A 197,673-nucleotide genomic window follows, 5' to 3' on the forward strand; every position below is an offset into this window, starting at 1 on the left:
CCATACTGATACTGCTGACAACATTAACCCACTGGTTGTTGATGATACTTGGTTCAGTTGCGATAAATGCCAACAAACATCGGCAATATCAGGCAAATACGACCAAAAGTCACAACGTATTATCGTTACCGTTCATTGGACAACGAGTCGCCCAGGACAGGCTGTTTAGGATAACGGTAAAAGATACAATGAATGCAATAAAAACGCTTCAAAACCAGAGCGAAGGACTCGGCTATGAAGCGTTATAAATTTGTGGGGATCCTACAGACTCTGACCCCTTGATTTTACATGCTTATTCAATGCCAATATATTTATGAACCTGAATCGACAGGCGCCAGTTGTTAGCAATACACGTGTCGATAGCCAATTTAGTGGCTCGGTCTTTTTGGCTGATAGGCTGCAAATATACCGGCGTGTCGGTTATTTGATGTTCCTGAAGTAATGCTTTTAAATCATCAATGTGCTGTTCGGTTGCTACTGGGTGCTTGATTTCATCGGCACGATGCATGGCAGAACTCAGTACTTTGTAGCCGCCGCGCATATTCACTTTTGGTGATACCGTCACCCAACAATCTGGGCTCACCAGCACTTCGAAAGTGCCTGACGTTTCCACCTGGGTTGAATAGCCATTTTCTTCCAGTACCAGGCACAATGGCTCAAGATCAACCATGCAGGGTTCTCCTCCGGTCAACACGATGTGCTTCGCCTGCCAGCCATTGTCATTAATGGTTTGCAGGATATCGGCGATACTGACATCGGCCCACTCATCGGTCTCAGCGGATTTTGCCAACATGACTGCAGTACCAACTTCGCGCTCCGGATCGATTTCCCAGGTATGCTTGGTATCGCACCACGAGCAACCAACTGGACACCCTTGCAGACGAATAAAAATAGAGGGTTGTCCGGTGAATGACCCTTCCCCCTGAATGGTCTCGAACATTTCGTTAATTTTGTACTGGCTCATCATAAATCTTCTTTAGCGATACAAGATTATCAAGTAAAATTAAGGCTATTTGGTATTATACCCCAAGCAAGTTAATAAATGGCTGAAAATATGACAGAAAAAGTTGTGGTAATTTATTCCGGTGGCATGGATTCATTCACCGTCCTGAATCGCGCGGTTCGGGATAACAAAGAAGTATTTGCCCTTTCGTTTGACTATGGTCAGCGTCATGTAAAAGAACTGGAATACGCCGCAAACGTTTGTCGCGAATTAGGAATTGAACACAAAGTGATTGATATCACCAGCATCAATCAACTGCTAGCGGGATCGTCGCTAACTGATGATATTGATATTCCTGAAGGTCACTACGAAGAACAGAGCATGAAGTCTACCGTGGTACCGAATCGCAATATGATTTTGCTATCACTGGCAGTCGGATATGCGGTTTCTAAAGGTGCCGGACAAGTCTACTACGGCGCTCATTCAGGCGATCATGCCATTTACCCGGACTGTCGCCCAGAATTCGTATTAAAGATGAACGAAGTGTGCAAAATTGCTAATTATGAGCCGGTGGAAATTTACTCTCCATACCTGACGGTATCTAAAATCGATATTCTCACCGATGGTTTGCAAATGGGACTGGATTATTCTAAAACCTGGACCTGTTATAACGGCCGAGAAAAAGCCTGCGGCAAGTGTGGTGCCTGTCAGGAGCGCTTAGAAGCCTTCGAAAAGAATGACGCGACGGATCCTCTCGAGTACGAATAAGAGCATCCCAAGTGTAAGGTGGAAGGTGGAAACATTAAGGCCACCTTCTACCCTCTTAATTTCTTCAGTTTCTAAGAATAGGTTTAGCGTTTAGCATCCAGAGCCTGCTGAATTTGATCCAACTCTTCAGGGCTCAACTCTGCTTTTTCCAGCAAGTGCACAATGGCTTTGGCAGCCCCACCCTCGCCATTGGCAGAAATAAAGACCGGGTGGCCGGCATCACCATCGGCGTGAACCATTTTTTTGATGATTTTAATGTCGTTATTTTCACCTCCAGTTTCACTGATGGTATCCACCACAATCACTTTTTTAACGCCCTCATCCTCGGAGCTCCATTCAAATGTATTTTCATTATGATCGCCTTTCAGGTGCAGAACGTGAGCATTAGCATCCCCAATAACAGCAACATTGCCCAAAGCTTTCATCACCATATTTCGTGTTTCTTCCGGTAAATTTGCCAATTCCTGTTCTAACACGGCTTTATCCTTTAACGCCTCGTCACTCAGCGTTAAGCTTGTAGTATTGCCATTTTCGGTCACTGTGACATTCGCATCACCACTGCCTTCCTTGATGATTTCAATTTCCTGTTCAACATCTTTGCTCTGAGCAGATACCATCAAAGGTGCCGCGGCGAAAGCAATTAAACCACCGCACACGACACTGGATAAAAGGTTTTGTTTCATAACGTTCATTGTTAACTCCATATTTTTTATCGATTTAGCATACCGACAACGTCTCAGGTTGCCAACATTAGTTTTAATGAGGAATTTTCCCCGCAAATCATTTACAGCAATTTCAGCGCCAACATTAATAAATTGCTTTGCGATTTCATTTGTCGAGTCGTTCAAGCGCGTCAAACTAAGCTCTGACGCTAATTGAGCCAAGTCGGCAAAAATCCACACTGATGAATTATTTCTCAGCAAACAGACCAACCAATTGTCACGATTGCCGATATCGGTAATGCAATATCCCGATATCAGGAATTTTTCATCTACTGTTGCAGCCCTCCTTTCCTTCAATCTAGTAACTCATTGTTTTAATTATTAATTAAATCACTTTCTGAGCTGGCATCATCGTTGTAAGATAATAATGAGTCAAGGATCACAACACTAAGAGCTATGTCGATTAGAACCTATTTATTCCTGCTTATTGGCGCCTTAATTGCGTTACTGACCAGCAGTCAGCTTTTCCTCGTGGATTATCTGCAAAAGCAATTTGCCCAGCAGGTTGACAGCAAAGCCAGAGTGATCAGCGAAAAAGTGATTAAGCTCGCAGCGGAACAGGTAGCGGATGAAACCTTTGAGTTTAAAACCGAAGCCGGAGACACTAAGTCATACAAATATGTAATTCGTGATCAGGCAAGGCACCTCGACGGCAAAGACAGTCATGTTAATAACAACACAAACGACATCAATGAATTTATTGTGGTTAAACCTGAATCTGCAGATAACATCTCATCTGGCGATTCCATCGTCGAAGTGGATATAGAGAAACTACCTGGAGTACCAGGGGCAAACACCTTAAAAATAGTCAGTAACCAAGAAGTAAAAACGCTTCTCCTGGATGAACTTAAAACCATAACGGAGCGATTGCACCAACAACCGGATATCGAATATCAGGAGCTGCACAGCATCGACTGGACCGACTCAGGTATCGCTCATGTGGCTACCAGTACACGTGGTTTTTCATTCTCGCGCGACAACAACAATAGCCTGGTTAAACAGATAATTTATGCGCTGATTTTTAGCAGCCTTGCAGCTTTAATTTTCGCTTACTGGCTCAGTCATAAATTCAGTAAGCCTTTAAAGGCCTTAAGCAAAGGCTTCTCACAGATTGCAACAGGTGATTATTGCCATCAGGTCGAAGAGCAAGGCGTTTTTGAACTTAGACAAACTATCCGCCACTTTAATGATACCCAGGCCAAACTCGAGCAACTGTCAATTAACGAACAACATTATCAGCAGAACAAGCAGTTAGCAGAGCTTGGCGAAGTCAGTAAAGGCTTAGCTCATGCACTTCGTAATCCCATACACACCATAGGCCTGGCGCTCGAGCAATTAAAAGCCAGCAATGCACAGGAGCGTGAAGCCGTCACATTAACCATCGAAAATAAAATCCGTCATATCAATCGTACCATTAATGCCATGCTGCAACTTACCAGCCAGCAGTTGCAGGACCCGGACACGGTACCTGTTGGCGCCGTTGTACAGGATATTATTCTGGAATACAAAGCTGCGGATACAAAAAATTTAAAAATTAAACTTCAGGATAAAGAATCGCTCACATTGCTGGCCAATGAATCCGAGTTACGGGCAATTTTGCATACGGTAATTATCAATGCCTGTGACGCCAGCGAAGCGAAACAAACCATCGATGTCAGGATCTTACCCGCTGATGATTCGCAGGTGATAATTGAGGTCGAAGATCAAGGCGGTGGTATGGAAAAAAATATCGAGAAAGATTTATTCAAACCACATACGACTGACAAGGCAGAGGGGGCTGGTATGGGATTATACATTGCCCAGCGCCTGGTTAAACTCCACTATCAGGGCGACTTAACGTTAGAGAATACCGAATGCGGATGCCGGGCAACCATTACCCTGTTTCCAAGAGGCTAATATGGCAGAAATAAAACCAATACAAATTCTGGTAGTTGAAGATGAAGCTGAGCAACGGGATTTGATCTGTGGCTTGCTCAAAGCGTCAAATTTTCAGGTAATTTCCGCTGATTGTGTTGAGCAGGCCATTGTGCTACTCAAACAACATCCGGTCGACCTGGTGTTTTCTGACTGGAAACTCGGTAATCTGTCAGGCATTGACCTGCTGAATTTTATCCGCAGTGAACAACAACCGCAGATCGACAAGGATATGGCAGTCATTATTGCCACCGCCCACGGTACCATCAGTCATGCCGTTGAAGCCATGCAACGCGGCGCTGATGATTATCTGGCTAAGCCTTTTCAACGTCAGGAATTGCTGTTAACCCTAGATAAAGCGTTAAAAGCCAGGGATCTGAGACAACAAAACCAGTTACTTAGCGAACAGTTAAGTGAACGAAGCCAGCTAGTTGATTTGGTTGGTCAGGCACCATGCATGCAAACCGTATACAACCGAATCGCTCAAGTGAGCGCAACCGATGCGACGATTCTGATTCTCGGTGAAAGCGGCACTGGTAAGGAACTCGCCGCCCGTGCCTTGCATCATAACTCGCAACGGGTTAACCAAAACTTTGTCGCGATTAATTGTGGAGCTATTCCTGAATCCCTGGCTGAAGCCGAATTATTCGGTGCAATGAAAGGCGCCTACACTGGCGCCAATCAGGATAAAATAGGCAAACTGGAAGCTGCTAATCATGGTACCTTGTTTCTTGATGAAATTGCCGAACTATCCGCTCCTCTACAGGTAAAGGTATTAAGGTTTTTACAGGAAGGAACGATACAACGTTTAGGCAGCCATGAAGAAAAAAGCCTGGATGTTCGTGTTATCGCTGCGACTCATAAAAATCTCGAGGCAATGGTAGCCAGAGGAGAATTTCGCGAGGATTTATTTTATCGCCTCAATATTATTCCCATTGAAATGCCGGCTTTACGGCAACGACAGCAAGACATTCCCTTTTTGTGCGAACACTTTTTAAAATTGCACAGTAAACGCCATCAACGTCAACCCATGGCACTTTCTGAACAAGCCCTGCGGACCTTGCTCGACTACCACTGGCCGGGTAATGTCCGGGAATTGTCTAATCGCATTGAGCGTTTAGTATTGCTCAATGATGAACAGGAACTTCTGCTAAATACCCAGTCCCCAATAAGCGATAACAACAATGAGTTACCCGCTGTGGAATGGCCGGAGCAGGGTTTTTCCTGGGAGACATTTGAGCGGCATGCACTGGCTCAGAGCCTGCAGCGACATCAGGGAAATCGCACCAAAGCGGCAAAATACCTGCAGTTGCCGTACAAAGCATTCCTGTACCGACTGGAAAAATATGATTTAAATAAATAAGTTAAATTAAAGGTGCAATCGCCATCCATAAACTCATTGTCAATCTGGACGTAATTCCATTCAATTAATCCCTAATAAAGTAACCAGATATTTGTTTTTCACCTAAAATTAAGAAATGGACGGAGGGTTTAGAGAGGTTGTTATGGGTTCCCTTTGGCGTCATCAGGCTGAGCATTTGGCTCATATGATCATCGAGAAAGATGAACTTAAAGCACATCTGTACCTGGAACAGCTGATGCTGTTTCCCGTCGACATCCAGGACAAAATCATTGAAGACATCTCCAAATTGCCTCGATGTAATAGCGAAGACGTCGCGGAAATCATCAGCTTTTATACGTCCCGCGTTTAGCTGCGTAGTTGCATCTCTCTGAGTTTAGCGATTTCATCCCTAACGGCTGCTGCTTTTTCAAACTCCAGATTACGGGCGTGTTCGAACATCTCGTTCTCCAGTTCTGCCACCTTCGAATCAATTTCCGCAGTCGATAATATGGGTGTCTCGGCCTTAGGCTCTGCGACTTTTTGTCTGCCTTCAACCCCTGAGTCAACACCCATTACGTCGGTGATACGCTTTACCAGGCCTTTCGGAGTGATATTGTGCTCTTCGTTATATGCCTGTTGCTTGGCACGACGGCGCTCAGTTTCATCAATAGCCCGCTTCATTGAACCAGTAATCTTATCGGCGTAAAGAATCGCACGCCCATTAAGGTTACGTGCAGCGCGGCCGATGGTTTGTATCAGTGAACGATCAGAGCGCAAAAAACCTTCTTTATCGGCATCGAGGATAGCTACCAGAGAAACTTCCGGCATGTCCAGCCCCTCACGCAGTAAGTTGATGCCAATCAAGACATCAAATTTACCCAAACGCAGGTCACGGATAATTTCCATACGCTCTACGGTATCAACATCAGAATGCAGATAACGGGTTTTAACACCATGTTCGGACAGATACTCGGTTAAATCTTCAGCCATACGTTTGGTCAGCGTAGTTGCCAGGACCCGTTCGTTGACTTCGACTCGCTTACGAATTTCCGACAACAAATCATCTACCTGGGTATCAACGGGTCGCACTTCGATAGTTGGATCTAATAAGCCGGTAGGACGTACAACCTGCTCCGCGACTTCGCCGCCAGATTGTTCAAGTTCATATTGAGATGGCGTCGCCGACACGTAGATGGTTTGCGGTGCAAGGGCCGTAAATTCTTCGAATTTCATTGGCCGGTTGTCGAGCGCAGACGGTAAGCGAAAACCATATTCCACCAGGTTTTCTTTCCGTGATCGGTCACCTTTATACATGGCTCCGAGTTGCGGCACGGTAACGTGGGATTCGTCGATAATCAGCAAACCGTCATCAGGAAGATAATCGAATAACGTCGGAGGTGCTTCGCCCGGTTCGCGCCCGGACAGATAGCGAGAATAATTTTCAATACCAGAGCAGTAACCAATTTCCGTCATCATTTCGATATCAAACTGGGTGCGCTGTACAATGCGTTGCTCTTCCACCAGGCGGTTATTGGCTTTTAACTGCTCTGCCCGCTCTTTTAATTCCACTTTGATTTTCTCGACTGCATCAAGAATGCGCTCTCGTGGCGTGGCATAGTGGGTTTTCGGATAGACGGTTACCCTGGGCAGGATCCGCTCAACTTGTCCGGTAAGTGGATCAAACTGACTGATACGCTCAACTTCCTCATCAAACAGTTCAACCCGCAGTGCAATTCGGTCTGATTCCGCCGGGAAAATATCAATAACATCACCGCGAACCCGATACGTTGCCCGTTGAAAGGCAACATCATTGCGGGTGTATTGCAGTTCCGCTAGACGTCGCAGGATATCCCGTTGATTAATAATATCGCCCTGTCGTAAGTGCAACATCATTTTTAAATACGAGTCTGGATCACCCAATCCATATATCGCAGAAACCGATGCAATAATGATGACGTCACGGCGTTCCATCAGAGCTTTAGTGGCTGACAGGCGCATTTGTTCAATATGATCGTTTATCGAAGCATCTTTTTCGATGAACGTATCGGTCGTCGGTACGTAGGCTTCCGGTTGGTAGTAATCATAATAAGAAACAAAATACTCGACCGCATTCTCCGGAAAAAACTCCTTCATTTCGCCATAAAGCTGCGCTGCCAGCGTCTTATTCGGAGCCAGAATCATGGTCGGACGATTCTGGGCCTCAATAACATTGGCAACGGTAAAGGTTTTCCCTGAGCCAGTGACACCGAGTAGTGTCTGGTGCGCCAGTCCGGCATCAAGACCATCCAGCAATTGGGCAATGGCAGTCGGTTGATCACCGCTTGGCGTATAGTCAGAAATAATTTTTAAATCTTTACTCATCAGGAAGGCTTGCTCTCAGTCATACACTCAGGTTCGATAAACTGCCTGGTAAATAAATGATACGACAGTAAAGCCATCAACAGATTGCCCAGCAATGCTCCGGCAAACAACCCCATCAGATCGAACATCAGACTGCCAAGATACGCAAGTGGTACGTAAAATACAAATAGTCGAATAATGCTCAATGCCAGAGCCGCCATTGGTTTATGCAGCGCATTGAAGGACGAATTGGTCAGAATGATAATGCCCTGCAAACCATAACCAAGGGGCAGAATGTATATAAACAGTTTGATGATATCCGCCACAGTTTGTTCTTTTGCGAAGGCTGCCGCGATAAAAGGTGCTAGCAACGCCATCAGCACGTATACACCAACCTGCCAGATTAGTACGAATTTAGTCGATGTTTTATAGGCCTCTTCCACTCTTTCCATCTTACCAGCGCCAAAATTCTGGCTGATGAACGGCGGCAAGGTCATTGATAATGCCAAAACTACGAGGCAGGCTATGGATTCAATTCTTGAGCCTACCCCAAAGGCGGCTACGGCCGCTTCACCATAAGACGCAACGATTGCTGTCATCACTGCAGCGGCAATCGGGGTTAGCATATTAGCCCCTGCCGCTGGTAAGCCAATATGGAGGATTTCCCTGGTACACTTTTTCAATATAAGCAGTTGTGGCAGCTTAAGGTGAATCATCTGCCGGCGTACGCCTAATATATAGAGGATAACAATCAGGCCAAATGCCCAGGAAAACAGCGTCGCAATAGCTGCCCCTTTGATACCCATTGCAGGAATCGGCCCCAAACCAAAGATAAGAATCGGATCAAGAACCGCATTGATTAACCCTGCTCCCCCCATCACATAACTCGGTGTCACCGTATCACCGGAAGCACGCAGAATGGCATTACCGGTCATCGGCCCAATCAGGCCAATACTACCCAGGAACCATAAATCCATATAGTCATGAATCAGGGGCAATAAACTCTGTTTCGCACCGAGCAGGGTAAAAATTTGTTCAGAAAACGCCAGCCCCAACATGGATACCAAGACGACAATAATGGCGGTCATTATCATCGCTACCGTGGCACTGTCCCGGGCAGATTCAACATCCCCACGGCCCAGGGTTTTAGCAATGACAGCAGAGGTCCCGATCCCCAGGCCAATGGCTAAACTAATCACCGTAAAGGTTATCGGAAAGGTAAAACTGATTGCCGCCAGGGGTTGTGTTCCTAACAAACCGACGAAGAACGTGTCCACCAGGTTAAAAGTCATCAGCAATACCATGCCCATAATCATCGGGATGGTCATATTTTTCAGGGTAAGACTCACTGGTTCGTTGAGTAGATCCTGTTTTTTCTTGCTTTTCGTTAGCGTCATTAACTGGCGGATTTTATATAGAAATGAAAGGAGCGTATTGTAAAAGATAGACTTAAATGTTGCCAGCGACATTTAATCATGAGCCTTGATTGGCACCGTTGACTTGCCGATTAAACGATTGGCATAACTTCTGGTGATTATATGAGCCACCTTGTTTATTTGTAATGCGATTTGTTCGCAAAATCAGCAAACAATTCAACATTTAAATTTATTATCATTTTTATTGTTGACAGGTAAGTTTCAGATAGATAATATTCCGCCCCGTTAGCGAGACGCGAACAATGTAATTCCCCTGTAGCTCAGTTGGTTAGAGCGGTGGACTGTTAATCCATGTGTCGTCTGTTCAAATCAGACCAGGGGAGCCAAATTTATAATTCAATGGCTTCTAGTTAAGCGGTTGATAACAAAGTATTATTCCCCTGTAGCTCAGTTGGTTAGAGCGGTGGACTGTTAATCCATGTGTCGTCTGTTCAAATCAGACCAGGGGAGCCACTTTCGCAAGTAGTACGCTACTGCAGACAATTTGTAATTCCCCTGTAGCTCAGTTGGTTAGAGCGGTGGACTGTTAATCCATGTGTCGTCTGTTCAAATCAGACCAGGGGAGCCACTTTTAAAAGACCCGCTTTACGCGGGTTTTTTACTTTCCGGCGATGTCTTTTTATAGCTCGTCTTTCTTTTCCTTGCACTCTACGATATCTTTGTTCTAAGCCAGAATAAAATAACACTTAGATAAGGAAATCATTGTGCCAGGAAAGCTCTCTACATTAATCCCGCTGTTGGTCGCTGCCACCTACGTTCACGCCGAAGAACATCGAAATACTGACAACGTCGCCCAAACACTAACGTCCTTCGTTTCCGCCGAGGTACTTAACAGAGAGCATCCAAAATACCCAAAAGCGGCTGCACGCCGAGGTCAATCCGGCAGGGTAGAAATGACATACACGGTAGAGCCCGATGGCAAGGTGTCAAACATTATCCCCACTAACTACTCGGGGAGCCGGACGTTTATTAAGGAAGCTACCAAGGCCGTATCTAAATGGCAGTATTCTCCGGCGATGGAGAATGGTAAGCCCGTGCAGAGTTGCTTACATAGCGTTCGTCTCGACTTTAAAATCGGTAATGGTAATCCGGAAAAATTTTCGCGCTTTTACAACAAGTCCATCGATATTCTGACTAGTGGCAATACTGAAGACATTGCCAGGTTACAGGGTGAACTTGATGCTTACACAACCAACATAGTTAACGAACGTGAAGCTCTGACCTTATTAAAGTTTTATCATGCCTCTAGCATTCAGGATGAAACTCTGGCTCAGAGCTATCTGGCGCAACTCGATTTAAAAACCCTGAAAAATGTTGTCCCTGATATCTGGCCAAAGCTGGCCATGAACAAAGCGAACTTATACGCAAAACAGCAAAAAATCGCAGATGCGCTGGAGTTGGTGAATTTATTACTCGACGATACACAGGAAACGTTTACGCCGCTCGAATTGACTGAGTTCAAAAACAACCTGATTGGCTTTCAAAAATCCGACTCCCACCTGGTTATACAGGGAAAAGTAGGAAGCCTCGGCCACTGGCACCACAACCTGACCAGAAAAAGCTTTGCCATCAATCGGGTGCAAGGCGATCTCGAAAGTGTTGATGTTCGATGTGACAACAAAAGAAGACTATACGAGGTTAATGAAACGACTCTTTGGAAATTACCTCTGGAATGGAAAAATTGTCAGGTTTACATTTCCGGCGATACCGATGCAAGTTTCGAGTTAGTTGAATATCCATCCCTTAGAAATGATGAAAATGCAGTAGCGTCCTCAGACTAACAGAAATAAATACACGCGAAGGATTCGGCGCGTTGCCGATCCTTTGCCTCTAAACAACACCTGATGACTGTAGACGTTAAAAAATAAGCAGTTCGTAGCTAATACCTATTTGATTTCGATCTAGTTAAAGCTTACTCCGATATTGATAAGAACAAACTTAATGCACCTTATGGCCAGACTCATTCTCACAATGCTGTTTTTATTGCCAGGGTTCGCAACTGCAAAGAGCGAGCTTCCTGTTCCAGAAATAGTCATTCCGAAATTGATAACCGACAAGGAAACTGAAACTGCACCGGATTTCCAACCAGCTAAACTTCATGCGCGAGCAGGTCCCATTTATCCGGCCTACTATGCCAGAAAGCAAAAAGAAGGTTGGGCCGAATTAACATTCACGATAGAAAAAGATGGCTCAGTCAGTAACGTATTGGTGACTAATGATAGTGGTGGCGTTCAGTTTGTTAAAGCGGCCATAAAAGCGGTCAACTCATGGAAGTACAAACCTGCACTAGAGTTTAACCAGCCTGTGCAATCCAACATTCACAATGTGCGGTTAACGTTTAAGTTTGCTCGCGATAAAAACATTCGGGAAAAAGTCTATGAATACTATATGCAGGGATTAGAGTTCATCGCCGCAAAAGACCGTGATGGAATGGACGAAATATACGAGCAAATTAACGATCTGAGTTTTCGCATGTATGGGGAAAAGGACTTCGCTGATGTCTACACACTGAATTATGCATCTCAGATCAAGGATACCGAGCTTTATCACACTACCCTGAAAAACGTAGCGTTGATATCAATCATCGATACCTTTCCAGATCTGTGGGCGGACCTGGCGATGGAAAAAGTAAAATTGCTGGCCGAAGACCACAAGCTTGCTGAAGCGCTGGCTTTGTTGAACGACATAGAGGCAGATAAAAGCAGCGGGGTTGAACAATCAACAATGGCTTCGACAAGGGAACAATTAAATCAGCATATAAATTCGGAAATTGATTTAGTTGTAGAGGCAAAAACAAATAAGCTGGGGATCTGGCAGCACCACCTTGCCAGAAACCATTTTGCGATAACGGACCTCCAGGGAAAACTGAAACATCTCGATATTCGCTGTGATAACACTCGCCGCCTGATCAACATTGATGAAAACAGCGAATGGAAAATCCCGAGAAAATGGCGCGACTGTGTGCTTTATTTTAAATCTGAAAAGTCCGCACAATTTACCCTAGTTGAATTTGCCAACAGTTAATGGCTTTAACACTATGACTAGTGGCGCTATTTCATTACAATAGCGCCACAAAAACTCCAACAAATAACTTCAATGGACGCCTCGGTACTTTTTCTCTTTATTCCGACATTTTTTCTGGTCAGCATTTCCCCAGGTATGTGTATGACACTCGCCCTTACCTTAGGCATGAGTGTCGGTGTCAGGCGAACCATGTACATGATGATTGGCGAGCTGCTGGGTGTGGCGATTGTAGCAATTGCTGCAGTGCTCGGCGTCGCAGCGATCATGCTGCAATTCCCTCTTTTATGTACCCTGCTGAAACTATTAGGTGGTGCTTACCTGACCTACATAGCAATACAGATGTGGCGCTCAAAGGGTAATATGGCGGTGTCACTGGACATTCAGCAAAAAACCGACACATCGCGCGTTACCCTATTCAGCCAGGGCCTGCTTACCGCAATCGCCAACCCGAAAGGTTGGGCGTTTATGATTTCCCTGCTTCCGCCCTTTATCAGTGCTGAACATTCTTTCTGGCTTCAATTGATTAGCTTAGTGATGATTATCCTGTGTTCAGAATTTATCTGCATGATGATATATGCTACCGGCGGGAAAACCCTGGGCCTGTTGTTATCCAATGGCCGCAATGTCAAACGAGTCAATCGAATTTCCGCATTATTAATGTTTGCGGTAGCAATCTGGTTGCTCGTCGATACGTTTTAATACTAAGATTTCATTAATATTGATTGACGATATCAATGAAATCTATGTTGCAAATGGACCTCTGCCCTAACGCTGACTTGTGCTAAAACTTAATGGAATTGGTCTTACAGGCCGTTGATTACTGGTAACTTACGAAATCAAACAATAGGGTCTGTGGTGCCTGCTTTATCATTACATTGATATTCAATCGCCATACCATTTGTGATTCAGTGCAAGCGCCAAGCATGATATCAGCTCGGTAACTTTCATTTTGAGAGTTAAAGAAAACTGGGATTTTACCCATGTACATATCCCGCCCCTGCAAAAACGCACTTTTTATTTCAAAATCAGCCCCCGGTATGGCATCAAGGAACAATTGAAATTCTGTTTCAGATACGACCTTGTTAGTCGATGATGTCAGGTTGACCTGTCCCCAGCTAGCATTGTAACGACATGGTTCTTCTTGAAAATTACAAAAGGGTACGCCGTCTTGACCTGGATCAAGTTGCGCTTGTTCAGAAAAGTTTAGAGTGGCAATGACACAAAGGATAGCGACAAAAAGAACTGTGTAAAAAATACGCATAATAATAGTTTAAGTCCTTCGTTTGCGGTGAATTATCCATCGTTTATATAGAAAAACCCAGTAATTTGAGAAAAATTTTGATCTAGGTCAGTTTTTTAGACCTCAATTGATGACATCTTACATTGCAGGCTTTATCATTCGCACCGGAAAATTTGCTATCTATGTATTGTTGTGGTTTTGAACTATAACTATTAGAAGCAAAATTTTAATGATCGTTCTTGCATCGGTCTGAGCAATGAAAAGATAAATACTCACATCAACTTTATAATTATAAATGTGGAACCTTTAATATGAGTCAAAGCACTACGACAGAAATCGATTACAACTACAAAGTTGTACGTCAATTTACTGTAATGACTGTAATTTGGGGTATTGTTGGCACATTTGTCGGTGTGTTAATCGCTGCCCAGTTGATCTGGCCAGCCCTTAACTTCGAAACACCCTGGCTTACATACTCTCGTCTTCGTCCTCTGCATACCAATGCAGTGATCTTCGCGTTTGGTACCAGCGCCCTATTCGCTACCTCGTACTACGTGGTTCAGCGCACCTGTAAAACAACCTTGTTCGGCGGTGCCCTGGTCCCATTCACCTTCTGGGGCTGGCAGGCGGTTATCGTTGCCGCAGCAATTACCTTGCCTTTAGGTATTACCTCTTCAAAAGAGTATGCAGAGCTTGAATGGCCAATCGACATTCTGATCGCTCTGGTGTGGGTCTCCTACGCAATCTGTTTCTTCGGAACCCTGGTTAAACGTAAAACCTCTCATATTTACGTGGCTAACTGGTTCTTCGGCGGGTTTATCATTACGGTTGCCGTATTACACATCGGTAACTCGATGGCTTTACCGTTAACTCTGACGAAATCTTACTCGATTTATCCCGGAGCCATTGATGCAATGATGCAGTGGTGGTACGGCCACAACGCAGTTGGCTTCCTGTTGACGGCGGGCTTTTTGGGAATGATGTACTACTTCGTTCCTAAGCAGGCAGAGCGTCCTGTTTATTCTTATCGTTTATCCATCGTGCACTTCTGGGCGTTGGTCTCACTATACATCTGGGCCGGTCCGCACCACTTGCACTACACCGCACTTCCTGACTGGACTCAGTCTGTAGGTATGGTAATGTCAGTGGTTCTGTTCTTACCTTCCTGGGGTGGCATGATCAACGGTATCATGACCTTGTCAGGTGCCTGGGACAAACTGCGTTCAGACCCAATTCTACGCTTCCTGATTGTATCCCTGTCTTTCTACGGTATGTCTACCTTTGAAGGTCCAATGATGGCAATCAAGTCGGTAAATGCCCTGTCTCACTACACAGACTGGACCGTTGGTCACGTACACTCTGGTGCTCTTGGCTGGGTTGCTATGATCTCTATCGGTTCAATGTACTACCTGATCCCGGCAGTATTCAACAAGCCGAAAATGTATTCGATTAAGTTGATTAACGTGCACTTCTGGATGCACACCACAGGCATCGTGTTATACATTGTTGCGATGTGGATTTCCGGTGTCATGCAAGGTTTGATGTGGCGTGCAGTAAACACTGACGGTACGTTAACTTACAGCTTCGTGGAAAGCTTGCAGGCTTCCTATCCTTTCTACACCATGCGCTTTATTGGTGGTTGTTTTGTTGTCGCTGGCTTCCTGCTTATGGCTTACAACATGTTTAAGACCATTGGCTCTAAAGAAGAAAGCATGCAGCGTGATGCAGTAACGGCTTAAGGACGGAAACAATGAATAGACATGAAAAAGTAGAACAACACGTCGGCTGGTTTTTTATTGTAACCATCATGGCCATCAGTATTGGTGGACTGGTTGAAATCACCCCGTTGTTTTTCCAGAAAGAAACCACCCAACCGGTTGACGGTTTACGTCCGTATACCGCGCTGCAAATGGAAGGTCGTGATATATACATCCGCGAAGGCTGTAACAACTGCCACTCACAGATGATTCGCCCACTGCGTGCTGAAACCGAACGTTATGGCCACTACAGTGTTGCCGGTGAATCGGTTTGGGAGCACCCGTTTTTATGGGGCTCGAAACGAACTGGTCCTGATCTGGCCCGGGTTGGCGGTCGCTACTCCAATGACTGGCATTATGCGCATTTGATGGATCCACGTTCCGTGGTTCCAGAGTCGAATATGCCGTCTTACAAATGGTTAGCGGAAACACCTGTCTCCAACAAGCTTTCTGCGGAGAAAATGAAGCTTTTTAATGCATTAACGAAAAATCGCAGTCACAAAGACGAGAATGGTAATCCTATTCCTCTGTACTCTGACGACGATATCGCCAATGCAGGTGCTGAATTTGCCACCACAAAAAGTATCACTGGTAAGGATAGTCTGACGGAAATGGACGCCCTTATCGCTTATTTACAATCACTTGGTCACGCGTTGAAGTAATTATGGATTATGGCACTTTAAGAGGCATATTTACGGTCATCATCTTCGTACTATTTATCATCATAGTAGTATGGGCTTTTGGCAAGAAACGTAAAACTTCATTCGACGAAGCTGCCAATTCCATCTTCGACGAAGACGATAACGTGAATAAAGAAAAACAGGAGACTAATAAGAATGTCTAGCTTCTGGAGTATATGGATCACCGTTCTTACCTTAGGGACTTTAATCGGCTGCATCTTCTTGCTGCGTTGGACCCTGACTAACTTTACCGGTGTTAAAGAAGGCGAGTCCATGGGCCATGAATTTGATGGCATCGAGGAACTCAATAACCCACTACCTAGATGGTGGAGTATCTTTTTCATGGTTACCATTATCTGGGGTTTCGTTTATCTGGCGTTTTACCCGGGCCTTGGTAATTTTAAAGGTATTTTTGGTTGGAAAAGCTCTAACCAGGGCATTACCAGTATTGCCGACTCAAAGGCTCAGACCCAGGCAGCCAAAGATGCCGGTCTTGCAGTCCAGTATGACCGTGAGGTGAACTCGGCTCAGGAACGCTTTGGACCTATCTTTGAAGGTCTTGCCAAGCAGGAATACAGTGAACTGGTGAAAAACGAAGAAGCCCTACGCATTGGTCAGCGTTTGTTCTTACAAAACTGTGCACAATGTCACGGTTCAGACGGTAAAGGCACCACCGGATTCCCTAACCTGACCGACGATGACTGGTTATATGGCGGCAGCCCTGAGGAAATCGAAGAAACCTTGCTTTACGGTCGTAAAGCTCAAGGGATGATTGCCTGGAAAACCATGCTAGGTGGTGAGCAAGGCGTGAAAGAAGTTGCGGCTTATGTGCGTAGCTTAAGTGGCATGGATGTTGATACTGAGCTTGCCGATGCGGGTAAAGAGAAGTTTGCCATGTGTGCTGCGTGTCACGGCAGTGAAGGTCAAGGTAGTCACGCCATGGGAATTGCCCTTGGTGCACCTCGCCTGAATGACGACATCTGGTTGTACGGTGGTTCTCCTCGTGCAGTTGAAGCCAGTATTCGTGATGGTCGTGCCGGTGTCATGCCTGCCTGGAAAGACTTCCTAGGCGAAGACAAAATTCGCGTAGTTTCTGCCTACGTTTACAGTTTGTCTGCCGATAAAACCGACAACGAATAATTTAAATTAAATGAAACCCTGCACAATGTATTGTGCAGGGTTTATTTTTGTCTGCTGCCCTAACCCATCCAGAGGTTAAATCAGCTTAGGTTTTCACCTGCCATCAAAGTGAGAACTTAACCTTATTTAACTTAACTGTGAAAAAGCGTTAAAATTGCCACATCATCAACGGTGCTGAGCTTTTTCACTCAACAATAGGTTTATTTATGACAACCCGCTGGTACAAAGAGCCCTGGGCTTATTTCGTTTTCTTCCTTCCCCTGACGGCGGTGATCGCCGGTATTACCACATTAATCATTGCCAATACCGATGCTGATACGGTTGTCGTTGATGATTATTATAAAAAAGGCAAGAGTATCAATCTGGAAATATCCAAAATAAAAGAAGCGCAAAAACTTGGTATCGCCTTTGATATGATGGTTTCAGAACAGGAAATCGTGCTCAAGCCCACCGGTATTGAAAAGAGTTTTCCCGTATTAAACGTAAGTTTTTATCACCCTACCCTGGCCGATCGGGATTTTTCGTTGAAATTAACTGCCGATGGTAATGGCTGGTATCGTCAAACCTTTGACAATGACATTACGGGTAAATGGCGCATTCAGGTCCTGCCTTTTGATCAACGCTGGAAATTGCAAACCACTGTAGCCTTGCCACAATCTGAATTCAGACCGTTTGAATTGCAATATTGACGATGAACATGGACTGTTTTCACTGCGGTGAACTGGTACCCGCCGGACTCGATCTGAAAGTCAACATTCATGGTAAAGATCAACCTATGTGCTGCATTGGTTGTCAGGCCGTGGCGGAAGCGATTGTCGACAACAATTTAGATGATTATTACCGCTTTCGCACCGAAAAAGGTAACAAGGTAAACGCCGATATCCCGGAGCAATTACAGGTCAATAAGTTTGTCGATGATCAACAGTTACAATCCGAATTTACCTTCGAGTCCGATGGTCATCAGGAAACGATCCTTTCCATCGATGGCATGAGCTGCGCTGCCTGTGCCTGGCTCATTGAAAAACAACTGGCTCCGCAATCCGGTATTATTAAAGCTCAGGTAAACGCCACCACGCAACGTGCCACCATTGCCTGGGATCAGGAAAAAATTAAACTCAGCGAGATTATCTCAGCGATCGCCCGTATTGGTTATTCCGCGTTACCGTTCAAAGCCAACACCACAGAAATTAACAACAACCAGCAAAGTAAAGCGTTTATCCGTCGCCTGGGCGTCAGCGGTATACTCACCATGCAAGTGATGATGATCGCATTTGGCCTGTATTTTGGGGCGTTCAGCGATCTCAGTGAACATAACCTGATGTATTTACGCGCCACCAGCCTGGTACTGACGCTCCCCATCGTAACCTATGGTGCGTTCCCGTTTTACCTGGGGGCCATTAATGCGTTGAAAGGCAGGCGCCTGACCATGGATGTACCCGTTGCCATCGCCATCAGCCTGGCATTTACCGCCAGTTGCTGGGCAACCTTCAACCAACAGGGTGAAGTGTATTTTGAGTCGGTAGCGATGTTTACCTTCCTGTTGTTAATCGGTAAATTCATGGAGTTCAGGGCCCGCGCCCGCGCTGCCGAAGTTTCAGCAAACTTATTAAAACTGATGCCATTGTCAGCAACCATTATCATCGATAATAATGAATCGATCGTCAGCGCCAAACACCTCAAGCTTGGTGACATATGTCTGGTTAAACCCGGTGAAACCATACCGGGAGACGGCATCATCATCACCGGCAACAGCAGTGTAAACGAGGCAATGCTAACCGGTGAGTCCGCACCGGTCAGCAAACAGCCGGGCGATCAGGTCTTTGCGGGAACGGTCAACACCGATGGTAACCTGCAGATTAAAATTAATGCGACTAATTCAGATAACTTTTTAACCAATATTATTCGCATCAGTGAAAAAGCCCAGAATCACAAACCGGCCATTGCAAAATTGTCCGATAAAATCGCTCAGTACTTTGTTGCCATCATTTTAATAACCGCGAGCTTAAGCTGGTTTTACTGGGCCCGGGAAGATGCCAGTCATGCCTTTTGGATCACTATCTCGGTGCTGGTAGCAACCTGCCCCTGCGCACTATCGCTGGCGACTCCGACGGCACTGACCTGTGGCACGATACGTCTGAATCGTCAGGGGATCATGGTAAAAAGTGCGCATGTAATTGAAACCATGAACCGTATTGATAGCTGGGCATTTGATAAAACCGGTACCCTTACCCATGGTAAGTTTTCCCTGAACGAGGTCAGGGTTTATGATCCGGCAATCAGCAAAGACCAGGTTTTGGCGCTTGCCAGCGCCCTGGAAGCATACTCTCAACATCCGATAGCTGAAGCATTCCGTCCTTATCGTCAACAAAACACTCAGATTGTCGATGCCAATACCGTTACCAGTTGCGGTGTTGAAGGCCAGTTTCAGGAAAAAACGATACGCATCGGCAAAGCCAGTTGGATTGACGAATGTAGCACCGGACGGTGTGATAGCTCAGACTCAAATCTGCAAGGTAACTGTCTACTTGCCATCGATAACAAGGTTGTCGCCGAGTTTTTCCTGGACGACGAAATCCGCGATGATGCTGCCCAGGTTATCAATGAACTGAGTGCTGATGCCGATACCCTGTTACTTAGCGGTGACAATGAAGCGGGGGTAAATCGCCTGTCTGCCGCTTTGCAGAAGCAACAGGTAAAGTTCACGCAATTAATTGCAAACCTGAGCGCTGCAGAAAAACTAACCACTTTAAGTCAGTTAACCGAACAAGGTAAAAATGTCGCAATGATTGGCGATGGCGTTAACGATGCCCCCGTATTTGCTGGCGCCCACGTTTCTGTTGCCATGGGCAGTGGTACCGAAATAGCAAAAACCGGGGCCGACGTCATTTTATTAGATAATCGCCTGACCAGCTTGCTATCTTTAAGAGATACATCAATACGGACACAACGTATTATTAAACAAAACTTTGCCTGGGCCATGGGTTATAATGCCATTGTCCTGCCGCTCGCCGTTTGTGGATTTATCACCCCGTACTTTGCGGTATTGGGAATGTCGGCCAGTTCAATAATTGTGGTAACTAATTCCTTGAGGCTACTGAAAAAATGAGTGTCATTTACGTTCTGATCCCAATCGCGATTCTGTTCACAGCCGTAGCGATTTACTTATTTTTCTGGGCAGTAAAATCTGAGCAATTTGATGATTTGGAAAAACAGGGAATGAGTATCTTATTTGACGATGAACCTGCAAAATCGTCAAAATCGAGCCCGCAAAGCGATTCGTCAACGAATAACAAGCAAGATAACGTCCCGGATTAATAACTCAGGTTCATAACATGGAGATGGATTTCATATCAGCATTTTTGGTCGGTCTTGCCGGTGCCGGTCACTGTATTGCTATGTGCGGAGGCATCACCTCAATGCTGACTCGTTCCGTCGGCAACGCCAGACCCGCTCTTTATCTGGTTATTGCCTACAACCTAGGTCGAATCGGCTCATATACATTAGCAGGCGTTATCGCCGGACTCAGCGGTTCGCTGGCGGCAAAATCCATCGGCATGCCCGTTGCCATATTGCAAGTAATCGCAGCCATATTTCTTATTTTCCTGGGATTGTATATCGGCCAATGGCTGTTCCTGCTAAACCGTGTTGAAGCTGTGGGTAAATTGCTATGGCAACGAATCCAGCCTTTGTCCAAGCGATTTATCCCGGTAAACTCTGGTTATCAGGCGCTCGCCTTAGGCGCAATCTGGGGCTGGCTCCCCTGCGGTTTGGTATATTCGACGCTGACCTGGAGCCTGGCCAGTGGTAGCTGGCATCAGGGTGGCCTAATCATGCTCGCTTTTGGCATCGGTACCCTGCCCGCCTTGCTCACCCTGAGCGCTGGGTTTAACTGGTTTACCCAAAACTTAAAAAACACCTGGGTTAAAAAGGTCAGCGGACTGTTGTTGCTCACCTATGGCTTTTATTCATTGCATATTGCACTCAAAAATCTGTTCTAGTACCCTTGTTGCTAAAATCGATTTCATTCATCACAGTAATTTATGTCACTAACCCCGAACATTTCTTGTGCAAATTGCCGTATTAGCGAACTTTGCCTGCCATTCAGCCTGTCCAACACTGAATTAAATTTACTGGATGAAATCATCAAGCGGAAAAAGCCGATTCAAAAAAATCAGGTTTTGTTTCACAGTGGTGATCCGTTATTAAGTTTGTTCGCCATCCGTTCAGGTACCTTTAAAACCTTTATCAACACCGCTCGCGGCGAACAACAAATTACCGGCTTTCATTTACCCGGTGATGTGTTGGGTTTCGATGCTTTATCAGAGAAATTGCACACCGGCACCGCGCAGGCGCTGGAAACGGCAATGGTATGTGAAATCCCATTTGATGTCCTCGATCAGTTATCGAATCAGATCCCTCGGTTAAAAACCCAAATCATGGCGCTGATGAGCATGGAATTAGGATGTAATCAACAACATCTATTGAGCATCAATCAGGAAAATGCCGAGCAAAAACTGGCAAGGTTTTTAATTCATTTTGGTGAACGACTTTCCGACCGGCAATTATCTTCCCAGGAATTTCAACTGCCAATGACCCGCACCGACCTGGGGAATTACCTCGGTTTGACTGTAGAAACCGTATCGCGTCTTCTCAGTCGCTTTCAACAAAATGGCTGGATCAAGCTGGATCGTAAATTTGTCACTATCGAAGATAGCGAAGCCTTGCAAAACCTTTATAGCTAAGCCGTTGCTACGACTCAAATTTTAATTTGTAACCCTACCGATATCCGATTAAGCTTAATACCAGTTAAGCGGTAAATGAATTTCACATAATCACAATTGTTGAGTAAGGTGGGAGCAATGGAACGGTATCGGAATATTTTGGTGGTCATTGACCCTGACAGTGAAGATCAAAAAGCACTGAAGCGTGCCTGCACTATCGCCAAGCAAACCGGAGACAAGATTACTGCGCTGTTGGTTATCTTCGATTTTTCATACGAAATGACAACTATGCTTTCCGGCGATGAACGCGAAGCGATGCGTAAATCTGTGGTCAAAGACCGTCAGGCCTGGCTGGATGATTTAGTTAAAGAATATGATCACCCGGTTTCTACCAAAGCCGTCTGGCACAATCGTCCTTTTGAAGTCATTATCCAGGAAGTCATTGAACATAATTTTGATGTCGTTGTAAAAAGTACCCACCAGCACCCCACGCTGCAGTCAGTAATTTTCACCCCTACGGACTGGCACTTAATTCGTAAATGTCCGGTACCATTATTACTGGTGAAAGATCATGAATGGCCCGAAAACGGCCATATATTAGCGGCAATAAACGCCAGTAGCGAAGAAGAAAGCCATCAGGCATTAAACGATAAAATTACCGATGCGGCGCTGACGTTAAGTCGCCTGATAAAAGCAGATGTCCACCTGGTAAACTCTTATCCGGGTACGCCGGTAAATATCGCCATTGAAATTCCCGAATTTGATGCCGGTGAATATAACAAAACGATGCGTGAGCACCACCAGAAAATGATGGAAGAACATGCAAAAAAATTTGAGATCCAATCGCAATTCCTGCACGTAGAAGAAGGACTGCCGGAAGATGTGATCGAAAAGGTTGCCACAGACATTGACGCCGAACTTGTCATCCTTGGCACCATAGGCCGCATCGGACTCTCGGCTTTATTTATTGGTAACACCGCTGAGCATGTCATCGACCGATTGAACTGCGATCTGCTGGCGTTGAAGCCGGATGGCTACGTCTCTCCTGTTGAAGATTCGTAACAGATATTAACAAAAACCACACCTGAGTCGAGAAACAGTTTTACCGGAGACCGGCGTTGGCTATAATACGCCCTTTTTTGGCTCGGGTTAGGAAAATGTCTGCTCAATCAACTATTGCATCGCAACCACTAAAGCAACTGGAAAAGCGTTTTCGCCATCAGGTTGGTAAAGCGATCAGTGACTATAACATGATCGAGGATGGCGATAAGATCATGGTTTGCCTATCAGGTGGTGCCGACAGTTATACCATGCTCGACATTCTCCTTAAGTTGCGTGCATCAGCTCCCATTCATTTCGATATTGTCGCCGTTAACCTGGATCAAAAACAACCAGGATTTCCGGAACACATCCTGCCAGACTACCTGCAGCAAATCGGTGTCGATTATCAAATCGTCGAAGAAGACACCTACGCGATTGTTAAGGAAAAGATCCCTGAGGGGAAAACCACCTGTAGCCTATGCTCGCGTCTACGTCGCGCTATTTTGTATAAAGCGGCAAAAAACCTTGGCGCCACCAAAATTGCGCTGGGTCATCATCGAGACGATATGATTGAAACCCTATTGCTGAATATGTTTTTTAACGGTAAAACGAAAACCATGCCGGCAAAACTAGTCAGTGACAATGGCGAACACGTGGTAATTCGTCCGTTGGCATACTGCAAAGAAAAAGACATTAAACAATACGCAGGCCTTAAAGAATTTCCGATCATCCCGTGTAACTTATGTGGTAGCCAGCCAAACCTGCAACGCCAGAACATAAAAGCTATGCTACGCGACTGGGACAAGCACTATCCAGGACGCGCTGAATCCATTTTCACTGCCATGCAAAACATCGTGCCATCTCATATGGCAGATACTGAGTTATTCGATTTTAAAAGCGTTGATTTGGACTCAGGAGTAATCAACGGTGGCGATATTGCCTTTGATTCAGAACCTGTGGTTAATCAAACTTTGTCAAATATTGAGCAAACTGTTAATGCCCAGCAAGCCATTAACATTGTTGAAATAAAATAACGAAATTTCACGAATATAGCGCGAAAATAACGTAAAAAGATGTAACTTAGCGACATCTTCGGTTAAAATTCCGCCAATTTTTTTATCTAAGGACCAATTGATGTTTGAGAAACTCTTTAAGCTTTCGCAACACAACACCAGCGTAAAGCAGGAAGTGATTGCCGGGTTCACAACGTTTCTGACCATGGCGTACATTATTTTTGTAAACCCAAGTATGCTTGCCATGACCGGCATGGATCAGGGCGCCGTGTTTGTCGCAACCTGTCTGGCGGCTGCTATTGGCTGTTTAATCATGGGCTTATATGCAAACTACCCTATCGCCCTGGCGCCAGGTATGGGATTAAATGCATTCTTCACCTTCACGGTGGTGATGGAGTTAGGTTACAGTTGGAACGTCGCCTTGGGTGGGGTATTTATCTCTGGTGTGGTGTTTACCACTCTTAGCGCCTTTAAAGTCCGCGAATGGATCATTAACTCAATTCCTCATGCACTGCGATTTGGTATTGCTGCGGGTATCGGCCTGTTCCTGGCTCTAATTGCCCTGAAAAGTTCTGGCATTATAGTCGCCAGCGACGCCACTCTTGTAACTCTGGGTAGCGTCACAGATTTTGAGCCGCTGATGGCAATCCTCGGTCTGTTTCTAATCGTAGGCCTGATTTCACTGAACATAAACGGAGCGGTGATGATCGCAATCCTGGTCATTACTGTGCTGGGACTGATTTTTGGTTCCGTGGAATATGCTGGTATCGTCAACATGCCACCGTCCATTGCTCCGACCTTTATGGCGCTGGATATTGCCGGTGCGCTTGAAGTAGGTATGCTAAGCGTAATATTCGCATTCCTGTTTGTCGATTTGTTCGACACCTCAGGCACCTTAATTGCCGTTGCCCAACGTGGTAAGTTATTAGACAAAGACGGTAACCTGCCAAACCTCAAGAAAGCCCTGTTTGCCGATTCCGGCGCCACCATTGCCGGTTCTTTACTGGGTACATCAACGACAACCAGTTATGTCGAAAGCACGGCTGGTGTAAGCGCGGGCGGCCGTACCGGCCTGACCGCGGTGACCGTCGCGGTATTATTCTTACTGGCGTTATTCTTTTCTCCGTTGGCTTCCATGGTGCCGGCCTATGCAACAGCAGGCCCACTATTTTTCGTCGGCGTATTAATGGTGGCGGGCCTGGTCAATGTAAAATGGGATGACCTGATGGACGCAGTACCAGTTACTGTCATCGTCGTCACTATGCCATTAACTTTTTCTATTGCAGATGGTATTGCCTTTGGTTTTATCAGTTATGCGGCAGTTCGGATTTTTAGCGGCCGCTTCAATGAAATCAGCCCGGCAGTTTGGTTCCTGTCGGCGCTATTTGTCGCTAAGTTTGCTTTCGCTTAACAAGCGAAACACGTTGCGAATCGATTGTTGAATGAATCGTGGTTTTGATACATCCGGCTCAAAACCACTTTTTTTGTAGTTTTTTTGGGAATGCGTTCATGTTAAATGTTAAGCACTTAGCTGCTGGTGTTGTTGCCAGTGTATCTTTTATTACCTCTACGGCACATGCTGAAATGTTCTGGAGTGACAACTCCATTTCATTTTTGAAAAACCAGAACGAGTATCAGGTTAGCGAAAACGAAGACGTTCACGTGATTACACTGGAACATGCTTCTGGTCACAACTGGGGGGATGTTTTCTTCTTCGTAGATCGCCTCGATGCCAAAGCTGACGCTAACAACTTAGCCAGCAAGGAAACATACTCTGAATTGGCGCCTCGTCTTAGCCTGAGCTACCTGACAGGTTCTAAGCTGGAATACGGTTTCGTAAAAGATGTATTCATCGCAACGACCTGGGAACACTCTACCCTCGACGTATCTGGTGTTTTCTCACAAAGCTTTGATAACTACCTGGTAGGTGTTGGTGCGGACTTTGCGGTGCCTGGTTTTGCTTACTTTAATGCTAATGTATACCAGGCCAATAACGAATTAACGGAAAACGACCAGCAATTAACGGTTGTCTGGGGTTATCCGTTTTCAGTAGGCTCTGCAGATTTTATGTTGGACGGTTACATTGACTGGTCTTCAGCCGAAGCCGATCATGCATCCGACTTCCACTTTAACCCGCAACTGCGCATGGACGTAGGTAAATACTTTGGCGTGCCAAAGAAATTTGAAGCGGGTATCGAATATTCGTACTGGCATAACAAGTTCGGTATCGCCGGTATCGATAATGAATCGACATTAAGCTGGATGGTTAAAGTCCACTTATAATCGAGTTAATCATTACCAGGAAAACCAGCGCATGCGCTGGTTTTTTTTGGTTTTGTCACATTGATGCAAACAGATTGTTACAACAGCCTGTCGATTAATAACCTGCACAGCATGTTTCGCCCAACCTTTTGTTGTAGGATGCATAGTGGATAACCGTATACGTTATAAACGGCGCAGTTTTGCGTGGTAATTTTTTAAGGAAGTTAATATGAAAAAGGTTTTAACTGGCGGTCTGCTTGCAATGTTTAGTGTTGCCAGTCTGGCAGACGAAGGGATGTGGCAACCACACCAGCTCCCACAAATTAGTCAGCAATTAAAACAAGCGGGGCTGGCACTAGATCCAAATGACCTGACTAATCTTACCGGCTTTCCCATGGGAGCTATTGTCAGCCTGGGCGGTTGTACCGCGTCATTCGTTTCTGACAAAGGTCTGGTAGCGACTAACCATCACTGTATTTATGGTTCTGTACAATACAACTCCAGCGAAGAAAACAACCTGTTGCGCGATGGATTTCTCGCCAAAAATTTCGATCAAGAACTGCAAGCAACACCTGGCAGCAGAATCTATGTTACGGAAGAGATTAATGAGGTAACCGAACAGGTGAACGCGGGTCTGAGCAAAGACATGGACGGCGCAGAGCGTTACGATGTTATGGAGAAAAACCGCAAAGCACTGGTCAGCGAATGTGAAGCCGATGATAAGTATCGTTGTCGCGTCGTAAATTTCCACGGCGGTTTACAGTATTTCCTATTTAAACAACTCACGATTCGTGATGTACGCCTGGTGCACGCACCGGCAATGAGCGTCGGTAAATATGGCGGCGATATCGATAACTGGATGTGGCCACGTCACACTGGCGATTACGGTTTCTATCGGGCCTACGTTGGCAAAGATGGCCAGCCTGCGGATTACCATGAAGATAATGTCCCTTATGAGCCAAAGCATTACCTGAAAGTGAATAAAGCTTCCGTTGCCGATGGCGATTACATCATGGTGCTGGGATATCCAGGACGCACCAATCGCTATCGCGTGGCTAGTGAGGTCGAAAATCAGTTCACCTGGACCTATCCAAATGCGAAAGTGATGCGTGAAGACATTATCGATTTAATCAAATCAAATTCAGAGCCTGACAGTGACGCTCGTATTAAGTACGAAAGCACACTGGCCAGTTTGGCAAACTACGCCAAGAATTACGGCAGTATGATCAGCAGTTATCAAAAAGGTGATATGTTGGCTCGCAAGCAAAAGCTGGAAGCCGATTTAGCGGCATGGATAAACGCCGATAAAAAGCGCAAGGCACAATACGGTGATGCCCTGACAGGTTTGAACAAATTAATTACCAAGAGCCAGGAAAATCAGGCTCGTGACCTTATCTTAGGTTATATGCGCTATGGCGCCCTATATAATAGTGCAAACAGTTTGTATCGCTGGTCTATCGAGCAGGAGCTTGACGATGCAGAACGCAAAAGTGGTTATCAGGACCGCGATAAGAACCGTTTTGTCCAGGGCATGAAAACCATAAATCGCCGTTATGACCAAGTGATTGATAAGGCAATCATGAGCAAGTTATTAGCCGACTATGCAAAACTTCCTGAAAGCGAGCGTTTAGCGAGCCTGGATAAGTTTTTTGCTATTGATAAGGGTGCCGATGAGGCCGCGATTGGCAAGCAACTTGAGCAAATGTACGCGCAAAGCAAACTGGCGGAACAAGAGCGGCGCCTTGCCTGGATGGATAAATCACCCAGCGATTTCGAAAACAGTAATGACCCTTTCATTAAGCTTGCCGTTGCGACTTACAAAGAGCGTTTGGCTCTAGAGCAGAGCAGCGAAGCACTGAGTGGTGAAATTCAGGCATATCGACCCAAATACATGGCGGCGTTGATTGCCTATTATCAGGATAAAAACCTACCGGTTTATGCCGATGCGAACTCTACGTTGCGCATAACCTACGGTAATGTGAAAGGCTATTCGCCCCAGGATGGTTTATGGGCAACCCCATTTACCCGCCTTGAGGGAATCGCCGCTAAGAACACTGGCGAAGTGCCATTTAATGCCTCAGAGAAGCAGTTATCACTGATTGCTAACAAAGAGTACGGCGATTATGCCCGACCAGAACTTGGTTCAGTACCAGTTAACTATTTAGGGACACTGGATATTACCGGTGGTAATTCAGGCTCGCCGACACTAAATGATAAAGCGGAATTTGTCGGTTTAGTATTTGACGGTGTGTACGAGAGTATCATCGGCGACTGGGATTATGACCCATCATTGAACCGTTCAATCCATGTAGATGTTCGCTACATGCTTTGGGTTATGGAGCACATTGACGGTGCGACAAACCTGATTGAAGAAATGGATATCGTTGAATAAACGTATTTCGCTTCCGGCGGCTCTTCCTCGAGCCGCCATTTTTCCTTACTGGTGTTCAAACTCTGCAGATGCGGTTGATCCTGTCATGATCAGTACATAATCAAACCCAAACACTGCACGATATAACTCAAGGCTTTCGGTTTTCAGTTTCCCTTTCATCATCGGTCTGAGCTTTTTCATATCAAACAGCATCATGCCGTCCTTAGATTGCGCATATAACGCCTGCAACCCCTTTGTATAGCCATCTTTAGCCGGTGCTGGCTGAAAGGCCCAGTTTACCGGATCAAGCACCGCTACATTAGATTTAGCGCCAGGAAGTACCATCACACTCACCGCTTTACCTCCATTGATTTCTGCGAGTTCTGGAAGTAAGGTGCCCAAATCGAACGTAGCGTTGGAGCTAAGGCCTCGCATCAAGTGAGAAGCACCGAGCTTTGCCATCAACTTAGCCTGCCCAGCCTGATCTTTGATCTGTTGCCAGTGCTTTAAGAAGTTTTCTCTTAATAACTCAACCCTGGCCTGATTCGATTGCCAGCCCTGCCCTTGAACCCAGTAACGGTTTATCTCTAATGTTTTTTGAAGTTCGTGAAGGGTCCAATCAACATCGTTACTGGCAGATGGCCAACTTTCTATGACGTCTTTAACCAAAGCAGGATCGCCAGCAAAACTAAAAATATATTGTGGGTTTTTCTCCTGGTAATAACGATCCCAGGATTGCTGCGACGCATGAGTCAGTTGAGTTAAAGGCGCCTTTGCCGAATCAAGAACTTCCTGTTCCTGTAACCATTGTAATAATGGTCGGTCAGATGCCACTTCATAATCGACACCCAGTAATACGTCATTATTATCTGGTAATAACGCTTTAATATCGGCGAGCATTTTAGCCTCTTGCTGCATGCCAAAAAATGCCGGCTCACCACCGGGCTTTGCAAATAACTGTCGAAGCCCCTCAAGTCCATCCTTTGCCAGGTGCTGCTCCATCATTTTCGCAATCTGCGGCGACACTTCAATAACCAGATGCTGATAACCAGAACCTTTAAGGGCAGCAAACAATTGTGCCGCCAACATCGGATTCTCGGCAATACCGTGCTCTTCACCAATCAGGAAAAACTGCGCCTGTTTCCCCTGCTCCACTAAAGTATCAAATGCCGGACCGGAAAAATTACCGTTGTTAAAATGCAGAGGTTGTGCTGACTGGGTGATGGCTTTGCTTAAACTATCTTCAGCTGCCAAAGAAAAGTTCGAATACAAGAACCAAAACAAGGTACTACATACCAGAATTTTAAGCGTTCTCATTTTATGCTTCCCTTTATTAATTGTTATATATGTCATAAGGTTACAGTTTCTAATCAAACCTTGGCACAGTTGTCAGTTTTTAACAACAAAAGCAAATGGCAGTCATGGGCGCTAATTTTTAAAAATTGGCTTCCTGTTGACAGACACTCTGACATTAACCATTTAAATTTCGGCACAGCACTATGATGATATACCCAATATTTGCCCTGGTATTACTGACGTTCATTGTCGGGGTCATTACCCTTAGCACTCGCTTTAAAAGCGTGTTAAATCGTACGGTAAAAATAAAATATTATCGCAACATGCAGGGACAGGAAGTACCAGAATTCGTGACACGAACAACACGATGCTTTAACAACCTATTTGAAGTGCCGGTATTATTTTATGCCGTAACCCTGATGATGGTGGCTACGGGGCATAAATCTGAACTTTCACTGCTACTTGCCTGGTGCTTCGTTTTCAGCCGAGTTGTTCAGGCAATGGTGCATTTAACCTATAACAATGTTATTCATCGCATGATAGGGTTTTGGGCAGGGTTTATTATTGTCATAATTATGTGGTTGGAACTGCTATTCACAGCAGTTCCATAGAAGCGTAATGGATGTAAGTTTACAGATTAGGCAATGTGACAGCGTTTAGTCTTTTGCTATCCAGGGGGAGATAACTACCGGCGGCTGGCTCAAAATCAATGCCGTTTCTTTGGCATGAATTGTTTCGTCAACGTCTTCTTCTATTTTTAATGTGCACTGCAGTTGCTGGCAATTCAGGTCACTTTTAAGTTGTTGGTGAACAAAACTGATGCTTCTCGCATCGTTGAGGTTAAGGTTCAATCCGGTAACGTCCGGCATCATAAACCATAAAAAGCCGCCAAACTCATCCACCAAATCTTGCATTTGCTCACGGTAATCAGCCAACTCGACAAAGGTGAATTCGGTTTTCTGTTTGTTTTTAACCTGAATCTGCATCTGTAAGGTACAGTTCTGTCCCGGATCTACCTGATTAACCCGCAAGACCGCGAAGCTGTCGTATAGTTTTTTATCATAAGGAATTTGTAAGCGACCATCGTCAGCAATATCAATTGCCTGCTCGTCAACGTTTGGTCCATAGAAAAATGCTTTATCGATAGCGCAACGGTCACGACTCTGTGCATCGACCAGATAAAACCCCATAGTAATTTCATCCAGTTCATTATCTTTAATAATTTCAAGGCGTTGATAAAAACCTTTGTATTCCAAATCAACCGCTTGTACAGAAAAGCCAAGCGAACAAAGTAACAAGGTAGTAGCAAGTTTTTTAATCATATCAGGACGTTTTAAAGTAGCGTTGGTTTTGTCGCAACATCGTATGAAGCTCAACGATGTAGTCAATACCCCGTTGCGAATATGGCAGTAATCCTGTCGCCAGAACATCGGCCTCAAGAGGTAAATCGTGTTCGCGCAACTGGCCGCGAATCGAACGAAACATATCATAAGCATAGTGGCTGTTGAGGTTATGGAAATAAAACCTCAACATCTGTTGGACACTGTCAAAAGTGGCCACTTCATGGCGAGCCCCTGTATCGCGCCCTTTAGGCACCATTCCACAATTGCGTTTAAAACACCAAAGCCCAAAAAAATTCAGTCCCTGTTGGGCAAAGCGCGAGCTTCCCCAGGCCGATTCATTGGCGGCTTGTACCATAACCAGTTCCATTGGGATCTGATCGACGCGAAGCAGAAGTTCCCGAAACAGCAAATTCATATCATTACTCGGCTCGAGATCATACACATCGACCAATTCGGCAATAAACTCTTTCTCAGGTAAATTCAGTTTACCCGCTTGCAAATAGGCTTGTTGCGCAGTCAGGACTCGCTTGCGCAACGCCAGCAAGCGCTTATTTTCGGCAACGATTTCCGGACGCAGAAAATTAAAAAACTGTTTTTTCCGGGTAGATACATCGGTAATACTGGCAAAATCCGGGATATCGACATCGTGATAGCGAACCACTTTATTTTTAACCGGTTTAGTCTTTTCCGGCGCTTCGATGACTTCTTCAGCGACCTGTTCTGGCTGTTGTTGCCAATAACAAATCGGCTGAAGCAAAATATATGCGCAGGCAAGGGTAACGATTGCGAATAGGAATTTCTTCATCATGACACCCTGTTATGCTGAAAAATAGCCTTCGCCGGGGCCATCGGCGTTATCGTCGAGCACTTGCATGCGAACACCAAAAATCTGGCGATACAAAATACCTTTGACGAAATAGAAGAAAGGAGCGATCCAGGTTAAGGCAAACGCGGCAGCGATAATTGCCGCTAATGCACCGACATTTTGCGCCAGCATTGCCACCAGGAAAATCGCTGGCAAGGTGATAGCCAGCACGAATAAATACACCTGTAATAGTTTAAACCATTTAAAGCGCGTAGCTTTTATAGACAGGATTAAAGCCTGATTAGGGCTTAAGTTTTTTTCAACCACCAGGGGGGCAGATAGTGACAGGGCAACGGCCAGGTATATCCCTGGAAGCAGAAAAAGTTGAGTCCCCAAACTGGTTAAACAGCTGACAATAATACTGAGTAAGGCGATGAACGCACTTTTCTTTAGAAACGCAAACACCATATTAGGCTTGCTTTTCATGCCGATAGCAAAAGAAATGCCCATCATTTCCAGACCAGCGATCAGTGGAGAAATTAATGTCGTAAGCACCATATTAACAGCAAACAATCGTTGCTGATCAGAGAAAATCAGCTCAACACCACCCATGGCCTGTGCCAACAATAACAATATTGCCATTGAAATCGCCATCACCGTAAATACGGCAATCATCATAGGCTGCTTGTTGGTGCGGGTTAAGTTCCAGGCTTCTTTGATAATGGCTGGTACGTCAAGATCATAATCACCAGCAACCGCCTTTTTTGGGCTACCGCCGATTTGTATATAGCGCTTTTCGTTCATTCAGTTTTATTATTCACTAATAAAAATTTCGGCGATTATACCGTAATTGCCAGTAAATCTCACCTTGATTCACCATAATAAGTTTGTAATTAAATGTAATATGGGAAGTTTTTCAATTATCGATGGCTAACAATAACGACCAGCAATTGGTTTTTTGACGGGATAATTCATCCAAATATTTGCTGAATTATTCAAAGCTGCCAGACTATTCGCAGCGCCAGCAGGAGCAATACAATTCCCATCAGCCGATCGATAACATGGCGTTTATCCTGAAGTTTTTGTTGGTAACGACGGATCGTAAACAACCAGGAAACCAGGCAAAACCAGGCGGCTGTCGCCAGCATCATGTAAAGGCCATAGCCCGCTTTTACCCAAAGCGGTGTTGTGACCGACACAACTACAGAAAACAGGGCAACGAAGAACAGGGTTGCTTTCACATTCAGGCCGTTTACTACAAACCCCAGCACGAAGGCGCGCCATTTGGATTGCGTCGCTGCCTCGTTTACCGGTGTCGCTTTTACCAGCGCCGCGGAATTGGCTTTTGCCGTTAGCCCGCCCCACCCCAGGTACGCGAGATAAGCCGCAGCAATTAAACTCAGCCAACGAATATATTCCGGATTGGAAGCGATGATAATGCCGATGCCCAGCAGTGAATAACCCACATGTAAGCCAATCCCCGCGCCAACACCTAAACTGGTGATCATCGCATACTGTCGGCCTCGGGTAAGGCTCTGCTTTAATACAATAGCGAAATCCGGCCCCGGGCTGGCTACCGCCAAAAAATGCACCAAAGCGATGGTGAGAAATTCCTGCCAATAAGCAATCATAATCGAGTAATCTTGGAGTTAATTATTTATTTTTCTGATGTAGTGATGCTAGATAGTCGACAAAAAATTGTCGACCTTTTTGTTCGCACAGCGCAATGTTACGCTCGGGGATACCTTCTGGATCCGGATGCGCATCAACCGCCCGGGACATAGATTCTTCCCTGAGAATATGCAGGATTGGCCAGGGGGCGCGATTGGTATAATTACTGGCGTCATCTTCTGATACATCGGCAAAGCAATAATCAGGATGAAACGTCGCAATTTGAAAAATGCCTTCCAGTTTATTCATTTTGAGCCATTGCCCGGCTAAATCGACAAGTTGAATAAAATCATCAAAGAAGGAAAAACCATCGGCTAATATCAATAATGTGGTTTCTACTTCCGGGTGATTTTGCAAATGCTGCAATTCATCGGCCAGTATGGTTAAGGCGCGCTCCGTATCCAGATCTGAACCAACCTGATAACGTATGGTCTGATTAACAAGCTCTTTTTTTGCAAATGGGCAAAAATTTAAAGCAACGACAATGTCCTCGACCCAGCGTTGACATTGGCTAATGATAAGTTGTTCGTTCATGAAAGAAGCTCAAGAGGCCAAATATAGAAATCAGCACGCATTATATCATCGCTTTTGTGTCGATATGAAACGTAGAATTCTGTCAGTCGCCGGGGTAGTATGAAAATAACACACTAACAATAAGGGAAATTGTCACGTGTTTCATTTTATCGCCAGTATTATCGACCGGCTCATTTTTATGGTCACCTTTATTGTTGGCATGCAGCTTCCAGCGTTTATCAATGCCTATCGCCAGCGCGTTGCCGGGCATCTGGACGAAGCGCAAATACAGTTGCTGAATTTTCAAAGCATTGCTGACAAACACCATCAAGGTGACATCACCCAGTTGCTTGCAGCCTACCGCTCTAGTGCCGATCCCGGCGTCAATGCCAGTGCTGAACTCGTTCTTAATCTCATTGATCGTATTGCACTGCTTAAAAATCACCTGAGCAAACTAAGCGAAGGCGAATACGTCCAACAGATTTATTACTTTATCACTGGCCTGGATTCGACCATTGCGAAAGCAACGCTAAACGACTATCAAATCGCATTGCCTGTTGAATTGAGTGCGTTGGCAACCGGGTTGTTGGTAGCGTTAAGTGCAACCATCTTAGTGAGCCAGACTGCAGGAAGATTGTTGCCGCAAAGGTAAGCGTAATCACTGTAAGGAATACTCACCACTATCCTGCCCGAGATCCGCGCACCTAAATAGTGCGTCAGGTGATTATTTTGTGTACAGTTAAGTTATCGGTGCACAATAATTAATCAGGGTTTACTTTGAAAAAGACCGACGTTAACACCTACCAGCACTACCTGAAGGTAGTCGACTGCCAACAAGCCTGCCCGGCACACACGCCGGTGCCAGAGTATATTCGCCTGATCACCCAACAACGATACAGTGATGCCTACATGCTCAACTGGCAGTCGAATGTATTTCCCGGCATTCTCGGCAGGGTTTGCGACAGGCCTTGTGAGCCAGCCTGTCGTCGCACCAGGGTGGAAGACAAGGCGGTCGCCATTTGTCGTTTAAAACGGGTAACTGCCGATTATAAAGAAGATATTACTGAACGGCTGCCAAAAGCACCGAAACGGCAAAATGGCAAACGTATTGCGTTGGTGGGTGCAGGACCTGCGTCATTAACGGTCGCTCGCGATTTACTGCCGCTTGGTTATCAAATCGATATGTTCGAAAGAGATGCCAAGGCCGGTGGCATGATGCGAAGTCAAATTCCCCAGTTTCGCCTGCCCCACGACGTACTCGATGAAGAATTAAATTATATTCTCGATATGGGTGTAAACGGTTATTTCAATCATCCAATCGACAGCCTGGAAAACCTACTCAATAAGAATTACGATGCTGTGTTTATCGGTACCGGCGCACCGAAAGGCAGGCACCTTCCCCTGCCCGGTTATGATGACTGTCAGCTTGATATCAAAATCGGCATCGATTGGCTATCCGGAGTCAGTTTTGAACATATCAGCGAAGCGCCAAAACGCGTCGTTGTGTTAGGCGGTGGTAATACGGCGATGGATTGTTGTCGCACCGCCAAACGACTCGGTGCCACGGATGTCAAAGTGCTGGTGCGCTCCAGCTTTGAAGCGATGAAGGCATCACCATGGGAAAAAGAGGATGCGATGGCAGAAGAGATTGCCATCATGCCAAACCACAGCCCACTGGAATATAAACGCAATGATGACGGTTCCATTCAGATTGCCTTTGAAAAAGTCATATCCAGTTACGATAAATCGAATAATCGTACCCTGACCCCAACCGGAGAAATCGTTAAGGTCGATTGCGATTTGGTACTGGTAGCCATCGGCCAGGATACCAGTTTTCCCTGGATAGAACGGGATATTGGCTTAAAGTTTAATGACTGGTCACAGCCTATTCTTAACAAGCTTACCCTGCAATCCACCCTGCCTCAGGTTTTCTTTGGTGGCGATTCCGCCTTTGGACCGGAAAATATCATCACGGCCGTTGCCCACGGCCATAAAGCGGCGATTTCTATCGACTTATTTTGTCATGGCAAGCAACCAGAAAACCGCCCTGACAGCGATTTTAATCTGATCAGTCAAAAAATGGGCATGCATGAGTGGCGCTATGATAATCAGATTGAACATCATCAACGCCTTGCTGTACCCCATATTGACTGGCAGCAGGCCAGCCAGCAACTCGCTACCGAAGTCGAGCTTGGCTTTGACGAACAACTGGCATTACAAGAAGCTCAGCGCTGCCTTAACTGTGATATTCAAACCGTTTTTACCGAGTCGAAATGTATCGAGTGTTCCGCCTGTGAGGATATTTGTCCCCTCGATTGCATTAATTTTATTGACGATATTCATAAATCTGGTGATGCAAACACCCTGCTAGCCGGAAAACTAAGGGTAGAAAAAGCAACGCCGGAACAGGATTACTTTATCTCCGATAAACTCCATACCGGCCACATTATGGTCAAAGACGAGGATCTTTGCGTGCACTGTGGGTTGTGTGCCGAGCGTTGTCCTACCGGAGCATGGGATATGCAAAAGCTTATTCTGAGTAACATCGAGGCAACCATAAAATGACACAGAGCAAAACCAATAATTTTGTCATTCGCTTTGCCAACACTAATGGTACCGGCTCTGCCAGTGCCAATCATATGTTTGCTAAAGCCATTATGCGCATGGGCGTACCCGTCAGTGCGAAAAATATTTTCCCCTCTAATATTCAGGGTTCACCCACCTGGTATGAAGTCAGGATTAACGAACAAGGTTTTCTCGGCAGGCGCGGTGGTGCCGCAGATATTATGGTGGCGATGAACTCACAAAGTTTTCAGCGTGACCTGGAGGATGTCGCAGAAAATGGTTATTTGCTCTATGACAATAGCAAATCTCAGGACCTGACGGCCGTCCCATCATCGGTCAAAAAGCTCGGCATTCCTATCGCGCAGATTTGCGAGAAAGAATATCAGGATCAAAGGCTCAGGCAACTGTTTAAAAATGTCATTTATGTAGGTGCCTTGGCGGCACTGCTGGATATCGAATTTGATGTATTACGATCCCTGGTCAGCGATCAGTTCAAAGGCAAAGAGAAACTGATAACGCCGAATATTTTTGCGTTGGAACTGGGTTACCAATATGCTCATAGTCATTTTGATTGTCCGTTAGAGCCTCGCATTGAGCGTCGCGATCTTATTGGCGAGCAAATCCTGGTCGATGGCAACACCGGTTGTGCACTCGGTGCAGTCTACGCCGGTGCTACCGTGGTTGGTTGGTATCCTATTACACCTTCCACCTCGGTGATTGAAAAGTTCAGCAATTACTGTGAACGTCTGCGAATCGATCCGGCAACCGGCAAAAAGAATTTCGCGATTGTCCAGGCGGAAGATGAACTCGCGGCTATCGGCATTGCCATTGGTGCTGGCTGGAATGGCGCTCGAAGCTTTACCGCGACCAGCGGCCCCGGGATTTCCCTGATGAGCGAGTTTCTCGGCTTGTCTTACTTCGCTGAAGTGCCTGTGGTATTAATGAATATCCAGCGCACCGGACCTTCAACCGGAATGCCCACTCGCACCCAACAATCCGATATACTCGCCTGCGCTTATGCTTCCCATGGCGATACTAAGCACGTACTGTTATTCCCGAAATGTCCACGAGAATGTTTTGAACTAACCACCATTGCGTTTGATTTAGCAGACCGCCTGCAAACCGCAGTGATCCTGATGAGTGATTTGGATTTAGGCATGAATGATCATTTATGCCAGCCATTTCGCTGGGACGATGAACGTCGATACGATTTAGGTAAGGTGCTTAATGAACAGGAGTTAGAGGCGCTTGAGCAATATGGTCGCTATCAGGACGTAGATAAAGACGGTATTTGTCCTCGAACCCTGGCCGGGACGCATCCCAGTAAAGGTGCTTTTTTTACCCGCGGTACATCTCGAAATCGCAATGCCGTATACAGCGAACGCTCGGACGATTATGTCGATAACATGCAACGCTTAGAGAAAAAGTTTGCCACCGCAGCCGCGCTTGTCCCGGAAGCAGTGATTCAACAAACCAGGCAAGCGGCTGATATTTCGCTCATTTATTACGGAACCAGTGCTCAGGTGATCGACGAAGTCATTGCCGGTTTTGAGCAACAAGGATTAACTGTCGACACAATGCGGATACGCGCGTTTCCGTTTGGCCCTGAGGTCAGAAAATTTGTGCAAAAACGAAAAAATTGTTATGTGATCGAGCAGAACCGTGATGCGCAGATGCGAAGTCTGCTGGTTAACGAGTTGAACCTTTCGCCACAGGTTCTGACATCGATATTAAATTATGATGGATTATCGATCACCGCTGAAATGGTAATAACCAAGATCGCTAATGAAAGAAAGATTGCACCAATACGCCAGGGGGTCCAACGATGAGTTATGCAAAATCAACATTTCGACACCCAAATCTGAAAGTTAACGATATCGGCTTAACCTACCGGGATTATGAAGGTGTAGTATCAACCCTGTGTGCAGGCTGTGGTCACGATTCAATATCGGCTGCTATTGTGCACGCCTGTGCCGAATTATCCTTACCTCCTCACAAGATTGCCAAAATGTCTGGGATTGGATGCTCATCTAAAGCGCCTAATTATTTCCTCGGGCGTTCACATGGGTTTAATTCCGTTCATGGTCGCATGCCATCGGTAACAACGGGCGCAAATATTGCCAATAAAGATCTGACTTACTTAGCCATGTCCGGTGATGGCGACACCGCTTCTATTGGCCTTGGTCAGTTCGCGCATGTGATCAGACGCCGCCTCAATATGGTCTACATGGTCGCCAATAATGGCGTTTACGGGCTTACTAAAGGTCAGCTTGCGGCCACATCTGACAAAGGGGCGCGCAACAAAGCCGGTGACATCAGCCCGTTTAATGAAATTGATTTATGCGTGATGGCCCTGCAACTTGGTGCCAGTTTCGTGGCCCGCTGTTTTTCCGGCGATCGTCAGCAACTGGTATCGATTTTAAAAGCAGCGATATCCCATGAAGGTTTTGCCTTTATTGATATCATTTCACCCTGCGTGACCTTCAACAACCAGGCAAATTCAAAACGTTCCTACGATTATGTCCAACAACATATCAGTACCGCGGCAATCAGTGATTTTGTTCCGGTTAAAGATGAAATAAGTTGTGACCTGCCCGCTGGTAACTATGATGATATTTGTTTGCATGACGGTTCACTGATCCGTTTATACAAGAGCGACGAAAACTTTAAATGCGATGATAAACTCCATGCCATCAACATGATTGAAAAGCATAAAGTTAAGAATCAGATCCTGACTGGCTTGCTATACGTTAACCCGGCAATCGATACCTACCACGAGGTCAACCAAACCTCGGATACGCCGTTAAATCAGTTACGTGAAGATGTATTGTGTCCGGGCCAGCGAGTACTGAGTAGTATCAATGAGAGTTTTCGTTAGGCAGAAACCAGAGACAAATCTCTGGTTGCTTAGCTGTAAGCTTTAAGCTGTAAGCTGTAAGCTGTAAGCTGTAAGCTGTAAGCTGTAAGAGGTTAGCAGTAAGAGGTTAGCAGTTTTGAGTGAAGTAAGCTTCGCTAGCGTCAACATTTCAAGTCATTCCCTGCCACGACAGGGAATCTTAGCCGAGCCCGAGCGGCTGCTTTGTGCCAGTAACGGGAGTTAAAACTCCCTGAGCACGTATAGCAAGCGATACTCCGAGTACGTGACAGAAAATGCCACTCCGAGCACGCTGATGTCATCAGCTCCGAGCACACGCTGTTCCGAGCAAAAAGCAAAAGCCCTTGTGTCATTCCCTGATACTACAGGGAATCTTGGCCAACCTTGAATGACCGAATTGTCGACTTACCCCATTTTCTGCCGTTCGGAATTTACTTAAACTGTTTCCGCTTAACAAAGAGAGTAATACCTAAAATAAGCCCTAGAACTGTCGAAAAGGAAAAACCAAAGTCATGACGGCAGCTATGACAATCAAGAATTTATAATACTTTCTTGAGCGATATTTAGAAAATAGCAATACACCCATAGCTAAGAACCACCCTGGAATCGCGTAAAACATATAATAAACGTAGAAAACCAATGCCTTACTTATCTCACCAGCCATCATTTTAGGGTCACCAAGTCCATTTACCTGAACCTCATGGAAAGTATCATAAAGAGAAATTCCAAATTGAGCTAAACCGACAAAAATAACGCCCATCGATAAGCTTAACATTGCTAGGACAAAGGTAGTTTTGGAATAATTAGGTTTCGATACATGTTCGGTTGGAAAGGTCTGTTCCATTTTAATTTATAAATCCTTTTTAGGTCTGTTAGTCGCTCGAAAGAGCCGTTGTTGTTCAATACGTTACGCTTGGTTGCCCTCACTCACAAGGCAATACCAATTAGATGCAGAGCATTACTCAATCTCACCAAACAACCAAGGCTCTTCAGGGGATTGACGCTCGGCAAATGTATTTGGCGCTAAGGTCGTTAATTCATTAATTGAAGGGTCAGCTTCTGTTAAATGACCTACTCCAATGAGATGCGGCTCAGAATTTTCAGGGCACTCTTCATCATGACAAAAGAATTGCCAATCGCCATCTGGATCGCGAACGCAAACAAACACCGGAGATTCTTGATTAAAAACATGAGGGCAAACATAAACGCCATAGTTATCATTAAATTTCAATTTGCACCTCTATGTTGTTTTTTAGTCCAAGATATCTTGAACAGGCGAAGGTCCAACGACTGTTGCTCGCTCATTACAGCCCCTAGCTGCATATCCAAATTACCGGATAAAACCGACCGACGCAAACGTGCCAGGAACGGTCTGTTAGCAATTGCTAATATATCGGTCTTAAAGCGCATATTTAACAAATAAGAAGCCTAAGGAAATAGTAGCGATTCAACTCATTTCATTTGATTATTATTCATTGATTGTTTCATCTGCAAACTTTTCGAGCTCAGTTTTATATCGTGATGATTCTTTTCTAACTGCATCAGAGTATTCTGAAAACCTTTCATTAATCTCTTCTTTAATTAGGTCGTGATTTTGATTTTTACTAGACAACCATTTTCGCCCTACAGGGCTTTCGAAGAAAACAATCAGAGCTTCTAATTCGTCAGGTGAATATAATTGCTCGTAACTGATAGCTAAATAAGTTCTGATGTCTTCCCAATTGAGATATTTTTTATTAATAGCTTCTAAGTTTTCATAATGTTTAACTTCTAGATAATCTAATTCATCTGGATAATCCAGTTTCTCTGAATGAGATTGAAGTGGCTTGTTATTCACTGTGACCAAAGACAGGTACTCATTCCAGGTAGATTCAATGTCCAGCAAATCAATTAATCTTTCGCTATGAGCCTCAGCAAGTGATGTTTTAGATAACAAAACGGCCAACAACAAAAATATAACTCGTTGTTTCATATTCTCCCTTTTATATAATTGACTTGCTTATATTGAAAATGAGCGACCGTAGTTCGCTCATTACAGCCTATGGCAACTTATTGAAATTTAAAGATTATCCAGATTTCCTATCGCTGACAACTCAATATGTGCTCAATAACTCAACTCAAGCTATCAGGATAGCGGTACCTAAAGCGCCTAAAACTAATCCCAATACTAAGCCAAAAACGCCACAGATTAAGCCTCGCTTGTTAAACAATGAATTACCAACCACCTCCTCTAACACAACGCGATCAATAGTATCTATATCCTGTTTTTCTTGGATATATTCAACTTCGGGCAACTCTTTAGCTGCAACAGGAGAATCTGTTGGTCTGCGCTTTCTTAGTAACATAGCTATTTGCTCAGATGTAACATGCTCACCTAATGAGATATTACACTTTTCAATGATACCGTCTTCACAAGTAGGCACTTCTAATACAACTTTATCCGTTTCAACGTCGAATAAAACATCACCTGAGCTCACTTCTTGCCCTTCATTAATATAAATCTGGGAAATTCTGGCGTCTAAGCAAGTGCTGGGGAGTTTTGGAATAAGAATTTCTGAGTTCATGATCATCCTTGAGCTCTATGGTTATTATGATGCAGACGTCTCAATCACGCCCATTTCAGGAGTTCTGACCCCTTGATAAAAACACTAGCCATTTCAAGTTACGCCTTACGCTTATTGCCAGAAAACATTTTGCTCACCAGATATATCAACGTAGGCATGAGTAAAAATACTAATGCATCTTTAATATGGACTATCGATTGGTATTGATTTACCGCAGAGGATACTTCAAAAGGAAACATGCTTAGCACTAGCGGCAGAGTAATCACCAGGAAAATCATGGCCTTAAAGCGAGAAAAAATATATTGATTAGCCATACTGCAACCCCTGCCGAAACAAAAAAGCTTAGATTATGGGGTATCCCTAAGATCAGTAAGTAGGCGAGGCCTTCTGTTTCCTCAGCTTTGGTTAGAATTGCAAAAATAAATCATTTAACAATGGCAACAGCAAAAATGCCAATACCGGATATGCTATTGATAACCCTACCGCAATCAACAATGGCTTTAATTTCTTCGTCAACAACATCCTTATTTGGATAGGTCTATCCGTAAATTTAAAAAAATCTAACCCGACGGCCAATGGTAAACCGTTAGACAGACAAACGATAACCGTTTCAGGGAATTAAGATCAAATTCGATGGGAAGTTTTTATTTAATTGGGCGACATAAAAAGGCGCCAAAAGGCGCCTTTTCAAATGCTATAAGCAAAAATTAATCTTTATTCGCTTCTTCTACACGTGCTTTTAGTTTCTGTCCCGGTCGGAACGTGACTACTTTGCGTGCGGAAATCGGAATGTCTTCACCTGTTTTTGGATTTCGACCAGGGCGCTCATTTTTGACTCGCAAATCAAAATTACCAAAACCGGATAGTTTAACTTGCTCACCACTTTCCAGACAGGCGCGGATTTCTTCAAAGAATTCCTCAACCATCATCTTCGCGTCGCGTTTACTCAGTCCGAGTTGTTCGTACAGGTGTTCAGATACTTCTGCTTTAGTTAGCGCCATACTCTTAGTCTCTCAATGATGCATCAAGTTCAGTGGTCAGGGCCTGCACAACGATTTGCACAACATTATTGATGTCTTTCTCTTCCAGAGTACGTTCCTTGTCTTGCAAGGTTAATGCGATAGCCAGACTCTTATAGCCAGGCTCGATTCCTTTGCCCTGATATACATCAAACAATTCTAGGCCAACTAGGTGATTTGTGCCAACCTTTTCAATGAGTTGTAACACAGAATTTGCACTAACCTCATCTTTTACAATTACGGCAATATCACGGCGGTTAGCCGGGAATTTAGAAATTTCTTCCGCTACTGGAATTGTCAGAGATAAAATTTCGCTCTGGCACAGTTCAAACACGAGGGTACGGCCGTTTAAGCCCAGTTTACGTTCCAGTTCCGGGTGAACAGTACCGACGTAACCGACTAACGTATCACCACGATAAATCGCAGCTGTCTGGCCCGGATGCAGTGCACTGTGCTCAGCCGCTTTAAACTCGTACGCATGACGATCTGCAGTTAATGCCAACAGCGCTTCCACGTCACCTTTGGCATCAAAGAAATCAACCGCTGCTTTTTCAAGCTGCCAATGTTCACCACTGCGCAGACCGGTGATTACGCCAGCGAGCATGGCTTCCTGACGAACCCCATTTTCTGCGTCCGCATCCGGAATAAATCGCAAGCCAGTCTCAAACAGTCGAACTCTGTTTTGCTGACGATTCTGGTTGTAAACCACAGACTGCAGTAATCCCGGCCACAAGCTTACTCGCATTACCGACATTTCTGAGGAAATCGGATGCGGAAGCGTTAACACTTCATGCCCCGGGAACAACTGGTCCTGAATTTTTGGATCGACAAAACTATAAGTAATCGCTTCTTGGTAACCGCGATTAACCAGCACATCCTTAAACTGGGCGATATTCAACGCCGCTTCCTGATGCTGCCTCATGGTCAATTTGGCTTCAGGCGCGACATTAGGAATATTGTTATACCCGTATACGCGCGCAATCTCCTCGGTCAGGTCTTCTTCGATGCTGATATCAAAACGATAAGCCGGCACTTCTACCGCCCATTGCTCGTTTGCGTAATCAACGGTGAAGCCAAGACGAGTCAGGATTTCAGTAACTTTATCGGTTTCGATATGGATACCAATACGGCTGTCCAGCTTAGCACGACGTAATGTGACTTTGGCCGGCTTAGGTAAGTGCTGTTCAGACTTGGCTTCAACAACAGGACCTGCCTGACCACCGACAATTTCAAGTAATAATGCCGTAGCACGTTCCATCGCCGCAAACTGCAACTCTGGATCGACGCCACGCTCGTAACGGTGTGATGCATCCGTGTGCAAACCGTACTGACGGGCTTTACCAAGGATCGCTAATGGTGCAAAGAACGCACTTTCCAGCAGAATATCCTGGGTCTCAGTTGAAACTCCAGAATCTTCACCACCGAAAATACCCGCCATGGCTAATGGTTTATGATGATCGGCAATCACCAGGGTCTTTTCATTCAGCTTAACTTGCTGACCATCAAGCAAGGTCAGTGGCTCCTCGGCCTTAGCAAAACGTACATTGATACCGCCATCGATTTTCGCCAAATCGAAAGCGTGCATTGGATGCCCCAGTTCCAGTAACACGTAGTTAGTCACATCAACCACAGGATCGATGGCACGCACACCACAACGGCGAAGCTTTTCAACCATCCATAATGGCGTAGTTGCATTGACATTGATGCCTTTAATCACTCGACCTAAGTAACGAGAACAGGCTTCGCCAGCACTGATTTCAATCGGCAATGCATCGTCAATTGCAGGAGCAACAGCGTCACAGTTAACCTCGTTGACTTCCAGGTTATTTAAAACACCCACTTCACGGGCAAGGCCACGAATGCCTAAACAGTCACCACGGTTTGAGGTTAAATCGACATCAATGGTGACATCATCAAGCGTTAAGTATTCACGAATATCAACACCTACCGGTGCATCGGCTGGAAGCTCGATAATACCGTCAGCGCTTTCTGCCATGCCAAGTTCAGACTCAGAACACAACATACCGTGCGATGGCTGGCCACGCAGTTTGGCTTTTTTGATTTTAAAGTTACCCGGTAACACCGCACCGACTTTAGCAACGGCAACCTTTAAGCCCAGGCGACAGTTTTTGGCGCCACAGACGATATCAACCACTTCGTCACCAACATTTACCTTGGTAACCTGTAATTTATCGGCATCAGGATGCTGAGAACATTCGATCACCTCACCTACAACGACATTGGTAAACTCGCCAGCAACCGCGTCAACGCCGTCAACTTCAAGACCGGCCATAGTAATTTGATGCGTCAGTTCATCAGAAGAATTTGCCGGGTTCACCCATTCTCTTAACCAGGATTCACTAAATTTCATTGTCGGCTTTCCTACTTAAACTGCTTCAAGAAACGAAGATCATTTTCAAAAAATGCGCGCAGGTCATTAACGCCATAACGCAACATGGTTAAACGCTCTACACCCATACCGAAGGCAAAACCGCTGTATTCTTCCGGGTCGATGCCAACACTGCGAAGTACATTCGGATGCACCATACCGCAGCCAAGAACCTCTAACCACTTACCATTTTTACCTTTCACATCAACTTCTGCTGAAGGTTCGGTAAATGGGAAGTAAGAAGGACGGAAACGAATTTCTAAATCTTCTTCAAAAAAGTTATGCAGGAAATCGTGCAAAATACCTTTCAGGTGAGTAAAACTTACATCCTTATCCACCATCAGGCCTTCCACCTGGTGGAACATCGGCGTATGCGTCTGGTCGTAATCGTTACGATATACACGACCCGGAGAAATGATTCTCAACGGTGGCTTTTCCACTTCCATGGTGCGAATCTGCACGCCCGATGTTTGGGTACGCAGTACCAGCTTGGGATTAAAGTAGAAAGTATCGTGATCGGCGCGTGCCGGATGATGCGCGGGAATGTTTAAGGCATCAAAGTTATGAAAGTCATCTTCCACTTCCGGACCGGCTTTAACCGCAAACCCTAATTCTGAGAAAAATGTTTCAATGCGAGCGATGGTGCGGCTTACCGGGTGTAAACCACCTGCTTCTGTCGTACGGCCAGGTAATGTTACATCAATGGCCTCGGCCGCCAGTTTTTGTTTAATCTGCTCGGCGCGCAGTAAATCACCGCGCTGATGAATCAGGGCCTGAACCTGTTGCTTGGCCTGATTGATAAGTTGCCCGGCTTTGGGGCGCTCTTCGGCACTTAACTTACCAAGTGATTTTAACTGTTCGGTTAACTTACCTTTTTTGCCCAGAAACTCGACCCGGACCTGGTCCAGACCAACAACGTCTGTAGCGCTCGCAACCGCTTGTTCGGCTTGCGAGATAATCTCTTCTAAATTCATATATTCCTCGGGCGATACATCGCGAATGAATATGGATTACCGCAATACTCAGTGTCTGTATACGGGATTTTCAAAACCGATAATTTTACACGAAAACAGCCGCTAACATAGTGAAAAGTTGCCATTTTAGGAAATTTTTTACTGCCGGAGGTTGGATTCCGGCAGATGCAGGAAAATTCTTTGTAAATGCCTGTTAAAATGAGCCAGGCAGTTGCCCAATTCGCATTACCGAAATAACACCGATTCGCGACTAAACCAATACACACAAAACACGATTGACGCCAGGGCAAACAAACCCGTAGAGACAAATATCGGCAACAGGTAACTGTAATCGATGGTGCCCTTTAATAACTCTTTTATCGCCAGGGCGACATTAGAAATGGGTATCAGCGACCAGGTAAGATTTAACTTAATGCCTGGTAACATCGGGGCGATGATCGGAAATATGACCAGGATGGTTAATGGCCCCATGTAGTTTTGTGCTTCTTTGAACGAACTGGCGTAAATCGAGATGGCCAGTAGAATTGCCGAAAAGATTGCCGATACGGGTACCAACAACAGCACCATCAACACATAGTCAAACCAGCTGACCGAGGCGAGAATGCTGGAAACCTGAGAAACATCGAACAGGCTTCCGATGATAAATGACCAGAACACCATCGAAAAAATCGTGATCAACGCCGTCATCATCGCCGTTACCGTAATGGTTAAAAACTTGCCGATAACAATGGCAAAACGTGACACTGGGGTCAGTAGCAGGGTTTCGATGGTACCTCGCTCCTTCTCCCCGGCGCCCAAATCAATTGCCGGATACATGGCACCAGTCAAACACAGGGGAATTAAAATATAAGGAATAAATCCCCCCAGTGTTTCACCAAAACTCTCCCGTTCATCGGCCGTATCAATTTGCTCAACTTCTACGGGGGCTTTAAACGCGAGTAATTCGCTGGCACTAAAGCCTTTTTCGGCAAGAATTTCATCCTGAATATGCGTGACAAATTCATCGACCGCGTCCCGAACTTTCATGCCAATACCGGACAACACATTGGCGCCGTTGTAAAACACTTGCCACTGACTGGTCTCGCCCGATTGCAGCTGTTGTTCAAAATTTGGATTAAGAACAATAACCAGATCCGCTTTATCGGTTTTAATGGCGTTAATGTACTCATCTTCGGAACCCAGTTCCAGCTCAACTTTCTCAAAGTCGCTGTGATAAAACATGGTCGAGGCAAAGCGGGCGGATGCCTCGGGATTCACCAGCACATACCTAACCATTTTCTGGTGTTCTTTTAATGCAGCGCTGGAGCCCAGAAAGCCGATTAAGCCGAATAAAACGGGAAACACGACCATGGGCAAGGCTATGATAAAAAACAAGGTTTTAGTGTCTCTGAGCAGCTCTACGAGTTCCTTATTAAACACTTGCCACATGGGTTACCTCCTGGCTCAATACGTGCATAAAAGAACGTCGCAAATTACGATCAGGGCTTAACTGTCGAAAGGCTTCCATGGAGTCTGAGAAGGCACTCACACCATTATTAATAACGGTGACTCGATCCGCCAGCATACCTACTTCATCAAGGTGATGAGTTGAAAAAATGACGGCGGTCCCCTGCTCTTTCATCAACTGGATAAACTCGAGGATGGTTTCTGTGGCCATAATATCCAGGCCGGTGGTTGGTTCATCAAGTACCAGCACATCCGGTTTATGGATCACCGCCCTGGCAATCGACACCTTTTGCTGCATCCCGGTGGACAAATGCTCTACCCTGCGGTCGAGAAATTCACTTATCGCCAGGTTTTCGTATATTTGTAACGCTTCATTGCCCAAATAATCATCACTAACCCCATGTAACCGGGCAAAAAACTCAATATTTTCCCGGGCAGTTAAGCGGCCATACAGGCCAGTTTTTCCCGAGAGAAAGCCAATTTTCTGTTTTGCCGCCATCGGAGATTTGATCACATCAATATCATTAATGCGCACCTGGCCGCTATCCGGCTTTAACGCCGAAGACAGTATCCTCAACGTTGTTGTTTTACCGGCACCATTTGGGCCTAATAGCCCTAGTACTTCGCCCCGCTGACAATGAAAACTCACACCTGTCAGTGCATTAAATACACCGTCCTGCTGTCTGGAGTCTAGTTTCTGGGTTCGATGAACATTACTGCGGGTAGTCAGGGAAAAGGTCTTGGTGAGATTTTCCACAGAAATCATAATAATCCTTTATTTACCGACGCTATCCGTTGAATGCGGTCCACGCCATTTTATGCTGCCAGCTTATTAAGCCACTGTTATTCTGAAAGTTTAAACTTGTTTACCAAGTTTGCAATGTAAATCCTACCCTATTTCGCAATTGTCATTTATCGATACCGAGAGGTAATTTAACGACTTTTCCTTTTCATCCATCACTCAATTAGATAACGTAACCTTGCATTAAATAAGGAAGTAAACAGATTATGAAATTGAATTATTTGCCCCTCCTGGGAGCGGTAATGAGTGTTACCGTAACGGGTAATGCCGTAGCAAAATCCTTCGAACAGGCATATCAGGATATCTCTGACAAGGCTTTACATCAGCACGTTAAAATCCTCGCTTCTGAGGAATTTGGTGGTCGCTTGCCGACCAGTCCTGGTGAACAAAAGACCATGGACTATCTGACGGAACACTTTAAAAAAGCGGGTTTCCAGGGTGGCTTTAATGGCAGTTTTTTACAGCCGGTCGAGCTCACCGAAATCACTGCCGATGCTGATATGGAACTGACGGTTAAAGGTAAAGGGCAAACCCTGACCTTTAACTATGTTGACGATATGGTGCTTGGCACATCGCGAGTCAGCGCCAAAGAATCGATTGTTGACTCGGACATCGTATTTGTTGGTTATGGTATCAATGCGCCAGAGTACCAGTGGAATGATTACAAAGACTTAGACGTAACCGGCAAGACCGTGGTGATGTTAGTCAACGACCCGGGATTTGAAACGCAAAATCCGCATTTGTTTACCGGCAGTGCCATGACCTATTACGGTCGTTGGACCTATAAATATGAGGAAGCGAGTCGCCAGGGCGCGGCGGCGGCCATTATCATTCATGAAACGGCACCGGCTTCTTATCCCTGGTCTGTTGTTACTAATGGCTGGACTGGCCCACAATATGGCTTGTACCGGGAAGATAAAAACATGGGTCGAGTCGGTCTTGAAGGTTGGCTAACCCGAGACACCGCGGTTAAATTGTTTGCACAGGCAGGTCTTAACTTTGACGAGTACAAGAAAAAAGCCCTGCAAGGGCCAATTGCCAAACCGTTAGGGCTAACAGCCAGTGCGACAGTGAAAAGCTCGCTGAAGCGCTCCACGTCAAATAACTTCATTGCCACCCTACCTGGCAGTGAAACCCCGGATGAGCAAATTCTGTTGACGGGTCACTGGGACCATATCGGCACCGATGAATCCCTGGAAGGTGATCAGACCTATAATGGCGCTCACGACAATGCAACAGGTATCGGTGGTATGATTGAAATCGCCAAGGCCTTCGGTTCACTCGATAAAGCACCGAAGCGGTCGATTACCGTTATCGCTACCACCGCCGAAGAACAAGGCCTGCTTGGTTCACGCTATTATGCACAAAACCCAGCCTACCCACTCGATAAAACCGTTGCGGTATTTAACCTCGACAGTCTTAATATTCTTGGCCAGACCAAAGATATGATCGTGCGAGGTATGGGTAAGTCGGAAGTCGAAGACTATCTGGCAACAGCCGCAGCAAAACAAAATCGCAAGCTGGTTAAAGAAACTAACCCTGCCGCAGGCAGTTATTATCGTTCCGATCATTTTAATTTCGCCAAACAAGGTGTGCCAGCAGTGTTCGCTGGTGGCGGTACCGTGCCAATCAATGATGAGGTAGCCGAATATCGTGAAAAAGTGTTGCCGGAAATGCGCCGTTGTTATCACCAACTGTGTGACGAGTATGATTCGAGCTGGGATTTACGTGGTGCGATTGAAGACTTACAGCTAACATTCGATGCGATGTTCAATGTGGCCAATTCCAAAGACTGGCCAAAATGGTCGAAAACCAGTGAGTTTCAACGTAAGTAACCTGCACTCTTAGCTGGTAAATCAATTGTTAATAAAAAGTTGAATATTTATTCTAATTTATAGCCAACAGCTATTGATTTTTACGTATAAATATTAGACATTCAAAGGCAGCCTACATCAAAGGCTGCCTTTTTTATTCTGGAACAGAAAGCAGTAGTGTGTTGATTACCCCTTTGGTTTAACAGTCATTTCCCTTTCGTACTGTCCTTAACAAAGAATAAAATAACGTGATTTCGAGATAATGGTAAAAGGAGTAACACCAGCATGTGTTCAATTTTCTGTGTTTTGGATATTCAGGGTGATGCAACATTATTGCGCGAACAAGCCCTGCAATTATCCCGCCTGTTAAGGCATCGTGGGCCGGACTGGTCTGGTGTATACGCCGATGACAATGCAATTTTAGTTCATGAACGTCTGGCAATTGTCGATACCGAAAATGGCGCCCAGCCTCTGTATAACGCAAATCGAAATCACGTATTAGCGGTTAATGGCGAAATTTATAATCACACACAGCTGGAACAGGATGTTAGCCCTAATTACCAATTTCAGACAAAATCCGATTGCGAGGTGATCCTGCCATTATATGCCGAGCACGGTAGTGACTTCATCGATAAGTTACAGGGCATGTTTGCCTTTGTTTTGTATGACAAAGAAAAACAGCGCTATCTGATAGCACGTGATCATATCGGTATTATCCCGCTTTATACCGGCGTTGATGAACATGGTAACTTCTACGTAGCTTCGGAGATGAAAGCCCTGGTACCGGTTTGTAAGACGGTCAGCGAATTTCCTCCGGGTCATTACCTGGACTCGTCTGAGGGTGAAATCAAGCCTTACTATCAAAGGGATTGGCAGTGCTATGATGCCGTCGCTAATAATAATACCGACCTGGAACAGTTACGTGATGGTCTGGAACAGGCAGTCAAATCACACCTGATGACCGATGTGCCCTACGGTGTATTGTTATCAGGCGGCCTGGACTCCTCCCTGGTATCGGCGATCACGCAAAAGTTTGCTTCCCGCCGGGTCGAAGAAAATGACCTGAGCGATGCCTGGTGGCCGAAAGTCCACTCCTTTGCCGTCGGCCTGGAAGGTTCTCCTGATTTGCAGGCGGCGCAAAAAGTCGCCGATGCCATTGGTACCGTGCACCACACCATGCACTTCACGGTTCAGGAGGGAATCGATGCCCTCAAGGAAGTGATTTATCATCTTGAAACCTATGATGTGACCACCATCAGGGCCTCGACTCCCATGTACCTGATGGCACGTAAGATTAAAGCTATGGGCATTAAAATGGTGCTATCCGGTGAAGGCGCTGATGAAATATTTGGCGGTTATTTATACTTCCACAAGGCTCCAAATGCGAAAGAGTTTCATGAAGAAACGGTTCGAAAGTTAAGCAAGTTACATATGTTTGATTGTCTGCGAGCCAATAAGGCAATGTCTGCCTGGGGTGTTGAAGCTCGGGTGCCATTTTTGGACAAAACCTTTCTGGATACGGCGATGCGCCTTAATCCTCAGGAAAAAATGTGCGTTGACGGGAAAATTGAAAAGCATGTGCTGCGCGCGGCTTTTGAAGGTTACCTGCCCGCAGAAATCTTGTGGCGCCAGAAAGAACAGTTTTCTGATGGTGTCGGTTACTCGTGGATTGACAGCCTGAAAGAGCACGTAGAAAACGAAGTCAGTGATCAACAACTGGAAAATGCTCACTTTAAGTTCGAACACAATACCCCGCAAACCAAAGAAGCCTACTTCTATCGCAGCATATTTAGCGATCATTTCCCACTGGATTCTGCGGCCAAGTGCATTCCCGGAGGAAAGTCGGTCGCCTGTTCAACGGAAGCGGCATTAGCCTGGGATGAAAGTTTTAAAAACAACGCGGATCCGTCCGGTCGGGCGGTACTAAACGTTCATAATCAGAGCTACAAGTAGCTGGTATTGCGGCGGGAATGACGGGAGTTAGTTGGTGTATATCGTCAACTAACTCCACAGAAGTCTTTCTATTGATCTTCTTCGTCTGGTTTTTGATCTAACACGCAATGTTCCGCGTAGTCGGCGGCTTCATTGGCGCTCCAGTCAGCTTTTGGCTTCTCTTTCATTTTCGCACACCATTCGTCTGAGCCTACCTTAGGCTGACAACCTACCATGAATAAACCGGCGATTAATGCTAAAAGTATCTTGTTCATAATTGACCCTGTAAGTTAAATTGTCGTTAAGCCATCCAGGCACCGATCCTTGCTGCGCAAAACTACGCTTCTCAGCATGCCAGGCCTATCGGCAATGACATCTGAACTACTCAGCGAGAATTTACAGCCCTCATACAACCTTAGCAGATATTATCCTTAACACGAGTTTATTATAATTTTGTTGGTGATTTTACATAATAAAAAGATGACGTTATCGCATTTTATCAGGTTCAGGACCAGTCTCTTGGTGCGTTCATATCGCATTTTTTACAATTAATTCGAAAACCTATTTTTCGTTTTCGTCCTTCATCACTGATCACCCAGGAACGATTTTGCCATGGCGGATTGTGGCGCACGTGCTGATGGTGCCCACAAGCAAGTTTGGCCAACCAGTGCTCATCTTCATCCAGCAAAAAACCTACAATTGCCTGTTTCATCGTTTACTTCTACTACCTTTTCTTTATACCAATTCCATTAAGTTTATGGACAGCTCAGAGTTAGGGCCGTAATTGGGCCTCTGACAATCTCCCACTATGTGGAATTGGTATTACCTGTTACTGTTATTGTTACTCGGTCGTATCGCCAATCCGTTTTATCGGCAAGCAGAGGATTCGATAATCGCCTTTGTGACCGAGCAATATTTTCAGCAGCCATCACCCATAAGCTTAGTTAGCAATGTTCGGTTGTAAAACCGTTGAGCACAAATTATTCATCTAGACTCTAAGCTGTACGTTAGTTGCATTCCCGGCAATAAAAGTCATGTTGTTGGTTTGCTCGTTCTCAGGTGGTATTCATGATGTTCAGGTACCTGACTTTAACTTTGCTGGTGGTCGCCTGGCACAGCGTTGCCAGCAATATTTCTATTCGTACCAGCAATCTTGACGAGGAACAGCAACAGAAAGTTGAATCCTGGCTGCAACAGGGATTACAGGCTGTTGAAACGACGCTCGCACCAATACCTCAACCAGCGATCGATATTCGCGTCAAAGGTGCAAGTGAGGCAATGGAGCCGGTTCCATGGGGTCAAATTATTCGCAATTCGCCGATACAGGTATTGCTTTATGTTAATCCACGAATGCCGCTTACCGCATTTATCGATGACTGGACCTTGTACCATGAACTGTCGCATCTATATTTTCCTTATCTTGATTACCCGAGTTTCTGGTTAAGTGAAGGGTTTGCTACCTATCTACAATACCTTGCCATGTATCAGGGCCGGATCATCGATCGCAGTCAGTTTGTCGAACGCATACAACAAGGACTGCTCAGGGGCATGCATACGACCAGGGACAAACCCGGTCGTCTGAGTGATGTCAGTGCCGATATGTGGCAGACAAAAGCCTTTAAACGCGTGTATTGGAGTGGTGCTGCGTTTTTTATGGAAGCTGATTTACAATTAATTGAACAGGGGCAAGACCTGACCGAACTGGTCGCTACTTTCAGTCATTGCTGTTTAACCGAACAGATGACCGGGCAGGAATTAGTGAGGACGCTGGATGTGATCAGTGATACTGAGATATTCAGCCAGCTTTTTGCAACCTATCGATATCGTCGCGACTTTCCTGATATTTCCGCCAGGCAGTTACATATACTGGCTAGTCATTATCATTAATGCCAGCATCTGGCTCTTGTTCTATACACGAAGGTGGCGGGCAGCCAGTTATTGTTAACTAAGGCGTGTTCTCAAACCAATACGGTTCCGGTTTAGCCGTTAACATTGCCTCAAATTGTTGATGAAATACGCTCCACAGAGGTTCACCATTTGGAGTAGCGACATTACGCCCCTGCTTGCGAATATGCTTCAAAGGCACCCAGGCGACTCCGGAAGTTTCATAATAACCGGGATCATTGGGAAGTTTTACCCGGTCATATGCACTCAAATCCAGATCGTCATTAACGGCGATAACAAAGGTAATGTAGTCGCCCTTTTCAGTAGCATTGGCGTAGGACTTTGCATCCTTTACAGCAGAGTGTAATAACGCCTCATCTAGCAATAGTCTCGATTCTTCCAATGTTTCACGTACCGCCGTCTGGCGTGGTGATTCACATTGCGAATCAGCCTCAGTTAATGGTTTGGGGCCACCACCAAAGCTGGTCCAACCGCGACCCCGCTCATAGGCTAGCAGCAGATGAACCTCACCCTGGGAATCTATTTTGTATACCGTGGTGCCGGCACCAATAAAACCTGGGTTTTGGCAGTTACCGCCATGCAGGCCGTAGCCGATAATGGCAACGACCAAAAAGACCGCACAGCTCAGGGAAGCCCATAATTTCAAACGTATCTCCCTGAACATGTGCATCACCCCTTAGTCGAGACCATCAACAATGCGTTTGATAAGGTCAGGACCTTCATAAATAAATCCGGTATAGACCTGCACCAGAGATGCTCCGGCGGCTAATTTCTCTCGGGCTGCAGCGGCAGAATTAATGCCACCGACGCCAATGATCGGCATCTTACCCGCCAGTTCCTCAGCCAGCAGTTTAATCACTTCAAGGCTTTTTTCCCGCACCGGTACACCACTTAACCCGCCCATTTCATCGCCATGGGGTAATTGTTCCACACCATCCCGACTTAAGGTCGTGTTGGTTGCGATCACAGCATCAATCTTGTTGTTTACCAGGCATTGGGCAATGCCTTTCACTTCTTCCGCGCTTAAATCCGGTGCAATCTTTACTGCCAACGGAATATACTTGCCATGCTTTTCGCTCAATTGCGACTGGGTTACTTTCAACGCCGCTAACAACTCATTAAGTGCATCGCCATATTGCAGAGCTCGTAGGCCCGGGGTATTAGGAGAAGAAATATTGACGGTAATGTAATCGGCAAATTCATAAACCTTGTGCATGCAGTGGATGTAATCATCCTTTGCATTCTCTTCAGCAGTATCTTTGTTCTTACCGATATTGATCCCTAACACACCATTAAAACCGGCTTGTCGGGCTTTTCGCACCTGTTCGACCAGATAATCGACACCATGGTTATTAAACCCCATGCGGTTAATAATCGCCTGAGCTTGTGGCAGACGGAAGATACGCGGCTTATCGTTACCAGGCTGTGGTCTTGGGGTCACGGTCCCAACTTCTACAAAGCCAAACCCTAACGCTGAGAAACCACGAATACATTCACCATTCTTGTCCAAACCAGCAGCCAGCCCGACAGGATTAGGAAAATCAATGCCCATCACATTCACCGGCTTACTGCCTACCTTTGAGCCATAAAGGCCTTTCAGTGCGGGTGCCGCGGATGATTTAAACATTTTGATAGCGACATCATGTGCCTGCTCTGCATCCAGTTTGAATAAAAATTTACGGGCGATGGAGTAAAGCATAATTCCTCAGACAAAAAAAACTCACCATTAGGAGGTGAGTTTAACATTAAATTCAAAGCCCTGTTGATGTTTGCCAGGGCTTTTTCGTAGATTTTTCTACATTACCCAGGCTTGCCTGATACCAGCAAGCCTGATGTTCGTGCTTAATGAAGATTAGGATCGCAATGATGCGCTAATAACATTAACTCCCGTAAGCCAACTGAGAATTTCGCGAATTCATGGATCTTAGTGGTTCTGAAATCCGCCAGGATCTGGTGCCAGCGCTCCAGTGGTTGCTCCGAGCGTTGTTCCCAGTTATCGATCATCTTTTCGATATCGCTTAACTCTGGATTCAATCGTAACACCACCGAGGTTAAAGAGCGTTGCTGCCAGTCCAGCTCTTCGCGGAATGACGCTCGTGCCAGTGCCTGCCAATGGTTGCCAACCGGTTGATTGGTAATTTGGTCAAGGAACCAGTGTAAGTGTAAACGCACACCCAACGAGAAGTATAACTGCGCCACCAATTCAATATCACGGCCATCCTGACAGGCAATCTGAGCGATATCCATAACCGAGAATAAGGTGCTTAACTGAGAAATTCGATTTGCCAGATCAGCCGGCACATTTTCATTTAACAGCTTGGACTGTAACTCATTCAGTTCACGGGCTTCTTTATCGACCAGGAATTTATCCAGTTTACCACTCAACACCTTGAAGGTTGGCTGATAAAAATCTACCGCTTGTTCGATGCTGAAAGACTTATTGCGATGACGCAGGAACCAGCGGGTTGCACGACGAATGGTACGACGCAGTTCAAACAGCATCTCGCTTTGCACGCTTGCCGAAACCTTGTTATCGAGGGCTTCAACGGCCTCCCAGGTCTGCTCCATTTCAAATACGGCGCTGGCCATGGCAAAACACATGGCAATTTCTTCCACCGATGAACCGGTTTCTTCCTGCATGCGATACACGAAGTTAGCGCCCATCAGGTTACACAACAGGTTGGCAAGCTGAGTGGCAATAATCTCCGCTTTCAACGGGTGATTTTGCATCTGCTCGGCATAGCGCTCCTGCAGCTGCATTGGAAACGCATTATTCAGCAACTGTCCAAGATATGGATCGTTGGTAATTTGCGGGTGTACCAACTGTTCTTTTAACACCATTTTGCCGTAAGCAACCATGACCGAAAGTTCTGGACGGGTTAAGCCACGTCCCTGAGCGATTCGATCATTAATTTCCTCGTCAATTGGCATAAATTCCAATGCCCGATCCAGTTTTCCTTCACGTTCCAGATACTGAATGAAACGCTGGTGCTCTTTCAGGTTTTTGCCGCCACGCGATTCAGTAATTGAAATCGAGTTGGTCTGACGATAACAGTCTTCCAGAACAATATCTTCTACCGCATCGGTCATGTCATAAAGAAGCTGATTACGCTGTTTCAGAGTCAGGTCACCACTTGCAACCAGTCCATTTAGCAGAATTTTGATGTTAACTTCGTTATCGGAACAATCTACACCGCCAACGTTATCAACAAAGTCTGTATTCATTCGACCACCATTAGCGGTGTATTCAATACGACCTAACTGGGTACAACCTAAGTTACCACCTTCACCAATAATGCGGGCGCGAACTTCTTTACCGTTGACACGTAATACATCGTTTGCACGATCACCAACTTCCAGGTGACTTTCGCTGCTACCCTTGATGTAAGTACCAATACCACCATTCCAGATCAGGTCAACCTGCATTTTCAATGCTGTCTGGATCAACTCATTCGGTGCCATGGTCGCCTTTTTAGTGCCCAACATTTTCTTCATTTGTGGGGTAAGCTTGATCGATTTTGCCGCACGGGAGAATACCCCACCACCTTCAGAAATCAGATCGGTATTGTAGTCTTCCCAGCTTGAACCCGGCAGGTCGAATAAACGCTGACGCTCCTGGTAGCTGCTCGCAGCATCCGGTGTTGGATCGATGAAGATGTGCATATGGTTAAAGGCAACCTGCAGGCAAGTGTGCTTGGATAGCAGCATACCATTACCAAATACGTCACCAGCCATATCCCCTATCGCCAGACAGGTAAAGTCGGTGCTTTGACAATCGATGCCGATTTCACGGAAGTGACGTTTTACCGACTCCCAGGCGCCTTTTGCCGTGATACCCATTTGTTTGTGGTCATAACCAACACTACCACCAGATGCGAACGCATCACCAAGCCAGAAATTGTATTCTTCGGAAATGGCATTTGCGGTATCGGAGAATGTCGCCGTTCCTTTATCTGCAGCGACCACCAGGTAAGTATCATCGTCGTCATGGCGAACCACATTGTCCGGATGGACAATTTCACCGGCAACGATGTTGTCGGTGATATCTAGCAGACCACGAATAAAGGTGCGATAACACTCTTTACCGGCTTCAAAAATATCCATCCGCGTGCCACCAACCGGCAAACGCTTACAATAAAAACCACCTTTCGCACCAACCGGTACGATCACCGTATTTTTAACCTGTTGCGCTTTAACCAGGCCCAGGACTTCAGTACGGAAATCTTCACGTCTGTCAGACCAACGCAGACCACCACGCGCGACTTTGCCACCGCGTAGGTGCACACCTTCGACATCTGGTGAGTAAACAAAGATCTCATACTTAGGTAATGGCTTAGGCATTTCCGGAATTAATTCAGGCAACAACTTAAAGGAAATGTAAGACTTGGTTTCGCCATTTTCCTTCGGTTGGAAATAGTTAGTGCGCACGGTAGCATTAATAATTTCCACATAACGGCGAATGATACGGTCATCATCAAGGCTGGCAACATTGTCCAGTGAAGATTCGATGTTTTCCAGAACCTTAGCGATAGCCTTGTCTTTTGATTTATCCGACGGCGCAAATTTCAGTTCAAATAATTTGATCAGCAGCTCGGCGAACCCCGGATAGCGCGTAAACGCATCTTCAATGTAACTTTGACTGAAAGTTGATCCGATTTGCTGCTGGTACTTAGCGAACGCACGTAAAATCGAAACTTCGCGACCGGCCAGGCCGGCACCTAAAATTAAACGGTTAAAACCATCATCTTCCAGTTCACCATGCCAGACTTTCGCAAACGCATCCTGGAACAGGTTCTGCACCTGTTCCAAATCGAAGGCTTTCTCGGACGTCAGCAACATCGAGAAATCCAGGATCCAGCACATTTCACCATCGCTGTTTACTACCGAATACGGGCTCTCACCAATGATCCGCAAGCCGAAATTTTCCAGCATAGGTAACACATCGGATAAATGCAGCGGCTCACCTTTATGAAACAGCTTCAGTTTCACAAAGCGGCTGTCGGCTTTTTCTTCAAGTGGCTGATAAAAAAGCATTTCCAGTGGGTTTTCTGCGGTCACTTTCTCCAGCTTGTCGATATCGACGATGGCAGTACCAGGTAATACTTCGTGTTTATAAGCCTGTGGGAAGCCAGAGTACTTGCGACGTAACATTTTGCCCTTCGCTTCCCCTTTATTCATTCTTAAGGCACTGGCCAGTTTGTCATCCCAGCCGCTTGCAGCCGCATTCAGATTGCGCTCAATTTCCTTCACATCAATATCCGCTTTTGTTTCTTTTACTCTTACTATGTAGTGGGTACGGGCCTGCACCGATTCTGAGAAGAAGGTCGTAAACTCAACTTCTTCATCACTGCCAAAGGCTTGTTTTAATATTTGTTGGGTGTCGATACGCAACTGGGTGTTATAGCGATCCCGTGGTACGTAAACCATGCAGGAATAGAAACGATTAAACGCATCACGACGGACAAATAATCCAGTCAGGTCTCGCTCCTGCATTTGCAGTACACCGCGTACTGTCTGCAACAATTCTTCTTCGCTTGATTGCAGGATTTCATCTCTTGGATAGGTCTCAAGAATGTTAATCAGGGTTTTGTAGGCATGCGACGATGGTGCATAACCCGATTGCTCACACACACGTTTTACTTTGCTGCCAATCAACGGCAAATTAAGAGCGCTGTCGTTGTAAAAAGAAGAGCCAAACAACCCAAGGAAGCGCTCTTCACCGATGATATTGCCGTCTTTATCGAACTTCTTAATACCGATGTAATCCATATGGGCAGGACGGTGCACACGAGAACGGGAATTGGTTTTAGTCAACAGCAGCAGGTTTTTGCCGATTGCCAGCTCCCGTGCTGAACCGCTTAGCTCAGACAATAACATCGGCTTACTGGTTGTCGATTTTCGTAACAGACCCAGTGACGTATCTAATTTGCCTTCTATAGAGATATTACCTTCGACGCGTTTCACCTCATAAGAGCGATACCCCATGAAGGTAAAGTGATCGTTGGCTAGCCAGGATAACAATTCTTTCGATTCACGATAATCCTGCTCGGAAACGATCGATTTGGCATCCGCCATTTCTTTGATGCACTGTTCGAAACGCTTTTTCATTGGCTGCCAGTCGTCAACCGTTAATGAAACGTCCTGATACACGGAATGTAATTCTTCGGTTAGCTCGTCGATTTGTTGCTGTTCGGTCAAACGATCGATTTCAATGAAAAATACCGTTTCGGTAACACTGTTTTTCAGCTTGGTGGCGCCAGCTGCCATATCGATAACCTGCCCTTTATCATCGCGAACAATGTTCATTGGGCAGTTCAGGATCAGATGTGGGAAAAGATTCAGTCGATTTAACGCGATCCGGGTTGAATCTACCAAAAATGGCATATCCTTGATGATCACCTCGATAACCGTGTGGCTGGACTTCCAGCCATGCTGAGACACCTGAGGATTCAGAACCCGAATAAATGGTTTATTGTCAACCTGCGCATTCAAAGCTTTCCACAAGCTTAAGGTAGCGCCATAAACGTCACTATCATTACGCAACGCCAGGTCTTCTTTGGAGATATTGGCATAAAGTAAGTCGGTGAATTTGTCGAGCAATGGAGCGGTTTCGGGTGGAACTTTGTCGTGAATTAACGCTGAAACATTTTTAAAAAGCACAGAAGATTTATTATCTAGTGACGCCATGCTTGAGTATCCTCTGGTTTGGCAAATGAAATTGACTACTAAAACTTTCAATCAATTCGTCAAATTTCTTTTTATTTTGGTATTTAGAATAGTCTATTGCGCGAATTCTATTAGGAAAAATAAGGGATTGCGAGCACTTTTTTAGAGTAAAGATACCAATTTGGATAAGGCCTGGAGAACAAAACCGTGAATTATTCAGTGGCCATAAATAGAAAATGGCCCTAAGGCCATTTTCTTGATTATTTATGCAACAGTTTTATAAGAAATTATTTACTTTTTCAACTTATCTCGCCATAGGTATGCGGAGATAGCCGGAAGCAGAATAATTGCTGCTAACATATTGACCAGGAACATAAAGGTTAACATGATACCCATATCGACCTGGAACTTCAGCGCCGAGAAAAACCAGGTAGAGACACCGATTGCCAGGGTCAGACCTGTGATCAGTACCGCTGAACCACGTTCTTTCAGTGCCGCCAGATATGCCTGCGGAACACTTTCCCCGGCGCGGATGCGTTGACTCATGGTCGATAAAATATAAATCCCGTAATCGACACCGATGCCTACCCCAAGGGCAATAACCGGCAAGGTCGATACGGTCAGACCGATATCCAGATACGTCATTAACGCCTGTGCCAGTGTTGAAACCACATACAATGGCAGAATCACAGCGATCGTTGCTTTAATCGAGCGGAACGAGATTAAGCATAATAAAATCACCGCACCGTAGACGTACAACATCATCGGGGTCTGCGCTTCTGCTACCGCTTCATTGGTTGCCGCCATCACACCGACCGGACCGGAAGCCAGCTTAAATTGGATCTTATCGGTGCCTAGTTGCTGGCGATACTCTTTCACCGCGGCAACTACGCGATCGATTGTTTCCGCTTTGTGATCTTCAAGGAACAGGATAATAGGCATCGCCGAACAATCACGATTCAACAAACCACTGGTGGTTGGTACCCGGGCAATAGACTGCACCAATGATTGCTGGTTTCTCGACAACACTTTCCATTTTTGGTTGCCTTCGTTGTAACCAGAGTTCACCACTTTAGCGATACTGGCCAGCGATACCGCCGATTGCACACCAGGAATATTCTCCATGCGCCATTGCATTTCATCGACAACATCGAGAACCTCATGATAAATGCATGAGTCCTGGAAGGTCTCAACCACAACTGACATGTAATCAACACTAATTGCATATTTATCGGTGATTAAGAAGGTATCCTGGTTATAGCGGGAATCTTCGTGCAAGGCAGGAGCACCGGCATGTAGTTCACCGATTTTAAGTTTTTGTCCCTGGTACTGGCCCCAGAAATACAACAGAGCGGCGACAATAATGATCAACGCTGCAGGTTTTGGCGACGTAACAATATTCGCTTTTTTCCATAACAGGCGCGCCATCAGTTTATGATCGGCCGTTTCGACAATTTGTTTCTGCTCTTCCTGATCAAACCGGACGAAGGAAACAAGCACAGGTAGTAAAAACAGGTTAGTAAAGATAATTAACGCCACACCCAGTGAAGCGGCAATTGCCAGTTCGCGGATAATGCCGATATCAATCGCCAATAAGGTCAAGAAGCCAATGGTGTCTGACAACAAGGCAACCCCACCAGGAATCAGAAGCTTGCGGAAACTTAACTGAGCGGCCTGTTTCGGATTATTACCATTGGCAACCTCACGAGATACCGAGTTGATCATCTGTACGCCGTGACTGACACCGATTGCAAACACCAAAAAAGGCACCAGGATAGACATCGGGTCGAGGCCGAATCCTAACCAGGATAAGACGCCCATCTGCCACACCACTGCAATTAATGAACAGGCAATTGGTAGAATCGTCAGCGTAAACGAGCGGCAGAATAAATAAACCATCACCGCCGTAATGGCGATAGCGATAGCAAAGAAGGTCACTACTCCCTTGGCGCCGTCAGCAATGTCACCGACCATTTTGGCAAAGCCAATAATATGAATACTGATACCGTCTTTCTCGTAGACGTTACGAATTTCGTCTTCAAGTTGTTTGGCAAGCTTGAGCGTATCGAGCTTTTCACCGGTTTGCGGATCGATTTCCATGAGCGAGGTCTTTACCATCGAACAGGTATAATCGTCGGAAACAACGCTACCAACAATGCCCGCCTTTTCGATATTGGCTTTAACCACCTGCAGGTCTTGTACACTACCATCAAAATCGGCTGGAATAACCGGACCACCGGCAAAACCATCTTCGACCACTTCAACGAATCGTGTTGATGGTGAAAATAATGAATTTACCTGAATGCGATCGACACCGGGAATAAAAAACAGTTGGTCATGAACGCCGCGTAAGGTGGTAAAGAAGTCGGTGGTAAAAATATCACCTTCGGTATTACACACCGAAATTAACACATTATTGGCACCACCAAAATTTTGCTGGTGCTTTAAATATGTTTTCATATATTCATGGTTCAGCGGAATATTTTTTTCGAACGATGCATCGAGGCGAATCTGCGTCGCATGTACGAATAAATAGGCGGTGATCAGCAAAAACAGGCCGATTACCCCAAAGCGGAATCGAAAGATATTTCGTTCGAAGTGATTGTATAAGCTCTTCATTATAATTATTGACCCTGTACTACTTTCAGGCCGGTTTCTGTGGCCACAACCAACTGCTCTTTAAACCAAACCCCGGCAATGATTGCCTTGCCGTCTTTTTCTGTCTGCAGGGAAAAGGAATCTCCTTTGTCGCTACTGGTTAACAGCACCCCGGCGTTAGCCAACACATAAACCGAATTATCCGGTGCGATAACGATGGCATTTAATAAGGCGGTGCTATCGACATCTACCTGTTGCCAGGAGTTGCCGTTGTCGTCTGAGGTAAATAAATTACCGCGTAAACCAGCGACAATAATCTTGTCGTTATCAACAACATTGATATCAAAAAATGAGCCCTGATAAATCTCGTCCAGTAACTGCCATTGTTTTCCCTGATCTGAACTTTTCGCCAACAGGCCCAGCTCGCCAACCAGGAACCATTCATTACCGATGGCCTTAACACGGTTGAAATGAGGCAAGATACTGCGGATCTCATCCAGATACATTTCTTCGTCTTCGGCTTTTAACTCCTGCAAATAAAGACGATCATCTTCGACAAGCATTTCATCATGAAATTCTTCCTGCCAGGTTTTGCCACCGTCTTGAGTGCGTAAAAAGCGGCCATAGGCACCAACGGCCACGCCATTATTAAGATCGGTAAACAACACATCGAATAAAGGACGTTCTAATTCGGGTGCATACATCTGTATCTGCCAGGTTTCACCTCCATCCGTGGTTTTCAAGATCACAGAGTCGTGCCCTACTGCCCAACCGTTAAGTTCATCGTAAAAAAACACCTGGGTCAGGGTCGAGACGGTAGGAACCAGTTTTTGCTTCCAGGATACGCCGTCTTCAGAAGATAAAATATGTCCGCGCTCACCGACGGCGATAAGTTTTGAGTCACTGACCTTAGCAATATCCAGCATCAAAGATTTACTGGCAAGAGGCAAAATTTCAGAATACTGGGGAGAATCAGCTTCGCTCGATTGATTATTTTGCGCGATTAACTGATTAGAAAACGTCAATACCGACAACAAGATTAGTATATTTCGCAACATGCATTTTCCAATGGTATAAATGAAAACGGTTGGCCGCAGCCAACCGTTGGTTACTACGATAAGAACGATTAGCGTCGACCTTCACGTCGCAATGCAGACGCGGTAAAGTCTTTCTCACTTAATGGAGTCTGGAAGTCATACATTTTATGTTCGTTGTCCAGACCCATCGCTATATAGCGACGCGACTGGAGATCGTGGAACACTTCAAGTGTAGACCATTGCGCTGGTAACTCGTAATAGTTGATGGCGTGTGCCATACCAACCCGATACAGCTCATTACGATTATCGTAAATATCTACGACAGAAACCTGCCATGAGTCTTCATCGATAAAGAAGGTACGTTTTTTATAAATGTGGCTGGTGCCAGATTTCAAATTCGCTTCTACTACCCAGACACGATGTTTCTCATAACGAACCAGGTCAGGATTAATGTGGCCTGGCTTTAAAATCTCATCATACTTGACGCTGTCAGAGTGCAACTTGTAATCGTTGTATGGGATCAGTAACTCTTTCTTACCGACTAAGGTCCAGTTATAACGATCCGGCGCACCATTAAACATATCGAAGTCATCGGTAGTACGCAGGCCATCCGATGCTGTACCCGGCGCGTCATAGGCGACGTTCGGAGCACGGCGCACACGACGCTGGCCAGTATTATAGGTCCATGCCTGACGTGGTGTCTTTACCTGATCCATGGTTTCATGGACCAATAGCGCAGTACCAGCCAGTCGGGCAGGTGCCATCACTTTTTGCTTGAACTTAAACAGAATATTGGTTTTTTCCAGCTCTTCGTAAGAAGCTCCTTTGATGCCGTATGGCAAAATCAATGATTCATCGAAGCTCAGATAGGTGTAGTCGCCACCAGCCGTCGGCGCAGCCTGCCCACCTTCACGCGTGACCTGTTCACCGCGATAACGTAATTCGTGATTCCAGATAACTTCCAGGCCGTTGGCCGGAATTGGGAACGGAATACCAACCGCAGCTTTAGTAATACCGTTGCCACCCTGGATCAGTTCACTACGGGTCGCATTTTTGCGAGTTTCATCATAAACGTGTTGCGGATAGGACGCGCTGCGACGAGTCTGATAAACATTCATTTTGAATGTATCCGGATAGGTCTGAAACAGCTTTTGCTGGCCCGGCGTTAATACGTCTGCGTAGTCACTGTAATTGCTCGCCGTAATGGTATAAAGGATTTTATCCTCTGGAAATGGATCCGGGTGATGGTCGCCCACTTTGTAACCGGCTGGTGGGTTAGTAATACCACCAGTCCAGGCTGGAATCGAGCCATCAGCATTGCCTGCCATTTCCGCACCAAGCGGAGTCAGTTCGGTGCCCAGTTTCTTGGCTTCATCTTCACTGACTTTAGCGCTTACTGTCGCTGAACCCAGGGCAAGTGAAATTGCCATTGAAATCATTGCAAATTTTTTCATCTTGTTAACCTTTAAATTGAATACTTGACGTTAAACGACACAAAGTCACGATCTTCTATTTGGTTAATTGTACCCGCACCACCGAAGAACGCATTATAACTGATGTCTGCTGACCAGCGGCTCTGGTAATCAAAACCGACGGTAAAGGCAACAGATTTACGATCTTCAACGAACAGGAACAAAGGATCAGGCGTGGTGCCTTTTACATCGTGAGAAAATACCACTCGTGGGGATACATTCACACCAGCAAATACATCGTTGTAGTCCAGTTTCGCCAGGGCGCGGTAGCCCCAGGCAAATTCGGTTGGGAACATATTGGTTTCGGTACCGCCAAACAGTGGCCCAATATACGGATTGTCCAACGTAGAAGTACCAGAGCGGCTACCACCCGGTCCATTCAGGCGTAACACATCTTCATCCGGCATATCCATAATGTTGATACCACCGATTTCTACCAGGCCGGTGAACTGGCTGGCGCCAAACGTTGGCCCGAATAAGTGGGTCAAGGTAACCTGAGCCTGCAAAGTATCGGACTCAATCCAACCTTTCGCAGCTTCACCCTGCTGGAATTCACTACCATCAGGTTTCTTCATTTGCGAGATACCATCTAAAAATGGTGCCAGGCCGGCATTGGCTAATTGCTGTGGTACTGCGGCAAACAACAACTCAACGTCATCGATTTGCAGTGGCTCGTCCTGGCGATAACTGACTTCACCGGCTACGGAAGTCAATCCAACCGTAGTATTGAAACTCAAGCCATATAACTTGATATCTTCCGGGAAGAACAACTGTGCTTTGGAGAATACGCCCAGCTTGGTCACATCATCCATGGCAAATTCCGGGTTTGCTACCATCGCCACATCCTGAGCGATATTGGTATAGTCAGCCGTAACACCTGAAATTAATGGTCTGCGGGAATGATAATTCATGTAGTACAGACTAAGTTCGGTATCATTTAACTCCGGCATGAAATAAGAGAAACGTAAACCGTACTGACCACCGTCTTCCGGCTCAACATTACCGACCAGATTGCCGTCGCTATCAAAGGCACTATCGCCGTAGCCTTGAGCGCGCAAGGTAACCGCACGGCTCAAACCAACCAGCATATTACCTGCCGTTGCGCCATCGCCACTACGGGCCAGTTCGCCCGCCTGTTGTAACATACCGTACAGGGTATCCAGGTTCAGGTCTGGAGCGGAACCAAAACCTAACTGAATATTATTGGCATAACCGCCAGAGCCAGCAAAGTCATTGGTAGAGAAATAACTGCCCGGTGCCGGCAGAATCGAGTTTTCCCAGCGATATTGATAGTAGGCTTCGATGTTAAAGTTTTCGGTAACGCCAAATGAAGTCCATACCGCACCAAACGGAATAAAGGCTTCTTTCAGCTCAGCACCAGGGGCACGCAAGCGAGCAATATCCACTGGGTTGATTTCGCTGATACCGTGGGAGATTAACGTCGACTCACCCCAACTGATCACTTGCTCACCGACCCGCACAGAAACCGGAGTATCACCGATATCAAAATCTGCATAAAAGAATGCATCTAACAGACGTACATCGGCACAGACTTCTTCTTTGGCATCGTCGTCATCACAAGGGTCATACTCACTGCCATCCAGAGGGTTTGAATAAGGACGGCCGCCACCCATAAGTTCAAAATCGTAGAAATAAAGACCACGGGCAAAGAAACCGAAGTTGTCGTAGCGCACATCTAACTCGTGAGAACCTTTGAAGACTCTGGAGAACGCTTCTCCGGAATTAAAATTAAGGTTACCTAAATCACCATTGGTCGAGTAAGAACCGGGTAAATCCCAGATCTGCGATGACGAGTAGTCATACATTTGCCAGTCCAGGTTGTTATTGAGATTGTTGGATTTACCAATATTATCGTTCCAATTGCGATTCTCAACACGCCAGCTCTCACCGTAAGAAAACGTTGAATCAAAACTGATTTCGAAATCTCCCAGATCAAAATTCACCGCATTGGCTTGTGTGACAGTCAAAGATAACAGTCCTACAGCAATACCTTTAGCTACCGGACTCTTGCAAAATTTAACCAAAGCATTTTGCTTCATGTTTTCTCCCCAAAAAAATACGCAAGTAATTTTATTTTTCTTTCTACGTATAGCAGTTAAACAATGATTACATCATTTATTCAACGTGGCAACCGTTAAAATAAATTACCAGGTGACTCTATATTAATGATTATTACGCTTTCTATGCGCCCCAACCCCACACTGTTTAAAACAGCCGTTTAAAACTCAATAGAATGGCAAATGGTGCGCATAATATTGGTTTTATCTGAGTCTATCGACTTTTTCTTTAATGGTCAGACCACGTTTAAAGTAGAAGCTCTAGAATTACCAAAATTAATTTAAAATAATTTTCCCAAACGCCTTAATTAACGAGAGCTGCGTTGATTTTCTCGCCAATATCAGCACTGATATCATCCAATTGCTGTAATCGCTGCAGTCGCTTACGCATTGTTTCCTGCACCGACGATGCAAAACCCTGGGTCTGAATCAATGGCGTAATTAGTCGTGAGGCAACCTGCGGATTAATCGCATCAAGTTTTACGATCTGATCCGTTAGCCAGTCATAGCCCCTGCCACTCGCATGATGGAAGTATTTCGGATTATGGACAGCAAAGCTGCCAATCAGAGCCCGCGCTCGATTGGGATTACGCATAGAAAATTTCGGATGATTTAGTAACCCTTCTAACCTCTCAAATACGGCGTCATCTTCAATACGGGCCTGAATTGAAAACCATTTATCCATGACCAGGCTATCGTCTTGCCATTGCGCAAAAAAGTCGCGGTTTAGCGCCTCAAAACAAGGTAAGTTTTCACTCGCCGCGACCTGCAGGGCGGCAATTTTTTCCGTCATATTACTCGCTTTCTGATACTGCGCGGTGACCTCAGTGTCAAAGGACTGCCCCTGTACCAGATACTCCAGGCAAGCATTTTTCAGGGCTCGATACCCCGCTCCGTGTCCCTCACCCGATTGCAGCTTTTGATCACAGGCCTGATACATGGCCTGTAACTTTGCCTGTTGTTTACCTAGCAAATCAAGCTTAAACCGGCTCAGTGCATTTAACAGTTGCTGCGGCTCTACATCCTGTAAAAATTCCGTCATCTCGGCAAATCCGGGTAAGGTAATTTGCAGCGCCTTGAATGCAGGTTCAACCTCAGCATCGAGAATATCAGCAAAAGCCCTACTCAGGCTATCCGCCAAGCTGAAGGACTCATCCTGATAATAGTGGGCGATACACTGTCGAAACAGAATCTGTGTTGCTTCCCAACGCGAGAAGCCATCATCGGCATGTACCATGATGGTCATCAGTTCATCTTCACACTGGCTGAAATGAAGCTTAACGGGGGCGGAAAATCCGGTCAGTAAAACCACTACAGGCTGCTCGTTGAGCTGCTCAAAGGTAAATTGTTGCGTTGTTTGTGTCAGCGATAACACACCCTTGTGCATAACTTTTTTCGAATCTTGTGCCAGTAATTCGTAGCCTATTGGGATTAGCAAAGGTGGATGCTGTTGACCCGATGCAGGCCGTTGTTCTACGGTCAGGGTTAAAGAACCGCTGTTCGCATCATAATTGCTTGTGGCCTCAACCTGAGGCGTGCCAACCTGAGAATACCATAACGAGAATTGCTGCAGATCGGTATCATTGGCTGCGGCCATTGCGGCGATAAAATCATCACAGGTCACTGCCTGGCCGTCATGCCGAGCAATATATTCTTTCATACCGCGCTGGAATCCCTGCTCACCCAGTAAGGTGTGTAGCATGCGGATCACTTCAGCGCCCTTTTCATACACGGTTAAGGTATAGAAATTATTCATTTCTACCACCTTTTCCGGGCGGATTGGATGAGCCATTGGGCCGGCATCCTCGGCAAATTGTTGCGCTCTTAGTAACCGCACATTGCTGATCCGGGTCACGTCTGGTTGATGCATATCGGCACTAAACTGTTGATCACGAAATACCGTCAATCCTTCTTTCAGGCTAAGCTGAAACCAATCGCGGCAGGTAATCCTGTTGCCAGTCCAGTTATGAAAGTATTCATGGCCAATCACTGCCTGGACATTAAAAAAGTCATCATCAGTGGCACTGCGCTGATCGGCCAGCACGAATTTCGAATTGAAAATATTCAGGCCTTTATTTTCCATCGCTCCCATATTGAAAAAATCAACGGCGACTATCATGTAGATATCGAGATCATATTCCAATCCAAATACCCGTTCATCCCAGGCCATGGAGTCCTGCAATGCCTGCATCGCAAACCTGGCTTTATCTAAGTTGCCTTTATCGACAAATAATTGTAAAGCGACTTCACGTCCTGACTGGGTCACAAACCTGTCTTCGAGCAAATCAAAATCACCGGCAACCAGGGCGAATAAATAACAAGGTTTTTGGAACGGATCGTGCCAGGTAACCAAATGCCTGCCACGCTCCAAATCTCGTCGTTCAATGCAGTTGCCGTTCGCGAGAAGGTAAGGATATTTATCTTTATCGGCAACGATTGTGGTGGTGTAAATCGCCATCACATCCGGGCGGTCGAGAAAATAGCTGATGCGTCGAAATCCTTCGGCTTCACACTGGGTACAAAAAGCGCCGCCAGACTTATATATGCCTTCTAGTGCGGTATTGGCTTTCGGATTGACCAGGGTTTCTATGGTCAAGGTAAACGCCTGAGGGCAATGGGTGATGGTAAGACTCTGCTCATCGCATTGATAACGGCTGGCATTAAGGGCTTCACCATTGAGCCACAACCCCTGAAGTTCCATATGTTGGCCGTCCAATACCAATGGTTCATTTTCATCGGCATCGCCATGGCGCTTAATTTGCATTTGATTGCGCACCAGGGTGCGCTCATCATCCAGCTCGATATAAAGATCTACCGTATGAATTTGATAAGGCGCTGGCTGATAGTCTTTTAAAAATCGTGGGGTAAAATCTGTCATGACTCTGCTGTAATTACTTATTTGAAGTGACTGGACGATTGCTGTTGCCGGTTACTTTAGTGGCCAGGGTTTTAATCTGAAAACCAATAAATCCGTAGACGACCGCTAAAACCGGGTTAATCAGGTTAAAGAAACAATAGAATATATATTCGAAAGGATTAACCGCCAAAACGCTGGCCATATAGGCACCACAGGTGTTCCACGGAATTAACGGCGACGTAATGGTACCTGAATCCTCGAGGGTACGACTGAGCACTACCGGGTGTAAACCACGACGTTCATATTCTTCTTTGTACATCCGGCCAGGCATAACAATCGACATATACTGATCGGCGGTAATAATGTTGGTACTGATACAGGTTGCAACCGTGGAAGAAATTAACGCCCCGGTTGACTTGGCAAAGCCAAGAATGCTGTTGATGATTTTTCGCAGCATGCCGAGTTGTTCGAGCACGGCACCAAATGCCAGGGCACAGATGATCAACCACACCGTATTAAGCATGCTTGCCATACCACCACGCGATAACAGGCTATCGAGGTTTTCATTACCGGTATTTACCGACACACCATCGAAAAATGCGGTCCAGACCACAGTCACATTGCCATCGAGGCGGCTCATACCCTCAGCGGCCAGTGACATAATAAAGTCCTGTTGAAATAATACCGCCCAGATGGCGCCGACGATGGCGCCGATGGCAACGGACAAAAATGCCGGTACTTTTTTAATCGCTAATCCAAGTAGAACAATCAATGGGACTAAGTTAATGACCGAAATATCGAAATGCTGGACCATCAGGTCGTTGAGTTCCATGCCTTTATCACTGATGCCACTGACATCTTCTGTCAGGCCGAGAATCGTGAATAAAATCAACGCAGTTGTGATTGACGGTACCGTCGTCCATAACATGTAACGGATATGTTCGAATAATTCACTACCAGCAACCGCAGGCGCCAGGTTGGTCGTTTCCGATAAAGGCGAGATTTTATCGCCAAAATACGCGCCGGATATTACCGCACCAGCGGTAATTGCCGGTGATAAATCCAGGCCATTGGCAACCGCCAGTAATGCAACACCAATAGTCGCTGCCGTCGTCCAGGAACTACCTATTGACATCGACACCAATCCACAAATCAGACAGGTTGCCGCGTAAAACCAACTGGGATTGAGTATGTTTAGCCCGTAGTAAATCATTGTTGGTACCGTGCCAGATAATAGCCAGGTACCAATCAAGGAGCCAACCGCAAGCAGGATCAGTACTGCGCCAAGAGAGATTGAGATTCCCTTAACAATAGCCTGCTCCATCGCCTGCCAACCATAACCGTTTTTAAATCCGATGATAATTGCAGCGCCAGTAGCAATCAGCAAAGCTATCTGGTTTGGGCCATACGAGGAACCATCTCCGAAATAACGGACGGCGGCCACTAACAACGTCACCATGATGACTAAGGGGATGGCGGCATCGAGTGCACTGGGATCTCTTGGGGAATGTTGACTTGACATAAAACTATATTCCGTGAATTTATTTAATTGCTTTTATTATTTTATTCGAACGACAGGCTCAATCGGTTGAGCCGAAAATACCAGCCAGTATAAAGGAAATAAAATCAAATTACCCCAATCTCGCTCGCATAAACGAGCAGATATTTGGTATACCTATAAAAAAACCGCCATAACAGGCGGTTTTATAAGCAGATGAAATTAGCGGCTATTTTTTGGCAAGCTTGCCAATTTCAACTAAGTCGAATGTAATGTTTGCCGATTCGTCTAAGAATGGGTCCAATTCAGATAAATCTTCAGGAATGTCATCAATCGAAGAAACCGGCTCTTTGTTCATCGCCTGCAAACGTAAATTCGCTCTGGCCAGACGTTTCGCCTTGTTTTCTTCACGCTCTGCTTTGCGCTCTTCGTAATTTAATGAAATCGATTTATCATCCTTCTTAGCCTGATATTCGGCAATATCTTCGGCCAGGTATTTAAACTCTTCATTTTTCTTGATTCTCTGGTCATGAAGAGACTGCAGGTAGGAGATGTCCTGGCTGAAATCATGCAGGCGGCGATAAGGCGCTTTTTTGATCTTATCCCAAACCAAAGCATGCTCTTCCTGGCTTTCACCCCACTCCGCCGGATCGATTGCCGAAGGGAACTCAATATCAGGTTGTACCCCTTTGTGCTGAGTGCTACCGCCATCGATGCGATAGAATTTAGCAATCGTAAACTGAATGCTGCCCAACGGATTCTCGTACAGGTCATAGACCCGCCCTAAACCACGGTGCTGCTGTACCGTGCCCTTACCGAACGTATTTTCACCGATAATCACAGCTCGACCATAGTCCTGCAATGCTGCAGCGAAAATCTCTGAGGCCGATGCACTGTAGCGATCGACAATCACCGTCAATGGACCGTCATAGTAACTGAGGCCATCAGTGTCTTTGTTAATTTCGATTCTATCGTCAATACCGCGAACCTGAACAACTGGCCCCTTGTCGATAAACAGGCCCGTTAACAAGGTCGCTTCAGTGAGAGAACCGCCGCCATTACCACGAAGGTCAACGACAATACCCTGAACGTTTTCTTCTTTTAACTTGGCGATTTCTTTGGCGACATCGCGGGATAGTTTGTTATAGAAACTTGGAATGGTGATAACACCGAGCTTTTTGCCATTTGCAATGGCTTCACCGTCAGCATTCTTTTCGATATAGACTTCCGATTTTGCGGCCCTGTCTTCCAGTTTGATCTTGTCACGAACGATCGATACCACAACAATACGCGGGTCATCTTCGCCCTTTTGCACTTGCAGACGCACCGTCGTGCCTTTCGGCCCCTTGATTAAGTCCACCACATCATCAAGTCGCCAGCCGACTACATCAACAAACTCTTCATCGCCCTGAGCAACCGCGATCACTTTATCCTTGGGCTTTATTTTTTTGCTTTTATCCGCCGGGCCACCGGTAACCACGCTTTGGATCACAGTAAAGTCATCTTCAGCTCGCAATACCGCACCAATACCTTCAAGCGACAGGTTCATTTCCATTTGGAATCGCTCGGCATTACGTGGTGATAAGTAAGAAGTGTGTGGTTCAACGGTACGTGAAAACGAATTCATTACTACCTGGAAGACATCTTCACTTTCACCCTGGCTTAAGCGTTTAATCGCATAGTTATAACGCTTAGAAAGGATTTCCTTAATCTTCGGCCATTCTTTACCCGCCAGCTTCAAATTCAGGGCATCATATTTGACACGTTTACGCCAGATTTCATCCAGCTCGGCCTTGGATTTCGCATATTCTGCCTCTTCCCGGTCGAATTCATAACTTTCATCAATTTTGAAATCGAATTCGTTTTCCAGCAAGGTTAGCGCGTGCTGGTAGCGTTCATAGCGACGCTTGACGTTAAGGTTATATATGTCGTAGGCATCCGCTAATTTACCTGAAACGATCATATCGTCGAACTGATTACGATATTTTTCCAGCTCGTCGATATCTGATTGCAAAAATACCGAGCGGTTGTAATCGAGCTGCTTCAGGTACAAATCAAAGATTTGCGATGAAAGCTGATCATCGAGTTCAAACTGCTTGTAATGAGAGCGAGAGTAAGTAGCGGTAATACGTTTACTGGCAGTTTTATGCTGCATTTCCTGAGATAGCTGCGGCAAGTCATTAACATCAATCTTCGGCTGCTCAGCAAAAACGGCTGTGGATGATAACGATAACGAGAAAGCAACCGCCAGGGCTATTCGAGATACATTCTGCATAAAACTACTCCATTGGTTTATTTGGTAAAGATTTTGTCCGCTCGAGTTTTGACTACCATGCCGGAGAATAACTGCACACTGACATCTTTACCCGCTACTTCAGTAATAGTAGCATCAATTGGTGAATTCCCAACTTGCACTAACACCTTCATTCCAGTTTTCAATGTGTTAGCTTCAGCTTGGACTAATTTAACGGGTTCTTTTTTCGGCGCCTTTTTCGCTTTTACCGGTTTGTTTTTTGATTTCCCCGGTATAGTAGAGCGTTTTTCAGCGGCTTTAGTTCCTTTATAGGTCTTATTTTGCTTATTTTCAGCTTCTTTTTTGTTAGCAAATTTTTCCTGGCTCTGTTTCAGGGCGTTGGCAGCAAACTCAGCCTGTGCTTCATCAATCTCAGCAACCGCTTCACCTTGCAGGTTCACACGCTGGGAGCCTTTCTTGATGGCCTTAAGGTAACGCCAACTCGATGTGTAGTGGCGAAGCGCTTGTCTTAATTGCGTTTTGCTGACTTTTTCGTCTTCTTGTAACGCTTCAGCAAGTTCTTGAAAAATACCAACCTTCAATGGTTTTACCGCACCTTGAGAGGTAAAGCAAGCCGGGAATTTTTCGGCCAGGTATTGAATGATTTCTTTGCTTGAGGTTTTCTTGGTTTCCATAGTATTACTTCGTAAATTAATTGTGCTGAGATTGCAGATATTGATCACGATTCGTCAACAGGTGGTGACACCAGTCGATAAGTTCATCTTCTTCAATTTCAGCCAGATGTTCCTGCCCTATCCAGGTATCCCAGACTAATTCCAGCAAGAAAGTTAATTGTTGAGGATCAATGTCCTCTTCCGCCATTTGATAAATGGTGTGATAAATCAGATTCAGTTTTTCTGCGACCAGTTCTTCCTCGCCATCCCAGTCGCCAACGACCTGTTCAGAGACAAGGTAATCATGAATCACCACAAATTCTTTCATCCGCTGCAGCGCTCCTGCAGAATATCGACAACCTGCTGCAATCCTTCAGCGTCCTGTTGATCGAAATTAGCAAACGCAACACTGTCAATGTCGAGCACACCAATGCACTCACCGTTAACATATATTGGTATCACAATTTCGGAATTACTGGCCGCATCGCAGGCGATGTGACCCGAAAACTGATGGACATCGGCAACTATCTGAGTTTTGCCTTCCTGAACCGCTGTACCGCAGACGCCTTTACCTACTGGGATGCGGATACAGGCAACCTGTCCCTGAAAGGGTCCTAAGATAAGCTGTTCATCAACCAATCGATAGAATCCTGCCCAGTTGACATTATCAAGAGCGTTAAAAAGAATCGCACTGATGTTCGCCATATTGGCGATGATATCGGATTCGCCAGCGGTAATAGCATCTACCTGCTGAACCAGAGTCTGATAAAAATTGCGTTTATCCATATTTGCTTCGAGCCGTTATGTTACGTGCATTACATCGCTATGTTACATGCGTTGCAATGAAAAGCGCATAACATACCTCGTAACTTCACTAAGTTAAAGCTTTAGTTTTAAAATATACCAATTCCACTAAGTGTTTTCCCACTCAGTGAGAATTTAAAGGCTTTTAGGCAAGGCCTTGATTGCCGAAAATGGTCGCTCCATTGTCAAAATCAGTAACGCCGTATAAAAGCCTTTAAAACTCACCCGTAGGAAGTTTATCAGAGGTCCATTTCCGGCCCTAGATTTCATTAATATAGAATGACTATATCAATGAAATCTATGTTGCAAATGAACCTCTGCCCAAACTCTGCGTTGTGTAAAAACTTAATGGAATTGGTATTATCGAATAAAGGCTAGTTTATCTCAAATATCATCCGTACCTGTGCCGAAATTTGCTGTTCTGCTGGTAAAGATTGGTAATTCGGCGCATCGGCGGTCATCCCGTATACTCGCCTTGGCGCAAAATTTTCAGACTCTTTTAAATAAGATACGGCTCCAAGGCTGACCTTGGCATGTTTGGCAATGCGTTGGGCTTTCATCCTGGCATCCTCAATGGCGGCATCCAGGGCCTGTTGATAAAAGAAGTCCGCTCGACTTACTTCATAACGCAGTCGGGATACACTGGAAACCCCAAGCTGCACACCTTTTTCCAGCAATTGATCGTAGTGATTTAGGTTTAACAGGGTGAAAGTGATGTGTCGGGATACTTCAATCAGTGCCGGACGCTGCTGTGGCTTAGTCGACTCATTGTCGGATTTTGGCTGGGGCCGATGATTTTCCTGGGCAAATATTGGCCGGATTCGCAATTGCGAAGACTCTATGTCTTTATCAGCGATATAAAGTTTATCGGCGAGCGACAGTATCTCTTTTGACTTTTTATCGACAACCCCTTTCGCGTCGTTCGCTGTGGCCGCTCGCTCACTAATGGTGATGGTAAAAATAAAGGTATCAGGCTTAACAATCACTTCCCCTTTACCAATCACTTCGATTCCTGCCGGGTTCGTTGCTTTTGCCTGCTCAGCATGGCCTGGCTGAGAATAAAGTGCAACCAGCATAGTTATTAGCAGAAGCGGTTTCATTGTTGTTCCTCCTGTAAATAACGAATAAATTCCTGACGCTCAATGTCTGTTGCCTGCTGCCACCAGTATTTCATCATTTCCAGGTTATCCGGCCCCTGATGGGTAAATTCTGTAGGGTCATCACTCAGGCTTTTCTTAACCACCTGTTGCCGTCGTTGTTGCTGCATTGACATCAGTTCCTGCTCGTAAGTCTGCTGACTGATTTGCTCGACCGGTATGGCCTGATTGTTACTATCAACGAGTTGCACGCGTGGTGATGTGGCAAAGGCTTTTGCCTGTTCAACATCAGCCTGCAATGGATGAAGGAGTTGCAACTTGGCATCAGCACTGACACTGAACATGATCACAAAAGGTTCCGAGCGCACGGTTTGATGATCATCTTCGGTGGCATCTTCAAACATCTCTCGATACTGCAGTTGTACGCTATGTTGGCCGGCGGCTAAATCCAGTTCGGTGGCTCGGGTGAAAAATGATTTACTCCGTTTTTCACCGTCGACGGCTAACACCTCGAAGGTATCGGGAATCGTTAATTGCGCCGCTTGCGCGGTTATTGCGGTAAGGAAGAACAGACAAACAAGAATCGCTTTCATGCTTAAGGACATCAGACATTATTTATTAGTGTATGAGTAAAATTTAGCTGATAGCCCCCCTTGAAGACAAGGTAATCGGCAAAATAATCATTAGCTTATACCAATCACATTAAATTATTGCTCACTCAGTGAGAATTTAAAGGCGTTTAGACAAGGCTTTGATTGCAGAGAATGGTTACTCCATTGTCAAAATCAGTAACGCAGGATAAACGCCTTTAAAACTCACCCGTAGGGAGTTCATCAGAGGCCCATTTACTGCCCTATAATTCATTAATATAGAATGACTATATCAATGAAATCTATGTTGTAACTGAACCTCTGCCCTAACTCTGAGTTGTGCACAAACTTAATGTGATTGGTATTATAAAAAAAAGACAGGGATACCTGTCTTTTTCTGAAGTTTTAAGGAGGGTATCAAGATTACAGGTCGAGCGTCTGGCCCGGGATCCGAACCCAGCCTTCCATAAGCACCCGGGCGCTGCGACTCATTGAGACTGAGTCTACTTGCCAGGCACCATGCTCCTGCATGGTTTTAGCACCAACTTTTAAGGTTCCTGATGGATGACCAAAGGTAACTGACGATGACGCCTGTTGTTTAAGAGCGTTTGCCACCATAGTGCCCGGAATCGCTGCGGCGGTGCCAATAGCAACAGCGGCAGTACCCATCATCGCATGGTGTAATTTGCCCATAGACAAGGCTCTGACCAGAACGTCTATGGACTCACTAGCAATCGCTTTTCCGCTCGATGCAACATAAGATTCTGCTTCAGCGACAAATGCCAGCTTCGGCGTATGTTGCCGCACCTTGGCTTCTTCAAGATCCGTAATTAATCCCATTTTCAATGCGCCGTGGGCACGAATGGTTTCCAGTCTCGCCAATAACGCTTCGTCATTATTAATATCATCCTGCAATTCCGTCCCGGTAAAACCGAGCTGCGCAGCAGGAATGAAAATGGTTGGGATACCCGCGTTGATAAAGGTGGCATCAAATTCACCAATATCAGGAACCTCAAGAGAATCACTTACATTACCGGTTGGGAATAGAGAACCGTCTTTGTCGGCTGGATCGATAAAGTCAATCACCACTTCTGCGGCTGGAAAAGTTACGCCATCCAGTTCAAAGTCGCCAGTTTCCTGAACCTTGCCATCGGTAATAGGCACATGGGCAACGATGGTTTTACCGATATTGGCTTGCCAAATGCGAACCTCAACCACACCATTTTCCGGAATTCGCTGGCTTGCAACCATGCCCTGATCTATCGCGAAAGCGCCAACCGCAGCAGTGAGATTTCCGCAATTGCCGCTCCAATCGACAAAAGGCTTATCAATAGAAACCTGACCGAATAAATAATCGACATCGTGATCGGTCTTCTCGGAGGGCGACAGGATCACAGTCTTGCTGGTACTTGATGTTGCACCGCCCATACCATCGGTTTGCTTTTGGTAAGGATCCGGGCTGCCAATAACGCGCAGCAATACCGCATCCCGAACCGGTCCGGGTTGCTGCGCGGCATCTGGTAAATCAGCGAGGTTAAAGAACACCCCTTTACTAGTGCCGCCACGCATATAGGTTGCCGGTATTTTTATTTGTGGAAGATGAGACATCTATCTCTCCTTTGTTTATCCAATCAGGTGGCACAGCTCGTGCCACCGACCTTTATGCATTGGCGCTTAAAAAGTCCTGTGCGAACTTTTGCAGCACACCACCGGCACCATAAACGGATACTTCTTCGGCGGTATCAAGACGACATTTCACCGGGATCTCAACACGCTCACCATTGGCGCGGGTCATCACTACCGTCATTGACGCACCTGGAGCAGGTGTGCCTTCAACATCAAACGTTTCACTACCATCAATCGAGTAAGTATTGCGAGTATCATTGTTAGTGAATTCAAGCGGCAATACACCCATACCAACTAAGTTAGTACGGTGAATGCGCTCAAAACCTTCGGCAACAATGACCTGAACACCTGCCAGGCGAACGCCTTTAGCTGCCCAGTCACGGGAAGAACCCTGACCATAGTCAGCGCCAGCAATGATGATCAGAGGTTGCTCACGGTCCATGTAAGTCTCGATTGCTTCCCACATTCTAGATTGCTGCCCTTCCGGCTCAATACGCGCCAGTGAACCCTGAATGATGTCACCCTTGTCATCACGAACCATTTCATTAAGCAATTTCGGGTTAGCAAACGTTGCCCGTTGTGCAGTTAAATGATCGCCGCGGTGTGTCGCATAAGAGTTAAAATCTTCTTCCGGCAGTCCCATTTTCGCCAGGTACTCACCGGCCGCGGAGCTAGCCAGAATCGCATTCGAAGGTGATAAATGATCAGTGGTGATATTATCGCCAAGAACCGCTAATGGACGCATACCTTTCATCGTGCGCTCACCAGCAAGGGCTCCTTCCCAGTATGGCGGACGACGAATATAAGTACTCATCTCGCGCCAGTCGTATAGAGGGCTCAGGGCATTATCAACATTGCGAATTTCAAACATTGGCTGATATACCTTGTTAAACTGCTCCGGTTTTACTGCAGCGTCCACAATGGCATCTATCTCGTCATCACTTGGCCAGATGTCTTTAAGACGAATATCGTTGCCATTGCTGTCTTTCCCCAGCACATCTTGCTCAATATCAAAACGCACGGTACCGGCAATCGCATAGGCAACCACAAGCGGTGGTGACGCTAAGAATGCTTGTTTTGCATAAGGATGGATTCGGCCATCAAAGTTACGGTTTCCAGAAAGTACCGCTGTTGAGTATAAATCGCGCTCGATCACTTCCTGCTGAATTTTCGGATCCAATGCACCGGACATACCGTTACAGGTAGTACAGGCATAGCCAACAATACCAAACCCGAGCTTTTCCAGTTCTGACAATAATCCCGCTTCTTCAAGATATAATTTGATGACTTTCGAACCTGGTGCAAATGAAGTCTTCACCCAGGGTTTGCGAACCAGACCTAATTCATTAGCACGCTTGGCAACTAGTGCCGCCGCAATCACATTGCGCGGATTCGAAGTATTGGTACAACTGGTAATGGCAGCAATGATACAGGCGCCATCGGGCATATTGCCCTGCCAGTTATTTAAATCAGGTTCTTGCCATTGACCGGCAATCTCACGTTCTGCCAGAGCCGACGTAGGTAAACGACGGTGCGGGTTGGATGGCCCAGCCATATTGCGAACCACAGAAGATAAGTCAAATTCAAGGACTCGCTCGTATTGCGCACCAGCCATATCATCTGCCCACAGGCCAGTTTGTTTGGCATAATTTTCAACCAGGGCGACCTGCTCTGGATCACGTCCGGTCAGTTTCAGATAATCGATGGTTTGTTCATCGATATAGAACATCCCAGCTGATGCCCCAAATTCCGGAGTCATATTGGAAATCGTTGCCCGGTCACCGATGGTCAGCTCTCGAGCGCCGTCACCAAAGAATTCCAGATAAGAGGAAACGACACGTTCATTGCGCAAAAATTCGGTAATTGCCAGAACAATATCCGTTGCGGTAATACCTGGCTGACGTTTGCCCGTCAGCTTAACACCAACGATATCGGGTAGACGCATCATCGACGGTCGACCCAACATCACGGTTTCTGCTTCCAGACCACCGACACCAATAGCAATAACCCCAAGGGCGTCAACGTGAGGCGTATGAGAGTCCGTTCCGACACAGGTATCCGGGAACGCTACCCCATCACGGGCCTGAATAACCGGCGACATTTTTTCCAGGTTGATCTGGTGCATAATGCCATTACCAGCCGGGATCACATCGACGTTTTCAAAAGCAGTTTTGGTCCATTCGATAAAATGAAAGCGATCTTCGTTTCGGCGTTCTTCTATCGCCCGGTTCTTATCAAATGCATCAGGATCAAAGCCTGGCGCTTCAACGGCTAATGAGTGGTCAACGATCAATTGGGTTGGTACGACCGGGTTCACTTTCGCCGGATCGCCGCCTTTCTCGGCGATAGCATCACGCAGTCCGGCAAGGTCGACCAGTGCCGTTTGCCCTAATATATCGTGACAAACTACCCTGGCAGGATACCAGGGAAAGTCTAAATCGCGCTTTCGCTCAATCAGTTGTAACAGGCAATCGTTCAGTGTTTCCGGATCGCATTTACGAACCAGCTGTTCCGCCAGAACTTTTGAGGTGTAAGGTAAAGTGTCATAGCTGCCAGGCTTCAGTGCTTCTACCGCTTCTCTGGTATCAAAAAAGTCGATGTTGGCATTAGCTAATGGCTTACGGAATTGGTAATTCATATCAATATCCACAAAATAGGTAAAAAGGACGGGGAAGCACCCTGCTTCCCCGAATCTGTGTCTGTTTATGTCTCAGACATCAATGCTAAGACCAGAGTGACAGAAATGCTCTATCGTTTTGCAATTGGGGCTACTTTGCGTGGTTCCGGACCGATGTAATCCGCGCTAGGGCGAATAATACGGTTATTATCCCGTTGCTCCATCACATGTGCTGCCCAACCCGTTAAGCGTGAACAAACAAAGATTGGGGTGAATAACTTGGTCGGAATGCCCATAAAGTGATAGGCCGAAGCGTGGAAGAAATCGGCATTACAGAATAGTTTTTTGGTATCCCACATGTACTCTTCACAGGCTACCGAAATATCATACAGGCTAGTGTCACCGAATTCCTGTGCCAGCTTTTCAGACCAACGCTTAATGATAACATTGCGCGGGTCAGTGGTACGGTATACCGCATGGCCAAAGCCCATGATTTTTTCTTTACGCTCAAGCATGCCAGCCATTTGAATCTTTGCATCTTCCGGCGATTTAAACGTCTGGATCATATCCATTGCCGCTTCGTTGGCACCACCGTGCAGAGGACCACGCAATGAACCAATGGCACCGGTAATGCATGAGAACATATCAGATAACGTGGATGCACATACACGAGCCGTAAACGTCGAGGCATTAAACTCGTGCTCAGCATAGAGAATTAACGATACGTCAATAACCCGGCGGTGTAATTCTGATGGGGTATTACCGGTTAACAATTTTAAAAAGTGGCCGCCGATTGAGTCTTCATCGGTAACACAATCAATCTCAATGCCCTGGTGAGAATAACGATACCAGTAAGTCATAATCGCCGGAAAGGCTGCCAGCAACCGATTGGCGGCGCGGTTTTGTTCTGAAAAGTCGGTTTCCGGCTCAAGGTTTCCTAAGAACGAGCAACCGGTGCGCATCACGTCCATCGGATGAGCATCTTTAGGAATACGCTGTAACACTTCTTTCAGTGCCTGTGGTAAATCACGCATTTGGCGCAACTCTGCCTTGTAGGCATCTAATTGTGCCTGGTTTGGTAACTCACCGTTAAATAGCAGGAACGCTACTTCTTCAAACGTTGCATTGTCGGCCAGGTCGGAAACATCATAACCACAGTAAGTAAGGCCTGTACCCGATTTACCTACCGTACAAAGTTTGGTTTCACCCGCACTTTGTCCACGTAAACCTGCACCACCTAATTTCTTATCTACCATAATATTCTTCCTGTATTAACTCTTGTTGTTTTAATTTGAAACGGTCGCCGCCAATATGTTAGCGGCGCTATCTTATTCGATTGTTGTTATTTGTTTTTGCCTTGGGCAAAAAGAGAATCAAGCTTTTGCTCGTACTCGTGATAGCCAAGATAATCATAAAGCTCCATACGAGTTTGCATGGTGTCGATAACGGCAGTCTGATCGCCATCAGCAAGAATCGTCTTGTACACCAACTCAGCCGCTTTATTCATCGCCCGAAACGCCGACAGCGGATACAACACCATTGCGCAACCCCACTCGCCTAATTGCTCTTTATTCCACAATTCGGTTTTACCAAACTCGGTAATGTTAGCCAGAATTGGCACATCCAGCGCTTGGGCAAACGCTCGATAATGCTCTTCGGTTTGCACGGCTTCGGCAAAAATACCATCGGCGCCTGCGGCAATGTATGCTTTGGCGCGTTCAATAGCGGCTTCAAGGCCTTCCTGAGCAAAAGCATCGGTGCGGGCCATAATAAAGAAGTCAGAATCGGTACGTGCATCAACCGCCGCTTTAATTCGATCGACCATTTCTTCGGTAGACACAATTTCTTTATTTGGACGATGGCCACATCGTTTTTGCGCTACCTGATCTTCAATATGAACGGCAGCAGCGCCGGCCTTTTCCATGTCACGAATCGTTTTGGCAATGTTAAATGCACCGCCCCAACCTGTATCGATATCAACCATTAGCGGTAGATCGCAGGCACTGGTTATACGTTGCACATCAGCAACAACATCATTTAATGACGTCATACCCAGATCCGGTAATCCATAAGAGGCGTTGGCCACCCCACCGCCAGACAAATAAATTGCCTGGTGTCCCAACTGCTTAGCCATCATTGCGCAATAAGCATTAATAGTTCCTACGATTTGTAACGGCTTGTTATCCGCTAATGCCTGTCTGAATTTCGCGCCAGGCGAAAGTTGCTTAGTCATTAATCTCTTCCTTCTTGCTGTAATTTGTTTTCGATGTTTTTACGAGAAGCGGCAATATGTCGGCGCATCAGCATTTCTGCTAACTCGCCATCCCGATCAGCAATTGCTGACAATATTGCCTGGTGCTCATGGAAAGCCCTGCTGGCTCTGGGTGAATTCATACCAAACTGACATCGGTACATACGTACCAGGTGATATAATTCACTGCATAGGATATTGATCAGTTGTTGATTATGAGAGCCTTTTATCACACGATAATGAAAGTCCAGATCTCCCTCTTCCTGATAATAAGCCACCCCCTGCTGTACCGACTGGCTGTTACCATGGGTATCCAGCACCGCTTGCAGATCGGCAATTTCCTGGTCTGTCATCGAGATTGCCGCCAGTCGACACGCCATACCTTCCAGCGCTTCCCTAACCAGATAGATTTCCAGCAGTCCCTGAACGGTGCATTCGACGACGCGACTGCCAACATTGGCTTTGCGGTGAATTAAATGACACTTTTCAAGACGATTTAATGCTTCTCTGAGGGTAGAACGGGAAATTTGGTATTGCCGGGCAAGTTCAGGCTCGCTGATTTTGCTGCCAGGGGGGATATGACCTTCGACGATTGCATACTGGATTTGTTCAAACACCCTGTCTGCGGTCGTTACCGCCTGTGTCGAGGTGGGATTACTTATCGGGGATTTTGCACCTGCTTGTGTCAATTTCGCTCCAATTGTCGACAATCAATAAGTTAAATGGCATTGTCGACGACTTTTTACCGGATGTCAACCGAACCCGTTAATATTGTCGACAATTATTGTCGACAATTCGATAACTTAAGTCCCTAAAGCAATAATAAAAATTTAAAGAAAAATATAACTACCTGATATAAAAGTATAATTACGTCAAATAAACAGCTTCTCGTTTTTTCCCATGACAACACAATGGTTTCGAACAACATGCCTGGTCGACAATTTATCAATATCAGCAGGCTTTCAAAATCCAAGGTTTCGAAACTGTTAATAAAATGTGATCAAAATGTGAGCTAGATCAAAAATACCATCGTAGTGGTTTGGTAGAGTTACAATTTAACGCTCAATTGCGCGGATTTTACGCCTCAACGTGGTGTGGATAAAAAATTAACAAAAAATTAGCATATATTAATTTTTGAACTATCATTAGAGTTTCAAGTAGGTTGAAATTTGAGAGAGGTGTGTGCCCCGGCCACATCTGTCACGCGAAACACACACATTTATTAGCGCAGGCTCATTCCTGATGAGCCATTCCCCTGAGCCCGAAACGTTTATCGTCTCGGGCCTTTTTTTTATTACAGGGATGTATGTATGCCCGGTGAGCAGGATGCGGTACGGGTATGATGATTTGGGATGTATGTATGCCCGGTGAGCAGGATGCGGTACGGGTATGATGATTTGGGGTGTAGGTACCCTGCGTCACAGGGATGGTTATCGCCATGGACGGTGTGTATATCGAAAATGCCGGGATGCCGTCATGGACGATGGTATATCGATTGTGTCTGGAACTGACAATCGATTCGATTTTCGAAATGAAGCATGGGTGTACGGGATGTATGCCCGGTTATCGCCATGGACGGTGTGTATATCGATTGTGTCGGTCGTTATATGGAAGTAACTTATTAGAGCAATGCAAGGAGCAATTGCCGAGAACATTCAATCGATTCAATTTTCGATGAGCAGGATGCGGTAAGGGTATGATGATAGTGATCATAATTACCCAACCTTAACGGCAACTCACAGCATCACCCGCTCTTTGGCAGACAAATCTATCGAAAACTTCTCCGCGAACTCTAACTTTTGTTCTAAGCTTTATTAAAACAACAAGTTATAGGCATACCGAGGCGTAGCAGAGTTACGTAACAGCGCTATGAAAACGTTATTCAAGCAATACCCTGGCAGTATTTCAGGCGATTTTCGTTCCCCCCTGTCAGCATTGATGCTGCTTCTCACCGCTGTGTTGTGTTTCGGCTCCTGCAATTTATCCTACGCAAGCAACAATGGCTACCTTGGCTCAGATACCTGTAAAGACTGTCATCAACAAGCATTTAAAAACTGGCAGGGTTCTCACCATGGCAAAGCGATGGCACATGCCAATGCTGACAATATTGTCGGTAACTTTAACGATAACCACGTCGTCTTTAATGGCGAGACTTACCACTTTTTTCAAAAGGATCAGCAATATTTCGCCCGACTCAAAGATGCAAACGGCAAATTTAACACCTACCAGATTCGATATACATTTGGGATTTATCCGTTGCAACAATATATGGTGGACTTAGGCAAAGGGAAGATCCAACTGATCCCGTTTGCCTGGGACAGCCGATCAAAAGCGCAAGGCGGTCAGCGTTGGTTTCACCTATATCCTGAGGCTATCGATGCACGCCATGAGTTCTTCTGGACCAATCAGGGACAAAACTGGAACTATATGTGTGCCGATTGTCATTCGACCAATGTGAAAAAAAATTATCAGGCCAGCAATAATGGTTATGAAACGTCTTTTTCTGAAATCAGTGTTGGTTGCGAAGCTTGCCATGGTCCCGGTGCCGAACACGTAACGTACTTGCAAGCCAAGGATAAAACTCAACTCAGCAAAGAGGCTATGGTTAATAAGGGCTTTGATCGAAGCCTGCACAAATTAGTTCAGCAGTGGCAACCCAGAGCCGGAAGTCATATCCTCCAGCCAGTGATGGCAGAGGATGCAGATTCCAGTAAGCAGACCCTCGTGTGCGCTCAGTGTCATAGTCGCCGCATGCAATTAGGCAATAACGATTACGTCGCCAGTCACCAGTTAGGGGATAAATATTTACTTAACTTAGTTGAACCAGGTGCCTATCATCCGGATGGGCAAATCTATGATGAGGTTTATGTTTACGGCTCTTTTTTACAATCTAAAATGCACCAAAAAGGTGTCGTGTGCACGAATTGCCACGAGCCCCACAGCGGTGAATTGCTGGTTGAAGGCAATGGCCTGTGCAATCAATGCCATATCGCTGAAGCCTATGACACGCCCGAACATCACAAGCATGCGAATTCCACCGCTGGTAGCCAGTGCGTGGATTGTCATATGCCAGAAACCACTTACATGCAGATTGATGCCAGGCGAGATCATCGCTGGCATGTGCCAAATCCACAACAGGCTGACAATCTACAAACCCCGGACGTATGCCTGACCTGTCATCAGGAGCGAGGTCGACAATGGAGTATTGAACAGTTTAAACGATGGCAAAACGACGCCAGCAATGACAATTCAAATCAACGCTTTGGCACCGCCTTCCTGGCTTCGGAATTAGGCTACCCACAGGCGGCCGCCTGGCTATCAAAAATCGCCCAGGACGTAAATTACCCCAATATTATCCGCGCCTCTGCCCTACAACGCAGTGCCAATATTGCCGATAACAATTCCCTGGTGGCTATTGCCCGGGGATTAAAAGCGGAAAATGCCTGGATTCGCATTGGTGCCATTCGTGGTGCTGAAAACCTGCCGGCCAATTCACGTTGGCGCCTGATATATCCGCTCACCAGCGATCCGGTATTGGCGGTGCGAATCGAGGCGGCCAGAGTTCTCCTGCCTGTCTGGCAAGCCTTGTCTGATGCACAAAAGGGATCACTAAAACCCGTGTTAGACGAGTATATTAAGGTGCAACATTATAATGCCGATCGCGGATTTGCCCTGACTAACCTGGCCAATCTACACGCGTATCAAGGTGACTTTGCGCAGGCCGAGCAATGGTATCAACAAGCTATTGCCATTGAACCCTTTTATGTTAATGCATACTTAAATTTTTCTGAGCTGTACCGGCAACAGGGTGATGAAAAACGTGTCATTGAAATTCTAATGAGTGGCGAAGATAAAGTCGCTGCACCGTCTGCGCTTTATTATCAGCTAGGCCTGTCATATATTCGCCAGAAGCGATACGCTGAGGCAGAAAAACACTTCGCTGATGCGGTTAAAAGCGAGCCATCCAACTCTCAGTATCAATTTGTTTATGGCCTGAGTATCAAAGAATCCAATCCCGGGCTTGCCCAACAGGCGATGTCAAAAGCCTACTCAATAAGCCGCGATCCCCAGCATTTGTACGCATTGTGTGAGCTACAAATTGAGCAGCGCTCATTTGCCGCCCGCCAGTGCATAGAGCGCCTGAAACCATTAGTCGACGAAAGCGTTATCGAACAGTTACGGCGTCGCCTGACACAGTAACAAAGATCAGGTAAACCGCGTTATTAAAATCCCCTGAACCCTTAAATCTCATTTATTAATCAATTAGTTGTAAGGACTGCTATTATAGTTTAGGTGTATTTGTTGTTACCACATTGAACGAACGTCAGCCTGGAATGTCAATACTAAGTATTGCATGCATTTATGCTGTCTGAATGCAAAACCACGTGTTAACAAAACTGTGAAGGTGCGATATATGAGCGATGCTCATCAAGCTATCATGTTACTCAAACAGCAAATGCAGAGAATGGTGATTGGACAGGAAGTTGTCATTGACACTTTGATCACCGCCCTGCTCACCAACGGCAATGTTTTGCTCGAAGGTTTGCCCGGAACGGCAAAAACCCGTTCGATTAAAGCGTTGGCAAATACCCTGCAGGTCAGTCTCGGACGAGTGCAGTTTACCCCGGATTTATTGCCCTCAGACATTACCGGTACCGAGATATACCAGGAAGTCGATGCAAAACCTACCCTCACCTTCCAACAGGGTCCCATTTTTAATAACTTATTGCTCGCTGACGAAATTAATCGTTCGCCAGCTAAGGTTCAGGCTGCCTTGCTGGAAGCGATGGAAGAACGACAGGTTACGGTTGCCGGCAAATCGCATTCGCTGCCAAGGCTATTCATGGTTCTGGCCACCCAAAATCCCATCGAGCAGGAAGGTACGTATCCGCTGCCAGAAGCGCAAATGGATCGCTTCATCATGAAAATCAATCTCGAATACCCTGATGATGACAGTGAAGCCAGCATCATCGCCTTAGTTCGTTCCGAAGAGCTGGCCGACGAGCAGCAGGTATCCCGGGTCAATCCCGAACATATATTTGCCGCCCGAACAGAAATCAATCAGTTGCATGTCAGTGATGAAATTGTCCGTTACATCGTCGCATTGGTTATGGCAACCCGACACCCGCAACGATATCCGGATTCACCCTTGAAGGACTGGATTCACGTTGGTTCCAGTCCACGAGCCAGCATAGCTCTCGATCGGTGTGCCCGTGCTTACGCCTGGCTTGCTCAACATGATTTTGTCGACCCGGATCATGTACGAGCGATGGCTTATAGCGTTCTTCGCCACCGCCTGATACTTAGTTACGAAGCACTGGCGGAGGGGATCACCGCCGACCAGGTTATCGATGAATTGCTCCGACAAGTAGCCAGTGCCTGAGAACGATGATGAACAGCAGTAATATCTACGTCAGCCTGAAGCAACTGGAAAAACTAAAATATCAGGCTCGTTATTTTTCCTTTACCCAGCAACAACCGGTGAACAGCGTTTTATCCGGAAAAAGCTCCTCACGGTTACGTGGCCGAGGTCTCAATTTTGAGGAACTCAGACATTACCGACCTGGAGATGACATTCGCACCCTGGACTGGAAAGTTACGCAACGAACCGGTAAAGCCCACGTTAAAGTGTTTACCGAGGAAAAAGAACGCAAAACCTATCTGGCGATTGACCAGCGCAGCTCAATGTTTTTTGGTAGCCGGGGGAAAATGAAGTCGGTGGTTGCCGCTGAGGTGGCAGCCTTAATTGCCTGGCAGATTAACAGCAGTGGTGACAGAATCGGCGCGTTTATGTTTAACGACCAGAGTATTAAAGTCATCCCGGCAAAACGCGGCAACCTCCATGTCTCCCAACTCTTGCATCAAATCGTTAAATTAAACCACAAACTTAGCTGTGATATTGAGCATCAGGAAAATGATGTGCTCAATTCGATGCTCTACAAACTAAATGCCCTGAATCAACACAACGCATTAATCATTATCATCAGTGATGGTTATGGCTGGACTCCGCAAACCAGTAGTTATGTGAAAACTATCCGGCAACATAATGAAGTGATTGCTTGTCGAATCTACGACGAATTGGAACAAAACCTACCCAGCATGCCACAGATGACTATCTCTGATGGTAAGTGGCAAATTCAGTTTTCTTCACAAAATGCGAATACGCAGCAACGCTTTCGTGAAGAGATTGAACGCCAACTGGATCAATACCGTGAATTTACCAATAAATATCGAATTCCTTTGATCACCATTAACACCGTCGAAGATCCGGTACATCAATTACGGCGCGCTCTGGGGAGAGTCGTTTGATGACGCCATTTGAAATGCCATGGGGCAACTATCTACTTAAAGATCTGGTTGAAGCACCGCCACCCACTGCCATTGATTATTGGCCACAGACCCCGGGTTGGTATCTGTTGGCTCTATTGTTGTTATTTTCATTATTCCGCTTGGGCTATCGCCGCTATCAAGGCTATCAAAATAACGCCTATCGACGCGAAGCGCTGCGCTTTATTCGTTCTCTACCCCGGGATACCGCCAATACCCGATACCAGATTTATCAACAGTTACCCGCCTTGCTGCGGGCAACCGCAATCAGTGGTTACGGTCGCAATCCGGTTGCCAACCTGACCAGTAAACGTTGGGAATTATGGCTGGACGAGAATTGCAGGCAATCGGATTTTCGTGGCAACTGTCCGAATTATCTGCACGCTCTGGCTTATGGGCCGGAACACAGTTTAAACCCCCATCAACTGACAAAGCTGTTACAGGAGGTGCAATTGTGGATCCAATTCCACCCGGGAGCCTTAGATGATTGAATTTGTCTACCCATGGAATTTTGTCCTATTGCCTGTACCTTTGGCGGTCTATTTTCTATTACCCCCCTATAAGGAACGAAAAAGCTCAGTCAAGGTGCCGTTTTTCACCCGCCTGGTGGAGTTAACCGGCGAGAAACCCGCCAGTGGTTCGGTTATCCTCAATCGCATCGTTTTGCAAAAATTGTTATTGGTCCTGGGCTGGATACTGCTGTGCATAGCGATGGCGAAACCTCAGTACATTGGCGATCCGATCACCTCAACCCGATCAGCTCGCGACCTGATGGTTGCCGTTGATCTTTCCGCATCGATGAATAAACAGGATTTCGAGAGTAATGAAGGAATCACAACCGATCGGTTTTCCGGGGTGCAATCCTTACTCATTGAATTTGTTAAGCAACGTCAAAGTGACCGCCTTGGATTGATATTGTTTGCCGATGCCCCCTATCTGCAGGCGCCATTTACCGACGATTTAGACGCCTGGATTACCCTGTTGCAACAATCCGAAGTTGGCATGGCTGGTCAGTCAACCGCGCTTGGTGATGCCATCGGCCTGGCAATCAGCGTATTCGAAAATACCGGGCAGCGTGAGCGGGTGTTATTATTGCTGACCGATGGTAAAGATACCGGCTCGAAAGTTCCGCCCCGCGACGCGGCTCAGGTTGCCGCGAATTTTGATATCACCATTTATCCTGTAGCCATTGGCAATCCAGCAACTGGCGGAGATGAAGCCATAGACCTTGCGGTTCTTGATTACATTGCCACAACCACTAATGGGCAACTGTTCAAGGCGGAGGATGGTAATCAATTACGTGACATCTACGCCAAAATCAATGAGCTGGAGCCAGAGAAATATTCATCAAGATCTTATCGGCCAAAAACCAGTATTCATTATCTTCCTATCATTATCCTGGTGATTATGTATTTGCTGACTCTCAGCCTGGTTGCCATCAGGCAAGTCTTCCACAAACACAGCCACGTTAAGGAAGTTGCTAATGATTGACTGGGCCAGCCTGCAACATTTTCACTTTATCCGTCCTGAATACCTGCTGTTATTTTTAGTGTTATTCGCTTTATTCCTAAGCTTTCGGAAAACCGATGACTCCTTGCGTTTCTGGCAACAGGTGATGTCTTCGGAGATGCTTGAACATTTGACCGTCAAAGGCAATAACGTGACCTGGTTTTCTCCCTCTCGATTAATGCCCGTCGCTGGGTGCCTGGCCATTATCGTCGCTGCTGGTCCGACAGTCACCCAACAGCCATCGCCATTTCAACAGGATCAAGCTGCCCTGGTGATCGCCCTGGATGTAACGCCAACCATGCAGCAAAGCGACCTGGCCCCTAGCCGGCTACTGCGTGCCAAGCAAAAGCTGCAAGATTTATTGACCCTGCGCGGAGATAGCGCTACCGCACTGATTGCATACGCTGGCAGTGCCCATGTGGTTATGCCGCTTACCAGGGATAGCAATATGATCAAGCAGTTTATTAAGCCATTATCGCCAGCCATCATGCCTCGCAGCGGCAAGATTGCCCAAAATATCCTGCCACCGGCTTCACAACTACTTAGTGAGACACAAGTTCCCGGAACGATTTTACTGGTCACCGATGGCGTATCCAGCGATGCTGAACAGGACTTCCAGACATTTTTCGCAAGCCACCAGCATCAACTGTTGATTTGGGCAATTGGTGATAAAAAGGTTAAAGCCAGGCCTGGCGCAGATTTCTTACCACTACAATTAGATTCACTGCAGCAGCTTAGTAAAGTCAGCCATGGCAGAATGGTTTTATTTGATCACAGTAAAGACGATGTGCGAGCCATTAATGACTATATCAACAATAACCTGATGATCATTCAGGATGGCTCTCGACCATGGCTGGACGCTGGCTACCCGCTCGTGTTTGCAGTAGCGTTCCTTTATCTGTTCTGGTTTCGACGAGGGTGGACTTTACAATGGTAACGCACACACAGGGCTCTAGTGAACAAGGGTTGCAATGGCTGAAACACAGACTTCAGAAACAACTTTTCGGCATTCGTCAATTAATTGCGAAGTACCGCAACATATTATTGCTTGGTGTTGCCATTGTGATGATTATTTTCACCAGTATTAATCCTCAGAAGTTTATCGATTTGTGGTTTACCGACGATCAACAAGGTGCCATTTTATTTAAGTTGCAGCGCTATCAAAGTGCAGCAGAGCATTTTAAAGATAGTCACTGGCAGGCCTACAGTTATTATGGAGCAGAGCAATTTGATACTGCCGCCAATCTGTTTAGCCAATTCGACACCGCCGAAGACATTCTCGCCCGCGGTAATGCCTATGCTCATGACCGCAGATACCTGCGTGCCCGCGGTGTGTATCAGGCCCTACTCGAACAATATCCGGACTACCAGCCGGCGCAGCATAATTTATCGATTGTGCAAAAACTTATTGATGAAGTAAATCGCGTATCAAAAAGCCAGCAACAGGAGGACGGTGACGCGCCTAAAGAGCTGGGGGATGACCCGCAGACCGGTGAAGGTGCGGAGCGTAAAGTTGCACCGCAGCAGTTAGAACAATACAGTGCTCAGGAATTGCTGCAGGACCCGGGTTTAGCGGACATGTGGTTGCGACAGGTGCAAAAAGATCCGGCAAAGTTCCTAGCGGTTAAGTTTGCGGTGCAACTACAACACGCCTCAGACGAGGATAATGGTAACAAATCCAATGCGAATTCGAGGCAAACGGACCGTGAATAAATTCATCCTTGGATTCGCCGTTTTGATACCATTGCTGGCCGCTGCCAATGACGATAAGCCGGATATAGCAAGGCTAATAGCAGACAATCAGCTACAAATTTCCCTGACCCGACAAACCCCGAAATCAACGATCGCGCGACAGGCTGTCATTTTACAGATTGAAGTTGCCACCAATCGCTGGTTTTCAAGAGGAACCCAGATTAACAAATTTCATCTCGACAATGCCGTTGTATTGCCTTTTGACGGCGCCGCGTTTAATTCATCACGAATGATCGATGGCGTTACCTGGGCAATCCAATCACGGGAAATCACTTTATACCCGTTAGTTCAGGGCGATTTCAACATTCCCGCGATTGACGTATTTGTCTCTGTGAACACCGAAGAGTATGGCGTTGTTGAAGGAAACTGGCAGTCGGCACCGCTCAGTTTTTATGTATCCCAGCCCAAACAACTGGCCCTGGTCGATCATTACGTCGTCACCGAAAAATTTAAGGTTCAGATCGATAGTGATTTTGACCGTTCGGCAAGTTATCAAATCGGCGATTCAGTGACACAAACCGTAAAAATATCCGCGCAGCAGGTGCCAGCAATGATGCTACCTGAATTAATTGACCCGGATATTGAAGGCATTAATATTTACAGTGAGGCGCCCGTTCTTAACGACCAACGTCAACGCGGTGAGTTTAGCAGCAGTCGTAGCCAGACCCGGACCTTAGTGTTTGAACAGGCCGGCGATTACCAGATACCCGCACAGACTTTCTATTACTGGGATCCTGAGCGCAGTGCATTACAGAAAAAAAAACTTGCCGGGTTTTCTGTCACCATCGCCACTGATCCCACCCAGCGGCCAGTATCGGAAAAAAATCAACAACTAATTCCTGTAGAGACTATCCCCTGGACGATGATTATTATCACCAGTGTGGTCTTACTGTTACTGGTGGTGGCGTTAAAATTTCGCCAGCAATTACGAAAATTTTATCGAACCGTTACTCGTCAGCAGCGGCGTCATTATCGCCGCGATTACATCAGTGCCTGCCATGAAGAGCGCTATCGTCAGGCGAGTGAATACCTGTATCAGTTTTTAAGGACAGGCAAAGCGCACTACCCGACTTTGCAGGATTACTTCCCGATGCAACCACAACGAACCTATTTACAGGAACTGTTTGCGCTCGCCTACGATATTAATGAGCCAAATCCAAACAAGAAACTGGTTACCCGGGGACGTTTTGCGCGGCGAAAAATGCTGTCGCTTTTGCACCCCCGAGCCATGCCCGAATCAAATAACCGGGAAAGCATGGAGATTTTGCAACTCAATCCCCGTGATTAAGAGCGATGAAATAAACGCCAGTAGTTTTCACTGGACAGCCTGGCGATCTCTTCCACCGACTGGCCACGCACCTCTGCTAATAATTCGGCAACATGCACGACATAAGCCGGCTGATTTTGTTTACCGCGATGTGGTACCGGTGCCAGGTAAGGTGCATCGGTTTCAATCAGAAACCTGTCATCCGGTACTTTCGCAGCTACCGCTCGCAATTCTGCGGCATTTTTAAAGGTAACAATGCCAGAAAAAGAGATATAAAAGCCCATTTCCATCGCCTGTTCTGCCATTTCCCAACTTTCGGTAAAGCAATGAAGTACGCCACCGACCTGATCTGCACCTTCTTCACGCATGATAGCCAGGGTGTCCTGTTGAGCATCACGAGTGTGGATAATCAGGGGTTTATTGAGCTCCCTGGCGACACGAATATGTTTGCGAAATGAGTCTAATTGTATTTCTTTGGTTTCCGGTGCATAGAAATAATCGAGACCGGTTTCACCAATCGCCACAACCCGGGGATCGGCGGCCAATGCTGCAAGACGTGATTGATCCACTTCGTCATCCTGATTCAGAGGGTGTGTACCACAGGAAATATCCACATGCTCATACGCCGAAGTGACTTCAGCCATATTGGGAAAGGCATCCAGAGTGACAGAGACGCATAACATTCTTGAAACCCGGGCGCTGTTAGCCTGCTCGATAACCAGATTTAGATCGTTGGAAAATTCACCGAGTTTCAGGCGGTCCAGGTGACAATGGGAATCAATAAACACTTAAATGGCTCCAGGCTTTGAAAAAACTGAAGTTTAACATGTTATCGAGGCTACGATAAACCATTGAACGCAAGGGATAGTTGAGCTTTGTGGGCCACATTAGGCCGCATGTTGTTCAATAACTTTTTTAATCATTGAATAGTTGGGGAGCAAAACGCACCGGCAAGCAAATGCAGACGTTGCCGGTTTTCATCTCTACATGGTGTAGGTTGGTTCTTTCGAATTTAACATTCGTCCCAGACTGGATTCGATTTGGTTGCGCACATTGAATTCATCATTGAGAAATGCCACACCAACACCAGTTTCTGTGCCATTGTGGGCACCGTGTGGCGTAATCCAGCACACTTGCGTGGTTAAGGTCACGTGCTCTTCCTGTCCGGGTAATAGTACCTGCAATGATATCTCATCACCGAGCTCAAATGCCTGCTCAGTTTTGATAAATAAGCCACCTTGTTTTAAAAATGGCATATATGATAAGTACAATTCTTTTTCATTGGCAAATTGCAAGGTTATTTCGGTCATTTTTACTTCCTGTCAGCCTTACCCTGTTTGGCATTGTCACCGATCAATTTTTGTAAATCAATAACTAAGGATTCAATTACGAAACTTTTATTGACCTGGGTCAGTTGCTTAAGTTGACGACTGACCATAAGCAGTAACGTATAGCATTGCTGCAGGCATTCGTCTGACAATTTGGCCAGTTCGGCCGATACCACACTTTCCCGGATGCCCTGCCATTGATTTTTAAAACGCATTGCGGCACTAAAGTGCTGGGCTAGCCAGGCAAGTGCTTTCGGCTGTTCAGTCAACAGCTCGGTAAACTCTTCATTGAAATATGGTGTTGCCAGCCATTGCGCGAAAATAGTTTCGAAATCGATAAACTCTTGTGCCACCACTTCATTCTGAAGCTGAGCTAAGTGGCTCATATTGGAATAATCATCAATTAACTGGGAAGCGACAACGTTTTCTTTTAATTGCTGGCCAACTGGCGGACGAATATCAATCAAGGTGCAACGTGAGCGTATGGTTGCCAATAAACGGTCACTGTCATGACTGGTCAAGAGTAATACACTATAAGCTGTGGGCTCTTCCAGGGTTTTTAATAGCGCATTCGCTGCTGCCTCGGTCATCAGCTCCGCCTGCTCAATGATCACCACTTTTGCCTGACCTAGTTGCGCTTTTTTAATCAGAAACTGATTCGCCTGACGTATACTGTCGACCCCGATATGGGCTTTCTCGGCTGCCACATGAACCAAATCCGGATGATTACCGGCGCGCAACAATGAGCAGGCCTTACATTGACCACAGGCTTCTCCCCACAAGCCATTGGTAGTACACAACAGTTGCTGAGCGAGCCACTGGGCAATATCCTGAGTGCCACTTCCCGGATGACCATTAAATAAAATGCCATGGGGTAAACGCTGTTGATCTAACAGTTGCGATAGTTGCTGAGCCACATCCGCTAACCAGCGCTTTTGCGAAAAGCTGTTGTCCTGCATCATCGGTTAACCGTTGTCCCGTAAATATTGGCGTAATCGTTGTTCAATCTGCTCATGCACAACCGTCATCGGTTGACTGGCATCAATAATGACAATCTTTTCATCCTGGTTGGCAAAACTTAAATATTTATCACGAACCCGATAAAAGAATTCAATTTTTTCCTGCTCAATTCGATCCAGTTCACCGCGGTTCGCTGCGCGTTGCAAGCCAATTTCCGGGTCAATATCCAGATAAAAGGTTAAATCTGGTGTAAATCCCTGCAGCGTGATATCGGCCAGGCTTTCGAGGATCTTATCGTCGATTTCGCGGCCCCCACCCTGATAGGCGCGAGATGACAGATCGTGGCGATCACCAATGACCCACCGCCCATCCTGCAATGCGGGTTTAATTACATTGTGCAGTAGTTGTGAACGGCTGGCATACATGAGTAACAGCTCGCACTCAGGGGTCAGGGTCTCGTCCAAATCTGGCGATTTGACCAGACTGCGCAGCGATTCCGCCAATGGCGTGCCGCCAGGTTCCCTGGTTTTAATGTAATCAATATGAGCGTCTCGCAAGGTGTTCTCAACCACGGCAATGGCGCTGGACTTCCCGGCCCCTTCGATACCTTCAATAACGATAAACTTTCCTTGCTGGCTCATGGCTTTCCTCTTTGATATTTATCTACGGCACGATTATGGTCTGCCAGGTTTTTAGAAAATATATGTTCCCCATTGCCTTTGCTGACAAAGTATAAATAGTCACTACTTGCCGGATTAACACTCGCGTCAAGCGCGGTTTTACCTGGCATCGCGATTGGGGTCGGTGGCAGGCCATTTATCTGGTAGGTGTTATAAGCGGTTTTTTCACGAATATTGGCGTAAGTGATATCTCCGGTATAACGTTCACCAAGGCCATAAATGATGGTTGGATCGGTTTGCAGGCGCATGCCCTTGCGCAAACGATTAACAAAGACCGCTGAAATCAATGGTTGTTCAGCCAATACGGCCGTTTCTTTTTCAATAATGGATGCCATGATCAGTGCCTGATATGGACTTTCATACGGTAAATCTTCGGCGCGCTGCTGCCAACTGTCAGCCAGCTCCTGTCGCATCCGCTGATTAGCCTGTTGCAATATGCTCAAATCCGACGTGCCTTTCGTAAACTTATAAGTATCCGGGAAAAACATTCCCTCCGGGTGGGTGACATCAGGAAAATGAGGTTGTAATTGCAGCCAGTTTTTAGCGGTGATGGTTTGCTCTAAATGGGGGTTGTTAGCGAGTAATGCTAACCATTCCTTAAAGGTTGTCCCTTCCACAAAGGTGATTTTAAACTGGTACTCTTTACCACTAACCAGCATCGTTAATAACTGTTCAAAGCTGAGCTCTGGTGATAACTGGTATGTGCCTGCTTTTACGCGGGTTACACCGGGGTTAAGCTTACCATAGAGTTTATAAGGCCAGCTTGATGCTATCCACTGTTGCTGCTCAGCATGCCTGAGCAAGCTCGAGTAACTACTGCCTTTATTAAGGGTAAACAACTGAGTGTGAGAAATTGCCAGGGGTTGTTGCACCATTTGCTGCATTTTAAAATGTACAGCGACAATGGAAAGTACAGCAATCAGAACAAGACCAGAGAGCCAACGCCACATTTAAAATATATCCTTTATTTCCCGGCTTAATGTTGTTGAAAGCGGTGTCTCCAAAAACTGCCTTACCGGGGCAATCTGCAACAGTGCGTTGGTAATAAACATCGCCTCTGCCTGCTGCAACTGCTCGATTGTATGTTTGACGATTTTAACGTTTTGCAAACCGTTTAACAATCGTTGCCTCGCCAGGCCGTTCACCCCGGCGACGCTTAACTCTGCAGTAAACCAGTCACCATCTATTTGCCAGAACAGGTTACAGCTACTGGTTTCAACCACATAACCCTGCAAATCACAGACCACCAGATCATCGTATGGCATCGTATCCAGTTCATTGCGAACCAGGACTTGCTCCAGGCGATTCAGGTGTTTAACGCCAGCCAGCATCGGATTTAACCCTAAGGTTGTGGTCGCAACCCCGAGATGAATCCCGTGTTGGCGCCAGTTATCATAGTGGCCGGGAAAGTCATTAATGGTCACGATGACGTTGGCCGGACAATCACCAGCTCTGGCATAGCCCCGCTCTGAATAACCGGCGGTAACCATGACTTTGATTACCGCCCGTTTAAACGGTGCGCTCACCTGGTTAAGGTGACTTTCAAGCCGGTTAAAATCCGGGGCTGGAATCTGCAATGTGGCACAGCTGTCTGACAAGCGCTGAAGGTGCTGTTCAAGCCAGGTAACCTTGCCGTCAATGATGCTTGCCGTGGTAAATACACCATCCCCGAAGGCGAGGCCCCGGTCGCTGATCTGGATATCGCATTGTGGAAAAAAGTTTACCGAACTGAATAACATAGGGATAAAAAATAAGCCTGTTTACCAGCTAGTAAACAGGCTTATAAAGTGAAGTGCAAGAGTTTAATGGTGATTTACAATCACCTGATTATCGCCCTAGATTTTTTTGAACAGCAATGAGCCATTGGTACCACCGAAACCAAAGGAGTTACACAGGGCATACTCAAGTTTCGCATCACGCGCCTGGTGAGGCACATAATCGAGATCACAACCCTCGCCCGGATTATCCAGGTTAATGGTTGGCGCGATCGCCTGGTTGGCCAGCGACTGGATGGTAAAAATAGCTTCTGCAGCACCTGCAGCTCCTAACATATGACCAGTCATCGACTTCGTCGAAGAGACTGCCAGTTTATGAGCATGATCGCCAAATACTGACTTGATGCCATTGGTTTCAGCAATATCTCCGGCCGGTGTCGACGTACCATGGGCATTGATGTAACCAACCTGCTCAGGATCGACCTTTGCATCACGCAACGCATTACTCATTGCTGCGGCACCACCACTGCCATCTTCTGGCGGAGAAGTAATATGAAATGCATCGCCACTCATACCAAAACCAGCCAACTCGGCATAGATTCTGGCGCCACGGGCTTTAGCATGTTCATATTCTTCAAGCATGATAACACCGGCACCATCACTGAGCACAAATCCGTCACGATCTTTGTCCCACGGGCGCGAAGCCTGCTGTGGCGCATCGTTTCGGGTAGATAATGCCCGTGCCGCAGTAAATCCACCAATCCCTAATACGGTAGAGGCTTTTTCCGCACCGCCAGCCAGCATCGCATCGGCATCACCATACGCAATCATGCGAGCCGCATGACCAATATTATGAACCCCGGTGGTACAGGCTGTGACAATCGAGATGTTTGGACCTTTTAATCCATGGATGATAGATAAATGCCCGGAAATCATATTTAGAATCGTAGCTGGGCAGAAAAACGGCGATAATTTTCGAATCCCGCTGTTTAACACCTTTTCATGGTTTTCTTCGATTAATCCAAGACCACCAATACCGGAACCTACAGCCACACCGACACGTGGGCCATTTTGTTCGGTAATTTCCAGCCCAGAGTCCGCCAGAGCCTGGTTGCCTGCCGCAATACCGTATTGGATAAATAAATCCATTTTACGGGTTTCTTTTTTGGCGATACCAAAAGATTCCGCGTCAAACCCTTTGATCAGGCCTGCAAACTTGGTAGGAAATGTACTCACGTCAAAATGGTCAATAGGACCAATACCACTGTTACCTGACATTAATTGTTGCCAGGTAGCCTCAGGGTCGTTTGCTAACGGGCTTAATAAACCTAACCCGGTTACCACAACTCGGCGCATAACGAATCCAATCTCCGTTTGAAATGACTAAATACAAAAAAGGCGGTGTAAACCGCCTGTTCAGAATCGTTAGTGATTAGCTATTTGCTGTCACGTAATCGATTGCTGCTTGAACCGTTGTGATTTTTTCCGCTTCTTCATCAGGAATCTCGGTATCGAATTCCTCTTCAAGAGCCATTACCAGTTCAACGGTATCTAAAGAATCTGCACCTAAATCATCGACAAAAGATGCTTCATTTTTTGCTTCTTCTTCTTTAACACCTAATTGCTCAACAATAATTTTTTTAACGCGTTCTTCGATAGTACTCATTTTTTTTCCTTTACTAAAATTAGCAATTATAAAAATTGCCTGTAGTTTATTCGCCAACCGGTCGCCATGCAAGTATTTATCAGTAAAATGCAGCTGGTCAAACCTGATGGCTAATCAAATAGTTAAAGCCGTAGGGGTTTAATGCTATAAAGCTTTAATGCTATAAAGCTGTAAGGCTGTAAGCTGTAAGATTGTTTCGGCTAACCTCTTATAGCTTATGGCTTATAGCTTATGGCTCAACGTTTGAAGCCGAAGGCTTCAAACGTTAAGCCATATACATCCCGCCATTAACGTGAATCGTTTCACCGTTAATGTAGGCAGCAGCATCTGATGCCAGGAATACCACAACACTTGCGATTTCTTCTGGCTTACCTAAACGGTTGGCCGGAACCTGGGAGAAAATCGCTTCTTTTTGTTCGTCGCTTAATGTTTGCGTCATATCGGTGTCGATAAAGCCCGGAGCTACCGCATTGACGGTAATGCCGCGCGAAGCCACTTCTTTGGCCAGCGACTTAGTGAAGCCTAACAGGCCTGCTTTTGCGGTTGCATAGTTTACCTGACCTGCATTACCCATGGAGCCGACTACGGAACCGATGCTGATAATACGACCAGAGCGGTTTTTCATCATTGGGCGCATTACCGCCTTGCTTAATTTATAAAGTGAAGACAGGTTAGTGTTGATAATATCATCCCACTCTTCATCTTTCATACGCATCATCAGGTTGTCACGAGTGATACCGGCATTGTTAACCAGAATATCGACGCCACCAAACTGCTCTTTAATCGCCGCGAAAAGTGCATCGACTGAATCTTGTGAGGTTACATTTAGCGCAAAGCCTTTGCCTTTACCGCCCAGGTATTCACTGATTGCACTTGCACCAGACTCTGACGTTGCCGTACCAATAACGGTTGCACCCGCAGCAGCTAATTGTTGTGCGATCGCTTTACCAATACCACGACTGGCACCAGTTACCAATGCTACTTTGTCATTTAAATTAAATAATCCCGACATCATACTTCCTTATTCTTCAAGTGCTGCTTCAATACTATCGCTAGTATTTATTGATACACAAGATAATGATTTATTAATACGCTTGGTCAAGCCTTGTAATACTTTACCTGGACCCGCTTCTACCAGGGATTCGACCCCCTGCTCCGCCATTTTCGTTACCGTTTCTGTCCAACGAACCGGGCTGTATAACTGACGAACAAGCGCATCTTTAATTTTTTCGCCATCGCTGTAAGCTTCTACATCGACATTATTAATCACCGGAATTTGCGGTGCATTAAAGGTAATGCTATTTAAGTCTTCCGCAAGTTTCTCTGCTGCGCTCTGCATTAGTGCGCAATGTGATGGTACGCTTACAGGTAACGGTAATGCACGTTTGGCACCGGCTTCCTTACATAGTTCACCAGCACGTTCTACGGCTTCCTTGTTACCGGCGATAACGACCTGGCCAGGTGAGTTAAAGTTAACCGGAGAAACTACCTGTCCCTGCGCTGCCTGCTCACAGGCTGCTTTGATTGCGTCATCGTCAAGTCCGATGATAGCAAACATGGCGCCGGTACCTGCTGGAACGGCCTGTTGCATATAAATACCGCGCTTTTCAACCAATTTCACTGCCGTGGATAACGATAACACACCCGCACAAACCAGTGCCGAGTACTCGCCGAGACTATGGCCGGCCAGTACCGATGGTGTATTGCCGCCTTCTTCCTGCCAGACTCGCCACATGGCGACACTGGCGGTCAACAACGCCGGTTGAGTAACTTGTGTCTGATTTAATTTCTCTGCAGGGCCTTCCTGAATCAACTGCCAAAGGTCATACCCTAAAGCTTCAGACGCTTCTGCAAAAGTCTGCTGGACAATGCCGTTGTCGGCAAAGTCTGCCAGCATACCGAGTGACTGTGATCCCTGTCCCGGAAACACAAATGCTAGATTCGCTTGCATAATAGTTCTCTTTAAAAACGTACGAGAGCAGAGCCCCAGGTAAATCCACTACCGAAGGCTTCCATTAGAATGATTTGTCCACGCTTGATGCGGCCGTCTCTGACAGCTTCATCCAACGCCGTAGGAATAGTCGCGGCCGATGTATTTCCGTGTTTATCGAGGGTGACAACAACCTGATCCATCGACATTGACAGTTTTTTCGCCGCTGCGCTAATGATTCGCAAGTTCGCCTGATGGGGGACCAACCAGTCGATTTCTGACTTGTCCATATTATTATGGGCTAAGGTTTCAGTAACGATTTCACTCAATCGAGTTACCGCAAACTTAAACACTTCATTGCCTCTCATATAAATGTAGGCTTTTTCTTCCGTCAGCAGGTCACCACGTTTTGGAGAGTCGGCACCAAGCAATGCGCCATACTCACCGTCGGCATGCAAATGCGTGGAAATCACACCCTGCTCTTCACTGGCTTCAAGAATGACGGCACCAGCTGCATCGCCAAACAATATAATGGTGCCACGGTCTTCGGGATCACACATGTGAGATAAGGCGTCAGCACCGATGACTAAAACTCGTTTCATCATTCCCGACTTGATAAATTGATCGGCGACACTGAGGCTGTAAATAAAGCCCGAACAGGCGGCGGCAACATCAAACGCCGGAATATTTGGTACGTCCAGATATTTTTGGACATGGCAGGCAGCACTTGGCAAATCGACATGAGAACTGGTGGTACCCATAACAATCATATCAATGTCTTTAACATCCAGTCCTGCCATATCGAGCGCCTGTTTGGCAGCCTCGGCGCCCATATAGGCGACATTTTCTTGCTCATTGGCGATTCGGCGCTCTTTGATACCGGTGCGTTCTGTGATCCATTGATCGGTCGTATCGACCATTTTTTCTAAATCCGCATTGGTGCGCACTTGCTCAGGAAAATAACTTCCCGTCCCAATAATTTTTGAATACATAAGTTTTGTTAAGACCTTTTGATTAATCCCAGTTCAACTTTATTTTTTATCTTCTCAGGAACTTGCCTTTCTACTTCTTTGACTGCTTCTAAAATTGCATTATAAAACGCAGTACTGTTGGCATTACCATGGCTCTTAACCACAATGCCACGTAATCCTAACAGACTTGCACCGTTATACTGGTCGGGGTTCAGTCGTTTTAGGATTTTTTTTAAGGTAGGATTTAATAAAACACCCAGAAATCGGGTAAATGGACTTTCATTGACGATTTTTTTGACCTTATCCACGACCATTTTCGCAACACCTTCACAGGTTTTCAGTGCAACATTGCCGACAAAGCCGTCACAAACGATAACATCGGCCTTACCGGAAAATATGTCATTGCCTTCAATAAATCCGACATAATTGATATGCGGAGTGGCAGATAACAATGCCGCTGTCTGACGGATATGATCGCTACCTTTGATGTCTTCCTCACCCATGTTTAACAAGGCAACTTTAGGCTGTTTTATATCGTCCACCTGTTCGGCAACAACGGATCCCATAATCGCAAACTGAAATAAGGTGTCCGAGTTGCAGAATACGTTAGCGCCCAGATCAAGCATAAACACATGAGAATTACTGTCGCTAATGGGTAAATGTGAAACCAGTGCCGGTCGCTCAACGCCAGGCAACATTTTCAGCACGTAATGTGCAATCAGCAATAACGCCCCGGTATTACCGGCACTAACACAGGCCTGAGCCTGGTTGTCATGCACCAGATCGAGCGCTTTGCGCATAGACGAATCTTTTTTACATCGCAGGGCAACAGCTGGTTTTTCATCCATGGCAATGGTTTCAGCGGAATGCTGAATAGAAAGTCGGGGATGATTGGAAATATGAAGTTTATCGAGATGGGATTGTATTATTTGTTCATCACCGCAGAGAACGAGATGAAGATTTGGCAATGTTTCGATCGCCAATTTTGCAGCGGGCAACGTTATAAGGGGGCCATGATCGCCCCCCATAACATCTAACGCAACCGTTAGACTCACCAAAGTGTTCCCGCTTATTTAGCGATAACTTTGACACCTTTGTAATAGCCATCGGCTGTTACGTGGTGACGACGATGAGTTTCACCAGATACGCTATCTACTGATAGGTTTTCTGCAGTCAACGCATCGTGTGAACGGCGCATGCCACGTCTTGAACGAGACTTTTTACTTTTCTGTACGGCCATTACTTTACTCCTAAAATCACAAGTTACTTGAGTTGTTTCAATACATCAAATGGATTCGGTTTCTCAAGCGTATCCGGTAACTTCCCCCAAGTACTGTCGGCATCTGCCGGGCAATCTTCGAGTTCATGTTTCGGGATTAATGGAATCGCAAGGATTAACTCGTCTTCCACTAATTCGCGTAAATTCACTTCACCATTTTCATCTAATTCTACGGCGTCATAATACGAAGGCAACCGGGCCGCGGCGTCTTCGTGTTTCACAGGAGAATAACAGAATTCAACATTCAAATCCTGTGAAAATTCTTCATTACAACGCTGACATGTTAAAGACACTGACGCTTGTGCCGTTCCTGATAATACTATCAGTCCCTGCTCATCCACATCAAAGGTGATCTTTACATTTACCTGCTCACCGTGACCTTGGGTCACAGCCTGCAATCTATCTAATCCAGATAATTCAAAATATCCTTCACAAACTAAGCGCCGTTGAGCACTTTTATAAGGATCTATGGTTATCGGAAGTTTAAGGTTCTGCATAAGGCGCGCATAATAAAGGCTGTCGAGCCCTGTGTCAAAAGAAAATTCAGTACCAGAAGTACTTTCGCTCAAATAATGACACATTTTAACACAATGAATACAATCCGAAAATATTGTCAATGCCTTGAAGATACCAATCCACATTAATTACTGATCACTCAGCAAATATTCAAAAGGGTATATTTCACAATTTAGTTCATCGAATATTATCAAAATAAAGCAGAATTAATTGAATGGGTCGTGTATTCATATTTGCCCTACAGGGAACTAGGGTAAGGTGATAATGCAGGAGCATATTGTCTTTGCCTATGCGGGAATGCCCGAGAGGAAATTCTACTGCGTACTCGCTACTTAAAATGGAATGACCATTCCTAAATATCGAAGCCTTGTAGAGTTCCCTCGGCTGACATTCTGACTAGCTCACATATTTAAGTGGATTGGTATGACTTTCTCTATCGCTTGCGCTCAGGTAAAATTCTCTCATTCCGTCTTGCAAATTAACAATACTCTTTATTATGAAAACTCTTGTACTAGGCTCGACCTCAGTATTTCGCAAAGCCATTTTGGAAAAGCTTAATCTGGACTTCATCTGCGATAAGCCTGAAATCGATGAGACGCCCCTGCCCAACGAGCAACCTGTGCAACTGGTTGAGCGCCTGGCCATTGAAAAAGCGAGAAAGGTCGCAACCGGTCATTCCGATGCACTGATCATAGGTTCCGATCAGGTAGCGGTGCACCAGGGCGAGATCCTGGGAAAACCTGGCAGTCAAGAAAATGCCATCAAGCAACTACTACGCTTTAGTGGTGATAAAGTCACGTTTTTAACGTCCCTGTGTCTGTACGATAGCGTGACAGACACCTATGACGTGATTGTCGAGCCATTTTATGTGTTCTTTCGGGAACTGACTCACTCGCAGGTAGCAGCGTATATAGAGGCAGAATTGCCGTTAAACTGCGCCGGGAGTTTTAAAAGCGAGGGCTTGGGTATTTGCCTGTTTGAGCGTTTACAGGGTGAAGACCCCAATGCATTAATTGGCTTGCCGTTAATTCGCCTGACCAAGATGCTCGAAAAGCATGGGGTCGACGTTCTCGCCCTGCAAAAATAACGTAACGAAAGCAGTTGCCTCATTGAAATTTAGATTGGCGACTGCTTCCCCCTTCAAGATTAAAAGGTTTTCACTTCAAGCTTTTGTAATACATTGGCGAGTTGCTGATCATAAGGGGCTTCAAATTTTACCCGTTTATCATCTTTCGGATGGTTAAATTCAATACTTGCAGCATGCAGGAATAATCGTTTCAATCCTTTTTGCTGCATTTGTTCAGTAAAGTCTTCAGCACCATATTTACTGTCGCAGGCTATCGGATGCCCCTGACATTGACAGTGCACCCGAATCTGGTGAGTTCTGCCGGTAACCGGAAAGGCACGTACCAGGGTCGCACCGATGTAATGGGTTAATACTTTATAACGGGTTTCCGACTCTTTGCCCTGCAGATTATCGACGACTACCACCCGCTCCCCAGACTTTAATTCATTCTTCTTAAGCCCTTCAGTTACCCGGGTAAGCTTATTTGACCAGTGGCCTTTAACCAGCGCGTGATAAAATTTCTGTACTTTTTTATCGCGTAACTGCTCATGCAGGTTTCTAAGTGTTGAACGTTTTTTGGCAACTACAAGACAGCCAGATGTATCCCGGTCCAGACGATGCACTAACTCCAGCATTTTCGCCTGGGGACGCAACGCCCGTAGCGCTTCAATTAAACCAAAACTAAGCCCGCTGCCGCCATGAACAGCCATGCCCGATGGTTTGTTGATGACTATCAGGCAGTCGTCTTCAAAAATGATCTGTTTTTCCAGCGATGCGACTTTATTCAGTTGCGGTGAAACTTTCTCTGGATTCTCCGGCAACCGTATTGGTGCGATGCGTACGATATCATCGAGTTGCAATCGATACTCAGGTTTGATGCGCTTTTTATTAACGCGAATTTCCCCTTTTCTCAGTAATCGGTAAATCATACTTTTCGGCACGCCTTTGAGGGTTTTCAACAGAAAGTTATCGACTCGCTGGCCATCACTTGCCTCATCAATTTGATGATATTGTACTTTTGAGCGGGGTTCACTGCTCACCTGGGCTTGGTTCGCCTTAGCGGAAGAATGGGTACTCACGTATCTCACATAAAAATTAGCAACACTTAAGTGGCGATTTTAACACATGAATTATCAAGATGCTTTGTATTCTGGGTCCGATAATGGCGAGATTTGCCAGGATACGGCGACGAAGTCAGGGGATTGATAATCACGGCAGTGTTAATTTGCTAATTTATCGAAGGTTAATAGTTGCCATAATCTACATTTTAGTGGGATAATAAACAGGTTATTGACGAAAATTCCAATAACAAGTAGAAAACGAAGCTCTTTAAGAATTGTAAGAGGTTCGATGCGGCAACGTCCCTGTACACTTTTCGCAAGCCCCGAACCAATGGCTTGCCCGATACCTGGATAGCATTGCCCCTTGCTGGCTCTGATGTATGTAACTTATCGGAGTTTGCAGCATAAACATTGAATCCAGCACTAACGAGCAAAACTGAAGATAAGCACAACACTGCGTTGAGTGTGAAAAGTTAATAAACATTACTGCCAGATAGCTGTTTTTATTGGCGATAATGTAAAGATAAACAAACAGATAATTAACAGACCCAGAAATTACTGGTGTTGACACCCGTGAGGCTGACAACCCTCTGTTTGCTTAACCCATTAAGCAAAAATTGCCTGCACACCTGCATGTGTTGTGACAATAAATAGAGTCACAAAATCAATGAAACGCATGTTAATTAATGCTACTCAGTCGGAAGAGCTCCGCGTAGCACTTGTTGACGGCCAAAGCCTTTATGATCTTGATATCGAAAGCCCTGGTCACGAACAAAAAAAAGCCAATATTTATAAGGGTAAAATTACCCGCGTAGAACCCTCCTTAGAAGCTGCCTTTGTCGATTACGGCGCAGAACGCCACGGCTTCCTGCCAATGAAAGAGATTGCCAAGAGTTATTTCCCCCAAGGATATAGCTTTCAGGGTCGCCCAAATATCAAAGACATTTTAAGCGAAGGACAGGAAGTTATCGTTCAAATCGACAAAGAAGAACGAGGCCAGAAAGGTGCAGCATTAACGACTTTCATCAGCCTTGCCGGCAGTTATCTGGTATTAATGCCAAACAATCCACGCGCCGGTGGCATCTCTCGTCGCATTGAAGGCGATGAGCGGACCGAATTAAAAGAATCCTTAAGCAAACTCGATTTACCGAAAGGCATGGGCCTGATTGTTCGTACCGCCGGTGTTGGTAAGGATTACGAAGAACTGGCGCACGATTTGAATGTATTGTTACATTACTGGCGTGCGATTGACGACGTTGCAGGTAGCAAGCCAGCTCCGTTTCTGATTCACCAGGAAAGTAATGTCATCCTGCGTGCCATCCGCGACTATCTGCGCCGTGATATTGGCGAGATCATCATAGATCGTCCGAAAGTCTATGAAAGTATCAAAGAACACATCCAGTTAGTTCGTCCTGACTTTATCAACAAGGTTAAGTTGTACAATGGCGATGTCCCATTGTTCACCCATTACCAGATAGAGTCGCAAATCGAGTCCGCATTCCAGCGTGAAGTTCGCTTACCATCCGGCGGGTCTATTGTTATCGATCCAACCGAAGCATTAACTTCCATCGACATCAACTCGGCGCGAGCCACTAAGGGTAGTGATATCGAAGAAACGGCGTTCAATACCAACCTTGAAGCCGCGGAAGAAATTGCCCGTCAATTACGTTTGCGTGACCTCGGTGGCCTTGTGGTTATTGATTTCATCGATATGACCCCGGTACGTCACCAGCGCGAAGTGGAAAATCGCATGCGTGAAGCAGTGCGTTCTGATCGTGCCCGAATTCAGTTGAGTCGTATTTCTCGCTTCGGTCTGTTAGAAATGTCACGACAACGTTTGAGACCTTCAATCGGTGAAACCAGCCAGGGCGCCTGCCCTCGCTGTAATGGTACCGGTCATGTGCGCGGTGTTGAATCACTGGCACTATCCGTACTGCGATTGATGGAAGAGGAAGCGATTAAGGACAAAACCAGTCAGGTGCACGCTCAGGTGCCAGTGCCGGTAGCCACCTATCTGCTGAACGAAAAACGTAATGCCGTTGGCCATATCGAAAAACGCCACAACGTTAAAGTGCTGATTCTCCCGAATCAGAACATGGACACCCCGCAATATGAAGTGATTCGCGTCCGTGATGACGAATCAACGTCGCAAGCCAGTTATGAGATGAAAGTCGCTGAACCGGTTGCCGAAGAAGCGGTAATGCCAAAATTCCAGAAAGATGCTGTGAAGCGTGATGAACCTGTATTACAGGGCATGACTGCTCCTAAAGCTGCACCGGCGAAGAAAAAAGAGCCGAAGCAAGAAAAGTCAACAGGGTTGTTTGCCGCTATTGCCGCCTTTTTCGCGTCATTATTTGCCAGCGAAGAAAAGCCGAAAGCAAAATCTAAACAACAACCTCGTCAGCGTTCAGGACAGGACACGCGTGAGCGCAGACAGCGCAAACCGCGTCAGCAACAACGCCGCAATCGCAGCCAGGATAAGCGCGATAATGTTAAAGACAACAAAGTAGCGGACAAAGAGCAAAGTCAAACCCAGTCTCGCGGAACTAAAAAGCCAGCAAAACGTGCGCCTGAGAAACAACAGGACAAAGTTGTCAAAGAAGAAAAAGTTGCCGAGCGTCGTCAGCGTCGCAACACCCGTAAGAAGGTTCGTATTAACGAGCAAACAACTGAGCAAGCGGTAACGGAAAAACAAGCGGATAATCAACCGCAAGCTCAACAGGAAAGTAAGCCGGCGAATAAAGACAAAGCGGCTAAAGGTCCACGTCGACAAAGTCAGAAAAAACCGGTTGCGGAAAAGACTGCGGATGCCCAGGCAGAAGCTGCTAAGACTGAAGATGTAATCAGCAGTGAGTCAGAGTCAAACAATGATATCAAGACTGATAGCAAGGAAGGCAAAAGCAGAAGCCGTCGTTCACCTCGTCACCTGCGCTCACACGGCCAGCGTCGCCGCAAAGAGAAAGAGCAAACTGGTGATACCAACGCAGCTGAAGACGCAGCAACGGAGCAAAAATCGGTAGATGATGCAGTGGTAGCCCGTTATCCGTCAGCAGCGGACAGTGACGATGCGATGCAGACATCATTGGATTTAAGTCATGAGCCACAGCAACCTGCGGCTGCGCAGAATCAGGAACTTAATGAAATGCCTGAACGCAAGCCTGTGGAGCCAACTGAGGCTGAACAAAGTGCGCAACTTGAATTGGCAATGACAGCACAGGCCGAAGCATCGCAAGCAGGTGAGGCAGCTAAGAGCACCGATAGCAACGCTGCAACAGATTCAGCTACGGATGAACAACCACAGCCGTCACAACAAGTGGCTGATGACAGTGCCAGTGATGAAGTGAAAACTGAGCCGCAACCCAAGCCAGTTATATCCGACACTGAAACAGTTGTTACTGATGAGGTAAAGGTTAGTGAGCAAGAGCAAGAGCAAGAGCAAGAGCAAGTAGTCAGCGTGGCCGATAACGAAGACACCGCTGAGACTGAAGTGAAGGCTGATCCTGCTCCTGTTACAGCACAGACAACTGATGCGACAGACGAGATGGTTAAAGACGATACAGCATCAACAGCGAAAACTGTAACCGCAAAGGTTCACCGCCCAGGTGGTCATGCTGCTGCACCAATGACGAAGCCTGAAATGGCCGTCATTGATGTTAATGCTGAACTGCCTACCTCGGCACTGGCCTCGGATGAGCGTGTTGAATTTGTTCGTTCGGACAAGCTCGCGACACAGGCGTTCGCCACCAACCACAGCTCTGCCGGTCCAACCAAACCCTAACCGGCAACAGCACTTGTGAAAAGTAAAAACGCCAGTCTATGACTGGCGTTTTGCCCCCTTCCCTGACTAAATTCGTAATAACTTAGCATTCTTCATCAGAAACTTTTCACCAATGCCTTTCACATTTAACAACTGTTTTACGTCGGTAAAAGGACCATTGGCTTCACGATAATCAATAATAGCCTGAGCTTTCTTTGCACCCAGGCCTTTAATCGCTTGCAACTGACTAACATCGGCCTTATTTAAATCAACCGTTGCCATCACCTCAGACTCAGTTGTTACTGTCTCAGCGGCGTAGACGTAATTACTAATGCCTACACTTGCAATGAATGACAATACAACTGCGAACAATAATTTCTTCATAATATTTTCCTTTATAGCAAATAACGTTCATGGCGCTTTAATGCGGAAAACAGCCATGGCGTGACCACCCCATGTGGTTCTTTTTTAGCATAGAAAATATTTAATCATTTTTTATGACGAAAAAAAAAGCTACCTGATTAGGTAGCTTTTTTCCATATCGATATTCAATGACTTATCAGGACTGCAACGAACGATTAATTTGTTCTAATACCGCTGCCGGATCGTCTGCTTTGGTAATAGGTCTGCCAATGACCAGGTAATCCACACCGACGGAAACCGCTTCAGGCGGGGTCATGATGCGCTTTTGGTCATCACTGCTGGCCCCCTCAGGGCGAATGCCGGGAGTTACCAGCTTAAAGTCGGCTCCCAGCGTTTGTTTTAACAATTGTGCTTCCTGAGCGGAGCACACAACACCATCAAGTCCCGATTTTTGCACTAATTTTGCCAATGCCAGTACCTGTTGCTCCGGAGTCTTTTCGATGCCCAACTCCTGCAAATCTTCGGCACCCATGCTGGTTAACACCGTAACTGCGATTAACAATGGTGCCTTATCGCCAAAACGCTCCAGCTCCTGTTTAGCACGTCGCATCATCTGTGTACCACCAGAGGCATGTACGTTAACCATCCAGACACCAAGTTCGGCCGCTGCAGCCACCGCTTTAGCGACCGTATTCGGAATATCATGGAATTTTAAGTCTAAAAACACATCGAAACCGCGTGCGGTCAATGTTTTGACAAATTCAGGACCAAAATGAGTGAACATCTCCTTGCCAACCTTTAAGCGACATTGAGATGGTTGTATTTTTTCGACGAACGCTAACGCGTCAGCTTGATTGGCAAAATCCAGGGCAACGACAACCTTAGGATCTAATGACATAAACTTTACTCTCCTTCCAAACCTCTGACCGGTTTGATTTGTTCCCAATCATGACAGGACGGGCAAGACCAATAATGAACACCGCTGTTAAAGCCGCAATTTCGGCAACTGTACCTGGGCCGAAGTTTTAAATAAGCAGTAACCAGCTCTTTGATTACATCCAGGGATTCCTGCTGAGTTTGCTGATTTTCCTCATTAATTTGCATTTTCACGAAATGCTTAAAACCTCTGATGGTCGGCCGACGATGTAGTGCAGATAGCAAATACTCGACAGCTTGTTGTGAGGAAAAATTCTCCTGCAAATAATCAAGATACGTAATGAGTGCGGTGCTACTGCCAGTTTTCTCAAATACTGATTTGATAAACGGGTAAAACTCGTCCTGATGGTCACTCTTCATGTAACAGGCGCGCATTCTATCAATTACGTCGGGAAAAAACTCCTGATCCTGTAAAAATATTTCCTGGTAGCACTGACAGGCTTCGTTATATTGTTGCGAATTTTCGTAGACTTTCGCCATCGTCACTTTTGCGCGGCTGGAATTAGGATTTAAATCTAAGGCATGCTGAAGCAATTCTAACTCTTTTATGTACTCATCTTCCTGCATCGCCAGTTCAGCAAGCTCACAATAAAAGTTGGCCAGTGAGTGCATAAGTTTTTTATCGCCACTTTTCCGAATCGCCTTTTCCAGGCTTAAGCCTTTTTGCCAGTCTTTTGTCGACAGGTAAATTTGCAGTAGATAGGAGAGTGCCTTAACCGCATAGGTGTCTGTCTTAATCAGTTTTAGAAACATCTTTTCCGCGCGATCAAACAAACCCGCGCTATGAAAATCCCGACCGAGTTCGAATGCGGCCTGTTGTTTTTCCTGATCGGAGAGCATGGGTTGACGGATCAGATATTCATGCACCTTCAACGCCCGGTCGAGTTCACCCCGGCGGCGAAACAGGTTCGCCATCGCGAAGTGGGCTTCAACCGTATCATCTTCATGTTTCAGCGCTTCGAGCAGATATTCAATTGCCTTGTCCTGTTGATTGGACAACAGGTAATTCAAACCTGTGGAATATTTAATGGAAAGCGATTCTTTGGCGGTTTGATCTTTTTGTTTGATGCTATTTCTTCCCATAAACCAGCCGTAGCCGACGGCAACAGGAAGTAATAAAAAAAGCAGTTCAAACATGATATTCGATTCTTATAAGGCGGGTTAAACCCGTTTATTTTCGTTTTAATCGACGAGCCATGGAAAACAATGTCGAGATGACGAAGCCAATCAAAAAACCAATAAAGGTAAACAGGCTCACGGCTTGCGACACACTGATTTCAGACTTGGCAATAATGTAATTTAATTCAATAAGTTGTTCATTCTGGCTGCCAAACACAAAGGCAACTGCCAGGAGTATAAATAGAAATACAATTGAAATAAATAATTTCACTGGAAACTCCCCGCTTTCAACACCCATCATCCGATGGTCAATGCAATCATTAAAAAAAAGGCATGCTATATAGCATGCCTTTTTCTGTCATATTCTGCAATTAAGCTAATGAAAGATTTACTCTTTCTCTCAACTCTTTACCCGGCTTAAAATGTGGAACATATTTACCCGATAGGTCAACAGATTCCCCAGTTTTGGGGTTGCGTCCAACCCGAGGAGCGCGATAATGTAGCGAAAAGCTGCCAAAACCCCGAATTTCAATACGGTCACCGCTTTCCAGGGTTTCCGCCATCATTTCCAGAATTTCCTTAGTGGCTGCTTCTACATCCTTAGCTGACAAGTGATCCATCTTATCAATTAACTTCTCAATGAGTTCTGACTTGGTCATTTGACCTCCAGTTCATCTTGGCGCTAGCCGATGGATTAGAGATTGAGGAGGCATTAAACACCTCCTCACCTAAGAGCTAAATTAGCCTTTAGCGTTTTTAAATGCTTCTGCCATCGCGCTCAAACCAGTGTCTTCTGCCTGGTTCAAGTTTTCCATCGCTGAACGTTCTTCAGCCTGGTCTTTCGCTTTGATAGATAGGCTGATAGCACGGTTCTTACGGTCAACACCAACGAACTTAGCTTCAACACTGTCACCTACAGAAAGTTCTGTAGATGCATCTTCAATACGGTCACGAGAGATGTCAGATACACGGATGTAACCTTCAACGCCTTCCGCCAGAGTTACCTTAGCACCCTTAGCGTCAACTTCAGCTACAGTACCAGTAACAATAGCACCTTTTTTGTTGTCTGTCAGATACATATTGAACGGATCGTCTTCAGTTTGCTTAACGCCTAAAGAGATACGCTCACGCTCTGGATCCACCTGTAATACAACAGCTGAGATCTCATCGCCTTTCTTGTATTCACGAACAACTTCTTCACCGCCATTCCAAGAAATGTCAGACAGGTGAACAAGGCCATCAATACCGCCGTCAAGACCGATGAAGATACCGAAGTCAGTGATTGACTTGATCTTACCAGTAACTTTGTCACCCTTGTTGAAGTTCTTAGCGAACTCTTCCCATGGGTTCGGGATACATTGCTTAAGACCCAGAGAAATACGACGACGCTCTTCATCGATTTCAAGAACCATAACTTCAACTTCGTCACCCAGGTTAACAACCTTAGATGGGTGGATGTTTTTGTTAGTCCAATCCATTTCAGAAACGTGAACAAGACCTTCAACGCCTTCCTGGATTTCAACGAAACAACCGTAGTCAGTCAGGTTAGTTACGCGGCCAGTCAGTTTAGAACCTTCTGGGAAACGGTTAGCAATAGCTGCCCATGGATCTTCGCCCAACTGCTTCATACCTAGTGATACACGAGTACGCTCGCGGTCAAACTTAAGTACTTTAACTGGGATTTCGTCACCAACGTTAACGATTTCACTTGGGTGCTTAACACGCTTCCAAGCCATGTCAGTGATGTGTAACAGACCATCGATGCCGCCAAGATCAACGAACGCACCGTAGTCTGTAAGGTTCTTAACGATACCTTTAACTTCTTGGCCTTCCTGCAGAGACTCAAGTAGTTGATCACGCTCAACACTGCTTTCAGATTCGATAACAGCACGACGAGATACAACAACGTTATTACGCTTCTGATCAAGCTTAATAACTTTGAATTCTAGATCTTTACCTTCCAGGTGAGTCGTGTCACGTACTGGACGAACATCAACTAATGAACCTGGTAAGAACGCACGAATGTTGCTAACTTCAACAGTGAAGCCGCCTTTAACTTTACCGTTGATAACACCGGTAACAGTCTCTTTTTCTTCGTAAGCTTTTTCAAGGAACTGCCAAGCTTCGTAACGCTTAGCGTCATCACGAGAAAGAATAGTTTCACCGAAACCATCATCTGTAGCTTTTAGAGATACGTCAACTTCATCACCAACAGCAACTTCTACTTCACCAGCAGAGTTTTTGAATTGGTCGATTGAAACAACAGACTCAGATTTAAGACCTGCATCAACTAATACGTTGTCTTTTTCAATACGTACAACAGTACCTTTAATGATGGAACCAGGACGAGTTTCGATTTCTTTTAAGCTTTCTTCAAAAAGCTGTGCAAAATTTTCAGTCATAACTTGTAAGTTAACTCAGTTATTAATCCACTCAACTACCTGTTTCGTGGGGTTGTTAAAAAAGTTCACTCTCTTCCCTGTAGCGAACTACTTTGCATGGAATCGTTAAAATTCCGACAATTTTTCATTGGCAAACGCCAGTATTTTTTCCACCACCTGGGTAATACTCAGGTCGGTAGAATCTACCAGCAGCGCCCCTTCTGCAGGCAACAAGGGCGCAACAGAACGATTTTGATCTCGCTCATCTCGCTGTTTGATGTCCGCCAAAAGGCGCCCGATGTTAACATCAATGCCCTTCTCTTGCAACTGCAACATGCGGCGTTTCGCCCGTTCTTCCGGGCTTGCGGTTAAAAACACTTTTACCGGCGCATCGGGAAATACCACAGTGCCCATATCACGACCATCGGCGAGGAGGCCAGGCATCTGTTTAAACGCACGTTGACGCCTTAATAACGCTTCGCGTACTCTGGGAAATGCCGCAACTTTGGATGCGATGGCACCAATTTCTTCGGTTCGAATTACGTTGGTGACGTCTTCGCCCTCGAGCAGAACCCGAGCTTCGCCTTTAGGCTGTATTTCAAATTCTACATCCAGATGCGATGCCAGGGGAATTAATGCTTCCTCACTGTCGATATCGATATTGTGGTGATTTGTTGCAACCGCCAGCACACGATAAATGGCACCGCTATCCAATAAGTTCCACCCTAACTGTTCCGCCACAATCCTGGCGACGGTTCCCTTGCCAGCTCCGCTGGGACCATCAATGGTGATTAAAGGGATTTGTTCATTCATTTACTATTTCCTGAGTAATGTTTAGTCCCACTTCATTAGCCAGTTCAACAAAAACCGGGAATGATGTGGCGACGTTATCGCAATCCAATATATGAATTGTACCACTAGAGCGCAGTGAACCGATAGCAAAAGCCATCGCAATTCTGTGATCATGCTGACTATCAACGGTACCGGTTGTTAACTGACCACCAACGATATCGATACCATCAGCGTAAACCTGACAATCTATACCCAGTATTTCAAGGCCGTCGGCCATCGCCTGTATACGATCGCTCTCTTTCACTCGAAGCTCTTCGGCATTTCTTAATCGGGTAACACCTTTAGCGCAGGCGGCGGCAATAAATATAGCCGGGAACTCATCAATAGCAAGAGGAACATCGGCATCATCGATATCACAACCATGCAGTTCACTTGCATGAACGATTAAGTCTGCGACAGGCTCATCCCCCGCCTTACGCTCATTAATAATTTCGATATCTGCGCCCATCTTAGCAACGATGTTAAGCACACCAATTCGCGTTGGGTTCATACCGACATTACGTAATGTCAACGTGCCCTGGCGAGCAATTAAACCGGCGATGATAAAGAACGTTGCCGAAGAAATATCACCAGGTACGGTAATATCACAGGCCTTCAATTTACTGCCACCGGTCAATGATACCTGGTTTCCATCTACGCTGACCGGGTAACCAAATGCCTTTAACATGCGCTCAGTATGATCGCGGGTAATGCCAGGTTCGGTCACAACGGTGGTACCTTGTGCATACATGCCCGCTAACAACACACAGGATTTAACCTGTGCAGAGGCCATAGGCAACGGATAATGAATGGCGTTCATAGAGTCGCCGCCAGCAATGTTCAGAGGAGGCGTTCCGTCATCAGCGGCACGGATACTAGCACCCATTTGTTGCAACGGTGTGACAACCCGCATCATTGGTCGCTTATTTAGCGAGGCATCGCCAATCATTTCACTGGCAAACGCCTGCCCTGCCAGGATGCCCGATAGCAGACGGATGGATGTGCCGGAATTACCAACATCGATAGCTTGTTCAGGCGCCTTTAGCCCATGCATTCCTACGCCATGAACTACCACATTATTCTGCTCATCCGGGCCTTCAATGTTTACTCCCATTGCTTTAAAAGCATTCATGGTTGCCAGGCAGTCCTGTCCAGGTAAGAATCCATAAATATGACTGGTTCCTTCCGCGAGCGAGGCGAACATAATCGACCGGTGAGAAATAGATTTGTCACCTGGGATGCGAATGTCACCACTAACCGGACCCGCCGGCTTGGCATGAAACATCAGGGAGGAGGAAGGTTGATTCATGGGTACGTCCTTTTAACTTCGGGTAGCTAACTTACAATATTTCTTAGATTACTGTTGATGTTGTTCGGCGAATTGCTGCATAAACGTGACTAATGCCTTAACGCCGGCCAATGGCATCGCATTGTAGATACTGGCGCGCATGCCACCAACGGAACGATGACCTTTAAGGGCGAGTAATCCAGCTTCTTTAGCCTTGCGCAAAAACTCGTCGTTCAACGACTCATCCTGCAGGTAAAATGGCACATTCATGGTGCTGCGATTCTGCTTCGCTACACGGTTCTCATAAAAGCTGCTCTGCTCAATGAATTGGTACAGGCAATCGGCTTTTTCGCGATTTAATTGTGCCATTTTTGCCAGTCCACCAAGTTGCTTTAACCAGTTAAAAACCAGGCTCGCCAGGTACCAGGCGTAGGTCGGTGGGGTATTAAACATCGAATCGTTTTCGGCCAGTATCTGATAATTAAATATCCCAGGTACTGAATTCATCGCCCGACCTAGCAGATCCTCGCGCACGATCACTAAGGTTAAACCGGAAGGACCAATATTTTTTTGGGCTCCAGCATAAATCAGCGCAAATTTGCTCACATCGATAGGACGTGACAATATCGTCGAGGACATATCTGCAACCAAAGGAATATCCCCGGTTTCTGGTACTTCAAAGATTTCAATTCCATCGACGGTTTCATTCGGACAGTAGTGAACATAATCCGCATCCGAAGATAGCTGCCATTCACAGGCAGGTAATACCTGTTTTTTGCCGTTAACTTCTCTCACTGGTTCAATGACCCGGATATCGCCATATTTTTTTGCTTCACTAACCGCACTTTGTGACCATGAACCGGTAACCACATAATCTGCCTTGCCGGATCCGGTCAGCAGATTCTGAGGGACTGCAGCAAACTGCCCACGGCCACCGCCGTGACAAAATAGCACTTTGTAATTGTCCGGGATCGCCATGATGTCGCGCAGGTCCTGCTCAGCTTTTGCCGCCAGGGCCATAAATTCAGGACCACGATGGCTTAATTCCATAACCGAACAGCCAGTATTGTTCCAATTTAAAAATTCCGTTTGAGCTTGTTGCATTACCGGTTTAGGTAACATCGCCGGGCCGGCGCAAAAATTAAAAATCTCTTTCATGAGTCACTACTATTCTATGTCTACTAATACTCAAACCTTGTCCGTGTTGACATCGGTTCAATTTACCAACGTTTCTTTATCAGAAAAAAAATGAGCGGTAAAAACCGCCCATTTAAGATGTAACACTGCTTGCGTTATTCGCTGTCACCTTCCGGTGCCTGCTCTTGCTCCGCTGCGCCCTGCTCTTCGCTAGGCTCTTGGCTTTGCTCAACGTCAGAGTCATGTTCGTCCTCTGGCAATGTTTCGTCTTCTTCGATTTCATCGATTCGCTGCAGGCCAACCACATGTTCATCATCGGCAGTTCTGATCAAACGAACCCCCTGGGTGTTACGGCCAATTACGCTAACTTCATTCACCCGGGTACGAACCAGCGTACCGTTGTCCGTTATCAGCATGATTTCATCGGCATCTTCAACCTGAACCGCACCTACAACCGCGCCGTTTCGCTCACTCACTTTGATTGAAACAACACCTTTAGTAGCTCGACTCTTCGCCGGATATTCCTCTAAATCAGTACGCTTACCATAACCATTTTCGGTCACCGTCAAAATCGCACCTTCGTTCTTCGGAACAATCAAAGAAACCACTTTTTGTGTTTCTTCAAGCTTCATACCACGAACACCGGTTGCAGTTCGACCAACGGTACGAACACCCTGCTCATGGAAACGAACCACTTTACCTTCGTCAGAGAACAGCATGATTTCGTTGTCACCATTAGTGATATCAACACCAATCAGCGTATCATCATCACGAAGATTCAGGGCAATGATACCGTTAGCACGCGGACGAGAATATGCGGTCAGAGGCGTTTTCTTAACCGTACCCGAAGCCGTCGCCATAAAGATGAACTTATCTTCTTCGTACTCACGAACTGGCAGGATTGCGGTAATACGTTCATCGCTTTCCAGTGGTAATAAATTAACAATTGGACGACCACGTGCAGTACGCGTTGCCAATGGCAATTGATAAACCTTCAGCCAGTACATACGACCGCGGTTTGAGAAACACAAAATCGTATCATGGGTATTGGCAACCAGCAGACGTTCAATGAAGTCTTCTTCCTTCATCTTAGTTGCAGCTTTACCTTTACCACCACGGCGCTGAGATTCGTACTCAGATAGCGGTTGATACTTAACGTAACCCTCGTGAGATAAAGTTACAACGACATCTTCTTCATTGATCAGGTCTTCTAACGACAGGTCATGAGAAGCGGCAGAAATTTCAGTGCGACGCTCATCGCCAAACTCTTCGCGAATCGCTTCAAGCTCTTCGCGAATGACTTCCATCAAACGCTCTGGACTTGCAAGAATATGCAATAGCTCGGCGATGAAGTCTAATAACTCTTTGTACTCGTTTAGAATTTTTTCATGTTCTAAACCTGTTAGCTTGTGTAGACGAAGGTCAAGAATTGCCTGTGCCTGTTGTACCGTCAGGTAATATTGACCATCACGAATACCGAACTCAGGCTCTAACCACTCTGGACGTGCGGCATCGTTACCAGCACGTTCAAGCATTTCCGACACATTACCCAAGTCCCAACCTGTGCTGACAAGCGCTTCTTTAGCTTGTGCAGGTGTTGGTGAGTTTTTAATTAACTCAATGATAGGGTCGATATTACTCAGTGCTACGGCTAAACCTTCAAGGATGTGTGCACGTTCACGAGCTTTGCGCAGTTCGAAAATAGTACGACGAGTTACTACTTCACGACGGTGCAGAATAAATGCTTCAAGCATTTCCTTAAGGTTGAACAATTTTGGCTGACCATCAGTCAGGGCAACCATATTGATACCAAAGGAAACCTGCATCTGGGTTAGCTTGTATAGATTGTTTAGTACAACTTCACCAACTTCACCGCGTTTGATTTCGATCACCATGCGCATGCCGTCTTTATCAGACTCATCGCGAAGTGCCGAAATACCTTCTAAACGTTTTTCCTTGACCAGCTCTGCCATTTTTTCGATCAGTCGAGCTTTATTCACCTGATAAGGTAGCTCGTGCACGATAATGGTTTCTTTACCCGTTTTCTCGTCCACTTCAACTTCGGCACGGGCACGGATATTTAACTTACCACGGCCGGTACGGTAGGCTTCTTCAATACCGGCTTTACCGCTGATAATACCAGCAGTTGGAAAATCAGGCCCTGGGATATATTCGATCAGTTCTTCCATGGTGATATCACTATTGTCGATCATAGCAATACAGCCATTTACCACTTCCGTTAAATTATGTGGTGGAATATTGGTTGCCATGCCAACGGCAATACCAGAAGAACCATTGATCAGGAGGTTTGGTACCCGGGTCGGCAAAACCGCAGGCATTTTTTCCTGGCCATCATAGTTAGGAACAAAATCAACGGTTTCTTTTTCCAGATCAGCAAGCAACGCATGGGAAATCTTTTGCATGCGAATTTCGGTATAACGCATAGCGGCAGCTGAATCGCCGTCCACGGAACCGAAGTTACCTTGTCCATCTACCAGCATGTAGCGTAAGGAGAATGGTTGTGCCATACGAACAATAGTATCGTAAACCGCAGTATCACCATGAGGGTGATATTTACCGATTACGTCACCCACGACACGGGCAGATTTCTTATAGCCCTTGTTCCAATCGTTACCCAAATCGTGCATCGCGTATAAAACACGGCGATGAACTGGTTTCAGACCATCACGAACATCGGGTAATGCACGTCCTACGATTACACTCATGGCATAATCAAGGTACGAGTTCTTTAACTCGTCCTCGATATTGACTGGAATGATTTCTTTTGCCAGATCGGTCATAAAATGATGCTTTCCCTAAATCAGCAAGTTGCTTTGTGTTTTTTTATTGGTGCAGAATCTTAGCATAAACTAGCAGATTTCTGCACGGCTTTATTGAGGATTTGACGTTAGCAAACTTCCCGCAACATTTGTAGCATTAATTGCATAATCGTGTAAATTTGCCGGGATATTAACAACACCATTTAAGTAGGTGCTTTTTAACTCAAGGTTTACATCAAGGTCGTGGTTCGATATATAATACCTATCACGAACGCTTTCACCTGTACGTGCATTCCAGCGATTCTAATCCCTGCCTTCAGCTGTGCAACCGCATTTAAGTTGTGCTCAGAAATTAAGGCCTGGGTTTGATCAAAGGCTCAGTCCGGATAGTCAATGATTAACGTTGCAATAACATCAGGCTGTGCGTGCCTAATAAAGGAGCAATTTGGCCGTAATGAGTAGTAATGACATGCCATTAACCACAGTGACTGTGCTGTATTATGATATTCACACTCTCGAATTCAATCACCAGGTCGGCCAGTTTCCCAAAGCCGAACATGGCCGGGTCGTCATTGATGAGGAATTTAAACGCGATAAGTCGATCATTGCCGTCTGTCGTGGCGAAGTGAAAGTTTTGAATAAAATTGGTGATCGGATTAACGATTAATACCAATTTAATCAATATATACTTTTATACAACACAGCTATTTCATCGTCGTGATGGCAATTATCAACTAACCGGCACATTGCGACGTCTGTGTAACCCTTTTGGATCTTAAAATATGAGCCAACCCGTAAACGTAAATCCGCAAGAAATTGAGAAATTTGAAAAAGTAGCCAGCCAGTGGTGGGATCCGGAAGGCGATTTTAAGCCTCTGCATCAAATTAATCCGCTACGACTGAGTTTCATCCAGTCCCACTGTGGTTCATTATTCGATATGACCAGTATCGATGTTGGCTGTGGTGGCGGTATTCTCGCCGAAAGCATGGCTCGTATAGGCGCTAAAGTCACAGGTATCGACCTTGGTGAAGAACCTCTGAACATAGCTAAGTTACATGCTTTGGAAGCCGGTGTTGAGCTCGATTATGAGAAAATCCCTGTCGAAGAAAAAGCCCAGCAGTTGCCAGAACATTTTGATTTAGTGACTTGCATGGAAATGCTTGAGCATGTTCCCGACCCACAATCCATTGTCAGGGCCTGTGCAGCCATGGTAAAACCCGGCGGTAAAGCGTTTTTCTCGACCCTAAACAAGACCACCAAGTCTTACCTTCTCGCCATTGTTGCAGCAGAGAAACTGCTGAAACTGGTACCAGATGGCACCCATGACTGGAATCACTTTATCCGCCCTTCACAATTGATCGGCTGGGCGGAGTCCGCTGGACTGCGTTGCATCGATGCCACCGGCATTCATTACAACCCGATCAATCAAAACCATAAATTGGCGCCGGGCCTTGATGTCAATTACATTCTCGCCTTTGAAAAGCCAGCGCAGTAATCGACCGTCCCGATTTAACGATATGGCCAGTTGATCCTTGCTGGCCGTATTTCGTTTGATAATAATCTATAGACTGAATACCTGGTGGTAGTAACAAACAAGATGGTGTGCTTGGCGGACAACAGAGCACCTGGAGTCTTCTTTTTAACAAACAGACAGGTTAACTAATTCACTCATGAAGCACTGGCACAATAAAGGCATACTGTTTGATCTGGATGGCACACTGGTTGACACAGCGGTCGACTTGCATGCGGTGTTAAATCAGCTTCTGGCTGACCACGGGCGCCCCAAAGTATCGCTGGAGAAGATCACCCCAATCGGATCCGATGGTATCTATCCGCTGCTCGACCTCGGCTTTGAGCAAGCGCTTAATCAAGCCGATAAAGAGTGTTTAAGAGCCGAGTTCATTGCCATTTACCAACAACACCCTACTCGCTTTAGCCAGTTATTCGATGGCATTGAGGACATCCTGACGACGCTTAACGCGCATCAGGTACCCTGGGGGATTGTCACGAACAAACCAACCAGCCTCACATTACCCTTGCTGGAAAAGTTTGCCGTATTAACCCACTCAAACGTTCTTGTCTGTGGCGACACCCTGGCATTCAGAAAACCTCATCCGGCGCCCATGCATCATGCCCAACAAGCGCTTGCTATTGGCGATTCAGGTAACATTCTCTATGTAGGAGATGCAAGACGGGATATTGACGCCGGTAATGCCGCCAAAATGCACACAGCAATCGCCTCATGGGGTTATATTAGCAAGGACAATGACGTTACTGACTGGGGGGCGAGATACATTATCAGTCATCCACGAGAACTCTTAGAGCTTACTATTTGAACGAATTGAATAAACAATAATCAGCAAGGTAAGAATTTGTTTTTCTTATGGTATTTTAAAGTCAATTGAAACTCGATAAGCGGCTGAAAAAATAATGCCTGAAATGGCTAAAATAATTTTAATTTAATATTTATCGCTTGCATTTTATATAGGGTGACTTTGACAGGAGCTAGTAAGTTAGTTACCACTAACCAAAATTATCTAACTAATTTCATCGTAAATAAATGCCGCTTTACAGGGGTTGCAATAACCGTCAAACCTCATTATCTTGTGACTATATCTTGTAATACCCCCTAGATATTGTGCATTTATTTTCAACAGTCACTAGTGACGTGTTGACTTGGTTTAAACGGATCATCAAGTTTTATTGGTGGTTATCAATAAAAAAAATAAATATAAAACATTAATTACAGGTTTTTCATGAACAGCAACCTCTTTGTAACCAAACGGAACGGGCAGAAAGAACCCATCGATTTAGACAAAATTCATAAAGTCATTGACTGGGCAGCTGAGGGACTAGAATCCGTTTCTGTGTCTCAAGTAGAGCTTAAATCACACATTCAATTCTATGATGGCATCAAAACGGAAGATATTCATGAAACCATCATCAAGGCAGCCGCTGACTTAATCAGTGAAGAAGCTCCGGATTATCAATATCTGGCTGCTCGCCTTGCGATCTTCCACCTGCGCAAAAAAGCTTACGGTAAGTATGAACCGCCGGCATTGCACGAGCATGTGTTGAAATTAGTTGAAGCTGGCAAATACGATAAGCATCTGATTGAAGATTATAGCGCTGAAGATTTTACCGCTATGGACAGTTTTATCGACCACGAGCGCGATAAAACTTTTAGCTATGCGGCTGTAAAACAGCTGGAAGGTAAATATCTGGTGCAAAACCGTGTAAACGGTGAAATTTATGAAAGCGCCCAGTTTTTATACGTACTGGTTGCGGCAAGTCTCTTTGCCAAGTATCCAAAGCAAACCCGGCTGGATTATGTCAAGGGTTTCTATGATGCAATCTCTACCTTTAAGATTTCCCTGCCAACGCCAATTATGGCCGGTGTGCGGACGCCAACTCGTCAGTTCTCATCTTGCGTACTGATTGAAACCGGTGACAGTCTTGATTCCATCAATGCATCAACTAGTGCCATTGTAAAATACGTATCACAGCGCGCCGGGATTGGCATTAACGCCGGTCGCATTCGCGCCCTGGGTAGCTCTATTCGCAATGGTGAAGCCTTCCATACCGGCTGTATTCCATTTTATAAACACTTCCAGACAGCGGTTAAAAGCTGTTCGCAAGGTGGTGTTCGAGGTGGTGCAGCAACCCTGTTTTATCCACTATGGCACCTGGAAGTGGAAAGCCTGCTGGTACTGAAAAACAACCGCGGTGTTGAAGAAAACCGTGTTCGTCATCTCGATTATGGCGTGCAATTCAACAAACTCATGTATCAACGTTTGATCAAGGGCGATTACATCACCTTATTCAGTCCTTCGGATGTACCGGGCCTGTATGATGCCTTCTTCGAAGATCAGGAAAAATTTGAACAGCTGTATGTGAAATACGAAGCGGATGCATCGATTCGTAAAAAGCGCATCAAAGCCATCGAATTGTTCACCTTGTTTGCTCAAGAGCGAGCGAGTACCGGCCGTATCTACCTGCAAAATGTTGATCACTGTAATACCCACAGCCCGTTTGACCCGACTGTTGCACCAGTTCGTCAATCAAACCTGTGCCTGGAAATTGCACTGCCAACCAAGCCATTGGAAGATGTTAACGATCCAAACGGTGAAATCGCTCTGTGTACCCTGTCAGCATTTAACCTGGGCAAAATTGAGAGCCTGGATGAGCTGGAAGGCCTTGCTGATTTAGCCGTACGAGCGCTGGACAGCCTGCTGGATTACCAGGATTACCCGGTACCGGCAGCGCATGCAGCCACGATGGGTCGTCGTACCTTAGGTATCGGTGTGATTAACTACGCTTACTACCTGGCGAAAAATGGTGTTTACTATTCAAACGGCAGCGCCAATAACCTGACGCACCGCACGTTCGAAGCGATTCAGTATTACCTGCTGAAAGCATCAAACCAGCTGGCGATTGAACAAGGGGCTTGTCCTAAGTTCAATGAAACACGTCTGGCGCAAGGCATTTTACCAATCGATACCTACAAGAAAGAAATCGATAAGGTAACCAATGAGCCATTGCACCTTGACTGGGAAGGATTGCGTGAGAGCATTAAACAACACGGTGTTCGTAACTCAACCGTTTCTGCACTAATGCCATCAGAAACATCGTCGCAAATCTCAAATGCCACCAATGGCATTGAGCCGCCACGAGGTCTTATCAGCATTAAAGCAAGTAAAGATGGCGTGCTTAAACAGGTAGTCCCTGAGTATGAGCGCCTGAAAGACAACTATGAGTTGTTGTGGAATATTCCAAGTAACGATGGTTATCTTGAACTGGTCGGTATCATGCAAAAGTTCGTTGACCAGACGATTTCCGCAAATACTAATTACGACCCGTCAAAATTTGAAAATGGTAAAGTGCCGGTTAAGCAGATCCTTAAAGACATACTGCTGGCCTACAAGCTTGGCGTGAAAACCATGTACTACCATAATACCCGCGATGGTGCTGATGACAGCATGGGGGATATGGAAGACGATGGTTGTGCTGGCGGCGCTTGTAAGATATAACCAACAGGCCGTACACCACTGTTGAGAATTTTACAGAAACCCCAGTGTTCTTCCCCTTTAGGCACTGAGGTTTCTTTCGTTTTAAATTACCAAGGTTTTAGCAAGTTCCAGTGAGCGGAACTGCAGGAGCAATCATGGCGTATTCAACGTTTAACCGAGTAAATAATGATCCATTACTCGAGCCAATGTTCATGGGTAACACAGTTAATGTCTCCCGTTATGATCAACAAAAACATCCAATTTTCGAGAAGTTAATCGAAAAACAACTGAGCTTTTTCTGGCGTCCGGAAGAAGTCGATATTTCTAAGGACCGTGCTGACTGGCAATCACTGACTAAGTCAGAACGGCATATCTTTATCTCCAACCTGAAGTATCAGACGTTATTGGACTCCATTGCAGCACGCAGCGTTAATGTCTGTTTGTTACCCTTGGTATCAATTCCGGAGTTAGAAACCTGGATTGAAACCTGGGGCTTTTACGAGACTATCCACTCGCGCTCTTATACACACATTCTGCGCAATCTGTTTACGGATCCAAGCGAAGTGTTTGATGATATTGTTATCAATGAAAACATCTTAAATCGCGCCAGCGCCATTTCGCAGTATTTCGATCGCCTGATTCTGCTTTCGCAACTGTATCAGTCACAGGGCGAAGGAACTTACGATATCGAAGGTGAGCAGGTCATCGTTTCACAGCGCGAAATCAAAAAGGCACTGTATCTTTCTGTATGTTCAACTAATGCCCTGGAAGCGATACGTTTCTATGTGTCTTTTGCCTGTTCATTTGCCTTTGCTGAGCGTGAGCTTTTGGAAGGCAACGCAAAAATCATCAAGCTAATTGCTCGTGATGAAGCCGTGCATTTGACCGCGACCCAGCACATTTTAAATTTGTGGGCGAGTGGCAAAGATGATCCGGAAATGGCTGAGATTGCCAAAGAGCTACATGACGAAGGCTTGGCATTGTTTTTAGATGTGATCGAGCAGGAAAAACAATGGGCGGATTATCTGTTCAAAGACGGTTCAATGATTGGTTTAAATGCTGAGATCTTAAAACAATATATCGAATACCTGTCAAATCAGCGCTTAATCGCCATTGGTTATGAACCGCAGTTCGCCGTCAAATCCAACCCATTGCCGTGGATTAATGCTTACCTTTCGAGCGACAATGTTCAGGTGGCACCACAAGAGACGGAAATTTCTTCATATCTGGTTGGTCAGACTGACAGTGCGGTTGACAGCAGTGACTTCGAAGACTTCGATTTGTAAACCTGCAGCATAATGGGTAACAAAGTTTGCGTGAATGAGCGGATGATTGACTGTGAGTTTGATCTTCAGGCACATAAAAATTTACTGGAATTTTTTGAGCAGCAAAATATTGAAGCCCATTATCACTGCCGCGACGGGTTCTGTGGAGCCTGTCGCGTTGAATTACTGCAAGGCTCAGTGGCATACACCAATGGTGAGCCACTGGCATTTATTCGTGAAGGGGAAATTCTCCTGTGCTGCAGTGTACCTACCTCAGATATAAAACTTTCCTGCGATTAACGATTGTTTCTATTTAAACCTGTTCATTCTTCGCTGAGATGACCATAATATCACTTGCTCACAGCAGCGCACTGCCCTCTTTTGCAGGCAGCACTAATCAAGCAAAGTATAATGTTTCTTTACATCATCAATAAATGCCTGCCAGGTCTCATCAGGTTGCCAAATCGCTAATAAATCCCGTTTAGCCGTTTCATCCGACTCATTTAACTGAGTTACCCGATAAAGATAGGTAAAAACAGAGCCACGCCAGTTTAATTTACAATGAGTTAGAGTAATGCCTTCACTACCTCTGTCGTCCTGCATCGCCGCTACGTATTGCTCAAAGTCTGCCAGGGTTGGGTTTTCCCAGATCACGGGAATATTGACATAAACCAACCCCAGATCCGTCGTCAATGTCTGTTCTTCGCTGCGATCCCCAGGAATTAAATCAATGACCTTAGTTACCCCAGAGGCCTTTAATGCAGCAAACTGGTTTCTGTCTGGCAGGCCTGAACTCATCATTTTGGCATTGTTTACCTGATAATTCTTTAATTCAGCTAAAGCCATTTGCGAGTCGGCCGCGGTTGCTATTGCCAACGTTAAGTTAGCGAAATTAATAGCAATCAAGGTCAAAATAAAACGCAGGTTTTTCATGTGGCTGTCCTTTATGTGAATACATCGTCTGATTAATCTGAATATCTTTTAGTCACTCGCCATGGCGGATTCAGGCGATTTTCACCCGCCCAGTAAAGTTTAATTATGTTATTACTCGGGTCTTTTAATATGGCTTCGCGCCACAGGTACCTTTGATCTTCTGGTTCCTGGTCAAATTCGATGCCTCGTTGCTTTAACGTTGCGACCAGGGTATCGAGATCTCTATGCTCAAAATATATCACTGATCCGTTGTGCACTGGTTCATCTTGCAGTGCCAGTGAAAATGTCCCGTCTCCGTCGGGACAGATAAACCTGGCATAGTGTGGTGTGTCGACAATTTGAGTAAAACCCAGGGTCAGATAAAAATGTACCGACTGCTCCATGTCATTAACAGGTAGTGTGATTTGATTTAAGTTCATAAATCCCTCTACAAGCATTCATTGTGGAACATAGCCAACTGTTTAGATTTATAGCCCCCAATTTTTAGATGGTCTATATTTCCTAACGTTGACTCTGTCCTTACTGATGAAATCGCTTAAATCTTAAAATCTAATTGAATATATAAAGTAGCTTTAACCGCTACCCCACCCTCAAACTTAGGGGCATATCGCCATTGTTTTATCGCATCAAGACTTTCTTGGATAAAGTATTTTTTATCACTGGAAGCGATTACACTAGGCTCAACAACAAAGCCTTGTTCATCAACCTGGAACTCTACCTGAACCCATCCCTCTAGATTTCTTCTTACAGCTTCAGAGGGATAAAGCGGCTCTACACGGTATAAGGGTACTTGTTCCTGGTTAGGATCCCAGGGCGTCATTTTTCCAATAGCAACGCAATGCTCAGTAGCCTTATCGCTATTTTTCCTATTTTCGTATGCGCCGACAAGAAATGCTCTGCTTGATAATTCGTAGGGGTGCGTAACACCATCAATTGACTCGAAAATTTCAACATTCTGTTCCAATATTTCGATGCTTTTCTTTATTTTTCCTTGATTGCGATAATACTGTGCTAACCAAATCCTTGCTTCAATGAGTCTTACATCGTCTTTTGGCAACTCTGCTTGAAATTCCTTATATGCTTTTAGAATTGTGCGACTGGTAGAACCGGGAATCGACAATAGCACTTGTCCAATTCTTAGCTTAATCGTTGCACTGGCCAGAGGATCTGTATCATAAAGTTCGTCCGCGATATCAAGGGCTTTATGGGCATAGCTCCTAACATACCATCTATCGTTTCCTAAATTACTCTTGGCCTGTTGATAATAAATATCGGCGATTTCTACAGAGTTCTCCGGGTATGTTAGCTTGTATATTGACAAGGCTTGTTCAAAAAGTGCATTTATCTGGTCATAGTTGTCCCTCAACTCATAGGCATAATTCAACGCAAGGGAGCCGCAGTTGATATTTTCTTGACCATAATACTCACACCCTAATTTGTAACTTTTCTGTGCTAAGTTGCGGCGAATACTTATATCACGGTCCTGCACGGCTTTTTGATAGTCCTGATATGTATTTTGAAATTGTGTTTGTAAATCATCCTGAGCGAATGAAGTTAGTGATAATGACAATAATGAGGGAAACAACAATCCTTTTAGCACGGCATAATCCTTAATAAAGCTGCTTTAAGAAACCGAAATACGATATCATAGTTGTTAAATTTAACGCAAAACAACAGCTAATATTTAATCGATTGTGAACTCGTAACCAGCGGGGCAAATATGCTTTACGACGAGGTAACAAATGGTCAACTGCTTTTATATCCTGGGGTTTCGCTGAGCAACTGTTTACTGCGCACAAAAATACCATTGCCACGGCCAATTTCCCTGCCCTGCTCGTCATAAACCACGGCTTCTGCAATAAATTGGCTACGATTTTTATTAACGACGTTACCAATCGCTTTCATGGTTCCGATTGAAACAGGACGCGTCAGATAGGTAGTAAACGAAGTGGTCAGCACAAATACATCCGGTTCTAGCGAGTTGGCGGCAAAGAATGCCGCGTCATCAAGCATCTTAAAATACACACTGCCATGCACGGCACCAGCGCCATGGTGATATCTATTATCCAGGCTGATTACAATCTCTGACCGCCCTTCACTTACAGTCATTGTTGGTTGATAAAAGTCGTTAATTGGTGCGCAGGCATACATGCGCTCTAATCGACGAAAATGTTGTTGCGTCATGGCCAATACCTAACCCGGTAACTTAAATTCCTTATAGCCACGATAACACAATTATTTTTAGGATACAGAAACAGTTAGAGTAATGCCTGATACCGATACCGGTAATGTCAAGGGGCATACCTTTTCCAATAGATCATTCGTTTTATTAACATTCGCGCTTGTTATTTACGAAAAAATCCCAATGATTAATATATGGGCAGAAAAACATCATGTGATAGAAAGTTTTCCATCCTGCTAACATTAGTAGTTGGTGTGCTGATCTCTTTCGCATCCACTAATACCCAGAAAACTATTGTCACTGAACAGCTTGATATCAGCAACGTTGTCAATATTGTAAGCGACTTCGAATCAGATCTGCCAGATACGTTTCTTCCTTCCAACACCACCGAAATAAATGCCATTGGCTATGTAAGGATATTGATTTTTACCAGTAGCTTGCTGCTAGTGGTATTTTTATTTAATGTCCAGGCTCGCGCACCTCCAGGAAATCTTTGATTGCTAAATATAATAATTCAATTAATTTCTCGAGGTGTTTATGAAACATTTATCTTTTTATCCAGTGACTTCCGTCGATGAACTTACTTTCCCGGAAACTCCACAGTCGATTGATGTCTTTATGTCAGCATTACTGGTATTCAACGATTTTGAAGTCAACCAACCTATGGTCATCGATGCATCAACAAGCGCCGATGATGCAGTAAAAATCATGCAAAAATCACACGTCACGATGAAAATCGTGGTAGATCACAACAAACATTTTCTCGGTTTAGTGAACCTGGAAATGCTGAATAGTCAGCAAATCATGAAGAAGATTAACCAGGGGCAAGACAGAGCCAACCTGATGGTTACTGACTTTATGAAGCATAAGCATGAGTTAATGGCATTTGACTATCAGGAGCTCAGCAAAGCCAGTATTCAGGATGTTATCTATTCACTGAAAAATAGTGGTCATCGCCTTTGCCTGGTGGTTGATCATAAAACTCATAAAATTCGCGGTATCATCTCGGCAAGTGACATCGCACGAACATTAAGATTGCCAAGCTACACCTTGTTAGATGTCAGTTTTTACAACTTGTATCAGGAGCTATTCAGTCAGAAAGCCAGCTAATGTAATCGAGTTTTCCCGGTAAGGAATTCAAAATCCCTGTCCGACAAACAACTAGCTCAATCCTGAACCAAAACGATATTATATCAAGAGGGCAAGCTGCTAGTTATATTATGCAGCTTGGTCCCTCAATCTTTGACCATAGCAACCGCTCTGAGGGGGCCACCACTGCCGCCTTTAATTTTCATCGGTAGAGCAATTATCAAGACGCCAGTTGCGGGGAGCTGGTCGAGATTATTCAGGTTCTCCATACCGGGAATATTTTGTGCAGAAAAGATTCTGTGGGTCTTAAATTGCTTGGATTTACCATAATCCAGGCTTGCGGTATCCAATCCTACGGCTTTTATCTTCCGCTCATGGGTTAAAAACTTAGCCGCATCGGGGTGAATACCAGGAAAAGACAGTGCATTAACCCCTTCGTCGCCCCGCTTGCCAGTGCCCAGGTATTTTTCCGCATCAGGCCAAAAGTTAGCCATACCGGTATTAATCAACACAATGGTGTGTTCTGCTATTTCCCCATATTGTTGCTCAAACTTTTTAATATCCTTGACCTGAAGTTGATAATCGCGGTCTTTTTCTACCTGCTCCTTGATTGAGATGACCACAGCATCGCCTATCAATTGCTCGAGCGGTATTTGCTCTACCGACTGCTTGCCTTGCGCAAAATGAATGGGCGCATCGAGATGAGTACCACCATGCTCGGCGGCAAAATAGTTATTAGCCGAATAGAAAAAACCTTTGTCATTTATGCCATGAAACACAATGTCTCGGCTGAATTTTTCTGCGGTGGGCCAGTACAAAGTCTCGTCGGAAAACTCATGGCTTAAATCAATCCACTGCCCCGCCTGCTTGGCTTCATCTGCTAACACCTTGTTCAACACTAGAGCCACCAGACTTAATACAATAAGCAAAAGACTAGCGCCCCTCATTAACGGTTTAACTTGCGGATTTTGAATATCTGACATTAAGTTCCCCGGTTTACAGGTTTACGCCAAAACAAACATACATTGACGTGTTTCATGGTGACTGGCTATTCGCGTACAATTTCATTCAGCGATTTCAAGCAACATTCTCATTATTGGCGATTTTTAAGTTTTTACCTGCAAGTACGCCGATAATGAACAAATAACGATTAATAAAAGGTTCACCATGTTTAAAACCCAAAATTCCTTGTTCCGATTAATGGAAATTCTTATAACCGGTTCCTTATTATCATTGTCTGTTTCAGCAAATACAGATGCACACCAACAGCATAACCTGATGGGAATTCACGGCATGGTGTTACTTACTGATAGTGAACAGAACCTTTACGCTAACCATTTGCCTTTGTATCGTGCACCTCACAATCACCAAATTGTCTATTTAATCGGTATACCGGAAAAGATTAAACCGAATGTGACTTCGATGTTGGCTAATGATCAGATGATAACTTTAGTTCCCGAGCCATTTGATTTAACCCGAATGATTACTGGAGAATCCTTTGCCGTTAATGCAGATATTTATCAAGGGCACTTTGAACGCGGCGGTAATAAATTGCTATCGACAACGTTAACGTTATCCAAGCAGGTGTTGAATCACCCTATTGATGCCAATCGTTCGGAATCTGGCATGACCATTTATGTAACCCCGATTAACGAGAGAGAAAGCCTGTACGTCCATAAAATGGATCATCAACCTGGTTTTGATGCATTAGGTTTTATGACGGATAAGAATTTAACCAATAGTTCAGGTGAAAGCACAATAGAGTGTGAAGCCCCCAAAGATATCGAACATCAAACGATTCTATTAGCCCTTAAAAATTGCGGTCTCAACGCACCAGATTATTTGGAAACCCAAGACTTTCAGTAGGAGTAACGGCAGAGCTGTTGAGGGGTTAAAAGGAAGGTGGACGAGTTCTTACACTTCCACCTCCCACCGGTAAAAAAGGGGAACATTAAGTTCCCCTTTGATAATTACTCCGCGCTTTGTGGCTTAAGGTATTTATCCATCCACGCAAACACTTCGCGATACCACTCTTTCAGGTTATCTGGGTTACGGATATGGTGGTCTTCGTCCGGAAACATCACCAGGCGCGAGTCGATACCCTTGCGTTGTAATGTCGTAAAGGCACCCAGGCTCTGTGCATAAGGCACCCGGTAATCCAGCTCGCCCTGAATAACCAGCATTGGCATTTTCCAGTTATCGACAAAACGGGAAGGATCAAATTTATCGTAGTTCTCGACGTTCTGAAAATAAGGTCCGGAAAAGTCGTGCTCCGGGAACCAAAGCTCTTCAGTTGAATAATAGAAGCTTTTCATATCGAATAAGCCAGCATGGTTAACAATACAGTTAAAACCGTCTGACCATTTGCCCATGAACCAGTTCATCATATAGCCACCGTACGAAGCCCCCAACGCACAAGCATTGTCGGCGTCGAGCCAAGATTCCTGTTCAGTGATATAAGCCAGGCCTTTCTGTAAATCTTCTAAAGGCTTTCCACCCCAGTCGCCACTGATAGAATCGGTAAATTGCTGGCCATAACCGGTTGACCCGTGAAAGTCGATCATCACCACACCGTAGCCTTGCGCTGCCCAAAGCTGGGCGTTCCAACGATAATGGAACATATTACCAAAGCTGCCTTGAGGCCCGCCATGAACTAAAAATGCGATGGGGTATTTTTTACCTGATTCGAAATTCGCTGGCTTTAACCAATAGCCATAGACCTTCTCATCGTTCCAGCCAGGAAAACTGAATTGCTTAAACTCGGCCATTTTTAACGTCGCCAGCACATCTTTATTGACGTCGGTTAATTGTTTAAAGCCGTAGCCATCCTTGTTGATGGTATAGACATCAGCAGGCTTATCCAATGTATGGCGGGTAAAGTAAATTGCCTTGCCAGCACTACTGACATTGGCTACCGTGCCATCCTGAAGAATCGGGGTGACATCGCCAAACTGCAGGCTGATTGAAAAAATGCTTTTTTGCCCGATGTCCTGGGCCACGGCAATCACCGCGCGGTTATCATCACTGAAGTGGTAATCACTAATTGAGCGATCCCACAGTGGCGCGATGTCCTGAACGTTTTCACTGTTCAGGTCTTTAATTTTTAATCCAAATTTACCGGATTCATACACCGGCGTATTCATGGCTTTCCATGCAAGGTATCGACCGTCACTGGAATATTGCGGCTGAGCATCCCAGGCTTTATTTTCTTCGGTGATATTAGTCATGGTATTACTGGCTAAATCCACCTCAAAGATGTCCCAATTGGTCGTCCACGCATGATCCCGACCCGGAGCCTTGGCAGAAAATGCCAGCTTGGAAGCGTCTGGATTGAAGCTAACCTGTGATATACCGGCGATATCGGTATTCCATTCTGGCATCACATCGGTCGCTTCGGTCAGTTTACCGCTGTCAGGTAAGGTCGCAATAAACAGGTGGGTATTGAAGGTGTCCAGCCAATGATCCCAATGACGTACCATTAACTGGTCATAAGCCCGGGTATTATGTTTTTGTTCGGCATCAGCCTTTTTAGCATCAACCGTACACTGTAATGTCTTACAGCCCGGCTTAACATCAAAAGCCAGGGCAATGGTTTTGCCGTCGCCAGCAAGCTTATAGCCACCCACATCCAAAGCAAAATCGGTGAGTTGTTGCGCTTCACCACCGGTTAATGATAAATACCAGACCTGTGAGGAGCCAGAGCGCGATGACAGAAAGTAAATGCCCTTACTATCCTGTGCCCACTGTACCGAGTGCTCGGACGCCTTGTTCGATGTCAACTGATTAACCTTGCCGGTTTGAATATCGCGAAGGTATAAGTGATTGCTGCCCTTTTGCTGGCCATTCTTTACGCCATAAACCAGGGCTCTGCCATCCGGTGATACTTTGACGTCATACAATTGACGAAAGTTATTCAGGTGCTCGACCGTTAAGGTTTCTGACTGTAAGATCGTGGACTGGGCTAACACCGGAGCAGACGCGAAGGTTGCTGCAAGAGCAACCCCGAGGCTAAATTTTGCAAATGATCTCATTAAATAATTTCCTGCATTTCATTCAACTAATTGTTGTAACAGTTTTTTTAAACCACCTATTGAACCACAAAAGTGGTAAAAAATAAAAACGCTCCGAGATGATTCACCAGGGAGCGTTATTACTTGTCAAAGCAGATACTGGTCTGATTAAGCTTTTAGCTTAGCATCCAGTTCCTCTATTTTCGCCTGCCAAATAGCCGGACCGGTAACGTGTGCGGATTCGCCAGAGCTATCCACGGCAACCGTCACTGGCATGTCTTCGACTTCAAACTCGTAAATCGCTTCCATTCCCAGTTCTTCGAATGCGACGACGCGAGATTTCTTAATGGCTTTAGACACCAGATAAGCCGCGCCACCTACCGCCATTAAATAAACGGATTTATGGTTTTTGATGCTTTCGACAGTAGCCGGGCCACGCTCTGCTTTACCTATGGTACCCAGAAGCCCCGTATCAGAGAGCATCATCTCGGTAAATTTATCCATGCGAGTGGCGGTTGTCGGGCCGGCAGGACCAACGACTTCATCACCGACAGCATCAACCGGACCTACGTAGTAAATGAATTTATTTTTAAAATCGACGCCTTCAGGAAGACCTTCACCCGACTCCAGTAACTGTTGAATACGTTTATGGGCCGCATCGCGACCGGTCAGGATTTTGCCGGATAACAATACGGTTTCGCCGGTTTTCCATTCGCCAATATCTTCTTTGGTCAGGTTATCAACATTGACCCGGCGTACATTATCACCCACTTCCCAGGTCACTTCTGGCCACTCTTCCAGCTTCGGTGGCGTCAAATCTGCAGGACCTGAACCATCAAGATGAAAATGCACATGACGGGTTGCCGCGCAGTTTGGGATCATAACAACAGGTTTGGACGCCGCATGGGTTGGTACCGACTTTATCTTAACGTCTACGACCGTAGTTAAACCACCCAGGCCCTGAGCGCCAATACCTAGCTTGTTTGCACGCTCATAAATCTCCAGGCGCAATTCTTCTTCAGCATTTTGCGGACCACGATCAATCAGCTCCTGAATATCTACCGGATCCATCAGGCTTTCTTTAGCAAGCACGCCCGCTTTTTCGGCCGTGCCACCGATACCTATGCCCAGCATGCCTGGTGGACACCATCCCGCTCCCATGGTTGGTAAGGTTTTGACAACCCAGTCAGCAATGGAATCACTTGGATTTAGCATCACCATTTTGGTTTTGTTCTCACTACCACCACCTTTTGCGGCAATCATCACTTCCACCTGATCGCCCGGCACTAAATCGATATGGACAACCGCTGGGGTATTATCTTTGGTATTTTTGCGGGCTCCGGCAGGGTCAGCAACAATCGACGCTCGCAATGGATTATCCGGATTGGTGTAGGCTCGACGAGTCCCCTCATCCACCATCTGCTGAACCGTCAGGTCCGTTTTATCCCACTTAACATCCATGCCGACTTTGACAAAACAGGTAACAATACCGGTATCCTGACAAATAGGACGATGGCCTTCTGCCGACATGCGTGAATTAATCAAAATTTGTGCGATAGCATCTTTAGCGGCCTGACTCTGCTCTTTATGGTAGGCAGTTTCCAGGGCCTGGATGAAATCCAGAGGGTGATAGAAAGAGATGTATTGCAAAGCATCTTCAATGCTATCAATAAAATCCTGTTGTTTAATGATGGTCATAATATTCTCGTCGTCTTTGCGCAAAGCAGCGTTAACATTTGCTAATGCTTTGCCAAGGTTTTCTATTAGAGGTTAATTATATTGAATTTATTGAGATTGTCCGTATGATACCTCGCCAAACCGCCAGGAGCCAGAGCAATAGCTGAAATATCTAAGCGCTCAACGATGTATGCATAGAGGCGTACATGAATCAGCCACTCTCCAAACTCCAGCGGATTTGATAAACTTAACAAAAATTCCCGTTTGTTTACCCGATGGTGGCAACGACTGACGGAACCAGGATGTCAATTTTTAGCCAACAGTTAACCGATAAAAATCACCCTAGTGTTGAGCAGGTATTTGCCCAGCTACAACACCTTGAAAATGCAGTATGGCTGGACTCGAGTGCTGGCGAGCATAGCGATAGCCGCTATGACATTATCGCCATAGAGCCGGTGTTAACGCTGCAAACGGCACAGGGAAAAACCTGTATCCATGATACGGTATCCGGTGAACGACAATTTTCCGTTATCGACCCCTTACAATTAGTCGATCATTATTTGCATAAATACTGCAGTCGCATTGCTGAGCAACAAGATCTGCCCTTTAGCGGCGGCGTTATCGGCTACTTCAGCTACGACCTGGGTCGTTATTTTGAAAAACTGCCAGCAAAAAGCCTGCGCGATATCGAACTGCCGGATATGGCCGTTGGCCTTTATCGTCACGCACTGATATACGACAGACAGGTACAACGCTACACCCTGGTAAGCCAGGACGATAACTTAGCATCGCTTAGGGGCAAATACTTCCCACAGACCGGAACGGGTACAAAAAGCCCGGATAAAGGCGCCGCCCATGAATCATTCAAACTGACCAGCCCCTGGCAGTCAAATATGAGCGCCGTTGAGTATCGGGAAAAGTTTGCCAAAGTTCAGGAATACCTGTTAAGTGGAGATTGCTATCAAATCAATCTGACACAACGATTTCAGGCAGAGTACCAAGGCTGCGAATATCAGGCTTACCTGGCTCTGAGAGAAAGTAACCTGGCACCTTTTTCTGCCTTTATTCGGCTGTCGCAGGGCTGCATTCTCAGTGTCTCTCCGGAGCGGTTTTTACAACTAAAAGGAAGAAACGTACAAACCAAGCCGATAAAGGGCACCCGGCCCCGTAGCAGCGATAACGACGAAGACCTTAGACTTGCAGATGAGCTGAAGCATGCCAGTAAAGATCAGGCCGAAAACCTGATGATTGTCGATCTGCTCCGCAATGATATTAGTAAAAGTTGCCAGCCCGGCTCTGTACAGGTTCCCGAACTATTCGCCATAGAAAGCTTTCCCGCAGTCCATCATCTGGTCAGCACGGTGGTCGGCCAATTAGCGACGGATAAAAATGCCATGGATCTGCTCAGAGGTTGTTTTCCTGGCGGCTCAATCACCGGCGCTCCAAAAATCCGTGCCATGGAAATTATTGAAGAACTTGAACCAAATCGGCGCAGTGTTTATTGTGGTTCTATTGGCTACTTATCGGCTTGTGGTCAAATGGACACCAGTATCACCATTCGCACTCTGATCGCCAATCAGCAAACTCTCTACTGTTGGGCCGGTGGTGGCATTGTTGCAGACTCACAGGCAGATAGTGAATATCAGGAAACATTCGACAAGGTCGGTAAGATACTGCCGGTGCTGGAGAAATTATAATACCAATAACTTTGAGGGTCACAACGCTGTGTTGAAACCGGAATTTATTCAACGCTTTTCACTGGCAACTCTGAATGCCAGCTGTCAACAGTTTCGCTATCCTGGCCGTTTAAAAAATGCCGGTGTTTTGATTCCTATACAGGAGGGTGAGTATGGTCTGGAAGTCGTGTTAACAAGGCGCGCCGATCATCTTTACCATCACCCGGGTCAAGTCAGTTTTCCCGGCGGTAAATGCGAACCACTGGATGCCAATATCATAGCCACCGCGCTTCGCGAGACTCACGAAGAGATTGGGGTTGGCGTCGATGAGGTCGAAATTATCGGTCAATTAGGCCAATACCATACCATTAGCGGCTATTTGATCACCCCGGTGGTTGGCTTTATACCCAAGCACTACCCGTTCCAATTAGACAGTAATGAAGTCGCTGAAGTTTTCTCCGTTCCCCTTACCCATTTTCTTAACGAGCAAAATCATCTTAAAGTCCAGGTTTCCCGCAAAGGCATGAGCCACAAAATCTATTTTATGCCTTATATGACATATAATATCTGGGGAGCAACGGCGGCAATTATCAAAGATCTGGTATCTCACCTTAAGTAAAGTAATTGTGTCTAGCCAGCGTACAATTAAGCTGGGTTTCCATCTGAATATAAGCTAGAATCCGAACATAATTCAGACAATACTCGTTACAACAAGTAAAAATTCAGGTTTAACAATGATTAGTGTATTTGATATGTTTTCAATTGGCATTGGACCATCCAGTTCACATACGGTAGGTCCGATGCGTGCAGCAAATCGATTTATCGATGCCCTGCAGGAACAGAAATTATTTACCAAAGTAGAACGTATAAAAGTAGAACTGTTTGGCTCGTTAGGTCAGACCGGCATTGGCCACGGCACCGGAAAAGCGGTGATCCTTGGATTACATGGCGAAGCGCCGGAGAGCATCGATGTAAATGCGATTGAGCAGATCCTGCAATCGACTATCAATACCGAAAAAGTGCACCTTAATAATGAGCACTTCATCGATTTCCCGCATAAAGAGTCGATTATTTATCATCGCAAGAAAACCCTGAAAGCCCACGCTAATGCCATGACTATCTTTGCCTATGCGGGTGATGAAGTCATATTGGAAAAAACCTATTACTCCATTGGTGGTGGGTTTATTGTCGAAGACTGTGACTTTGAAAAAGAAAAAGATAAGGCACTATCTATTCATTTAAATGTCGAAAGACCCTATCGTTTTACCAGTGCCGACGAACTGCTGGCCCTGTGCCAGGAAACCGGACTCAGCATCAGCTCGATTATGATGGCTAATGAGAAATGCCTGAACGAAGAATCTCACATCCGTGCTGAACTGCTGAAAATCTGGCAGGCGATGGCAGATTGTGTTGAACGTGGCATGAACACAGAAGGTATATTACCTGGTGGCTTAAAGGTCGTACGCCGCGCTCCCACCCTTTATCGTTCGTTGTCGGTTGAGAAAAATGCCGATCCATTGCAGGCGATGGACTGGGTAAACCTGTTTGCGCTTGCGGTTAATGAAGAAAATGCTGCCGGCTCACAAGTGGTTACCGCACCGACCAACGGTGCTGCAGGTATTTTACCGGCGGTTCTTTGCTACTACGATAAGTTCGTTAAGCCGCTAAGTGACGACGATTGTATTCGCTATCTATTAACCGCTGCTGCGATTGGAATTCTGTATAAGACTAATGCTTCGATTTCAGGGGCGGAAGTCGGTTGCCAGGGTGAAGTCGGCGTCGCCTGTTCGATGGCCGCAGGGGCATTAACCGAAATTCTTGGCGGTAACCCGAGGCAGGTCGAAAACGCCGCAGAAATCGGCATGGAGCATAACCTTGGCCTGACCTGCGATCCGGTAGGTGGACTGGTACAGGTACCTTGCATTGAACGCAATGCGATGGGCGCAGTAAAAGCGATTAATGCCTCGCGACTGGCAATGCGCGGAACGGGTAACCAGAAAGTTTCCCTGGATAAGGTCATTAAAACCATGTGGGAAACTGGCAACGATATGAAGACCAAGTATAAAGAAACGTCCCGCGGCGGTCTGGCGGTTAATATTATTGAATGTTAGACAACGTATAACATTCAAGCTGTATGCCTTAAGCGGCAAGCTTCAAGCGGTTTGCTTATCGCTTACAGCTTGTAGCTTACAGCTCTTACCAATGCGCACTAGCGCATTGGTAAGCTAACCCCACCCAGAAACGCTTCTATTTCTTCATTATTTTTCAATAACATCGCTTTGGTGACCACGTCCTTATTTAAATGAGGAGCAAAGCGCTCAATAAAATCGAACATATAGGTACGTAAAAACGTGCCACGACGAAAGCCTATTTTTGTGGTGCTTGGCTCAAACAAGTGCGATGCATCTATCACCACCAGGTCACTGTCCTGAACCGGATCTACTGCCATAGTGGCAACAACCCCGATGCCAACGCCAAGCCTGACGTAGGTTTTGATTACGTCGGCATCTGTAGCTGTAAAGACGATTTTAGGCTCTAAATCTGCTGCCTGGAATGCTTTATCCAGCACTGAGCGACCAGTAAAGCCAAACACATAGGTTACCAATGGATGAGCGGCTACGTCTTCAATAGTCAGTTTATCTACGTTAGCAAGCGGGTGATCTTTACGAACAATGATACTGCGATTCCAGTGATAGCAAGGCAACATAATTAGATCATTGTATAAATGCAGTGATTCGGTGGCGATAGCAAAATCTGCCTCCCCTTTCGCCGCTGCATCACTGATTTGTGCCGGTGTCCCCTGATACATGTGTAACGACACTTTATCAAACTTCTTCACAAATCCCTGAATCACATCAGGTAAGGCATATCGAGCCTGGGTGTGAGTGGTCGCAATACGCAGGCGACCTTCATCCGGCTGGGTATACTCGCGGGCTACGGATTTAATACCTTCAACTTTGGAGAGAATATCAGCGGAGATTTTAATAATTTCCTGGCCAGCCGGTGTGACGTGGGTTAAATGTTTACCACTGCGGCCAAATACTTGAATCCCCAGCTCATCTTCCAGCATACGCACCTGTTTTGAGATACCTGGTTGCGAAGTGTACAAAGACTCGGCGGTAGCCGAAACATTAAGGTTATTGTTGAGGACTTCAACAATATATCTGAGCTGTTGTAGTTTCATATGGAATAGATAAACGGTTTTTTATAACGAAAAGGATATATGAAAAAAAATATTGGCGCAATGGGGAAATACAGGAAGGTGGAAGTGTGAGGTGGAAGCAGGAAGTAGAATACTTACGGCTTAAATCTTACAGCTTAAAGCTTAATAAAAAACCGCCACGAAGGCGGTTCTTTTTATAACGTTATCTAATTACTTTTTCTTGGTTGCCTTTTTTGCCGGCTTTTTCTTGGTTTGTTCTTCAACCCACTTGCCATCGATGTATTTCGCAATCCAACCAGTAGCTTTGCCTTCCACTTCCGTCATCACATATTGCTCTTTGGTTTTACGTGAAAAGCGAACAATTGCCGGATTACCATCAGGGTCTTGCTGCGGGGCATCGGCCAGATAATAAAACTTCGGCGAAATTCGATCTCTGAACCGGTGTAATTCAGCAACCAGCGGCGCCCGGGTTTCCCGCGATTTCGGGAACGTACTGGCCGCGAGAAATATGCCAGCGGCACCATCTCGCAACTTAAAGAACGCATCGGATTTTTCACAGCGCAGTTCCGGTAAGTCGACGGGATCTTCTTTTGGTGGTGCTACTTCGCCATTTTTCAGCAACTTACGCGTGTTTTTACAATCGGCATTGGTACAGTCAAAATACTTACCAAAACGACCCGATTTTAATTGCATCTGCGAGCCACAACGATCACAGTCAATAATCGGTCCATCATAACCTTTGATTTTGAACTCACCTTTTTCCAGCTCAAAACCATCACAGGTCGGATTATTACCACATACATGCAACTTACGGGTTTCATCAATTAGGTAGCTATCCATCGCGGTGCCACATTTGTGACAACGATGCATTGCCATCAAGGCTTCGGTTTCGCGATCTTCACCAATAACCGCCTCGGCTTCATCACCAGGAGTCAGGTTCATGGTTTGTGTGCAACGTTCTTTCGGCGGTAAGTTATAACCACTACAGCCAAGGAAAACCCCGGTTGAGGCTGTACGTATTGCCATCTTACGACCACAATTCGGACAATCGATATCGGTTAACACCGGTTGGTTCGGTTGCATACCACCATCTTCTACCGGTTTATCCGCTTTACCCAGTTGTTCCGTGAAGTTTTCATAAAACTGGCTAAGTACCTGCTTCCAATAAGCCTTGTCATGAGCGATATCATCAAGACGCTCTTCCATCTTGGCGGTAAAGTCGTAACTCATCAAATCTTCAAAACTACCGGACAGGCTATCGGTGACGATTTCACCCATTTTTTCAGCGTGGAATCGTTTACCTTCAAGACGAACGTAACCACGATCCTGAATGGTGGAAATAATCGATGCATAGGTTGATGGACGACCAATGCTTCGTTTTTCCAGTTCTTTTACCAGCGATGCTTCACCAAAACGTGCCGGTGGCTTGGTAAAATGCTGGCTTGGCTCCAGATTTTCCAGAGATACCACTTCTCCCACCTGTAAATCAGGCAAATGAGTATCTTTATCCCCTTTCGACAGGTGCGCATGGACTTTGGTCCAACCGTCGAAACGCATCACCCGACCTTTGGCTTTCAAATCAAAGTTTGCAGCAGACACGGTTATGGTACTGACATCATAACGGGCAGCGGTCATCTGACAGGCCACAAACTGACGCCAAATCAGGTCATACAGTTTACGGGCATCCGCTTCCATATCGTTAAGAAACGCAGACTCAACCTTAACGTTAGATGGTCGTATCGCTTCGTGCGCTTCCTGAGCATTCGCTTTGGCACCATAGGTTTTTGGGTTTTCTGGCAGATAATTAGCACCAAAATTATCCCTGATATACTCACGACAGCTGGCAACCGCATCTTTAGACAGGTTTGTCGAGTCGGTACGCATATAGGTAATGTGACCAGCTTCATACAGGCGTTGCGCCAGGCCCATGGTGCGTTTTACCCCAAAGCCGAGGCGAGTACTCGCCGCCTGCTGCAATGTTGAGGTGATAAATGGCGCCGAAGGTGAACTTTTCGATGGCTTGTCTTCACGCTTACTAACCTGGTAACTGGCATTTTGCAAAACGCTCAGGGCTGCATTCGTTTGCGCTTCATTAACCGGTTTAAAGGCTTTGCCATCCTGATGGGTGACCTGTAACTGCAGGTTTTGCTTATCCTGGGTTAAGGTGTCCGCATGGACTTCCCAGAACTCTTCAGGAACGAAAGCTTTGATTTCACGTTCGCGCTCAACCACCAGTTTCACGGCAACCGACTGTACCCGGCCGGCGGATAAGCCTCGGGCGATTTTCTTCCATAATAATGGACTGACCATAAAGCCCACGACCCGGTCGAGAAAGCGACGAGCCTGCTGAGCATTAACGCCATTCATATTCAGCTCGCCCGGCTGTTTAAAGGCTTCCTGAATGGCAGATTGGGTTATCTCATTAAACACCACGCGGCGAAACTTATCGTCATCGCCACCAATGATCTCTTTTAAGTGCCAGGCAATGGCCTCTCCCTCACGGTCCAAATCCGTTGCCAGATAAACCTGATCGGCTTTTTCAGCGAGCGCTTTTAGTTCATTGACGACTTTTTCTTTACCGGGAAGCACTTCATATTTTGCCGCCCAGTCTTGTTCCGGGTTAATACCCATACGGTTAAACAGGGCAACCTTGTCACGTTGTGCCTTATATTTTTCTTTCTGCTCCGGTGTCATATTACGGACTTCTGCCGGAGATTTCGTGGGCGCCTTTTTGCCACCACCACTGGTCGGCAGATCGCGTACGTGGCCGACACTGGACTTTACAATGAAATCCTTTCCGAGATATTTATTAATCGTCTTTGCTTTCGCTGGTGACTCGACTATGACCAGAGACTTTGCCATAAATTCTTACTTTCCTGTTTACAGGCTCAGGTTATTGTTCGTTTTTTACTGCCCGTAGTATCTATTGTATTACGTCTATATTGGATCACTCTTAGGCCTTTTAAAGGGGCTAGGTCCTAATATATTGTTTCGACGTTAATTTATTTCTTCAATAAGAGAGTTGTTATTAGGTATATATGTAAAATTTGTCAGTGACAAGCAAATATTTCTAACAAACAGCAGACCAATCTCATTTTATGTTCACACCCTATTGCCGTTTTCATGACTCAGTTATTGGTTTGTTCCAATGTCTTTGTGATCTGATAAGCAGCTAAAAAATGGGCGTTATTTCAGATAAGCTGCGCATAATAAGCAAAGCGGGATTGAGTTTTAAAGGAAAAATCGTAAAAAGTTGGTTAACTGCACAAAATTTGCTCGCATTTGTTAAAAATTATGCGCATAAGTAAGAAAGCCACCGAATGGTGGCTTTATCAATATATCAATTAGATAACGACTATCGATACCGGAGTAATTGTGGTCGTTAATCCGGATGGGGTGGTGACTTCGACAATCAGGCTACCTGATTTCGCTTCCTTCTCCCCTTTGATTGCAACGGTAACTTCACGACCACCATTGCTATTGTCATTCGGCCAGACATAGCTGTCAGGGCCAACAATGCTACCAACCGTCGCGGTAAATTTGATTATCGTACCTGCTGGCATTGGCTGATTGTGTATATCGGCAAAAATGATACTGGCAGCACCACTGCTCTCGCCTTGCACGACAACTTTATCGTCAGAGTCATTATTTAACTCAGCATAATCGACATGCTCCTCAGAAACAGAGTCTAAGGTTGTAGTAACGGTGTGAAAAGCCGTGCTACCCGACATTACCAGAACCAAATCACGACGTACATTCAAAGATTTTTCCAGGGTATTACAGCCCGCATGAGCCGGCTCGGCACATAAACTGCCGTTATATAACCCGTCAGCTACGTCAAAGTTTCCGCCACCATTAAAGTCGATGAACTCTTCATTTTCACCACCAGCTTCACTTCCACCCTGTTGTGGATTGTAGACACCATCTTCGTTGTGATCGACAAACGCTTCGTCAAGGTCATAGTCCGCCCCGCTGACATCGGTGCCCGTAAATGCCGTTACTTCCGATTCATCAAAACGGCCGTTCCCGTTTGAATCCGGGAATGATTCTTCGCCAATCGCGGTCGCGACGATGGTCGCACGGCCACCATACTTCTGGCCATGTGGGGTCAATTGCGCAACACGTCCTTCGACACCCAATTCAAGCCCCTCCGGACGAGGAAACTGGCTAACCCAGACAACCGAACATTTGCCGCCCTGAGTTACACACGAAGGCTGAATGGAACCCCCTTCGGCAGTAAACGACACTGCGGTTCCGTCTGGTACCGGGTTGTTAAATGCATCGGCAAGGCGCGCAGTAACGACGACTTCAGTACCATCTACAGACCATCCTTCCGGATTTAGGATATCGGCAGAAAGGCTGAAACTGTCCTGATCGGGAATACCCGTTGAGACAACCAATAGGCTCGATTGCGAAGAAATCAGCGGCGAGCTGCCCTCAATTGAAGCCGTTACCCGGACACTGGTGGCAACCGAACCAGAATTAACTACGGTTTGTACCTCGCCAGCACCATTGGTAGTCGCTGACATCGGGTCAAGGGAGATGCCTCCAACTTCGGTATTAAGGCTAAAGTTTACCTGAGTATTGCTAACCGGATTGCCATTGGTGTCCAAGACTTTGAAAATAACCGTTGAGCTTTCCTGACCGCCAACACCCTGTAGCGAAATGTTTTCCGGGCTCGCACTGACGAATTCCAGGCTACCCGCATCAGCGGCCAAAACGTTTACCGTCGCCGATGCGGTCAGGTTTACACCACCAGCATTGGCCGATACCGTAATCGGATCATCATTAACACAACCTTTGGCCAGGTATGTGCTGCTTGCCTTACCATTTGAGGTTGTCACTGGTGACGTTAGCAACGCCAGGCCATTGTTAACACAATTTGATGAAAACTGGACATCCACCGGTAACGTATAAGGAACACCGTCTGCATCAACGATGTCAACCGAGACAACCGTGGTACCACCTGCAGAGATTTGTGGCAGGCTTAATTGCGCCTGACCTTGCACAAATGGAGAACCACCACCCATCTGCAGATCCGTCGCACCGACGACAATCAATTGCTCGCCGCTGGAACCATCCTGGAGAGTCGCGGTAACCGTACCCGCACCAAGATCTTTGCCCGCATAAATATCGACAACCGCCTGATTGTTTACATCGGTAATCGCGGTTGGAATTGGAATTTCCCCAATATCGGACGTAAAGGTAACAATGACGGGTTTATTGACACCAATCACGGTAGCTATCAGTTTCCCTGGATTGGTGGCATTAATAACAGAGACTTCAGCGCCGGTGGTCGCATCAGTAAGTGCTAAGTCGACGACAATTTTTGATACCTGATCACCCGCCGTTTCAAAGCCGACTGAAACAGGATCAACACCATCAATATCTACACTCGCTGTCACTGTTGACGCACCGGCCACCGAACCGGCGGTTAAACCAATGGTAGCAACGCCTTCACTATTGGTCAGTGCCGTTCCGGATTCAATATCGAAAACGCCCAGGTCTGAACTGAAAGTTACCACCTCACCGCCAAGGCCAACACCACTGGATGTAAGCGTTGCAGTAACGGTTGCCGGGTTCGCTGCGGAAATCGACGTATTATCGATGGTGACAGATAATACCGGTACGGACTCACTCGGGCCACTACCACCGCTACCCGTACCCACATTACCTTGTGAGGATTCATCGCCTCCTAAAGATTCACCGCCGCAGGCGGTCAGTAAGGCTAGCGAAAGAACAAAAAATAGTTTCTGTAAAAACTGCATTATTTAAGCGCACTCCCTGATTTATTTTTATTAGCGAAAGCATGATAACGGATTATTTACAAAATAGTTACACTTGATTACATTTAGCGAAAAAAATTTCGGTGGCAGTGCTCGGTCAAATGGTTAACAATAGCTGACATCTACTCGCAACAAGTAAATCGTATAAAAAACAGACAAGTTATGGATAAACAATTCGCACAAAGCCTGACGACACGCATCGTAATCGGCATGATTTCGGGCATAGCCCTGGGATTTGTATTTAAATTCCTGTTGAGCCTTGGTGAAGATGGCGATCTTCTCATTCCCTTTGGTTTCTTCGACTTTTCTATCCGTGGTTTTTTCGTTGATGGTATCTTTCACGTTGGCGGCCAGATATTTATCACCAGTTTAAAAATGCTGGTGGTGCCGCTGGTATTTGTTTCTTTAGTTTGCGGGGTAACCTCGTTAAATGATACCAGCAAACTTGGACGAATTGGTGGCCGTGCAGTTGGCTTGTACTTGATGACCACCGCCATCGCGATTTCATTAGCAATCATCGCTGCTCTTATTGTGCAGCCTGGTGCTAATTTCAACATGACCGCCGAAACCACTTATGCAGCCAAAGAAGCTCCCTCTTTAGCTCAGGTCATCATTAATATGTTCCCGAGCAACCCTTTTAATGCCTTTGCTGAAGGGAATATGTTGCAAATCATCGTGTTTGCGGTGTTATTCGGTATTGCCGTAGCGCTTGCTGGTGACGCAGGTCAGCGTATCGCCAACCTGTTTCAGGACATGAATGAAGTTGTCATGCGCCTGGTTATCATTTTGATGAATCTGGCGCCTTATGGTGTATTCTGCCTGATGGTGAAACTATTCAGCAATCTCGATATCTCAGCGATTTGGGGCTTAGCTAAATATTTTGGCTTAGTTCTGGTGGTTTTAATTATTCATGGATTAGGCACTTATCCGGTGATTTTGAAATTGCTGACCGGTTTGAATCCGATTACCTTCATTAAGAAGATGGAAACGACTGCACTATTCGCTTTCAGTACCTCAAGCTCAAATGCAACCATTCCTTCAACCTTGAATACTACCACCAAGAAAATGGGGGTCGATAACTCTATTGCTTCGTTTACCGTGCCTTTAGGGGCCACATTAAATATGGATGGAACCGCGATTATGCAGGGTGTTGCAACCGTATTTATTGCTCAGGTGTTCAATATCGACCTGTCCATTACTGACTTTTTGATGGTAATACTTACCGCAACCCTGGCATCGATTGGTACTGCTGGTGTGCCAGGCGTTGGTATGATCATGCTAGCCATGGTGCTGGCACAGGTTGGCCTGCCGGTTGAAGGCATTGCGTTAATTATCGGTATTGACCGTTTACTGGATATGGCACGCACCGCCGTCAATGTAACCGGGGATTCCATGGTTACTGTGATTGTTGGTAAACGCGAAGGTCAGTTTGACGAACAAGTCTTTAATGCAGATACACACAAGCAGGAGACGGAAGACGAAGTCGACTTCCATCATCTTAAAGATAAGTAGTTAAACAAAAGCCCGTAATTAAACAAAAAGCCCGTAGTTGTGATGACTACGGGCTTTTTTAGCACACTGCGTTCCTAGCACGCTACACTCCTAGCACATTGCATTCCTAGCACGTTACACTCCTAGCACATTGCATTCCTAGCACGTTACACTCCTAGCACACTGCGTTCCGAGCACACTGCATTCCTAGCTACTAGGCGCAATCTTTGATTGCATGCTAGGAACTAAATCTCTGATTTCGTGTGCTAGGAACTAAATCTCTGATTTTGTGTGCTAGGAACTAAATCTCCGATTTCGTGTGCTCGAAGCTAAATCTCCGATTTGGCGTGCTTTGCCTGGGTTGAATATTAACCCGGGAAGATTCGATTATTCTGCCAGAGTTTCATAACCACATTTTCAATCGATAATGAAGCAGCTTTGCCGAGCTTTTCTGCCAGCCCTTTTTTCATTGAATACTTAACCGCAAGAACGGATTTATCCTTGGCGGATGTCATCAGGTAATCGTCACTGGTTTTGATTTCATCAACCAGGCCTAATTCTTTCGCCTTAAGACCAAACCAGTGCTCACCGGTTGCAACCTTGCTGATATCCAGTGACGGACGGTGCTGCGAGACAAACTGTTTAAACAGCTCGTGCGTCTCTTCCAATTCTTCAACAAATTTAGCCCTGCCCTTTTCGGTATTCTCACCAAACATCGTCAGGGTTCGCTTATATTCACCAGCAGTTAGCTGCTCAAATTCAATATCGTTTTTCTTCAGCAATTTATTGAAGTTTGGTACCTGCGCCAACACACCAATTGAGCCAAGAATGGCAAATGGTGCACTAATGATTCTGTCGGCAACACAGGCCATCATATAACCACCGCTGGCTGCAACCTTATCAACCGCGACCGTCAATGGAATATTCTGATTACGAATACGATCGAGTTGCGACGACGCTAACCCATAGCCGTGTACCATACCGCCGCCACTTTCCAGGCGAACCAGCACTTCATCCTGCTCGGTAGCAACCGATAATACGGCACTAACTTCTTCACGCAGGCTGTCTACTTCGCGGGCATCAATACTGCCTTTAAAGTCGAGTACGAATAAGCGCGACTTGCTTTGTGGCTCTGACGTTTCAGCTTTCTTTGCTTTTTGCTGAGCTTTTTCCTGTTTTTTCTGTTCCTTGTGGCGCGCTTTCAATTCGTCTTTATCGAGAAGATGGGTAGCCATGTCCTCTTCAACATCCTTAAACTCCTGAGTCAGATCGGTTAACTCAAGCTCACCTTTGCGCCCTTTTTGTTTATGGGCAACACCCGCTGCGGTAGCAATAATTGCGATAATGGCAATGACAAAGGTAATCACTTTGGCAAAGAACAGACCATATTCATAAAGAAATTCCAATTTCTTTTCTCCTGGATAAATGTAAACAAATTATTCTTCGAATATCTGGATGTTATCGTATTCTGAACAAACATTAAAATTAAAAAAGGAGGCAAAGCCTCCTTTTACTCATACTTATTGAAAGCAAATATTACTGCAATACAACTTCACTATCGTTAACCGGAATCACCGTAGCACCAGTCAGGAAGTAAGTGACTGCCTGAGTCTGCATTTCCTGAGTCGCACGGGCACTAAACTCTACGCTTGGAGAACCTTCTGTCGGTGCAGGCGTAAGCAATGAACCATGATGACCGTAAACAAACTTAACCGCACCAGAGATAGGCATGCCATCAACAGACATTGTAGTTTGGCTGATCACAGGCATTCCAATGGTCTCGATTAGTGGTGACGAACCGGCAAGCGGATGGGTTGAAACCGTATTTGGAATCACTTGATCCGGCAGGTTGTCCATACCGTTACCAACGACTTCGATTAAGTGAATCGGTGACATATTCGCTTTTGCCATCGTCGCGTAGTTTAATGGGTCACCGGCATCAATAATTGATTGGGCAGCAAATGCAAACATAGAGAATGTTGAATTAACCGCGGATAATTGAGCTGGCGTTAATGCAGCAATAAAGTCAGGCCAGATACCTGCAAGTTGCACTGGGTCAGCTGCCGCCGCACCTAACGTTGCATCAGCAAAAGCTTTAAATTCCGGAGATGCACTGTACGCAAGGTTCGCTTTAACGATATTTTCAAAAGACGCGGACTCAAGCAGGAAGTTTGGAATACCACCACCTGGCGTCGACAATGTACTTGCCTTGACGTTAAACATGGCATTAAGCATTGCGTCTTGCTCAGCACTTCCGGTGTTGAATGACGTATTGGTCGTTGCCATAAAGTTCAGGCCAACGATACCGCCCAGCGACGCACCGATAAAGTGGGTTTGCGATGCATCGATATTAACGTTGGCAAAGTTAAGACCCAGGCGCAATGCCATCAAATCAGTGGTACTTTGGCGAAGGTTATCACGAGCGTTCAACAGGTTAGCGATATTCATATACGCAAACGGATTGGTTGATGCATCGATTTCTTTATTACCGTCACCAGTTAAATCAACACCACGGCTAGCGTGCAATGGATGATCAATGGCAACGGTCGCGTAACCCGCGGCAGAAAGAATACCCGACAGAGCAAGCATCTGACCTTTATTACCAGTAACACCGTGTTGCAGGATAACTACCGGCCAGCCATTTGCAGGCTCAACCAGATCACCTTGCATACCTAGTACAGGACGTACCTGGTTAGCAACAACCGGATCAGGAATGGTCATTTGCACTTCAACCGTTTGCAATTCGGTTACTTTTGGAATCGGGTTGAATTTGGTGATATTACGCTCTTCGTCGATGCCGATATCACGTAAGCCAAATTGCATACAAGCGGCGTCGAACGTGCCTTCAATTGGTCCCTCAGGCAAGGTTGATGCGTCAATGGCAGCTAACATGGCACCAGAATCACACATTGCCGTCCAGGGCTTAGTGGTTGACTCAAGGCCAGTGCCTAGATAATAAGGCAAAGTAACGGAACCTGAGTACAATTTGGCAGTAGAGAATAATGGACCCAATTGTGGATCAGCAGAAAATCCCAGGGCTTGAGCGGCCGTAATACCCGTCGCTTGTACTGCAACGGCTGGGGTTGGGAACAACTGAGTAGCAGGGTTTAAAGAGGCGGCCAGTAATTGCTTAGTTACCATCAACGCATCTTCTACCGACTGGGTCGTGAAGGCTGCGGTGTAAATAATGTCTTCGCGCTGAATACCAAAGCTTTCAACCACATCTTCAAACGAGTTCGTTTGCGCTTGCAAAGCTAATTGTGAAGCGTCAGCCAGTGGCGTGGAGATATCGGTACGAATTAACTCATAGGTTGAAGAAGGTCCAATTGGCATACCATCGGTATCCAACAGGCGATTCGTCAATGCCAGTACATAACTGGTTTTGGCTTTCAACGGCTTTAATGGCACGATGGCTAAATCATTGCCTGCTGCCTGAACAATATAGTCTTCACCAAGCACTAATTTAGTACGACCAGCACAAGCAACGCCGCGAGTCGCTTGTGGACATTCCGCGTCACCGCCTAATGCCACTTCATATAAGCTAACCGCATCGGTGCTGTAAATTGCTACAGGATCCAGGCCTACACCTTCTGGAAACACAAATGACTGGATAAATGGCTGGTTTGTCGACCAACCGTCCAAAGCGTTTGCGGCAACCAATGGATCGGACAAGTCCTTTGGATCGTCAACCGGTAGGTTCAATGTGCCATCGGTAGTATCAGAAAACAGGATATTGTTGGGGAAAGAAAGTACCTCATTTAAAGGATCAAAGGCAACCGTGGACGTCGGTTTCACAGCCTCCCCAGAATTATCGTTGATAACGTCGTCAATGGATTCAGAATCACATCCACTTAGGCCCAAGGCGCTGGATACCGCCAGACAGAGTAAGAGCTTTTTCATGTATTCTCCCCAAAAGCCAGTAAAGTCTTTATTTCTCTTATTGTTTCAATACAACTTTACAGTTCATTGTTATTTTAATTGTGCCCATTGTGTCATTATTTTTTCAATGGGCATAACTAGTTAGACCAGTCAGATTTCCTAACTTAGCTTAAGATGACTATCTAATCTAGCGTTTTTTCCAGAAAATAAAGCAAAACCGGCTTTTCTTTTATAAATTATTAATAAATTCTCGAAAGCCAAACTTAGCCTAGGTAGAATACTCCTATCAGTTATCTTTATCTATATTCTTATGTTTGATTATCAACCGAATGCCCAATGTTTAGCCAACAAGACCATTTTAGTAACCGGTGCCGGAGATGGCATAGGAAAGCAGGCAGCATTAAGCTACGCTCAACATGGTGCCACTGTGATTCTGTTAGGCCGAACCGTTGCTAAACTTGAGCGGGTGTACGATGAGATCGTCGCGGCCGGGTATCCGGAGCCGGCAATCATCCCTTTGGATATGAAAGGCGCAACTCAGCAAAACTATCAGGATATGACCAATACCATAATTGATCAGTTTGGTAAGCTCGATGGCGCCTTATTAAATGCTTCGATTTTGGGTGAATTAACACCATTTGCAAACATTGCCAGACAAATCTGGGACGATGTTATGCAGGTCAACCTCAATGCCCAGTTTTACCTGGCCCAGGCGTTGCTTCCTGCCCTGCAAAAAGCCGAAGCCAGCTCCCTGCTGTTTACTACGTCAGGAGTAGGCAACAAAGGCCGGGCATTCTGGGGCCCATATAGCATATCTAAATTTGCTACCGAGGGCATGATGCAGGTAATTGCCGACGAATATGAAGACAGCGGCTTGCGTTGCAACGCGATAAATCCGGGGGCCACCGACACCAAAATGCGTCAGACAGCCTTCCCTGCCGAAGATAAAACCAAGATTGCCACTGCACAAGACATTATGCCGGCTTATCTTTATCTGATGAGTGATGATAGTCGAGAGGTAAATGGCCAGCGAATCAACGCGCAAGGCAATTAAATAACGGTAATCTAAATCAATAAAGGCGCTATTAAGCGCCTTTTTCATTTACATTTACAGGTATGTTGCTTTGGTCATTCGTGGCTGCCCGCCGTAATCCTTCACCGTTACAATATTGGTAAATCCAAATTCTGCATAAATCGCCTGGATTTGAGTTTGCTGATCGTAACCGTGCTCCAGATATAAGATACCACCAGGTTTTAAATACGTCCGGCTGGTGGCAATAATATGACGAATGTCTTTAAAACCCTGCTCATCAGCAACCAAAGCTGAAGCTGGTTCAAAACGAACATCCCCTTGTGCCAGGTGTGGGTCATCGGCAGCTATATAGGGTGGGTTTGAGACAATCAGGTCAAACCCCTGTTCTTTACTCACATTGGCAAACCAGTCACTTTGGTGAATGTCTACCTGAGGCAGGTTTAACCGTTCGGCATTACACTTTGCCAGGGCAACGGCATCCGGATTAAAGTCTACCGCACTAACCTGCCACTGAGGTTTTTCATGAGCCAGTGCCAGGGCGATAGCACCGGTACCGGTGCCAAGATCCAGCATGCGTGTATCGCTCGTTTGCGGAAAATCATTGAGCACTTCTTCCACCAACACTTCGGTATCTGGGCGTGGAATTAGTGTGCAGGTTGCCACTTTAAATGGTAGCGACCAAAACTCCTGCTCACCAAGAATAAATGCGATAGGCTCGCCATTAGCACGACGGTCAAGTAATTCGCTAAACTGCGTTAGTTGCGAGTCTGACAGAATTTGCTCTGGCCAGGTGACCAGGTAGCTGGGTTTCACATCTAAAATACGGGCAAGCAGCAGCTGGCAATCCAACTTAGTACTGTCACTTACCTGATGTTCGGTTAGGTGCTGCTGAGCAACCACCAAAGTTTGAGCAATAGAAGCTGACGCAGGGGTTGCGTCAGCCAACTTATTGAGGAATGTACTCACAGGTGTAACAAACCTGCTTAGTTTTGTTCGGCAAGGGCGGCCAACAGATCGGCCTGGTTTTCCTGCATAATAGGTTCTAACACCAACTGCAGATTTCCTTCAATGACTTCATTGAGGCGATACAGGGTCAGGTTGATACGATGGTCAGTCATTCGTCCCTGAGGGTAGTTATAGGTGCGGATTCGTTCTGAGCGATCGCCACTAGCCACCAGGTTACGACGTGAAGATTCTTCTTCACTGCGTCGTTTTTCATCTTCTGCCTGCTGTAATCGCGCCTGTAATACCGACATCGCCTGGGCACGGTTTTTGTGTTGCGAACGTTGATCCTGACATTCAACCACAATACCGGTCGGAATATGGGTGATACGAATCGCCGAGTCGGTTTTATTAACGTGCTGACCACCGGCACCCGATGCCCGGAATGTATCCACTTTCAGGTCTGCTTTATTAATTTCAATCGCCTGGGCTTCCGGAATCTCCGGCATCACCACAACGGTACAGGCTGAGGTATGCACCCTGCCCTGAGATTCGGTTTCCGGTACTCGTTGCACCCGATGGCCACCGCTTTCAAACTTCATTTGTCCGTAGACGCTGTCACCATTGAGTTTTACAATGATTTCTTTGTAGCCACCGTGCTCGCCTTCACTCATGTTCAGTACTTCCGTACTCCAGCCTTGCTTCTCAGCATAGCGAGTGTACATACGATACAGGTCACCAGCAAAAATAGCGGCTTCATCACCACCTGCACCCGCTCGAATTTCGATAAAGCAGTTATTATCGTCATTCGGATCTTTTGGTAACAACAGAATTTGCAACTGATCAGTCAAATTTTCAATCGCTTCTTTAGCGGTCTTAAACTCTTCCTGCGCCATTTCCCGCATATCCGGATCGTCATCCTTGAGCATTTCCTGCGACATTTCCAGATTATCCTGAGCTTGCTTAAACTCATTGAAGACTTTCGTCACTTCTTCAAGTTGCGAAAACTCTTTCGATAACGCACGGAATTTTTCCTGATCGGAGATTACTTCCGGATCTGATAATAACGCCTGAACCTCTTCAAAGCGTTCCACCAGGCCTTCCAGTTTTTGATAGACAGATTGTTTCATTTAATTTGAATTCACAATTTTGTTATTTACGCGTCTTTTTATCTAAGTCAAAGACATCATGGAGATAAATAATTTTATCAAGCTCACCGCCCTGAGCCGCATTTTGTAGTGCTCGTGTCGGTGCATGCATTAAATTATTAGTTAATTTCGTGGCCAGTTCCGCCATCACCTGTTCCGGGTCTTTATTATTGGCAAGTTGTTGTTTTGCCTTATCTAGCAGCTGATCCCGTTTTTCCAGACACTGTTGACGATAGGCAACCACCGCATCCTGAGTGTTCAAACCACGTACCCAGGCCATAAAATCATCGCTTTGACTGCCAACGATCACTTCCGCCTGTTCAGCCGCCTTGCGACGATTTTCAAGATTCTGGGCAACAATACCTTGCAAATCATCGACGGTGTACAAGAATACATCTTCGAGTTCGCCAACCTGTTCTTCAATGTCCCGGGGAACGGCAATATCGACCATAAAAATCGGACGATGACGACGTCGTGACAGGGCTTTTTCGATCATCCCTTTACCGATAATGGGTAACGTTGAACCGGTAGAAGAAATCACAATATCGGCATCACCGATATGTTCCGGGATCTGGGCCAGGGTAATTACATCGGCACCGACACCTTTTGCCATATCAGCGGCACGTGACACGGTACGGTTAGCGACGGTAATTTTACCGACCTGATTGTCATACAGATGGCGGGCAACCAGTTCGATGGTTTCACCGGCACCGATCAACAGCACTTTGGTCTTTTGTAGCTGGCCAAATATATGCTTGGCAAGATTGACAGCGGCAAAGGCAACAGACACGGCACTGGCACCAATTTCGGTCTCCGTGCGCACCTGTTTGGCAACACCAAAGGTGCGCTGAAACAGACGCTCCATCACGACTTTCATTGACCCAGCGGCTTTGGCCTGGCTGTAGGCCTGCTTCATCTGCCCGAGGATTTGTGGTTCACCGAGAATCAGGGAGTCCAGGCCACACGCAACGCGCATCATATGATTAACTGCTTGCTGATCGTGATGCCAGTACAAGGTCGGCGAAATCGTGCTTGCCGGAACCTGGTGATATTGTTCCAGCCAACCGGTGATTTGCTGTTTCACCTCGTTGACCGGCTGGTCCTGGACAAAATAAAGCTCGGTACGGTTGCAGGTCGACAATATTGCCGCTTCTTTACACGACAATTGCGCAATCATTTCCTGCAGCGCCTGGGTCAGGTTATCTGGACTAAATGCTATTTTTTCACGAACAGACACTGGGGCTGTTTTGTGATTGATTCCAACGGCAAAAATAGACATAGATAAGCAGCTTTGGTCCAGTTAATAAGAAAAGGTCATATCCGATTGTATTTATACCAATCACATTAAGTTTGTGCACAACTCAGAGTTAGGTCAGAGGTTCAGTTACAACATAGATTTCATTGATATAGTCATTCTATATTAATGAAATATAGGGCCGTAAATGGGCCTCTGACAACCTCCCTCCGGGTGAGTTTTAAAGGCGTTTGGACTACGTTACTGATTTTGGCTAATTTTGAGAGCGGAATGACCATTCTCTGCAATCAAAGCCTTGTCTAAAAGCCTTTAAATTCTCACTGAGTGAGCAATAATTTACTGTGATTGGTATTACTCTATAACCCGTAGATCACATACAAGCAGATTTAATGTTGCTAATTTTACGAAATTAAACGGATGATTGAAAGTACCATGATAAATGTGGTGCAATATGCGCCTTTATAATTCGATAGAAAAATATTTATGAGTTTGACTGTTTTGGGTCGTTTACACACCCAGCCTGATTCACGCTTATCGCAATGGCGATTGCTAATTAAAGCCGCGCTACTGTCAACAACGCTGAGTGCGTGTGCCCTTTTCAGTCCGGCGCCGGAACCGCAAAGTGTGGCAGCGCAGCAATTACGTCAACAACAAATGCAGGAAATTGATGCCTGGCGGGTGAAAGGCAAAGTGGCATTTATCCGTGATGGTGAGCGCAGCAGCGCCAATATCTTCTGGCAACATGCGCCACAAGACGTCACTTTGAACCTTACCACCTTCATGGGCGTTAATGTATTAAACCTTGCTTCCACAAGCAACGGTTACCAATTACAGGTCGATGGCAAAACCTACACGGGAACTGAGTTACAACCTTTACTGTCTGGTGTGGCAGGTGTCGAACTACCCGTTGATGACCTGACTTACTGGATCAAAGGCAGCAAAGCAAAATCCCAGGATGCTTTGTTCTTCAACGCAGAAACCGGATTACCGGCCCGAATCCAGGCACTTAGGGGCAATCGTATGTGGCAAATCGATTACCAGGATTTCTCCCGCGTCGAAGCACACTATATGCCGGCAAAATTAACGCTTAAGCATGGCCAGTTAACGATTAAACTAGCCATTTCTGACTGGCAATTACAGCACTAAGTCGCCAATAACAATGAATACGACCGCTACAATGAACCACGAGACCTACCCTTCCCTGTCATTTTCGGCACCGGCTAAGATCAATCGGTTTTTGCATATTACCAATCGCCGTGAAGATGGTTACCATGAACTGGAGACAGTATTTCAGTTTCTCGATATTGCCGATACCCTAACCTTTACTCGCCGCAACGATAACGCCATTACCCTAACTCCGGGGATTCCCGGGGTTGCGCTTGCAGACAACCTTATTTTCAAGGCAGCAAAACGATTACAGGATTTCGCAGTTCAACAACAGCTAGTCGATACACCACCCGGGGTGAGTATCAATCTTGACAAGCAACTCCCCATGGGCGGTGGCCTTGGCGGTGGTTCGTCCAATGCGGCCACAACATTACTGGCGTTAAACCGTATCTGGAAACTGAATATTGATACTGAAACCCTGGCCAGACTCGGCCTGCAACTGGGCGCCGATGTGCCGATCTTTGTTCATGGCCACAGTGCCTTTGCCGAAGGGGTGGGCGAAATTATTACACCGGTTGATATTGATTGCCCGGTGTTTCTGATCACCGTACCCTCATGCCATATTTCCACGGCGAGTATTTTTCAACACCCGCAATTGCCGCGCACAACGGCGAGACTTACGACCGAACAAAGAGTCAATCTTGATTTACAGCAGTTGCAAAATGACTGCGAAAAATTGGTAACAGAGCTGTATCCTGAGGTTGCCAAATTAATGGCTTGGTTGTTAGAATACGCCCCGTCTCGATTGACCGGTACAGGTGGTTGTATTTTTTCCAGTTTTACCTCGGTTGACGATGCGCAACGCGTGCAATCGAAACTGCCCCCCAATATAAAATCTTTTATTGCCAAGGGGGTAAATTCGTCGCCGCTATTAGCGGAGCTAAAGCTAGCAGAGCTAAAGCAGCAGACGGAATAATAATTGGGGTATAGCCAAGCGGTAAGGCAGCGGGTTTTGATCCCGTCATTCCAAGGTTCAAATCCTTGTACCCCAGCCAATTTGCCCAGATATTTTTGTGGCAAAACCCCTGCCCGGGCGATTCCTTACAGGAGATTGCGTTCGGTAGATGAGAGCATTAAAACTTGATTTTAATGTACTAACATTAATGATGTCTAAGTTTCTGAGGAACAGACAGTGCCTGACATGAAGATTTTTGCGGGTAATGCCACCCCTGAACTGGCTAAGAAAATTGCAGATCGTCTATACATCGGATTAGGCGATGCAAAAGTTGGCAGTTTCAGTGATGGTGAAATCAGCGTTGAAATTACCGAAAACGTTCGTGGCGCGGACGTGTTTATTATCCAATCAACTTGTGCACCTACCAACAACAATTTAATGGAACTGATCGTAATGGTTGATGCCTTACGACGTGCTTCCGCTGGTCGTATTACTGCGGTTATGCCTTACTTTGGCTATGCCCGCCAGGATCGCCGTGTACGTAGTGCCCGAGTGCCGATTACCGCAAAAGTGGTTGCCGACTTTCTTTCCAGTGTAGGTGTTGACCGTGTCCTCACCGTAGATTTGCACGCAGAACAAATCCAGGGCTTCTTCGATGTACCGGTAGACAACGTGTTTGGTTCACCGATTCTTCTTGAAGATATGCTTAATAAAGACCTGGAAAACCCGGTTGTGGTGTCTCCGGATATCGGTGGTGTGGTTCGTGCCAGAGCCGTTGCCAAGCTACTTAACGATACCGATTTAGCCATTATCGACAAACGTCGTCCAAAGGCTAATGTCTCTCAGGTAATGCATATTATCGGTGACGTTGAAGGCCGTGACTGTATTATTGTTGACGATATGATTGATACCGGTGGCACCTTATGTAAAGCCGCAGCGGCGTTAAAAGAGCACGGTGCCCGTCGCGTATTTGCTTACGCAACCCACCCTATCCTGTCAGGCAATGCGGCCGATAATATCGCCAATTCAGCCATTGATGAGATGATCGTAACCGACTCTATTCCGTTAAACCCGGAAATTAAAAAGCTGAAAAAAGTTCGCCAGCTAAGCCTTGCCGGCATGCTTTCTGAAGCGATTCGCCGAGTCAGCAACGAAGAATCTATCTCTGCAATGTTTAAAGCATAAATAAGAAAGTAATCATTACTTTTAAAGGCTTGTAAAATATTGCTAAGAAAAAGTGCACAAAGGTGCACTTTTTTATTTTTAAGGGTGTGAAAATACTTAACAAAGTGTTATTATGCCGCGCCTTTTTAGCGATGGGTTGATCCCCGCGTTAAAAAGAACCCTCTACGGAGGATTTAGAGATTATTTTTTGGTCGCGAAAAATAATTAAATTTTACTTTAGATTGAGTACATTACTATGGATTTATTCACTTTAGATGCTGAAGTACGTACTGACCTAGGGAAAGGTGCGAGCCGCCGCCTACGTCACGCGAACAAAGTTCCAGCTATCGTTTACGGTGCAGGTAAAGAGCCTGTATCTATCACTCTTGCGCACAACAAAGTTTTCCGTGCCCAGGAAGAAGAAGCGTTTTACTCTCACGTTCTTACTTTGAACATTGGTAAAGAAGCCGTTGAAGTTGTAATCAAAGATATGCAACGTCACCCGTTCAAGCCACAAATCATGCACATGGATTTCCTACGTGTTGATGCGAAGAAAGAATTGAACACTCTGGTTCCTCTACACTTCATCAACGAAGACGTAGTAGCGAAAACTGGTGCTATCGTTGCTCACTCTGCAACTGAAATCGAAGTAGCTTGTTTACCAGCTGATCTTCCTGAGTTCATCGAAGTAGACGTTAAAGATCTTGAGATTGGTCAAACTATCCACTTATCAGACATCGTTCTTCCTAAAGGCGTAACTTCTGTTGAGTTGGCTAAAGGTGAAGACCACGATCAGGCTGTTGTTACTGCTAGCGCTCCTAAAGGCGGCAGCGATGACAATGGTGCTGCTGATGAAGAAGCAGACAGCGAAGAAACCACTGAAGAATAATCGCTGAGGACTCTCCTTGACGACTAATATTCAATTGGTTGTGGGCCTGGGTAATCCAGGCCCCGAATACGCAAATACTCGCCATAATGCTGGTGTCTGGTTCGTCGAAGAACTCGCCCGCATGCACAATATCACCCTGTCCCCAAACACTAAGTACTTTGGCCTGTACGGCAAAGGTATGATCGCCAATCAATTGGTGCACCTGTTAATCCCAACCACATTTATGAATCGCAGCGGTCAATCCGTGGCGGCTCTGGCTAATTTTTTCAAGATTCCGGTTGCAGAGATCCTGGTCGCACATGATGAACTGGATTTAGATCCTGGCGTGGTTAAAATCAAACTAGGTGGCGGACACGGGGGCCATAACGGTCTGCGCGATATTATCGCCCGGATGGCGAACAACAAAGATTTTTATCGGTTGCGAATAGGTATCGGTCATCCCGGCCATCGCGACCGAGTAACCGGTTTTGTGCTGGGTAAAGCACCACAGGCCGAACAAGGTCTGTTAGATCAGGCGGTGGATGAAGCGAGTCGATGTTTCTCTATCTGGCTTGAACAGGATTTGAAAAAAGCCCAGAACCGACTTCATACGTTCAAAGCAACACTCTGATTATTGACAGGAACTTATCATGGGATTTAAATGCGGTATTGTTGGATTACCAAACGTTGGTAAATCTACTTTGTTTAACGCACTCACTAAAGCGGGTATCGAAGCCGCAAACTTTCCGTTCTGTACCATAGAACCTAATACTGGTGTGGTACCGGTTCCCGATCCACGCCTGGATAAACTGGCTGAGATTGTCAAACCAGAGCGCGTCATTGCTACTACCATGGAATTTGTCGACATCGCTGGCCTGGTAGCAGGTGCTTCCAAAGGCGAAGGCCTGGGTAATAAATTCCTCGCCAACATTCGTGAAACTGATGCGATCGGCCACGTGGTTCGTTGTTTTGAAAATGACAATATCGTTCACGTTGCTGGTAAAGTTAACCCGGCAGAAGATATTGATATCATCAATACCGAACTGGCCCTGGCCGATATGGAAACCGCAGAACGTGCAATTCAGCGCCAGGCCAAGCGTGCCAAAGGTGGCGACAAAGAAGCCAAATTCGAGATTCCGGTACTGGAAAAAATCCTAGCTCACGTTGAACAAGGCGAAATGATTCGCTCACTGGACTTAAGCAAAGAAGAAAAAGCGGCGGTCAGATACCTTAACTTCCTGACTGCTAAGCCGACCATGTACATTGCTAATGTTAATGATGATGGCTTTGAGAACAATCCTTACCTGGATCAAGTCCGTGAAATCGCTGAAAAAGAAGATGCGGTTGTAGTGCCAGTTTGTGCCGAAATCGAAGGCGAACTGGCGGAGATGGACGAAGAAGATCGCGTTGAATTCATGGCCGAGATGGGCTTGACTGAACCAGGCCTGAACCGGGTGATCAATTCAGGTTATAGTTTGCTGCACCTGCAAACCTATTTTACTGCCGGTGTGAAAGAAGTGCGTGCCTGGACCGTAAAAGTGGATGCTACAGCACCTCAAGCTGCCGGTGTTATTCACACCGATTTTGAGAAAGGCTTTATCCGTGCCGAAGTGGTTGGCTATGACGATTTCGTCACCTGTAACGGTGAAGCCGGCGCCAAAGAAGCGGGTAAATGGCGTTTGGAAGGTAAAGAGTATCGCGTTAAAGACGGCGATGTGGTTCACTTCCGTTTTAACGTTTAAAGCAAATTAAGTTTCAAAAAAGCGCCTGAATGGCGCTTTTTTTTTGAATGGATTAGCCCAAGTTAAACGAAGGCTCTGTTATTCAAATACAACTTTTTGCCTGCTGTCTTCGGGCAGTTTCTGCATATAGTATTGCTCGATTTCATTGCGCTTTAACTTCAACGTCGGCGTTAACAGCTCATTCTCAGGTTTCCAGGAATGCTGACAAACCATCAGGTAATCAAGGCGCTGGTGACTTTCCAGTTGCGAATTCACCTGGGTCAACAGGTCTTCAAGGACGGTTTGCTGCTCAGCTTGCGTTTGTGGGGCAGAATCACTTAACACCACCAACCCGATCGGTTGTTTCATTCCGGAACCAATCACGCAGGCCTGCTCCAGGGTACTGTTACTGAGCAACATACGCTCTATCGGCACCGGTACCACGTATTTGCCCTTGGCAGTTTTAAACTGCTCTTTAATGCGACCAACAACCTTATAATCCCCGTCAGCTGTTAATTCGCCTTTATCCCCGGTGTGAAACCAGCCATCGGTAAAGGCCTTCTCGGTATTTTCCGGATCCAGGTAGTATTCAGAGAACACCGCATCACCACGGATCATAATCTCCTGTTCACCCGACAGCTTCATTTCCACGCAGGGCAAGGGTTTGCCTATCGTACCGATTCGGTTTGCATCAAACGGCAAATTGCCACATGACAACCCCGACGTTTCGGTCATGCCCCAGCCTTCGCCAATATTCATACCAAGACGCTGATACCAGCGCAGTAACTCTTCCGAAACCGGTGCTGAACCGCAGCCAAAGACCTGGACCTGGTCCAGTCCCAGTTTTGTGCGAATTTTCTTGGCAACGATATTACCTAAAATAGGCAGGGACAATAACAGGCTGAGCTTTTTCTGTGGCATAGCCTTAAGGATTTGCGCCTGGAACTTAACCCATAAGCGAGGTACGGATAAAAAGAAGGTTGGCCTTGCATGTTGTACATCACTGATAAAGGTATCGAGAGTGTCAATAAAAAACACCTCCAGGGGCAACTCATAGGCAATCCCTTCGATTAATCCCCGTTCAGTGATGTGGGCCAGGGGTAAATAAGATACCACCCGTTGTGGACCGGTATGGGCAATACCAATGATATCAACCGCGCCTTTTGCAGCGGATGCGAGATTTTTGTAGGTCACCACCACGCCTTTGGGATTACCCGTGGTCCCGGATGTGTAACACAGGGTCATGGTATCTTCCAGTGACGGCTCGGCCACTGCCGCTAGCGGTTGTTGCTCGGCAATTACCGTTTGCCAGGATTGGTCGTTAATACCGTTAAATGACTGTAATTCCGGGTATGGCATCGATATGGTTGGTAGCTCATTGCTAAGTACCTGTAGCAACGGCTGATAATCATCTAACCGCCCTACAAACAGTGCCTTCATCTCACTATGTTCAAGCACATAGCCAATCGTCTTTTCGCCAGCCGTTGCGTATATCGGAACCGAGATCAAACCGGCCATCATGATCGCCAGATCGGCAATAAACCAATGGGCACAGTTTTTGGAAATGATACCTACCCTATCGCCTTTTTTAAGGCCGATGGCCAATAAACCCTGCGCCATGGTTCTGGCTTGCTGTTCAACCTCATTGAAAGAATACTGTTGCCAGGAACCTGCGATTGGTTGATTGAGAAATATTTTTTCTGGCTGATTTCGTGCGTGCTGCAAAAATCGTTGTAATGACGGTTGATAGGCCATTCATAATCCTTGGAATGAAATTTTTTAAACTATATAAACAACATAGGGTGAAAGCAAGGTATTGCGAGCTGGAGATCTCATCGGGTGTCAATTGCGAACTGAGGTTCTCATCGGGTGACAAGCACGAGCTGATAGTGCCAAAGTTGTCACCTTTAGACACCCATATAAAATCTTCGTCGCCTTTAACGTTCGGCTGCGTGTTTTATTTCAGGCAACAAAAAAGGCAGCCGAGGCTGCCTTTTTCAAGAATCTTTTCGCTTATAACGCTTTTACGTTGTCAGCTTGAGGACCTTTTTGACCTTGAACTACTTCAAACTCAACCTGTTGGCCTTCAACTAGAGTCTTACGACCAGTACCTTGGATAGCACGGAAGTGAACGAATACATCCGGACCTTCAGCCTGTTGGATAAAACCGAAGCCTTTATCGTCGTTAAACCATTTTACTGAACCTGTGCGAACATCAGACATAATAAGTATTCCTAAATTTCAAAATTAATGTTTCTGGCTCCCCTTGTGGAGCTTCCTAGCTTTAATGATGTATGTGTTAATATGTCGAGATGTTTGTACTACATAGAACGATAAATCGAGATAAAACGTATAGCATTTTTCAAGCTTGCTCGATCAGTATACAGCTTTTCCTTAACTGTACAAGAAATTAGATCATGAAATTTGTGTGACAACGGCGTTTTTCGTTGATCTGTAACAATTAAGGCACACATTCTCTCCGCTTTTCAAAATTCAGCCTCGTTCATTGACCAATTTTGCTGCGCTAAGCTTTAAAAAGGCGCTGCATCACTACCCTTCTTTTGCAGCGTTCTTTTACATTTAACAAGGAGATATGAACATGGACATTCAAAAGCCGTTACAGACGCTTGCCAGCCTTGCGCGCGGCATCGACCCGATATCAAAACAGGCATTTGCAAAAGACTCCCCGTACAATCACCCACAGGTGATCCGCGATTTATTTACCTGTGTTGACTATATCAACGAGCGCAGTAAACAAATACGATTGACTCCGGAGCAGATAAAACAAAAAAATATTGATAAAGGATTGCCAATAAACTGCGGTATGCCCTGGACACCAGAGTTAAGACAGCAGTTAGCCGAGCAATTCCGGCAAGGATTATCGGTGAAAGACTTAGCCAACAAGTTTCAGCGCACCAATGGCTCCATCAATGCAGAATTAAAGCGCCAGGGGCTGATAAATGACACGTCGTTGCCACCGTTTTGACTAACTGTCGATATCCGGGTTTGGCCATTGCAAACTGTTAATTACCTGCAGCCACTCTGGGTCTAGTGGCGCGCAGATATTGACCACTTGCTGGGATATTGGGTGAGTGAACTCAAGTTGCCAGGCATGCAGCATCAGGCGACGAAAACCAAAATGTTGTCCGAAAAACGGGTTTTGCTTATTGTCGCCATAATTGATATCGCCCAATATGGGGTTCCGCAGATGCGCCATATGCCGTCTTAGTTGATGGCGCCTGCCGGTTTTTGGGTTCAGTTGCAACAGCGAATAGCGCACCGTCGGGAATTTGCCCAATGGGATCGGCAGGCTCGCCTGCGCCAGGGTTACGAATTCCGTTACCGCCTGTTGCGCAGGCTTGTCTTCGCTGACAAATTTGTCGCCCAGCTTATCCAGCTTTTCTTTTAATGGATAATCAATTAACCCGGATTCCGGGGTATAGCCCCGGCACATTGCCAGATACGTCTTGCGAATACGATTTTCACTAAACTGCTCGCCCATGAGTCGCGCAACATCCTGAGACAGAGCAAATAACAACACACCAGAAGTCGGCCGATCCAATCGATGTAAAGGGTAAACATATTGACCAACCTGATCGCGAACCAGCTGCAATGCAAAGTACTTTTCATGGCGGTCGAGATAGGAGCGATGTACAAATAGCCCTGAAGGCTTGCTGACGGCGACCAGATACTCATCCTGATACAAAATATCGAGGACAGGAGGAACATCTTCTCGCTCCTCCTCCAACCCGACATCGTTTTTTAAATCACATTTATCCATAGCCGACAATGCCTATTTATTAAGATACAGGGTTTGCTGACGCTGACCAGACATTAGCTCATCAATATCGCCGATAGTATTGATCACCTTTGCCGCCTGCTCGCCTACGCCCTTAAACGACTCTTCTGCCATCGGACATAAACTTATTTGCGTTGGCAATGGTAGATTTAACGCTATCATTTCAGAAATTTTAGGAATGAAGATAAATTGTAGCCATTGCTCGAATCTCAGGGTATCGACACAAAACGGTTGCGTCGATGCCAGTTGCTCTGCCGTTGGAGTATCCATTTGCCAGAGGTTCAACTCATGCAGGTTGTCTTGCAGTAACACCAATAAGGTTTTCAATTGTTGTGATTTATTCATCAGAAGCTCGTTTTTCTATACGAGTATAATTATACCCGCCCGGAATTACTGACAGCAACTCAGCGACAACGATATATACCAATCACATTAAGTTTGCGCACAACTCAGAGTTAGGGCAGAGGTCCATTTTCAACATAGATTTCATTGATATAGTCATTCTATATTACTGAAATCTAGGGCCGGAAATGGGCCTCTGATAAACTCCCTACGGGTGAGTTTTAAAGGCGTTTATCCTGCGTTACTGATTTTGGCTAATTTTGAAAATGGAACGACCATTCTCTGCAATCAAAGCCTTGCCTAAACGCCTTTAAATTCTCACTGAGTGAGCAATAATTTAATGTGATTGGTATTACACGTGTACTGAACCTGCGGACTTGTTATAATCGCAGCCAGTTTACATCCAGCAAATAACATCTTCATTTTATGTCGCAAATAGATACCTTATCCGAGTTACTGCAAGTATCCGAGAGCAACTACCGTGTGTTTGATCTTGGCCGCAAAGTCGAGAAAATCTCCAAAGCAGATTTCGAGCGTATCGAACAGGCAATGATGCCATACCCTTCTCCACTACAAGGCCATGCGCATTTAGCCGTGGTATTTTGGCAAAAACGTCCTGAAAAACCTTATATCTGGTTTATCAAACTACCTCTGGATGAACGAGGCCTGCTCAATCAGGCTGCGAGAAATCACTTTATCGCGATCATCATTGAAGCCCTTGGCAAGGATCTTACCGTCGACCCTACCGAGAAGCAGGAAGAGCTGTTAAAAAGTAATCCTTATAACTTTACTCCTTCGCAATACAAACTGGCGGCGTTAAATGCCACGTTAAAATATGAGTTCAAACAACCAGCATCCCAGTATTTCGAACATTGCCACCTGTATTTTACCGGTGAGCTGGGCTGGGATAACTGGCAGGGTATTGGTGTGCAGGGCTTATGTGATTTTGCCGTTAGAACTCACGAAGCGGCTAATGCTGATATTTTAGCGACTGCGCTACCACACCTGCCCGAGCAGGTATTTACCCCACTAAGTGTGGCTCTGGAAAACCAGCCGTTGCCGGTCAGTTTAATCAATGTTCTTGCTGACCTGGCGAAAGCAGAACTGGCAAATGAAAGCATCAATACCAGCCGCATTAGCAGCTTGGTCAGGGCTATGAGTGGTAATGCCCTTAATCCGGCATTTTTAGAGTTGGCGGATACCCTGATTGCCGATGAAAGATGTCAACAGCTAGAGATCATGGTCTCGATTTCTGGACGCGGCTGGATGGCACTAGCCGATTATGATCGCATGCAACGATTCTTAGAGGCGGTCACAGAATTTGTCGATGATGCAACATTTTTCGCCCTGTTCCAGGATCTGGTGGCACTGCCAATGATTCGCCCGGTTCTGCTACAGGTAATTCGCTCAGAAACCCGAAGCAAAGCACTGGAAGCTGCTATTGGCACATTATTTAAGACCATGCAGGGACAAACCAAACAACAAGGATAAATGTGATGGCGGAAATTTATGTAGGATTAGCCGGGTTTTTAGTGATCTGGTATTTGTTTTTCCTGAGGAAAGTCGCTGAAACAGCGCGCGTGTTTGCTAAAAAACACTGCTCACAACAGGGCATTCAATTTATTTCAATCGCCCGGACCTCGTCGCGTTGGGCGCTAAACAAACGCCAGGGCCTGCATTTGCTCAGTGTGTTTGAATTTGAGTTCTCTGGCGATAACACCTCGAGTTATACCGGCACGGTGCAAATGCGTGGTAATCGATTAGAGAAGATTGAGCTGCCGCCATATAGCATTTCTTAATACTGATCTGGTGCTCCATTGTCGCATCAGACCTTTGAGAGAAAGCAGAAACCCTCCATTGCTACCGTCCATGGTACGGGAGAATATGTAAAGGGATTTACGGTATGTCAGGAAATCATGGATGGAAATTTACCGACGATGTAAAGGGATTTACGGTATGTCGGGAAATCATGGATGGAAATTTACCGACGATGTAAAGGGATTTACGGTATGTCAGGAAATCATGGATGGAAATTTACCGACGATGTAAAGGGATTTACGGTATGTCGAGATATCATGGACGGAAATTTACCGACGATGTAAAGGGATTTACGGTATGTCGAGATATCAGGGATGAAAATATCTCGACTAAGTACATCCATGTGCAAACCCTCCCTTGCTACCGTCCATGGTACGGGAGGATAAGTACATCCATGTACAAAAAAAAGCCTCAGCATTTCTGCTGAGGCTTTCGTATGAATGGTGCCGACTGCCGGAGTCGAACTGGCGACCTACTGATTACAAGTCAGTTGCTCTACCAACTGAGCTAAGTCGGCACACAAAACTGTGTGCGATAAAAGGTGTTTCCTTTTATCTTGGCACCGAAGTAATGAATGATATTCAGTACTTCTTAAATATGGTGCCCAGAGGCGGAATCGAACCACCGACACGGGGATTTTCAATCCCCTGCTCTACCGACTGAGCTATCTGGGCAAACTATGTTTAAGGGCAATTCCCTGTTGTCCTTGAGGACGGGCGCTATTAAACGTTTTTTCGTGCGCCCCGTCAACCCCTTTTTTTACAAAATTTGTCGTTCGCTCATTTATGCAACAAGGTGCGGTTTAAATAAGCAAAAATTAACGAGGGGTTTACTTTTGCGGTGTATAGCCTTCAATTTCTGGCTCTTTGCCTTCGAACAGAAAGGCTACCATGGTTTCTTCGAGAAACATGCGATCATCGGCATTCATCATCGACAGCTTGTGCTCATTGATTAACATGGTCTGCTTTTTCTGCCAGAGCGCCCAGGCGGTTTTACCAATGTTGTCAAAAATTCGTTTACCTACCTCTCCCGGGTAAAACTGAAAATCCAACCCGTCATCTTCTTTTTGTAAGTGTTGGCAAAATACCGTACGACCCATTATTTACTCTCTTTACTGGTTGTTAATTTGGCTAATAAGGTTTTGCTTGATGCCGCCAAACCTATATCAGCGCCGTGCTGCAGATGGTACCAAAGCTGCGACTGGTGATCATTAATAATTGTCGCTTGTCCCTGGATTTGCAATTTCACCGGGACAATATCCAGATGAAAGTGACTAAAGGTGTGACGAAATTCATCCAACAACTCCTGAGACTGCACTTCTAATCCTAGCTCTGCCGCTATTGTTACAATTTGCTCCTCCGATTCTGCTTCATAGAAGCTCCACAACCCGCCCCAGATCCCCGATTGCGGACGCTTATACATAAGCACCTGCTCATTGTCTGTAAACAGCAGCATATGAGTGCGTTTAACCGGCTTTTCTTTTTTCGGTTTCTTGCCCGGATATTGATCGGTGGTTCCCGTTCGCTGCGCCCGGCAATTAAGCGCAACCGGACAGCGTTCACATAAAGGTTTTCCCCGTGTACACACCGTGGCACCAATATCCATCATCGCCTGATTGTAATCCGCCGCATTGTCTTGGGGTGTTAATTCTTCACTATATGCCCAAAGCGCCTTTTCAAATTTACTTTGGCCGGGATAACCGGATTCAGCAAAATAACGGGCGAGCACCCTTTTTACATTGCCATCTAATATGGGATGAGATTGATTTAATGATAACGACAGAACCGCACCCGCCGTCGAACGGCCAATACCCGGCAATGCCATGACCGAGTCGATATCTTCAGGAAATTTACCCTCGTATTCGTCGCGAATGATTTGCGCTGCTTTATGCAGGTTTCTGGCCCTGGCGTAATAACCCAACCCGGTCCAGTGGTGCAATACGGTATCTTCGTCGGCATTGGCCAAATCGACAACCGTCGGAAACGATTCCATAAATCGCTGATAATAAGGAATGACCGTTGTAACCTGGGTCTGTTGCAGCATAATTTCAGATATCCAGACCCGATACGGTGTTTTGTTTTGCTGCCAGGGAAAATGTTTACGACCTTGCTCGGCAAACCAGGTCAATACTTGTGAACTAAACGACATAAATTCGATGACTTTGTTTTTTCGCCATTGTAACCACAACAAGGCTCTGCGCCAACATCCATACCTGTGAAAACTTGAGTTTTACAGGCAAAACAAAGATAATACGCGACGCCTGAAAGGAGCGGTTTATCCAGCGTTCCCGGGCGTGACTTAAGTCAATCAATCAACCAATCAACTGAGTGCACTTCATGAGTAACGATAGAACCCACAAAACCATCGAACAGGCAGAAGCGGAAGGCAAGTACATCCGTAAAGTTCGCAGCTATGTAAAACGCGAAGGCCGTTTAACGAAGGGCCAGGCAAGAGCGCTGGACACCTTGTGGGATACCATGGGATTGGATCACAGTAATGGTATGCTGGATATGGCGAACCTGTTTGGCAATGATAATCCGATTACCCTGGAAATCGGCTTTGGCATGGGCAAATCCCTGGTTGCCATGGCTAAAGCAGCGCCAGAGCGCAACTTTATTGGCATTGAAGTTCACCGCCCAGGCGTGGGTGCCTGTCTGGCACTGGCCGAAGCTGAAGGTGTAACCAACCTAAAAGTATTTGAACACGATGCTATCGAAATTCTGGCGGATTGTGTCCCTAAGCAATCTATCGACACCGTGCAGTTATTCTTTCCTGACCCATGGCACAAAGCACGCCATCACAAACGTCGTATCGTAAAACCTGAATTTATCGAAAGCGTGCGTCAGAGCCTGAAGATTGGTGGTGTATTCCATATGGCTACGGATTGGGAAAACTACGCAGAGTGTATGCTTGATGACATGCGCCAGGCAGAGCATTTTGAAAACATGTCTGCCACCCAGGATTACGTACCTCGTCCTGATAATCGTCCACTGACAAAATTCGAAAACCGTGGCCAGAAACTTGGCCATGGCGTCTGGGACCTGCAATTTAAACGCATCAGTTAATACCAATCACATTAAATTATTGCTCACTCAGTGAGAATTTAAAGGCATTTAGGCAAGGCTTTGATTGCAGAGAATAGTTACTCCATTGTCAAAATCAGTAACGCAGGATAAACGCCTTTAAAACTTACCCGCAGGGAGTTTATCTTAAGGCCCATTTACGACCCTATATTTCATTAAAGCGTGTTTATCTTTCGGGGGCAATTTTGCAGCGAATTGTTTAGGAAATGAACAAGGACTTTTCGATTTAGCGTACGAATGTACGTTAATTCGAAAAACTGCAGTTCAGGTTCAAAACAAACGCTGTTCGCAGAATTCAATGCTGCGGTCCCTTACAATAAGTGTGCTGGTAGTTCCAACAGTTTCACAATTAATAGGAACTTATTGAACAAAATTCGGCCAGCAAAGGTCAACACGCTCTGGTATAGAATGACTATATCAATGAAACCTATGTTGTAACTGAACCTCTGCCCTAACTCTGAGTTGTGCACAAACTTAATGGGATTGGTATAAGTTATCCCGTGGATGGCCGCAACCGTTATTGGTGTGGCCATCCGCAATAGCCTGTCAGTAGAATTCCTCTCAGTTCTCCGTCTTATACAATCTGCCTCTCTAACCATGGTGTTGTATCTGTCGATACAAAGCGTTGCTGTCTATTCCTCTGTTTTTAAGGCATTTTCCAGAACATGTCCTGCATTGAACTAATTTATGTTCCCTGCTAAACCTTAAAGTAACTCGTATTGATAGATGCGTTGGCACTTGAATCAGCGATAGAACCGCTGTATCGGTCCAGCACCTGTCAAAACCATTGCACATGCTGTTTACCGCCCAAACTGAGTTCACCGTTAATTTATGGAATTACTGACCACACTCGGCGGTCTGGGGCTGTTTTTACTGGGCATGGGCATAATGACCCGTGCCCTGAAAGCCATTACCGGTCGCCAGATTAAGCGAATACTGTCCGATTTAACCAAATCACCGGTAAGTGCGGTCACTTTTGGCGCCTTAACGACAGCCCTGCTCCAGTCATCATCTGCCACCACCATAGCTGCCGTAGGATTTGTTTCAGCCGAAATCATTAGCTTTACCAGCAGCCTGGGGATTATCTTTGGTGCCAACCTGGGAACTACCATTACCGGTTGGTTAGTGGCTCTGTTTGGATTTAAATTTAAAATTGGCTCACTGGTTTACCCGTTATTATTTACCGGCGCATTACTGAATTTACTGGCTCATAAAAAGCTAGCCCAATTAGGGCTGGTAATGGCGGGCTTTGCTTTGGTGTTTTTAGGGATCAGCCTCATGCAATCCGGCATGACTGGCATGCAGGATCTATTGACCTTTGATAATTTCCCCGGCGATAGTTGGTTAAGTCGATTGCAGTTAATTGGCTTTGGTATCCTGTTCACCATTGTGACTCAATCATCAAGTGCAGGAATTGCGGCAACGTTAACCGCTCTCAACGCCGACCTTATTGTGTTTGAACAGGCCGCGGCCTTGGCAATTGGCATGGATATCGGTACAACCGCTACGGCGGCCCTGGCAACCATCGGCGGTTCGGTCAATGCAAAACGCACAGGCTTTTCCCACGTTATTTACAATCTTATGACGGCAACCATGGCGTTTTTCCTGATCAGCCCATTTATTGAGGCTGCTGATCAGTTTTTCCCTGAGTTATTAAATCAGGATCCGGAACTGGCATTAGTCGCCTTCCACTCAGGGTTTAATTTACTGGGTGTGATCCTGGTTATTCCGTTTACGCACAAGTTTGCCAGGTTTATGAAAAAGGTCATACCCAGTAAACCCAATGAGCATAATCGGTTTCTCGACAATGCCCTGCTCGCCAATCCTGATTTGGCATTGGTGGCTGTCAATAAATCGTTGAATTCCCACCTAATGGTATTGTTGGATATCCTTGAAATCCAATTGATGAGGCGTGACATAGATTTTGATTTAGTGCGTTTGCAGTCCAGTCTGGATGAATGTCATCGCTACATAGACAAAATTCACCTCACCCCGGCAAACAATGTACTCTGGAATCAATTATTGGCGGCGATACATATCATTGATCATTTGCAACGCCTGCACGAGCGTTGTGAAGAAGATGCGCAACGTGCCGTTACCGCCAGCAACTGGCAGGAGCTTGCCGAAGCTCGAATCAATCTGATCACTTTTATCAATAATTTTCGGGATTGTTTCAATGATAAAAATGCAAATAGTTGGAAGTTGGTCAGTGAGGAAGCGTTAACCCTGTCAACCAGTGTTGAAAACCTGCAACTAAGGTTACGGCAGGAAATAGCGGAAAACATCGGATCCGGGCAAATGGATATCACCCAGGGGACACAATATCTCGAGGCTACGCGCTGGTTCGCCAGGGTGTGTTACCACCTTCACCGTATTTCCTCACGAATGACCCAATTACATATGTCTAACCAATAATTGGGTTTGTATACCTTTTAAAACGGCGTCGGCGTGATTGATAGCGCAAATAAACCATTCCGAGCATGGCCACACCCAACAACGCAATTGTTGATGATTCGGGAATTGATGTATGCGGATTTCCTTGCTCAGGTCGCGTTTCTTTGCCTTTACCTTTGCCTTGCTCATCCAGCAACCACCACGGAAAATTCGGCAGATAATTTAATAAGTTAAGCCCGTAAATACCGTTCAGACCAAAGTCGGCTGATATAACGTTTGAATTTACAGCTGAAGCATCTTCAAGTGAATAAGATACTATGTTTAAAGAATGCCATATCGAAAGGATATTAGGATGACCAAAGTTCTCTTCCAAAACTCCCCCTGAGTCAGTGCTGCCCACCTGTTCATGATGGCCATATGAACTGACTCCATATGATTGTAATTCTCTCCCCTTGAAATACATGTCGGGGCTAAAATTCGCTAAGTTAATTATCTGGGCGTGAGCCGACGCTGATAACATGAATAAAACCACGAAACAGAATTGTTTTAACATTGATAACTCCCTTTATTAGAGAAATTCTTCCTTAGTTGGCTATAACGACATGATTCCGACCGGTGTCCAAACTAACCTTTGTGAAAATAAGATTGTCAGTAGCAGGGTTAGAAATGGTACCTTTTGAACGAACTAAAGTTCTACGGAGAGTAAGTATGTGAGACGGGACAGAGAATAACTAACATCTAACTGCAAATCGTATCATAAGATTGCGCATACAACCGCTTTGTTGAAGTAATCACTGGTCGCCAATAGAATCATCTGCCGAATTCAAGCTTTCCTGGCCAAATAAAACCTCGATTTCCAATTAATTATTTATTGGGCTCTTCAGACTTAGGTATCAACGTTCAGTTAATTTTTAACCACTCGTATTTCGACGACAATCTACAGATTCACTCTCCCCGATCAGCGGACTTTATTTGCAGCGATTGCAATGGCGTTACTCCCTGGGAATCAAAATCTAAAGTTCGAATTGGGAACGGTATAAGGATATTGTTTTGTTCCAGGGTTTTGTGGATAACCACTATCGCTTTGTGACGCATTTGCACAAAGTGCAGCTCATCGGGATATTTGATCCAGAACCAAACCAACAGGTTAATGGAACTGTCGGCAAACTCATGGGCAAAGACATCCGTTTCATCCTGTTTAATCACCCCTTTAATATCGTTAATCGCATCAATTAACACCGAACGCGCCGTTTCAATATCATCGGCATAGGAAATCCCGACCGGCACTTCCACCCTGCGAATGTGGTTCGTTGAAAAGTTTATCAGCTCATTAACGAACACAACTTTATTGGGCACATACGTCAGCTGGCCGTACAGGTTTTTAATCAGTGTATTACGTAAGTTAATCTGCTTTACCGTTCCAAACGTGTCACCAGCCTGAATGACGTCCCCTACCCTAAACGGCTTGCGAATCCCCATGACGACACCGGCGATAAGGTTTTCGGTCATATCTTTAAAGGCAAAACCTATCGCAAGGCCAATAATACCGGCACCAGCGAGCAAGGAAGCAACCGCTTTTGACAATCCCATGATGTCTAGCGCAAAAAATACACCAACGGCGGCGATGAAAATTCGTATCATGCCCGCGACCAGTCCGGCGACCTGTGAAGATTCAAATATTCGCTGGAACAAGGAAGTGAGCCATTGCGAGATCCACTTTGCGAGAAGCAGAAAAACCACCAGCATCAGAATCGCGATAACGATATTGGGGAGATTCTTAACCGTGATTTCCAGCCAGTAACTGAGTTTTTCATCAATCAAAGACCAAAACTTTTCCAGAGTTAACGTCATTATTCCTCCACGCATGAAAGCCTATAGACCATGCTTAGAGCATAATCGTTAACGCAAAAACCGAAAGTATTGCATCGACACAACAGCAATAATAATTAGCATTACCAGGAATTTTGGTGAGGGAAGGATTCACAGAACAAAAATGAGCGTCGAGATTCAGGCTTTGTTCGCTGGCATCTGCAGGCCATATGGGATTAACGTCGAGGCTCCTGGGTGTGCCAATGTCTTCCGCCTTCATCCTCTACCGAAGAAAACAGCGGTGCGATAGTAAACAACAATAAAACCAGCAGAGCGACTAGACCCACGGCGATTCGATAATTGTGCTCTCTGGATGCTTTACCCACAATCACACTTTTTATAAACCTGATGTGCAGCCATAGATGCAGGCTCAAGAGAATCAGAAAAATAACCGAGACATAGAAGTGAATATCACCCCACTCATGCCTCGTCAGGCCCCAGACAGTTGCTGCTCCACTTTTGGCTGGCAATATTAATTCTAGCACTGAGCCGGTTGATATCAGTGCCAGCAATCCAATGAAAGACAAGAGATCAACGACCTTGATAAGCGACGCTTTACTCATAAAGTACCCTAATAAAAAAACGGTCTCAGAAAACATAAACTCTTATTATGAGTCAAATTCGCTGTTTTCATAATTATGAATAAGATGCAGCAAAGCTTTAACGGCAAGTATCGAGAGTTCATTTCCCCAAACTTTAAAAGCAATAGGCAGACTTTGCTGAAAATATCCGTATAATGCGCGCTGATTTTTATTTGCCGTTGTCAGACTTGAATTATCGTTATGGTCACTGAATACCTTACCTATGCCACCATGTCAGCTTTAGTGGCTGCCTTGCCTGGACCGTCAAATTTTATTGCTGCCGAAAATGGCGCTATGGCGGGTCTGAGAAAATCCGGCGTTGCAGTTACCGGACATTTAACTGCAGTACTGCTGCTTGCCAGCTTATCGGCCATGGGCTTGACCAGCTTAGTATTAGCTTCACCCACCGCATTTATGCTGCTTAAGTTAATGGGCTGCGGCTATCTGTGTTATTTGGGTATCAACATTATTCGTTCAGCAAACGCCATCGCGAGCGGCAATGAGCCACTTTCTCGCTCGGCCAAACGACGCCATATGTGGCGAAAACATTTTACCGTGGCGATTACCAACCCCAAAGCCTTATTGTTTTTTAGCGCCCTGCTCCCTCAATTTGTTAACGCAGACCGACCGATGGCTGAGCAATTTATCCCGCTAATGTGCATCAGTATGTGTTCGGCGTTTACCTTTCCAATGCTGTATGCATTTCTGGGTAAACAATCCAATCAATTCAATATCAGCAATCGGCATAAAGCATTCATTAAACGTTTGTTTGGCTTAAGCTTTATCGTTTTTGCTCTGTCTTTAGTCACAACCTAGCAAACTAAGCATATTGGCTATCAGTCAATGTAAAATTTGCTGTAATCGTCACTAGTCATCCAGACAGGAATTATCGGGTAAAACGACCATAAGTCTCAGAAATTGCCAACGTCCAGTGGTCACCCATGGCTCGTTGGCATCTGTCCACGCATTGCGTTAGGTTGGCAATGCCGTATTAAGAATCGTTATTTTGCAGAGGCTTCATACCATATTGGTGAGCTCCAGACTCGTTCCTTAATGGTTTTTGGTAGCTCTTCAGGGTGCTCAACCTTGGCCTTTTTGGCATCATACATGCTCCATCTACAAACAGGGTTTTCGATGACTCGTACATAATAAAATGCACTTTCCGCCGCAGAGAAGCTCTCATCTTCCCATGTGGCAGACAGGTTAGATGCGCCTTTTTCATTACTGATTTCACAGGTTTGCAGGTTAACCGATGCCCCATTATCTGGGCAACGTTTGGTGTCAGGATTGGGTACAGCTCCATCTGAACAGGCTACGTCAACAGTAAACTCATGCAAATCCCCTTTATCGTCCATCCAGCCTTTAATGACCTGTATTTTTGCAAGAGGTGCACTGTTGGGATCACGCTCAGCCCAGATAATAAGTTTTGGTTTTTGGTTTTCAGGTGCAGCAGATAAGTCTCCCCCTTGAGGTACGCCTTTTTCATAACCAAGTTTCACCCAGTCGCTTTGTTTATGGCTGTTGTCAGTGAAATCATAACCGGCAAATACCCGCACTTTGGCTCGGGTTCCACTCGTTGCAAACGTTTCCCTGCGATACAAAGCGTCCCAGATATCAGTCCTGGTGTTACTTTCCGCCCAGACGCCGGTTAAGGCGCCAGGATTATATAATTTGGTAGGGTCGTCATCACCGCTCATCCCCATAGCCTCTGCGGTGGGGTTAGCTTTCAATCCGAGGCGAACTTCAGGAGTTCCATCATTGTTGGCATAGTGGCCTTCAAAATCATCCTCTGCGGTGTCACTCGGCGTACCATTATGATTATCTGTTGCGCCAACAAATCCCTGCTTAAATGGATTTACGCCCCATTTCTGTTGTTCTTTAAGGCCAAATTTAAGCCCATTTCGAACAAACGCATAGTCATTACTACAACCCGCATTTTCACCGTCAGGACATTTTTCAAAAACCAGTTCAAAATTACACTCTTCATCCGTCGTCATAATGCCATTCTGACATTCGGAGTTACCCTTGATTTGCATGATTTCGACCAGCCTTTCTATACGCGCCCGACGCTCAACTATTTCTTGAGTAAATTCGCTACCGTCGCTGTTCTTTCCCCAATACAATCGCCCCCAATAAAAGTTAGGGTTGTGAGGAATGGCCTGGACACTACAATCACCTGTGCAATTTTGCTCTAACCATTTATGTAAATCTTCTGCCGGGCCTTCGAATGCACTAAACACCCGATCAGGCACCGTGTCGGATTTGAAAATAACATTGCGGTGCATCATACCGCCCGCGCCTTCAGGCGCGTTGGCCGAAAATTCAAAAGCGACTAAGCTGGTGAATTTACCGGGTTCATAGTTTTCCGCCGCCGCTCTTTGAATGCGCGCCCAGGGAGCCTCTACAGCTACCTGACAGGGTTTGCCATCCTCACCACAGATGTCCTTCAGGCGAATTGCTGGTGTCTTGGAGATACCAGCGAAAATATCCTGGAACGGCTTAATATCGTTTTTCCGCACCCCAACACAAGTTTCGGAATCATAACCATCCATTTCCGGGTTGGTACATATTTCGTATTCCCCCAACGCCTCTGCATGATCGGTAATGGCTGCAAAGTCGAGCGGCTCGACAATTTTTTTCGGGATACCTGTCGGCAATTTAACCTCTTCGCCTTTAGCAAAACGATACGCGGTGAAGGGATCATTCATGGTGTTACCAAAGATATAGGCATCCAAAGAATAGGCAGTGTGTAAATGCAACTCACCAAAATAGGCTTGTTTCAACGGGTCGCGCTTCACCTTAGCTTCTAATTCAGCGATCGTTGGGCTTCTCGTTTGTTCAGAAGAGCTTTCTGAAACTTCCGACACTTGGCTTAGCGAGTCGTCTTTTGCTTCACTACAGGAAAATAATGCCGCGATGCCAGCAACGAGTAGCCAATGTTTTAGGTGTGAGTTAGTTAAGGATGTTACGTAATTCATCAAAGATACCCCGCGCCGTTGTGGCTAAACAAGCTCTTTAGAATGATGCTGACTTAGACACTTATCTTAGTTAAAGCCAGAATAGTAACGGAACTCCCTCTCCCTATAAATCTACAACTGCATCAAGATTAAGAGGCTTAAAATACAATTATTCAGTTATAAAGGTAGCTAGTATTTTGATTTATTCTAATTTTCTGGCCGCTAGCTTCAAGCCATAAGCGCTAAGCTGATTGAGTGAGATAAACTCTGCTGATTGAGTGAGGTAAGCTTTGCTGGTGGGAGGTGGAAGAGTGAACCAAAAGCCTTGCGTCATTCCCTGCTACGACAGGGAATCTTAACCTTGAGCCTGATGTCTCGAATGAAAAATGTTCCGTTGCCAGGTAAAGACAGAGTCGCTTGAGGACCAAAAAATGGTGTCGTTACCAGGCAAGGCGAGCGATTACACGCATGTCATCATTAATCAGCGAAAACGACCAGCCATTGCGCTCACACAAACGTTGTACGATTCCCAGACCTAATCCATACCCTTGAAACGATGTCTCAGCCGGCATTTGCCGATTATTAACGTCACCGCTTACCTGATTGGTGACCAATAGCTGGTGCTCTTCGATGCTAATCGTGATCGGTCCCTGTCCGTCGAGCGTGTGTTCAAACGCATTGCGCACCAGGTTATTAATAGCAATAGAAAATGCCTGAGAATGTCCATACACGCTAGTTTTTTCGATCTCGTCGATTTCAACATCGATGCACTTACCCCTCAATAGGTAGCCCTGCTGTTCTATCGCCTTTTGTACCAGTGGCATCACTAGGAACTGCCCATAATACAAGCCATCATCGGTTTCACGAGCCAGGCACAAAAACATGTCAATGATGGTTTTCATGTCGGTGGTTGCCCGCCTAGCTCTATCTACCGCCTTCACGTCAGCCGCTGGCAAATCGTTTTGTGCCAACAACTCAAGCGCGCCGGTTATCACCGTAATTGGCGTGCGTAATTCATGACTAACGGCATTGGTAAAGTATCGTTCCCGCTCAACAAAGGCGCTGATACGCTCAAACGTCTTTTCAATGGTCGTGGCGAGCACCCCAACCTCATCATTGCCGAACCGGCTGGACTCTATGCGTTTATGATCGTCTGCCGATAGCTTTTCTGGGTCTATATCGGCAACTACATTGGCGAGTTGCGCGACCGGAGCAACAGCTTTGCGCATCACCATCATGCCCAGGCAGAAACCCAGGGCACCGAGCGAAATTACGACAGCGGTGACAATGAGTAACCACCACCAGTCCTCTGATGATGCTGCCTCGATACCAGCAACATCAAAAACAACAAATGCGTGTCGCGGTTCATGTTCGCTAGGTACTACCGCGACATGCAACTCTTCGCTGGTGAATTCGTACAATCCTGCATCGGGGTTAGATTGCGCCCAACCCTGGAGTGATTTCGGCAATTGATTAATGTCATCATATGCCCGCAGGTTTTCTGGAATAGCCGGATAGCTTTCAGCTGCGCTTTGCAGCTGATTTACCAGCACACGATCTTCACTTAGTTTGATCGCAGCAAAGAAGGCGAAGCCCCAAACGATACTGAGTACCGCTATACACAAAGCAAATGCCAGGGCGACTCGCCTGCGCAAACTGTGCCGGTACATGACTAAACATCCTCTGCAATACGGTACCCGATGCGATGTACCGTATGAATTAACGGGCTATCAAACGGCCTGTCTACTGCCTGGCGCAGCTTGTACATGTGCGAGCGAAGCGCATCGCCATCTGGGTGCTCGTCAGCCCACAATAAAGTTTCGAGAGTATTACGAGCTACAACCGACGGCGCCTCCTCCATCAATCGTTGCAGTAGTTTCATCCCAGTCGGGTTGAGTTCGATTCGCTGTCCGGCGCGATGGACTTGCAGGGTCGACCGGTTCATGGTCAGGTCCGCAACCGTTAACAGGTTGTCGGTTTTACCATGACTGCGTTTGTATAGCGCTTGCAGTCGCGCATTCAATTCCTGCAATGCGAATGGCTTAACCAGATAGTCATCGGCACCGGCTGCAAAACCCTTGAGTTTATCGTCAAGCGTGTCTCTCGCGGTTAGCATAAGCACAGGAGTTTCCACTTTGGCATCAGCTCGCAGTTTTTGGCAAAAGATCAGGCCATCCATCCCGGGAAGCATCAGGTCAAGAACAATAACATCAAACGGACTCGTCAGTGCCAGGTGCATCGCACTGATACCGTCATAGGCAAAATCTAAAATGTAACTATGCTGTTCAAGAAACGCGGCAATGTTTTCGCAAATATCGCGGTTATCTTCGACAATCAACACTCGAATCGGCGCTGCACCTGGCGCTTGTGTCATATACTGCTCCCCTTTACCAGGCGTAATCCAGTCGTAAACCAATAAGTGGCTCTGCTTCGCTATCGTCTATCACTACAACGCCCCGGCGATAGTCAAACTCGCTGTCATCGCTCGAGGACGCTGCCGTTACATTAATAACATCAAGAAAAGCCGTGACATCGATGGGGCCAAATGCACGCCGATAGTCCACACGGACATTCAACAAACCAGTACCACTTTTACGACCGACATTGCGCTCAGTGATCTCTTTCGAGTAGCGCAGAGGTTGTCCAGGCCCTAACACGTCTGAATGAATAATAAACACGTCGTCTGGCCTGCCAGAAAGATATTTGTAGCGCCCGGCAATTTTCCAGCGATCGTTAATTTCCCAGGTCAGTCCAAGGGTAGCTACATGCTCGCGACTAAATTCTGCGGCTACATCACCGCGACCGTCTTTCCTGTCGACCACCGCATCGTTATACGAATAAGTTGCGCTGGCGTAAAGACCTTCCCATATTGTCCCGTTAAGCACGAAATCGATGCCGTAGGATGTGCCGTCCCCCTTGTTGGCAAAGGTTCCACGTGTTCTATCCAGGTCAACCACCAGGTCGTCGAGAATTTGATAATAGGCCTCAGTTAACAGTGACCAGTTTTTATTCGGCAAATATCTAAAACCGACACTGCTATGGGTGATTTTTTCGGTCTTAAGATTGTTTGAATCGTTAGCGGCAAGCTCTAGATACCGAGGCGACTGATGAAACAGTCCTGCGGTGGCAAAATATCTAATCGTTTCACTCGAGCGCCAGTTGACACTGAACCGGGGCGATACGAAGCTTTCATCGGCAAAACCGTCTCGTTCGACCCTAAGTCCGGTGCCAAAATCCCAATCGCCAAATTCAAAAACTTGATCAACATAGCCGGCATAGCTGGTTTCCTGTTGATTTATTGAAGAGTTTAAGCTTTCGGGAGTCAGCACAATAAAACGTTGTTGAGGATCTGGCCTGAAATCATCGTCGTCGTAAACATATCGAATCCAATCGCCATCTAAGACAGTGTAATAGTCCAGTTCAATCTGCGTTACCCGAATACCGGTACTGAATACACCCCATTGATTCACCGTCTCAAAATCGCTTCGCCAGCCGACCTCTTTTTCACCTTCACCGATGGTAACAATGTCTTCTCGCACCGGGAAACCAGATGCGGGTGTTCCCTCAGGTACAAGATCCGGAAACGCTTCGCCCTCCGAGCTTACCTTGTCACTTTTGCGGTAATAAACTTTGTTAGTCCAGACCGATTCTTCACCAATCAATGATCGCAAGGTCAATCCGTACAAATCACTGTCTTGCTCGGAATCCTGAAGTGCCACGTCTTCAAAATTGGGCGACTCAAAAACGTGGGTAACATCGCGGGTATAGTCCTCATGCGTATCGATCAGTAAAATTTCAACGCTATGATCCTGATTAATGGGTAGCACGGATTTTACGATGACATCTCTTAATACCGGCTCGCCAATGTCCAGTTCCTCTATGGTTTCAAACAGCGCGCCAAAATCCAGTCGCCGGGCTGACACCAGCAAGGTTGCGTCGTCAGTGATACCCATCGGACCATCGTAACCCACTTCATAACCTGCTAGATCGTAGCGAAAGCTTGCCGACGGGCTTGGATTGCCATCAGCGACTTGCAGTTGAAGTAGCGATGCGGCACGCCCGCCATAAGCGGCCTCCCATCCCCCCGGTGAGAATTCTGCGCCGTTGATCACGTTAGGGGCGAAAATCGAAAAACGGCCACCACCACCAACATCTTCTTCTTCACCCAGTGTCGCATCAAAATGCACGGCTTTATCAAAAGGAAAGTCGTCAACAAATAACAAATTATCTCTTGGACCGCGGCCGCGCACACTGAAGCTGGCGAATTCACTGGCGGATGCCAGGCCTGGCAGTCCATCTAACGAAAGCAGCGGATCTGCACCACCACCCACAGCACTTCTCAACGCTTCTCTGTCAAGATAAGTGGTGGAACCTGATGCAAGTAAATCCGATTGGCGCCCCCTAACCTCTACTACCTCAATGTCTTGCTGTTTAAGCTTAAATTCAATCTTGATATTTTTGCGTGTTACCACGCGGACATTGGGCTCATACAAGGAAGCAAACCCGATTTTGACTAAGTCCACCGAGTAAAGGCCAGGGTCCAACTGTTTAATGACGATGCGGCCTTGTTCGTCGGTTTCAAAGGATTGTGTAGAAGAAGTTTCCCGTTCCTTGAGCGTGATCTGTACGCTTGAAAGAGGCCGATCCGTATCCTGGTTTTTGACTATCACTGTCAGCGTACCCGGCGCCTCTGCTGCATAAGAAAAAAGTGGAAAGCTGATCAATAGCGTCCATAGAGTCCAGAAGGATACCTGTCTCAAGTACTTGTTCATATTGCGATTCCTCCGTGAATTAACCAGGATGCAAGTTCCAATTGCCTGTTCATTTAACCACCCTCCAACGCTCTAATTTTTTTAATAAAACGCAGCAAGGTTAGCAAAGCTTATGTGACTAAAATGTGAATACAATGTGAGCGCAATGTAAACGATACATTATCCCATATTCACGTGGACATCAATTTCGTGCCCGGTGCACTATATGTCATACAACCGTTGAGAAAGAAAGTCGCCCTAATTAGCTGCATAAAGCCCTCAGGGAGTTAAGGAGCCAATCAACAGCTTTAACTTGTGGCTGAGTTGTTGGTGAAAAATACAGCTGTAAATCCTGGCCTACGACTACCTTATCGTCTGCTATAATTTTTCAATCCGACGTAAGTTGTGGATGCTAATTTCAACAGCACAGGACTTACTCTATGAACACCGTATCGCACCGTTTTATTGCCGTAACCACCTACCTTTTATTAATGCTCTCTGGATACACAGTCAATGCTCAGGAAGATCAGGGTGATATGATTGTCTCCCACTGCATGAAATCCCAATCCGCTGATTATAGCGATATGGAAACTAAGAAATGGCTACCCATACATCAGGAGATGGTGAACCAAGGGCACATGAAACAGTGGTTACTTTACTATGTGATGTTTGGAGACCGCACCGATTGTGATTATTACGTCGTAGAAATTTACGAGGATGCAGACCAATGGCGTCAATCAGATGCAATGCGAGGCATGACTATCGCCAAAAAATATGGTGAAAAAGAAATGCAGAATATGTGGCAAGAATCCTTTGACGCCAGATCGATGAACAGCTCAACACTTTGGTATACCCTGGAAAGCATCGGTGACAATGAACATACCTTTGCGGTTTTTAACGCCATGAAAGCTGAAAACCCCGAGGATTATATAAAGTTCGAACGTGAAGTCTGGCAGCCTATTCATCAGTGGTTATATGAAAATAAGCATAGCGCTGGCTGGTCATTATTATCCAAAGTTGCCCCTGCAGGAAAAGCTGTTGCCAGCAACTTTGGTACTGTCGATTTCTTAGATAGATTCGCCCCAACCCCATTTTGGGATGCCATGAAAAATGTCCACCCGGATAAAAACCCTCAAGAAATTGATGAAATGGCCCAATCGGTAAGAGACCATTTATACGTCACTACTTTAGTTAAGGTAGCGGGAACAAAGAAAAGTGAATAACCATCAATAAACCCACTACATATTAGATTTTTTGGTGTCTTATATTCGAGTGTGTTTCTCAGGTTTTAGTTAAGTTGCGTGCAACCTGGTGTAAGCGTAACCGAGAATGCGCTCTATGGTCAGTAGCCATTTGTGCAAAGAGGTTATCAAATCGCTTTTTCTGAGAACATTCGCGCCATAAGCAGGAGGAATCCACATGGCCAAGCCCGTTAAAATTGCCCATATTCTGTTTATGACGCGACAATTCGAGGAAATGATTCAATGGTACCAATCGGTCTTTGAAGCCGAGGTTGTCCAGCAGACACCAGCGCTATCTTTTCTGGCTTTTGATGATGAAAATCATCGTTTTGGCATTGCAAACCTGAGCGTATTGAAAGAAACATCCCCGACTGCCGCAGCTATGGGAGAGATAGGTATCAATCACGTCGCTTTCACCTATGCATCGATTGGCGATTTGCTCGAAACCCACGCGAGACTAAATGAAGCCGACATCCATCCCTATTGGGCCATTCATCACGGTATGACAGTCTCCCTTTATTACCTGGATCCAAACCGTAATCGAATGGAACTTCAGGTCGACAGCTGTAGTACCAAGGAAGCAATTGAGTATATGACAAGCGAAGCGTTTGCGGCGAATCCAGTCGGCGTAGATATTGCCCCCGACCAGCTACTTGCGCAGTTTCGTGCCGGGGTGTCCGCTGAGGAACTGCTCGCTATGCCTGACGGCCCGATGTCGGCCATTCCGGTGGAACATGGTGTTACCTGAGATTCAGAAAGGCAGCCAGGCACGAGCCAAAAACAACGGTTTACTCTAAACTTTATTCTAATGCCAAGTCATTGTTCGATTTAACCGAGGAGAATACACATGCGAACTGTATTGTCAGTAATATCGTTGTTAGCTTTATTCTGCACTTCTTTCATCTCAAACTCCGCGCAAACTTCAGCCGATACGATTTATGTTGGCGGAAACATTATTACTGTCAATGACTCTCAGCCGACCTCAGAAGCGTTAGCCGTTAAAGATGGGCGAATATTAGCCGTTGGTAATAAATCAGAATTAATAAAACTTCGGGATGAGAATACGAAAGTAGTCGACTTGGCTGGAAAGACCTTAGTGCCCGGTTTTATCGATGGTCATGGCCATGTTTTTAATACAGGAATTCAAGCGCTTTCTGCTAACCTGCTAGCGGCCCCGGATGGCAAGGTTAATAATATTGCAGCATTGCAAGAAGAACTTAAATCCTGGTTTGCTAATCCTGAAAACAGTAAACACGGCATGGTGTTGGGCTTTGGTTACGATGACTCACAGTTAAAAGAACAGCGACACCCTACCCGCCAGGAACTGGATGAAGTATCGAAAGACGCCCCGGTACTCATTATTCATCAATCTGGTCACTTAGCGACATTAAACACCAAAGCATTGCAATTGGCCGGGTTAACAGCAGAGAGTAAAGATCCTGATGGCGGTAAGATTCGTCGTGAAAGGGACGGCAAAACGCCAAATGGTGTATTGGAAGAAACGGCATTCTTTGGCACCTTGTTACCTTTGTTTGCCAACCTGAGCCCGCAGGAAAACGAGGTGATTTTCAATGCCGGAATGAATCTATACTCAAGCTTTGGTTACACAACAGCGCAAGAAGGCCGGGCTTCCATATCTGCGGTAAAAACCATGTATGATTTAGCTCAACGAGGCAAGTTGCCTATCGATGTTGCGGCTTTTCCCGATATTCAGATTGCTCAGGAGATCCTAGCCCCTCCGTATTATTCTGAACACTACACCAATGGATTTCGAGTTGCCGGAGCCAAGTTAAATCTCGATGGTTCGCCACAAGGGAAAACGGCATGGCTAACGAAGCCCTACCTCGTTCAGCCAGTCGGTCAGGAAAAAGGTTACAAAGGCTACCCAAGCATGAGCGATGAAAAAGCTGCTGAGTATATTGAATTAGCGCAACGTAACGGCTGGCAATTGCTAACTCATGTAAATGGTGATGCCGCGATCGACCAGTTGCTTGACGGGATCGAAGCAAGTGAGAAAAAGCATGGTAAACCAGACCGGGGCTTTGTCGCTATCCACGCTCAAACGGCCCGCAAAGATCAAGTTGAACGATTTAAACGCCTGGGGGTGTTTCCCTCGTTTTTCCCAATGCACACCTTTTATTGGGGAGACTGGCACACCAACTCTGTTTTAGGCAAAGAGCGAGCCAAAAACATTTCACCAACCGGATGGGCACGGGACTTAGGTATGATCTATACCTCTCACCATGATTCGCCGGTGGCTTTACCTGATTCCATGCGCGTATACTTTGCAACCGTCAATCGCCTGACTCGAACGGGCCGTGTATTGGGGCCAGACCAACGAGTGTCCGCACTGGATGGATTAAAAGCGCTAACCTTGTGGGCAGCGAATCAATATAAAGAGGAGAAAAGCAAAGGCTCGCTGGAAGTGGGCAAGCTTGCAGATTTAGTTATCCTTTCTGAAAATCCATTAACGGTAAAACCTGAAACAATTGCCGATATTAAGGTGTTAGAAACGATAAAAGAAGGTCAAACGGTATACACAAGAGAGCAAGAGACAATGGCTGGCAGTTGCGTGATCTCTTCACGCTGCCAGGCAATTGCCACCATTGCCATGATATCTGCGGGGCTATTACATCATGCTCAGTGATTTAATCTTTGATTACATCGAAAAGTTCTATAACAACGAAGTTTGAGGTTACAACTCCGCAGCGTTCTTTACTTCTCAACCTTGTCCTTAAGCACATATATTTCGCCATCGAAACTGCCTTGAATAGTCAAGCCCTGCCCTGCCAACTCCTTCAGGTAGACGATATGATCCTGGGTGATGTTCTGGCCCGGTACTAAGAGCGGAATACCCGGAGGATACGGGGTGACTAAACCAGCACAAATGCGGTTGTTACACTTATCGATAGGCAGAGACTCTCTCTCACCATAGAAGGCGTCGCTTGGAATACATGCTAAGTCTATGGCTGGTAAGCTCTCGGGCAAGCGAGACCTGCGCGTCGATTTCGACAGTTTGACCTTGCCATTGTCTAGTTTCTTCAACGCATTATATAAGCGGATAATTTTCGATCGCGTACCACCCAACGTCAATAAAACCAATATAGTGCTGTGAGTGTATTTCTCTATCTCCAGACCAATTTCGTCAAGCAGGTACTTGTGAATATCCTTTAACGAATAAGGCAGCTCGCTTATATCGATGAGAATCTTTAACGGATCATGGCCCATGTTATCATCACTAAAGTGTGGAAACATTTGCTGAAAGTCTTTCTTCCCTAGCACTCTAATGTTCTTCAGTGACGCCATATGTTGTTTAAATTCTTCCACATGATTCAACAACGCATTGAGCAATTTATAGCCTTCCATCTCCAATTGTTTTTGGCATACATCGAGAGAGGCGATGAGTTGATACTTTGGCGATGTGCTGGCATAGATACTGTAAATTTCCCTAAAGAAATCGGCATCAAAATCAGGATCATTGATATGTATGTAAGAAGCCTGAGAAAACGCCGACACCACTTTATGGGCAGAATGAGTGACATAATCTGCTCCGGCATGAATGGCCGAATAATAGCGGAAGCTCGGGTGAAATAAGGAGTAGGCAAACCAGGCTTCATCTATAAACACTTTAATGCCATGTTGATGAGCAAAATCGACCACCTGTTTCAGATCACTTAGCAGACCATCGTAAGTACAACCTGTCAGCACCAGTAATTTCGCATCGGTATTGTGTTCTATCGCTAGCTTGATATCCGCCAACGACGGTGGTGCAAAGATCCCATATTTGGGATTTAAAATACTCGACAAGTAGATAGGGAAACTGGCCGATTGCAAGATGCCATAATGCACAGATTTATGACAATTGCGGTCTATGATTACCTTATCCCCCTTACGCAACAGCGTTTGCAATATGATCTTATTTGACGTGGACGAGCCGTTGGTGACGAAATAGGTACGTTTAACTTCAAACGTTGCCGCTGCTGACTCCTGGGCACGGCCAATGGTATTGGTGCTGTCCGACAATGACCCTAACGAATCGACTGACACCGAAAGGTCGCCAACAAATACATTACGGCCATAAAACTGATAAAAATCTTTAATATAGGGGGAATTCCTGAAGCTAGCCCCCCCGCTATGACCCGGTGTGTGCCAGGAATCATTGGCTTCGCCAACGTAGCGGCGATATGCGGTCCAGAACGGGGTTTCCGATCTGTCATCGAAATCATTGATCATATAACCCAAAATGGCTTCCGGATCGGAAATCACTTCATCTTTAAAGAAGAAAGACTCGATATCTTCTGACTCGTTGACGATTTCCAGCCCTTTGGTATCGTCACCGATAACATAAACCGGCAATTCGATACGAATCTCCTTCAGTTGGTCGATAAAGCGGCCATAAATACGTTCGCCAGTCTTATTATGGATATCCCAACTCAAAACCACGGCCTGAATATCACCATCCTCAGTGACATATTCCAATGCCTTTGCCAGGTCGATACAATCAATAATATCGATATCGACATCCTGACGCTCAAAGTTAGGAATGGTTTTGGATAGATTCGCTGAAAGCTCTTGTAAAACGATTTGATTTTGTTCGATTAACAAAATTCTAAGGAGAGGTAACATAGCAAGGTTCGTTTTAAATGTTATCAATAGTCATTAGCATAAACACATAGTTGAAAGTTGGGAAATGAATTATCCACAAATGCTAATTTAACAAGATAGTTTCCCGCGAAGCGTTACAAAATAAACTATCTCCGCCAATGTGTTATCCATTAAAAAAGCAAGAACCGACCTTATGAACGGAAAAAGTGGGAGGCCTGTTCGTGACTTGTATCGAACCCCGATGTCTGCTTTGTCAAAGACGGGAGTTGAAACTCCCTAAGTACGCATCGTAAACGATACTCCGAGTACGTGGCAGAAAATACCACTCCGAGCACGCTGATGTCATCAGCTCCGAGCACACGCTGTTCCGAGCAAAAAGCAAAAACCCTTGAGTCATTCCCTGCCACGACAGGGAATCTTAGCCGAGCCTGAGCGGCAACTTTGTACTAGGAACAGTAGTTAACTTTTTACTGGGGTGAGGATTTCATCGCTGAGGACGTTGTCGGTTATGGCCATGGATTGGCCTGTATGCCAAAAATGCAGGAGCAATTTTTGGTGAGGACGCTGTCAAAAAGCTTGAAATTCGTCATTGCGGCGTAGGCCGCAATCTCGTTTTTTGGCAAAATTCGAGTCAACCTAAACGGCGGCTTTGTGCTGCGAATTCAACTGGTGAGTGCAACGCTATCCTTAAACTAACTTGACTCAGCCAAATCTAGTTTAATCGTTCTAATCGCCCTACCTCAGATATGTGATTTTAAAAACTATACGCCGTGGTAAATGGCTTCACTCCTATTGATTTGAACATTTCATTTGGCCTGAACATTCGCCCATCTTTCACGACTAAAGCAACTTTTCTGATTTCACTAATGTTCTCAAGCGGGTTACCGTCTATCAGTATAAGATCGGCGATTTTTCCCTCTTCGATTGTTCCTATATCCTCTCTGCCAGCGATGCGTGCGGCATTCACTGTGGCAATTTTCAATACTTCACCTGTGGGTATTCCAGCTTTAACATAAAGCTCTAATTCACGGTGCAAGGCAAAACCTGCCATGGCATCGGTTCCTGCTACCAGACGGACGCCCGCAAGATGAAGCTTTTCAACCATATCTAGTAATGCTTGTGCCGACCTTTCGTACTGTTGTTCATTATCTTCAGTTATGTCTATGCCTGGCCTTAATAACTCCCGCACCTTACTAGCGGGAAAGTGTTCTGCAACGGCAGCATATGAAGGGTCAATTTCACCTGCTTTATTGGTGAACATACTATGTAAAATGGTAACAGTAGGATCAACAACCACGTCTTTTTCTTTGAGTAACGCAGTAAAGTCCTCCACTGGCTTTGAGTTTAGATCCAAATCTCCTGCCTTTTCTGCTACTAACATATAGCGTAAAGGTGTTCGGGTATCGTCTTTATCGCTAGCTAAGAAGTTAAGAAAAACCATATTAATGTGCTGAATTTCATCAAATCCTGCCATAACAGCCTGCTCGGCAGACATAAAGGAGGGAATATGACCGCCTACTCTCATGTTGCGCTTGTGGACGTGTTCTGCGATAGGTTTTACCCACTCAGGGTCAATGGAACTGTAAACCTTGATTTGTTGATAACCTCTTTCGGAATACCAGTCAACATGCTCCAATGCTTCATCTAATGTTGATGCTGTTTTTCCAACAGGTATGGAATAATCAGTTTTTTTATCGAGCATTCCGCCTTTATAAATACTTGGGCCTATAGCTTCGCCGGAATCGAACACTTTAATCACTTTCATAAGCTGATCATGATCATTTCCTAGATCTCGGACGCTTGTAACGCCGTTAGCCACATTTAGCAAACCGCTATTTAAACTCATATGGGAGTGCATATCCCACAATCCTGGCATCATTGTTAAGCCTTGACCGTCGATAGTTTTAGTTGGTTTAAATTCGTTGGTGCTTTCTCCAATAGCCAAAATTTTTCCGTTTTGAACGGCAACTTGGGTATTACTTAATAGATGATCATTAACAGCATTAAAAATATTTATGTTAGTAAATAATGTTATGCCAGTAAGCTGTTCAGTATGCCGAATAGCCAAGTTTTGATAGTATTGAATGGTTGCTGTGTCTTCCAGTTCTAAGAGATGAGTTAAGTTATCCCCCCACCCCTGTAGTGCTAATCCACCCCAAGCAGAGGCATAAGCGAAGAAATTTAAGTCTTTATCAAACCAAGCATAGAATGGCGTAAAATCTAACCCATTAATAGCGATAAGAGTTACATCTTTAGATTCCGTACCTTTAGTTACTCTGGTATCCATTAATTTTTGAATGGTTGCTGTACCTGACGGTAATAAGGCTAGTGATTTATTTTCCTGTTTATCAATTGCTCGTACCATCAGCTCAAGACCAAGGAATGTTCCATCTGCCGAATAGTAAAAGTTGTTTTTTTCTACTTTTCGAGACTCATTTTCTTGCGTACTTTGCCAGTGAGCAATGCCGTCTTTGAAATTATAATTTTCATCTACTTTTGCACCTAAATAGGTGTGCCCACTAACCTTTTGCTCAATGATATTACCATTTCTATCCAGTTTTATAGTTTCAGTAATTTTGGGGCCGCGTCCACGATCATTAAATTCGAACTTGGATTTATATTGATATTCATTAATGTGAGTGACGATCTGATAACCAGTTTTTTTGCCCTTGACGATCCAATCGTAATGAGTCACTTGCTTAGCAAAGGCCGATGAAATAATTGCACTGGTGATAGCTAAAGCCACCAGTAAATTTTTAATTATCATAAATGTTCCTATGTACGTAATGTTGTTAAATTTACTACTTGCCAGCTTTATTGCTATTGAGAATTAATACGTAGCTTGCGTGATTACAATCACTCCTGACAGACTGCCTAATTCAGTTAATTATTTGATAAAAGCTATTAAAATCAAGTTGGTAATAGGTTTTCTCGGTCTCTTTTTGTGATGCATACACACGTCGTGTTTGGCTGTTGCCCAATCGAGGCCAGCGTGTAATATTGGAGGTTGTTTTAAAGTCATGTGCACTCCTTAAAAAATTCAGGAGAAACCGAAGCTCTTCGAAATCAATATAGTGAGCTGTAACAAGCAAGCCCTGAGTATTCGTTTATGAGCTTGGGCGTAACCTGCAACATCGCAGCTAATTCGGTAAACATACAAGTTGTTGTGAGCGAGTTATTCGTATGAAGCAGGCACATGACCCGAACCAGATAAGTATGGTCTGATCCAGGTTGGGGTGACTATAATGAGCGAAAAGGAGTCATAAAATTATGGAACTATGCAATACCATTAAATATTTGTTAGTTTCATTTTGTCTGATGATATCCTGGCCTTCAATGGGCAGTGGTCATGCTCCAGTAGATTGGAAAGAGTTGGTAAATAACTCGGAATTAATAGCCATTATTTCGTTAGATAGCATCAGTAAAACTCCAGATGGTTTGCTCTCGACAGTAACGGTTATTAAGCCTTTAAAAGGTAACACGGCGTCAGAACATATCAGTATTCTATGGAAGCCGAGCACTGCTAGCCTCACCTTAAACGACTTTTTTAAAGATTATGTTGTGTTTATCAATAAAAGGGATGATGGCACATATTCTCCATCAATTATCAGCAAATCGTTTTGGGTAATTGAATCAGATAAGCGATATGTGGATTTGGAATTGAATCTAAGCTTTATTGAAAATATTCCCAATCAACTATATGAAATGCGATTCGAACCAGGACGTCATGCATATGTCGATGGCTATGAAATAAGAAGAGTTTTTATTGATTCACTGATAAGTTACTTTGAAGATCAAGAACATTTAAAATTATAATCAGGCTGTAATGAGCGAATAACGGAAATTGACTCCTTTCGTTTTTCTATACTTTAGACAACATTTTTACGTCCATCATTAGGGTTAGGTGCTAAATTAAAATGAAGTGTTTTGTCATATTAACCATTATCATACTTCTCTCAGCTTGTAGTAAAAATAATAACCATCTTCTTGATGAGAGAATGCAATATTGGGAGATTACTCTCGAAAGTAATGTTACTAAAGGAACTTCAAGAGAATCGATAAAGCAATGGGCATTAAAGAATTCTATAGAGTTTTTTGAGAACCCTGAAACAAAAAGTTTATATGCTAACGTAGAGACTATAGCTGACTCAGGAATAGGTTTTCCATGTTCAGAATGGAATATTATTTTAGAGATTCAATTAGATGATAATGAGGTTTCAATTGGTCATTCTATAAGCTCTGTTGGTACATGCGTATAGGATAGCCATATATGTGCTATCGTTGAATGACTGTCTCTGATTGGCACAAAGCGGTCGTAGCCTATTTGCCAGAACTGCAGGTAAAGTAACTGTCAGATCTGATAAGACCTGTTGTTCGCACCTGACAGATCAAGTGGGACTTATTCAATTGCTCATTGGTAGATCCTAACAATTGTCTCCCCCATTCATTCGCAACTGGTGTTAATTTGCACTTAAAACTGATCCACGATTTGCATTGAAAACTGATCCGCCTAAGTTGGTCTTATTATGACCAAT

General features: G+C 45.7%; 170 protein-coding genes, 6 tRNA genes and 1 pseudogene. 77 read left to right on the plus strand and 100 right to left on the minus strand.

Annotated features, from left to right (window positions below; all coding sequences use genetic code 11):
- Positions 1–248 (plus strand): annotated as a pseudogene (locus E8M12_RS16290) (hypothetical protein); the annotation flags it as partial.
- Between the two features lie 44 nt (positions 249–292).
- Here the strand turns inward: E8M12_RS16290 and queE are convergent.
- Positions 293–967 (minus strand): 7-carboxy-7-deazaguanine synthase QueE, encoded by a 675-nt coding sequence (gene queE / locus E8M12_RS06065; RefSeq protein WP_246034035.1) that lies wholly within the window; start codon positions 965–967, stop codon positions 293–295.
- A gap of 87 nt (positions 968–1,054) precedes the next feature.
- Between queE and queC the strand changes: the two genes are divergently transcribed.
- Positions 1,055–1,711, plus strand: a complete 657-nt coding sequence (queC, locus tag E8M12_RS06070; RefSeq protein ID WP_136735208.1) for a 7-cyano-7-deazaguanine synthase QueC — start codon at positions 1,055–1,057, stop codon at positions 1,709–1,711.
- Positions 1,712–1,794: 83 nt separating this feature from the next.
- Here queC and E8M12_RS06075 read toward each other — a convergent pair whose 3' ends face one another.
- Complete coding sequence (locus E8M12_RS06075; protein WP_169303054.1) at positions 1,795–2,403, minus strand: hypothetical protein; 609 nt, start codon at positions 2,401–2,403, stop codon at positions 1,795–1,797.
- Positions 2,404–2,829: 426 nt separating this feature from the next.
- Here E8M12_RS06075 and E8M12_RS06080 point away from each other — a divergent pair, with 426 nt between their 5' ends.
- The 3 genes from E8M12_RS06080 to E8M12_RS06090 all read left to right on the plus strand — a co-directional run bounded on the left by E8M12_RS06080 (position 2,830) and on the right by E8M12_RS06090 (position 6,059).
- Complete coding sequence (locus tag E8M12_RS06080; protein ID WP_136735210.1) at positions 2,830–4,329, plus strand: sensor histidine kinase; 1,500 nt, start codon at positions 2,830–2,832, stop codon at positions 4,327–4,329.
- A gap of 1 nt (position 4,330) precedes the next feature.
- Positions 4,331–5,710 (plus strand): sigma-54-dependent transcriptional regulator, encoded by a 1,380-nt coding sequence (locus E8M12_RS06085; RefSeq protein ID WP_136735211.1) that lies wholly within the window; start codon positions 4,331–4,333, stop codon positions 5,708–5,710.
- A 142-nt stretch (positions 5,711–5,852) separates the two neighbouring features.
- Positions 5,853–6,059, plus strand: coding sequence for a hypothetical protein (locus E8M12_RS06090; RefSeq protein WP_136735212.1), 207 nt, complete (start codon positions 5,853–5,855; stop codon positions 6,057–6,059).
- Here the strand turns inward: E8M12_RS06090 and uvrB are convergent.
- Both uvrB and E8M12_RS06100 read right to left on the minus strand, forming a co-directional pair.
- Positions 6,056–8,050, minus strand: a complete 1,995-nt coding sequence (gene uvrB, locus E8M12_RS06095; protein WP_136735213.1) for an excinuclease ABC subunit UvrB — start codon at positions 8,048–8,050, stop codon at positions 6,056–6,058. The two genes, E8M12_RS06090 and uvrB, sit on opposite strands and share 4 nt — an antisense overlap.
- Positions 8,050–9,426 (minus strand): MATE family efflux transporter, encoded by a 1,377-nt coding sequence (locus tag E8M12_RS06100; protein ID WP_136735214.1) that lies wholly within the window; start codon positions 9,424–9,426, stop codon positions 8,050–8,052. The genes uvrB and E8M12_RS06100 overlap by 1 nt, the downstream gene beginning before the upstream one ends.
- A 288-nt stretch (positions 9,427–9,714) precedes the next feature.
- Between E8M12_RS06100 and E8M12_RS06105 the strand changes: the two genes are divergently transcribed.
- From E8M12_RS06105 to E8M12_RS06130, 6 genes are all read left to right on the plus strand, one after another.
- A tRNA-Asn gene (locus E8M12_RS06105) sits at positions 9,715–9,791 on the plus strand.
- Between the two features lie 50 nt (positions 9,792–9,841).
- Positions 9,842–9,918, plus strand: a tRNA-Asn gene (locus E8M12_RS06110).
- Positions 9,919–9,956: 38 nt separating this feature from the next.
- Positions 9,957–10,033 (plus strand) — tRNA-Asn (locus tag E8M12_RS06115).
- Positions 10,034–10,169: 136 nt separating this feature from the next.
- Positions 10,170–11,246 (plus strand): energy transducer TonB, encoded by a 1,077-nt coding sequence (locus E8M12_RS06120; protein ID WP_169303055.1) that lies wholly within the window; start codon positions 10,170–10,172, stop codon positions 11,244–11,246.
- Between the two features lie 169 nt (positions 11,247–11,415).
- A complete protein-coding gene (locus E8M12_RS06125) occupies positions 11,416–12,489 on the plus strand; it encodes an energy transducer TonB (RefSeq protein WP_169303056.1) in 1,074 nt (357 codons plus the stop codon).
- 72 nt (positions 12,490–12,561) lie between these two features.
- Entirely contained in the window at positions 12,562–13,188 is a 627-nt protein-coding gene (locus E8M12_RS06130) for a LysE family translocator (RefSeq protein WP_136735217.1), read from the plus strand.
- A 118-nt stretch (positions 13,189–13,306) separates the two neighbouring features.
- Here E8M12_RS06130 and E8M12_RS06135 read toward each other — a convergent pair whose 3' ends face one another.
- Positions 13,307–13,750 (minus strand): hypothetical protein, encoded by a 444-nt coding sequence (locus E8M12_RS06135; protein ID WP_136735218.1) that lies wholly within the window; start codon positions 13,748–13,750, stop codon positions 13,307–13,309.
- 290 nt (positions 13,751–14,040) lie between these two features.
- Here E8M12_RS06135 and ccoN point away from each other — a divergent pair, with 290 nt between their 5' ends.
- From ccoN to E8M12_RS06205, 14 genes are all read left to right on the plus strand, one after another.
- Positions 14,041–15,468 (plus strand): cytochrome-c oxidase, cbb3-type subunit I, encoded by a 1,428-nt coding sequence (gene ccoN, locus E8M12_RS06140; RefSeq protein WP_136735219.1) that lies wholly within the window; start codon positions 14,041–14,043, stop codon positions 15,466–15,468.
- An 11-nt stretch (positions 15,469–15,479) separates the two neighbouring features.
- Complete coding sequence (ccoO, locus tag E8M12_RS06145) at positions 15,480–16,148, plus strand: cytochrome-c oxidase, cbb3-type subunit II (protein WP_136735220.1); 669 nt, start codon at positions 15,480–15,482, stop codon at positions 16,146–16,148.
- 2 nt (positions 16,149–16,150) lie between these two features.
- Positions 16,151–16,330 (plus strand): cbb3-type cytochrome oxidase subunit 3, encoded by a 180-nt coding sequence (locus E8M12_RS06150; RefSeq protein WP_136735221.1) that lies wholly within the window; start codon positions 16,151–16,153, stop codon positions 16,328–16,330.
- Positions 16,323–17,306, plus strand: coding sequence for a cytochrome-c oxidase, cbb3-type subunit III (gene ccoP / locus E8M12_RS06155; RefSeq protein ID WP_136735222.1), 984 nt, complete (start codon positions 16,323–16,325; stop codon positions 17,304–17,306). Before E8M12_RS06150 ends, ccoP begins: the two co-directional genes overlap by 8 nt.
- 206 nt (positions 17,307–17,512) lie before the next feature.
- A complete protein-coding gene (locus tag E8M12_RS06160; RefSeq protein WP_136735223.1) occupies positions 17,513–17,995 on the plus strand; it encodes a FixH family protein in 483 nt (160 codons plus the stop codon).
- Between the two features lie 2 nt (positions 17,996–17,997).
- Positions 17,998–20,412, plus strand: a complete 2,415-nt coding sequence (locus tag E8M12_RS06165) for a heavy metal translocating P-type ATPase (protein WP_136735224.1) — start codon at positions 17,998–18,000, stop codon at positions 20,410–20,412.
- A complete protein-coding gene (gene ccoS, locus E8M12_RS06170) occupies positions 20,409–20,621 on the plus strand; it encodes a cbb3-type cytochrome oxidase assembly protein CcoS (RefSeq protein ID WP_136735225.1) in 213 nt (70 codons plus the stop codon). The genes E8M12_RS06165 and ccoS overlap by 4 nt, the downstream gene beginning before the upstream one ends.
- A gap of 23 nt (positions 20,622–20,644) precedes the next feature.
- Positions 20,645–21,304: a sulfite exporter TauE/SafE family protein gene (locus E8M12_RS06175; protein ID WP_246034037.1), complete on the plus strand. Its 660-nt coding sequence runs from the start codon at positions 20,645–20,647 to the stop codon at positions 21,302–21,304.
- Positions 21,305–21,346: 42 nt separating this feature from the next.
- A complete protein-coding gene (gene fnr / locus E8M12_RS06180; protein ID WP_136735227.1) occupies positions 21,347–22,048 on the plus strand; it encodes a fumarate/nitrate reduction transcriptional regulator Fnr in 702 nt (233 codons plus the stop codon).
- A 117-nt stretch (positions 22,049–22,165) separates the two neighbouring features.
- Positions 22,166–23,089 carry a universal stress protein UspE gene (gene uspE / locus E8M12_RS06185; RefSeq protein ID WP_136735228.1) on the plus strand — a complete coding sequence of 308 codons (924 nt, stop codon included), beginning with the start codon at positions 22,166–22,168 and terminating at the stop codon, positions 23,087–23,089.
- A 95-nt stretch (positions 23,090–23,184) separates the two neighbouring features.
- On the plus strand, positions 23,185–24,102 hold the full coding sequence (gene ttcA, locus E8M12_RS06190) for a tRNA 2-thiocytidine(32) synthetase TtcA (protein WP_136735229.1): 918 nt from the start codon (positions 23,185–23,187) through the stop codon (positions 24,100–24,102).
- A gap of 100 nt (positions 24,103–24,202) precedes the next feature.
- Positions 24,203–25,492, plus strand: a complete 1,290-nt coding sequence (locus E8M12_RS06195) for an NCS2 family permease (RefSeq protein WP_136735230.1) — start codon at positions 24,203–24,205, stop codon at positions 25,490–25,492.
- A 98-nt stretch (positions 25,493–25,590) separates the two neighbouring features.
- Positions 25,591–26,364: an outer membrane protein OmpK gene (locus E8M12_RS06200; protein WP_136735231.1), complete on the plus strand. Its 774-nt coding sequence runs from the start codon at positions 25,591–25,593 to the stop codon at positions 26,362–26,364.
- 208 nt (positions 26,365–26,572) lie between these two features.
- Positions 26,573–28,735, plus strand: a complete 2,163-nt coding sequence (locus E8M12_RS06205) for a S46 family peptidase (protein WP_136735232.1) — start codon at positions 26,573–26,575, stop codon at positions 28,733–28,735.
- Positions 28,736–28,780: 45 nt separating this feature from the next.
- On the opposite strand, the gene E8M12_RS06210 is transcribed toward E8M12_RS06205, so the two are convergent.
- Positions 28,781–30,031, minus strand: coding sequence for a hypothetical protein (locus tag E8M12_RS06210; protein ID WP_136735233.1), 1,251 nt, complete (start codon positions 30,029–30,031; stop codon positions 28,781–28,783).
- 182 nt (positions 30,032–30,213) lie between these two features.
- Here E8M12_RS06210 and E8M12_RS06215 point away from each other — a divergent pair, with 182 nt between their 5' ends.
- Positions 30,214–30,621, plus strand: coding sequence for an MAPEG family protein (locus tag E8M12_RS06215; protein WP_246034038.1), 408 nt, complete (start codon positions 30,214–30,216; stop codon positions 30,619–30,621).
- A gap of 45 nt (positions 30,622–30,666) precedes the next feature.
- Here the strand turns inward: E8M12_RS06215 and E8M12_RS06220 are convergent, their stop codons facing one another.
- The 5 genes from E8M12_RS06220 to E8M12_RS06240 all read right to left on the minus strand — a co-directional run bounded on the left by E8M12_RS06220 (position 30,667) and on the right by E8M12_RS06240 (position 34,363).
- Entirely contained in the window at positions 30,667–31,332 is a 666-nt protein-coding gene (locus E8M12_RS06220; RefSeq protein ID WP_169303057.1) for a DUF2987 domain-containing protein, read from the minus strand.
- Between the two features lies 1 nt (position 31,333).
- Positions 31,334–32,161 (minus strand): glucosaminidase domain-containing protein, encoded by an 828-nt coding sequence (locus E8M12_RS06225; protein ID WP_136735235.1) that lies wholly within the window; start codon positions 32,159–32,161, stop codon positions 31,334–31,336.
- 9 nt (positions 32,162–32,170) lie between these two features.
- Positions 32,171–32,962 carry a hypothetical protein gene (locus E8M12_RS06230; RefSeq protein WP_136735236.1) on the minus strand — a complete coding sequence of 264 codons (792 nt, stop codon included), beginning with the start codon at positions 32,960–32,962 and terminating at the stop codon, positions 32,171–32,173.
- 191 nt (positions 32,963–33,153) lie between these two features.
- A complete protein-coding gene (locus E8M12_RS06235) occupies positions 33,154–33,789 on the minus strand; it encodes a LysE family translocator (protein WP_136735237.1) in 636 nt (211 codons plus the stop codon).
- 22 nt (positions 33,790–33,811) lie between these two features.
- The gene (locus tag E8M12_RS06240) at positions 33,812–34,363 is read right to left on the minus strand and encodes a DUF1415 domain-containing protein (RefSeq protein WP_136735238.1); all 552 of its coding nucleotides are present in this window, start codon (positions 34,361–34,363) and stop codon (positions 33,812–33,814) included.
- Positions 34,364–34,499: 136 nt separating this feature from the next.
- On the opposite strand from E8M12_RS06240, the gene E8M12_RS06245 reads away from it, so the two are divergent.
- The 4 genes from E8M12_RS06245 (at position 34,500) to E8M12_RS06260 (ending at position 39,785) form a co-directional block, all read left to right on the plus strand.
- Positions 34,500–34,994, plus strand: a complete 495-nt coding sequence (locus E8M12_RS06245; RefSeq protein ID WP_136735239.1) for a DUF2937 family protein — start codon at positions 34,500–34,502, stop codon at positions 34,992–34,994.
- Positions 34,995–35,119: 125 nt separating this feature from the next.
- On the plus strand, positions 35,120–36,907 hold the full coding sequence (locus E8M12_RS06250; RefSeq protein ID WP_136735240.1) for an FAD-dependent oxidoreductase: 1,788 nt from the start codon (positions 35,120–35,122) through the stop codon (positions 36,905–36,907).
- On the plus strand, positions 36,904–38,736 hold the full coding sequence (locus tag E8M12_RS06255) for a 2-oxoacid:acceptor oxidoreductase subunit alpha (protein WP_136735241.1): 1,833 nt from the start codon (positions 36,904–36,906) through the stop codon (positions 38,734–38,736). The genes E8M12_RS06250 and E8M12_RS06255 overlap by 4 nt, the downstream gene beginning before the upstream one ends.
- On the plus strand, positions 38,733–39,785 hold the full coding sequence (locus E8M12_RS06260) for a 2-oxoacid:ferredoxin oxidoreductase subunit beta (protein WP_136735242.1): 1,053 nt from the start codon (positions 38,733–38,735) through the stop codon (positions 39,783–39,785). Before E8M12_RS06255 ends, E8M12_RS06260 begins: the two co-directional genes overlap by 4 nt.
- A 478-nt stretch (positions 39,786–40,263) precedes the next feature.
- Here E8M12_RS06260 and E8M12_RS06265 read toward each other — a convergent pair whose 3' ends face one another.
- From E8M12_RS06265 to E8M12_RS06310, 10 genes are all read right to left on the minus strand, one after another.
- Positions 40,264–40,626: a hypothetical protein gene (locus E8M12_RS06265; protein WP_136735243.1), complete on the minus strand. Its 363-nt coding sequence runs from the start codon at positions 40,624–40,626 to the stop codon at positions 40,264–40,266.
- Positions 40,627–40,740: 114 nt separating this feature from the next.
- Positions 40,741–41,013, minus strand: a complete 273-nt coding sequence (locus E8M12_RS06270) for a hypothetical protein (protein WP_136735244.1) — start codon at positions 41,011–41,013, stop codon at positions 40,741–40,743.
- A 237-nt stretch (positions 41,014–41,250) separates the two neighbouring features.
- On the minus strand, positions 41,251–41,754 hold the full coding sequence (locus tag E8M12_RS06275) for a DUF2059 domain-containing protein (RefSeq protein WP_136735245.1): 504 nt from the start codon (positions 41,752–41,754) through the stop codon (positions 41,251–41,253).
- A gap of 145 nt (positions 41,755–41,899) precedes the next feature.
- Entirely contained in the window at positions 41,900–42,346 is a 447-nt protein-coding gene (locus tag E8M12_RS06280) for a biotin/lipoyl-containing protein (protein WP_169303058.1), read from the minus strand.
- A 98-nt stretch (positions 42,347–42,444) separates the two neighbouring features.
- A complete protein-coding gene (locus E8M12_RS06285) occupies positions 42,445–42,660 on the minus strand; it encodes a hypothetical protein (protein WP_136735247.1) in 216 nt (71 codons plus the stop codon).
- A 393-nt stretch (positions 42,661–43,053) separates the two neighbouring features.
- A complete protein-coding gene (ihfA, locus tag E8M12_RS06290; RefSeq protein ID WP_136735248.1) occupies positions 43,054–43,347 on the minus strand; it encodes an integration host factor subunit alpha in 294 nt (97 codons plus the stop codon).
- A 4-nt stretch (positions 43,348–43,351) separates the two neighbouring features.
- Positions 43,352–45,736, minus strand: a complete 2,385-nt coding sequence (gene pheT, locus E8M12_RS06295) for a phenylalanine--tRNA ligase subunit beta (protein WP_136735249.1) — start codon at positions 45,734–45,736, stop codon at positions 43,352–43,354.
- Between the two features lie 11 nt (positions 45,737–45,747).
- Positions 45,748–46,728: a phenylalanine--tRNA ligase subunit alpha gene (gene pheS / locus E8M12_RS06300; protein ID WP_136735250.1), complete on the minus strand. Its 981-nt coding sequence runs from the start codon at positions 46,726–46,728 to the stop codon at positions 45,748–45,750.
- A gap of 225 nt (positions 46,729–46,953) precedes the next feature.
- A complete protein-coding gene (locus E8M12_RS06305; protein ID WP_136735251.1) occupies positions 46,954–48,156 on the minus strand; it encodes an ABC transporter permease in 1,203 nt (400 codons plus the stop codon).
- A complete protein-coding gene (locus E8M12_RS06310; RefSeq protein WP_136735252.1) occupies positions 48,140–48,940 on the minus strand; it encodes an ABC transporter ATP-binding protein in 801 nt (266 codons plus the stop codon). Before E8M12_RS06310 ends, E8M12_RS06305 begins: the two co-directional genes overlap by 17 nt.
- A 242-nt stretch (positions 48,941–49,182) precedes the next feature.
- On the opposite strand from E8M12_RS06310, the gene E8M12_RS06315 reads away from it, so the two are divergent.
- Both E8M12_RS06315 and asnB read left to right on the plus strand, forming a co-directional pair.
- Complete coding sequence (locus E8M12_RS06315) at positions 49,183–50,811, plus strand: M28 family metallopeptidase (RefSeq protein WP_136735253.1); 1,629 nt, start codon at positions 49,183–49,185, stop codon at positions 50,809–50,811.
- Positions 50,812–51,075: 264 nt separating this feature from the next.
- A complete protein-coding gene (gene asnB / locus E8M12_RS06320; protein ID WP_136735254.1) occupies positions 51,076–52,743 on the plus strand; it encodes an asparagine synthase B in 1,668 nt (555 codons plus the stop codon).
- 68 nt (positions 52,744–52,811) lie between these two features.
- Here asnB and E8M12_RS06325 read toward each other — a convergent pair whose 3' ends face one another.
- Together E8M12_RS06325 and E8M12_RS06330 are read right to left on the minus strand one after the other, a co-directional pair.
- Entirely contained in the window at positions 52,812–52,997 is a 186-nt protein-coding gene (locus E8M12_RS06325; protein WP_136735255.1) for a DUF3012 domain-containing protein, read from the minus strand.
- Positions 52,998–53,227: 230 nt separating this feature from the next.
- Positions 53,228–53,434, minus strand: a complete 207-nt coding sequence (locus E8M12_RS06330; RefSeq protein WP_136735256.1) for a DUF3565 domain-containing protein — start codon at positions 53,432–53,434, stop codon at positions 53,228–53,230.
- Between the two features lie 356 nt (positions 53,435–53,790).
- Between E8M12_RS06330 and E8M12_RS06335 the strand changes: the two genes are divergently transcribed.
- Entirely contained in the window at positions 53,791–54,609 is an 819-nt protein-coding gene (locus E8M12_RS06335) for a M1 family metallopeptidase (RefSeq protein WP_136735257.1), read from the plus strand.
- A 58-nt stretch (positions 54,610–54,667) separates the two neighbouring features.
- Here E8M12_RS06335 and E8M12_RS06340 read toward each other — a convergent pair whose 3' ends face one another.
- The 20 genes from E8M12_RS06340 to E8M12_RS06435 all read right to left on the minus strand — a co-directional run bounded on the left by E8M12_RS06340 (position 54,668) and on the right by E8M12_RS06435 (position 85,414).
- Entirely contained in the window at positions 54,668–55,273 is a 606-nt protein-coding gene (locus E8M12_RS06340) for an NUDIX hydrolase (protein WP_136735258.1), read from the minus strand.
- Positions 55,274–55,303: 30 nt separating this feature from the next.
- The gene (gene pyrD / locus E8M12_RS06345) at positions 55,304–56,326 is read right to left on the minus strand and encodes a quinone-dependent dihydroorotate dehydrogenase (RefSeq protein ID WP_136735259.1); all 1,023 of its coding nucleotides are present in this window, start codon (positions 56,324–56,326) and stop codon (positions 55,304–55,306) included.
- A gap of 143 nt (positions 56,327–56,469) precedes the next feature.
- Positions 56,470–61,314, minus strand: coding sequence for an NAD-glutamate dehydrogenase (locus E8M12_RS06350; protein WP_136735260.1), 4,845 nt, complete (start codon positions 61,312–61,314; stop codon positions 56,470–56,472).
- A gap of 270 nt (positions 61,315–61,584) precedes the next feature.
- Positions 61,585–63,912 (minus strand): efflux RND transporter permease subunit, encoded by a 2,328-nt coding sequence (locus E8M12_RS06355; protein ID WP_136735261.1) that lies wholly within the window; start codon positions 63,910–63,912, stop codon positions 61,585–61,587.
- A gap of 5 nt (positions 63,913–63,917) precedes the next feature.
- The gene (locus E8M12_RS06360; protein WP_136735262.1) at positions 63,918–64,949 is read right to left on the minus strand and encodes a WD40/YVTN/BNR-like repeat-containing protein; all 1,032 of its coding nucleotides are present in this window, start codon (positions 64,947–64,949) and stop codon (positions 63,918–63,920) included.
- A gap of 68 nt (positions 64,950–65,017) precedes the next feature.
- Entirely contained in the window at positions 65,018–66,382 is a 1,365-nt protein-coding gene (locus tag E8M12_RS06365; RefSeq protein WP_136735263.1) for a DUF1329 domain-containing protein, read from the minus strand.
- Between the two features lie 11 nt (positions 66,383–66,393).
- Entirely contained in the window at positions 66,394–68,460 is a 2,067-nt protein-coding gene (locus E8M12_RS06370) for a DUF1302 domain-containing protein (RefSeq protein WP_136735264.1), read from the minus strand.
- 322 nt (positions 68,461–68,782) lie between these two features.
- Entirely contained in the window at positions 68,783–71,356 is a 2,574-nt protein-coding gene (gene pepN / locus E8M12_RS06375; protein ID WP_136735265.1) for an aminopeptidase N, read from the minus strand.
- 13 nt (positions 71,357–71,369) lie between these two features.
- A complete protein-coding gene (gene nhaC, locus E8M12_RS06380; RefSeq protein ID WP_136735266.1) occupies positions 71,370–72,857 on the minus strand; it encodes a Na+/H+ antiporter NhaC in 1,488 nt (495 codons plus the stop codon).
- Between the two features lie 205 nt (positions 72,858–73,062).
- On the minus strand, positions 73,063–75,108 hold the full coding sequence (gene prc / locus E8M12_RS06385; protein WP_136735267.1) for a carboxy terminal-processing peptidase: 2,046 nt from the start codon (positions 75,106–75,108) through the stop codon (positions 73,063–73,065).
- Positions 75,109–75,125: 17 nt separating this feature from the next.
- Entirely contained in the window at positions 75,126–75,761 is a 636-nt protein-coding gene (proQ, locus tag E8M12_RS06390) for an RNA chaperone ProQ (RefSeq protein WP_136735268.1), read from the minus strand.
- A 16-nt stretch (positions 75,762–75,777) separates the two neighbouring features.
- A complete protein-coding gene (locus E8M12_RS06395; protein WP_136735269.1) occupies positions 75,778–76,068 on the minus strand; it encodes a hypothetical protein in 291 nt (96 codons plus the stop codon).
- Positions 76,065–76,526, minus strand: coding sequence for a GAF domain-containing protein (locus E8M12_RS06400; RefSeq protein ID WP_136735270.1), 462 nt, complete (start codon positions 76,524–76,526; stop codon positions 76,065–76,067). Before E8M12_RS06400 ends, E8M12_RS06395 begins: the two co-directional genes overlap by 4 nt.
- 392 nt (positions 76,527–76,918) lie before the next feature.
- The gene (locus E8M12_RS06405) at positions 76,919–77,644 is read right to left on the minus strand and encodes an SIMPL domain-containing protein (RefSeq protein WP_136735271.1); all 726 of its coding nucleotides are present in this window, start codon (positions 77,642–77,644) and stop codon (positions 76,919–76,921) included.
- Positions 77,641–78,234 (minus strand): YccT family protein, encoded by a 594-nt coding sequence (locus E8M12_RS06410; protein ID WP_169303059.1) that lies wholly within the window; start codon positions 78,232–78,234, stop codon positions 77,641–77,643. Before E8M12_RS06410 ends, E8M12_RS06405 begins: the two co-directional genes overlap by 4 nt.
- 420 nt (positions 78,235–78,654) lie before the next feature.
- On the minus strand, positions 78,655–79,839 hold the full coding sequence (gene prpF, locus E8M12_RS06415; RefSeq protein ID WP_136735273.1) for a 2-methylaconitate cis-trans isomerase PrpF: 1,185 nt from the start codon (positions 79,837–79,839) through the stop codon (positions 78,655–78,657).
- 52 nt (positions 79,840–79,891) lie between these two features.
- Complete coding sequence (acnD, locus tag E8M12_RS06420) at positions 79,892–82,495, minus strand: Fe/S-dependent 2-methylisocitrate dehydratase AcnD (RefSeq protein ID WP_136735274.1); 2,604 nt, start codon at positions 82,493–82,495, stop codon at positions 79,892–79,894.
- A gap of 110 nt (positions 82,496–82,605) precedes the next feature.
- Positions 82,606–83,730 (minus strand): bifunctional 2-methylcitrate synthase/citrate synthase, encoded by a 1,125-nt coding sequence (gene prpC, locus E8M12_RS06425; RefSeq protein ID WP_136735275.1) that lies wholly within the window; start codon positions 83,728–83,730, stop codon positions 82,606–82,608.
- An 86-nt stretch (positions 83,731–83,816) separates the two neighbouring features.
- Positions 83,817–84,707, minus strand: a complete 891-nt coding sequence (gene prpB / locus E8M12_RS06430; protein WP_136735276.1) for a methylisocitrate lyase — start codon at positions 84,705–84,707, stop codon at positions 83,817–83,819.
- Positions 84,707–85,414 carry a GntR family transcriptional regulator gene (locus tag E8M12_RS06435; RefSeq protein ID WP_136735277.1) on the minus strand — a complete coding sequence of 236 codons (708 nt, stop codon included), beginning with the start codon at positions 85,412–85,414 and terminating at the stop codon, positions 84,707–84,709. Before E8M12_RS06435 ends, prpB begins: the two co-directional genes overlap by 1 nt.
- A 700-nt stretch (positions 85,415–86,114) precedes the next feature.
- Here E8M12_RS06435 and E8M12_RS06440 point away from each other — a divergent pair.
- From E8M12_RS06440 to E8M12_RS06480, 9 genes are all read left to right on the plus strand, one after another.
- Entirely contained in the window at positions 86,115–86,342 is a 228-nt protein-coding gene (locus E8M12_RS06440; RefSeq protein ID WP_136735278.1) for a hypothetical protein, read from the plus strand.
- Positions 86,343–86,594: 252 nt separating this feature from the next.
- The gene (locus E8M12_RS06445; RefSeq protein ID WP_136735279.1) at positions 86,595–88,925 is read left to right on the plus strand and encodes a tetratricopeptide repeat protein; all 2,331 of its coding nucleotides are present in this window, start codon (positions 86,595–86,597) and stop codon (positions 88,923–88,925) included.
- A gap of 214 nt (positions 88,926–89,139) precedes the next feature.
- Entirely contained in the window at positions 89,140–90,108 is a 969-nt protein-coding gene (locus tag E8M12_RS06450; RefSeq protein ID WP_136735280.1) for an AAA family ATPase, read from the plus strand.
- Positions 90,109–90,113: 5 nt separating this feature from the next.
- The gene (locus tag E8M12_RS06455) at positions 90,114–91,034 is read left to right on the plus strand and encodes a DUF58 domain-containing protein (RefSeq protein WP_136735281.1); all 921 of its coding nucleotides are present in this window, start codon (positions 90,114–90,116) and stop codon (positions 91,032–91,034) included.
- Complete coding sequence (locus tag E8M12_RS06460) at positions 91,034–91,543, plus strand: DUF4381 domain-containing protein (RefSeq protein ID WP_136735282.1); 510 nt, start codon at positions 91,034–91,036, stop codon at positions 91,541–91,543. Before E8M12_RS06455 ends, E8M12_RS06460 begins: the two co-directional genes overlap by 1 nt.
- The gene (locus E8M12_RS06465) at positions 91,536–92,543 is read left to right on the plus strand and encodes a VWA domain-containing protein (protein WP_136735283.1); all 1,008 of its coding nucleotides are present in this window, start codon (positions 91,536–91,538) and stop codon (positions 92,541–92,543) included. Before E8M12_RS06460 ends, E8M12_RS06465 begins: the two co-directional genes overlap by 8 nt.
- Complete coding sequence (locus E8M12_RS06470; RefSeq protein ID WP_136735284.1) at positions 92,536–93,498, plus strand: VWA domain-containing protein; 963 nt, start codon at positions 92,536–92,538, stop codon at positions 93,496–93,498. The genes E8M12_RS06465 and E8M12_RS06470 overlap by 8 nt, the downstream gene beginning before the upstream one ends.
- Positions 93,492–94,274, plus strand: a complete 783-nt coding sequence (locus E8M12_RS06475) for a tetratricopeptide repeat protein (protein ID WP_136735285.1) — start codon at positions 93,492–93,494, stop codon at positions 94,272–94,274. Before E8M12_RS06470 ends, E8M12_RS06475 begins: the two co-directional genes overlap by 7 nt.
- Positions 94,267–95,601: a hypothetical protein gene (locus E8M12_RS06480; RefSeq protein ID WP_246034039.1), complete on the plus strand. Its 1,335-nt coding sequence runs from the start codon at positions 94,267–94,269 to the stop codon at positions 95,599–95,601. Before E8M12_RS06475 ends, E8M12_RS06480 begins: the two co-directional genes overlap by 8 nt.
- On the opposite strand, the gene E8M12_RS06485 is transcribed toward E8M12_RS06480, so the two are convergent.
- The 14 genes from E8M12_RS06485 to yceD form a co-directional block, all read right to left on the minus strand.
- Positions 95,598–96,368 (minus strand): TatD family hydrolase, encoded by a 771-nt coding sequence (locus E8M12_RS06485; RefSeq protein ID WP_136735287.1) that lies wholly within the window; start codon positions 96,366–96,368, stop codon positions 95,598–95,600. The genes E8M12_RS06480 and E8M12_RS06485 overlap by 4 nt on opposite strands.
- A 195-nt stretch (positions 96,369–96,563) precedes the next feature.
- Complete coding sequence (locus E8M12_RS06490) at positions 96,564–96,890, minus strand: PilZ domain-containing protein (protein ID WP_136735288.1); 327 nt, start codon at positions 96,888–96,890, stop codon at positions 96,564–96,566.
- Positions 96,891–96,892: 2 nt separating this feature from the next.
- Positions 96,893–97,870: a DNA polymerase III subunit delta' gene (gene holB / locus E8M12_RS06495; RefSeq protein WP_136735289.1), complete on the minus strand. Its 978-nt coding sequence runs from the start codon at positions 97,868–97,870 to the stop codon at positions 96,893–96,895.
- Positions 97,871–97,873: 3 nt separating this feature from the next.
- On the minus strand, positions 97,874–98,509 hold the full coding sequence (tmk, locus tag E8M12_RS06500) for a dTMP kinase (RefSeq protein ID WP_136735290.1): 636 nt from the start codon (positions 98,507–98,509) through the stop codon (positions 97,874–97,876).
- On the minus strand, positions 98,506–99,498 hold the full coding sequence (gene mltG, locus E8M12_RS06505; RefSeq protein ID WP_136735291.1) for an endolytic transglycosylase MltG: 993 nt from the start codon (positions 99,496–99,498) through the stop codon (positions 98,506–98,508). The genes tmk and mltG overlap by 4 nt, the downstream gene beginning before the upstream one ends.
- Positions 99,499–100,287, minus strand: coding sequence for an aminodeoxychorismate lyase (pabC, locus tag E8M12_RS06510; protein ID WP_136735292.1), 789 nt, complete (start codon positions 100,285–100,287; stop codon positions 99,499–99,501). It abuts the gene before it with no gap.
- Between the two features lie 96 nt (positions 100,288–100,383).
- Positions 100,384–101,619 (minus strand): beta-ketoacyl-ACP synthase II, encoded by a 1,236-nt coding sequence (gene fabF, locus E8M12_RS06515; RefSeq protein WP_136735293.1) that lies wholly within the window; start codon positions 101,617–101,619, stop codon positions 100,384–100,386.
- Positions 101,620–101,695: 76 nt separating this feature from the next.
- Complete coding sequence (gene acpP / locus E8M12_RS06520; protein WP_136735294.1) at positions 101,696–101,929, minus strand: acyl carrier protein; 234 nt, start codon at positions 101,927–101,929, stop codon at positions 101,696–101,698.
- Between the two features lie 265 nt (positions 101,930–102,194).
- Positions 102,195–102,941 (minus strand): 3-oxoacyl-ACP reductase FabG, encoded by a 747-nt coding sequence (gene fabG / locus E8M12_RS06525; protein ID WP_136735370.1) that lies wholly within the window; start codon positions 102,939–102,941, stop codon positions 102,195–102,197.
- Positions 102,942–102,950: 9 nt separating this feature from the next.
- Complete coding sequence (fabD, locus tag E8M12_RS06530) at positions 102,951–103,880, minus strand: ACP S-malonyltransferase (RefSeq protein ID WP_136735295.1); 930 nt, start codon at positions 103,878–103,880, stop codon at positions 102,951–102,953.
- 11 nt (positions 103,881–103,891) lie between these two features.
- Positions 103,892–104,851 carry a beta-ketoacyl-ACP synthase III gene (locus E8M12_RS06535; protein ID WP_136735296.1) on the minus strand — a complete coding sequence of 320 codons (960 nt, stop codon included), beginning with the start codon at positions 104,849–104,851 and terminating at the stop codon, positions 103,892–103,894.
- An 8-nt stretch (positions 104,852–104,859) separates the two neighbouring features.
- The gene (plsX, locus tag E8M12_RS06540; protein ID WP_281277706.1) at positions 104,860–105,888 is read right to left on the minus strand and encodes a phosphate acyltransferase PlsX; all 1,029 of its coding nucleotides are present in this window, start codon (positions 105,886–105,888) and stop codon (positions 104,860–104,862) included.
- A gap of 11 nt (positions 105,889–105,899) precedes the next feature.
- The gene (gene rpmF, locus E8M12_RS06545) at positions 105,900–106,070 is read right to left on the minus strand and encodes a 50S ribosomal protein L32 (protein WP_136735298.1); all 171 of its coding nucleotides are present in this window, start codon (positions 106,068–106,070) and stop codon (positions 105,900–105,902) included.
- A gap of 23 nt (positions 106,071–106,093) precedes the next feature.
- On the minus strand, positions 106,094–106,606 hold the full coding sequence (yceD, locus tag E8M12_RS06550; RefSeq protein WP_136735299.1) for a 23S rRNA accumulation protein YceD: 513 nt from the start codon (positions 106,604–106,606) through the stop codon (positions 106,094–106,096).
- A gap of 515 nt (positions 106,607–107,121) precedes the next feature.
- Here yceD and E8M12_RS06555 point away from each other — a divergent pair.
- A complete protein-coding gene (locus E8M12_RS06555) occupies positions 107,122–107,712 on the plus strand; it encodes a Maf family protein (protein WP_169303060.1) in 591 nt (196 codons plus the stop codon).
- 59 nt (positions 107,713–107,771) lie between these two features.
- On the opposite strand, the gene rluC is transcribed toward E8M12_RS06555, so the two are convergent.
- Positions 107,772–108,731, minus strand: coding sequence for a 23S rRNA pseudouridine(955/2504/2580) synthase RluC (gene rluC / locus E8M12_RS06560; protein ID WP_136735371.1), 960 nt, complete (start codon positions 108,729–108,731; stop codon positions 107,772–107,774).
- Between the two features lie 688 nt (positions 108,732–109,419).
- Between rluC and rne the strand changes: the two genes are divergently transcribed.
- On the plus strand, positions 109,420–112,530 hold the full coding sequence (rne, locus tag E8M12_RS06565; protein WP_136735301.1) for a ribonuclease E: 3,111 nt from the start codon (positions 109,420–109,422) through the stop codon (positions 112,528–112,530).
- 66 nt (positions 112,531–112,596) lie between these two features.
- Here rne and E8M12_RS06570 read toward each other — a convergent pair whose 3' ends face one another.
- The 10 genes from E8M12_RS06570 to gyrA all read right to left on the minus strand — a co-directional run bounded on the left by E8M12_RS06570 (position 112,597) and on the right by gyrA (position 123,365).
- Positions 112,597–112,893 carry a ComEA family DNA-binding protein gene (locus E8M12_RS06570; protein WP_136735302.1) on the minus strand — a complete coding sequence of 99 codons (297 nt, stop codon included), beginning with the start codon at positions 112,891–112,893 and terminating at the stop codon, positions 112,597–112,599.
- 175 nt (positions 112,894–113,068) lie between these two features.
- Entirely contained in the window at positions 113,069–113,770 is a 702-nt protein-coding gene (gene pyrF, locus E8M12_RS06575; RefSeq protein ID WP_136735303.1) for an orotidine-5'-phosphate decarboxylase, read from the minus strand.
- Between the two features lie 5 nt (positions 113,771–113,775).
- Positions 113,776–114,945 carry a lipopolysaccharide assembly protein LapB gene (gene lapB, locus E8M12_RS06580; RefSeq protein ID WP_136735304.1) on the minus strand — a complete coding sequence of 390 codons (1,170 nt, stop codon included), beginning with the start codon at positions 114,943–114,945 and terminating at the stop codon, positions 113,776–113,778.
- A gap of 34 nt (positions 114,946–114,979) precedes the next feature.
- A complete protein-coding gene (locus E8M12_RS06585) occupies positions 114,980–115,198 on the minus strand; it encodes a lipopolysaccharide assembly protein LapA domain-containing protein (protein WP_169303061.1) in 219 nt (72 codons plus the stop codon).
- Between the two features lie 100 nt (positions 115,199–115,298).
- A complete protein-coding gene (gene ihfB / locus E8M12_RS06590; RefSeq protein WP_136735306.1) occupies positions 115,299–115,586 on the minus strand; it encodes an integration host factor subunit beta in 288 nt (95 codons plus the stop codon).
- Between the two features lie 81 nt (positions 115,587–115,667).
- The gene (gene rpsA / locus E8M12_RS06595; protein WP_136735307.1) at positions 115,668–117,329 is read right to left on the minus strand and encodes a 30S ribosomal protein S1; all 1,662 of its coding nucleotides are present in this window, start codon (positions 117,327–117,329) and stop codon (positions 115,668–115,670) included.
- Positions 117,330–117,434: 105 nt separating this feature from the next.
- Complete coding sequence (cmk, locus tag E8M12_RS06600; RefSeq protein ID WP_136735308.1) at positions 117,435–118,121, minus strand: (d)CMP kinase; 687 nt, start codon at positions 118,119–118,121, stop codon at positions 117,435–117,437.
- Positions 118,114–119,448, minus strand: a complete 1,335-nt coding sequence (gene aroA, locus E8M12_RS06605) for a 3-phosphoshikimate 1-carboxyvinyltransferase (RefSeq protein WP_136735309.1) — start codon at positions 119,446–119,448, stop codon at positions 118,114–118,116. The genes cmk and aroA overlap by 8 nt, the downstream gene beginning before the upstream one ends.
- A 48-nt stretch (positions 119,449–119,496) precedes the next feature.
- A complete protein-coding gene (gene serC, locus E8M12_RS06610; protein ID WP_136735310.1) occupies positions 119,497–120,585 on the minus strand; it encodes a 3-phosphoserine/phosphohydroxythreonine transaminase in 1,089 nt (362 codons plus the stop codon).
- A gap of 134 nt (positions 120,586–120,719) precedes the next feature.
- Positions 120,720–123,365 carry a DNA topoisomerase (ATP-hydrolyzing) subunit A gene (gene gyrA, locus E8M12_RS06615; RefSeq protein WP_136735311.1) on the minus strand — a complete coding sequence of 882 codons (2,646 nt, stop codon included), beginning with the start codon at positions 123,363–123,365 and terminating at the stop codon, positions 120,720–120,722.
- Positions 123,366–123,798: 433 nt separating this feature from the next.
- Here gyrA and E8M12_RS06620 point away from each other — a divergent pair, with 433 nt between their 5' ends.
- From E8M12_RS06620 to yfaE, 6 genes are all read left to right on the plus strand, one after another.
- Positions 123,799–124,011, plus strand: coding sequence for a TIGR02922 family protein (locus E8M12_RS06620; RefSeq protein ID WP_246034040.1), 213 nt, complete (start codon positions 123,799–123,801; stop codon positions 124,009–124,011).
- A 115-nt stretch (positions 124,012–124,126) separates the two neighbouring features.
- Positions 124,127–124,840: a bifunctional 2-polyprenyl-6-hydroxyphenol methylase/3-demethylubiquinol 3-O-methyltransferase UbiG gene (gene ubiG, locus E8M12_RS06625; RefSeq protein WP_136735312.1), complete on the plus strand. Its 714-nt coding sequence runs from the start codon at positions 124,127–124,129 to the stop codon at positions 124,838–124,840.
- Positions 124,841–125,015: 175 nt separating this feature from the next.
- Complete coding sequence (locus E8M12_RS06630) at positions 125,016–125,681, plus strand: HAD-IA family hydrolase (RefSeq protein ID WP_136735313.1); 666 nt, start codon at positions 125,016–125,018, stop codon at positions 125,679–125,681.
- Between the two features lie 420 nt (positions 125,682–126,101).
- The gene (gene nrdA, locus E8M12_RS06635; RefSeq protein ID WP_136735314.1) at positions 126,102–128,375 is read left to right on the plus strand and encodes a class 1a ribonucleoside-diphosphate reductase subunit alpha; all 2,274 of its coding nucleotides are present in this window, start codon (positions 126,102–126,104) and stop codon (positions 128,373–128,375) included.
- A 134-nt stretch (positions 128,376–128,509) separates the two neighbouring features.
- Positions 128,510–129,640: a class Ia ribonucleoside-diphosphate reductase subunit beta gene (gene nrdB, locus E8M12_RS06640; protein ID WP_136735315.1), complete on the plus strand. Its 1,131-nt coding sequence runs from the start codon at positions 128,510–128,512 to the stop codon at positions 129,638–129,640.
- Between the two features lie 12 nt (positions 129,641–129,652).
- On the plus strand, positions 129,653–129,919 hold the full coding sequence (yfaE, locus tag E8M12_RS06645; protein ID WP_136735316.1) for a class I ribonucleotide reductase maintenance protein YfaE: 267 nt from the start codon (positions 129,653–129,655) through the stop codon (positions 129,917–129,919).
- Between the two features lie 93 nt (positions 129,920–130,012).
- Here the strand turns inward: yfaE and E8M12_RS06650 are convergent, their stop codons facing one another.
- The 4 genes from E8M12_RS06650 to E8M12_RS06665 all read right to left on the minus strand — a co-directional run bounded on the left by E8M12_RS06650 (position 130,013) and on the right by E8M12_RS06665 (position 132,736).
- Positions 130,013–130,552 carry a protein tyrosine phosphatase family protein gene (locus E8M12_RS06650; protein WP_136735317.1) on the minus strand — a complete coding sequence of 180 codons (540 nt, stop codon included), beginning with the start codon at positions 130,550–130,552 and terminating at the stop codon, positions 130,013–130,015.
- Between the two features lie 32 nt (positions 130,553–130,584).
- The gene (locus E8M12_RS06655; RefSeq protein ID WP_136735318.1) at positions 130,585–130,971 is read right to left on the minus strand and encodes a VOC family protein; all 387 of its coding nucleotides are present in this window, start codon (positions 130,969–130,971) and stop codon (positions 130,585–130,587) included.
- A 116-nt stretch (positions 130,972–131,087) separates the two neighbouring features.
- The gene (locus E8M12_RS06660) at positions 131,088–132,152 is read right to left on the minus strand and encodes a TonB family protein (protein WP_136735319.1); all 1,065 of its coding nucleotides are present in this window, start codon (positions 132,150–132,152) and stop codon (positions 131,088–131,090) included.
- 146 nt (positions 132,153–132,298) lie between these two features.
- The gene (locus E8M12_RS06665; protein ID WP_136735320.1) at positions 132,299–132,736 is read right to left on the minus strand and encodes a PaaI family thioesterase; all 438 of its coding nucleotides are present in this window, start codon (positions 132,734–132,736) and stop codon (positions 132,299–132,301) included.
- A 192-nt stretch (positions 132,737–132,928) separates the two neighbouring features.
- Between E8M12_RS06665 and E8M12_RS06670 the strand changes: the two genes are divergently transcribed.
- The gene (locus tag E8M12_RS06670; RefSeq protein ID WP_136735321.1) at positions 132,929–133,231 is read left to right on the plus strand and encodes a hypothetical protein; all 303 of its coding nucleotides are present in this window, start codon (positions 132,929–132,931) and stop codon (positions 133,229–133,231) included.
- A 40-nt stretch (positions 133,232–133,271) separates the two neighbouring features.
- Positions 133,272–133,844: a CBS domain-containing protein gene (locus E8M12_RS06675; RefSeq protein WP_136735322.1), complete on the plus strand. Its 573-nt coding sequence runs from the start codon at positions 133,272–133,274 to the stop codon at positions 133,842–133,844.
- A 125-nt stretch (positions 133,845–133,969) separates the two neighbouring features.
- Here the strand turns inward: E8M12_RS06675 and E8M12_RS06680 are convergent, their stop codons facing one another.
- Entirely contained in the window at positions 133,970–134,806 is an 837-nt protein-coding gene (locus E8M12_RS06680) for a cyclase family protein (RefSeq protein ID WP_211244995.1), read from the minus strand.
- Positions 134,807–134,990: 184 nt separating this feature from the next.
- Between E8M12_RS06680 and E8M12_RS06685 the strand changes: the two genes are divergently transcribed.
- A complete protein-coding gene (locus tag E8M12_RS06685; RefSeq protein ID WP_136735323.1) occupies positions 134,991–135,689 on the plus strand; it encodes a hypothetical protein in 699 nt (232 codons plus the stop codon).
- 104 nt (positions 135,690–135,793) lie between these two features.
- Here the strand turns inward: E8M12_RS06685 and E8M12_RS06690 are convergent, their stop codons facing one another.
- Positions 135,794–137,854, minus strand: a complete 2,061-nt coding sequence (locus tag E8M12_RS06690) for a S9 family peptidase (RefSeq protein ID WP_136735324.1) — start codon at positions 137,852–137,854, stop codon at positions 135,794–135,796.
- Positions 137,855–138,001: 147 nt separating this feature from the next.
- Entirely contained in the window at positions 138,002–139,531 is a 1,530-nt protein-coding gene (locus tag E8M12_RS06695; RefSeq protein WP_136735325.1) for a fumarate hydratase, read from the minus strand.
- Between the two features lie 281 nt (positions 139,532–139,812).
- Between E8M12_RS06695 and pabB the strand changes: the two genes are divergently transcribed.
- The 3 genes from pabB to E8M12_RS06710 all read left to right on the plus strand — a co-directional run bounded on the left by pabB (position 139,813) and on the right by E8M12_RS06710 (position 143,297).
- Positions 139,813–141,207, plus strand: coding sequence for an aminodeoxychorismate synthase component I (pabB, locus tag E8M12_RS06700; RefSeq protein WP_136735326.1), 1,395 nt, complete (start codon positions 139,813–139,815; stop codon positions 141,205–141,207).
- A gap of 28 nt (positions 141,208–141,235) precedes the next feature.
- Positions 141,236–141,805 carry a CoA pyrophosphatase gene (locus E8M12_RS06705; RefSeq protein ID WP_211244996.1) on the plus strand — a complete coding sequence of 190 codons (570 nt, stop codon included), beginning with the start codon at positions 141,236–141,238 and terminating at the stop codon, positions 141,803–141,805.
- Positions 141,806–141,920: 115 nt separating this feature from the next.
- Complete coding sequence (locus E8M12_RS06710; RefSeq protein ID WP_136735327.1) at positions 141,921–143,297, plus strand: L-serine ammonia-lyase; 1,377 nt, start codon at positions 141,921–141,923, stop codon at positions 143,295–143,297.
- Positions 143,298–143,395: 98 nt separating this feature from the next.
- Here E8M12_RS06710 and cysB read toward each other — a convergent pair whose 3' ends face one another.
- From cysB to E8M12_RS06725, 3 genes are all read right to left on the minus strand, one after another.
- Entirely contained in the window at positions 143,396–144,370 is a 975-nt protein-coding gene (cysB, locus tag E8M12_RS06715) for an HTH-type transcriptional regulator CysB (protein ID WP_136735328.1), read from the minus strand.
- A gap of 189 nt (positions 144,371–144,559) precedes the next feature.
- Positions 144,560–147,211 (minus strand): type I DNA topoisomerase, encoded by a 2,652-nt coding sequence (gene topA / locus E8M12_RS06720; protein WP_136735329.1) that lies wholly within the window; start codon positions 147,209–147,211, stop codon positions 144,560–144,562.
- Between the two features lie 482 nt (positions 147,212–147,693).
- On the minus strand, positions 147,694–150,117 hold the full coding sequence (locus tag E8M12_RS06725) for an Ig-like domain-containing protein (protein WP_136735330.1): 2,424 nt from the start codon (positions 150,115–150,117) through the stop codon (positions 147,694–147,696).
- Between the two features lie 180 nt (positions 150,118–150,297).
- On the opposite strand from E8M12_RS06725, the gene E8M12_RS06730 reads away from it, so the two are divergent.
- The gene (locus E8M12_RS06730) at positions 150,298–151,647 is read left to right on the plus strand and encodes a dicarboxylate/amino acid:cation symporter (RefSeq protein ID WP_136735331.1); all 1,350 of its coding nucleotides are present in this window, start codon (positions 150,298–150,300) and stop codon (positions 151,645–151,647) included.
- A gap of 347 nt (positions 151,648–151,994) precedes the next feature.
- Here E8M12_RS06730 and sohB read toward each other — a convergent pair whose 3' ends face one another.
- Positions 151,995–153,032, minus strand: a complete 1,038-nt coding sequence (gene sohB, locus E8M12_RS06735) for a protease SohB (RefSeq protein ID WP_136735332.1) — start codon at positions 153,030–153,032, stop codon at positions 151,995–151,997.
- Between the two features lie 130 nt (positions 153,033–153,162).
- Positions 153,163–155,526 (minus strand): VolA/Pla-1 family phospholipase, encoded by a 2,364-nt coding sequence (locus E8M12_RS06740; protein ID WP_136735333.1) that lies wholly within the window; start codon positions 155,524–155,526, stop codon positions 153,163–153,165.
- Positions 155,527–155,815: 289 nt separating this feature from the next.
- On the opposite strand from E8M12_RS06740, the gene E8M12_RS06745 reads away from it, so the two are divergent.
- Positions 155,816–156,559 carry a YciK family oxidoreductase gene (locus E8M12_RS06745; RefSeq protein ID WP_136735334.1) on the plus strand — a complete coding sequence of 248 codons (744 nt, stop codon included), beginning with the start codon at positions 155,816–155,818 and terminating at the stop codon, positions 156,557–156,559.
- 54 nt (positions 156,560–156,613) lie between these two features.
- Here E8M12_RS06745 and prmC read toward each other — a convergent pair whose 3' ends face one another.
- The 3 genes from prmC to hemA are packed head-to-tail and all read right to left on the minus strand — an operon-like array spanning position 156,614 to position 159,907.
- Positions 156,614–157,504 (minus strand): peptide chain release factor N(5)-glutamine methyltransferase, encoded by an 891-nt coding sequence (prmC, locus tag E8M12_RS06750; RefSeq protein WP_438363455.1) that lies wholly within the window; start codon positions 157,502–157,504, stop codon positions 156,614–156,616.
- Positions 157,505–157,521: 17 nt separating this feature from the next.
- The gene (gene prfA, locus E8M12_RS06755) at positions 157,522–158,610 is read right to left on the minus strand and encodes a peptide chain release factor 1 (RefSeq protein WP_136735335.1); all 1,089 of its coding nucleotides are present in this window, start codon (positions 158,608–158,610) and stop codon (positions 157,522–157,524) included.
- A 22-nt stretch (positions 158,611–158,632) separates the two neighbouring features.
- Entirely contained in the window at positions 158,633–159,907 is a 1,275-nt protein-coding gene (hemA, locus tag E8M12_RS06760; RefSeq protein ID WP_136735336.1) for a glutamyl-tRNA reductase, read from the minus strand.
- A 459-nt stretch (positions 159,908–160,366) separates the two neighbouring features.
- Between hemA and lolB the strand changes: the two genes are divergently transcribed.
- The 7 genes from lolB to ychF all read left to right on the plus strand — a co-directional run bounded on the left by lolB (position 160,367) and on the right by ychF (position 165,719).
- Positions 160,367–161,029: a lipoprotein insertase outer membrane protein LolB gene (lolB, locus tag E8M12_RS06765; protein WP_136735337.1), complete on the plus strand. Its 663-nt coding sequence runs from the start codon at positions 160,367–160,369 to the stop codon at positions 161,027–161,029.
- 31 nt (positions 161,030–161,060) lie between these two features.
- Positions 161,061–161,966, plus strand: coding sequence for a 4-(cytidine 5'-diphospho)-2-C-methyl-D-erythritol kinase (gene ispE / locus E8M12_RS06770; RefSeq protein ID WP_136735338.1), 906 nt, complete (start codon positions 161,061–161,063; stop codon positions 161,964–161,966).
- A 4-nt stretch (positions 161,967–161,970) separates the two neighbouring features.
- A tRNA-Gln gene (locus E8M12_RS06775) sits at positions 161,971–162,045 on the plus strand.
- A 137-nt stretch (positions 162,046–162,182) separates the two neighbouring features.
- Complete coding sequence (locus tag E8M12_RS06780; RefSeq protein WP_136735339.1) at positions 162,183–163,130, plus strand: ribose-phosphate pyrophosphokinase; 948 nt, start codon at positions 162,183–162,185, stop codon at positions 163,128–163,130.
- Positions 163,131–163,365: 235 nt separating this feature from the next.
- The gene (locus E8M12_RS06785) at positions 163,366–163,998 is read left to right on the plus strand and encodes a 50S ribosomal protein L25/general stress protein Ctc (protein WP_211244997.1); all 633 of its coding nucleotides are present in this window, start codon (positions 163,366–163,368) and stop codon (positions 163,996–163,998) included.
- 16 nt (positions 163,999–164,014) lie between these two features.
- On the plus strand, positions 164,015–164,608 hold the full coding sequence (gene pth / locus E8M12_RS06790; RefSeq protein ID WP_136735341.1) for an aminoacyl-tRNA hydrolase: 594 nt from the start codon (positions 164,015–164,017) through the stop codon (positions 164,606–164,608).
- Between the two features lie 19 nt (positions 164,609–164,627).
- Positions 164,628–165,719 carry a redox-regulated ATPase YchF gene (ychF, locus tag E8M12_RS06795; RefSeq protein ID WP_136735342.1) on the plus strand — a complete coding sequence of 364 codons (1,092 nt, stop codon included), beginning with the start codon at positions 164,628–164,630 and terminating at the stop codon, positions 165,717–165,719.
- Between the two features lie 78 nt (positions 165,720–165,797).
- Here ychF and E8M12_RS06800 read toward each other — a convergent pair whose 3' ends face one another.
- On the minus strand, positions 165,798–167,453 hold the full coding sequence (locus E8M12_RS06800; protein WP_136735343.1) for an AMP-binding protein: 1,656 nt from the start codon (positions 167,451–167,453) through the stop codon (positions 165,798–165,800).
- Positions 167,454–167,711: 258 nt separating this feature from the next.
- Entirely contained in the window at positions 167,712–167,921 is a 210-nt protein-coding gene (locus E8M12_RS06805) for a cold-shock protein (RefSeq protein WP_136735344.1), read from the minus strand.
- Between the two features lie 376 nt (positions 167,922–168,297).
- Here E8M12_RS06805 and E8M12_RS06810 point away from each other — a divergent pair, with 376 nt between their 5' ends.
- A complete protein-coding gene (locus E8M12_RS06810) occupies positions 168,298–168,684 on the plus strand; it encodes a hypothetical protein (RefSeq protein WP_136735345.1) in 387 nt (128 codons plus the stop codon).
- Here the strand turns inward: E8M12_RS06810 and truC are convergent, their stop codons facing one another.
- Both truC and E8M12_RS06820 read right to left on the minus strand, forming a co-directional pair.
- Entirely contained in the window at positions 168,685–169,479 is a 795-nt protein-coding gene (truC, locus tag E8M12_RS06815; protein ID WP_136735346.1) for a tRNA pseudouridine(65) synthase TruC, read from the minus strand. It lies immediately after the preceding gene.
- Positions 169,480–169,491: 12 nt separating this feature from the next.
- Positions 169,492–169,842: a YqcC family protein gene (locus E8M12_RS06820; protein WP_136735347.1), complete on the minus strand. Its 351-nt coding sequence runs from the start codon at positions 169,840–169,842 to the stop codon at positions 169,492–169,494.
- 423 nt (positions 169,843–170,265) lie between these two features.
- Here E8M12_RS06820 and E8M12_RS06825 point away from each other — a divergent pair, with 423 nt between their 5' ends.
- The 3 genes from E8M12_RS06825 to E8M12_RS16540 all read left to right on the plus strand — a co-directional run bounded on the left by E8M12_RS06825 (position 170,266) and on the right by E8M12_RS16540 (position 171,888).
- Complete coding sequence (locus E8M12_RS06825; protein ID WP_136735348.1) at positions 170,266–171,330, plus strand: DUF3549 family protein; 1,065 nt, start codon at positions 170,266–170,268, stop codon at positions 171,328–171,330.
- Between the two features lie 5 nt (positions 171,331–171,335).
- Positions 171,336–171,638, plus strand: coding sequence for a DUF3301 domain-containing protein (locus tag E8M12_RS06830; protein ID WP_136735349.1), 303 nt, complete (start codon positions 171,336–171,338; stop codon positions 171,636–171,638).
- A gap of 121 nt (positions 171,639–171,759) precedes the next feature.
- Complete coding sequence (locus tag E8M12_RS16540; RefSeq protein ID WP_281277707.1) at positions 171,760–171,888, plus strand: hypothetical protein; 129 nt, start codon at positions 171,760–171,762, stop codon at positions 171,886–171,888.
- Between the two features lie 210 nt (positions 171,889–172,098).
- On the opposite strand, the gene E8M12_RS06835 is transcribed toward E8M12_RS16540, so the two are convergent.
- From E8M12_RS06835 to mutY, 4 genes are all read right to left on the minus strand, one after another.
- Positions 172,099–172,174: transfer RNA gene (locus tag E8M12_RS06835), tRNA-Thr, on the minus strand.
- An 81-nt stretch (positions 172,175–172,255) separates the two neighbouring features.
- A tRNA-Phe gene (locus E8M12_RS06840) sits at positions 172,256–172,331 on the minus strand.
- A gap of 155 nt (positions 172,332–172,486) precedes the next feature.
- Positions 172,487–172,756, minus strand: a complete 270-nt coding sequence (locus tag E8M12_RS06845; protein ID WP_136735350.1) for an oxidative damage protection protein — start codon at positions 172,754–172,756, stop codon at positions 172,487–172,489.
- Positions 172,756–173,805, minus strand: a complete 1,050-nt coding sequence (gene mutY, locus E8M12_RS06850; RefSeq protein ID WP_136735376.1) for an A/G-specific adenine glycosylase — start codon at positions 173,803–173,805, stop codon at positions 172,756–172,758. The genes E8M12_RS06845 and mutY overlap by 1 nt, the downstream gene beginning before the upstream one ends.
- 188 nt (positions 173,806–173,993) lie before the next feature.
- Between mutY and trmB the strand changes: the two genes are divergently transcribed.
- Together trmB and E8M12_RS06860 are read left to right on the plus strand one after the other, a co-directional pair.
- On the plus strand, positions 173,994–174,722 hold the full coding sequence (gene trmB / locus E8M12_RS06855) for a tRNA (guanosine(46)-N7)-methyltransferase TrmB (protein ID WP_136735351.1): 729 nt from the start codon (positions 173,994–173,996) through the stop codon (positions 174,720–174,722).
- Positions 174,723–175,571: 849 nt separating this feature from the next.
- Positions 175,572–177,155: a Na/Pi cotransporter family protein gene (locus E8M12_RS06860; protein WP_136735352.1), complete on the plus strand. Its 1,584-nt coding sequence runs from the start codon at positions 175,572–175,574 to the stop codon at positions 177,153–177,155.
- Here E8M12_RS06860 and E8M12_RS06865 read toward each other — a convergent pair.
- The 3 genes from E8M12_RS06865 to E8M12_RS06875 all read right to left on the minus strand — a co-directional run bounded on the left by E8M12_RS06865 (position 177,145) and on the right by E8M12_RS06875 (position 179,566).
- Positions 177,145–177,687: a hypothetical protein gene (locus E8M12_RS06865; RefSeq protein WP_136735353.1), complete on the minus strand. Its 543-nt coding sequence runs from the start codon at positions 177,685–177,687 to the stop codon at positions 177,145–177,147. The two genes, E8M12_RS06860 and E8M12_RS06865, sit on opposite strands and share 11 nt — an antisense overlap.
- Before the next feature lie 392 nt (positions 177,688–178,079).
- Positions 178,080–178,985, minus strand: coding sequence for a mechanosensitive ion channel family protein (locus E8M12_RS06870; protein WP_136735354.1), 906 nt, complete (start codon positions 178,983–178,985; stop codon positions 178,080–178,082).
- A 194-nt stretch (positions 178,986–179,179) separates the two neighbouring features.
- Entirely contained in the window at positions 179,180–179,566 is a 387-nt protein-coding gene (locus tag E8M12_RS06875; protein WP_136735355.1) for a DUF4405 domain-containing protein, read from the minus strand.
- A gap of 219 nt (positions 179,567–179,785) precedes the next feature.
- On the opposite strand from E8M12_RS06875, the gene E8M12_RS06880 reads away from it, so the two are divergent.
- Positions 179,786–180,400 carry a LysE family translocator gene (locus tag E8M12_RS06880; RefSeq protein WP_136735356.1) on the plus strand — a complete coding sequence of 205 codons (615 nt, stop codon included), beginning with the start codon at positions 179,786–179,788 and terminating at the stop codon, positions 180,398–180,400.
- A 185-nt stretch (positions 180,401–180,585) separates the two neighbouring features.
- Here E8M12_RS06880 and E8M12_RS06885 read toward each other — a convergent pair whose 3' ends face one another.
- From E8M12_RS06885 to E8M12_RS06900, 4 genes are all read right to left on the minus strand, one after another.
- Positions 180,586–182,562: a DUF3604 domain-containing protein gene (locus tag E8M12_RS06885; protein ID WP_136735357.1), complete on the minus strand. Its 1,977-nt coding sequence runs from the start codon at positions 182,560–182,562 to the stop codon at positions 180,586–180,588.
- A 419-nt stretch (positions 182,563–182,981) separates the two neighbouring features.
- A complete protein-coding gene (locus E8M12_RS06890; protein ID WP_136735358.1) occupies positions 182,982–184,211 on the minus strand; it encodes a sensor histidine kinase in 1,230 nt (409 codons plus the stop codon).
- Positions 184,212–184,213: 2 nt separating this feature from the next.
- Positions 184,214–184,915, minus strand: coding sequence for a response regulator transcription factor (locus E8M12_RS06895; protein WP_136735359.1), 702 nt, complete (start codon positions 184,913–184,915; stop codon positions 184,214–184,216).
- Between the two features lie 13 nt (positions 184,916–184,928).
- Positions 184,929–187,313, minus strand: coding sequence for a TonB-dependent receptor (locus E8M12_RS06900; RefSeq protein WP_136735360.1), 2,385 nt, complete (start codon positions 187,311–187,313; stop codon positions 184,929–184,931).
- A 419-nt stretch (positions 187,314–187,732) separates the two neighbouring features.
- Here E8M12_RS06900 and E8M12_RS06905 point away from each other — a divergent pair, with 419 nt between their 5' ends.
- From E8M12_RS06905 to E8M12_RS06915, 3 genes are all read left to right on the plus strand, one after another.
- Complete coding sequence (locus E8M12_RS06905; RefSeq protein ID WP_136735361.1) at positions 187,733–188,515, plus strand: hypothetical protein; 783 nt, start codon at positions 187,733–187,735, stop codon at positions 188,513–188,515.
- 196 nt (positions 188,516–188,711) lie between these two features.
- Positions 188,712–189,281, plus strand: coding sequence for a VOC family protein (locus tag E8M12_RS06910; protein WP_136735362.1), 570 nt, complete (start codon positions 188,712–188,714; stop codon positions 189,279–189,281).
- Positions 189,282–189,380: 99 nt separating this feature from the next.
- Positions 189,381–191,180: an amidohydrolase gene (locus tag E8M12_RS06915; protein ID WP_136735363.1), complete on the plus strand. Its 1,800-nt coding sequence runs from the start codon at positions 189,381–189,383 to the stop codon at positions 191,178–191,180.
- A gap of 68 nt (positions 191,181–191,248) precedes the next feature.
- Here the strand turns inward: E8M12_RS06915 and E8M12_RS06920 are convergent, their stop codons facing one another.
- Positions 191,249–193,159 (minus strand): aminotransferase class I/II-fold pyridoxal phosphate-dependent enzyme, encoded by a 1,911-nt coding sequence (locus E8M12_RS06920; protein WP_136735364.1) that lies wholly within the window; start codon positions 193,157–193,159, stop codon positions 191,249–191,251.
- 733 nt (positions 193,160–193,892) lie between these two features.
- Positions 193,893–195,905: an amidohydrolase family protein gene (locus E8M12_RS06925; protein ID WP_136735365.1), complete on the minus strand. Its 2,013-nt coding sequence runs from the start codon at positions 195,903–195,905 to the stop codon at positions 193,893–193,895.
- 503 nt (positions 195,906–196,408) lie between these two features.
- On the opposite strand from E8M12_RS06925, the gene E8M12_RS06930 reads away from it, so the two are divergent.
- On the plus strand, positions 196,409–196,954 hold the full coding sequence (locus E8M12_RS06930; protein ID WP_136735366.1) for a hypothetical protein: 546 nt from the start codon (positions 196,409–196,411) through the stop codon (positions 196,952–196,954).
- 101 nt (positions 196,955–197,055) lie between these two features.
- Positions 197,056–197,397, plus strand: coding sequence for a hypothetical protein (locus E8M12_RS06935; protein ID WP_136735367.1), 342 nt, complete (start codon positions 197,056–197,058; stop codon positions 197,395–197,397).
- The last annotated feature ends 276 nt before the right edge of the window (positions 197,398–197,673 follow it).

Source organism: Thalassotalea mangrovi (assembly GCF_005116735.1).
GTDB lineage: Bacteria > Pseudomonadota > Gammaproteobacteria > Enterobacterales > Alteromonadaceae > Thalassotalea_A > Thalassotalea_A mangrovi.

What these genes read in the sequence shown, in the direction of transcription:
- queE (WP_246034035.1), bottom strand. Translation starts at nt 967, where the DNA reads ATGATGAGCCAGTACAAAATTAACGAAATGTTCGAGACCATTCAGGGG.
- queC (WP_136735208.1), top strand. Translation starts at nt 1,055, where the DNA reads ATGACAGAAAAAGTTGTGGTAATTTATTCCGGTGGCATGGATTCATTC.
- E8M12_RS06075 (WP_169303054.1), bottom strand. Translation starts at nt 2,403, where the DNA reads ATGAACGTTATGAAACAAAACCTTTTATCCAGTGTCGTGTGCGGTGGT.
- E8M12_RS06080 (WP_136735210.1), top strand. Translation starts at nt 2,830, where the DNA reads ATGTCGATTAGAACCTATTTATTCCTGCTTATTGGCGCCTTAATTGCG.
- E8M12_RS06085 (WP_136735211.1), top strand. Translation starts at nt 4,331, where the DNA reads ATGGCAGAAATAAAACCAATACAAATTCTGGTAGTTGAAGATGAAGCT.
- E8M12_RS06090 (WP_136735212.1), top strand. Translation starts at nt 5,853, where the DNA reads ATGGGTTCCCTTTGGCGTCATCAGGCTGAGCATTTGGCTCATATGATC.
- uvrB (WP_136735213.1), bottom strand. Translation starts at nt 8,050, where the DNA reads ATGAGTAAAGATTTAAAAATTATTTCTGACTATACGCCAAGCGGTGAT.
- E8M12_RS06100 (WP_136735214.1), bottom strand. Translation starts at nt 9,426, where the DNA reads ATGACGCTAACGAAAAGCAAGAAAAAACAGGATCTACTCAACGAACCA.
- E8M12_RS06125 (WP_169303056.1), top strand. Translation starts at nt 11,416, where the DNA reads ATGGCCAGACTCATTCTCACAATGCTGTTTTTATTGCCAGGGTTCGCA.
- E8M12_RS06130 (WP_136735217.1), top strand. Translation starts at nt 12,562, where the DNA reads ATGGACGCCTCGGTACTTTTTCTCTTTATTCCGACATTTTTTCTGGTC.
- E8M12_RS06135 (WP_136735218.1), bottom strand. Translation starts at nt 13,750, where the DNA reads ATGCGTATTTTTTACACAGTTCTTTTTGTCGCTATCCTTTGTGTCATT.
- ccoN (WP_136735219.1), top strand. Translation starts at nt 14,041, where the DNA reads ATGAGTCAAAGCACTACGACAGAAATCGATTACAACTACAAAGTTGTA.
- ccoO (WP_136735220.1), top strand. Translation starts at nt 15,480, where the DNA reads ATGAATAGACATGAAAAAGTAGAACAACACGTCGGCTGGTTTTTTATT.
- E8M12_RS06150 (WP_136735221.1), top strand. Translation starts at nt 16,151, where the DNA reads ATGGATTATGGCACTTTAAGAGGCATATTTACGGTCATCATCTTCGTA.
- ccoP (WP_136735222.1), top strand. Translation starts at nt 16,323, where the DNA reads ATGTCTAGCTTCTGGAGTATATGGATCACCGTTCTTACCTTAGGGACT.
- E8M12_RS06160 (WP_136735223.1), top strand. Translation starts at nt 17,513, where the DNA reads ATGACAACCCGCTGGTACAAAGAGCCCTGGGCTTATTTCGTTTTCTTC.
- E8M12_RS06165 (WP_136735224.1), top strand. Translation starts at nt 17,998, where the DNA reads ATGAACATGGACTGTTTTCACTGCGGTGAACTGGTACCCGCCGGACTC.
- ccoS (WP_136735225.1), top strand. Translation starts at nt 20,409, where the DNA reads ATGAGTGTCATTTACGTTCTGATCCCAATCGCGATTCTGTTCACAGCC.
- E8M12_RS06175 (WP_246034037.1), top strand. Translation starts at nt 20,645, where the DNA reads ATGGATTTCATATCAGCATTTTTGGTCGGTCTTGCCGGTGCCGGTCAC.
- fnr (WP_136735227.1), top strand. Translation starts at nt 21,347, where the DNA reads ATGTCACTAACCCCGAACATTTCTTGTGCAAATTGCCGTATTAGCGAA.
- uspE (WP_136735228.1), top strand. Translation starts at nt 22,166, where the DNA reads ATGGAACGGTATCGGAATATTTTGGTGGTCATTGACCCTGACAGTGAA.
- ttcA (WP_136735229.1), top strand. Translation starts at nt 23,185, where the DNA reads ATGTCTGCTCAATCAACTATTGCATCGCAACCACTAAAGCAACTGGAA.
- E8M12_RS06195 (WP_136735230.1), top strand. Translation starts at nt 24,203, where the DNA reads ATGTTTGAGAAACTCTTTAAGCTTTCGCAACACAACACCAGCGTAAAG.
- E8M12_RS06200 (WP_136735231.1), top strand. Translation starts at nt 25,591, where the DNA reads ATGTTAAATGTTAAGCACTTAGCTGCTGGTGTTGTTGCCAGTGTATCT.
- E8M12_RS06205 (WP_136735232.1), top strand. Translation starts at nt 26,573, where the DNA reads ATGAAAAAGGTTTTAACTGGCGGTCTGCTTGCAATGTTTAGTGTTGCC.
- E8M12_RS06210 (WP_136735233.1), bottom strand. Translation starts at nt 30,031, where the DNA reads ATGAGAACGCTTAAAATTCTGGTATGTAGTACCTTGTTTTGGTTCTTG.
- E8M12_RS06215 (WP_246034038.1), top strand. Translation starts at nt 30,214, where the DNA reads ATGATGATATACCCAATATTTGCCCTGGTATTACTGACGTTCATTGTC.
- E8M12_RS06220 (WP_169303057.1), bottom strand. Translation starts at nt 31,332, where the DNA reads ATGATTAAAAAACTTGCTACTACCTTGTTACTTTGTTCGCTTGGCTTT.
- E8M12_RS06225 (WP_136735235.1), bottom strand. Translation starts at nt 32,161, where the DNA reads ATGATGAAGAAATTCCTATTCGCAATCGTTACCCTTGCCTGCGCATAT.
- E8M12_RS06230 (WP_136735236.1), bottom strand. Translation starts at nt 32,962, where the DNA reads ATGAACGAAAAGCGCTATATACAAATCGGCGGTAGCCCAAAAAAGGCG.
- E8M12_RS06235 (WP_136735237.1), bottom strand. Translation starts at nt 33,789, where the DNA reads ATGATTGCTTATTGGCAGGAATTTCTCACCATCGCTTTGGTGCATTTT.
- E8M12_RS06240 (WP_136735238.1), bottom strand. Translation starts at nt 34,363, where the DNA reads ATGAACGAACAACTTATCATTAGCCAATGTCAACGCTGGGTCGAGGAC.
- E8M12_RS06255 (WP_136735241.1), top strand. Translation starts at nt 36,904, where the DNA reads ATGACACAGAGCAAAACCAATAATTTTGTCATTCGCTTTGCCAACACT.
- E8M12_RS06260 (WP_136735242.1), top strand. Translation starts at nt 38,733, where the DNA reads ATGAGTTATGCAAAATCAACATTTCGACACCCAAATCTGAAAGTTAAC.
- E8M12_RS06265 (WP_136735243.1), bottom strand. Translation starts at nt 40,626, where the DNA reads ATGGAACAGACCTTTCCAACCGAACATGTATCGAAACCTAATTATTCC.
- E8M12_RS06275 (WP_136735245.1), bottom strand. Translation starts at nt 41,754, where the DNA reads ATGAAACAACGAGTTATATTTTTGTTGTTGGCCGTTTTGTTATCTAAA.
- E8M12_RS06280 (WP_169303058.1), bottom strand. Translation starts at nt 42,346, where the DNA reads ATGAACTCAGAAATTCTTATTCCAAAACTCCCCAGCACTTGCTTAGAC.
- E8M12_RS06285 (WP_136735247.1), bottom strand. Translation starts at nt 42,660, where the DNA reads ATGGCTAATCAATATATTTTTTCTCGCTTTAAGGCCATGATTTTCCTG.
- ihfA (WP_136735248.1), bottom strand. Translation starts at nt 43,347, where the DNA reads ATGGCGCTAACTAAAGCAGAAGTATCTGAACACCTGTACGAACAACTC.
- pheT (WP_136735249.1), bottom strand. Translation starts at nt 45,736, where the DNA reads ATGAAATTTAGTGAATCCTGGTTAAGAGAATGGGTGAACCCGGCAAAT.
- pheS (WP_136735250.1), bottom strand. Translation starts at nt 46,728, where the DNA reads ATGAATTTAGAAGAGATTATCTCGCAAGCCGAACAAGCGGTTGCGAGC.
- E8M12_RS06305 (WP_136735251.1), bottom strand. Translation starts at nt 48,156, where the DNA reads ATGTGGCAAGTGTTTAATAAGGAACTCGTAGAGCTGCTCAGAGACACT.
- E8M12_RS06310 (WP_136735252.1), bottom strand. Translation starts at nt 48,940, where the DNA reads ATGATTTCTGTGGAAAATCTCACCAAGACCTTTTCCCTGACTACCCGC.
- E8M12_RS06315 (WP_136735253.1), top strand. Translation starts at nt 49,183, where the DNA reads ATGAAATTGAATTATTTGCCCCTCCTGGGAGCGGTAATGAGTGTTACC.
- asnB (WP_136735254.1), top strand. Translation starts at nt 51,076, where the DNA reads ATGTGTTCAATTTTCTGTGTTTTGGATATTCAGGGTGATGCAACATTA.
- E8M12_RS06325 (WP_136735255.1), bottom strand. Translation starts at nt 52,997, where the DNA reads ATGAACAAGATACTTTTAGCATTAATCGCCGGTTTATTCATGGTAGGT.
- E8M12_RS06330 (WP_136735256.1), bottom strand. Translation starts at nt 53,434, where the DNA reads ATGAAACAGGCAATTGTAGGTTTTTTGCTGGATGAAGATGAGCACTGG.
- E8M12_RS06335 (WP_136735257.1), top strand. Translation starts at nt 53,791, where the DNA reads ATGATGTTCAGGTACCTGACTTTAACTTTGCTGGTGGTCGCCTGGCAC.
- pyrD (WP_136735259.1), bottom strand. Translation starts at nt 56,326, where the DNA reads ATGCTTTACTCCATCGCCCGTAAATTTTTATTCAAACTGGATGCAGAG.
- E8M12_RS06350 (WP_136735260.1), bottom strand. Translation starts at nt 61,314, where the DNA reads ATGGCGTCACTAGATAATAAATCTTCTGTGCTTTTTAAAAATGTTTCA.
- E8M12_RS06355 (WP_136735261.1), bottom strand. Translation starts at nt 63,912, where the DNA reads ATGAAGAGCTTATACAATCACTTCGAACGAAATATCTTTCGATTCCGC.
- E8M12_RS06360 (WP_136735262.1), bottom strand. Translation starts at nt 64,949, where the DNA reads ATGTTGCGAAATATACTAATCTTGTTGTCGGTATTGACGTTTTCTAAT.
- E8M12_RS06365 (WP_136735263.1), bottom strand. Translation starts at nt 66,382, where the DNA reads ATGAAAAAATTTGCAATGATTTCAATGGCAATTTCACTTGCCCTGGGT.
- E8M12_RS06370 (WP_136735264.1), bottom strand. Translation starts at nt 68,460, where the DNA reads ATGAAGCAAAATGCTTTGGTTAAATTTTGCAAGAGTCCGGTAGCTAAA.
- pepN (WP_136735265.1), bottom strand. Translation starts at nt 71,356, where the DNA reads ATGACAGATTTTACCCCACGATTTTTAAAAGACTATCAGCCAGCGCCT.
- nhaC (WP_136735266.1), bottom strand. Translation starts at nt 72,857, where the DNA reads ATGTCAAGTCAACATTCCCCAAGAGATCCCAGTGCACTCGATGCCGCC.
- prc (WP_136735267.1), bottom strand. Translation starts at nt 75,108, where the DNA reads ATGCAGAATGTATCTCGAATAGCCCTGGCGGTTGCTTTCTCGTTATCG.
- proQ (WP_136735268.1), bottom strand. Translation starts at nt 75,761, where the DNA reads ATGGAAACCAAGAAAACCTCAAGCAAAGAAATCATTCAATACCTGGCC.
- E8M12_RS06395 (WP_136735269.1), bottom strand. Translation starts at nt 76,068, where the DNA reads ATGAAAGAATTTGTGGTGATTCATGATTACCTTGTCTCTGAACAGGTC.
- E8M12_RS06400 (WP_136735270.1), bottom strand. Translation starts at nt 76,526, where the DNA reads ATGGATAAACGCAATTTTTATCAGACTCTGGTTCAGCAGGTAGATGCT.
- E8M12_RS06405 (WP_136735271.1), bottom strand. Translation starts at nt 77,644, where the DNA reads ATGAAACCGCTTCTGCTAATAACTATGCTGGTTGCACTTTATTCTCAG.
- E8M12_RS06410 (WP_169303059.1), bottom strand. Translation starts at nt 78,234, where the DNA reads ATGAAAGCGATTCTTGTTTGTCTGTTCTTCCTTACCGCAATAACCGCG.
- prpF (WP_136735273.1), bottom strand. Translation starts at nt 79,839, where the DNA reads ATGTCTCATCTTCCACAAATAAAAATACCGGCAACCTATATGCGTGGC.
- acnD (WP_136735274.1), bottom strand. Translation starts at nt 82,495, where the DNA reads ATGAATTACCAATTCCGTAAGCCATTAGCTAATGCCAACATCGACTTT.
- prpC (WP_136735275.1), bottom strand. Translation starts at nt 83,730, where the DNA reads ATGGTAGATAAGAAATTAGGTGGTGCAGGTTTACGTGGACAAAGTGCG.
- prpB (WP_136735276.1), bottom strand. Translation starts at nt 84,707, where the DNA reads ATGACTAAGCAACTTTCGCCTGGCGCGAAATTCAGACAGGCATTAGCG.
- E8M12_RS06440 (WP_136735278.1), top strand. Translation starts at nt 86,115, where the DNA reads ATGATGATTTGGGGTGTAGGTACCCTGCGTCACAGGGATGGTTATCGC.
- E8M12_RS06445 (WP_136735279.1), top strand. Translation starts at nt 86,595, where the DNA reads ATGAAAACGTTATTCAAGCAATACCCTGGCAGTATTTCAGGCGATTTT.
- E8M12_RS06450 (WP_136735280.1), top strand. Translation starts at nt 89,140, where the DNA reads ATGAGCGATGCTCATCAAGCTATCATGTTACTCAAACAGCAAATGCAG.
- E8M12_RS06455 (WP_136735281.1), top strand. Translation starts at nt 90,114, where the DNA reads ATGATGAACAGCAGTAATATCTACGTCAGCCTGAAGCAACTGGAAAAA.
- E8M12_RS06460 (WP_136735282.1), top strand. Translation starts at nt 91,034, where the DNA reads ATGACGCCATTTGAAATGCCATGGGGCAACTATCTACTTAAAGATCTG.
- E8M12_RS06465 (WP_136735283.1), top strand. Translation starts at nt 91,536, where the DNA reads ATGATTGAATTTGTCTACCCATGGAATTTTGTCCTATTGCCTGTACCT.
- E8M12_RS06470 (WP_136735284.1), top strand. Translation starts at nt 92,536, where the DNA reads ATGATTGACTGGGCCAGCCTGCAACATTTTCACTTTATCCGTCCTGAA.
- E8M12_RS06475 (WP_136735285.1), top strand. Translation starts at nt 93,492, where the DNA reads ATGGTAACGCACACACAGGGCTCTAGTGAACAAGGGTTGCAATGGCTG.
- E8M12_RS06490 (WP_136735288.1), bottom strand. Translation starts at nt 96,890, where the DNA reads ATGACCGAAATAACCTTGCAATTTGCCAATGAAAAAGAATTGTACTTA.
- holB (WP_136735289.1), bottom strand. Translation starts at nt 97,870, where the DNA reads ATGATGCAGGACAACAGCTTTTCGCAAAAGCGCTGGTTAGCGGATGTG.
- tmk (WP_136735290.1), bottom strand. Translation starts at nt 98,509, where the DNA reads ATGAGCCAGCAAGGAAAGTTTATCGTTATTGAAGGTATCGAAGGGGCC.
- mltG (WP_136735291.1), bottom strand. Translation starts at nt 99,498, where the DNA reads ATGTGGCGTTGGCTCTCTGGTCTTGTTCTGATTGCTGTACTTTCCATT.
- pabC (WP_136735292.1), bottom strand. Translation starts at nt 100,287, where the DNA reads ATGTTATTCAGTTCGGTAAACTTTTTTCCACAATGCGATATCCAGATC.
- fabF (WP_136735293.1), bottom strand. Translation starts at nt 101,619, where the DNA reads ATGCGCCGAGTTGTGGTAACCGGGTTAGGTTTATTAAGCCCGTTAGCA.
- acpP (WP_136735294.1), bottom strand. Translation starts at nt 101,929, where the DNA reads ATGAGTACTATCGAAGAACGCGTTAAAAAAATTATTGTTGAGCAATTA.
- fabG (WP_136735370.1), bottom strand. Translation starts at nt 102,941, where the DNA reads ATGTCGGGATTATTTAATTTAAATGACAAAGTAGCATTGGTAACTGGT.
- fabD (WP_136735295.1), bottom strand. Translation starts at nt 103,880, where the DNA reads ATGCAAGCGAATCTAGCATTTGTGTTTCCGGGACAGGGATCACAGTCA.
- E8M12_RS06535 (WP_136735296.1), bottom strand. Translation starts at nt 104,851, where the DNA reads ATGTATTCAAAAATTATTGGGACGGGAAGTTATTTTCCTGAGCAAGTG.
- rpmF (WP_136735298.1), bottom strand. Translation starts at nt 106,070, where the DNA reads ATGGCCGTACAGAAAAGTAAAAAGTCTCGTTCAAGACGTGGCATGCGC.
- yceD (WP_136735299.1), bottom strand. Translation starts at nt 106,606, where the DNA reads ATGCAGAACCTTAAACTTCCGATAACCATAGATCCTTATAAAAGTGCT.
- E8M12_RS06555 (WP_169303060.1), top strand. Translation starts at nt 107,122, where the DNA reads ATGAAAACTCTTGTACTAGGCTCGACCTCAGTATTTCGCAAAGCCATT.
- rne (WP_136735301.1), top strand. Translation starts at nt 109,420, where the DNA reads ATGAAACGCATGTTAATTAATGCTACTCAGTCGGAAGAGCTCCGCGTA.
- E8M12_RS06570 (WP_136735302.1), bottom strand. Translation starts at nt 112,893, where the DNA reads ATGAAGAAATTATTGTTCGCAGTTGTATTGTCATTCATTGCAAGTGTA.
- pyrF (WP_136735303.1), bottom strand. Translation starts at nt 113,770, where the DNA reads ATGTCATTAGATCCTAAGGTTGTCGTTGCCCTGGATTTTGCCAATCAA.
- lapB (WP_136735304.1), bottom strand. Translation starts at nt 114,945, where the DNA reads ATGTTTGAACTGCTTTTTTTATTACTTCCTGTTGCCGTCGGCTACGGC.
- ihfB (WP_136735306.1), bottom strand. Translation starts at nt 115,586, where the DNA reads ATGACCAAGTCAGAACTCATTGAGAAGTTAATTGATAAGATGGATCAC.
- rpsA (WP_136735307.1), bottom strand. Translation starts at nt 117,329, where the DNA reads ATGACTGAAAATTTTGCACAGCTTTTTGAAGAAAGCTTAAAAGAAATC.
- cmk (WP_136735308.1), bottom strand. Translation starts at nt 118,121, where the DNA reads ATGAATGAACAAATCCCTTTAATCACCATTGATGGTCCCAGCGGAGCT.
- aroA (WP_136735309.1), bottom strand. Translation starts at nt 119,448, where the DNA reads ATGAATCAACCTTCCTCCTCCCTGATGTTTCATGCCAAGCCGGCGGGT.
- serC (WP_136735310.1), bottom strand. Translation starts at nt 120,585, where the DNA reads ATGAAAGAGATTTTTAATTTTTGCGCCGGCCCGGCGATGTTACCTAAA.
- gyrA (WP_136735311.1), bottom strand. Translation starts at nt 123,365, where the DNA reads ATGACCGATCTGGCAAAAGAAATCATTCCAGTCAATATCGAGGACGAG.
- E8M12_RS06620 (WP_246034040.1), top strand. Translation starts at nt 123,799, where the DNA reads ATGAGTAGTAATGACATGCCATTAACCACAGTGACTGTGCTGTATTAT.
- ubiG (WP_136735312.1), top strand. Translation starts at nt 124,127, where the DNA reads ATGAGCCAACCCGTAAACGTAAATCCGCAAGAAATTGAGAAATTTGAA.
- E8M12_RS06630 (WP_136735313.1), top strand. Translation starts at nt 125,016, where the DNA reads ATGAAGCACTGGCACAATAAAGGCATACTGTTTGATCTGGATGGCACA.
- nrdA (WP_136735314.1), top strand. Translation starts at nt 126,102, where the DNA reads ATGAACAGCAACCTCTTTGTAACCAAACGGAACGGGCAGAAAGAACCC.
- nrdB (WP_136735315.1), top strand. Translation starts at nt 128,510, where the DNA reads ATGGCGTATTCAACGTTTAACCGAGTAAATAATGATCCATTACTCGAG.
- yfaE (WP_136735316.1), top strand. Translation starts at nt 129,653, where the DNA reads ATGGGTAACAAAGTTTGCGTGAATGAGCGGATGATTGACTGTGAGTTT.
- E8M12_RS06650 (WP_136735317.1), bottom strand. Translation starts at nt 130,552, where the DNA reads ATGAAAAACCTGCGTTTTATTTTGACCTTGATTGCTATTAATTTCGCT.
- E8M12_RS06655 (WP_136735318.1), bottom strand. Translation starts at nt 130,971, where the DNA reads ATGAACTTAAATCAAATCACACTACCTGTTAATGACATGGAGCAGTCG.
- E8M12_RS06665 (WP_136735320.1), bottom strand. Translation starts at nt 132,736, where the DNA reads ATGACGCAACAACATTTTCGTCGATTAGAGCGCATGTATGCCTGCGCA.
- E8M12_RS06670 (WP_136735321.1), top strand. Translation starts at nt 132,929, where the DNA reads ATGGGCAGAAAAACATCATGTGATAGAAAGTTTTCCATCCTGCTAACA.
- E8M12_RS06675 (WP_136735322.1), top strand. Translation starts at nt 133,272, where the DNA reads ATGAAACATTTATCTTTTTATCCAGTGACTTCCGTCGATGAACTTACT.
- E8M12_RS06680 (WP_211244995.1), bottom strand. Translation starts at nt 134,806, where the DNA reads ATGTCAGATATTCAAAATCCGCAAGTTAAACCGTTAATGAGGGGCGCT.
- E8M12_RS06685 (WP_136735323.1), top strand. Translation starts at nt 134,991, where the DNA reads ATGTTTAAAACCCAAAATTCCTTGTTCCGATTAATGGAAATTCTTATA.
- E8M12_RS06690 (WP_136735324.1), bottom strand. Translation starts at nt 137,854, where the DNA reads ATGAGATCATTTGCAAAATTTAGCCTCGGGGTTGCTCTTGCAGCAACC.
- E8M12_RS06695 (WP_136735325.1), bottom strand. Translation starts at nt 139,531, where the DNA reads ATGACCATCATTAAACAACAGGATTTTATTGATAGCATTGAAGATGCT.
- pabB (WP_136735326.1), top strand. Translation starts at nt 139,813, where the DNA reads ATGTCAATTTTTAGCCAACAGTTAACCGATAAAAATCACCCTAGTGTT.
- E8M12_RS06710 (WP_136735327.1), top strand. Translation starts at nt 141,921, where the DNA reads ATGATTAGTGTATTTGATATGTTTTCAATTGGCATTGGACCATCCAGT.
- cysB (WP_136735328.1), bottom strand. Translation starts at nt 144,370, where the DNA reads ATGAAACTACAACAGCTCAGATATATTGTTGAAGTCCTCAACAATAAC.
- topA (WP_136735329.1), bottom strand. Translation starts at nt 147,211, where the DNA reads ATGGCAAAGTCTCTGGTCATAGTCGAGTCACCAGCGAAAGCAAAGACG.
- E8M12_RS06725 (WP_136735330.1), bottom strand. Translation starts at nt 150,117, where the DNA reads ATGCAGTTTTTACAGAAACTATTTTTTGTTCTTTCGCTAGCCTTACTG.
- E8M12_RS06730 (WP_136735331.1), top strand. Translation starts at nt 150,298, where the DNA reads ATGGATAAACAATTCGCACAAAGCCTGACGACACGCATCGTAATCGGC.
- E8M12_RS06740 (WP_136735333.1), bottom strand. Translation starts at nt 155,526, where the DNA reads ATGAAAAAGCTCTTACTCTGTCTGGCGGTATCCAGCGCCTTGGGCCTA.
- E8M12_RS06745 (WP_136735334.1), top strand. Translation starts at nt 155,816, where the DNA reads ATGTTTGATTATCAACCGAATGCCCAATGTTTAGCCAACAAGACCATT.
- prfA (WP_136735335.1), bottom strand. Translation starts at nt 158,610, where the DNA reads ATGAAACAATCTGTCTATCAAAAACTGGAAGGCCTGGTGGAACGCTTT.
- hemA (WP_136735336.1), bottom strand. Translation starts at nt 159,907, where the DNA reads ATGTCTATTTTTGCCGTTGGAATCAATCACAAAACAGCCCCAGTGTCT.
- lolB (WP_136735337.1), top strand. Translation starts at nt 160,367, where the DNA reads ATGAGTTTGACTGTTTTGGGTCGTTTACACACCCAGCCTGATTCACGC.
- ispE (WP_136735338.1), top strand. Translation starts at nt 161,061, where the DNA reads ATGAACCACGAGACCTACCCTTCCCTGTCATTTTCGGCACCGGCTAAG.
- E8M12_RS06785 (WP_211244997.1), top strand. Translation starts at nt 163,366, where the DNA reads ATGGATTTATTCACTTTAGATGCTGAAGTACGTACTGACCTAGGGAAA.
- ychF (WP_136735342.1), top strand. Translation starts at nt 164,628, where the DNA reads ATGGGATTTAAATGCGGTATTGTTGGATTACCAAACGTTGGTAAATCT.
- E8M12_RS06800 (WP_136735343.1), bottom strand. Translation starts at nt 167,453, where the DNA reads ATGGCCTATCAACCGTCATTACAACGATTTTTGCAGCACGCACGAAAT.
- E8M12_RS06805 (WP_136735344.1), bottom strand. Translation starts at nt 167,921, where the DNA reads ATGTCTGATGTTCGCACAGGTTCAGTAAAATGGTTTAACGACGATAAA.
- E8M12_RS06810 (WP_136735345.1), top strand. Translation starts at nt 168,298, where the DNA reads ATGGACATTCAAAAGCCGTTACAGACGCTTGCCAGCCTTGCGCGCGGC.
- truC (WP_136735346.1), bottom strand. Translation starts at nt 169,479, where the DNA reads ATGGATAAATGTGATTTAAAAAACGATGTCGGGTTGGAGGAGGAGCGA.
- E8M12_RS06820 (WP_136735347.1), bottom strand. Translation starts at nt 169,842, where the DNA reads ATGAATAAATCACAACAATTGAAAACCTTATTGGTGTTACTGCAAGAC.
- E8M12_RS06825 (WP_136735348.1), top strand. Translation starts at nt 170,266, where the DNA reads ATGTCGCAAATAGATACCTTATCCGAGTTACTGCAAGTATCCGAGAGC.
- E8M12_RS06830 (WP_136735349.1), top strand. Translation starts at nt 171,336, where the DNA reads ATGGCGGAAATTTATGTAGGATTAGCCGGGTTTTTAGTGATCTGGTAT.
- E8M12_RS16540 (WP_281277707.1), top strand. Translation starts at nt 171,760, where the DNA reads ATGGAAATTTACCGACGATGTAAAGGGATTTACGGTATGTCGGGAAAT.
- E8M12_RS06845 (WP_136735350.1), bottom strand. Translation starts at nt 172,756, where the DNA reads ATGGGTCGTACGGTATTTTGCCAACACTTACAAAAAGAAGATGACGGG.
- mutY (WP_136735376.1), bottom strand. Translation starts at nt 173,805, where the DNA reads ATGTCGTTTAGTTCACAAGTATTGACCTGGTTTGCCGAGCAAGGTCGT.
- trmB (WP_136735351.1), top strand. Translation starts at nt 173,994, where the DNA reads ATGAGTAACGATAGAACCCACAAAACCATCGAACAGGCAGAAGCGGAA.
- E8M12_RS06860 (WP_136735352.1), top strand. Translation starts at nt 175,572, where the DNA reads ATGGAATTACTGACCACACTCGGCGGTCTGGGGCTGTTTTTACTGGGC.
- E8M12_RS06865 (WP_136735353.1), bottom strand. Translation starts at nt 177,687, where the DNA reads ATGTTAAAACAATTCTGTTTCGTGGTTTTATTCATGTTATCAGCGTCG.
- E8M12_RS06870 (WP_136735354.1), bottom strand. Translation starts at nt 178,985, where the DNA reads ATGACGTTAACTCTGGAAAAGTTTTGGTCTTTGATTGATGAAAAACTC.
- E8M12_RS06875 (WP_136735355.1), bottom strand. Translation starts at nt 179,566, where the DNA reads ATGAGTAAAGCGTCGCTTATCAAGGTCGTTGATCTCTTGTCTTTCATT.
- E8M12_RS06880 (WP_136735356.1), top strand. Translation starts at nt 179,786, where the DNA reads ATGGTCACTGAATACCTTACCTATGCCACCATGTCAGCTTTAGTGGCT.
- E8M12_RS06885 (WP_136735357.1), bottom strand. Translation starts at nt 182,562, where the DNA reads ATGAATTACGTAACATCCTTAACTAACTCACACCTAAAACATTGGCTA.
- E8M12_RS06890 (WP_136735358.1), bottom strand. Translation starts at nt 184,211, where the DNA reads ATGTACCGGCACAGTTTGCGCAGGCGAGTCGCCCTGGCATTTGCTTTG.
- E8M12_RS06895 (WP_136735359.1), bottom strand. Translation starts at nt 184,915, where the DNA reads ATGACACAAGCGCCAGGTGCAGCGCCGATTCGAGTGTTGATTGTCGAA.
- E8M12_RS06900 (WP_136735360.1), bottom strand. Translation starts at nt 187,313, where the DNA reads ATGAACAAGTACTTGAGACAGGTATCCTTCTGGACTCTATGGACGCTA.
- E8M12_RS06905 (WP_136735361.1), top strand. Translation starts at nt 187,733, where the DNA reads ATGAACACCGTATCGCACCGTTTTATTGCCGTAACCACCTACCTTTTA.
- E8M12_RS06910 (WP_136735362.1), top strand. Translation starts at nt 188,712, where the DNA reads ATGGCCAAGCCCGTTAAAATTGCCCATATTCTGTTTATGACGCGACAA.
- E8M12_RS06915 (WP_136735363.1), top strand. Translation starts at nt 189,381, where the DNA reads ATGCGAACTGTATTGTCAGTAATATCGTTGTTAGCTTTATTCTGCACT.
- E8M12_RS06920 (WP_136735364.1), bottom strand. Translation starts at nt 193,159, where the DNA reads ATGTTACCTCTCCTTAGAATTTTGTTAATCGAACAAAATCAAATCGTT.
- E8M12_RS06925 (WP_136735365.1), bottom strand. Translation starts at nt 195,905, where the DNA reads ATGATAATTAAAAATTTACTGGTGGCTTTAGCTATCACCAGTGCAATT.
- E8M12_RS06930 (WP_136735366.1), top strand. Translation starts at nt 196,409, where the DNA reads ATGGAACTATGCAATACCATTAAATATTTGTTAGTTTCATTTTGTCTG.
- E8M12_RS06935 (WP_136735367.1), top strand. Translation starts at nt 197,056, where the DNA reads ATGAAGTGTTTTGTCATATTAACCATTATCATACTTCTCTCAGCTTGT.